Origin of the sequence: Mesorhizobium dulcispinae, from assembly GCF_033977345.1 — a bacterium.
GTDB classification, from domain to species: domain Bacteria; phylum Pseudomonadota; class Alphaproteobacteria; order Rhizobiales; family Rhizobiaceae; genus Mesorhizobium; species Mesorhizobium dulcispinae.
Genome location: NZ_JAVIIY010000001.1, coordinates 737,210 through 953,217, shown reverse-complemented (window position 1 = coordinate 953,217; position 216,008 = coordinate 737,210). Strand labels below are relative to the sequence as shown.

Here is a 216,008-nt window from a genome sequence, read left to right as displayed (position 1 = left end):
CCGCCGGGACTGCTGGCTGTGATGGGCCTGCAGTCCCGGCCGCCAAACTACCCGATCCTTCTCAAACAATCCTAGGGCGGAGCAAGGAGCGAAGCGACGCGCGCAGACCCTAGGATCCATGCCGTGACGTGGCGATAGAAATGCAACTGTGCAGAATGGTCGCTTGCAGCAGTGCCAGCTAACATCGATCCATGACCGGCTATGTCTACATGACCGCAAGCCAGAAAGGCGGCACGATCTACATCGGCGTCACCAACGAGCTTGGCCGTCGCATGCCTGAGTACAAGTCCGGTCAAGGCTCGCGCTTCACCAGCCGCTACGGTGTGCAACGTCTCGTCTCTGGTACGAGGAGTACTTCGACATCGCCGACGCCATACAGCGCGAGAAGTCATTGAAGCGCTGGCCGCGCCAATGGAAGATCGACTTGATCGAGAAGACCAACCCGAATTGGTCCGAGCTCTTTCGCGGAACCGGATGGTGAGCGTTCTGTACCGTCGCGGCGCTCGCAGGTCACGGCATGGATCCTAGGGTCTGCGCGCGTCGCTTCGCTCCTTGCTCCGCCCTAGGATGACGAAGTCGATAGGCGGCCCCCTCTGTCCTGCCGGACATCTCCCCCACGAGGGGGGAGATCGGACGTCGCCTCGGCTTTCGCCAATCTCCAACGTTCAAGAATGGTGCCTTCGCCGAAGCCACCGTGGCGCGTCCTCAATCCGTCTCCATCACCTCCCAATCCAGGCTCATGCCAGCACTCATCGTCTCCCCATCATCGAGCACCGTCAGCCCCTCGCCGTGATGCGCGTCGACGACATGCGAAACCGGCTCCAGGCAGAAGAAGCCGGCGTCGGGCGACGGCGAATAGAGGATGTAGACACCGAGCTCCGGCGAGGCGCTCAGCGTGATCTTGATCCCGTCCTCGAGCTGCGCGATCGAGGCGCGACGGTCCCAGCCGTCGAAGGCGTTGTTCACCCAGTCCAGCGGCAGCGGGATGTGGCGCTCGAAATCCCAACCAGGATGCTCGCTTACCGGCACCACGCCGACAGGCAGATGGCGCTCGTCCTCCAGCCAGACACGCTTGGCCTTCGCCTTCAGCGTGGTTGTGTCGCCGCGCGGAAACCACGGATGGAAGCCGAGGCCGTAAGGCAGGCGCATGCCGGCGCGGTTCTCCACCGTCAGGCATGCGTCCAGCGCTCCGTCTTGCAGCGCATAGGTGACGGAGGCGCTGTAGCGGTAGGGACCGATCGCGCCATCTTCGAGCACAAGCTCCGCCTCGGTATCTGAGCGGCTGGCAAGCCGCCACGGTTTCTGGAAACCGTCGCCATGGATCGGGAAAGCTTCGCCGGGCACGTTCGGCTCGACGGCATGGAAGGAGCCGTCGAAGGTGAAGCCGCCGCCGGAGATGCGGTTCGACCACGGCACCAGGAGCTGGCAGCCGGACGCGCCGGTGCCATCTCCCGGCTTGAGCAGCGCGACCGGCGCGCTGCCGATGACCAGCGCATCATAGCGGGCGATCGCGGCGCCGTTTTCCGGCGCCAAGACCAGCCGGGCGCGGCCGTCATCAAGCTCCACCATGCAGGTCCTCCTCGATGGCGATGTCGCTTCTCTTCTTTGTGCGAATTGGCGGATGAAGAGATGCGAAGTTCACGGTCGCGTTCAAAAATCTTCTCCATCGATGTCGGACTGGCCAAACCTCGTTCGTCATAGGAGCATAGACCGGCAATCAAGGAGAAACGATATGCCCAGCACTGTCCGCCTGCACCGCGTGCTCGCCACCAAGCCCGAGAAAGTCTACCGCGCCTTCGTCGAGGCGGACGCGCTGGCGAAGTGGCTGCCGCCGAACGGCTTCACCTGCACGGTCCACCACTTCGACGCAAAGGTCGGAGGCAACTTCAAAATGTCCTTCCGCAACTTCACCACGGGCGAGAGCCACGCCTTCGGCGGCGACTATGTCGAGCTCGTCCCAGGTGAGCTCGTGCGCTACACGGACAAGTTCGACGATCCCAACCTGCCCGGCGAGATGCAGGTGACCGTGAGCCTGAAGAAGGTCTCAGTCGGCACGGAGATGGACATCACGCAGGCCGGCATTCCGGACACCATTCCGGCCGAGGCCTGCTATCTCGGCTGGCAGGAGTCGCTCAAAAACCTGGCAAGGCTCGTCGAGCCGGAGATCAATCAGTAGAGCCAGGCCCGGATGAGGCCCGTCGGTTCATGCCTGGCGACAGGCAGGCATGGGCCGGCGGGGCTTCATCCAGCTGTCATGATATGATGCAATTATTAGTCGCCGAATAAATACTCCTCGCTCGTGTACCCAAACACCTCCTCGCCCGGCTTGCGACCGGGCTTTCTTTTTCCGGGTTCGGCGCTTTCAGCCTGGTCGCGTCCGCTATCGCCACTCCGCTCTCGTTGGCGCAATCCAAACCGGTTCGTGCCCTGCCTCGGTCCATGCTAACAGAGGCGCCTTCAAAGATGGGCGACACCCAGCAAACCAGGATGGACGACATGGCGATAGAAAAAGTAGCTCTGGTGACGGCGGGCGGCAGCGGGATGGGCGCTGCGGCGGCAAAGCGGCTGGCGGCGGACGGCTTCAAGGTCGGCGTGCTCTCCTCCTCCGGCAAGGGCGAGGCGCTGGGCAAAGAGCTCGGCGGCTTCGGCGTGACCGGTTCGAACCAGTCGAACGAGGATCTGAAGCGCTTCACCGACGGCGCGCTGGAACGCTGGGGCCGCATCGACGTGCTGGTCAACAGCGCCGGCCACGGGCCGCGCGCCCAGATCATCGAGATCAGCGACGAGGACTGGCACAAGGGTATCGATACCTATTTCCTGAACGTGGTGCGCCCGACCCGGCTGGTGACGCCGGTGATGCAAAAACAGAAGGGCGGCGCCATCATCAACATCTCGACCGCGTGGGCGTTCGAGCCGAGCGTCGCCTTCCCGACCTCGGCGGTGGCGCGCGCCGGGCTCGCCGCCTTCACCAAGATCTTCGCCGACACCTATGCGGCCGACAACATCCGCATCAACAACGTGCTGCCGGGCTGGATCGACAGCCTGCCGGCGGTGGAGGAGCGCCGCCAGGGCGTGCCGATGAAGCGATACGGCACGTCGGAGGAAGTGGCGGCGACGATTTCCTTCCTCGCCTCAGACGGGGCGGCCTACATCACCGGCGAGAACATCCGCGTCGATGGCGGGCTGATGCGGGGGTATTGAGCGCTTGAATGGCGACCTGCCTCCGCTACCCTGCGATTTTCGGTGAGGAGGCAAGGATGAGCGCTTCATTCAGGCTCGGCATCGTCGGCGGCGCGGGCTGGCTGGGCAGCGCCATCGCGGGCGCTGCGCTTGCGGCCGGCGTGGTGCGGGCGCAGGACCTCGCGCTGTCCTATCGGAGCGCCAAACCGGACCGTTTTCCTGGCGCGTTCTGGACGAACGACAACCTGGCGCTCGCCGACCGCTCCGACGTCATCACGCTTTCGGTGCGGCCGCAGGATTGGCCCTCGCTCGAGCTGGACGCAAAGGGCAAGCTGGTGATTTCGGTGATGGCCGGCATCAGGCTCGCCGAGATCGGCGAGAAGCACGGCACGCGCCGCATCGTGCGCACGCTGCCCAACGCGGCGGCTGAGGTCGCAAAATCCTACACGCCGTGGATCGCGAGCGACGACGCGACCGAAGATGATCGCGCCATCGTGCGCGCGATCTTCGAGGCCTGCGGCGTGCAGGACGAAGTGGCGAGCGAGCGCGACATCGACTACCTCACCGGCCTGACGGGATCGGGCCCGGCCTTCCCTGCCCTCTTGGCGAACGCGATGATGCGCGACGCCGTTGCCTTCGGCCTCGCGCCGGACATCGCGCGCCGCGCCGTCAACACCGTGCTCACCGGCACCGGCCGGCTGCTCGAACTCAACGACGCCTCGCCTGCCGACACCGTGGAAGCCTTCCTCGACTATCGCGGCACGACAGCGGCCGCCATCGAGACGATGCGCGAAGCGGGTTTCGACGAGGCCGTGGCGAAAGGGTTGGCGGCGGCGTTCCTGAAGTCGATCGAGATGGGCAAGGCGTGAGTGGTGGCGTGGAAGCGCCGCCACTCACCGAGCTGCCGAGTCACTGAACCGCAAAGTCGCAGCGCCGCCAAGTCACTGACTTGGCTTGTTACTGGGGTCGTCCGCCTTGTTGACGTAGGTGATTGCAAAGGGACCTTCACCGTGGACCTGGACGATGGTGCGGCTCGTCGTCCATGCGTAATGGTTCATCTGCGCCGGCGCGACACCAAATCCGCCCCTGGTAAGGTGGATGCCCTTGGCCTTGTCGAGCTTGTCGCCCATTCCGATGTGAAAGTCGCCGGAGATCACCGTCACATATTCCGACGTAGGATGGTTATGCGCCGCGATCGCGTAGTTCTTGGGCATGTCCAACCGGAGAACAAACATGCCCTGCTTCGAAGGGTCTCCCGCGATGACAGCGATTTTGGCGCCGGTGGGAAGGAAGGACGGTGCCGGACCCCATTTGATGGCGCCGGCATTCACCGGCGCCGGCATGTCTTCGGCCAGCAGCGGGCTCGAACTGATCAGCAAGAGAAGCATTGCGGCAGTGGACTTCAACATCGTGGTCCTCCCTTGGTTGTGCCCTGACACGGCAAGCGTGAGGGAATGCTGAAATTAGCACGAAACCTGCAGCCTGCCATTGGAGCCGGCGTGGGTGCATTCGTGGAAATGACGCTAGCCTTTGAGATCGGATCCGGGCCGCCTGGCGGTGACGATCCGGGAACTGGCGTCAGCGGGCGGCGGCCGTCTGTCGGCCGATTCCGAACCGTCGCTCGGGCGAACTGCTACATTGAAACAAATGCATTCATTCGCCACGATCTGCCTAATCATTTGGCAGAAATTCTTACAATATTGAGTAAAATTTACCGAGTCTCGCGCTTAGATTGTATTAGATCCCTCTTACTCTCTCTGCCTTAAAGAATTGATCGCTGAAATATGATTTTTTTCTGTACTATATGGCAATTCCTTGGAACGATAACCTGAATTACAGGTTGATCCGACGGCGATCGGTTGAAGCGCATCGACCGGTTCAACTAGGCCGGGATCACGAGGAGAACTGTCCGATGACCTCCATCGTCAACGCAGTAGGCGTTCCTCTTCCCTATAGCGGCACGTCCACCCATTGGTTCTCGGCGGCAGGGTCTGGGCCGGATTTGTGGGGCACCTCCGGAAACGACACCTTCTATGGGGCCTCCGGTGTCAATGTCACCATGCACGGTAGCTACGGCGATGACATCTACTACCTCTATGCCGCAGGCAACAAAGTGGCCGAGGGCTATGGGGCCGGCATCGACACCATCAGCACATGGATGAGCTACAAGCTCCCCGACAACGTCGAGAACCTCGTCGTCACCAACGCCAAGAACTTCGCTTTCGGAAACGACCTGGACAACATCATCACCGCCAAGGCCGGCCACCAGACGCTGGACGGCGGCAAGGGCAATGATGTGCTGATCGACGGTGGCGGCGGTTACGACACGTTCATCATCGCAAAAGGCAACGGAAGCGATCTGATCGCCAATTTTGCCGCGACCGACAATGTCCGCCTTGACGGCTATGGATTCACTTCCTTCGACGCCATTCACTCAAACATGATCCAGGCGGGATCGAACGTCATCTTGAACCTCGGATCCGGCGAGATCCTCGAGTTCAAGGACACGACCATCGACAAAATCCAGCCCAGCCAGTTCGAGCTGCCGATCGACAAGTCCGGCATGACGCTGTCCTTCGGCGACGAGTTCAACACGCTGAACCTCCACAACAGCCAAGGCGGCACCTGGGACACCAATTTCTGGTGGGGCGCGCCGAATGGCAGTACGCTCACCCAGAACAACGAGCTGCAGTGGTATATCGACGCCAATTACGCCCCGACGAGCTCAGTCCACCCGTTCAGCGTGAACAACGGCGTTCTCACCATCACCGCGGCGCAGGCGCCGGCGGACATCAAGCCGCTGATCAACAACTACGAATACACCTCTGGCATCCTGACCACGCACGATAGCTTCTCGCAGACCTATGGCTATTTCGAAATGCGGGCCGACCTGCCGGAGAACGCCGGCGCCTGGCCAGCCTTCTGGCTGCTGCCCCAGGACGGCTCGTGGCCGCCGGAGTTGGACGCCGTGGAAATGTACGGCCAGAACCCGAACTCGCTTCTGATGACCGCGCACTCGAATGCAACGGGAACGCACACCACGGTCTCGTCCACGGTGAACGTCGTGGATACCGCCGGCTTCCACACCTACGGCGTGCTGTGGACGCCGGACAAGCTGGTGTGGACCTATGACGGCGTGCAGGTCGCGGAAGCGGCGACACCGTCGGACATGAACAAGCCCATGTATATGCTGGTCGATCTTGCGATCGGCGGTCAGGCCGGCGCGCCGCCGGATCATCTGGCGACCCCGGCTCAGATGAAGATCGACTACATCCACGCCTACACGCTGGGCGCTGTGCAGGCGAACCCGCTGATTATGACGAGCAGCACCACCACCCCAACGCAAAGCACCGCCACGCAAAGCACCGCCACGCACAGCTTCGCCGCGCACAGCTTCGCCGACAGCACGCTGCACCACGGTTCCGAGTTTGGCGGCCACGCGTAAGGGCTCGGAATCATGCAACGGGGAACGCGTAAATGACTGGACCGTCCGGCCTGCGGCCGGTCTTCCTGCGCGCCATCGCCGATGTTGGCGTCTTCTCTGTGCTGATCAACATCCTGCTCTTGGTGATCCCGCTCTACCTTCTGCAGGTCTATGATCGGGTGCTGCCGTCCTCCAGCGTCGAGACGCTATTTTACCTCTCGCTCATCGCGGTGCTGGCTCTCGCCTTCCTCGGCTTCCTCGACGCGGTGCGCGCCATCTACACGCAACGAGTCGCCGCGACCGTCGACCGGAAGCTGGGTGCCGGAACGTTCGCGCTTTCGCTGGCGCCCAAATATGCCGGCGGCCTGTCGCCTCTCAGCGACCTCGCCTCGGTCTGCGCCTTCATCCGGTCGCGCGGCGTCGCGGTGCTGTTCGACCTGCCCTTCGCTCCGGTTTTCCTCGCTTTGCTCTATCTCATCCATCCGATCCTGTTCTGGGTGACGCTCGCCGGCACGGTGCTTCTCGTTCTGCTGGTCATCGCGAACCAGCTTGCCATCGGCAGGAACGATGCCCTGTCCGCGGAACGTTCCGCTTTGGCCAGCCAGGCCGAGCAGGTCTTTGCCCGCAATGCCGAAACGTTGCGCGCCATGGGCATGGTCGAGAACGCCGCACGGGTCTGGGGACGGCACGTCGGCGAAGCGCTCATCCTGCACGACCGCTCTGCCGGCGCCAACGCGATCTTCAGCGGCGCCTCGCGGGCCTTCCGCATGATGCTGCAGCTCGCGATCCTCGGCGCTGGCGCATGGCTGGTGGTCGAGGGGCAGATGACGGCCGGCATGATCTTCGCCTCGTCGCTGGTGTCGTCGCGCGCGCTGCAACCGCTCGATCAGCTGATCGGCGCCTGGCGGCAGATCCTCGAGGCCAAACGAGCATGGAAGCGGCTGGAAAAGGCGCTTGCGGCGCAGCCGGCGGAAGCGCGCAAGCTCGCCCTGCCCGACCCGTCAGGCGCGATTGCCGTGCAGGACGTTTTCTTCATGGCGCCGAATGCCCAGCCCGGCACCGAACCCATCCTCAAGCGGCTGAGTTTCCAGATCGGCGCCGGCGAAGCGGTGGCGATCATCGGCCCGAGCGGCGCCGGCAAATCGACACTGGCACGGCTGCTCGTCGGCGCCGCCCAGCCGACCGGGGGGGCCGTTAGGATCGACGGCGCCGACCTCCGGACCTGGGACGAGAACCAGCTCGGAAAATATATCGGCTATCTCGCGCAGGAGGTGGAGCTCTTCCCCGGATCGATTGCGCAGAATGTCGCCCGCTTCGACGCACAGGCGGAAGACGCCGCGATCGTCGAGGCGGCCAGGCGCGCCGAGGCGCATGAGCTGATCCTGGCGCAGCGCGACGGCTACCAGACCATGATCGGCCCCTCGAACAGGACGCTGTCGGGCGGCGAGCGGCAGCGGATCGGGCTGGCGCGCGCGTTCTACGGCAATCCGCGCATGATGGTCCTCGACGAGCCCAGCTCCCATCTCGACGGCAGCGGCGAAGCGGCGCTCGAAGCGGTGCTCGCCGCCGCGAAAGCGGCGGGCGTCACGGTGATCGTGATCACGCATCGCCCTTCGATCGCCGCCGCCTGCGACCGCGTGATGCTTTTGCGCGGCGGCGTGGTCGAAGCCTTCGGCCCGAGCGGCGAGGTGCTGCGGCGGCCAAGCGTCGATAGCGGCGCCGATAAGAGCCCTGCCGCGCGGCCGGGCACGGTGGTGACGGGCTCGTTCATCCCGACGATCCGCACGCACGGCGTGCGCCTGGGATCGTAGACGATGACCGTCGAGAGCCTCGCCTGGAACGGCCAGCCACGCACCGATTTCCGGCGCATGGCGCTGGCCGGATATGCGGCAATCGCACTCTTCGTCGGTTGCTTTGGCTATTGGACGGTGAGCGCGCCGCTCTCCGGCGCGGTGATCACGCAAGGCACGATCTCCGCGACCGGCGGCAACATCCTGATCCAGCAGCCCGAGGGCGGCATCATCCGGCAATTGCTGGTCCATGAAGGCGACCGCGTAGCGCAGGGCCAGGACCTCATCCTGCTCGACCGGACGGCGGCGCAGGCAGACCTCAACCGGCTGACCAGACAGTCTATCGCGCTCAAGGCAACCGCGGCGCGGCTGGAGGCCGAGCGCGACGGGCTGGACAGGCTGGCGCCGATCACCGAGGCGGCGCCGGCGCCGTTCCAGCAGGATTTCCAGAACCTCATCCGCGAGCAGCAGAAGGAATTCGACGCCAGGCTCGCCCGCTTCCGCTCCGAACAGTCGATCATGGCCCAGAGGGTCGCCATGCATCGGGAGTCGGTCGTGGGCTTGAACGCCCAGAAGCTTGCCATCGAGCAGCAGTCGGAAGTGGTGAAGAAGGAGCTCGGCATCAAGACCGGCCTCCTGGACAAGGGCCTCACCAACCGCACCGAATATTCGCAGCTGCTGCGCTCAGAGGCCGACCTCGTCGGCCAGGCCGGCGCGCTGGAGGCAAACCTGGCCGCGGCCAACTCGCAGATCGTCGAAGCCCAGGTGCAAGTCGAGCGGCTGACCACGCAGCGCGTGGAGGAAGCGCTGGGCAAACTCGACGAGGTCCGCACCAACCTCGCCGACATCGAGGAGCAGATCGGGGCAGCCAAGGCAGTGCTTCAGCGCACGACGATCAAGGCGCCGGCTGAGGGCATCGTCGTGTCGTCCACCTATAATTCGAAAGGCAGCGTGATCGCCCCCGGCGAGAAGATCATGGAAATCCTGCCCACGGCATCGGGCCTCAACGTCGATGCCAAGCTGCGGCCGAAAGACGTCGACCAGGTCCGCGTCGGCCAGCCGGCGAAGCTCAGGCTGTCCGCGCTGAATACGCGCCTGACGCCCGAAGTCTCGGCGACCGTGACGCAGATCTCAGCCGACCGACTGATCGACCAGGCGACGCACGAACCCTATTTCCGCGCCAAGCTGAAGATCGCCGATGCCCTGCCGCCCGGCGTCAGGCCCGAGCAGCTTTATCCCGGAACACCGGTCGAGGCGTTCATCAACACGGGCGACCGGACCTTCTTCGAATATCTGGTGCGGCCGATGGTGGATTCGTTCGCGCGGGCGTTTGCGGAGCGGTGAACGGCAGTAGCACCCATGGCTCGCGAGCCTTGGAACCAAAGGCGTGCGAGACTGTTCAGCTATAGCTTGATACGATGCTGACCTGCCCGGGCCGGTCGGGCAGCGGCGCTCTTGAGGAGTCTTCATCATGTCCAGATTTCGTTCAGTCGCGGTTGCCGTCATCGCGGCCGTGGGCGTTAGCTTCGCCAGCGCCGCAAACGCCGACAGCGGCACGATCCGCTTCTCCGTCTACAAGGCGGCCTTCTTCATCGGTGGATCCGGTGGCGAGGGCACGCTGACCTTCCACGGTCGCCGCTATCCCATCTCGATCGGCGGCATCTCGGGCGGTCTCGCCTTCGGTGCCTCCAAGACCTATTTCCAGGGTACCGTGCGCCACATACGCCGCGCCCGGGACGTGACGGGTGTGTATGGCGCGGCGGGCGGCGGCGGCGCGCTCGGCAGAGGAGCGCAGGTGATCGTCATGACCAATGACAAGGGCGCCGAGCTCCAACTGACGGGCAGGCAGGTAGGCCTGCAGGTCAACGCCGATCTCAGCGGCATGAGCATCGGCCTGAGGTAAGGACCGCCGCTCGGTTCGCCTGGAGGGGCCCGAATTGCCAAGGTGAGCCGCTGGCGGCCTGACCGCCCCCGGCTCCCTGCACTGTCTTTGGCGCAATCGCGAGCACCCGTCTGGCAGAATGGAATTTGGGCCGCCGCCTGTGGACATCGCGGCGGCAATGAAACAATCTTCACTGCGGGAACAAGAAGCGCTTCGAAGAAAGCGCGGACCTTCGGGTGTGCATGAAAAATCGCTGGACCTTGTACGATCCACGGCTGGCCTGGATGCTGATCGCGCCGGTGCTGTTGCTCTTGATCTTCTTCCTGGTGCTGCCGATCGCCGTGATGGCGGTCTACACCTTCTTCACCTTCGTCACCGCCGGCGTGGAGACCAGCGCGCTGACCGCCGCCAACTGGCACGAATTCCTCACCGACAGCTACTATCACGGGTTCCTGTTGAAGACGCTGAGGGTCGGCGCCATCACCGCCCTGCTCTGCGGCGTGCTCGGGTATTTCCCGGCCTATTTCATCTGGGGCACGACCTTCAAACACAAGTGGCTGCTCCTGCTTCTGCTCATCGTGCCGTTCTGGATCAGCTTCACCATCCGCACCTTTTCCTGGATCAACATCCTCGGCGAACAGGGCGTCATCAACGTCGCGCTCATGAAGATGGGCATCATCAGCGAGCCGCTGCCGATGCTCTACACCGAGGGCGCGGTCATCATGGGGCTGCTGCATTTCCTGCTGCCCTACATGATCCTCAACGTCTATGTGAGCCTGGAAAGCATCGACCGCACACTGATCTCGGCGGCGCGTTCGATGGGCTGCACCAGCGCGCAGGCGTTCCGCGAGGTCACACTGCCGCTTTCGCTGCCGGGCCTCGCCGCGGGCCTGCTGCTCTGCTTCGTGCTGGCCGCCGGCAGCTATGTGACGCCGCAGCTTCTGGGCTCCGGGCGCGACGCGCTGTTCGGCAATCTGATCTACGACACCATCATGGGCGAGCTGAACTGGCCGATGGGCGCCACGCTTTCGATCGTGCTGTTCGTCGTGCTCGGCTTCTTCGCCGCCATCTACACCCGCTACATGGGCATGTCGCAGATCGTCAAAGGACTGGGTGGATGAGGAGGTTCGGGGGATGAAAGCTGCGCGGCCGAGCAAGGAAGGCAAATGGGCCCGGCGGCTCACCGGCTTCGTCACGCTCTGCGTCTACATCTTCATGTTCGCGCCGATCGTGGCGACCGTGATTTTGTCGTTCAACGCCTCGATGTTCGGCGGCTTCCCGATGACCGGCTTTTCCCTGCAATGGTACGGCAAGCTGATGGCCAATGAGGCGGTGCTGGCCGCCTTCCGAACCTCGCTGTGGATTGCCCTCGTCACCGCGATCGCCACCACGGCGATCGGCGTCGTCACGTCGTTCGCGCTGGTGCGCTTCGACTTCCCCGGCAAGCAGACGCTGAGCACGCTGGTGATCCTGCCGGCGCTGGTGCCGGAAACCATTCTGGGCGTCGGCCTCCTGGTGCTGATCAAGGCGGTCGACCAGCCGCGGACGCTGCTTCTCCTGGTGCTCGGCCATATCCTGCTTGCCGTACCCTATGTGGTGCTGATCACCCAGGCGCGCATGGTCGGCATCCGGCGCGTCTATGAGGAGGCGGCGCTTTCGCTCGGCGCCTCGCGCTTCTCGTCCTTCCGCGAGATCACGCTGCCGCTGCTTATCCCGGCAGTCGTAGCAGGGGCGCTGCTCGCCTTCACCATCTCGTTCGACAACACCTCGGCCAGCCTGTTCTGGCGGCCGGCCGGTGTCGAGACCATGCCGACGCAAATCCTTTCGATGCTGAAAATCTCGATCAGTCCCGAGATCAACGCGCTCGGCACGGTCATGATCCTGGTGACCGTCGGCATCCCGCTGATCGGCGGCGTGCTCATGCAGAGCCTGACCAGATTGAAAAGACGAGGCGAACCAAAGGAGGAAGCACGATGAAACTGACCACCACCAAGCGGCTGGAACGGCTGCACGACCGCTACGCTAATGGCGATCTCAGCCGCCGCACGTTCCTGAGCCTGACCGCCGCCGCAGCGGCCTCGGCGGGCCTCTCCATGCCGTGGATGAGCCGCGCGCTCGCCGCGGTCGAAGAGGTCCGCTTCGACGGTTGGGGCGGGACGGTGCAGGACGCGATCGACAAATACGCCTTCCAGCCCTACACGGCCAAGACCAAGATCAAGGTGGTCCAGGGCACGTTCGGCGACGAGAACGAGATCATCACCAAGATCAAGACGGCGAAGCCCGGCGACTTCCAGATCGTGCATTCATCGGGCGTCAACTACTACATCAAGTATATCAACGCCGGCATGAACTCGGAGATCAACGAGGCCAACATTCCCAACATGGCGAATGTGCTGCAGCCGATGATCGAGCCGTTCCGCAAGCTGACGCCAAAACTCTCGGCCGTGCCTTACGACTACGGCACCACGGGCATCGCCTACAACACCAAGGTGATCTCGCCAGAGGAGGCGAAGGAGAAAGGCGCCGGCCTGCTGCTCGACAAGAAATATGCCGGCAAGGTCGGCGGCTATGCCGATATGACCACGCGCGTCTGGTACGCGGCCCTGGCCACCGGGCAGGACCCCAACAACATCAAGGACATGGACACGATCTGGGCCAAGGTGCGCGAGACGCGCGACCTCGCCAAGAAGTTCTGGAGCTCCGGCGCGGAGCTGATGGACCTGCTCTCCAAGGGCGAGATCGTGGTGACCGACGCATGGTCGGGCCGCGTCGCCGCCCTGCAGGACCAGGGCCATCCGATCGGCTATCTCGATCCGGCAGGCTCCTATGCCTGGATGGAGGACATGCTGATCCTGAAAGGCTCGCCGATGGCCGAGTGCGAGGAGCTGATCAACTTCATGCTCGATCCGGCGACCTCGATCGCGGTGGCCGAGGGCCAGAGCTATCCGCCGTCGCTCGACCCGACCAAGGTCAAGCTCACCGAGAAGATCGAGAAGCTGCCGGCCTTCGACAAGACCGGCTCAATGAAGGCGTTGACCTTCGCCGATCCAGTTTACTGGGCGACCAACGAGGACGCCTGGACCAAGCAGTGGGACAGGATCGCGAAAGGTGCCTGATAGCCAGGAAGCCTCACTCAGCCCCCGGCCGGTTTCGGCCGGGGCACCCTCCCCCGGCGCAGCTTCCGGCATGGGCGCGGACAAGCCTGCAGTCGAGTTCCGCGACATTGACATCGCCTATGGCAAGTTCGTCGCGGTGCGCGATTTTTCGCTCTCGATCCGCAAGGGCAGCTTCGTCACGCTGCTCGGGCCGTCGGGCTGCGGCAAGACGACGATCCTGCGCTCCATCGCCGGCCTGGTCGACATTTCGGGCGGCCAGATCATGATCGACGGGCGACGGGTCGACGACGTGCCGATCTACAAGCGCAATATCGGGCTGGTGTTCCAGAGCTACGCGCTGTTCCCGCACAAGAGCGTGTTCGACAACGTCGCCTTCGGCCTGAAATACCGCAACGTGCCGAAGCCCGAGATCGCGCGCAAGGTCGGCCAGGCGCTCGACATGGTGCGGCTGCCGGGCAGCGAGAAGAAGCTGCCCTCGCAATTGTCGGGCGGGCAGCAGCAGCGCATCGCCCTCGCCCGCGCCATCGTGTTCGAGCCGCAGGTGCTTTTGCTCGACGAGCCGCTGTCGGCGCTCGACGCCAACATGCGCGAGGAGATGCGCGTCGAGATCAAGAAGATCCAGAAGGCAACCGGCATCACAGCCATCTTCGTCACGCACGACCAGGAAGAAGCGCTCTCCATGTCGGATCGCATCGTGGTGATGAACGCCGGCTCGGTTGAGCAGATCGGCACGCCGGAGGAAGTTTATGAGACGCCCGCCACCGCCTTCGTCGCCGATTTCCTCGGCAAGGCCAACATGCTTGCGGGCACCATCAGCAAGTCCGGCGCAGCGACGGCTGTCGCGCTTGCTTCGGGCCAGACGGTCGACGTGACGTCGCCCAGGCCGCTGGCGCCCGGCAGCAAGGTCACCGTCGTGGTCCGGCCGCAAAAACTGTCGGTCGGTGCCGCAGCGGGCGCCAACCGCCTGTCCGGCCGCGTCGTCTCGACCTCCTATCTCGGCGGCAGCGCCATCTACGAGATCGACATCGGCGGCAAGACGAACGTGCGGGCCAACACGCCGATCAACAGCCGCGTCGTTCGTGAAGGCGAGGCCATCGAGGTCGGGTTCGACCCTGGCGGTTGCGTCCTGCTCGACGAGAGCGGGCGGCGGATTTCGTAAGGTAGTGCGCCGCTCGTCGGTGCAGCCACGCCGGTTGCCCCACTCCAGGCCGAATTTAGCGAACCCTTGGATAACTCGACCGGGGTCGTGCACCGAAGACCAAATGCAAGGCCCTGCTGATCCATGCTATAGTGCATGCGCATCATGGCATGCGTTACGGGTTAATTGGCCCCGAGCGGCAGCGGCGGAACGTTGCGGCGCTATCATTGAAGAGACTTATCGAGTGGACACGATCAAACGCTCGGCTTCCTGCGATCAGCGATAGGCGCTTGAAACGATTCAGCGGTGCAACGGATTCCTCTGCCTGATTTTTCGCCGCCAGAGGCAGTCGAGGAGGAGAGAAAATGCTACGGAAACAAGCGGTGTTTGCGATCGCCGCTGCGGTGACTCTGGCAATGGCGTCACACGGCGCCCACGCAGCCGCGAAGATCAAGATCGGCTTCCTGCCGGGTGTCGTCGATCCATTCTATCAGGTCATGCAGGTCGGGGTTGAGGCTGCCGCGAAAGATCTCGGCGTTGATGTCGTCACGCAGGTCCCGCCGACCTGGGGTGTCGATGTTCAGACGCCGATCCTCGATTCGATGGTTGCCCGCGGCGACCTGAACTACATCATTACCGCGCCGACAGACAAGGATCAGATGGTCGGCCCACTGAAGGCCGCTGTCGACGCCGGCATCAAAGTCATCACCGTTGACACTTTTCTCGGCGATGGAGACTACGTCAACGGCCCGGTGAAGTTCCCGATCAGTTACATTGGTTCGGACAATACCGAGGGCGGCCGTATCTCGGCGCGCGGGCTCGCCAAGGCGATCGGCGGAAAAGGCACTGTCTACATCAATTCGACGAACCCCAACGTCAGCTCCGTTGAAGGCCGCGAGAAGGGCTTCAAGGAGGTGATGGAGAAGGAGTACCCGAATATCAAGGTGCTCGGGCCAGACTATAATCTCGACGATCCCAACAAGGCCACGCAGCAGACGGCAGCGGTGCTCGAACGCGATTCCGCACTCGCCGGCGTGTTCGGCACCAATGTCTTCAGCGCGCAAGGGGCTGGCGCTGCGGTCGTCAATGCGGGACTCGGCGGCCATGTCCAGGTCGTCGCCTATGACGCGACAAAGCTGGCCATCGAGTTGCTGAACAAGGGCGTGGTTACCCTGGTGCTGGCGCAGAAGCCCTACGATATGGGCTACATGGCGGTGCAATTTGCGGTGGCCGACGCGGCCGGGGTGACCAGCCTGCCGCGGCGCGTCGAGACAGGCTTTGCCATCATTGACAAGGAGAACGTAACGGACTCGGCGATCTCTCGCTTCATCTATCAAGTTCCCGGGAAATAATCTGGCCCGGGTGAAAAGCGTCGAGGGTGCTCCTGCACGACGCCCTCGATTTGATTTCGGTTCCTGTTCGTTCCCATAAATTTCGAGGAAACGGTACGTGGTCGATCGCGGGTCGAGAATTGTTTTGCCCGCCGGGGTGAAGCCCGCGGAGATCTGGACGCCCGCGCAGCGATTGGCGCTGTTGGCCAGCCGCATCTGGGCGTGGCTCTTCCTTGCCCTCATGGTGCTTTTCTTCGTCGTCACGGTGCCGCTGGTCAGCGGCGGCGCGGTCCATTTCCTCACCATCCGGAATTCCCAGAACATTCTGGTCGCGATCGTTCCCGTGCTGCTGCTGGCGCTGGGCCAGACCTTCGTCATCATAGGCGCCGGCATCGATCTGTCGGTCGGATGGGTCATGAGCCTTGCCTCGGTCCTGTCGGCACTCGCTCTGCGTTGGGCGTTCGATGGCGGGATGCCGCTTTTCCCTTCGGTGCTGGTCGGGCTGATTGCGGGCGTGGGCGGCGCGGCGGTGGTCGGCTTCATCAACGGTGTCATCATCGCCAAGCTGAAAGTCCCGGCGTTCATCGTGACGCTCGGCACCTCGTTCATCGTGCGTGGCGTCGCCTACATGATGTCCGAGAATACGACGGTGATTGGATTGCCGGCGGGAATTCGCGCCTACGGCAATGACGCGCTTCTATACTACATCTGGGGTGAAGGCGGCGGCTTCTATTTCCTCGAACGGCCGGATGTGAGCGGTGATCTGCTGCGCCGGATGGACACGATCCTGCCCTATCCCGTCATCGTAACCGCCTGCGTCGTCGCCTTCGCCGCCTTCCTGCTGCGCAAAACCCAATTCGGCCGACATACCTATGCCATCGGCGGAGGCATGCAAGCGGCCCTGCGTACCGGCATACCTGTCGATCGCCACATCATAAAGCTCTATACCCTTTCCGCCTCGACCGCGGGGATGGCCGGCTTCCTCTCGACGCTTCGGTTCACCGCCGGTTCCGCGGTCATCGGCGATCCTCTTCTTCTGTCCTCCATCGCGGCCGTGATCATCGGCGGCGTGAGCCTGTTCGGCGGCGCCGGGACTGTGATGGGGACAGTGATCGGGGCTCTCATCATCGCTGTCCTGACGACGGGGTTGGTGATGCTCAACGTGGAGGCCTTCTTTCAGTTCATCGTGGTCGGCACGGTCGTGATCGTCGCGGTGCTGATCGACCAGTCTCGCGACCTGATTGCCGGCCGTCACCGCAGGGGTGAAGAGACATGACCGAGCCGCTTCTCTCGCTCAGAAACATCACAAAGCGCTTCGGCGGCCTAGTTGCGGTGAACAATGTGAGCTGCGACATCCATCGCGGCGAAGTCGTCGGCCTTCTCGGCGACAATGGGGCCGGGAAGTCGACACTGGTCAAATGCATATCCGGCGTCTATCACGCCGACGAAGGCGAGATGTTCTTTGAAGGCAGGCACGCGCACTTTGCGCAGCCGATCGACGCCCGCCACCATGGCGTCGAGACCATCTATCAGGACCTTGCGCTCGCCAACAATCTCGATGTGGGCGCCAATATCTTCTTGGGGCGCGAGGTGAAAAAGCGCTATTTCGGCGGGCTGATCAAGACGCTCGACGACCAGCAGATGCTGCGCGAATCACGCCGGACGCTCGAGTCCCTCCGCATCCACTTTCCGACCCTCACGGAGCCGATCGAGAACCTGTCCGGCGGCCAGCGACAGGCGGTCGCCATCGCGCGGGCGGTCTATTGGGACGCCAAGCTGATGATCATGGACGAGCCAACCAACAACCTCGGCGTTCCCGAGCAGCAGAAGGTGCTCGAGTTGATCCGCCGGCTACGCGAGCACGGCGTGCCGGTGATCCTGATTACGCACACCCTGCCCGATGCATTCGCGGTCACCGATCGCATTATCGTCATGCATCGCGGGCGCAAGGTGGCCGAGAAGGCAACCGCCGAAACGAACACTGAGGAACTCGTGCAGTACATGGTCGGCGCCCGCGACGACAAGGGCGTCCTGAACCCGCAGAGGGAAATACCCCTGCCGCAATAAGTTTGCGGTTCGGACGCAATCTCCGTGAGCTTGCCGATTAATTGCGCCACCGCCACCGGTCATTGCCTCGCCGCGATAAAGCGGGATGACTTTTCTTCGAATCGTCGTCGGCTCTATCTTCTTGTTCGAGCATGATCTTTTCCGAACCGGAGGAAAGCGAAGCAAAAACCGCTGCACACTTTTCGGGATCATGCTCTGGCGGACGCGCGGTTGGGATGCCTGAGATGGGTCGGCGTGATGCCGGTGTGCTGGCGGAACACCCGGCTGAAATGCCCGGCGTTTTCGAAGCCGCACCTGTAGGCGATGTCCCCGACTGCCAAGTCGCTGCCTTCCAGCAGCGACTTCGCGTAATGCACCCTGAGCGCGAGGTACGCCGCCATCGGGCTGGTGCCCAGCTCCGTCGCGAAAAGACGCTCGAGCTGGCGGCGCGAGCAATTCAGGCGGCTTGCGATCTCGGTGACCGATACCTTCTCCTGGAGATTGCTTTCCATCAGCAGCAAGGCGCGCTTGACCGCGCGGCTCGCGGCTTCGGGAAACAGGTCGCCGACAGGCTGGACGTCCCTGATGTTGCGGATGCGATCGAGAACAAGGATCTTGGCTGCTTTTTCCGCGGCCTTCTGGCCGATGAGTTGCGACACGAAATAGCCGGCGAGGTCGGCAGCACCTGTGCCGCCGGCGCATGTCGCACGGCCGCGGTCGACGGAAAACAGACTGTCCGCATGCGCGTTCACGTCGGGGAACTGGGCACGAAAATCCTTGATGTGGAACCAGCTGACGGCGGCACTGTAGCCGTCCAGCAAGCCGTAACGCGCCAGCACGAAGCTTCCCGTGCAAAGCGCGGTGATGGGCACGCCCTTGTCGGCCGCCCGCAAAAGGAAAGCCTCCTTTTCCGAGCTGAGATTACGATTGGTGTCGAGCAGGCCGCCGACCACCACGACGTTGTCGAAATCCTCGGGATTGCCGATGGCCTTGGTCGGCAGCAGTTCGACGCCACAGCTCGCCCGGATCGGTAGGCCGCGCTCGCCGACGATCTGCCAGTCGAATTCCACCCTGCGACTGCGGTCGCCCTCGTCGCCGGCCAGACGCAGCGTGTCGATGAACAGTGAGAGCGGCGATAAGGTGAAATCGCGCACCAGAAGAAACGCAAACTTCTTGGCCATTCGTTTCCGGAACTATCCCCTCGCGTTGGATCATTCAGACGGATCCGTCTTCCTGCCTCCCATATGGCGAACCGACCCATCCATATATTGTGTACCAAGAAAATACAATCCGTTGACTCGCTTGCAAGTGCATGCGACTCTTCCAACCGTGCCAGATATGGTCGATTGGCAGAGATGATTCCGAAGGTGCGCCATGAAGGGAAGCAAGGGCAGTCTCTACGACGATCTGAAGCGTCGCATCCTGACGATGGAGCTCGATCCTGACGAGGATCTGGACGAGGTGGCGCTGAGCGAGCGCTATGGCCTGTCGCGGACGCCGGTCAGGGAAATCTTCCGCCGGCTGGAGGGTGAAGGCTACATCGAAATTCGGGCAAACCGCGGTGCCAGGGTTGTTCCGATGAACCATTCGACTTTGCGGCAATTCTTCCTGGTCGCCCCGATGGTTTATGCGGCCATCGGCCGGCTGGCGGTGCAGAATTTCAAGCCTTCACAGATGTCGGACCTGAAGGACACGCAGGAGCGTTTCCGCGCCGCAAGCAAGTCGGGCGACGCGCTTTCCATGGTGATCGAGAACAACAGGTTTCACGAGATCATCGGCGAGATGTCCGCGAACGCCTACCTGCAGCCGAGCCTCGGCAGGCTGCTGATCGACCACGCCCGTATCGGCCACACCTTCTTTCGCCCCCGCAATGAGGACATGCGCAAGCGCCTCAAAATAGCGGTCGAACACCATGACGGCTTCATCTCGGCCATCGGGGCTCATGATGAAGACGCCGTCGTCGACCTGGTGTTCGAGCACTGGGAGCTGTCGCGCGAGAACATGGAGATGTTCATCGCACCCCAGGGAATGAAAGCGGACGCCCTGGTCGGCGATAACTGATCGCGGCCGAAGAAACTCTTCAAGCCTTCATCATCTCCCCTCGTGGCCCGTTGGCGACGGAAACCATCGTTTCCGAAATCCCTGGGCGGCATCGCCGTCGGCAACTCGTGTCGCATTTGCGGCAGCGAGCGGCGTTCCGGTTCGCGGCCCTTCGCGCGCTTTTGTGTTACTCGATTATAAATTTTGTGTACGCAGATAATACAATCTGTTGACTCCGGCTCGCCGGTGTGCAATTTCTTGCGTCATCAAAATCCGACCGACCGGTTCCGGCTGCTGAGAATTCTCGCACGAGATTTCGCAGAAGGCCCCCCCCTTGGCCGGATGACGAGCTGGTCGAAACGGCCACTCCAGGGACGGAGAACTGTCTTGAAATTCGAGGGCATCTACACGCCGGCGGTCACACCGCTGGACCCGGACGGGCAGATTGACAACGCCGCTTTCGCCGACGTTCTGGAGTCGCTCATCGAAGCCAAGGTGCACGGCATCATCGTCGGCGGATCGACGGGCGAATACTATGCCCAGACCGCCCAGGAGCGCTTCGATCTCGGAGCTTACGCCAAGCAGGTGATCGGCACCCGCCTTCCGCTGGTCATCGGCACGGGCGCGACCAGGACCGAAGACTCGGTCGAATACGCCAAGGCGGCGAAGGCGATCGGCGCCGACGCGATCCTCGTATCCTCGCCGCCATACGCCCTGCCGACGGAGCGCGAGAATGCGGTTCACGCACTCACCGTCGACCGGGCCGCCAACCTCCCGATCATGCTCTACAACTATCCCGCCCGCATGGGCGTGATAATGGGCGAGGAGTATTTCTCCCGCGTCGGCAAGTCCCGGAACGTCGTCGCCATCAAGGAAAGCTCCGGCGACATGGGCAACCTGCATCGGCTCGCCCGCAAGTTCCCGCACATCTCGCTTTCCTGCGGCTGGGACGACCAGGCGCTCGAATTCTTCGCATGGGGCGCCAGGAGCTGGGTCTGCGCCGGCTCGAACTTCCTGCCGCGCGAGCATGTCGCGCTCTACGAAGCCTGCGTGCTCGAAAAGAATTTCGACAAGGGCCGCGCAATCATGAGCGCGATGCTGCCGCTGATGGATTTCCTCGAATGCGGAAAGTTCGTCCAGTCGATCAAGCATGGATGCGAGTTGATCGGCCTGAAGACTGGCGGCGTTCGTGCTCCGCTGCGCCCTCTGAATTCTGAAGAAAAGCGAACTCTCCAGACTGTCGTCGCCACTCTGAAGCGCACGGTCGCCCAGATCACGTCGGGAGCCAACCATGCATAAACCTTTGACCGCCGCCGAATACAAGGCGATAGCCGCAGGCATTCAATTCCCGACCAATGCGTTCATCGACGGGGCGTTCCGTCCGGCGAATTCCGGCAAGACATTCAAGACAACCAATCCGGCGACGGGCGAAGTGCTTGCCGAGATCGCCGCCTGCGATGCTACCGATGTCGACTTTGCGGTGGCCAAGGCCAGGGAAGCCTTCGACGACGGCCGCTGGCAGCACCTCGCGCCCGGCGAGCGCAAGGCCGTGCTTCTCAAATTCGCCAAGCTGCTCGAACGCAACCGCCACGAGCTGGCGGTCATGGAGAGCGTCGACAGCGGCAAGCCGGTCCGTGAATGCCAGACCGTCGACGTTCCCGACACCATCCACACCATCCGCTGGCACGCCGAGCTGATCGACAAGCTCTACGACAATACCGCGCCTGTCGGCTCGAAGGCGCTGACCATGGTCGTACGCGAACCGGTCGGCGTCGTCGGTTGCGTGCTGCCATGGAACTTTCCGCTCTTGATGCTGGCCTGGAAGATCGGCCCGGCGCTGGCCGCGGGATGCTCGGTGATTGTGAAGCCGGCCCAGGAGACGACGCTGACCACTCTTCGCGTCGCGGAGTTGGCGCACGAGGCCGGCATTCCCGCCGGCGTCTTCAATGTCGTGCCGGGCGGCGGTAAGGACGTCGGCGAGCCGATCGGCATGCATATGGGCGTCGACATGGTGGCCTTCACCGGATCGACGCCGACCGGCCGCCGTTTCCTGCGCTATGCAGCGGACTCCAACCTCAAGCGCGTGGTCCTCGAATGCGGCGGCAAGAACCCGGCGGTGGTTCTCGATGATGCCGAGGACCTCGACCTCGTCGCCGAGCAGGTGGTCAACGGCGCGTTCTGGAACATGGGCGAGAACTGCTCGGCCACCTCGCGCCTGATTGTCCACGCCAGCATCAAGGACGAGCTGCTGCAGCGGATCGGCGCCTACATGCGCGAATGGAAGACCGGCGATCCGCTCGACCCCGAAAACCGCATCGGCGCCCTGGTCAGCAAGACCCATTTCGAGAAGGTGAAATCCTTCCTCGGCGACGTGAAGACCGAAAAGCTGTCTGTCGCTCACGGCGGCGGCACGCAAAAAGGCATCTACATCGAGCCCACCGTCGTCGATGGCGTCACGCCTGCGAGCCGTCTCTTCCAGGAAGAGATTTTTGGACCGGTCCTTTCGGTCACGACGTTCAATTCGCTTGCCGAAGCCGTGGCCCTCGCCAACGACACCAACTACGGGCTGACGGCGTCCGTCTACACAGGCAGCCTGCGCAAGGCGATCAAGCTCTCGCGCGAGATCCGCGCCGGCGTCGTCACCGTCAACTGCTTCGGCGAGGGCGACGCGACCACGCCGTTCGGCGGCTACAAGGAATCCGGCTTCGGCGGGCGCGACAAGTCGGTGTTCGCGCATGACAATTACTGCGAACTAAAGACGGTCTGGATCGATGTCTCGGACCGTTCGGTCGACGAGACCGTTCGGTGAGCGACCACGTCGTGAAGCGTCTTCCGGCGGAATCCGGAACCTCGGGCTGGGAGGCGATCAGCAAACGCTGCTTCCCTGTCCGCACGCTTGACGGCGACATTTCGGCCGACTGGCTGATCATCGGTGGCGGCTTCGCCGGCCTCTCCGCGGCGAGGCGGCTCGCTCAGCTGCGGCCCGGCGACAAGATCGTGCTCATGGAAGCAGGAGAGATCGCCAAGGGGCCGGCTGGCCGGAATTCCGGCTACATGATCGACACCCCCCACAACCTGTCGTCGGGCGAATATTCCGTCGCCGGCGAAGCCGAAACAAAGGCGGAGATCGCCCAGAACCGTTTCGCGATCTCCTTCGCCGCCGACGCGGCGGCGGAATACGGTATGTCCGCGCGCACCTTCGATCGGTCCGGCAAGATCAATGCGGCGGCGACGAAGCGCGGCATGACGCTCAATGCCAACTATGGTCGCTCGCTCAAGGCCATCGGCGAGGAGCACCGCTTCCTCGATGCCGTCGAGATGAGGGAACTGACCGGTTCCTCCTACTACCTGGGGGGCCTCTTTACGCCGGGCGCCGTGATGATCCAGCCCGCCGATTACATCCGCGGAATCGCCGCTGGGCTCGCGTCGAACGTCGACATATTCGAGCACTCGCCGGTGCTCAAGCTCGCCCGCACAGGCGGGGCCTGGAAGGCAGTGTCGCGCGGCGGAAGCGTCACGGCGCAGAAGGTCATCCTCGGCGTCAATGGCCACATCGAGGATTTCGGCCATTTCCGCGGCCGCCTGATGCACATCTTCACCTATGCGGCGATGACTGCCCCCTTCACCTCCAAGTCGACCGGCAAGGGCAGATGGGCGCTGCTGCCGGCCGACCCAATGGGCGCCACGGTCAGGAAGATCTCAAGCGATGGATCTTCCCGCATCGTGATCCGTACCCGGTTCACCTACGACTGGTCCGTTCAAGTGAGCGAAAAGCGTCTGGCCGGCATCGCCGCCGAGCAGCGGGCTTCGCTGGACGCCAGGTTTCCGGACCTCGAGGACGTGCCGTTCGAATATATCTGGGCCGGACGGCTTTGCCTTAGCCGCAACCACGTGCCCGCCTTCGGAGAGATCGAAGAGGGTCTCTACTCGGCATGCTGCGAGAACGGCCTGGGGACCGTCAAAAGCACGCTCGCGGGCGTCATGGCCGTCGATCTCGCCACCGGCACCCGCTCCGACATGCTCGATAAATTTTCGCATCAGCCACAACCCGCAAGGCTTCCTCCCGAGCCGCTTGCGTGGCTGGGCGTCAACACGGTGATCCGTTTGCAGGAATTGCGTGCTGGCCGCGAGGGATGAGCCCTGGCCGCGCAATGTGAAGACTGAGGCGACCGCAGAGGTCTTCAGGGGAATGAAATGAGAAAAACAGGAGCAAACAAATGAGGACTTTGTGGAAAGCGCTCTGCGCTGCCGCGATGGTCGGCATGACCATGCTGTCGGCCCAGGCGGAGGAAAAGACCATCACCGTCGGGACGATGTCGTGGGAGGATCTCACCCCAATCACCGGCATCACGAAGAAGGTATTGGAAGACGCCGGCTATACGGTCAAGGTGGTGGACTTTTCCGAATGGGGCATAGCCTACGCCGCGCTGAGCAAGGGCGACATCCAGATCCTTGCCTCGCAGACGGACTATGTCGCGCAGGACTACTGGAACAAGAACAAGAAGCGTCTGGAAAAGATCTCTCCGGTGTCGCACGGCCTCTACCAGGCGATCGCCGTGCCGAACTACGTGACCATCGATTCGACGGATCAGCTCAACGACAATGCCGACAAGTTCGGCGGCAAGATCGTCGGCATCGAGCCGGGTTCGGGCCTGATGCGCGACGCCGCCAACGCCGTCAAGGAATACGGCCTCAAGTTGCAGCTGGTCGAAGGCAGCACGGCCGCGATGACCGCTGCTCTCAAGTCGGCCGTCGATCGCAAGGAATGGATCGCCGTCACCATCTGGGAGCCGTCCTGGATGATGCAGAAGTATCCGGTGAAATTCCTCAAGGACCCCAAGGGCATCTTCCCGCCCCCGCAGAGCTACTACTGGATCGGCAAGAAGGGCTTCTCGGCCGACTACCCGCATGCTCGCGAGGTGATCGCCTCCGTCTATGTGCCGCTCGCCGACATCACCGCGATCAATGGAGCGGTCAGCGACGGCAAGAAGATGGATGAAGCGGTCAAGGACTGGACCGACGCCCACGCCGATCTGCTGAAGCGCTGGGAGAACATCAAGAGCGAATAATCCTGCCAATGGCGGGCGGCCGAACCGGCTGCCCGCCTCCAAACAAGATGGCCATTTGGTGGCCCATGGGGAACGCAATGAACACTACCGTGAATGCCCCCAGCGAAATTCTGGTCGACTGCCAATCCGTGTGGAAGGTTTTCGGGAGCCGTGCGCCGGCCGCCGTCAAGGCGATCTCCGAGCACGGGCTTTCCAAAAAGCAGGTGCTTCAGGAATTCAACTGCGTGGTCGGCGTCGCCGACGCCACGCTCCAGGTCCGCCGCGGCGAGATCTTCTGCATCATGGGTCTCTCGGGCAGCGGCAAGTCGACACTGATCCGACTGCTCAACCGCCTGATCGAGCCGAGCCTGGGCAAGATTACCGTCAAGGGAAAGGAGATCGCCAGGCTGAATGCCGCAGAGCTGCGCGACATGCGTGCCCGCAACATCGGCATGGTCTTCCAGAGCGTGGCGCTTCTGCCTCACCGCACGGTTCTCGAAAACGCCGGCTTCGGCCTCGAGGTGCGCGGCGTTGCCAAGGAAGAGCGCAATAAGATCGCTCGTGCCGCCCTCGAAAAGGTCGGCCTCGCCGACTGGACCGCCCGCTATCCCTCCGAGCTGTCCGGCGGCATGCAGCAGCGTGTCGGCCTCGCAAGGGCGTTGGCGGCGGATCCGGAAATCATCCTCATGGACGAGCCGTTCAGCGCGCTCGACCCGCTCATCCGCCGCCAGTTGCAGGACGAGTTCCGGCAGTTGACAAAGTCGCTCGGCAAGTCCGCGGTCTTCATCACGCACGACCTCGAGGAAGCCATCCGCATCGGCGACCGCATCGCCATCATGAAGGACGGCGTCATCGTCCAGATCGGGACGGCTGAGGACATCGTGACCAAACCTGCGGACGACTACGTCTCCGACTTCGTGGCGGGCATCTCCAGGATTCATCTCGTCAAGGCGCACTCGGTGATGGCGCCCGTGAGCGAATTCAAAAGCGCGCAGCCGCATTGCGACGTGAATGCCCTTCCCCGGACTTCACCGGAGGCCGACATCGGCGCGCTTATCGATCTGACCACACAGTCCGACCACGACGCGGTCGCGGTGGTCGAGAACGGATCGGTCGTCGGCGTCGTCACCATCCGCGGCCTGCTGCGCGGGGTCGCCGGGAAGCCGGCGGGAGAGCTCGTCGTCGCATAGCTCGGGAGGAGCGCAATGGACATCTCTGCTATTACGGACGCGTTTGACAGCGGGACGGATACCACTCTCGGCTGGATCAGCGACAACGGCGACTGGCTGTTCGAAACCCTGCGGGCAGTGCTTGAAGGAACCTACAACGGTGTCCTCTGGCTCCTGCAGCTCGCGCCATTTTATGTGATCGCAATCGTCGCCGCGCTGCTCGCATGGCGGCTGATCAACGCCTTCGCCGGCGTTCTCGCCGGGTTTGCCCTCATCTTCTGCGCGATCATGGGGCTCTGGGCCGAGACCATGAGCACGCTCGCCCTGGTCATCACCGCCACCATACTGGCGCTGCTCTTCGGCATTCCCATCGGCATCGTGGCCGGTTTCGTCAGAGCGTTCGACCGATTCCTGGAGCCGATACTCGATCTGATCCAGACGCTGCCGCCTTATATCTACCTTCTGCCGGCGATCGCGCTGCTGGGCTATGGGCCGGCGACCGCGCTCGTCGCCACCTTTATCGTCGCCATGCCGCCGGCCATCAGGCTGACCGCGCTCGGGATTCGCATGACGCCGCGCGAATTCGTCGAGCTGGGACACGCAACCGGCCTGACCCCGTGGCAGATGTTCGTCAAGATCAGGCTCCCCTTCGCCGTCCCGAGCGTGATGGCCGGGATCAACCAGAGCCTGATGATGGCGTTCGGCATGGTCGTCATCGCCGGCATCGTCGGCTCGGGAGGGCTCGGCGAGACCATCTATTCGGCCGTGCGCACGCTCGACATCGCCACCTCGATCAACGCCGCCATTGCCATCGTCATCCTGACCATGGTGCTCGACCGGCTCACGCAAAGCGCGGCCCGCCGCGCCAAGGGAGGCGCAAGATGAACTTCGATCTGTTCCGCTTTTCGCCTGGGGCTCACCTTGCCCCTGCTGTGGATTGGTTGAACACCAACTTCCATCCGTTCTTCGACGCTGTCGCCAGATTGATCGAGGCGGTGCTCAGCGCCATCGAAGCCGCCCTCCTCTATCCGCCTGCCTATGTGACGATCGTCGTGGCGGTCGCCCTCGCCTTCTTTCTCGTCGGCATCCGGGTCGCGGTCGTGACCGCCATCGCGCTTTTGTTCTGCCTGCTGGCGGGTTTCTGGGCCGCGTCGATGCAGACGCTGGCGCTGGTGACGGTGGCGGTGATCATCTCGGTGTCGGTCGCGTTCCCGCTCGGCATCCTCGCGTCCCGCTACAAGAAGTTCGAAGCCGCGATCCGGCCCGTGCTCGACATCATGCAGACCGTGCCGCCGTGGGTCTATCTCATCCCCACGGTCATGATCTTCAGCCTCGGCCGTGTTCCGGCGATCATCGCTACGATCGTCTACGGCATACCGCCGATGCTGCGGCTGACCACGCTCGCCTTCAACCAGGTGCCGAAGGACATTTTGGAACTCGGGCAGGCAACCGGCGCCTCGCCGCGATCGATCCTGTTCAAGATCGAAATCCCCTCAGCCACCCCCACCCTGCTGGTCGGCCTCAATCAGTGCATTCTGCTCTCCTTGGCGATGGTTGTCCTTGCGGGCCTCGTCGGCGCGGGAGGCCTAGGCGCGGAGGTGACACGGGGGCTGACCCGCATGGAGATGGGGCTCGGCCTGCGCGCTGGCCTGTCGATTGTCGCGATCGCCATCTTCCTTGACCGCCTATCGAAGGGCGCGCTGCAGCGCAGCCGGGCACCCGGTGCGGCAAAGTCCGCGTGAACAGGACAAGGTAAAAGATCATGCGGCGCAGCTTCTTCTGCATCGACGCCCACACATGCGGCAATCCGGTTCGGCTCGTCGCCGGCGGCGGGCCTTTGCTGCCCCACCTCCCGATCGCCGAGCGACGCGAGTTGTTCGTGCGCGACCATGACTGGATCCGGCGGGCGCTGATGTTCGAACCGCGCGGGCACGACATCATGTCGGGCGCCATCATCTATCCCGCGCATCGCGAGGACTGTGACTTCGCCGTCATCTTCATCGAGGTCAGCGGCTGCCTGCCCATGTGCGGCGCCGGCACGATCGGACTGGTGACGGCTGCGCTTGAAGAAGGGCTCGTTACGCCGCGCGTTCCGGGCAAGCTCTCGATCGAGACGCCGGCAGGAAGAGTGGATATCCAGTACGAAAAGCCGGGCGAGTTCGTGGAGTCCGTTCGGATGTTCAACGTCGCGAGCTACCTGCATGCCGCGGATGTGAGCGTCGATGTTCCAGGTCTCGGCCGGCTCGTCGTCGACATCGCCTATGGCGGCAACTTCTACGCGGTCGTCGAACCGCAGGAAAACTGGCAGGGGTTGGACGGCATGTCGGCGAGCGACATCGTCGACCTCAGCCGGCGTCTCCGAAACGCCCTGGAGCCGGTCTGCGATCCAGTCCATCCCGAGGACCAGAGAATACGCGGCGTGCATCACGCCATCTGGTGCGACAAGCCCTTGGGCAGCGATGCCGACGGCCGCGGCGCGGTGTTTTATGGCGACAAGGCGATCGACCGTTCGCCGGGCGGCACGGGAACCTCGGCGCGCATGGCGCAGCTTCATGGAAAGGGGCGATTAAAGGTCGGCGACGGTTTCCGCCAGGAAAGCCTGATCGGCACGGTGTTCGAGGGCCGTATCGAGGCGGAGACCAAGATTGGCCCCTTTAGCGGCATCAAGCCAAGCGTTGGCGGCTGGGCGCGGATCATCGGCCACAACACGATCTTCGTAGACGATCGCGATCCACTCGCGCACGGATTCCAGATCCGATGATGGCAGGCGCCTGCTTTCGACACCTTGCTGTCGCCCAATCACAGTCGCCAGAATAGCTGAGCAAGCGAAGCGCACGGCCCGAGGAGGTTGGCACGCTCGCACCCTAGCTTGCCTGTTCGACGACCTATGAGCGACGTGCTCCTAAGGCGCTCCGCCCGCGCCTCAGACACATTTTAGAAACAATTCAGAAACACTTCAGAAAAACTCCAGAAATCGTTCAGGCGTAAGATTGACTGGAGAGGGTCGATGATCGGCTGCAGCACTGCAGCAACTTGTTCGGATTGGCGACAAGCGATGCAAAGGTTCTCGATCGGCTTGATGGGTGCGTTGCTCGGCATTTCGCTCGGCACCGGCCCGGTTGAAGCCGGCGAGGCAAAGGTTGCCACGACCCGGACCGAGCGCTGCACCAAACTCAGCCGCCAGGTCGACGAAGCCCTCGAAACCCATGCCGCGTCAACGCAGGTCACCGCGGCGAAGGCACTGCAAAGAAAGGGAGACCGGCTCTGCGCCACCAGGAAGCAGGCGCAGGGGATCCGTGCGTTCGCGAACGCTCTGAAGCTGCTTGGCGTGACACCGATCGACCCCGATGCAGTGACACCCAAAACCGACCTGCACAGCAAGGAGAAAAAGCCATGAGAAAGTCCCTCCTTTCCGTCCTCGGTCTCGCCGTTGCTTTCGCCTTCTCCATGCCCGCCCTTGGCAACGCCGCCGCCACCAAGACGACCGCTCCGGCCGCCTCCACCGATACGACCATGGCAGCCGCGCCGGCAAAAACCGCGGCTAAGAAGCCGCACAAGAAGGTCTGCAAAGCAACCAAGACGCATAAGTGCCCGGTCAGGCACAAGAAGCACGCTGCGAAGGCTGCGGCGCCTACAACGGCAGCGCCCAAGACGAGCTATTGAACTCCACCGTGTTATGGGGAGGCCGTTCCATCTGCATTCATTTTGGGACGGCCTTTTTTCGTCGCGGCTGACGTGGAGCGGCGCAGCGGCCCAGGCTCTTTCAGGCCGATACAAGCTTGGCGCCGGTGCCCCAGGCTAGACATTACCTACCTAAGGTGGCCATTCCCGGCTTCGTCCTTAGGGATGCGTTCCAATTCCATTAGCAGAAGATCATATTTCCATCAGCCGGTGCCCTCTTAGCGAAGTCCCCGTACTAGGTCCCCGCCGGTTAGGCCCGGTGGCCCTTGCCCCACGCCACCAAACCCCAACAAGGGCTCCGGGCCGCTCCCGTGTCAGGAGTGTCGACAGGCCGTAAAGCAGCGCCTAGTGACTCTGCGCGATAGAGCCCGTGCTCAGGGGCGCAAAGAAGCACATCCACCCCATTCTGTATCTGCCGATGCAAGTTATTGGGATCAAGCGGCGCGGGCTGGGCATCGCGCTGCAGCTTCATGGCATGCTGCTGGCAAGGGCCGCCGGCGCGAAGCGCATGCTGGTCGCCTGCCGCGGGATCGCGTCGGCCATCATCGAGGACGTCACCGACGCGACGCGGGTGGCGGTACTGCCGGAGTAGCGGTGACATCAACGTCGCTTCCGCTGCCCGACAGGTTGTTCTGTTCCACTTCAACCGAGGGCCGCTTGAACGAGCCGCTTGCTTGCGCGATTGTCAAAGTCGCCCGGTAACGCGAGTAACCAATGAGTCCGATGGAGAAAGCACCGCCTTTCGTGCCGACCGAATTTCATGTCGGAACCGTCAGGGACGAGAAAGGACATCTTGGCATCCTGTCGATCCAGACAACGCAAGGCCGCCTGGATGTGGCGCTCGACCGTCAAGCGGCGGACGCCATTGTAAAGGCAGTCGACGCTATCCGGTCGAAGCTGGAATCCGCCGACACCTAGAAAAAGAAAGCCCGGTCTTCAGCCGGGCCGAGAAAGCCTTGGGGACACCGACCGGAGGATCGTTCGTTCGGTGTTCCTAATGTGCGGCATCCGCGTGACGACCGGGTGAAATCTTGCCGGCCGGCGCATGCCGAGGCCCGCAACATGTATTACGGAGTCGGCTTTCGCGCGTTGACCCGCGACCTGCCGCAGATCAAGGTCGGCGATAGCGTCACCGGTGTTCGTCAACGATGCGTTCGTCGATCGGGTACGCAAGGCAGGACTACGGGCGGTGTCGTTCAAGCCCAGATGGACGTCGGACGGGAGCCTCCGGGATTGAACGGCCGTCGGCATACACCGACTGAATTCCGCGCCGCTGTCAGGGAACCGCAGCCTATGCCGCGCGAGCGGCACTTGGCTTAGCCTTCAGCACCGTGGCAAGCACGATGCCGGCGATGATGAAGGCGGCGCCGAGCAGATCGTAGTCGTGCAGGCTCTCGCCGAGCAGCAGATAGGCGAGGATGGCGACGAACAGCGTCTGCAGATAGAGCAGCATGCTCGCCCGGCTGGCGCCGAGCGTGTCCACGCTGCGGTTGTAGAGGTAGTACATCAAGGCGCCGCCGGGGCCTGCCAGATAGGCGAGCGCGAGCCAGCCATGGACATTCAAGGCCGAGCGTTCGTCGTTGAACAATTCCCACAGATGGAAAGGCAAAGCGACCAGCGCGCCGGCGCCGAGCAGGAGCACGACCAGCGGCAATAGCTCGATGCCGAATTTGGAACGGCGCACCAGCACGGTGTAGAGCGCCCAGCAGAACGCGCTGCCGATGATCCACAATTCGCCGAGATTGAACTTGAGTTGCACCAGCGCTGTCAGATCGCCATGCGCCACGATGACCAGCATGCCGGCGAGCGCCGCCAGCGCGCCGAGCGCCTGCCAAAGCCCGAGCGGCTCGTCGAGCACGAAACGGGCGAGCACCATCGTCATGACCGGCGACAGCGCCATGATGATGCCGGCCGTCGTCGCGTCGGTGTCGGCGAGGCCACGGTAGATCATGCCCTGGCAGAGCGTGAGCCCGATCGCCCCCACGGCGACGATTTCCAGCGGCCGGGATTTGAGAAGCGCCAGCATCGCGCCGTGATGGCGATGCACGATCGGCAACAGGATGGCGCAGGCCAGCGCAAGCCGCCAGAAGCATAGCCCCCAGGGCGGCATTTCCGGCGCCACCCACTTAGCCGCGATATAGACGCCGGCCGAAAGAAGCCAGCACAGCACGGCGGCCGGATAACCGGAGAGCGAGGGTAGCGGCGCCGCGACAGGCTGCTCCCCTGGATGCGATATCGGTATTGCCTGCATGTCATCCCCCCGATGAACGCCAGACGCGCGCCGCATTATGTCACCGTCCTGGGGCGTTACCTATCCGCGCGGTTGGACGGTCGGGTGGATCGAGGTCAGTGCGGCGCACCGTCCGACAAATGGAGAAGCCTCCAGGCCGAGCCAAGGCGCCCGTGAAACCGTGAAGCAAAATCTTCAGCAGCCCCGTCCTCCAGGCCATCATCGACAAGTGCCTCGATGCTTCGCCGCATCAAGGCGAGCTGCATCGCCCTGGCATGCGCCGCGTCCGTTTCTCTCATGATTGCCGTGACGTGATAGGCAACGACAGGCTGGCCTAAGCAAGACACAAGCGTGCCGGCTTCAGCCGTCGCTGCGGCAACTGCGTCTTCGATCTGCATTTGGCGCTCCTCATCAAAGCTGATGACGGCGCCTCCCCGGGAGACGACGGTGTTCCGCCGCTTCATTTTAACGTCGGCCGCGCTGACGACTCGCGGCCAAGATCAGTATCCTCCAGAACCCTATCGAAGGCCACCGGATAGTTAACTGATGGTTAACAGGAAGGGTCGCATCTTAAGCGTCGGCGCAAGAGACCCGGCGCCTCCCCTGCGCGCCATCCGCGGACTTCGGCTCCCGCTGCGAAAGTCCGTTTGTCAACTAAGAGCAATGTTCGGCAGCGTTCGCAACCGGACTCCTAATTTCTAAGCAAACGTTCTACTTGGACCGGTCGGAGTCTTTTTCAACAATATCGGCGCGACCAAGCCATTGCGCTTCACTTCAAGGAGGTGGGCAGAGCCGCCTCCTTGAGCCGCTCCGACTCGGGGCTCATCTCCATTGTAAGGCAGTCAAGCAGGGTTCGGCGCTCGCGGAATCCGGGCTGACTGCGAGACCAGGTTATCCAATAGCACCCCTTCGTACGAAGGACCTTGTCGGTCAGGCGGACAAGGCGGCCGGCATCGAGTGACGTTCGGCAAAGCGCGAGCGATCCTAAGAGAACACCGCAGCCGAGCTCTGCCGCACGCAACGCCTGCGCGAAGGTATCGAAGCGCAATCGCGCAGGCGGCGGTGGCGGCTCGTCCATTTCGGTCGACCAGTCTCTCCATCCGATTCTCGGCCCGAAGGTAGCAATTCGCGGCAACTTCTCCCAATCCCCCGATGCTTCCCTCAATGAGGCAGGGGCTGCTACAGGCGAGAGTTCCTCGAAAAAGAGGCGCCGCGCCTCGTGGCCGGGCCAATTGCCCTCACCGAAGATGATCTCGAAATCGGCCTCCGTTCGCGGGTGATCGGGCAGTTGTTGAATGGTCTCAAACGAAACCTGCAGATCCGGAAACCCCCGCACGATCTGCAAGAGGCGAGGAACGATCCAAAGCTCGATGACCGAAGCGGTGGCTACAATGGTTATCTTGCGTCGAGGCGACGCGAAGAGGTTAGCGGTGCTGTGCACGAGCTGATCGAGAGCCGCCTGTACTTGCGGCAGCCACGTTTCGCCCTCGAGTGAAAGAGCGACTCCTCTCGCTTGCCGATCGAAAAGATGCGCACCCAGTCGTAGCTCCAGATTCCGAATACGCTGGCTGACCGCAGCCTGAGTAAGCCCGAGCTCCCTTGCCGCAGCGGTAAAGCTGCTCAACCGAGCCGCGGCTTCGAAAGCCCGGATCCATTCGAGAGGTGGAAGGGCGTCTCGTTGGATAGCCATAACGAATTCGTGGTCTTCCCACGCATATTGATTGATTGTCATTATAGCCAATAGCGTATGGAATGTTGCTACGGGTTGATGGACGATCCATCACAATCGGGCGAAAGCTACCAATTGCCGCGTGTCTTCAATGCTTGACCACGAACATTGCGTTCGGGGGTAGCCGGAGACTCGCATGTCCGGGCACGCAGGATAGCGGTGAAACGCGTCAACTTGTCGAAGCAGGAGAGTTCAATACAGTTCGAGGGGGGGAAGAAGGTACCTCATCCTCCCGGCGTCATGTATCGCGACGACCACGATCGCCGGAGCCGACCAACTCGTGCCCTATGGGGCTGAAAGCGTCGATATCGGCCGCTTTCATGGGATCGTCTCCTATGCGCAGGGAGCGGGTGATTACAGGGTCACTGCCTGCACCAACGCGCCCCTCACGGCATGAAGGACACTACTGACGTTGAGTCGCAAGGGAGGATCAGGGAATGACAGCCGATCTGAGGTTCCAGGTAATCCGCCGTAGCGTGGCGGAAGTCGTCGCGAATGAGAGTGAAGTCGCGGGAAGGCTTGAGCGAGCACAGCAATTGTCTGCCGGGCACGCCGATAGCCTCGCCGCCATAGAGCGCCTCCGACCGATGGTGCAGCTGCACTGCGAAGAGCTTGCTGCCTACCTCAAGGAGTCCGGTCCGGCCGAGCCGAGTGGCGAGATAACGACCCCTCCGTCCGTATCGCGGCAGTCCAACGCACTCTCCGAGGCACTGCGGGACCTATCCCTAGCGTTCCACCATTGCGCACTCGGCTACACGATGCTGTACGAGGTGGCGCTACGGCTCTATGAGCCGCGTCTCAGGGAGATCGCGCCGAAGCATCTGAAGGCGCATGCCGACGCCGCACTATCCACGGCGGGGCTGCTGCCAGGGGTTGTAGCATGGCAGCTCGCCCAGGACGGGCTTCACTGCGCATGTCTCTGCCCTATGTGCGGTCTCGGTGCCTGCGGCTGCGTGGACGCTGGCACCCAAACACTGACCACCGCCTGGCGCGATGCCGCTGCATCTCGGCCTGGTCTTCCCTGGGCTTCTGCAGTCCCGACCGAGTCGGAGCCGCCCGCTTTCGTCCTCCAAACTCCCAGGCCGGATAGCCAGCTGGCGCGTGCCGGAGTGCTAGGGGGAGAGCGAGTCCTCGCGGTTGATGGCCAACAGGTGCGCGGCTTCTGGGACGTTCAGGTTGCGATGCGCAAGCACGCGCTTGGGGACGTGGTGGGTCTCCTCATCCAGCGCGGTTCGGAAACTCCTCGCGAGCTTAAGTGCGAGCACGTAAGCGAGTATCCGAAGACGTAGAGGGTGCCTCGAACATCGTCTCGTCTAACGAAGGCAGTGGAGCTGACAACTGGCTCGCGTTTGCTGGCTGGCGTCTGGATAGTACGGCATGGCTCGATCGTATGGCTTCGTTCGCGCAGTGCGCAATCGGCCAGGCGGGGCATGCAACGTGACCACGCTGTCCGCGCGCGATCAAGCGCCAGCGCGCCAAGACCTCTACGTCCGGCTTCCGGCCTGAACCGGCGCCATCTCACGATGGCAGCAGTTGATCGCGAACAAAGTCGCCGGCGCTCCGAAGCGCTCGGCGACCGGCACTCAATTGCGCGTTCCAGACCGGCCAGGCATGGATCATATGCGGCCAGATTTCGAGGCGCAGCTTGACGTCTGCCGCGCCGGCGGCCTCAGCCAACCGCGTCGCATCAGACAGCAGCGTCTCGGCCGAGCCGACCTGTATCAGCATCGGGGGAAATCCGCTCAGATCGGCAAACAAGGGGGAGATCAGCGGATCGCGCCGGTCAACACTACGGGGAACATAGGCGCTCGCCAGTTCCTCCAGATAGGTCCGGTGGATGATCGGATCGGTCGCGTCCTTGCTCGATAGCGTCGGGCCGGACATCGAAAGGTCCGTCCAGGGCGAGACCAGCCAAAGGCAGCGCGGCAGCCGCTCGCCCGCCGCGCGCAACCGACTGACCAGCGACAGGCTGAGATTGCCGCCAGCGCTGTCGCCGCCGATTACGATGCGACCCGGCGCGATCCCTTGCCGGGCAAGGAAGCGCCATGCGGCGAGCGCGTCTTCGTGCTGCGCGGGGAACGAATGTTCCGGCGCGCGCCGGTAGCCGACCGCAAGCGTGCGCATTCCCATCGCCCGGCCGGCCTCTGTCACCATCCGGCGATGGCTTTTGATCGAGCCGGAGCAGTAGCCGCCACCGTGGAAGAAGAGCAGCACCTTGTCCGTGTCGGAGCCGGGCGCCAGCGACCACTCGCCAGCGAGGCGGTCGAAACCCACCGCCTCGCAGCGGATGTCATCCGCAATCGGCCAGGACGAGCCGACCTCGTCGAGCCGCGCACGGCGTTCGTCCCAGCCGACCGGCCGCGGTCTTGAGGCCAGCAAGGCGCGGATGGCGTCGATTTCCGTCAGATCGAGCTGTTCTTGCGCATCGCTCATTTTTGCTTCCCGCGACAAATCCACGCCCACGACCGGCGGAGCGCCTTCACGTTAGGCGCAGGGGTCGGGATAGGTATTGGGGCGGACGTCCGCGTGGCTAACGACGCATCTCCATTACAAAGATCGCGCCTATCACGACCGCGATGCCGATACCTTGAACGAGCGAGACCCGTTCCCCCAAAAGCGCTATCGCAAACAGGACTCCTAGGACCGGCTCCAGATTGCTGATCATTGCGGCGCGCGCCGCGCCCACATAAGCCATGCCGGACATGAACGCGAGGGTTCCGACAGTTGAAGCGATGGCGACGCCGACAAAGCCGGTCCATGCGAGCATTGTCGTGGGCAAGGCCAATGTTCCAAAGAGCGCGAAGATCACCGTGAGCGTGGCCGCCGCAGAAAGCATCATGTAGAAGCCGATCGAGATCGCCTTCGCCTCCGCCATGGCGCGAGCATTCCAAACGACAATGATGGCTGTCACCGCCATTGCCAACGCAGCGAGGCTCAAACCCACGAGACTTAGCCTTTCGAAAGAAAGGCCAATGGCAAGGTAAAGGCCGACCAGGGCAGCAACGAGCGCCCCGACAGACACTCTCGTGAGTTTCTCCTGACCCAGGTACATCACGATGAACCCGACAAGTACCGGATGGATGAAGTAAATCAGGATCACCAGGCTGACTGGAAGATAGTTTACAGCTCCCAGGTAGCCGTAGAGCATTACGGCATAGGCCACGCCCATTGCCAGGCCGATCCGCATCGGCCGGCGCGGAATTGCTATCGGCTGGCGCAAGACCACCAGCAACAGGAGTGTGATCAAGACCGAAAAAACACTTCGGCCGGTGATGACGCTGAGCGTGTTGCTGCCACCCTCGTAGGCGAGTTTTGCGAGGCTCGGAACAATCGCGATGGCGATAGTCGAGAGGACGACCAGGCCGACACCGAGCAACCGATGCTTGAAGCCGGCAGCAGCTACCGAAACTGTCCCAGCATCGGCCATGTGCCGACCTCGCCGCCCCTCGCGTGAAATTCACTTCGGCATGCACACCGGCAGCTTCGACTGCTGTCGCAACGCAATCTATCCTATTGCGAAGGGGCCGAGCAATCCAACGATGGACATTCGCGCACAAGTCGCCGGCGCTGTGACGCGCGGCGACCGGCGTTCAATGCTGCGCGTCTCCCTGACCTCGGCAGTCTTGGGTCCGCGGCCAGGAACGAATATGTCGCCAAACGATTGATGGGTGCGAGCTAGCCGAGGGCGTCGCATGCCAAGATTCAATGACAAGTGGAAGGTTGGGCCGCACGGCCGGCTGGAAAAGCTGGACGAGGGTCTGCTGACTGTCGCGGGCGAAATCCACATGCCGCTCGGTTATTTTCCCCGTCGAATGACCGTGGTCGGATTGAGCGGCCGACGAACGGCGATCTGGAGCGCCATCCCTTTGGCGGAACCTCAGATGCGAGAAATCGAAGCGCTCGGCGCGCCCACCTTCCTCATAGTCCCCGGTCCCGGCCACCGCCTCGACATAAGGCCATGGAAGGCTCGCTATCCAGAGGCGAAAATTGTCTGTGTGCCGGGTGCGTGGGACGCGGTGGAGGAAGCCGTCAAAGTCGATGCCACGAGCGCCGTCTGGGCCGATCCCTCCGTCCAGCTTGAGACCGTGCCGGGCACAGAAGGCAAGGAGGCCGCGCTTCTCGTCCGACGCGAAGGTGGCATCACGCTTGTCATCAACGACCTTCTCGCAAACGTGCGTCATCCTCACGGCATCGGCGCCCACATAATGGCGCGTCTGCTCGGTTTCGGCGTGTCGTATCCGCAGATACCGCGCATTAGCAAATGGATGTTCGTCAAAGACAAAAAGGCGCTGGCCACGGCGTTCCGGGAATGGGCGGATGAACCAGACCTCAAGCGGATCGTCGTCAGCCACGGCGATGTCATTGCCGCTGAGCCGCGCAAGGTGCTTCAACGCGTTGCGGCCGATTTGGATGGTTGAAAAGCGTAGCGGAATTCCGCCGGCCATTTCCGGCAGTCGCGCAGATGTCAGGGAATTCGCCCATGGCCTATTTGAATTGACCGGCATGGCACGGCACGGGCAAAACCCTATTGTGTTTGTGTGAGCCGCACCCAAGCGGAGTCGAAAACCATGACCCTGACCAACCGAGACCTTGTCGAGCTGACGGAATGGCGGCGCAAGCTGCACCGGCAGCCGGAGATTTCCAACGAGGAGGAGAAGACGGCACGCGAGGTCGTCGATTTCCTTGCCGATACGGGGCCGGACAAGGTGCTGACGGGACTGGGCGGCCATGGCGTGGCGGCGGTCTATGACAGCGGTGAGGCCGGACCGACGGTGCTGTTCCGCTCGGAGCTCGACGCGCTGCCGATCCACGAGCTTTCGGGCGTGCCGCATGCCTCGCAGGTGCCGGGCAAGTCGCATATGTGCGGCCACGACGGACACACCACAATCCTCGCCGCGCTCGGCCGGCAGTTCGGGCGCCAGAGACCAGCCCGCGGCCGCGTCGTGCTGATGTTCCAGCCGGCGGAAGAGACCGGCAATGGCGCGGCCGGCGTCGTCGCCGACCCGCGCTTTGGCGAGATCCAGCCTGATTTCGCCTTCTCGCTGCACAACCTGCCCGGCGTGCCGTTTGGCGAGGTGCGGCTCAAGGCCGGCGTGGTGAACTGCGCCTCGCGCGGCATGCGGATCGTGCTCGAAGGCAAGACCGCGCATTCCTCCATGCCGGAAACCGGCACCTCGCCGATGCTGGCGGTGAGCCAGGTGATGCCGCATCTGCCGGCGCTCGGGCGCGGCAGCTTCGCCGACGACGATTTCGGCATGGTGACCGTCACCCATTGCGCGATGGGTGAAGCGGTGTTCGGCATCGCGCCCGGCTACGCCGAGGTGTGGGCGACGCTGCGCACCCGCCGCGACGAGCGCATGGCGGAGCTGGTCGCCGCAGCGGAGGCGCTGGCGGCGAAGATCGCGGCCGAGCATGGTCTTTCCGTGCGCTGCGACTATCACGAGATTTTCGTTGCCAGCGTCAATGCGCCGGATGCGGTGGAGCATCTGAACCGCGCGCTGGACGAGGAAGGTGTTTCGCGCGGCGAGGAAGCGCTGCCGATGCGCGCCTCGGAGGATTTCGGCATCTTCGGCCACAATGCCAAATCGGCGATGTTCTTCCTCGGCGCTGGCGAGCGCTATCCGGCGCTCCACAACCCAGATTACGACTTTCCGGACGACCTGATCCCGATCGGCTCGAGGATCTTCATGCGGACGGCGCGCAATCTGCTGGGCTGAGCGCGCCCCTCACTGTTGCAGACTTTTCCTGGGGTTGCCCTGGTGCGCAGGACGGCCGGATACCTTTCGTCGGCGCGCTCTGCGCGCGCCGCATAACGCCCCTGTATTGTTGTGCCGGCTCAGCGCTTGTATGAGCGGGGATGACCTCGATCTCCCGTTTTGCCGCGTTCGTGCTGTTCGCGGCCATCACGTTCGCCACGCTCTCGCCTATCCAACTGCGGCCGCACCTGGGTGATGCGAATACGGAACGCGCCCTGGCCTACGCCCTGTTCGGTCTCGCCTTAGCCTTCGGATTCCGCGCCCGCCTAGTGCAGGCAATGCTGTTTGTCTGCGCTGTGGCCGGCGTATTGGAACTGCTCCAGGCGTTCGATCCCGGCCGGCATGCCCGGCTCCAGGATGCCCTCTTGAAAGCGGCGGCCGGCCTCATAGGCATTGCCCTGGCACGGATTGTCCTTGCAGTCGCGACCACGGTCGTCGCGCGCAGCAAGCCGCAAAACAGCGATCGTCCGCTAGGCTCGAAGACTTAGGGCATTCTCATGATCGGCTTCCGGTGGCACTGCAACAATCGAACAGCCTCGGTGGCTTGGCGATGCGGCGGCGCCGATGCCGTCTAGTCCGGGCTCCGGTACGTCGCGCGACTTCTTCGCCCGCGACGCCCTCGTGGTCGCGCGCGAACTGATCGGCGCTTGGCTCGATCTCGCCGACGTCGGCGGCATCATCGTCGAGACCGAGGCCTATCGGCCCGACGATCCGGCCTCGCATAGCTATCGCGGCCGCACGCCGCGCAATGCGCCGATGTATGGCGCTCCCGGCAGCGCCTATGTCTACCGCTCCTACGGCCTGCACTGGTGCCTGAATGCGGTGTGCCTGCCGGGCAGCGCGGTGCTGATCCGGGCGATCCAGCCGCAATCCGGCATCGCCGCCATGCGCGGCAGGCGGGGAAGCGACGATGACAGGCTGCTGTGTTCCGGTCCGGGCAAGCTCTGCCAGGCGCTCGGCATCGACGGCTCGCATAACGGCCTGTCGCTCGCAGCCGCGCCCTTCGAGTTTGCCCGCTCCGCAACCGACGCCGCCGCGATCCTCAGCGGACGCAGGGTAGGCCTCACCAAAGGCGTGGAGGCCGAGTGGCGGTTCGGCCTTGGCGGATCGCCTTATCTCAGCCGGAAGTTCTGAGCACCGCAGCATCCGGCGCATTGTTCAAACTGTATGGACGACGACATTGAATTCCTCGGCCGGACCCGGAGGAACGAAATGGCTCGAGAACAAATCATACTCCGCTTCGCTTACCTGAAATTGGTGTCCACGGCTTGCATTCCGCTCACGGAGCCGTTGCCGGCAAACAGCGTCGGGAACATCCAGATAGTGAAGCTCATGGGATACTCCGGCCTTGTCAGCCAGGGACCGCATCCAATGCCGGTATGCGACGGTGTTCGCAGGAAAGTCGAGAACGACCGAAAGTCCGTGCCCAAGGATATCGACGATATGAGGTCCCATCGCCGCGCGCAGACGCGCGGAACACTCGGCGTAATCGTCGATTGTCTTCAGGTCCTCGGCAAAAAGGGCTGAAGTCCAGTGATCTTCGCTGATGAGGAGGGTCGCCGGCCGGGTAGCCAGGCGACTGGCAAGAGTGGATTTGCCCGAGGCAATCTTCCCGCAGAGCAGATATAGCGTCGGCATCCGATACCTCGGTCGATCAAGCGGGCCGAGAAGCAGCCTCCCATTCAGCCATCGCGGCGGCGATTTCGAAGCCCTCGACGAGATGCTCGGTGTCCTCCGGCCTTTCGAATTCGACGCCCGTGCGCAAGTGGCTTACCGGCGAGAAGCCAGGGTCCGATTTGCGAATGTGGATGACGCAGTCCCGCGCGCCGGTCCTGTCACCCGAGCGCGCCAGCGCAGCCGCAAGCAGCGACCACCGCTTGGGCCCGTAAGGCAAACGCTGCATCGCCGTTGCGGCGGCGCCATAGTCGCGGGCGGCGTAGAGCGCGAGGGCTCGATCGCAATGATACCATTCGGCATGGAGGGGATTTGCGGCGATCGCCCTGTCCATCAACTCCAGCCCGTCGCGGGGCCGTCCGCGCATGGACAGCACGAGGCCCATCTGCATCATCGTGTCGGAGTCATAGGGGTTGATGTCGAGCGCTCGCCGCATGTGGTGCTCGGCCGCCTCGTGGTCAGGCGCGGCAAGCCGCGCCTGTGCCAGGACGCGGTGGCAGCGAGGCTCGTCCGGCGCCAGCGCCACGGCAAGCGAGGCACGCTCGGTGCAGCTTGCGATGACATGGTCCGGCGCGCTTCCGTAATCGGCAATCGCCAGTTCCACCAGCGCGATATAGGCATGGGCGAGCCCATAATCCGGGTCGCGTGAAATCGCAGCCTTGAGCAGGTTCAAGGCTTCGCTGTTGTCGTCGGGACGATAGCCGCGGAAGCGCACGATCGCTCGCGTCACCAGCTCATAGGCCGCAAGGTCCCGCGTCGGCTTGCCGGCGGTTCGCCGCAAGGCCGCCGCCTCCAGATTTGAAACCAGCCGGTTCACGACACGGTAGGCAATCTCATCCTGAACCGCGAACAGGTCCGGCCCGGCCGCCGCATAGCTCTCGCCCCAGACCAGCGTTCCGGCTTGCGCGTCGACCAGCTTGGCGCTGATCTTCAACTGATCGCCGTTGCGAATGACGGAGCCTCGCACGAAATAGTCCGGCCGCACCGCGATCGGCAGGCCATGGCCTTGAGCGTGCAGGAATGCGGCGAGCGCCGTTTCCCGGTTCAGGATCGTCACGGTATGGAAGCGGGCAAGCCTGTCCGCCACGTCGTCCGCGAAGGCGCCGATCACGGGATCCGAAGTCTCGCCGGGCGCCCGGCCATCCTCGAACGGCACGACCGCGACGACCGGCTGCGATGCCGTCGAAGGCTTGTGACAGGGGGACGAGAGCACATAGCCGCGCTTGGGTACGGCCTTCAGGATCGCCTGGTCGCCGTCGTCGAGCGCCTTCCTGATGTCCCGCACCGCCTGGGTGAGGGAATCCTCGGTGACGGCTATGTTTCCCCACACCGCGGAAATCAGGTCCGACTTGGTGACGACCTTGCCGTCGTTTCGGGCCAGATATGAGAGCAGGCTGAACGCCTTTGAGCGCAGCGGCACCGCCGTCCCGTTCCGCAGCAGCAGGCCGCGCTCCAGATCAAGCTGGCAGTCGCCGAGTTGTAAGACCCCCTGCGAAGCGGATTCCGCCATGGAACAGCGACCTGCCCTTGCGCAACATCCAGTCACCCATTCGGCTACCATTCCGCGCCGGGGTCAAGATATCCATTGGACCGGTGGCGCGGTCGGCCTTCAGGCCCATCGCCGTGATCTCGAGCATTTCGATCAGCGCGCCGGGCGGCGCATAGCCGGGGTTGACCATTCCGGCGGCGACGATCTCGAAGAGTTCCTGGCGTGCAAGGGCGCGGGCTTGATCGTCGAACATGGCTGCCTCCGTCTATCGGAGCAGCATGCCTTAGATTGCCCGCGCCGTACTGACGGAGTTCTGAAATTCTGCTGAAATCCGAAAAGCATAAACCGCGACCGGTGCTTGACACCCCTAAAGCGCGTCGCGGCGAAGCGGATTCAGGCGACATCCTTTAAGTCTTCGTTTTGATGCATGTCGTTCCCCAAAACCGTTGCGCACTTTTGGGCGACACGCACTAGACCTGGCGCATTCCAAGCTCGGCGGGAGATTTGGCCGGCTATAGGCTTGCCAATCACCGTGCCAGCGAAGAGACAGCCGGTGCGTGGGTCGATTGCAAGCGTGTTCATTGTTTGGATGTTCTCATAGTCGCTCAAGCCGTTCCGTAAGGTCGGAGCGTTAGACATCGACGTTGTACCGTTATCGACTGACCGGCGGCAAGAAAATCCGCCGGAAGGCAAAAATAAACCTCAGCGTAAGTCTTGTTTAACCGGCAATTCGGGTTTAGATATGAGACTCGTTGATTTGGCCGATTTGGCTTTAGCGGTGTCAGAGACCCGCCATTTTACTCCGAATTTTCGATGAGAGCGCGTTGCCGGGCCGGCACAACCGCTCGCACGTCTCGACCTCGGAACAATCGCTGCTGACCACGGATGTACTGGCAGCAGATATGTCGCTCCGAAGGTCGGGGCGGAACAATTCGGCGCACTTTCCGGCTTTCGGGAGGATCATGCGCACGAATATCCGCACCGCACAGAGGCTGGCCACGGCGCCAGAGACGCCGCTATTTCGGGGCGCTGCTACCTCGGCAAGAACGCCTCGTCGTTTGCGACCAGCCGAGCGAGATGGCCTAAGGCTGATTGACCGATCGATCCGCCTTCTCGAAGGCCCAGTGCAGCAGGAGGAGCAAACAATCATGATCTCGATCCGTTCTGAAAGGCTCAATAGCCGTCCGACCCGACACGAGGCCGCGACCCATTGCTATTCCTTGGGGCAAAGCGTGCGGCTGAAGCGCAGCTTCAACACGATCCAGGAATCCCGCGAAATCTATCAGATCACCGCGAGGCTGCCGCCTCGGGGAGATTCCCTCCAGTATCGCATCCGAAGCGAGGGCGAGCGCCACGAGCGCATGGCGACAGAAGACAGTCTCGAACCCGTGCGCGCCTCGCGGGACGACGAAAATGCGGCGCTTCTCGAAAGGACATTCGGCAATGGCCAAAGGACAAAAGCATAGCAATCGCGAGATCCGAAAACCGACCGGCATGCCGATTGCCACGCGCCGTATGTTGTCCCCAAATCGTCGCAACGAAGGTCAGCGCGCGAAGGCGGGCTGCCGGGCTGTCATCCTGCCGACCGCCGAAGCCGGTGGAGAGTGACCATGCCGCTCGAATTTCCCAATCCAAGCCGAAGCTTCGACGAAGCGCGCAATGCGGTTCGTTTCATCGGTCACGACGGCATGTTCGCGGTGCCGTTCTTCATCGAAGCGGAGGCATTGACCGCACCCAGTCGCAACGGGCCGGAACCGGCGGAAGCCGCATGCCTGGCGGCCTTCGACGCGGCGCGGCATTCCATCCACACCAGCGCGCGAAAACTTTACTCGGGTGGGAGGCGGACCACCTACACCATAACCGCCGCCGATATGCGCTGACGATGAACTCGCGCACATGTGGCGCATGGGACAGTGAACGGTGCGGACGCCTTCAAACCGGCTGCACTTGTTTGAAGTGATGGGGCCTGGGTGAGCCAGTCCCGGACAACAGCCGTAGCCCTTGGAGGCTAACGGCAGCTGAGGAGATGAATTGCGAGTTGACGTGCGGAACAATGACGTCGATCAGGCCCTGCGGGCGCTGAAAAGGAAACTGCAGCGCGAGGGTCTTCTTCGCGAACTGAAGCGGCGCCGAGCCTACGAGAAACCCTCGGAACGACGCATCCGGGAAAGGGACGATGCCATTCGAAGGGCGCGTAAACTCGCCCGCAAGCAGGCGCAACGGGAAGGACTGCTTCCCGCTCCGAAGAAAAAGCTCTCGCCTGTCGCGGGCCGCCGAAGCAGTCCTGCCCGATCCGGCTGAATCGGTTATCCTGTCAATCTCAGTTTGAATTTGTGTCGACCTGCTGGCGGGACGTTTATTGTTCCGAACGCCTTGGCCTGCTCGCTAACCGCCCTATACTGGAGTCTATCGCCGGCAACTAACAAGCAGGACGTCGGCGGCTGAGCACATGCCTGACCGATATCCTGAACATCCTGAAAGCCCTGTCCGTGATTGAGAGTGCGCAACAGCGCGCCGAACGCGTGAAAGCGGAGAAGGGGTTCCGGGTCCGGTTCCTCATGCGGGAAGCGGGCATTACCGAAGCTCAAGCACTCGATCTTATCGAGCTGATCGGCAACGATACGAATTCGCTTCTTCGCGAGGCGCGGCTTTTGAAGAAGTAGACCGCACCTATCCGAAAGGGAAAAAACGGCGCACAGTGAAATCTCGCTGGTGCGGCGAGGACAGTCCGGCTTTGATCCCTTGCTATTGGGTCGGGCTGTCCGGAGGGACTCCCTCACTCGATCCCGACCGCCCGCTTTTGCAGGGGACCGCGCTTGCTAGTCCCCGGCGTCCGACGCCCGTCCTCTGCTGGCGATCTTGCGGAAGTTTCTGCTTTCGACATCGATAATGGCTCCGCAGCCCGGGCACTCCACCTGCGTGTGCGCGCGCAGCCAGCCGACGCTCTTGCGCGTCTCATAGGCGCAGTCCGTGCAAACGACGCCTATCTCGTCGTCCTGGAGCGATCTGTCGATCTCCACGGATTTCCCCGCTCAGATCAACCGATGGCGCGCTGCCGTCTCGCGGTCGCGTCGTCGCATTCCGCTCGTGTCGTTGTCGATCCAGCGCCGCGCTTCGGTTCGCGGTTCTGTTCCGACGACGCCGCCCTCACTTTTCCATTGAGCGAGTGCGCTCTGATGCGAGTCCAAGCGTTTTACATATGCACTCAGGATCGCGCGCAAATGCGTTTCCGAATCCCCATCGAAGCGTTCGACAAGAAAGCGCGCGGCAGCCGTTCGGCGGCGACTGCCGTGGATCAAAGCCGGGCGAACCTCGGCGAGAATTTTCTCGATCGCCGTTATTTGCTCGGTTGTCGGGTAGGTGGAAGACATAGGGTCCTCCTTCTTGTTGGAGGCTAGGGCACTCTGGCCGCCCTCGGTCGGCATCGCCCATTGCAGAAGCTGCCGATTTGCGACGATACGCCTGTTGCGAATGGATAGCGATGGCCAATCGGGAAATAGTCAAGGCGCGGCCAGCCACCGATCGTAGGCGATGGGGATGCGCCGTTCCAGCTGTCTCCTTGCCGGAAGACGAGTTCTGTGGTCTCTCCAGCATATTTTAGGAAAGGCTTGTGGATGAGAATCGCAATGGTCGTCGCGCTGGCCGCGGCGCTGGCTGGATGTGTGACCTCACCGGTCGACTACGAAGCGAAGCTTTCGCAGCAGGACCCGAAATGGGCGTCGCCACAATGCCAGCAAGCCCGTGCTGCCGCCGCGAACTATACCCAACGCGAAAAGGACCACCCCGGCTGGGGTTTTGGCGTGCTGCTGGGACCCTACAGCATGGGGATGGTGGCGGCGGTGAAGGAGCATGAGCAGCAGCAGCGAAGGCTTCTCGCCCGCCAGATGCATCTGCAATGCTCGAGCCGGCCGCTGCCGAAGGAGCTGGATTTCGACCCGGCGATCTATGCACCGAAGAAGGCGCACTATCCATAAACGTCGCGACCCGCAAGCTGCCAACCCAAGCGGGAGCGAGGCCTTCAGCCATCCTGCCACGCGCTGAGCAGCGGACCCTCGCTGCCGTAGACCGGATCCTTCTCCGGACGGCCGACCTTCGGGATCGTGCGCAGCGCCTCGGCGTGCTGCTCGGCGCGCGTGCACAGATCATAGGTGCCGAAGGGAGGATAGGCGCCGACGACCAGAAGATCGGATGACGAAGACAGGCGCTGGTGGCCGGTGCCGGCCGGCAGGATCGCGACGTCGCCGGCCTTGACGTTAAGCACCTTGCCCTTGTCGCCGCCGAAGCGCACCTCGGCCGTGCCGCGCGCGATGCCCAGCACTTCGTGGATGCGCGAATGGTAATGGACGTAATCGTAGATGCCGTTGCGCCAGCCGTCGCCCCAACCGTTCGTGCTGAAGAGATCCTCAAAGACGGAAGCCGGATCGACATCGTCCGGCAGCGTCACCGCACCGGGGTACACGAGCATCGGCCAGCGCGGGTGGTTGGGCACCAGACCGTCATCCTCGAACCGGAAGGTGAGCGGTTCCCGCTGTTCGACAAGACCGGTGAGCTTCGTCATGCCGGTGACCTTTCCGCCACTCTTGCCGCTCAGGTCAGCCGGTGCCTTCGGATGGCCCCTAAGGCACGGCCGCCTGGCCGGCTCGATTGCCGACCGATCTCAACCAGCGGCGGCGCGCTTTGTTCCCGGAACTGTCGCGCGCGCCTCGCGGCGAAGCAAGAGCGCGATGGCCAAGGCCGGAAGCGCCGTCGCAGCGGCGGCGAGGAAGACGAAGCGCAGCCCGGCCGAAGCGGCGATCAGGCCGAGCGCCGGGCTGCCGAAGCCGAGCGCCACATCGAGGAAAACGGTGTAGAGCCCCATCGCAAGGCCGCGGCTGCTTGCGGGGAGATGCGCGACCGCCTCGGCTCCGAGACCGGGATAGACCAGCGAGTAGCCAAGCCCCGTCAGGACCGCTCCGATGGCCGCGACGACCGGCCCGGGCGCCAGCCAGATCGACACAAGGCCCGCCGCCTCGACCGCCACGAAGATCGCGGCGGCCCGCTTGCCGCCGCACCCCCATCGGCATAGTTTCCGGCGCCGATGCGCGACAGCAGCGAGGCGACGAACTGGCTGCCCGTCACCAGTCCTACCGCGAAGGGACCGAAACCGAGCCTGTCATGCAGGTGCAGCGGCAGGACGGGCAGCGCCAGGCCGATGAGCAGGAAGCCGGCGAAGACGGCCGCCATGATCGGCAACAGTCCCGCCGTGGTCCCGCTGTGTTTGGGCGCGGTGTCCGTCGCCGCCATCGCCAGCACCTAGACCGAAAGCATGACCTTGATGGCGCGGCGCTCGTCCATGGCGCGGTAGCCTTCGGCGACCTCGGCCAGCGGCAGCGTGAGATCGAAGACCTTGCCGGGCTTGATCCTGCCCTTGAGCACGCGCTCCATCAGGTCGGGCAGGAAGCGGCGCACCGGCGCCGGACCGCCCAGCATGCGCTTCTGGCCGAAGAACAGACGCTGGCCGTCGAAGCTCACGCCATGTGGCACGCCGACATAGCCGATGGTGCCGCCGGGCCGCGAGCAGGCCAGCGCCTGGTCGAAGGATTCGGCCGTGCCGACGCATTCCAGCACCGAATCCGCGCCGACGCCCTTGGTGAGCTCCTTGATGCGGGCAATGCCTTCCTCGCCGCGCTCGGCGACGATGTCGGTGGCGCCGAACTCGCGGGCGAGTTTCTGGCGGCTCTCGTGCCGGCTCATGGCGATGATGCGCTCGGCACCCATCTCCTTGGCCGCCAGCACGCCCATCAGGCCGACCGCACCGTCGCCGACGACGACCACCGTCGATCCTTCGCGAACCTCGGCCGCGTCGGCCGCATACCAGCCGGTGCCGAGCACATCCGAGACGGCCAGGAGGTCGGGCACGAGTTCTGCCGGCGGAACCTCGGAGGTGGCCACCAGCGTGCCATCGGCCAGCGGCACGCGGGCATAGGGCGCCTGCGCGCCCGACATGAATTCGCGCTGCTCGCAGGAGGACTGGAAGCCGAAGCGGCAGTGCGGGCATGTGTTGTCGGAAATGCAGAAGGAACCGACGACGAACTGGCCGGGGCGAACGTTGCGCACCTCTGCGCCCACCTCGACGACGATGCCGCAATATTCGTGACCCATATGCATCGGGCCGTCGACCGGCTGCAGCCCGCGATACGGCCACAGATCCGAGCCGCAGATGCAGCTCGCCGAGAGCTTGATGATGGCATCCGTCGGGCGAAGGATCTTCGGGTCCTCGATTTCCTCGCAGCGGATGTCGCCGGCCTTGTGAAGAACGGTTGCGAGCATTTTTCTTCCTTTCGTTTCGATCGGGTCAGGCGCCGTAGTCGGCGTCGCTGACATGTTCCAGCCAGTCCACGACCTTGCCGTCCTTGGTCTCCTGGACGGCAATGTGAACCATCGCGGTGTTGGGTGACGCGCCGTGCCAATGCTTCTCGCCCGGCGCGAACCAGACGACGTCGCCCGGACGGATCTCCTCGACCGGCCCGCCTTCGCGCTGGACGCGGCCGCGGCCGGAAACGACGATCAGCGACTGGCCGAGCGGATGCGTGTGCCAGGCGGTGCGGGCGCCGGGCTCGAAGGTGACCTGCGCGCCCTGCACGCGTTCGGCGTCGAAGGGGTTGAAGAGCGGATCGATGCGGACGGTGCCGGTGAACCAGTCAGCCGGACCTTTGCCGGACGGCCGCGTGCCTGCGCGAAGAATGTCCATGGTGATCTCCTGTCAGATGCGTTCGATGCGAAGCGGGAACTCGCCGCGAATGTGCAGCGCCTCCTGGCCGCCGTCGAAGCGGCCGAGCCTGACGGGGGGCGCGAGCTGGCCCGCACCGACTTGCCGGGAAGATATTGCAGCGAAGCCTGCGGGATTAGATGAGATAATCCGCATGGACTTATCGGCCTGTGATATAAATCTGAAACCGAAGAAGATTCCCGATGCAGCGCGACGACATGAAGGATCTGCTGTGGTTCCTTGCGGTCGCCCGCGAGCGCAGCTTCACCAAGGCGGCGGCGGAGCTCGGCACCTCGCAATCGACGCTCAGCCACACCATCAAGGAGCTGGAAGCGCGGCTCGGCGTTCGCCTGCTCACGCGCACGACGCGCAGCGTGGCGCCCACCGAAGCCGGCGAGCGGCTGTTCCAGTCGCTTGCGCCGCGCTTCGAGGAGATCGAGGCAGACCTCGCCGGCCTGGTCGCCTTTCGCGACAAACCCTCGGGCACTGTCCGCCTCACGCTGTCCGACCACGCGCTGCAGACGGTCGTCTGGCCGAAGCTGCAGCAGGTTCTCCGCGACTATCCGGATCTCCGCGTCGAGCTCTACAGCGACAACGGCATGCGCAACATCGTTGAGGAGCGCTTCGACGCCGGCGTGCGGCTCGGCGAGAGCATCGACAGGGACATGATCGCGGTGCGGATCGGTCCCGACTGGCGGCTCGTGGCGGTTGCTTCGCCCGACTATTTCTCGCGCCGCCCCGCCCCAAGGATCCCTCAGGACCTGGTCGCGCATGACTGCATCTGCCTGCGGCAGGCGACGTTCGGGGGGCTCTATGCCTGGGAGTTCGAGAAAAAAGGCCGCGAGCTTAGGGTCCGCGTGGATGGCCAGCTTACCTTCAATTCGACGCTTCCCATGGTCGATGCGGCGCTAAGCGGTTACGGCATCTGCTACGTGCCTGAAAACCTCGTCAGCCACCATATCGCCGAGGGACGGCTGACGCTCGTGCTAGACCACTGGAGCCTGCCCTTCCCGGGCTATCACCTTTACTATCCGAGCCGCCGGCAGCTTTCACCGGCGATGGCGGTGATCGTCGAGGCGCTTAGGCATAGGGGCTGAGGTTGGAAACAGATCGAGGTCAGTGCGGTTAGCCCATCGGCGCGCAGATGCATGTCGGCCTCAGTCGAGACCATCACCCGCTCGCCGGACCTCGAGAACTTGTAGAGCGTATCCCGGCAGCCGGATATGACCTCACCGCCCCTTCCGTGCAGGCAAACCACAGGGTCGCCAGAAAGGCATAGCCGGAGCGATGCGCCCGGCTACCGTGATCGTCCCACATTTCCTCTCTTGATAGATTGCGTTCGATATCTATGTTGAGTTATAGATTTTAGACGCAATCTAAATGTGGAGATCGGCGATGCGCGTGAGCCGCATTCAGGCTAAGAAGAACCGGCAAACCGTGATCGACGTGGCCAGCCGCCTTTTTCGGGAACATGGCTTTGACGGAATCGGCCTCAAGGATCTGATGAAGGGCGCAGGGCTGACCCAAGGCGCCTTTTACAAACAGTTCGTGTCGAAGGAGGACTTGGCCGCCCAGGCGTCCAAGCGAGCGATGGAGAGCGCTGCCGATCGATGGGCAGCGGCGACCGCAGGCAATCCCGGCGATCCACTTGCGGCGGTGACCGCGTTCTACCTCAGCATGGGCCATCGCGAAGAGAGGATGGACGGCTGTCCGGTCGCGGCGCTCGGCTCGGATGCCGCCAGGCAAGGGACCGAGGTGAAAGCGTCGTTCGAAGCCGGCATCAAAGAGTATCTCGAAATCATCGGGCGTCTGATTGCCGCGGCCAACGGCAAAGAGCCCGATAGCAAGGCCATGGCCATTCTCTCGACGATGGTCGGTGCGCTGTTGTTGTCGCGCGTCGTCAACGACCATGACCTCGCTCAGGCCTTTCTGGATGCGGCGACCGAACAGGTGCGCGACACCGTCACCGCTTGAACGGCGCCGGCTGGCGTCTCAGATCGATAGGAGCATAGATGCGACGGATTGTTGTCACAGGCATGGGCGCGGTCACGCCCCTGGCCGCGGATGTCGAGACGTCCTGGTCGCGTCTCCTGGCCGGCCGCTCCGGCATCAGCAGGCTTGCGGACGACGTGGTGGGAGATTTGCCCGCCAAGATCGGCGGCGTGGTTCCCTCCCTGGAGGAAGATCCTGAAGCCGGCCTAGATGCGGACGCCTTCGTGGCTCCGAAGGATCAGCGCAAGATCGACCGCTTCATTCTCTTCGCGCTGGCGGCGGCGGAAGAGGCGCTTGCTCAGTCGAGATGGAAACCGGTCTCGGAAAAGGATCGGGTTCGCACCGCGACGATCATTGCTTCAGGCGTCGGCGGGTTCCCCGCCATAACCGAGGCGGTGCGCACGGTCGACCAGCGCGGCGTTCGGCGTCTTTCGCCGTTCACGGTGCCGTCCTTCCTGGTGAACCTCGCGGCGGGCCACATCTCGATCCGCTACGGCTTCAAAGGGCACATCGGAGCACCGGTGACCGCGTGCGCCGCCGGCATCCAGGCGATCGGCGATGCGGCTCGCATCATCCGCGCCGATGAAGCCGATATCGCCGTGTGCGGCGGCACCGAAGCATGCATGAATACCGTCAGTCTGGGGGGCTTTGCAGCGGCACGCTCGCTTTCGACCTCATTCAACCACCGTCCCGATCAGGCCTCCCGTCCATTCGACACGTCGCGGGATGGTTTCGTCATGGGCGAAGGCGCTGGCATCCTGGTCGTCGAGGAATTGAACCATGCGCTGGCGCGCGGCGCCAAACCGCTCGCCGAGGTCGTCGGCTATGGCACCACGGCGGATGCTCATCACGTCACTTCCGGCCCCGAGGACGGGGATGGCGCGCGCCGTGCCATGGAGATCGCGATTGCCCAAGCCGGCATTTCACCGCGCGAGATCCGCCATCTCAACGCCCACGCGACCTCCACGCCGGTGGGCGACCTGGGAGAAATCGAGGCGATCAAAAGCGTCTTCGGTACGGATTTCTCGATTGCCGTCAGCGGAACGAAGTCGGCCACCGGACACCTGCTCGGGGCCGCCGGTGGGCTCGGCGCAATCTTCACGATCCTGGCGCTCAGGGACCAGGTGGCACCGCCTACGCTCAATATGAGCACCCCTGATCCAGCCGGCGAAGGGATAGACTTCGTCGCCAACCGTGCTCGGCCGATGGAGATGGATTACGCGATCTCCAACGGATTCGGCTTCGGGGGAGTGAACGCCAGCGCCCTGTTCCGGCGCTGGGACGGACACGGCGTGAATGGTCGAGCGGCTCCCGGCTGACGCATTCGCACGGGACTTCCTGCTTCTCCAATCCATTCCAAGAAAGTGATCTCCATGAACAAGACCAATCCTGGCGTCGCCATCGTCACAGGGGCATCCTCCGGCATCGGGCTTGCAACGGCCAAGGCTCTGCAGAATGGCGGCTTTCGCGTGTTCGGAACGAGCCGTCGCGCAGTTTCCAAGAAATCCGACGGCATTACCATGCTGACCTGCGACGTGACCGACGACGCGTCCGTGGCGAAGCTGGTCGACGAGGTGCTGGCCGAGGCGGGGCGAATCGACTTGCTCGTCAACAATGCCGGAATGGGCCTGCTTGGCGGCGCCGAGGAATCCTCGATTGCGCAGGCTCGGGCTTTGTTCGACGTGAATGTCTTCGGTGTCATCCGGATGGTCAACGCAATGCTGCCGACGATGCGACGGCAAGGAAAGGGCAGAATCGTCAACTTGAGCTCGGTCCAGGGGTTCATCCCTGCTCCCTATTTCGCCCTCTATTCGTCGACCAAACACGCCGTTGAAGGCTATTCAGAATCGCTTGACCACGAACTGCGGCTGTTCGGAATTCGTGTCGTGTTGGTCGAGCCGGCCTATACGCGTACCTCTTTCGAAGACAATCTCGCCAGGCCAGACCAGCTGCTTGATATCTATGACGCCGCGCGCGCCGGCATGACCACAGCCGTGCGGAAGGCGATGGAAAAAGGCGATGCGCCCGAAGTGGTGGCCAACACCGTTTTGGCGGCCGCGACCGATCCCACTCCGAAGCGGCGCTATGCGGCGGGAAAAATGGCGCGCCAGATCAGTTTGCTGCGCCGTTTCGTCCCCGCATCCGCATTCGACAAGAGCCTGCGAAAGCAGCTCGGGCTGCCGGTCTGACATCCGGGCCGCCGCCAGCTTTCACCGGCGATGGCGGTGATCGTCGAGGCGCTGCGGCATCGCAGCTGAGGTTACCGAGGGCGGATCGATGGCCGTCGAGCCATCGCAACCCTCGCCTCAGGCAGCGCTCCCGGCTCGGCGCGGCCGGACTACACGTTTTCGTGAACTACAGGGGCCGGAACCAGTGTAACCTCCATCAGTGCCGTGGCGAACTTCCAGAAGAACCTGCGGCTTCCGGCAGCGCCGGGAGAGAAGGGTTCGTGCAATAACGCCCATTGGAGGAGAAGCATGTCAAACCGCCTGATTTCCGCTGCCGTTGCCAGTGCCTTTGCCGCAGCCATTGGCGCCGCTGCCATAGGCTCCGCATCGGCCGCTATGAGCGAGGCAGAAATGATGAAGATGCGGGAGATGACCAAAAAGGAGGTCGCTTCCGGCAAGATGGAGAAGTGCTTCGGCGTGGCGCTGAAGGGCCATAACGACTGCTACGCGGGCGCTGGAACCACCTGCGCGGGCACGTCCACCAAGGACTACCAGGGCAATGCCTTCAAGCTGGTGAAGAAGGGAACCTGCACCGCCATGACGACGCCCAAGGGCCGCGGCTCGCTGAAGCCGATCACCTGATGTCCAAGGCACTCCGGCGGGTGGCGTCGCCATCCGCCTGCTGCCCGTTGCCCTTCCGGGAGCCGACCATGAACATTCCTCCGCGCGCCGGCGTGGGACTTAAGCCCCAGCACTACCGCGAGATCCTGGAAACGGTGCCGGGTATCGGCTTTTTCGAAGTCCACGCCGAAAACTACATGGGGGCTGGTGGACCGCCGCATCGCTACCTCCGCGCGATCCGCGAGCTCTATCCGCTATCGCTGCACGGCGTCGGCCTGTCGATCGGCGCGGCCAGGCCCCTCGACCGAGACCATTTGAGGCGCTTGAAGGACCTGATCGCCCGTTACGAGCCGGGACTGTTCTCCGAGCACCTTGCATGGTCGAGCCATGGCGAGGCGTTTCTGAACGATCTCCTGCCGATGCCCTACACCAGGGAAACGCTCCGGCGCATCGCCTCCCACATCGACGAGGTGCAGGAAACACTCGGCCGCCAGATGCTGCTGGAAAATCCCTCCACCTACATCGCCTTTGCCGAAAGCACCTATGCCGAGCCTGATTTCATCGCCGAGGTGCAGCGGCGCACTGGCTGCGGACTGCTGCTCGATGTGAGCAACGTCCATGTCGCCTCGACCAATCAGCAGTGGGATCCCTTTGCCTATGTCGACGCCTATCCGCTCGGCGCCGTGCAGGAAATACATCTTGCCGGCTTCACGCCGGAGACCGACGAGAAACAGAGGCCGCTTCTTATCGATACCCACAACCGGCCGGTCGACCCGTTGGTTTGGCAGCTCTACGCCTACGTGATCGGCAAGCTCGGTCCCACGCCGACGCTGATCGAATGGGATGCCGATTTGCCGTCATGGGCCGAGCTGCACGCCGAGGCCATGCGGGCCGAAGCGCATATGACGTCTCACGCGACACCGCAGGAGGTGCGCCTTGCAGGGACTGGCTGAACGGCAGCATGATTTCGCCAAGGCCCTGCTCGATGCGGCGCGGGCCACACCGCCGGGCCTTGTAGGCCCCGATGGCTTACCAAGTCCGCGCCGCTTTGCGGTCTATCGCAACAACGTCGTGACCGGCCTCATCGAGACATTGAAGGAAAACTACCCGGCGGTTCATCGTATCGTCGGAGATGAATTCTTCCGCGCCATGGCAGGGCAATTTGCAATAACCCATCCGCCGCGATCCCCCATCATGCTGGACTACGGCGCAGGCTTCCCGGAATTCATTGATGGATTCGAGCCTGCGGCGACGGTTCCCTATCTCGCCGATGTGGCGAGGATCGAGCGCGCCTGGATCGAGGCTTATCACGCAGCCGATGCGGAGCCGCTTTCCGCCGCCGATCTCCTCGCCATCGATCAGGACCGCCTCGCCCAGGTCAGGCTGGCGCTCCATCCTTCGCTGCGTGTTATGCAATCGCGCTTTCCCGCCCTCACCATCTGGCGCATGAACATTGCGGGCGGCGAGCCCGCATATGTCGATCTCGATGCCGGCGGCGAGGATGCCCTCATCATCCGCCCAGGCGCAGAAGTTCGTGTGCACCAGATTCCGATGGGGGCAGCGGCCCTTGTCAGGAGCCTGGGCGCCGGCGGGCCAGTGGTGGCCGCGGCTATCGCCGCACTTGAGGTGACAATCCACTTCGATCTCAGCGCGACGTTGGCCGGACTGATTGAATCCGGCGCTTTCACCGATTGGAGCCTCGAACGAGATGCTGAAGGTGATCCGTCATGATGTCTGCTCCGGAACTGATCCAAACACTGACAAGGCGGCTTTCCTCTATCGCCGTGGCTGTGGCGCCGATCTTTCTGCGCGCCGCGCTCGCGGTGCCGTTTTTCCGCTCCGGCCTCACGCGCTGGGACGGCTTCCTGCAGATTTCGGATAGCACCACCTATCTGTTCGAAGAGGAGTTCAAATTGCACCTCTTCGGCGCCGAGTACGGATTCCCCATGCCCGATGCCGTGGCCTATCTTGTGGCAACCGCCGAGCTCACTTTGCCGGTGCTGCTGGTCCTGGGCCTCGCCACTCGCTTCGCCGCGTTGGCGATGCTCGTCATGACCGGTGTCATCCAACTTGTGGTGCCCGACGGCTGGGCCAACTTCCATCTGCCCTGGGCCGCCATGGCGATCTCGATCATAGCCCTGGGCGCCGGGCCCATTTCCCTCGACCGGCTGATAGCCTTACGATTTGCTTCGGAGGCGTACCGGCAATGACCACCAAACCGGCGCTGAAGCTTGTGCGGGGGGCGGCTGCTCCCTCGCCGCAGGTGCGAGAGCTGGATTGGTCGATCCTCATGGCCAGGGCCCAGGATGGCGATGCCAACGCCTACCGGCGGCTCCTCGAGAGCATCACTCCTTACCTCCGCGCCCACGCGGCGCGCTGTCACCGCAATCCCAGCGATGTCGAGGATGCGGTGCAGGATATACTGCTTACCTTGCACGCCGTGCGTCGAACCTATGATCCGGCGCGGCCATTCAGTCCCTGGCTCACGGCCATTGCCAGACGCAGGCTGATCGACCGTCTGCGCCGCCAAGGTCGCCGTCGGGCCTTCGAAACGGAATTTGAACCTGCGCACGAAACCTTTGCCGGCCAACCCACGAACCTTGAAGACATGACGAAGATCCATGAGATTGCCACGGCCCTCGACCGCCTTCCTCCCGGACAGCGTGAAGCCGTGCTGCTCACCAAGATCGAAGGGCTGTCGCTGAAGGAAGCCTCGGCGGCGAGCGGGACGAGCGTGGCAGCACTCAAAGTCGCAACGCACCGCGCCGTCCAGCGCCTGCGGCGATTCTTCTCTGGCGGGAGTGAGCCATGACCCCCACGGATGATCTCATCTCCGCGCTTACCGCCAATCTGAGGCCGGTCAGGCGGCTTCGTCCGCCGTTGTTGCGCGCCACCGGTTTCCTGCTCCTGGCTGCATTGATCCTCGCCATGATTGCTGCTGCGCATGGCTGGCGGCCGGGGCTGCTCGTTCGCCTGGCGGAAATCCGCTTCGCCTTGAGCCTTGCGGGGGCTCTCTTCACCGGCGTTCTTGCCGCAGTCGCGGCATTCCTCGTCAGCCTCCCTGGCCGTTCACGTCACTGGCTGTGGCTGCCCTTTCCGGCACTTGCCCTGTGGCTTTTCTCGATCGGCTATCAGTGCCTGAGTTTCTGGACACCGATGGCTCCCGGCCGCGCGTCCCCCGGCGAGACGGTTTCGTGCGTTGCCACCTTGGTGCTGACCAGCCTGCCTTTGTCGCTCGCCCTGGGCCTCATGCTTCGCCATGCCGCCAGTTTCAACCCCGCGCCGGTGATATTCGCCGCAAGCCTTTCCGTGGCTGGAATTACCGCAACGGCGCTGACCCTGTTTCATCCGATCGACGCCAGCATCGAGATCTTGATGTTCAATCTCGGCACCGGACTGTTGATCATGCTGTCGGGCGCCGCCATCCATCTGTTCTTGTCGAGCCGCGCGGAGATGCCGGAATGATCGGACCATCGCCCATCGGCAGCAATTCAACGACATCGCGGGCTGCGCTGCCGCTCGCTCTTGGCGGCCTTTCGGCAGGTCTCCTCGCCTCCGCCTGCTGTATCCTTCCCCTCGCCTTGGCGCTCGCGGGAATTAGCGGCGCCTGGATCGCGCGCCTCACCGCGCTGGCGCCTTACCAGCCATATTTCCTCACGGTGGCGGTCGTCTCCATCGGCCTCGGGTTGTGGCGTCACCGAGGCAGCGAAGCCGCCTGCCTTCCGGGCTCCCTTTGCGCCAGCCCCGTTTATCGCCGTTCCATCCGATGGATCCTGTTGGCCGCGAGCCTCCTTGCAGCGTCGGCGGCCGCTGTCGACGTCTACGGACAGCTCAATCTGTAGGAGATCCCTATGCGCATCGCGATTGCAATCGCTGTCCTGCTCCTCGCCGCCGCGCCCGCCGCCGCGGGGCAGCGCACCGCCACATTCTCAGTGCCCGACATGACGTGTCCGCTCTGCCCGGTCACTGTTGCGACCGCAATCAAGCGCCTTGACGGCATCGTCTCCGTTTCAACCGATGTCGATGCCAAAACTGCAACGGTCGTCTTTGACGCTGGCAAGACGAGCACCGCGGCGATCGCCGCTGCTTCCACCAACGCCGGCTATGCGGCAGCCTTGGTGAAAGAGCAATGATCGAGCTCACCAGCACCATTACCTGTCCGGCCTGCGGCCACCGCAGAACCGAGACGATGCCGGCCGATGCCTGCCAGTACTTCTACGAATGCGAAAGCTGCAAGGTTCTCCTCAAGCCCCTGGCGGGAGATTGCTGCGTATTCTGCTCTTACGGAGACCGTCCCTGTCCGCCGAAACAGAAGGAGCGGCAGTCCGGGGCATCGGGCGGGCGTCATTGCTGTTGATGACAACGACACTCCCGCTGCTGCCAGTCGGCGTGGCACTTTCATGCGCGGCTCGCCACCGCTCGGCCGGCAATGTGGCGTCGCCGGCGTGCCGCACGCCGAAGATAGGCACCGCAGCGTCGTCAATTCATCCGCTGTAAGCCGGCGCTTCGCTCGCGCACTCCTCATTGACATCGGCACGACACCGGCTATTTGTAGCGCCGGAAAGTGGACGGGTTCCGTCCGCTTCGCGGATGGCGCCCATTCGTGCGTGATCCGCTAAACGTCCATCGGCACGTGAGCCGATCCGGTCGCAGCCTACCCGGTTAAAACAAGGAAGCCTGGTGAAGACTATCGTTATCTGTTCCGGCGGATTGGATTCCGTCACGCTCGCCTACAAGGTCGCTGCCGAAAGGGCCCTCACCCGCCTCGTGTCGTTTGACTACGGCCAGCGCCACAAGAAGGAGCTGGAATATGCGCGGAGGTGTGCCTTGCACCTCGGCGTGCCACACGACGTCGTCGATATCACCGCGGTCGGACGCCTCCTGACCGGCTCGGCGCTGACCAGCGGCGGCCCGGTCCCCGAGGGGCACTATGCGGAAGACAGCATGCGCGTCACTGTCGTACCCAATCGCAACGCGATTATGCTGGCGGTGGCCTTTGGTGTAGCCGCGGCGGAACAGGCCGATGCCGTGGCGGCAGCGGTCCACGGCGGGGATCATTTCATCTATCCGGACTGCCGCCCGGCTTTTGTCGAAGCTTTCGAGGCCATGCAGCGCCACGCGCTGGAGGGACTGGCGAGGATCGCCCTTTACGCGCCGTTCCTGCAACTGAGCAAAGCCGACATTGTCAGTGAAGGCGCACGGCTCGGCGTGCCCTTCGCGGAAACCTGGTCGTGTTACCAGGGCGGGGCTCATCATTGCGGTCGCTGCGGCACCTGCGTCGAGCGGCGCGAGGCCTTTCACCTCGCTGCTCAAAACGATCCAACATCCTACGAAGACCCGGATTACTGGATCGAAGCTTGCCAGCAATACCAAGCAACGCAAGGGCAATAGGGCGCGCAGTCATGTACACCATCGCCAAGCGGTTTTCCTTTTCGGCATCACATGTGATCGGCGGCCTGCCGGCGGAGCACCCTTGCGCCCGGCTGCACGGCCACAACTACGAAGTCGAGGTCGTGTTGCAGTCGGCCGAGCTTGACCCGGTCGGCTTTGTCCGCGACTACCGCGAACTCTCGGAACTCAAGGCGCTCATCGACAACACCCTGGATCATCGCCACCTCAACGAGGTCCTCGGACATGATCGGACGACCAGCGAGGTCATTGCCAAGTGGATCTACGACTGGTGCAGTGAGCGGTGGCCGGAGGTCGCAGCCATCCGCATCAGCGAGACCCCGAAAACATGGGCGGAATACCGGCCATGAAGGGGAGCATTCGCATCAGCGAGATCTTCGGTCCGACGGTCCAAGGAGAAGGTCCGCTGATCGGGCGCCCGACCGTGTTCGTACGCACGGGCGGTTGCGATTACCGGTGCCGCTGGTGCGATACGCTGTATGCGGTGCTGCCCGAGTTCCGCGAAGACTGGACGCTGATGACGCCAACCGCGATCCTGACGGAGGTTGAGCGGCTGTCGAGCTCCGCGCCGGTGCTTGTGTCGCTGTCGGGCGGCAATCCCGCACTTCAGCCTTTGGCTCCCCTCATCGAACAGGGCCGCCAGAAAGGACACACCTTCGCCCTCGAGACCCAAGGTAGTGTGGCACAGTCCTGGTTTGCCGCGCTCGACTGGCTCATTCTCAGCCCGAAGCCTCCGTCTTCGGGGATGGCAACCGCCTGGCAGGCTCTCGACGATTGCGTCGCGGCGGCAAAGAGCGGAACGCAGCGCGTCGTCAAGGTGACTGTGTTTGGCGACAATGACTACGCCTATGCCCGGCTCGTGGCGAGCCGCTATCCGGCTCTGCCGGTTTATCTGCAGGTCGGGAATTCTGCCCCGCTGATTACCCATGCTGGTCCTGGCCGCGAAGAGGCCGACATCGACGATCTGATGCAGCGCTTTCGCTGGCTTGTCGACAAGGTCGCGGCGGATGGGTGGTTCACGGCAACGGTCCTGCCGCAGTTGCATGTGCTGGCCTGGGGCAACAGACGTGGCGTCTAATGGATTCGCTTTAACGTGCCCGGCCGCTATTCCTCATCCGGCACGTCGCCACAAAGAGCCGCGTTTGGCTCGTCGTACCAAGCGGTGCTGACGCAAGGCACCGAAAGATTCATAACGGCAGCGCCGTCCCCGGTTTGATCGCTCCTGTCTCGGCGGGCAGCACGGCAATGCCTTCACCGACTATGTCTGCTTTCGGATTGAGCGAACAGGTCGCTACACCCGAGATAGTCGGGCAAAGCAGCCTTTTTGAAATCGATGTCGTTTTCGCACACGACCGAGAAGGAGCGGGGCCGGAGCCCGCCCTCGGCGGCTCATCCGAAAGCCGCCATCTGGTGGCACGGCAGTTCCTCAAGGTGGAGTCGCCGAGATCGCTCAGGCGGCGCTGCCGCTTCGGCGCAGTGGGCGCCCTGCGGGACCAGATGTGGCTTTGGCGGCGCCAGCGTCGTCGAAATGCTTTGGTTCGAAGGCAAGCGCGTCATGCATGGGAAGTGCCGCCGAGAAGAGGAAGCCCTGCGCGATCAGGCAATCGAGCGAGCGCAGGATCAGGCGGTCCGCGTCCGTTTCGACTCCCTCCGCCATCACCTCTATTCCCAGCGTTCGCCCGAGGTCGATGACCGCCTTGACGAGCGCCTGATCTTCCACCGACTTGGCCAGATCGCGAACGAAGTCCTTGTCGATCTTGATCTTGCGGATCCGGCTGTCCTTCAGCGAAGCCAAGGTCGAGAAGCCGGTGCCGAAATCGTCCAGCACGATCGAAATGCCGGTGTCCGCCAGGCGCTCCAGCTTTTCGTCGACCCTGTCGCGGTCCACGGGCGCCTCTTCCGTGATCTCTATTTCGAGCATGGCCGCGGGAACATTGTTTGTCCGGAGGCCATCGAGAATCATGTCATCGACATTGCCTGCCTCGAGCTCGCGCGGCGAAAGATTCATCGCAACGCGCACATCCCGGCGCCCGTTCCTCCCGAGCTCTTCGATCATGGAACAGCAATTGAGAAACACCGTCTCCGTCAGCAGGGAAAGCAGGCCGGTTTCACGCGCCGCCGTGACGATCACCGGCGGGGGAATAGCCCCATGGACCGGGTGCTGCCAGCGCAGGAGCGCTTCGAAGCCGACGACCACATGGGTGTCCAGCCGCACGATCGGCTGGAACCATGAGCAAAGAGCGCCTCTCTCGATGGCTGCGCGCAGGTCGCGCTCTATGCAGTGCTTGCGTTCGAGCCCGTGGTCGAGTTCGGCATCGAAGAGACAGTATTCGTTCCTGCCGCTGCGCTTGGCCGCATAAAGCGCGAAGTCCGCGCGCAGCAGCATCTCCGTCAATTGCGGCTTCTGCGACGCGTAGATGCCGATCGACGCGCCGACGCGCACCGAATTCAGCGCCGGATCAGGATCTGCGATGGCCGCGATGATCAGGGATGCAAGCGCTTCCGTCGAACGCGGGGACCGCGATGCTGGAAAGAGCAGCACGAACTCGTCGCCGCCGATGCGCGCGATCGTTGCGCCCGGCGGGGCATGGTTCTCGATCCTGCGCGCGACCCTGACCAGCAGGTCGTCGCCGATGTTGTGACCATAGGTGTCGTTGACGGATTTGAAGCCGTCCAGGTCGATCAGCATGGCCACGAACGGACCGTCGGAATGCCCGAGCTGAGAGATTGCCTGCTCCAGCCCATATCTGTTGAGCAAATTCGTCAGCGGGTCCCGCCTGGAATTCCGTTCCATCTGGGCGGCGAACGCCCTCGCCTCGTATTTGAGGCGGCTCGTCTCCTTGAAGCGGGCCTGTCCGAGAAGCGAGCTTCTGATCATACCCGCGAGAAACAGCAGGATGGTGAAACCGAGTACGTAGTTCTCGATATTGCCTTTCGCCAACACGCAGCCGGCGGCGATCAGCAGCGGCAGCGTCATGAAGTTGATCGAAGCCGGCGCATATGATGCTCCGTAGGTAACCGAACCGGCCGACAGACCCGCAAGAACGATCAGATATAGCGGCGCCTGGGGCGTGGTGTACCCATGCGAAAGAACGGCCAGAACAGACCATGCGATGCCCGATGCCAGAGCCAGCAGCCCGTAAAGGGAAAGTTGGGCGACCGGCTTCCGCTCACCATCGGGCCCGCCATCAGGAATGTCCGGCCGGGCAAGCGCCAGTCCTATGCGGGCGCCGTTGATGATGCTGACCGCCACAAACCACAGCACCGCCGCAAGGCCGCCGCCAGAAAGCATCTGCACGGCCAGGATCAGGGCCGAAAGCACCGTGCCGATGGGCATCGAGATGAAAAGGCCCTGCCTCAGGTCAGCGAACTGATCCCGGAGGATACCGCCTTCCACGGATTCGCTTTGCCCCAGAGGGCTGCGCCCTCGGCCAGGCTGCTTGAGATGTGCCATAATGCCAAGTGGCTAAATGAGCGGGATGAAAATCACGTTAAGCATTTCAGCAGCTTACGGCGCATCAAGCGAATTGGCGGGCGCGGCGTCCGCAGACTCTCCGGCGCATCCGCATGCCCGCCGCGTTGCGCGACCCGGCAGGTTTGCACAAGCGGAGATCCCAGGCCCGATCGGACGGTGCGGTCAGAGCTGGGAAATTTGTCGGCCCGTCGGAACCGATCTGACGAAACTTCATCAAATCATCCGTCGGCCTCCACGGTCGAGGAAAGGATAGGCGCGCCGACGTCGCGACAGGGCCTCGAACCTTTCTTCACCGACCGGAGTAAGGCAGGCCAATGATCGTGTGATTTGCCCAAAACCTCGCCGGGAGTCAGTCTGGCATGGGGCCGGCTCCAACATCGATGGCGCAAGGGAGAAGAAGATGGCTCAAGACCAATCTAAATCGAGCGGACCGGATTTGACCCAAGGCATCGCGCTATCCGACCTTCCCGATGGCGGAAAGCTGGTCGGTCACTGTGGCGAAGAACAGGTGCTGTTGGTGCGCCGCGGGACAGAGGTCTTCGCAATCGGCGCGACGTGCACGCATTATGGCGGGCCGCTGGCTGACGGTCTTGTCGTGGACGATACCGTTCGATGTCCGTGGCACCACGCATGTTTTGATCTGCGCACGGGCGACGCCGTGCGCGCGCCTGCTTTCAGTCCACTCGCCTGCTGGTCGGTGGAGCAGCGGGGTGACCGGATATTCGTGGCCGAGAAGCGCAAACGGGTGGCTCAAAAGCCCACCGGTGGAGGCGCCGGCCAGTTTGCCGGTAAAGTCGTGATCGTCGGCGGCGGCGCGGCAGGTTTCGCAGCCGCCGAAAGACTGCGTCGCGAAGGCCATCAGGGCAGCATCCTCATGCTCAGCGACGACGAAGCGCCGCCCGTCGATCGTCCCAACCTTTCCAAGGACTACCTCGCCGGCAAGGCGCCGTCGGAATGGGTTCCGCTGCGTGGGACAAGCTTTTATGCAAAGAACGGCATCGATCTGCGTCTCAAAGCCAACGTCGCCGACATCGATGTCCGGTCCGGCGAGGTCGTGCTCGCGGACGGAAACCGGATCGCTTACGACCGATTGCTGCTTGCGACGGGAGCCGAACCGGTCCGCCTCACCATCCCCGGCGCCGATCAGCCGCACGTTCATACATTGCGGTCGTTGGCAGACTGCAACACGATCATCGATCAAGCCAAGACTGGCCGCAGCGCCATCGTGCTGGGCGCCAGTTTCATCGGCCTCGAGGTTGCCGCGTCGCTGCGCGCGCGGGACATCGTAGTTCATGTGGTCGCTCCCGAGGGACGCCCGATGGAACGGGTTCTCGGGCCGCAGATGGGCGACTTCATCCGCAGGCTCCACGAGCAGAATGGCGTCGTATTTCATCTCAAGGACACCGCGACCGGCATCGACGGCACGAACGTGCAACTGAGCAGCGGCATTGCGCTGACCGCGGATCTCGTCGTCGCCGGCATCGGCGTGCGGCCGCGGCTAGGCCTCGCCGAAAAGGCCGGGCTCAGCCTCGACCGCGGCATCATGGTGGATGCCTTTCTGGAAACCAGCGTGCCGGGCATTTTCGCGGCCGGCGACATTGCGCGGTGGCCCGATCCACACACCGGCGAAAACATCAGGGTCGAGCACTGGGTGGTCGCGGAAAGGCAAGGGCAAACGGCAGCACTGAACATGCTCGGACATCGCGAGAAATACACCGCCGTCCCATTCTTCTGGAGCCAGCACTATGACGTCCCGATCAATTACGTCGGACATGCGGAACAATGGGACGAGATAGCGGTGGAGGGCGACATTGCCGCCAAGGATTGTCTCCTGCGTTTCAAGCGCAAGGCACGCACGCTGGCGGTCGCCTCGATTTTTCGCGACATCGAAAGCCTGAAGGCCGAAATGGAAATGGAGCGCCAGGCAGCCAACTGATGAAGCATGCAAGGGCTGTTGGGAGCACTGGTCTGGCCGCGGCGCGACCGGCCTTACTACAGCTGCGCTCCTCCCGGTGTCGGACCTGACAGCGGCGAGCCGTATTACCTTGGCGCTGGGAGAAATAGAGAGATCTTCGCCCGCGGCGCGAAAAAGCAACGCAAATAGGGCTGATTGGTTATGACGTAATTGTTCTCGCAGATATGGTATTGGTCGTCCGGCGATTCCTGCACGCGGTCGCGCGGAATGTTGAAGTCATCGGGCAAATAAACATAGCCACCGTCGACCCTTGACCGCACCGAAGACTGAGGTATGGCGCGGCAATCATAACCGCCGCAGCACTTGAATTTCGTTACCGGATCAACCTTGTTTTCGTACCAGTCATGGGCGTTGGCGCCTGTTGCGGCGGCAACGCACATGGCTGCGAGGATGAAGCTTCGCATGGCATTCCTCGTTTGCGGAGGCGCTGCTCATTCGAGTGTCATGTATATTAGCGTTCCGCCAAAAATGCCATCGGTGTGAGCATGGCCCCCTTCTGCCCGCCATCTATGCGGCTGGTCTCGCGCGATGGTGGTGATCAAGGCTGCGCCAATCAAAGCCATAGAGCGGTTCATCGTTTCACGGAAACGCCGAACCGCTCCATGTCCTTGTTTTCACGCAATTCCGGACGGAAAACCGCTCCACACTTTTCCTGGAATTGCACTACGCAACGTGTCAGCGGACGAAGAGCCTGCGATCCTGCTCATGAAGATCGCCGGCGGCGAAATACTTCGTCGCCCAAGCATCGGTGGTGCCGAGGAACCACCCCGCATCGATTGCCGCCAAGGACTTGTTTGCCGGCGGCGTCGCCAGCACCGCGTCCTTGGTTTGGTCGGTATTTTTCGCCGCCTCGGTGGCCGTGCTGTCGAGAAAGTTGAAGTGGTCGACAAGCGCCAGCGCCTCGATCGCAAAGCACGCGGCAACGTCGGCATCCCGGATCGTCAGCAGGTTGTCGCCATTTTCCTGCTCACCCAGGAGCGAGAGGTTCGATGAACCGCAGAACACAGTGGGATCGGGTCCGTTAAAGCCGCAGACGACAAACTTGTGATGAACCTGATGTCCGAGGCCGATATTCGGGACCTGGTTGAAGGGCGGCGGCAGGCGGGTCTTCTGTGGCTTGCCGGTGACGAGGACGCCGCCCTTCTTGCCAACCGGGTACAAAGCGATGCCCGCGGGATTATCGGAAATCCCGTAGCTGAAAACGGTCTGGCTGTCGTGCAGCGCGCTCAACGCGGTGTAGACCGGATTGTCAGCGGCGCCTTGCAGCTCCATGACCGCGAACAGCACACTGCCAAGCTTGTCTGCCTCATCCGCCTCCTTGTTCGCGCGCGCCACAACCTCAACCAGTCCGGAGCGTGCATCCGCCTCGATGTGGGGCGCGAAGGTGAAACTGGTTGTCGGCACCGCTGCGCTCCCAACTGAATGTGCCCCGGTCGCGAACTTGCTGATCCTGAACGGCTTGGCGACGACGTCCTGGTCCCAAACGGTCTGAAAAAGGTCCGCATACAGCTTGGCGACCTCGGCGTCCTCGTAAACAAGGACGTGGTTCGAGTTCACATAGATGCCGGTGACGGAAAGATTGGTTGAGCCCGTCAGCACGCGAACCGGCTCGTCATTCTGGTAGACCACGATCACCTTGTCGTGCGCGTACCGATCGAAATTGCCGCGCTTGATGCGTTGCGCGCCCGCGGCAGCTTCGAAAAGCTCCGCGAAGCGGTCTTCCGGAGGCTTCTTGGCACTGTGATGCAGTCCCGCATCGTCAAGAATGATGCGGGCGCGTGGCCCGATCGCCAATAGCAGCGTCAGCACATCCGGTTCGCTCAGGTCATACGCAAAGAGGTCCATCGTGAGCGTGGCGTCAGCATCGACCGCGCGCAGTATGTCGAAGACCCGGTCGCGCGCGGTAAAGCCCGACCACTCATATTGCTGCGCATATGTGAAGGTCTCTCCGGCCGGATTGGTTCCCGCGATGGCGGAAGTGTCGAATTGGAGTGGCGCGTTGGCGGGCTTGAACTTCGTCTTCAATCCAAAATGCTCGACAAAGGCCTGGCTCTGAGTGAAGCCGCGTGTGAACGCGAGCTTGAGCGATCCCTTCGAGAACGGTTCCACGGCGATCGTGACATCCACCGAGAGGCCCGGATCGATCGGGAGAAGATGCTGCTGGTCATCGAAATAGCGCGGCGTGACCGTGTAAACGTAGTCGCCCATCGCCGGCTTAAGGCCTTGATGCTCAAGGCCGGGCACATGCACCCAGCGGAACTTGTGCAAAGGCGCGTTGATCGTCGAGCGTGCCGGCTCGTCGGGATCCTGCGCATGATCTTCAGGCTTCCTGAACTGAAGGCGATTCCAAAGGTAGTAAGGCTCCTTACCCGGCGGCTTGACCGCGATCGTGAAGCCAGCGAGCCGTTTTCGCGACGCTTCCGTCGCAAGATCGAATGCGAGCAAAGTCTTCGCATCGCCCCTGTAGGCGACGACAGTCATCGCATCTTTGGATTCGCGCACCTTTTTCATGGCCGCCCCCCTTGACCACGTTCTCGCCGACGAGCTCCTAAGCGTTATTTGCCGCCTAAACTATCGGACGCTGAGGTACGAAGTCTATCGGATGATCCTCATTGTGTAAATCATACATAAACCCACCCATTACTTCACGACTGCCGAGCTTTGAAAGAACCTCTCAAACCGCTTCGAAGCGCAGCGACGCGCCTTTGGCCCACCGGGTCGGCTTCTGGCGACCCTGCCCGCTCAGACCAACCTCTGCCCGCCGTCGATATGGATGGTCTCGCCGGTCATGAACTCGTTCTGCATGAGATAAAGATAGGCCGGCGCCACATCGGCCGGCGTGGCAACCCTCCCCACCGGAATACGCGCGCCCATCTGGTCGAAGTAGCCGACCTTCGCCTGGCCGACGATCTCGTCCCACATCTCGGTGTCGACCCAGCCGGGCGAGACGATGTTGACGCGCGTCGGCGCAAGTTCCAGGGCGAGCGCGCGAGCAAAATAGCTGAAGGAGCCGGCGATCGCCGAGACGACGGAGCCACCAGGGATCGGCGGCCGGTCCTTGTTGATGCCGGAGGTGAAGGTCATGGAGCCGCCGGCCTTCAGCGTGCGCATCGAGTGCTTGGCGAGCATCACCGCGCCGACCAGCTTGCTGTCGACGAACTGGCGTACGAACGCCATGTCGGTCTCGACGATCGGAAAGTTGGGCGGTGGCGTGCCGGCCGTCGCCGCCAGATGATCGAAGGCGCCGGCCGTATCGAACAAGCGGGCGACGTCGGCCTCGTTGGCCATGTCGGCGGCGACGCCTGTCACCCGCCCTGCCCCGGCAAGCCTTTTTCCGGCGGCCTTGAGCTTGTCCGCCGAGCGGCCGACGATCACGACCTCCGCGCCGCTTTCCAGCGCAGCCGCCGCCACGCCGAAACCGATGCCGGAGCTGCCTCCGACGACGATGATCTTCTTTCCCGCAAGCGTGGCCATGGGGTTCCTCCATCTTTCAGCTATGGGGTTGAGAATTACGCGCGGCCGGCGTGGGCCGCTTCGATGTCGGCGAGGATGATCTTGCTCATCTTGTACATCGCCTGCCTTGCCCGGTCGGCCTTTGCACGGTCCGGGTCGTTCATCAGGCGCAGCGCCGGCTCCGGGATGACCTGCCAGTAGACGCCGAACTTGTCCTGCAGCCAGCCGCAGGGCTTTGCCGAGCCGCCGCCCGCCGTCAGCGCGTTCCAGTAGTAGTCGGTCTCGGCCTGGTCCTTCGTCTCGATGTAGAGCGAGATCCTTTCGTTGAATGGCGGCACCCCGCCGGCATTGAGCGCGGTGAAGCGCTGGCCTTCGAGCTCGAAGTCGAAGATCGCGTGCGGCACGCTTCTGTTGGTGCCGCCGACGAAGTCGGTGAACTCGATCGCATCCAGCGCCCGGCCGTTGCGGAACACCGACAGGTAGAAGTCGCGCGCCTCTTCGGCATTGAGGTTGAACCAGAGGAAGGGGTGAACGGTAGCCATGTTGTCCTCGTGAGCATTAATCACAAATCCTGTGAGGATTTTTGGCTGGAAAAAGCTCGACAGACAAACCAAAATTTGGCAATAATTTGTTACCAACACTCACATATTGCCATGACCCGCAAACTGCCGCCGCTCAACGCATTGCCGGCCTTCGAGGCCGCCGCACGGCATCTCAATTTCTCCAGGGCGGCGGACGAGCTCAACCTCACGCATGGCGCAATCAGCCGGGCGGTGAAACATCTCGAGGACCAGCTCGGCGTGCAGCTTTTCGAGCGCGCGACGCGCTCGGTGCGGCTGACTTCCATTGGCGAGCCCTATGCGAGGGCGGTGCGCGAGGCGCTCGACCAGCTCTCGGTTGCCACCGAGACGGCGACCTCGCGCCTTTCGAATTCGACCTTGAACGTCAGCACGTCCGACGGTTTTGCGGGGAAATGGCTGGTGCCCAGGCTCTACCGCTTCCACCGCGCGCATGGCGACATCGACGTGCGTGTGTCGACCACCGGCAGGCTCACCAATTTCCGCGGCGACGGCATCGATGTCGCCATCCGCTACGGCGCCGGCCATTATCCCGGGTTGACCTCCGAGTTCCTCACCGGCGAGGAGGTGTTTCCGGTCTGCAGTCCGAAGCTCTTGGAAGGGCCGCATCCTCTCAGGAAGCCAGAGGACCTCAAGCATCACACGCTGATCCGCGACGGCTACCGGATCGACTGGGCGGCCTGGCTCGCCAGCGCCGGCGTCGAAGGCGTCGACCCGAACAGCGGGCTCACCTTCGATTCCGCCACCTTCGCGGTGGAGTCGGCCGTGCAAGGCGAAGGCGTGGTGCTCGGCCGCACCATGCTGGTTTCAGCCGATCTAGCCACCGGCCGGCTGGTCCGGCCGTTCGACCACGCGCTGAAAGCCGTCTCCAGCTTCTACCTGGTCTACCCGCCGGAAGCGATCCGCCAGCGCAAGGTGAAGACGTTTCGGGATTGGATACTATCCGAGATCGAACCGCGCTGAGGCAGGAGGCTTGTCGAAAACCATGGCAGCCAGTGAGCCTTGGAACTTGGCCGTTCCTGTGGTTGATCCTTACCTGACGAATTCCAGGGAACATTTTCGCGCCCTCCGCGTCCGCGGCCTCATGGAAATATTCGACGTGAACAATCTGGTCCTCGAACCGGCAAAAACCCTGCGACTCGAAAACAGCCGTATCAGGGCGCAAGCAAAGGCTTATGCTGCCCAAGCCAGGCTGCTTACCCGAGAGCTCGCAGCCGTGCGAAGCCAGCCACGTCTGGCGTCATCAAGTAAACGCGCCTCTGACCAGTTGATGGAAACCTAACGCGCCCTAGTTTGATTCCATCGCCGGTAACCATCCACTGGACACCATTGGCGGCTGAGAGACGACGAACGCGCTCCCGTCTGCAAACGGGAGAGCGCTATGCGCGAAGACAAGGTTCCCCGCCGCCCTGCGCGCGCGACTTTTCAAAACCAACTGGTCCAGGGCAGCAGAGACGCGATAAACCGCTCTTACAAACTGCTGCGTCGCACCGAGCGTTTGGTGCGCCCGGGACTGCCCATCCTTCCGAAGCAGGTTTTCGACAAGGACAGTGAGCGGTAGGTTGCGCGGCTTCCTGCGGGCTCGGCTTGGCTTCGATACCATAAATGGGGCAACCGACGGCATGGGCGGGGGGCGTTGGGGGAGCCGCCGGTTACCAGGACAAGGGGCCATGGGATCAGAAAATGCATAGGCCCTTATACAATCATGCCAGCAATCGGCGTTCTTGGGAACTGGTTCGAGCTTAAAATTCAAACATATATGGGAGGGAGCACACGCTCACGATGAACTTCGCAGCTGCCCGCGACAGGAACCGGATCGGCCGTGCCGCGTCATAAGACAGGTACCTGAGAGATATTTGGCGCGGAGTGACGTCGATGGTCAGGCTGCTTCTTATCGTTGCGATGGCGCTGGCGCTTGGATGCGGCGGGGCGCGGGCGGCCAGGCTGGACCTCGACGCGGTCAATCAGGCGCAATTCAGCGAGGGCGAGCCGAAGGACGTCGATCCGATGCTGCTCAAGGCGCAGATCCTTCTGGATCGCGCCCGCTTCTCGCCCGGCCTGATCGACGGCCGCCTTTCCGACAATTTTGCCAAGGCCGTCGCGGCCTTCCAGGCGGCGAACGGCCTGCCCTCCGACGGCAAGCTCACGCGCGAAACCTGGGACAAGCTCTCGGCGACTTTCACCGGCCCGGTGCTGACAAAATACGAGGTCACGGCCAAGGACGTGCGCGGCCCCTTCACCAGGCATATCCCTGCCCGCATGGAGCGAATGGCGTATCTGAAGCGGCTCGGCTACCGCAACGCGCGGGAGAGGCTGGCGGAGCGTTTCCACATCAGCGAACAGGTGCTGCGGATGCTCAATCCCAAAACCGGTTTCAGGAAGGCCGACGTGAGCCTGATGGTGCCCGATGTCGGCCGAGGTGATCCTCCTCCGACGGTCGTCGCGAGCGTCGAGATCGACAAAGTATCCCGCCAGGTGCGCGCGCTCGATCCATCCGGCAAACCGGTCGCGGTCTACCCCGCCTCGATCGGCAGCGAGGAAAAGCCTGCGCCGAGCGGCTCGGCGGAGGTCAGGCGCGTGGTGCACAATCCGACCTATCGCTACGATCCGAAATTCGCCTTCAAAGGGGTCAAGACCAAGCGGCCCTTCACCATCGCCAAGGGGCCGAACAATCCGGTCGGATCGGTCTGGATCGACCTCTCGATCGAAAGCTACGGCATCCACGGCTCGCCTGACCCCGGCAAGATCGGCACGACCTTCTCGCATGGCTGCATCCGCTTGACCAACTGGGACGCCGAAGACCTCGCCGCAATGGTCAAGCCGGGCACGAAGGTCGAGTTCAAGGACGAGACGGCGCAGGAAGGGCAAGCGCAGTGAAACGCCGGGAGTCTGCCAGCCCGCCCAGGCGGACCTTTGCATAAGTCCAATTTATCGTCACCCCTAGTTTTTCAGAACGTTACACGACCTTCCGTCGCCTGTAGCTTCGGCGGCGCGCTTTTGAAATCGGTCCGGATTTGGTGATTTGATGCAGACACATGCGAGAGTGGTGATCGTCGGCGGAGGCTGTGTCGGCGCCGGTATCCTCTACGGCCTGGCCAAGCGCGGCTGGACCGACGTGGCGCTGCTCGAGCGCACGCAACTGACCGCCGGCTCGACCTGGCATGCCGCGGGCCTGATCCCGTCCTATGCCCGCAACATCAATGTCGGCCGCATGATCAAGAAGACCATCGAGATCTATGAAGGGCTGGAGGCCGAGACCGGGCAGCCGGTCGGCTGGCACAAATGCGGCCAGCTGCGCATCGCCAATTCCAGGGACCGGCTCGACGAATTCAAGAGCTATATGAGCGTGGCCGACGTCCAGGGCATGCGGGCGCAGTTGCTGACGCCGGCGGAGGCCAGGGAACTCTGTCCGCTTCTTCACAACGACCATATGCTGGGCGCGCTCCATCATCCCGATGACGGACACATCGCGCCGGCCGACGTGACGCACGCCATGGCCAAAGGCGCGCGGGATCTGGGTGCCAAGGTCTACCTGAATACCGAGGTCACCGGCTTCAAGCGGACGCCCAGCGGCGAATGGCTGGTCGAGACGAACCAGGGCGACATCACCTGCGAGCACGTGATCTGCGCGACCGGCAATTACGCGCGCCAGACCGGCGCACTACTCGGCCTCGACATCCCGGCGATCCCGATCCTGCACCAATACTGGATCACCGAAGCGGTGCCGGAGATCGTCGAGCGCAAGCGCCAGGGACGGCCCGAAATGCCGATCCTGCGCGACGAAGGTTTCGAGGGGTATCTGCGCGAGGAAGGCGACGGCCTGATGTTCGGGCCCTATGAGCGCACGGCGAATTTAAAATTGTTCGCCGAGAACGGCGTGCCTTCCTGGTTCGGCGCCGACCTCGTCGAAGAGGATTTCGAGGCGGTGTCGTGGAACTGGGAGCAGGCTTTGCAATTGGTCCCGGCGCTGGGACGGGTAGGCATCAAGGCCAATGTGCGCGGCCCATTCCAGATGACGGCGGACGAGCTTCCCTTGATGGGGCCGGCCTGGGGGCTGCCCAATGTGTGGCTGGCCGAGGGCGTGCCGGGCGGCATCCTGTGGGGCGGCACGATCGGCTACCATCTGTCGGAGCGGATCGTCGAGGGGGGCAACAGCCTCGACACCTCCGACCTCGATCCGCGCCGCTTCGGCGACTACGCCAACAAGGCCTGGACGCGAGAAAAGGTCCGCGAGGCCTGGGGCACGCATGCCGAGCAGAAATATCCGGGGCAGGACATGCCCGCCGCCCGGCCGCAGAAGACCGCGCCCTCCTATGATCGGCTGACCGAGCTTGGTGCGGTGTGGGGCGTGCTCAACGGCTGGGAGATGCCCAACTGGTTCGCGCCGAAGGGCGTCGAGGCCAAGGACCAGTACAGCTGGCGCTGGACTGCCAAGGGGAACTTCGTCGCCGAGGAAGTGCTGGCGGTGCGCAACGCCGTCGGCCTGGTCGAGATGACGCCGATGACCAAGTTCGAGGTTTCGGGGCCGAACGCCGCCGCATGGCTCGACAGGATCCTCGCCAACCGCCTGCCGGCCGCCGGCAAGGTGACGCTGGCGCATCACCTCACGACGGGAGGTGGCGTGCAGGCGGAATATATGGTCGCTCGCCTCAAGAACGATCTCTTCTACCTCATCTCGACGCCGCGCGCGGAGCGCTGGAATTTCGACGATCTCTCGAGACTGCTTCCCGCCGACGGTAGTGTGAGCCTGAAGAACGTCACCAACGATCGCGGCTGCTTCACCGTGGTCGGGCCGAACGCGCGAGACGTGCTGCAACTCCTCACCGAGATCGACCTTTCGAACGAAAGCTTCCCCTGGTTCGGCGTGAAGACCGGCAGCGTCGCCTTGGCCAGCGACGTCAGGCTGCTGCGCGTCAACTACGAAGGCGAGCTTGGCTGGGAGCTCTACCATCCCCTGCCCTACCAGCGGCAATTGCTGGATGCGATCCTGAAGGAGGGCGAGAAGCATGGCATGCGCCTCGTCGGGCTGCATGCGCTGGAGTCGCTCAGGCTAGAAAAATCCTATCGCGCGATGTACCGGGACATGAATTCTGAGCTCAACGCGCTGGAGAGCGGGCTCGAACGTTTCATTCGCCTTGACAAGGGCGATTTTGTCGGCCGCGACGCGGTGCTGAAATACAAGGCGAGAAACGACCAGCGCCGGTCGGTGACGCTCAGGATCGAAACCGACGGCGCAAGCGCGCTTGCCTGCGAGGGCCTTTACATCGACGGCGAGCTGGTCGGGCGCATAACGTCGGGCGGCTACGGCTACGCGCTCGGGCACGACGTGGCGCTGGCGCTGCTGCCGGAGCGGCTGAGTAAGCCCGGCACGAAGCTCGACGTCGCGATCCTGGGAGAATGGAAGATCGCCGAGGTGATCGCGGATTCGCCTTACGATCCGACCTCGGCCAGGGCGCGGATGTGATGCGCGTCGATCGGATCAACGTCTACACGGCGCAGCTGCCCGTCAAAGGCGGCGCCTATCGGATGGCGAGCGACGACGTGGAATCGCTGGACTCCACGCTTGTCGAGATCATGACGGACGACGGTTTTGCCGGATGGGGCGAGACCTGCCCGATTGGCCCGATCTACCAGCCGCACCATGCGCTGGGTGCTCGCGCGGCCATCGCCGAGATTGCGCCGGGGCTCATCGGTTTGGAGATCGCCTCGATCAGGCTGCTGGCCAAACGCATGGACGAGCGGCTCAACGGACACGGCTACGCCAAGGCGGCCTTCGACATGGCCTTTCTCGACCTTCTCGGCCAGAAGCTCGGCGTGCCGGTCTCAACGCTGCTGGGTGGGGCGCTGGCAGACCGCGTGCCGGCCTACTACTCGCTGATCGTCGGCCCGCCGGAGGAGACGGCCAGGATCGCGGCCGACAAGGTGAAGGCAGGCTATCCGCGCCTGCAGGTCAAGATCGGCGGGCGCAATCTGGAAGAAGACGTGGCCGTCGTGCACAAGGTCTGGGAAGCGGTCGGCTTTAACGCGCGCATCGCGGTCGACGGCAACCGGGGCCTGACAGTCGCCGCCGCGATCCATTTCGACCGGCTCTGCCAGGCGATTCCCTTCGTCTTCGAGCAGCCCTGCAACACCATGGACGAGGTCGCAACGCTTAAAGGTCGCGTGACGCATCCGGTCTATCTCGACGAAAGCACCGAGGATCAAAATGCGGTGCTGCGGGCAATCTCACTCGGCATCGCGGACGGCTTCGGCTTCAAGGTGACGCGCCTTGGCGGCCTCACCAAGATGACGACGGTTCGCGACCTCTGCGCCATCCGCTCGCTGCCGCACAGCTGCGACGACGCCTGGGGCGGCGACATCATCGCGGCGGCTTGCGTCCATCTCGCCGCGACCGTCGAGCCGCGCCGCATGGAGGGAGCCTGGATCGCGCAGGAGTACATCAAGGGACATTTCGACCCGAAGCACCCGGTCGTCATCCGCCAGGGGCATATCGCAGTGCCGGAACGGCCGGGGCTGGGCGTGAAACCGGAGCCCGGCATGTTCGGCAAGCCGGCGGCCATATACGGGCCCTGACCAACGCGCCGGCTGCGGTCCAGACCGCAACCGGCCAGGCGATCACTTCTCGGACAGCGCGGATCGTTCCGCTTCCCCCTGCGTTGAAGGACACGCACGGAGGAAACAGCAATGGACGACGATCGGATCGAGAAGATCAGGCGGCGCGCCTATGAGATCTGGCAGCGCGAGGGCAGCCTCGATGGCGACCATGAGCGGCACTGGCATCAGGCCGAGATGGAAATCGATCGCGAAGCGGCCCTGCCGCTGACGGCGGACGACGCGCTGCCGGAAACGCGCGAGATCGCTAGTTCGGATGTGCTGACAGTGGAAGCGCTTTCGATGCGCACCGGGATCAGCAGCGGAGAGGCCCAGGAACTGCTCGACCGGCTGGGCAACGACCGCGCCGCGATCGAGCAGGCGGCGCGGGCCATCCAGGCGCGGAAGCGGCCATAAAACGCGCCGCGATCTTTCAGATCCGTTCCATGCGCCTTGGTTTTTTGATCTTGCGCATGTCTTCGGACGAGAGCGTTTGGAAATCCGCTTGTTTGTGACAGGCGCCTCGATTGTACTTTCCAGAGCGAAACCTTGTTTGAGGAGGCAAGGCGATGAACTGGAAAGCGGCGGCGGTTTCCTGCCTGGCGAGCGTGACGATGTGCGGGCAGGCCCTGGCCTGGGGCCAGGAAGGCCATGCGGTGATCGCAGAGATCGCGCAGCACAGGCTGAGCAAAGACGCCTATGACGTGATCGAACAGCTCTTGCGTTCGCATCTTAAGCTCAAGCCGCCGGCGACGGTCTCGCTGGCCTCGGTCGCGAGCTGGCCCGACGACTATCGCGCCGACAACCACAAGGAGACGTCGAACTGGCACTTCGTCGACATTCCGCTGGCCTCCAAACCCGGCGATGCTACGGCCGGCACCACCGCCTACGACGCGGCGCGCGACTGCAAGGACGACCCGGCTTTTGGTTTCTGCCTGATGAAGGCGCTGCCGGCGCAGGAAAAAATCCTTGCCGATCCCAAGAAGAGCGACGAGGAGCGCTGGGAGGCGCTTGCCTTCGTCATCCATCTGGTCGGCGACCTGTCGCAGCCGCTGCACTGCGTCGAGCGCCTGGACGGCAGCCAGGGCGACCAGGGCGGCAACACGCTGACGGTGACCTTCAATGTCTCGCGGCCGAAGCCGGACGGCTCGACCTATCGCGACCTCACCACTTTCCACGCGGTGTGGGATTCCGGCCTGATCCTGTTCAAATACTATGATTGGGGCAAGGTGGCGCTCGACCTCGAGACGGATGTCATCCCCAATCTCGCGCCGCTGCCGGCCGCCGACCAGACGCCGGAGAAATGGCTGGCCGCCTGCCACAAGATAGCCGAGGACGCCTATCGCGCCCTGCCCAAGGGCACGTCCATCAAGTCGGACAATCCGCACGCGGTGATCCTCGACCAGGCCTATTTCGACAAATTCTCACCGGTCGCCGTGGAGCAGCTCGCGCTCGGCGGCCTGCATCTCGCCGCCGTGCTCAACGAGACGCTGGCGGTTGACAAGTAGCGACGTGGCGGACCCCGGCAGGCGCAGATTGCCGCGCGGCCCACGCGGATGCATAGTGTCCGCACGGCAATGGTGCTGGTTCGACCGGCGGAAATGGCCATGAACGAGGAGAAGGACAATCCAGGCGTCGCGGTGTTCCCGCCGCTGCTGTTCCTTGTGGCGCTGATCCTGATGCTGGCGTTGCGCTATGTCTGGCCGCTGGCGATCGGCGGCAGGCCGCTGACCATGGTGCTGGGCATCGTGCTTGCGGCCTTCGGCGTCGCCATCATCGCCTGGGGCCGCATGACGATGCAGCGCGGCGGCACCAATATCGATCCGACGAAGCCGACGCTGGCCATCATCACCGGCGGCCCGTTCGGCTTTACCCGCAACCCGCTTTATATGGGTCTGATCGGCCTGCTGCTCGGGATCGGGCTCATCTTCGACACGTGGTGGAGCGTGCTCGCCGTCGTCCCGGTCTTCCTCATCCTGCATTCCGGCGTTGTGCTGCGCGAGGAGGCCTATCTGGAGCGCAAGTTCGGCGAGCCCTACCGCGCCTACAAGGCGAGCGTACGCCGTTATCTCTAAGGGCAGTCAGAACAGGTATTGAGGCCGTTAGCCCTTCAGCGAATTGCTGTAGACCTGAACGCCGACGCGCTCGTTGCGCCGCCAGCGTACCACGGCGCGATAGACGGCATCGTCGTCGGGAACGATGAGCGTGAAACCGTCCGGTATCGCCACCTGCGCACCGACGCGCAACTCGGCGCCATGCTCGTGCTGGTTTCGAATGGAGCACCTGATCCTGGCGTCGGCGGTGACGATCGTGGCCTCCTTGAGCACGAATTCTCGTGAATGAAGGCGGCGCTCAGTGTGGGGAAAGGTGGCCATGCTGCACTGTCCCGGAATTTTCGGCGGGGCTCAGCTTCCCGACCGCAACGCGGCATCATAGCAGCGAGGCCTTTCCGATCCGTTAGCGCTTTCTAATCGCGGCCGGCCGGCCGGTCCCGTTTCCGCACAGGCGGCATATTTCCCTGTTGGATAGCGTGTCTATCCATGCGCGTGCTCATGCTGGTGGCCTTCCGGCTCCGTCATGGCGAAAGGCAGATCCTCGCTGTCGGCCCCGGCCGCGAGCTGCAGCCTGGCGCTGAATTCGTGCGGCTCGGCCGGAGCGACGAGGCTTTGCAGATAATGGTGATCGCCGCCGACCGGCGACAATGGCAGCCGTTCCAACGCTCCACCCGGCCGCTCGATGGCGACATTGACCTGCAAGCCCTCGGCGTGGCGCGACAGGCGCAGGCGCATGCGCTCGCCCTGCGGCGTGTCGACCATCTCAAGCAACCCGCTGGCGAGCTTGCCCGATACCAGGAACGGGTCGGGCGCGTGATGGTGGGCACCTCCGGCCTGCGGCTCGGCAAAGCGGACCGTGGCGACGGCGAGCGCCGGGATGTGCGCGAAAAGCTCGGCTTTCAGCGATGTGGCGATGTTGTTTGCGGCGGCAAACAGCAATCCGTCGTTGACCGCAATCGCCACGTCGACATGCAGCCTGTGGCCGAGCCAGCGGGCCTTGGCCTCGACCACCTTGTCGATGCCAACGACATGTTCGGCCGCGTGGTGGACCTCGTCGACGAGGCCGGGCTCCACGCCATCCAGCATCCGAGTCAGCACGGCCCGCGCCGACTGCCAGACGATGCCGAAGATGGCGATGGTGATGATGAGGCCGATGATCGGGTCGGCGAGCGGAAAGCCGAGCCAAACGCCCGTCGCACCGGCAACCACTGCGAGGCTGGTGAGCCCATCGGTGCGTGCATGATAGCCGTCGGCGATCAGCGCCGCGCTGTTGATCTGGCGGCCGACGCGGATGCGGAACACCGCCACAGCCTCGTTGCCGAGGAAGCCGACGACGCCGGCAGCGGCAAGCCAGCCGAGGAACCGCACCGGCCGGGGATCGAGCAGGCGGTCGATCGCCTCGTATCCGGCGACCAGCGCGCTTGCCAGGATGATGAGCACGATGACGATGCCGGCGAGGTCCTCGACCCGGCCGAGGCCGTAGGTGAAGGTCCGGGTCGGCTTGCGCCGCGCCAGCACGAAGGCGATCCAGAGCGGGATGGCGGTCGTCGCATCGGCGATGTTGTGGACGGTGTCGGCAAGCAACGCCACGCTGCCCGAAAACACGACGACGGCGACCTGCAAGGCGGCGGTGGCCGCCAGGATGACGAACGACCATTTGATCGCCCAGATGCCCCGATCGGTCGTGGCGATCGTGGCATCGATCACGCCGTGGGTGTGGCCGTGCGGGCCGTGGTGATCATGGCCGTGCCCACCGTGGCTCCCATGGTCGTGGCCATGCGGACCGAAGCCGAACGAGTCCAGAATCTTTTCCCACATGGCGGCCTCACAGGTACTTGGTGAGCTGCTTCAGCTCCTTGAGCATGTCCCTGGTCGGCTCGCCGCCTTCGACCAGGCAATGCTCAATGTGGTCGTGGATCAGTTCGCGCTTGGCATTGCCGACCGCGCTTTCGACGGCGTGAAGCTGCTGCGCGAGGTCGAGGCAGGAGCGCCCCTGCTCGAACATGGCGAGCACCGCGGCCAGATGGCCGTGCGCGCGCTTGAGCCGGGCGATGATGTCGGGATGCGAGCTGTGTATCGTCATGGCATTATCCTATCCCCCAGGGTGGGATATAACAATGGATAACCGCCCGAAGCCGATGCCTTACGGATTTGACCGTGAATCCACCGGGCATCCGTTAGGCAACGCTTGGAAACAGTCTGGAACCATGGCGTCACACGCGCCTTTCTTCTGGCAGGAGGAATTTTCCGATGTCAGACAATGAAAGCTCACGCGACGCCGCTGATCACGTCTCGATCGGCGAGGACTTCGACGTCGCCCGTTTCGCGAGGAAGTTCCAGCTTACGATCCCTGAAGCTCGGCAACTCTTTGCCAAATATGGCAATGATCGTGCTGTGCTGGAGCGCGAAGCCCACGCGCTTGGTTCGAGCTCGAACGGCGATTACACGACGGACTAGATGTGAGCGCACCTGCTCGTTGCCCGCGAGGTGCCGCAACATGGGCGATGACGCCGCTCATTCAAAGGGCCGAGCATCGCCGGTATCGACAGCAGGAACCCGAGAAGATCGAAAGCAACGGGCCTCAAAAGCCGCTAGTGCCGCTTGAAGTATTGCACCTCGCGCTCGTGCTTCTCGGCGGCCTCGCGCGACTTGAACGTGCCGAGGTTCCGGCGCTTGCCGGTCCTCGGATCCACCTTGCGCGAATAGAGACGGTATTCGCCGGACTTCAGCTTGCGGATCATGGCTGCCTCCCTTGAGATTTCATAGCTCTAACCCTCTCAAGCTGTCCGGGGTTCCGCAGGCCGAACGTGATCTATTTCACGGAAGCGGCGGGCTGAATGTCGGAATCGACACGGCGGCGACATAATTCGGTCGGATTATTTGTACTCAAATGACTTCCGTGACGTTAGGGTAGCGTCGCGAGCATGCGGAGGAGGGTGAGATGGTGACGGCGAAGCTTCACGGCGTTGAACTCGTCAAGGGCCAGAAGTGGACGGTGCGCGTCACCGCCTACGGCACCACGCTGATCTTCCCTTTCGAAGCCGAGCAATATGCGCGCTCCTATGCCGACGGTCAGGCTTTCCGCCTCGGCGTCGAAGTGGTCGAACTGAAGGACTGCGCCTAGGTTCCGCCAACCGCTCTGAAGATCATCGGTGGACAGCCGCAACAAGACAGGCGCAGAGCCCGACATTGACCGTCGCGGCGCACGCGAGCGTCGTCAGGACGAAACTGCCGCCGCCCGCGGCCAGAAGCAGAGCTCCGACAGAGGGGGCCGCTGCCTGCATGATCAGGCTGGGCGTCGCGAGCTTGCCCATGAGCGCGGCGTATCGTTGCGGGTCGAACAGGACGAGCGGCAGGGCACCGCGCGCGATGGTGTGGATGCCGTTGCCGGCGCCGTAGAGGATCAATGCCAAAGCCGTGAGGCTCTGGCTCGCCAAAAGCAGCCAGACCCCGGACGCGAGCAGCGACACCGATGTCAGCATCGTCCAGATCGGATGATGACGGTTGCGGCCGATCAGCATTTCGGCCACCCGCGCGCCGACCTGCGACGGGCCGACCAGGGCACCAAGGGCGACCGCGGCCGCCAGGCCCACTCCGCGCAGCTGCAGCAAGGTCAGCAGATGCACGGAGAGCATCGAGGCGATCAGCGCCGCCAGCGTCTGGATGGAGGCAAGCAGGATGAAGCGGGTCCTCGCCCGGCCCGAGGTCGACGCCTGCTTCCGTCCGGCTGCCGCCGGCGCCGGCGTTGAGGCCGGTGGAGGCGGCGGTATCACCCGAAGGTGAAGCGGCAGGCAGATCAAAAGGTGGATCGCGGCGTAGCAAAAGCATGCGATGCGCCATCCTTCATGCTCGACGAGAAAGGCGCTGAGCGGCCAGCAGACCGTGCTGGCGAAGCCGCCGAAAAGCGTCAGATTGGTGATCGCGCCGCGCGCGCCCGATCCATAGAGACGGCCGAGCGTGGCGAAGCCGGCATCGTAGAGGCCGCTCGACATGCCCAATCCCATAAGCAGCCAGGCAAGCACGTAGAGCGGATAGGCGGTGGCGGCCGCCATCAGCAGGTGAGCGGCGGCCAAAAGCATCGAACTCGCGGCAAGCACCGGCCGGCCACCGTGACGCTGGATCAGCCGCCCGGTGATGGGCGACACCAGCCCGGCAAGCAGAAGCCCGCAGGAAAGCCCGGCAACGACCGAGGCCAGCGGCCAGCCCGTATCGGCGGCGATCGGCGCGGCGAGCACCGCCGGCAGATAGTAGGACGATCCCCAGGCGAGGATCTGCGTGACGCCGAGCGCCGAGACAAGCACGTGGCGGCTACGGGCCGCGGCTTCCCCCTGCTTCACGGATCGCTCAAAGCCCATTATCTGTCATGTCTCAAAAAGGGGAAGCGCATGCGCATCGCGGTGATTGACGAGACCGAAGCGACGGCCCAGCTCGGTGCCCTTGCCGAGATATTGATGCAGAGCATCGAGAACGGCGCGCTCGTCGGCTTCGTCCTGCCGTTCAGCGCAGAGCAGGCGCTGTCCTACTGGCGGGACCTCTTCCGTTCCGTGGCGGAAGGAGAGCGCCTCCTCATCTGCGCGTATCTCGATGACAACCTCGTCGGAACCGTCCAGCTCTACCTGTCGCCGGAACCCAATGCACTGCACCGGGCAGAGGTTTACAAGCTTCTCGTGCATCGGAGCTTCCAGCGGCAAGGCATCGGTTCCGCGCTCATGGCGGCCGTCGAAGACGAGGCACGGAAGAGAAAGCGATCCCTGCTCCTTCTCGACACCGCCGAGGGCGGGGCAAGCGAGCGGCTCTATCGGCGCATGAACTGGCGGGAAGTCGGTGTCGTGCCGCATCACTTCGTCGACCCGTTCGGCAAGCCAAGGGCCTCGATCTATTTCATGAAGCATTTGCAGCTCTAAGGTGGCGCGGGCCTGAATCTCAACAGACCCTAGGTCAGCGGTGTTAAGACGACCTTTTCGCCGTCCTCCTTGACGAACTCGCGCACCGGATTGTCGAGCAGCGGCAGCACCGCCTCCGAAGGCCGACAGAGTTTTGTTCCCTTCGGCGTCTCGACGATCGGCCGGTTGATGAGGATCGGATGGGCGAGCATGAAATCGATCAGTTCGTCGTCGCTCCATTTCGAATCGGCGAGACCAAGCTCGGCATAAGGCGTTCCCTTCTCCCGCAGCAGTTCGCGCGGGGTGATGCCCATCGCCGTGACCAGCTCGATCAGCCGTTCGCGGCCTGGCGGCGTCTTCAGATATTCGATCACCACCGGCTCTTCGCCGCTGGCGCGGATCATGGCGAGTGTGTTGCGCGAGGTGCCGCAAGCGGGGTTGTGGTAGATCGTGACGGTCATGGCTTGGCTTTCAGTGGCTCGGATTGCTCGATGGTTTCGGGCCGCAGCAGCCAGCCCATCAGCGCGAGCGCGATCAGGGCACCAAGCAGCTCGGCAACGATGAAGCCCGCCAGATCGGCCGGCCTTATGCCGGAAAAGCTGTCGGTGAGCGAACGCGCCACGGCGACCGCAGGATTGGCGAAGGACGTGGAAGCGGTGAACCAGTAGGCGGCGGTGATGAAGAGGCCGACCAGCCATGGCACGGCGCGTCGCTCGAAGCGGAGACCGGCGAGAATGACGGCGACCAGGCCGAATGTCGCGACAACCTCTGAGAACCATTGCGCCGGTCCGGTACGCAAATTCGTCGCGATCTCCAGCACCGGCAGGGCGAACATAAGGTGCGCCGCCACCGTGCCGGCGATACCGCCAGCGAATTGCGCGACGAGATAGGCCGGCAGATCGCGGGGCGGCAGCGAGCGATTCAAACAGAAGACGAGCGAGACGGCCGGATTGAAATGCGCGCCGGAGACCGGCCCGAGGATGGTGATCAACACCACCAGCATGGCGCCGGTCGCGAGCGTGTTGCCGAGCAGCGCCAGCGCCATGTCATGCGTCAGCGTCTCGGCCATAATGCCGGAGCCGACCACGGTCGCGACCAGCAGGCCGGTACCGAGGGCTTCGGCAACCGCTCGGCGCGGAAGATCGTAGGGGATCATTGCCTGGTCCCCTCGCCCGGCTGGCAGCACGGCGAGGCAAGCGCCGGCGCGCAGATTTCCGGCCGGCCTGAGCAGCAATCCTCCATCAGGAAGCGAATCAGTCCGGAAAGCGCTTCATATTCCGCGCTGTAGACGATCGAGCGCGCGTCGCGCCGCGTGCTGACCAGGCCGGCGCGCTCCAGTTCCTTGAGATGGAAGCTGACATTGGAAGGCGAGACCTCGACCTGTTCGGCAAGCGAACCGGCGGCGATGCCGTCCGGCCCGGCAACCACCAGCAATCGCAGCAGCCTCAGCCGCGTCTCCTGCGACAGTGCGCCAAAGGCGATCAGGGCTTGACGTTCATCCACGTTTCAATAATCCTTGAAATGTTGAAATGAGGAATAGCCGACATGCTTTCTCCTGACAACCGAAAAATCGCCCCTGCCCTGGCCATGGACCCGTCGGATCTCACCATCGGCGACCTGCTCGACGCGCTGGCCGACCATAAGGACAAGCCGCTGGTGTTCCGCTATGGCGGCCGTCCGGTAAAGCCGGGCTATCATGTAACCGAAGTCAAGGTCGGGAAGTTCTCGGCGCTGGATTGCGGCGCCAACCCGGAATCCTGGTCGGAAATTTTTGTGCAGCTGTGGGACGTCGACGAAGGCGGGCCGGTGCACATGCCGGCCGGCAGGTTCGTCGCCATCATCCGCAAGGTGGCCGACCACGTCGCTCTCGACCAGGCCGCCAGGCTGACCTTCGAAGTCAGCGACGGCATCCGGCCGATGGAGCTTCACCGGGCAACGCAGCCGACACTGGTTGGCGGTATCGTCGAGGTCGAGCTGTCGCCGCGACCGGCGAGTTGCAAGCCGCGCGACCGCTGGCTGGAAGAGCAGAAAGCTGCCAACGCGTCGTGCTGCGGCACGAGCGGCAAGCCCTGTTGCAGTTGACCGAATTGCCGGCGCCGGCGCAGGCAAATTAGCGATCTCTTGTATTTCTTGCAAATGAGGATCATGCTTGGCTCATTGCATGGCAACCTGATGCGCAGCGTGGCAGGAATAAAAAGGGTAAGGCGTCATGGGATTTGCAGTCTGCTATGACCACAGCGGGATCGATCTGGTCTGGTCGATCTTCCTCGGCATCACGGCGGTTTTCGTTCTCATGGCGCCATTGGCCGCAGCGCGGCTGATCGACATCTCGCACGCGGATTCAGATTCAATCGAGCGGCTTCAGATCGCGTGACGGCTTGGGGGCCTTGCCGGTCAGGACGAGCCCACCTTTGGCATCGGTATTTCACTGAACAGCGCCGAGCAATCGATCTCGTCGCGAAAAAGCGCTTCAGGATCGAGCACCAGCCACGATGCATGCGTGCGGAGATATTTCAGCCTGGCATTCTTTTCCGCGCGAGCCTGGCGCTCCGCTTCAAGCGAGGCAAAGGCCGGCCTCTCGGCCTTGTGAGGGAAGGAACTCCTCGGCATAGCGACACAAAACGCGGTCGCCCCGCTTTGCGTTCCGCCCGAAGCAGCGCTGCCAGCCCCGCCCATTCTCTATCGCGCGTCGCCTGAATCCGTTTCAGCGCGACGCGCTTTGGCCCTTCCAATGGCCTTTTCGCATCCGGCGGCCGCGATGGCATTAACCCCTTTCCTCGAGGCCGGACCAAGGTCGGTGTCGCAATCGCCGCGGCTGGCCTATAATCTTTGCCGGCGGTGGGGTGAATCACGCGTATGCTCAGGGAGACCTTGAAGCGACTTCTGCAAGTCTGGAGCGGGCTGTCGTTGGCCTGGCAGTTTGTGATTGCCGGCGGCATCGGGCTTTTGGCGGTGATGCTCGTGGTTGGCCTTTGGGTGACGTCGCAAATCCGCGAAGGGGTGATGCACAACTCCGCCACCACGACAGCGCTCTATGTCGACAGCGTCATCGCGCCGCTTTTGCCGGACCTGCGCAAGAGCCGCGAGCTCGACGACACGGTCAAACGGGCGCTGGACGAGACGCTCGGCCAGGGCGCGCTCGGCAAGAGGCTGGTGTCGTTCAAGCTGTGGCGGCGCGACGGCATGGTGCTCTATGCCGACGACTCGGCTTTGATCGGCAGGACCTTTCCTCCCAACCCCAACCTGATCTCAGCCTTCGCCGGCAATGTCGTGGCCGAATACAACAACCTCGCCGACGACCCCGAGACCAACGAAGAGAAAGCGGTGAACGCGCCATTGTTCGAGATCTACAACCCGGTGCGCGAGCCATGGTCAGGCGAAGTGGTGGCGGTGTCGGAGTTCTACGAGATTGCCGACGATTTCCAGGAGACGCTGAACTCGGCACTCAGATGGACATGGCTGGTGGTGGCCGGCGCCACGGCGGCCTCGCTGGCGCTTTTGTCGGGCATCGTGTTTCGCGGCAGCCGCACCATCCAGACACAGCGTGCCACGCTGGAAGCCAAGGTCACCGAGCTGCAGGCGGCGCTGGCACAGAACTCGTCGCTGCGCCAGCGCGTGCAGCGCGCCTCGCGCCGCGCCACCGCCATCAACGAACGTTATTTGCGACGCATCGGCGCCGACCTGCATGACGGCCCGGCGCAACTGGTGGCGCTTGCCGCGCTCAGGATGGACAGTCCGGTGCTGGTCGACCCCGCCACGCCCAAACCGCAGCGCGAAGCCGAGATCGCCGGCATCCACAAGACGCTTGGGGAAGCGATGCGCGAGATACGCGGCATCTGCAACGGCCTGGTGCTGCCGCAGATCGAGGCGCAGGCGGTGGCTGACATTTTGCGGCTGGCGGTCGCCGAGCATGAGCGCCGCACCGACACCAAGGTGTTGCTGACGCTGCCGGAGCGCTTGCCGGAACTCGGCACCTCGGAGAAGATCAGCATCTATCGTTTCGTGCAGGAAGGGCTGAACAACGCCTACCGGCACGGCAAGGGCAAGGGCCAGCAGGTGAGAGCCACGATGAAGGGCGGCAAGCTTCTGGTCGAAGTGCAGGACACCGGTCCCGGCTTCGACCCCGCACGGAGCGAAGGGCTCGGGCTCGCCGGCCTCAGGGAGCGTATCGAAAGCATTGGCGGGCAATTCGAGACGCTTTCAGGCCCTGGAGGAACGAGACTGGTAATCACATTGTCTGTCGAGGAGCAGCCGTGACCGCACCCATCCGCATCGCTATTGTCGACGACCATCCGCTGTTTCGCGAGGGCGTGGCGCGCAGCCTCGGCGAGATCGGCGGCTTCGAGCTTGTGGGCGAAGGCGCCAGCGCCGAGGACGCCGAAAGGCTGGTCCGCGCCAGCGCGCCCGACGTGCTGCTGCTCGACATCAGCATGCCGGGCGGCGGCCTCAATGCGCTGACCGGCATCCTTTCGGCGGCGCCCGAGCAGAAGATCGTCATGCTCACCGTGTCCGAGACCAATGCCGACGTCGCCCAGGCGCTGAAAGCGGGCGCGCGCGGCTATGTGCTGAAGGGCGTCGGCTCCAAGTCGCTGGCCGAGATCCTGCGCGACGTCGCCAACGGCCAGAGCTACGTGTCGCCGACGCTCTCGGCGCGGCTGCTGTCGGACCTTTTGCAGCCGACCAGCCGCAAGCCCGACCCGCTCAGCCAGCTCACCGGCCGCGAGGCCGAGATCCTGAGGCTGGTGGCCGAGGGCCTGAGCAACAAGGAAGTCGCCGCCCGGCTGTCGCTGCAGGAAAAGACGGTCAAGCACCACATGACCCGAGTGCTCGCCAAGCTCAACGTGCGCAACCGGACGGAGGCGGCGCTCTTGATGCATGAGGCGAGGGAAAGGTAAGAGGAACTGAGGAACTGGAGAACTGAAGAATTGGCGAATTGAAGAATCGGCAGGCCAAGCTTAGTCAGCTCCTCAATTCTCCAGTTCCACTATTCCCCAGTTCCTCAGTTCTTCAATTCTCCAGTTCCACTCCCCAAAACGCAATCACCCCCGCCTCCGGACGACGGGGGTGACATGCGAGGGTGCGGGAAAAGGGGGTAGCTTCTCTCAACCCTCACAAGCCTAGCAGGCGGGCCAGATCCTTCTCGGTCGCCCGGCGCTCGACGATGGTGCGGCCTTGCGCATCCGTCATCTCGAAGCGTCCGTTCTCGATCTCTTCCTTCATGCCGTTGCGATGGATGACGGTGATCTTTTTGCCGTCGATTTCGACGATATCGCCCGTCGTCGCATTGACGTGGCTGGCGGCCTTACCGCCCGGATTGGTGTTGCCTTTGCCGCTGTTGTTTCCAGGACCGGCATTGGCATTGCCGCCACCGGCATTGCTATTGCCCGAATTGCCACCGCTGTTGCCGCCGCCACCATTGCCGCCGTTGCCGCCGCCACCATTGCCGTTGCCTCCGCCGGCATCGGCCGACGCGGCAACGATCCGTGGTGAGCCATCGAAGGCAAGGTGCCAGGGAGCAGCGGTCAGCGCGAGCGCCGTCGAGGCTCGCAGCACGAGCCAGAATATCCTGAGGGACGGCGCCGCGCTCATACCTTAGCCGGGCGTGACCACCGTCGGAGCGTCGCTATCGTCGCTGTCTTCGCCCTGGTCGTCATTGTCGTCGCCCTGGTCGCCGCCGTGATCGTCGCCGGTGTCGTGGCCGTCGCCATCGTCATCACCGCCATCGTCGTCACCGCCTTGATGATCGCTGTCGTGATCGCCGCTATCGTGGTCGCCGCCATCGCCACCGTCATGACCACCTTCGCCGCCACCACCCTCGCCGCCATCATGGCCGCCTTCGCTTTCGGCATGGGCGGCGGCAGGCACGAGCTTGGCGCCGTCGAGCGTCAGGTGATAGGGCGCCACGGTGAGCGCCAGCGCGGTCGAGGCGCGCAGCGCGAGCCAGGCGAGCCGGTTGAAGGGAAGGTGCATTCGAAATCTCCTCGTAAAGCCGGTTCCGCCTCGGCCGTGCCGAAGTTCCGCCCTCAGTTCGACCGAGGCGGAGCCGGTGTCTTAGCGGGGCAAGGATTGCCATTCCGGCAAGCCGGCGGAAGCGGCCCACGACCCATGCCATGCCCGGTCGGACCTTTTTTGAGGCCGCCTGGGGACCATCGTCGCAACTAGTGAGGGAAACAACCTGGAGCCGCGGCTGCCGGTGCGTTAACCAAATCGCTTGGAAATTGGCTAGCAATTCACTATGACTGTGGCTCGCGAGAACGACGCGGACACTCAACGAACCGCGGCATGCTACGGCGCACATGCTCCCTTGGACGCGAAAGTGCCGTAGGCCTTTTGATTTGCGTATGGACTGTTGCCCCGGCCTGCGGGGCCATGCGCCAAGAGCCCGCCTTACCCGGCAGACGTCCCAAGGGCCCGAAAAAAGTACCCCCGCCAAAGGGCGGGGGCAAGGTGAGCAGCGGGAGTTCTGTCGTAAGACGATCAGGACCGAAGAGACGAAGCAAAAGGTGGCAACCTGATTTTGCAGCGCTGGCCTTTGGTCCCTTAAGATCTAATCCAGATAGAACCTCGCTCTCACAAACTCTATTCTCATAAACTCTTCAGGCGATTTAGATCGGCCATTGTGGCCTTGCGCTCGACGATGGTGCGACCAAATTTGTCCTCCATCCTGAAACGGCCGTTCTCGATCCTCTCCTTCATTCCGTTCAGGTGCGTGACCTGGATGCTGTTGCCACTGACCTCGACCTTGTCGCCGGTCGCCGCGTTCACATGATCGTCGACATCGGCTGTGCTGCTGTTTGCGGCGCTGTTCGCTGCGCCCTTGCTGTTGCCGCTGTTTCCGTTGCCGTTGCCGTTGTTACCGCCTGAATTGCCGTTCCCGTTATTTCCGCCGCTGTTTCCGCCCCCGTTATTTCCGCCGCTGTTTCCGCCCCCGTTATTTCCGCCGCCGCTATTTCCACCGCCGTTGCCGCCTTTGCCGGCATAGGCCTTGGCCACTACAGGACCTTCGAAGGAGAGATGAAAAGGCGCGACAACAAGCGCCAGCGCAGTGAGCGCCCGCAAGACAAGCCTGCAGCCCCTGCGCGATACGCGCATCCCATTCTCCCCTTGCCAGCCATTCGACCCTTCGGCCGAACTACCCCACCGGCAATGTCGCAGCATCAGCATCCCCAATCAACGCGTCGTGGGGAAGTGGCCCACGACCCTTGTCTTGTTTTCTCAGACCTTTTTCGCAGTGATATCGGACCTAAGTCCTATCTCAACCACCGGATGTAGTCTGGCGCGGTTGCGCGCACACCTTTCTTCTTGCCCGCGTTGCGCTGAAACGAATTCAGGCAACGCGCTTCAAGTTTCTGTTTTGATGCATGTCGTTCTCCCAAAACCGCTGCGCACTTTTGGGCGACATGCCAGGTTTTTGTTTTGATGCATATCGTTCTCCCAAAACCGCTGCGCACTTTTGGGCGACATGCATTTGACCCTTAACCAGGCGACGGAACCGGCGCTCTCGCCGTCACGGCCGCGCCGAAAGCAGCAGCGATCACGGCGCCGATACCGGCGCATTGCAACACACTCAAGCTCTCGTGCAGGAACAGGAAACCGGTCAGCGCAGCGCCCGCGGGCTCCAGGCAGACGATCATGCCGTAGACTCTCGCCGGCATTCTGGCGAGAACCATCATCTCCAGCCAGAAGGGCAGCGCGCTGGAGAACAGCCCGACGACGACCGCGGCCGCCATGACCTGCGGGTCGGTCAGATAAGGTTCCGCGGCGGTGAAGCCGAAAGGCAGCGCGACCAGCGCGGCGATCGCCATGCCATAGGCGGAGGTGCGGGCGCCAAGCTCGGCGCCGGCCTTCTGCGCGAAGATGATGTAGAGCCCCCAGCAGCCGCCGGCGGCAAGCGCAAGCAGCACGCCCACCGGATCGAGCCCACGGCTGACATCTGCGAAGGGGGAAAGCAGCACGATGCCGGCGACCGCCAGCACCACCCAGACGAGATCGAGAAGACGCCTGGAGCCGAGCGTGGCGACGAAAAGCGGGCCGGTGAATTCGAGCGCCACGCAGATGCCCAGCGGAATGCGCTCGAGCGCGGCATAAAAGAGCAGATTCATGACCGAAACGGTGACGCCATAGGCGGCAAGCCAGGGCAGTCCCCTTCGCGTCGGCAGCACTTTCCATGGCCTGAGCACCGCCGCCAGCATCAGCGCGCCGATGACGAGCCTCAGCATCGTCGTGCCCTCCGCCCCGAGGACCGGAAACAGGCCCTTGGCGAAGGCGGCGCCCACCTGCACCGATAAAATGGCGCCGAGCAGGCCGACGACGGGGAAGGCGCCCAGCTGCGCCTCCGGTTGTGCGATCGGCGTCGACGTCACGTGCTGTCCATCCCCTGCATCCCCCTCCCCGGGTGGCCGGATGCGGAGATAAGGCCTGGCGGCCGCGCTGTCGTGAGGCAGCGGGCGGAGGATGATGGGACAAGGCGCCGCCACCCGGCAGGCTGCTGCGCTGCACAAATCCTTGAAATTCAACAGACTTTCACAGGCTCGATCGAATAATGCGACGTTATGATCGAGCCGTCTCCAGCATACCCGTTATGGTTGCCGATATTGTTATCAACATCCTTGACGATAATACTACTCAAAACTCAGACCAAGTTCCCATGATTACATAGGACCATTGGACTTCCGGGGGACATTTTTAAGCGGCAACTAATTCCCCAACCGCTCTCCATCACATCTTTATTTCAAAGCCGTAAGCATTTTGTGTTGCGCTGCAACATCGGCCGCGACAATCGTGGACCGGGGGCATGCTCGTTGGAGGATGCCATTATAGTGACCCGGATGGGCATTCCGCTGGCTGGCAAGGAGTACGCCGTCGGCCCGGTCGGCGATTCCTCGACAGGCAGTCGCGAGGTTTGCGCGTCCTATGTCGCCTGTCACGCAAGAGCCGGTGGACGTCGCTGATGGCGAACGCGCGCGACATCCAGTTGGATGCGTTGCGGGCCGTTGCCGTGACGCTGGTGCTCTATGCGCATTTCCTCGCGCCCGGCGGCTCGTCCTTCCTCGGCCATCTCGGGGTCAGGCTGTTCTTCGTGCTCTCCGGCTTCCTGATCACCCGGCTTTTGCTGGACGCGCGTGATACCGATGCATTCGCCGCCGGACCGGCGCTGCGTTCCTTCTATGCCAGGCGCGTGATTCGGATATTCCCGCCCTATTTCGCGGTGCTGGCGCTCGTCTGGTTCACCGATCTGGAACAGTCCAGGTCGTCGCTCGCCTGGCATGCGCTTTACCTCTCGAACTTCTGGTATGCGCTGCGCAACGATTGGAACCCCTGGCTGCTCTGCCATTTCTGGAGCCTCAGCATCGAGGAGCAGTTCTATCTGGCCTGGCCGCTGATCGTGCTTCTGGCGCCGCGCAGACACATCGAGGCGATCACCATCGGCGTCATCGCCTTCTCGCTCGCCTACCGCTTTTATTGGCCGATCACCGCCGACCCGGCGCTCGCCCGCGATCTGTTGCCGCCAGCCTCGATGGATGCGCTTGGCTGCGGCGCCCTGCTTGCGGTGCGCCGCGCCAGGGGCGCCGATGTGCCGCGATGGATGCGGCTCGGCTGGCCGGCCTTGGCGGCGGTCTTCCTGCTCGTCGTCTGGTCGGATCCCGGGCCAGCGGACTCGGCATGGGAATGGCCGCGCTGGCTGCTGGTGCAGGTGCTGCCCCTGGTGCCGCTGGCGGCGATCGTCGCCGCCTGCTCGACCGGACTCGGCGGCAAGCTGGGCAAGCTGGCAGAACTGCCGCCGCTGCTTGGGCTTGGCCGCATCAGCTACGGCGTATACCTCTACCACCCGATCTTGCTTGCCTATGCCGTCAAGGCGCAGCCATGGATCCCGCTCAACGTCTCGGAACAGGGACCGGGCCGATTCCTGGTCGCGGGCGCCACCACGCTGATCGCCGCCTCGCTCTCCTGGGCGCTGTTCGAGAAGCCGCTCAACAGCCTCAAGCGCTATTTTCCTTATGTCCAGAAGCGCTATTTTCCTTATGTCCAGCGCGCGCGAACACCGGGCGAGACCAGCTGGATCAGCCCGGCGGCCGCCGGTTCCGCGCTCGACCTTCGACACACGGAGGCGAGACGATAATGGCGAGCGCCGCGCTGCCCCTCATCTCGGTGCTGCTGCCGGTCTACAATGCCGAGCCCTATGTCGGAGCGGCGGTTCAGTCGATACTGCGACAGGACTACGGCCGGCTCGAGGTCATCGCCGTCGACGACGGATCGACCGACAGGTCGCTCGAGATCCTCGAGCGCTTCCGCCGGAGTGACAGCCGCGTCTCGATCATCTCGCGCGAGAATCGCGGCCTCGTCGCCAGCCTCAACGAAGGGCTGCAGATAGCGCGGGGCGAGCTGGTCGCGCGCATGGACGCCGACGACTTCGCCTATCCCTGGCGGCTGTCGCGGCAGGCGGCGCTGTTTGCCGCGCGGCCCGAGCTCGGCTTTTGCGGCGCGCTCGTCGATCCACTGCTCCGTGGCCGCATCGCCAAGGGTCGACTCGATCCGGTGTTCCGCCTCGGTCTCCCGGTGCTGTCGAAATTCTTCACCATCTTCATGCATCCGACGGTGATCTACAACCGCAACGTCATTGCGGATGCCGACCTCCATTACGACAGCAGCTACCGGCATGCCGAGGATTTCGACCTCTTCCGGCGGCTCGCCGACTGCTATCCGGCGGTCTTGCTGGAGGAAAGCCTGCTCGTCTACCGGGTGCACGCCGGCAGCGTGACCAGCCGGCACATCCGGGAGATGCGGCGCACGCATCTCAGGATCGTCGGCGAGAATCTCGAGCGGGTGGGGCTGGCAGGCACCCAGGACCTGCGCGCGATCGGTGATACGGTCTCCTTCGATACGGTGGCTCGCGCTGCAGCTTTCATGCGCGCGCTGGAAGAGCGGATCGCCGCGCTGCCCGCGGCAGTCCGGCCGAGCTTCGAGGCCGGCGCGCTAAACCTCTTCTATTTCCTCTACCAGCTCGTCAATGACGAGGAGCAACCCGCGCTGACGCATGAGTTTTTGACGCTGACCGGGAAATGGAACGCGATCCGCCGCCGCGAGAAATACGCGCTCAGCCCCGGTGCCTGGGCGCCCTGGCTGAGCCAGGCCTCGATGTGGGCCGGAAAACAGGCGGACTGGATGGCCTACCGCTTCAAATCCACGCCGGCGGCTGCGGTGCTGGCGCCTTATCGGAAGGGGGCGGCATGAACGCTGAGCGCCATCCGCTGCTGCGGCACTTCCGCCCCGCACTGCCCGCTCCGCCTTGGCCAAGGCAGCGGCCGGAGGTGTCCTTCATCGTCTGCACGCGTGACCGGATGGCCGTGCTGAAGTCCTGCATCGACTCGATCCGCGCCGCCTGTCTTGCGCATCCTGCGTTCGCGGCCGAGCTGGTAGTGGTCGACAACGGCTCGCGCGACGGCACCGCGGAATATCTTTCGCGGATCGCCGCGACGTCCGGCATCGCGCTGACCGCTATCCGCGAGCTCCGCCCCGGACTGGCGGCGGCGCGCAATGCGGGGCTGGCGCAGGCCCGCGGGCGTGTGCTGGTCTTCGTCGACGACGACTGCCGGCTCGACCGGACCTACCTCGCCGACCTCGCGCGGCATTACGCAAGCGGCGAGAAATGGCTGATCCGCGGCGGCCGCGTCGAGATCGGCGATGCGCGCGACCTGCCCTTCACGATAAAGCGCTGCGACAAGCGCGAGCGGCTGACGCGCGACGTCCATCCGGGCGGCTTCGTGCTCGGCTGCAACATGACCATGCATCGCGACGTCGCTGCCCGCATCGGCCCCTTCGACGAACGCTTCGGCGCCGGCGGCGCGCTGCGCTCGGCCGAGGACACGGACTATCTGGTGCGCGCAATGCTCGCCGGCATGGCGGTGGAATACGTGCCCGACATGACGATCTTCCACCACCATGGACGGCGCGACCGCAAGGCGATCGACCGGCTGCACCGTGACTATCATTTCGGCAATGGCGCACTCTGCCTGAAGCATTTCCGCCGCGCGCCCTTCCTGCTGCGCCATTTCTACTGGGCGGCTCGGTCGGCCATGCGCGAGCTCGCCGGCGGGCCGCGCTTCGACCCGGAGCTCAGGCTGTCGCACTGGCCGATCGTGCTGATGAACCTCGCGGGCGCGGCCAAATTCATGGCTCTTGTGCTTGCTGGACGGCCCCCGCAGCGGGCGCAGCCGAGTATGGAGACCAATGAGGCCGCCGGGGCGGAGGCCGGCGCGCGATGACCGGGCGCAAGGCCCCTGCCCTGTCGATGCTGCGACGCGCTCTCGGCCGTCGACAGCTCGCCCTGTTGCCCGCCGTCGTCGTGCTCGGGCTTGCCGGTGCTGCGCTCGAAGGTTTCGGCATCGGGCTGATCATCCCGCTGCTCGGCATCATCATGAGGCATGGCGAGGCGACGGGCACGGCCGGCCTATCGGCCCTCCTCCAGAAGGTCGGCGCGGGGCTTGGCGAGCGCGAGCGGCTGATCGCGATTTCGGCTGCGATCCTTGCCTCGATCCTGCTCAAGAACCTGCTCGCCTACGCCAATTCAGTGCTGACGGCCCATATCTACGGCAGAGCCGGCCAGGCGATACGCGGCGCGCTGGCCGAGCGGCTGCTCAACGTCGGTTATCCTTTCTTCCTGAAGGAAAGCCCGGGGCGGCTGCTCAACATCATCTCCAACGAATCCTGGCGCGCCTCCGACGCCATTCAGGGGATGCTCGGCGCGGTGGTCAGCGCTTCGGCCGCAGCCATCCTGCTTGCCTTCCTGCTGCTGCTCTCCTGGCAGATGACGCTGTTGGTGATGCTCGGGCTGGCGCTCGTGCAAATCGCGCATATGGCGCTGTCGGCGCATCTCAGGGCACCGAGCCGCAGCGTTTCGGCGCGCAACAGCGGCCTTGCCTCGCAGATGCTGCATCTCGTCCATGCCGGCCGCCTGATCCGCATCTTCGGCCAGGAAGCGCGCGAGAAGGCGGCGTTCGAGAAGGCGTCGGACGGCGTGCGGCGGGCAGCCTTCCTGCTCTCCAACCGCCAGGCCGCGCTGGCGCCGCTGACCGAAGTGCTGCACGCCATGCTGTTCCTGGCGGTGGTGATCGGCGCCTGGCTCGCGGGCTTGAGCTTCCCGCTGGTCGCGGCCTTCCTTATCCTGCTCTACCGCCTGCAGCCGCATGTCAGGGCACTGCAGATGACCTGGAGCCAGTTGCAGGGGCTTTCCGGCTCGCTGGAAGAGGTGACCTGGCTGCTCGACCCCGAGGGCAAGCCGGCGCCGCCGACAGGCAGCCGGCCGTTCGCCGCTTTAAGCAAAAAAATCGCCTTCGAGGGCGTGAGCTTCAGCTATGCCAATGAGGAGCAGCGCGCGGCGGTGCTGCACGCGGTAAGCTTCGATATCGCAAGCGGCCGCTCGACGGCGCTGATCGGCCGCTCGGGCGCCGGCAAGACGACGATCGTCAATTTGCTCTGCCGCTTCGTCGAGGCGGACGGCGGCCGGATCCTCGTCGACGGCACGGCGCTTAACGAGATCGATCTGGTCGCATGGCGGGCCCACATCGCTTTGGCCAGCCAGGAGCTGGAACTGGTCGACGGCACCATCCTCGACAACATCACCTACGGCAAGGACACGGCAAGCGCGGAAGAGGCGCGCCGCGCGGCCATGCTCGCCGAGGCGCATGAATTCATCGAGAGGCTGCCGCAGAGTTACGCAACCGTCGTCGGCTATCGGGGAGTCAATTTGTCGGCCGGGCAGCGGCAACGCATCGCGCTCGCCCGCGCGCTGCTGCGCGACCCGGACATACTGATCCTCGACGAGGCCACCAACGCCGTCGACGGGCTTTCCGAAGCGGCGATCGTGGAGACGCTGAAATCGCGCGCCGGCCGCCGCACGACGATCGTCATCAGCCACCACCACTCGACGATCTCGTTCTGCGACGACCTGGTGATCCTGGAGCATGGCAGGGTGAAGAAACAGGCGCCGTTCGCGGCGCTGGCGGCGCGCAGCATGGATGAATTGTACCAGCCGGAGTGAGTAACCCTGGCCGGCAGGCATTCTCGACAATTAAGAAAGGCTGGCGGGACAGCACCCCCCTCTGGCCTGCCGGCCATCTCCCCCTCAAGGGGGGAGATCGGACGTCACGTCGGCTTTCGCCAGTCGCCAGCGTCGCAAGGCGTGGCGCGGCGCTGAAACTGGCAATCTCCCCCTTGAGGGGGAGATGTCCGGCAGGACAGAGGGGGGTGCTGTCCCGCCGGCGTCAGATCATATCACCCAGCCATCGCCAGCGGCACGGCGCTCTTGTTCGGGATCTGGATGTCGATCTCCAGCGTCGACATCGTAGCGCCGCGGTCCATCGACACCTGGAGATAATCCTGGTCGATCTGCACGTGCTTGGCGATGACCGCCATGATCTCCTCGCGCAGGATGGAGACCAGGTCTGGCTGGCCGCGGCTCTGGCGCTCATAGGCGAGCAGCAGCTGCAGCCGCTCGCGCGCCACCGGCGCGCTGGTGCGCCGCTTGAAGAGGTCGAGGATGCTCATGCCGCCCTCCTTCCGAGAAGCCGGTCGAGGAAGCCCTTGCGTTCGAAGGGAACGACCACCGGCAGGTCCTCGCCTTCCAGGCGTCTTGCCGCTTCGAGATAGGCCTTGGCGGCGGAATTGATCGGTTCCGAGAGCGTGACCGGCGCGCCGAGGTTCGAGGCGCGGAGCACATCCTGGCTTTCCGGGATGATGCCGAGCAGCGGCGTCGACAGGATCTCCAGCACGTCGTCGATCGACAGCATCTCGCCGCGCGAGGCGCGCGCCGCGTCGTAGCGCGTGACCAGCACGTGCTTCTGGATCAGCTCGCCCTGCTCGGCCTTCATGGTGCGGGCGTCGAGCAGGCCGATGATGCGGTCGGAGTCGCGCACCGACGACACTTCCGGGTTGGTGACGATAACCGCCTCGTCGGCGAAGCGCATGGCAAGCTGGGCGCCGCGCTCGATGCCGGCCGGGCTGTCGCAGAAGACATAGTCGAAGACCGAGCGCAGCCGCGCGATGACTTCAGCGACGCCCTCTTCCGTCAGCGCGTCCTTGTCGCGCGTCTGCGAGGCGGGCAGCAGGTAGAGCGTCTCCAGCCGCTTGTCGCGGATCAGCGCCTGCGACAGCTTCGCCGTGCCCTGGATGACGTTGACGAGGTCGAACACCACGCGGCGCTCGGCGCCCATGATCAGGTCGAGGTTCCTCAGGCCGACGTCGAAATCGACCAGCGCCACCTTCTTGCCGGTCTTGGCCACGGCGGCGCCGAGCGCGGCCGTCGAGGTCGTCTTGCCGACGCCCCCCTTGCCCGAAGTGACCACGACTACCTTGCCCATATATCCAGCCTCCATTGGCGTTTTTATTCTCTAGCCGTGCATGGGCACGGCGGATTCTTTAGAAACTTCGCACGCGAAACCGGTCCGAAGCTTGCGGCCAAAAACTCAGCCGAGCGGCACCACGCACAGCGCGTCGTTGTCGAGGAAGGCCTGCACGGCCTTGCCGCGCGAGACGCCCTCCATCTCCTCGGCCGTGGTGTACCAGCCGTCGACGGCGAGCAGCTCGGCCTCGTTCTTGCGGCAGAAGATGCGCGCCGAAATATTGCCTTCCGACCCGGCGATCGCGCGGCCGCGCAGCGTGCCGTAGACATGGATCGAGCCGCCGGCGACGATTTCCGAGCCGGAGGCGACCGAGCCCAGCACGATGACGTCGCCATGCGGATGGAAGACCGACTGTCCAGAGCGGATCGGCGCTTTGATCATCAGCGTGCCGGCGGAAGGTTCATGCCTCTCGACCACCCTGCCCGGCTCTGGCTTCGCCGCTTCCGGCTTCGCCTCGTCGAGCCTCAACAGTTCATCCTGCTGCGCCCTCACCTGACCGGGCTGCACCTCCTCGACCGCGGCCGTCTCGATCGTGATTTCTTCCGCCTTGGCCTTGCGCCCGGCCCTGCCCAGCAGCCCCTCGGCGGTCGCCTCCTTGGCGCCGGCGAGCAGCGGCGGCAGGTCAGGCCCGAGCTCGCCGCCGTCGAGCTCGATGGCATAGACGCGGATGCCGCGCGAGCCGAGCACGCCGACAAGTGCGGCGATCTCCTCCGGCCCCGGCTTCAGCGTGTTGAGATCCAGCACCACTGGGCGCCCGGCGAAATAGCCCGGCGAGTTGCCGATCCAGTGATCGAGCCCCTCCAGCCAGTCGTCGATGGGAGCTTCCGGGGTGAGCGTGAAAGCGACGAAAGAGCGGGCGCGGAAGCGGATGGATTTGTTGTGCAAAGGGGCGGCGAAGGTCACGACCAGGCGAATCCTTACTCAATGGTTAAAGGGTGCCGGGCCAATGGTTAACAAAAGGTTAATTTCGGGACTGAGACGCGTTAAGAGCTGGCGCGGCTAAGTTTTGTGGCGGGGCGGCCACACAGCCCGCCCGCGCGCCACGGCCCGCCGAAGACGAGCCGGGCATGTGAAGCTCCTAATATACAAAAAGAGATCGCACCGGCACCCTGTGGCCAGGCTGATATCCATTCTTTCCAGAGCAAGGGACCTGGACATGCGCATCGATCAGGCAAGCAGCAGACTGGCAGGCAGCAGATGGGCGGTCAGCAAGTGGGCAGGCCGGGCGAGCGTAACGCTCGGCGCGCTGATGCTGCTCGGAGGATGCATGACGAGCGGCCGGGACCAGACCAGCGCCATAGACCGATGGCTGACGACGGCCGATGCCAACGCGGTCGTCAATGCGATGGCCGCCAAGGGATTGATCCCGGAGACCATCGACTGCCGGTTCGCCGACACCACGCCGGCCCAACTGGCTTACGTCTCGAAATTCACCTGGAAGCGAGCTCCCGCAAACACACGCTACCACTGGGAAGTCGGCGACCCGACCTACCTCGCGAGCAAGGAAGTCAGGGCCAACAGGGTTGGGCTGCGGCGGGTGTTTGCGAAGGTGGTGCGGGATCCGGCGAGCGGACGGAAGGTTGGGTGCTCGGTGTGGACGAGTTGACCGACAGGAGACCCTGTCGCTTCGGCCGACTGGTTGAGCGCCACACATGATCTGAAGCCGAAGACGAAAGCCATTGATAATATTATTTTGCTCGTGCCTTGCCGCACCTCCGACTAAGCGCTATGTTTTTCAAATCGATCTTGTGGAACGAATGTTGTTTCCGCGCTTTTGCGCCCTGACGATCTTCCCTCTCAATTTCGAAGACTGCGACGTTTGGCATGACGCCAAGCGGCGATGATTTGCGTCGATTTGAAAGGAAAGTCGTATGACTACCGGAACCGTGAAGTTTTTCAACGCCACCAAAGGCTTCGGCTTCATCGAACAGGGCAATGGGCAGCCGGACGTGTTCGTCCATATCTCCGCCGTCGAGCGCGCCGGGATGCGCTCCCTGGTGGAAGGCCAGAAGGTGAACTTCGAGATTGTCAGGGATTCCCGCAGCGGCAAGAGCGCCGCGGAGAACATCCAGGCGGCCTGATGCGGTGCATCCATGGCCTTTGACCACGGATGTACTGGCATCGGCCCCGGGGCAGTGGAGAAGGTCGGGCTTGCCCGACCTTCTTCGTTTTAAACAGCGAGGTAGAAAAATGGCCGAAACGAGTTTTTTCAAGCCGAAGGGCGACGCCAAGAGCGAGGCCACCAACATGACCGCGCGTAGGATAATCGAGGGAGAAGCGGCGGCCAGGCGAGCAAAAACGGAACGGCTTCGCGCGGCAAGGCTCGCCCGCGGGCCGGTTGAAGCACCGCCAAAGAAAAAGCCGGCAAGGCGTAAATAGCGACAGAGGTCCCTGGGGAGATTCACGTCTCCCGGCGCGACTTTCGCGCCGCGGCTGCGCCGATCCGACGGCTGCCGGCCGGGCTAGGCCAAGGGTCGGATCGCGGGCCCGTTGAGGACGGCTCCGTCTGGCGAGAACTGCGAGCCGTGGCAGGGGCAATCCCAGCACTGCTCGGTGGAATTCCACCGCACGATGCAGCCCAGATGCGTGCAACTCGCCGAATGACTGTGCAGCTTTCCGTCATGATCGCGGCACACAGCGAGCTTGCTCAGGCCGTCCTGAAGGAAGCCGCCTTCGCCGGACTGGAGGTCGTCGGCCGACTTGATCTCACCGGGCAGCAGGTAGCCGGCAAGGTTCCTCACCGTCGTAAGGTTCTCGTTGACATAGTGCGCAAACGCGGCGGGCGGCGTCCGGTCCGGGGCGTACACAGCCTTCCAGTCGTTCGTTCCGCCCACGACCAGATCGCGGATGAGCAGTCCGGCCAGTGCCCCATGCGTCATGCCTTGGCCAGAGTCACCGGTGGCGATGAAAACGTTGCCCGTGCCGGGACTTCTGCCGATAAAGCCGCAATAATCGACCGTCTCGAGCACCTGCCCAGACCATCTCGCTCTTTCTCGACCAAGGTCGGGGACCAATGCCGCGATCCATGCCTCGAGCGCGGCAAAGCGCGCGTCGCCGTCATCGGCTTCGCCCGATTTGTGATCGCGACCGCCGGCGATGAGATAGTCAGTCCTGCCAGAGCCAGGGGTGAGGCGGACGTAATTGTAGGGATCGTCCATGTCCCAGTAGAGCGCATCCGGAAGGAGCCCCCTGGCGATATCGAAAGCCATCGCATAGGTGCGGTAGGGCGCCATCTTGCTGTGGATCTTGACCCAGGTGTTGATCGGGGAATTGGTGGCAAACACCGCGACCGAAGCCGTGAGCGTGGAGCCGCTGTCGCATTTCAGGCGAACTTCCTCCCCCTCCTTGATTTCGGTCACGGCGCTGTCGGCGAATGCCTTGCCGCCTCGCTGCTTGAAATCGGCCAGCAGGGCGCAGAGGTATTTCAGCGGATGGAAGGTGGCCTGGTTCGGATAGCGCAGGATGGGCGCCGATTCATGGCCTGTGAGCGGTAGACCCTCGCCACGCTCGACGGCAGCGCCGACCTTTGCGGCGGCCGCATACTCCTTGTCGCATTCCCTGGCGGCGTCCTTCTCGTCCATCCGAGCGGCCGGGAAGAGGAACCCGTCCAGCCGCCGGAAATCGCAGCCGATCCCCAGATCGGCGACATGCTGTTCGATGCGGTCGACGGCGGCTTGCTGACTTTGCTGATAGCCGCGCGCGAGAGCCTCGCCGCGCATCTCGATCAGCGCGCCCAGGCCGTCGTCGCAGACGGGCGACAGATGGGCGGTCGTGCGGGACGTCATGCCGCCGAGCAAGGGGCCGCGGTCCACCAACACCACCTTGCGCCCTGCCAACGCCAGTTCATAGGCAATGGAGACCCCGGCGATGCCGGCTCCAATGACGGCCACCTCGCAATGCTCGTCCTGCTCGAGCCGGGGAGCGCTGGGAAGGTTGGTGTCGAGCGTCCAAAAGGATCTGGTCGCTTCGCTGCTGACGTTCATCGCGTTCTCATCGAGACGAAGCCCACCGCATCGGCCATTCTCGCCTCAACGAGCGGGCCATCCTTGCAAACTCCGCCGAAGCGGGAATGTTCCTGGACTTGCAGCGCCTGCCTTCTCTTCGGCATGCCGGCGTGACTCCCGGGCTGCCGTTCCTCTATAGGATGAGCTTCTTGCTCCCTCCCGGATCCACCCATGTCCCTCCTCCCCTCCCTTCGCGACGCCTGCCCCAACGCCACCGTGTGGGACGCCGGCGAGCTCGCCTCGCGCGATCCCGGCTTCGACACCCGCAATTTCGGCGCTTCGGCGCTGGTGCGCCCGACCGACACGGCGAGCGTCGCGGCGCTGGTGAAATTCTGCGCGGAGCGCAGCATCGGGCTGGTTGCGCAGGGCGGGCGCACGGGGCTGGCGGGCGGGGCGGCGACTTCTGCGGGCCAGGTGATCTGCGACCTCGGCGGGCTCAACAGGATCGAGGAGATCGACCCGTTCGCGCGCGTGGCGATCGTCCAGGCCGGCACGACGCTTGGGGCGTTGCAGGAAGCGGCGGCGGTGCATGGACTCGACCCCGGCATCGACCTTGCCGCGCGCGGCAGCGCCACCATCGGCGGCATGGTTTCCACCAATGCCGGCGGCATCATGGCCTTTCGCAACGGCACGATGCGCCACCGCGTGCTGGGCCTGGAGGCCGTGCTGCCGGATGGGCGCACCTTTTCCGACCTCGCCCGGGTGCTGAAGACCAGCGCCGGCTATGACCTGAAGCACCTGTTCATCGGCGCGGAGGGCACGCTCGGCATCGTCACCCGCGTGGCGCTACGGCTCGATCCGGTGGCTCGAGCCAGCGCCACTGCGCTCGTCGGGGTGCCGGATGCGGCGAGCGCGCAGCGCATCGTGCTGCACTTTTTGGGCCAAACCGGCACGCGGCTTACCGCCGCCGAGATTCTGTGGCGGCGCTTTGCCGCCGCCATGCAAAAGGCGCTGGGCTACGCGCCTGGACAGTTGCCGCTGGAGGCGCCCTGCCTGCTGGTGCTGGGCTTGGGCGCCGATAGCGTGGAGACGGCGCGGGCTGCGCTGGAGGACGGGCTGGCGGCGATCTGGGAAGAGGCAGCAATCGTCGACGGGCTGGTCGCGAGTTCCGAGGCGCAGGCTGCGGCGATGTGGCGGCTGCGCGAGGAGACGGAGCAGATCGAGCGCATGCACCATCTGCCGCCCTCCTTCGACGTGTCGGTGCCCGGCGGCGCGCTCGATCAATATGTGGCGCGCATCGAAGCCGGGCTGAAGAAGATCGACGCTTCCTACGCACCCTACGTGTTCGGCCATCTCGCCGACGGCAATCTGCACATCTCGATCAACACCGACGGCCCGCTTTCGCATGAGCGGCATGAGGCGATCGAGGATGTGCTCTATGCCGGGCTCAACGAGGCCGGCGGCTCGTTCTCGGCCGAGCACGGGGTGGGGCTCGACAAGCGCGACGCCTATGAGCGCCACGCCGACCCGGTGAAGCGGGAATTGGCAAGGATGATCAAGGCGATGATCGATCCGGGCAATGTGATGAATCCGGGGAAGGTTGTTTCGGGAGAGTGAGGGCGTTGCGTTTTGAGAAGCCGGCGGGACAGCACCCCCCTCTGTCCTGCCGGACATCTCCCCCGCAAGGGGGGAGATTGGCAGCTTGATCGCCGGTGCTTGTCCCGCAACGTCGGCGATTGGCGAAAGCCGGCGTGACATCCAATCTCCCCCCTTGCGGGGGAGATGTCCGGCAGGACAGAGGGGGGTGTGACGGAACTCGGCGCTGTTCCAGACTAGGTTCCTCTCCCTCGTCGCTCGGTTCCGCCAAGCCAAGACGGAGAGGGGGAACTCCGTACAAAGCCCCCTCTCCGCCTCGGCTTGGCTCGGCCCTTCGCTCCAGCGGGGCGAGAGACCAAACTAACTCAAGCCGCGATCTGCACCTCCCGCGCGGCGGCAATCATCACGTTCGCAAGCAGGCCGTAGGCGGCTTGCCAGGCTTCACGCACGTCCGGCGTGAAGCCTCGCCGAGGCCTGCTTCGAGCGTCTCGATCAGCGCCTGGCCGACGGTTCCGTAATGGTGCTCCTCGACGCCGTAGCCGACATGGCGCCTGGCGAGATCCTGCACGGTGGGCAGGATGGTCTCGGCGCGGGAAAGCCCGTGCACCACGAAGCCCAAGGCCGCCATCAGCTTGGCGCCCTGCTTGCTCATGTCGGTTGTGCGAAACAGCGCCTTGAGGCTGCCGTCGATGGCAAACAGCTTCTCATAGAACAAGCCCGCGGCCGCCGTCTTGATCGGGAACACCTCGCGAAAACTATCCTGCACAAGCCTGATCTGGTCCGGTGTCATCGGGCGCTCCTCCGCGTTTGCTAGCCTGCAAGCATCCGGCGCGAGCGTTTCGCGGGGATGCCGGTTGTGGAGGCGGTGTGTTTCAGGCTTGTCTCAGTTGGGTATCAGGTTGCAAGGCGGTCGAATGCGCAAAGACAACCATAGACGGAAGGCGCGAAGCACCCCCCTCTGTCCTGCCGGACATCTCCCCCGCAAGGGGGGAGATTGGCCGTTTCGGCGCCCCGCCAATCCTGCAACGTTGGAGATTGGCGAAAGCGGTGGCGAAGTCTGATCTCCCCCCTTGCGGGGGAGATGGTCGGCAGACCAGAGGGGGGTGTGACGGAACGCCGTGCTATTCCAGTTCGCGTTCTTCACGACATCGGCGGCGAGGAATCGCTCTTCGCCACCAACCGCTTCGCCGCATCCGCTGCAGCCGTGCAATAGCTGCGGTCGCCATGGATCAGGATCATCACCATTGCGCCTTCGATCAGCAGGGCAAGTTCGCGCGCCCGCGCCTTCGGCGACGGCACGTTCGCTCCGGCAAGCAGCATTTCCAGCTGCTGCTCCATCAGGGCCTTGTGCTGGCGCGCGATCGAGCGCGCGGGATGGCCCGACAGGTCGGCGAGCTCGATCGCCAGGCGGGTGAAGCCGGAGCCCGCCCAGCGCGGCTTGGACGACCATTTGACCAGCCCCTCGAACAGCTTGTCGATCAGCGCGTCCGCGCCGCCCGACAGGTCGATGCCGTAATTCTGGAAGTCGGCGAAGGCGCGCTCGTGCTGCGAGGCGAGCACCGCCGTCAGCAGCGCGTCCTTGCTGTCGAAGTGATAGTAGAGCGTGCGCTTGGTGACGCCCGCGGCGTCCGCGATCTCGTCCATGCCGACGCGGAAAAAACCCCGGCGGCGAAACAGCTTGTAAGCCGCCTGCAGGATTGCGGGCCTGGTCTCGTCGGAGGCTCTGGGCATGGGGCACCGCCGTCGCCGTAAGTATACTCGCTAGTGAATTTACATCGGCGGGCACACGGCCTTCAATGATCAGCGCAAGCTAATATTCTACGGAGGACGACGATGGAAAAAGTAGTCCCCACGGTGCTCGATGTCCCGACAGGGATCGTGACGCTGCCCGACGCGATCGGGGTAACCGCGGCAGCGCCGAAGCTGATGACGACCATGACCTGCATCGAGGACCTGCGCCGGGCGGCGCGGCGCCGGGTGCCGCGCGTCTTCTTCGACTATGCCGAGGCCGGCTCCTATGCCGAACAGACGCTGCGCGCCAACCGCGCCGACCTCGAGCGCATCACGCTCAGGCAGCGCGTGCTGGTCGACGTCGAGCAGCGCGAAACGGCAACCATGATCCTCGGCGAGAAGGTGTCGCTGCCGGTGGCGCTGGCGCCGATCGGCCTCGGCGGCATGCAGTGGGCCGATGGCGAGATCCTCGCCTGCCGCGCGGCAAAGGCCGCCGGCATTCCCTATACGATGAGCACGATGTCGATCTGCTCGATCGAGGACGTGGCGGAGGCGGTCGGCTATCCGTTCTGGTTCCAGCTCTATGTGATGAAGGACCGCGGCTTCGTGCGCTCGCTCGTCGAGCGCGCGCTCGACGCCCGCTGCAGCGCGTTGGTGCTCACCGTCGACCTGCAGGTGCTGGGGCAGCGCCATGCCGATGTCAGGAACGGGCTTTCGGTGCCGCCGGCGCTGAAAGTCCGTACCATTCTTGACATCGCCAGCAGGCCGGTCTGGGCGGCCCGCATGATCACGGCAAAGCGCTGGACGTTCGGCAATCTCGCCGGCCATGTGAAGGGCGAGGACAGTATCAAGGCTGTCGCCGACTGGGTGGCGCATCAGTTCGACGCGACGCTGAGCTGGAGCGATGTCGAATGGATCCGCAGCATCTGGCCGGGCAAGCTGATCCTCAAGGGCATCCTCAACGTCGACGATGCGCGCAGCGCCATCAAGGCGGGCGCCGACGCCATCGTGGTCTCCAACCATGGCGGCCGGCAGCTCGACGGTGCGCCGTCCACCATCTCGATGCTGCCCAGGATCGCCGAGGCGGTGGGCTCGGAGGTGGAGGTGCTGTTCGATGGCGGCGTGCGTTCGGGCCAGGATGTGATGCGGGCGCTCGCCTTGGGCGCCCGCGCCTGCCTGGTCGGGCGCGCCTATGTCTACGGCCTCGGCGCCGGCGGCGAGGCCGGCGTGGCGACGGCCATCGATATCCTGCGCAAGGAACTGTCGGTCACCATGGCGCTGACCGGGACAAGAAGTGTCGCGGAGATCGATGGGCGCGTGCTGAATTAGCGCGACAATCCCTTCTCCCCGTTCACGGGGAGAAGGTGCCCGAAGGGCGGATGAGGGGCGGAGCGAGCATCAGAGACGCCGGCGGGACAGCACCCCCCTCTGGTCTGCCGACCATCTCCCCCGCAAGGGGGGAGATCGGATGTCGTGTTTGCCTTCGCCAATCTCCAACATTGCAGGAGGAGTGCGACGGGCAAGGCTGCCAATCTCCCCCCTTGCGGGGGAGATGTCCGGCAGGACAGAGGGGGGTGTGACGGAACGCGGCGCTGCTCCAGCTTGGATTCCTCACCCCCCGGGGAGTCGAGCGCTACTCGCACTGCCGGCGCGGGCCGCCGTCATAGGGCTGGTAGGTGTTGTCCTGCGGATCATAGGAGCGGTAGCGGCTGAAGCAGGAGTCGATATGGTCGCCCGACATTTGCGGGCCCAAAAGGCGATCCCTGGGGGCCTGTTCCTCTGGCGAAATCTCTTCCGGCGGGCCGCCATAGGTGGTGGCGTAGCCGTCACGCGTTGGAGCGTAGCCTTCCATCTCGGCCTGGTCGTCGGTCACCTCACCCTGATCGGCCTGGTCATTCTGACCTGCGTCGGTCGAGGCGGTATTGTCGCCGCCCGGATCGAAATAAGGCGAGACGCAGGGACGCAGCTCGCCGCTGTAGGAGCGGTAGCTGTTTTCTTCCGGACGATAGCTACGATAGCGGTTGGCGCACCATTCGAGATGGGCGGCGGGCAATCGGGCCTGCTGTGTCGGCGCCTGCCCGACGGGCTGGGCGGCCGCATTGGCATCTGGCGCGGGCTGCGCGTTCGGGGAGAGTCCGGGCAATGGCTGCAATTGCCGTGGCGCGGCGGGTTGCGGAGTTGCGAGAGCAGTGGTCTGCGCGCCGGCATCCGCCTTGGCGCTCTCATCGGCCTTGGTGGGCGCGCCTGCCGCCTGCTGGGCGGGAATGCGTTCAAGCTGCTGCTTGCCCGGATCGACCGGCTGGGCGTCTTTGGTCCATAGCTCGGAAACGCCGATTGCCGGCGTCGCCTGGCGCACCGGCTTGGCAGCCAGCAGCCAGGTGGCGAAGGCAAGTCCTGAGGCGAACACGGCCAGGGTCAGCACGAAGCCGCCGACGATTCCCAACAAAGCCTTCACGCTGCGCTCCTTAAGCCCCCGCTCATAGAATGCCAGGCACGGGACGGAGGTTCCCCGTCCCCATGAAAGTTCCCCGCCCCGAAGAAAGGCGCTAGCCGACCACCTCGCGATACTCCCTCACCTTCCCGTCCTGCCCGCGAATCCGCCAAATCTCACCGTCGCGACCCTCGATATGGCTGACGCCAAGCGGCACCTTGCCGCCGCCGTCGGGCAAATCGATGACATAGGTCGGATTGCAGATGCCGGAGAGCCGAGCGCGCAGTTCGGCGACCAGCGCCTGGCCCTCGGCAATCGTCGTGCGGCGGTGCGCCATACCGAGCGCCAGGTCGCCATGATGCAGGTAATAGGGCTTTACTCCGAGGCGATACATCAGCTCGCGGCAGAGCTCTTCCAACACCTCGACGCGATCGTTGACGCCCTTGAGCAGAACGCTCTGGTTGAGCAGCACGAAACCCGCCTGGCGCATCGTCCGGCAGGCCGTTTCGGCGTTCGGCGTGATCTCCCGCGGATGGTTGAAGTGGGTGACCACCGTCACCATCAGCCGGCCCTGCAGGGCCGCCACAAGGCCGGGCGTGATGCGCGACGGCAGCGCCACCGGCACGCGGGTGTGGATGCGCAAGAGTCGCACATGCGGGATCGCCTCGATGCGGCCGCGGATTTCGGCCAGCGCCTTGTCGGGCAGCGACAGCGGATCGCCGCCGGTCAGGATCACCTCGCGGATCTCCTCGTGCCCGGCGATGTAGGCCAGCGCCGGCTCCAGGGCCTCCCGCGTATAGCCGCGGCCGATCGAAGTCAGCGACTCTTTGCGGAAGCAGAAACGGCAATAGACCGCGCATTGATAGGTGGGAAACAAAAGCACGCGGTCGGCATGGCGGTGCGTTAGCCGCGGCACCGGGCTGTAGGCATGGTCGCCGATCGGGTCTTCAAGCTCGCCCTCTGCGGCGATCAGCTCGTCTGGCGACGGGATCACCTGGGCACGGATCGGATCATGCGGATCGCTCCAGTCGATCAGGTCGAGGTAAGCTTTCGGGATGCGTACCTTGTGGCTGGCTGCGGCTTCCTGCGCGGCCGCGCGCTCGGCGGGCGAGAGCGGGAGCGAGGCCAGGTCACGGACATGGCGCACGCCGGCGCGGACATCATCCTGCCAGGCGGCGTCGGGCGCTGCGGCTTCCTTGAGAATGGCGTCTGAGGTCATCGGGGGTCTCGGGCGGTTTTTGCGGGCGATATCGGCTGGATGGGCGACGGGGTCAACCGCTATGGTTGCCGCAGACAGGCACCCGCTGCCTCGCCTCCGCACACTCTATGCCGTTCGGATAGTTCTTTCAGCGGAATGGTATTAGTCTGCGTAGTCGGGCTTCGGGGCGACACGCATGGATTTCAGCACAGGCCATGGCTACCTTCTGATCGGCGGGCTGGTCCTTGTCGGCACAGGCCTGCTCCTCCTCTCGCTGATCGTCAATCTGCGCGTGGCCCACAGCGTGCGCGACGACATACGCCACCGCGAAAAGCTGCTGGAATATTACCGCAACATCTTCTCGCAGCTGGGCGTGATCCTGATCGGCATCGGCGTTTCGCTATTCATCTTCTTCTTCCAGCAGAACTATCAGGACCAGCGCAAACGCGAGACCGAGTTGCAGCAGGTGCTCGCCAGGCTGGCGGCGCGTGTTGCCCGCGGCGCCCCTGTCATCGAAACGCTCGGCGAGTTCGACGAGGTGCTGGACCAGGGCGGCGCCTATGTCGGCCCCGAACACGGCGGAAACAACGCCGCGATCAGCGCCAAGGGCACCGAGCTCGCCAAACAGGTCGAAAAGATCCTCCTGGTCGAACGAGATGTCGATGTCCGGGACTTCGACCTCCTGAACCTGTCGCGCGACCTCGAAGCCACCTTTGTCGTCAACGAGCTCGATCCGACGCTGTGGTTCAACATCGTGCGCGACGAGAACGAGATCAAATACGCCACGACACAGCTCGGCCTCGACTACAAGGACCTGCATGATGCGATCGGCGACGAGCCGGTGGAGGCGGCGGTCGCCAAGCCCGACAAGGAACAGAAGATCAAGCACGAGGTGCTCGACATCTTCTATGACGCCGACCTCCTGCGTCAGCGCAGCAGGCGGTTTCTCGGCCGTGCGTGCTGGCTCTTCAGCAAGGGCAAGAGCTTCGTCGCCCTCCTGCCGGCCGACGCAATCGAAGCCGACGCCAAATCACAGCAGGAATGGATCGACAGGTCGAAACTCCTGCTGACGCAGACGAAGTCGGGCAGCGGCGATTGCTTCAAGCTGCTTCACTACGGCCAGGCCTCCTGACGCCGGAGCAAACTTCGCCGCGCGATTTAGTTGCCCGTACGCTGCAATGTGCCCAGATGGTTGTCGTCGAGAAAATCGATTGTCATGGCCGACGCCTTGCCGTCGGGGCCGACGACGAAGCTGACGCCGGCGGGCCTGTCTGGCGTTTCGGCGTCGGGGAAGGTCACGAAGCGGTCGCCGTCGAAATGCGCCAGAGAATAGGATCGCGCACCTGATGGCCCGAGCTTGAGCACCAGGCCGTCACCGGCACCCGACACGACCGCGTCGCCGATGAAGTCGTTGGCATAGTGGCCGGCATAGGCGCTGGCCGGTGCGGCCGGCCTTGCCGGAGACGACGGCTTGGCATAGGCGGCCTTCGCCGCCTCGACCGCCGGACCGAACAGACCGGCATAGATCGCGTCCCAGGCCGCGATCCAATCCTTCTCGACCGAACCGTCAAAGACCAGATCGGCGAAGCTGCTTGATAAACCTTCCGGCACGCCCGTCGGGAAGGCGTTGGTCAGGACGACGATGCCGAGCTTCTCCTTCGGGAACAGCGTCACCACCGTGCGCGCGCCGACGCTGAAGGCGCCGGCATGACCCCAGCTCAGTCCGTGCCGGCCGAATTCGACATTCCAGCCAAGGCCGTAGAAGGATTCGCCGCCGGAGACGGGGTTCTTGCCCCGCGTCATCAAGGGCACATGCGTCTGGTCGAGCGCATCGGCGGCAATCAGCGGCTTGCCGGCATAGACGCCGTCGCCCAGCAGCAGGCGCACCCATTGCGCGAGATCGCGCGCGTTGGAGCTGACGCCGCCGGCGGGCGCCTGCGCATCCGGATCGCGCTTGATCTTCGCGGTCCAGACGCCATCGACCCTGACGTGAAGTGCTGCGCGATCGGCGTGATTGATGAAATCCTCGTGACGGGAGCTGGTCGAGGCCATGCCGAGCGGACGATAGAGCTTTTCATCGGCGACCTCCTCCCAGGATTTGCCCGTCGGCATCGCGGCCGCGACGGCGCCCTCGGTCAGCCCGAAATTGCTGTAGGAATAGCCGGCGCGAAAGCTCGACGACGGCGGCACGAAACGCAGGCGATGCAGGATCGTGGCACGATCGTAGCCAATGTCCTCGAGGTCGTCCCCGGCGGTGCCCGGAAGCCCGCTGCGATGCGCGAAGAGATCGCGGATGGTGAGCTGGCTGGTCGGATAGGGATCGGCGAGCCGAAAAGCCGGGTCGAGGTCGGCGATCTTCGAATCCCAGGACACGACGTGATCGCTGACCAGCGCCGCCACGACCGTAGCGGAGACCGGCTTGGAGAGCGAAGCGATCTGGAACACAGTGTCGGCGTCGACGGTCTCGGGCTTGCCGACCTCGCGATGGCCAAACCCTTTCAGGAAGATAACATCGTCGTCGTGAACGACCGCGATGGCGAGACCGGGTACCGCGCCGTCCGCGACCGCGCCTTGCGCCAGCGCCTCGAGCTTCGACAGCGCGACCGTAAGGCGTTCGGGCGTGATGGGATCCGCCGACACTGCAGGCGACCAAAGGGCCATCAGGACGAAGGCCCAAATGCTCAAATGACAGAGATTCCGATCAAGCCGCATCAGGCGCCTCCCCTCCCTGCATTCACCCAGCGATTGCACAGGCCGCCGCTGGCGGGGCCAATCCCGCCTCGGCCATCCGACGCGGCGATGCAATTCGCACATTCTCTGTCATCTCTCGAACTTCCGGATCGCCTCGGCGGTGACCGGCGTGAAGAAGTTGACGAGGTTGCCGTCGGGATCGCGGAACAGCAGCGAGCGATTGCCCCAGGGCATGGTGGTCGGCGCCTGCGCCAGTGAGCCCGCGATGCGATCGGCGAGCCGCCGGTACTCGGCGTCGACATCGGCGACGCGGAACTCGATGATCGCCGTCCGGTTGGCGGCGGGTTGCGCGACATGGTCGCCGCCGAAGAGCTGCAAGGTACGCGTGCTGCCGATGGCGAGCGTGCCGGCCTCGGTGATCAGCTCTGCGAAATCTTCGGTGTAAAGCGTGAGCTTCGAGCCGGTCACCTCTTCATAGAAGTCGACCAGCCGCTTGACGTCCGCGGTGATGATGCGGGTCGAAACGAAATTCATGGTTCTTCTCCGTCTTTTAGCCGCGGAGCCTTCTCCGTCGGCGGGCCGCGGAGCCTTCTCCGTCGGCGAAAGCGCCCCGCTGAGGCGCCATGCCCGACTTGTGGATCAACCCTGCTGCCACCATAGTGGCAACAGGAGACATGCCTTGCGCCGCGCAGACAGACTGTTCCAGATCATCCAGATCCTGCGGCGCTCGACCCACCCGATCACCGCCAGCCGGATCGCCGAGGAACTCGAGACCTCGCGCCGTTCGGTCTATCGCGACATCGCCGACCTCATCGGTCAGCGCGTGCCGATCCGCGGCGAGGCCGGTCTCGGCTACGTGCTCGACAGCGACTACGACATGCCGCCGCTGATGCTGACGCCGGACGAGCTGGAAGCGGCGGTGCTCGGCGCGCAATGGGTGGCCTACAAGGGCGATGCGGTGCTGGCGGGAGCGGCGCGCGACCTCATCGCCAAGATCGCCACCGTGGTGCCCGAGCGGTTGCGCCCCTTCGTCAGCAATCCAACCGTCGGCGCGCCGCTCAGCCGCGCAAGCCTGCCGGACGGGCTCGACATCGCACGGGCGCGGGCATCGATCCGCAACGGCCACAAGATCCGCATCCGCTACCGCAACGAACGCGAGGAGGAGAGCGAACGCGTCATCTGGCCGACGATGATCGGCTATGCCGAGACGGTACGGCTGCTCGCAGCCTGGTGCGAGCAGCGCCAGGATTTCCGCCATTTCCGCATCGACCGCATCAGCGCCGCCACCTTCCTCCACGAGCGCATCGGCTGCCGGCCGGCAGAGCTGCGCAGCCGCTGGAAACGGCACATGGAAGCGCAAGGGCTGCGCCTGCCCTGATCCCTAAATGTCCGCATAGATCTCCAGCACATTTCCATCCGGATCGCGGAAGAACAACGTGCGGTGACCCCAGGGCTGGTCGGCCGGCTCCTTCTCGATGGCGACGCCCTTCTCTCGCAGCGCCTCGGCGCACTGGTCGACCTCAGCGGGCGCGACACGGAAGGCGAGTTGCAGGGAGAGCGCACCTGACGGCGTCGGCGCGTCGTTGAACATCACGCCGCGCTGGGTCAGCGCCAAAAGGCAGGAACCGACCTGGTAGGCAGTCCAGCCCTCGCCCAGACTCGAATGGACGTGAAAGCCCATCACGTCTTCGTAGAAGCACCGCATGCGTTGCATGTCGCGGGCGAAGATGACGGTGTAGTCAATATTCCTGATCTTTTTCAGCGCGTTCATTTTTGGGATCCTTGGCCAGTCGGCCGTGTCGCGTGCGACCGGTGCGTTTGTCAGAAGCGCCGTCCCATTTATACTGGTAGCAAGGTGGTACAAGATGAGCAGCGCTGCTGGTAGCGCCGCTACCCCTTTCGAGGTACGGGCATGCTGGAACGGGCGGCTGGGACGGACAGACGCAAGGAGCTCGGTCGCTTCCTGCGCGCCATGCGTGAGCGGGTGCAACCTTCACGGCATGGCATCAGCATCGGCACGCGACGGCGCGGCTCGGGCCTCCTGCGCGAGGAGGTCGCGCTGCTCGCCGGCATCAGCGCCACCTGGTACACCTGGCTGGAACAGGGGCGCGAGGCCAACCCTTCCGCCCAGGTGCTCAATGCACTCGCCGATGTGCTGAAACTCTTGCCGGTCGAGCGCGAGCATCTGTTCAAACTCGCGAAGCCGGAATGGCTGCCCGAGACTTCCCCGTCCGAAGGTTCCTCGCCCGATCCGTGGATAGCTGACCTGCTTACGGCGCTTTCGCCCAACCCGGCCTATGTGCTGAACCGCGCCTGGGATTTCGCGGCATGGAATGACGAGGCGGCAGCGCTGTTCGGCGGGTTCGACCCGGAGGACCCGGTGAAGCGCAACCTGCTCACGCGGCTCTTCCTCGATCCGGGCTGGCGCGCGCTGTTTGCCGACTGGGAGGTGGTGGCGCGCTCGGCGATCGCGCAGTTCCGCGCGGCGACGGTCGGCTATGCGGCGGCCGCCGACATCCGCGCCGTGCTCGATCCGCTCAGAACGCTGAGCCCGGAGTTCGATCGGCAATGGGCCGAGATGCGCGTCGAGGAAGCGCCGATCTGGTCGAAGCGGCTGGTCGGGCCGAATGGCGAGGTCGTGATCTATGACTATTTCATGCTGACGCCTGCGGGGGTCGGCAAGGGCATGACGGTCAGCCTTTATCGGAAGCGTGGCGAAAGCCTGCGAGCGCGCCCCTCTCCCCGACTTTCGCCATAATCGACCAGCGCCGGGTTTTCGGGCAATCTCTCATCAGCCCACGTCATTGGGAGGTGGGTGCGGCCGAGGGAGGATTGCCATGACCGAAATGTCAGCGACGCTGCCGCGCCATGAGGACGCCGTGCGGCGCTTCCGCATCGAGGACGAGATCGCCCGGCTGCACGGCGATCCGGCGAGCGGCATCAACGCCTATGTCGAATGCTGCGGCCGCTATACCGGCGAAAACCGGCTGGCGCTGCGGGCGATCTCCGCCAATGGCGACCTGCGCGAATACAGTTTTGATGATCTCGCCGACATGTCGGGCCGTGTCGGCAATCTCCTGAAGGATCTCGGCGTCCGCCCCGGCGACGTTGTGGCCGGCATGTTGCCGCGCATTCCCGAACTGGTGGCGCTGATCTTCGGCGCCTGGCACATCGGCGCCGTCTACCAGCCGCTGTTCACCGCCTTCGGACCGAAGGCGATCGAGCATCGGCTGAGCTACAGCAAGGCGAAGCTCGTGGTGACCAATCCGGCAAACCGCGGCAAGCTCGACGAGGTGGAGGACCATCCGCGCATCGCGACCATCCTCGGGCCCGGCGACACCCTGCCCGAAGGCGACATCGATTTCCGCGCGGCCTGTGCCGCCGCCTCCCCCGATTGCGAGCCGGTGATGCGCAAGGGCTCCGACCTCTTCATGATGATGTCGACCTCCGGCACCACCGGGCACCCGAAGGGCGTGCCGGTGCCTCTCCGCGCCCTGCTCGCCTTCGGCGCCTATATGCGCGACGCGATCGGGCTGCGCGCCGACGACATTTTCTGGAACATCGCCGATCCGGGCTGGGCCTATGGGCTCTACTATGCCATCACCGGGCCGTTGCAGCTCGGCATCGCCACCACCTTCTATGAAGGCGCCTTCAACGCCAAAAGCACCTACGACATCATTGAGCGGCTGGGCGTCACCAGCCTCGCCGGCTCGCCGACCGCCTATCGCCTGCTGATGGCGGAAGGCCCCGAGGCGGCCGCCCGCGTCAAGGGCAAGCTGCGGGTGGTGAGCAGCGCCGGCGAGCCGCTCAACCCGGAAGTGATCCGCTGGTTCGACGCCCACCTCGCTGCGCCCATCCACGACCATTACGGCCAGACCGAGAACGGCATGATGGTCAACAACCATCATGGTCTGGCGCACACGGTTCGCGCGGGCTCGGCCGGCTTTGCCATGCCGGGCTACCGCATGGTGGTGCTGGACGAAGCCGGCAACGAGCTCGGTCCCAACCAGCCGGGCGTCCTTGCCGTCGATATCGCGAACTCGCCGCTGCGCTGGTTCGACGGCTACCACCAGGCGGAGACGCCGGCGATCGCCGGCGGCTACTATCGCACCGGCGACACGGTGGAGTACGAGCCGGACGGCTCGGTCTCCTTCATCGGCCGGGCCGACGACGTCATCACCTCGGCCGGCTACCGCATCGGCCCGTTCGACGTCGAAAGCGCGTTGATCGAGCATCCGGCGGTCAACGAGGCGGCGGTGGTCGGCGTACCCGACCCGCAGCGCACCGAGATCGTCAAGGCCTTCGTGGTGCTGGCGCCGGCCTATAAGGGGAGCGAGGCGCTTGCCGAAGAGCTCGCGCAGCATGTCAAGAAGCGGCTCTCGGCGCATTCCTATCCGCGCGAGGTCGAGTTCGTCGCCGAGCTGCCGAAGACCCCGAGCGGCAAGATCCAGCGGTTCCTGTTGAGGAAGGCCGAGGTGGAGAAGCGGAGGGGGTGATGCTGCCAATCTCCTTCCTCGAGGGGGAGATGTCGCCGAAGGCGACAGAGGGGGTCGTCTCACATAGGTCGCCAACCTCTCTCGCCGAGGAAGGCTTCGGCGCTCCACGCGCGGCGACCCCCTCTGGCCGCTTCGCGGCCATCTCCCCCTCAAGGGGGGAGATTTGCGTGGCCGGCGCTCGCAGTCTTTTTTTAGCCCAATCTTGTCTTCAGATGTGCGTATGTCATTGGGGCAGAACGCAGAGCGGGAGGTTTTCATCATGCGGCTGGTCTGGACGCTTCTATTCGCGCTCGCGGGCGGCGTGGCTTTCGCAGCCTCGCCGGAGGACGACTATATCGCGGCGCGCGACAAGGCGATTTCCGACATCGCGGCGCTGGAAAGCTCGAATGCTCAAGTGGAGACGCTCGATGCCGCGAACACCAAGGCGCAGGCCGATCTCGAAAAGCGTCTTTCCGCCATTCTCGGTCCGCTTTCGGTCAAGGATTTTCCGGCAACCGGGACGATCAATCTCGAAAGCCTCAGCGCCTCCGACATCGGCTTCGGCATGCTCGACGGGCTGCGCTACGCCAAGAGCGACGAAGGCCCGAGCATCGTGGCGACGACGCGCGGGCTGGTCGGGCGCTGGCTGCAGTCCAAGGCTGACGAGGACGATGAAAGCCTCAGGCTGCCGGCGGGCCTAGATGAGGCGCTCAAGCTCGACGCCTTCTACACCCAGGCCATCGGCGCGGACGCTGCATTCGTGAAGACGCTCGACTTTTCACTGAAGAAGCCCGAAGGCGCCGATATCGCCGTCGCCAGGCTCGGCGGCTGGACGCAAGACGTGGGGCCGATCTATGACCAGCAGGTCGTCGTCGCGGTGGTCAAGGGTGACCGCGTGCTCATAGCCGAGGCGCCCGCATCGCCGCCCGTGCCGAAGATCGCGGCCTGCGAGGCGCTTTGGACCGCGGCGGATGCCACAGCCCAGAAATTCCAGGAGACCTATCAGAGCTCGGACCTCAAGGACCAGCAAGCCTATGATTCCGCCAACGCCGCCTGGGAAAAAGGCGACGGCGACTATCGCGCCTGCATGGGTGAGCGCCTGCCGGGCGAGGCGTCTTTCCCGGCGCTGCTTGCGGAGGCGCAGGCGCTGGCCGACCACATGGCCGGCCAGTAGCACCACGACTGCCTGACTCTTAAAGCGCGTCACGCTGAAACGCATTCAGGCGACGCGCTTTAAGTCTTTGTTTTTATGCATGTCGTTTTCCCAAAACCGCCGCGCACTTTTGGGCGACATGCATTAGCTTGCGTTGGCGCGAATGCGTCGGCTGTTGCGCCGCGGGGTCGGGCGCGCGGCCTCGGCGATGATGCCGTTGGTCACGGGCAGAATGTCCTTGCGCGCTCTCGCATCCGTTACCCGGTGCAGCCTCTCGTAGGGCAGCAGTTCCTTGATGCGGGCGTTGAGCGTCGCGATCTCGGCGCGCAGATCCTCGCATTCCTGCTTCTGGATATCGAGCTGGATCTGCTCGGACGCCTGCTGCAGCGAAAGCTGCGATAGGTTGGTGCTGACCACCGACAGGTTCTTCTTGTCGATTTCGCTCTCGTTCTTGAGAACGGCCAGCCTTTCCTCCGCGATCTGCCGTTCGGTCTCGGCATCGTTCAGCCGTGCCTTGAGCCTCATCGTCTCGGCCGCGGCTTCAGTCTTGTCGTTGGAGGCCTGCTCCAGCCGCGATTGCAGCTCCTGGATCTCGGAGCGCAAGCCGCGCAGCTCCGCCTGGCTGCGCGCCAGTTCCGACGCGCCATCGCTTTCGGCGATGCTGGCCGCCTCGGTTATCTCCGCAAGCTTGGCCTGCGTGATCTCGAGCGACTTCTGCAGCCGCGCCTCTTCCTTTTCGTGACTGCCGATCTGCGTCATCAGCTCGGCAATTCGCGCGGTTTCGTTGGCGTGGGTTGCCGCGAACTCGTCGAACTTGTGCCGGGCTTCCGCCTCGCGCTTTTGCGCCTGCTCAAGGTCGACAGAAAGGCCGACCTGCTTTTCACGCAAGAGCTTGTTCTCGGCAGCACGCTTGTCGGCTTCGACCGTCTTGGCCGTCAGCGTCTTGACGATCTCGCCGAACTCCGCCTCGCGCCTGGCGCTCTCATTGCCCATCTCGACCAGCTCGAGCCGCACCGCCGCGAGCGCCTCGCGCAGCGACTCCCGGTCCTGGACAAGGCTTGCCTCGCGCTGCTGCCAAGCCTCGGCCGCGCCGTCGCGTTCGCGCTGCTTCCTGGCGGCGTCGAGCAGTTGCTCCGACAAGGCCTTATGTTCGACGCCCAGAGCGGCGTTCTCCAACTCCAGCTCATTGGCGCGAAGCGCATCGCGGTGCAGGACGTTCAGGATCTCGCGCGTCATCTGATGCGCGGTGGCGATCTCGGCCAGCCTCGCCCCGATCTCCTCCAGATGGCCCTGTCCGTCGCGGAAAAGCCCGGCAACGGCTTCCAAGGCCGCCAACCGTGTCTGGGTGTGCGGCGTCAGCCGTGAGGCGGAAGCCTCGGACTGGGCCTGGGCCGGCGGATCCTCTTCGCATGCCGCCACATCGGCGGCCGCTTCGTCTTGTTGGGACGTCTGTTCGTCAGCCGAAAGACATTCCTCGAAAGCCTCCGCGAGATCCGACTGGAGCTCCTGAAATTCCTTGTCTACGTCTTCGGCCCGCTTGATCAGGGATTTGAAATTCATGACGGCACACCTCTTACGCTCACGCCCGCCGTATTACTTAACGAATTACTAATTTATCCCTTTACGTTCCGCGCGGGAAGCCTAACCGAAAGAAGGAAGGAATTAAGGTTATCATGGGTTTCCAAACGCTTGCGCGATGTTCCGCCAGCGTCACCTCTGCCGAGTGCGGCAAGTGCCTTTTTCGACCTCGCGAGCGCCCGAATGCCTCACCCGCATCGACCCGCAACCCAACCTCTTGTTGCCTTCGCGTCTCGTCACGATATTGTCGTACCGAGGGCGGCTCCCGGCCGGGCGCCGCCGGCACAATTAAAATGGTCGAAGGATGAAATCCTGGACGCGTTTCGGCGCGACGGGCAAAAAGAAGACGTGGGAAAGTTTAGATGACGGATACCAAGACCGAAACGAGGACATTCGAGGCGGACGTCTCGCGGCTGCTGCACATGATGGTGCATTCGGTCTATTCCGACCGGGACGTCTTCCTGCGCGAGCTGATCTCCAACGGCGCCGATGCCTGCGAGAAGCTGCGCTTTGAGGCGATCACCCGCCCCGAATTGCTGGGCGAGGACGCAAAGCCGCGCATCGCCATTTCCGCCGACCCGGACAACAAGCAGCTCGCCGTCGAGGACAACGGCATCGGCATGGGCCGCGACGAGATGGCCGAGGCGCTGGGCACCATCGCGCGATCCGGCACGCGCGCCTTCATCGAGCGCGTCGAGGCCGGCAAGGCGACGGACGACTCGGCACTGATCGGCCAGTTCGGCGTCGGCTTCTACTCGGTCTTCATGGTGGCCGATCATGTCGACGTGATCAGCCGCCAGGCCGGCAGCGAGGAAGCCTGGCGCTGGTCGTCCGACGGCAAGGGCACCTACGAGATCGCGCCGGTGCCGCTTGCCGCAGCACCCAAGCGCGGCACGCGCGTCGTGCTGCACCTGATGGAGGATGCAACCTCCTACACCACGCCTTACCGGCTCGAAGGGCTGGCGAAGTCGCACTCCGGCCACGTGCCGGTGCCGATCACGCTGATCGAGAAGCCGGGCGCTGAGCCGCGCGACGTTGCCGACGGCACCGCGCTCTGGGTAAGGCAAAAGAGCGAGATCAAGCCGGAAGAATACACCGACTTCTACCGCAGCGTCGCCGGCCAGTATGATGAGCCGGCCTCAACGATCCACTTCCGCGCGGAGGGGCGGCAGGAATACAGCGTGCTTGCCTTCGTACCCGGATCGCGCCCGTTCGACCTCTTCGACCAGGACCGCAAGGGCCGCATGAAGCTCTATGTGCGGCGCGTCTTCATCACCGACGATGCCGACGTCTTGCCGCGCTACCTGCGCTTCGTGCGCGGGCTGATCGATTCGGCCGACCTGCCGCTCAACGTCTCGCGCGAGATGATCCAGCAAAGCCCGCTGCTTGCCGCGATCCGCAAGGGCGTGACCAGCCGCGTGCTCGGCGACCTCGCCAAAACAGCCGATAACGATGCCGAGGCTTATGCCAAGATATGGGAGAATTTCGGCGTCGTGCTCAAGGAAGGCATCTACGAGGATTACGAGCGGCGTGAGCAGCTTCTGAAACTCGCGCGCTTCCGGTCTACCACCTCCGGCGATGCCTTGCGCAGCCTGGCCGACTACGTCGCGGCGTTGAAGGAAGGCCAGAAGGCGATCTTCTTCATGGCCGGCGACGACCGCGCCCGGCTCGAAGCCTCGCCGCAACTCGAAGGTTTTCGGGCGCGCGGCATCGAGGTGCTGCTCTTGACCGACCCGGTCGACAGTTTCTGGACGACGATGGCGCCGGAGTTCGACGGCAAGCCGTTCAAGTCGGTCACGCAGGGCGCGGCCGACCTTTCGGAGATCCCGCTGCTCGACACTGCGGCGAAATCGGAAGCGGCGATGACGCCGGAAATCGACAGCTTCCTCGCTTTCGTGAAGACCGCGCTGGGAGACGAGGTCTCGGATGTGAAAGCCTCCGACCGCCTGACCGAAAGCGCGGTCTGCCTGGTCGCGCCGGAGCATGGTCCCGATCGCCAGTTCGAGCGCTTGCTCAATGCTGCCGGCCGCCTCGACAAGGCGGCGAAGCCGATCCTCGAGATCAACCCGCGGCACGAGCGCGTCGCGGCGCTGGCGAAACTCGGCGACGACGAGCGCGCCTTCAAGGAGGATGCCGCGCATCTCCTCTACGACGAGGCGCGCGTGCTCGATGGCGACAAGCCGGCGGATGCGAAGGCGTTCTCCGCGCGCCTGGCGAGGCTGATCGAGCGGGGATTGGCGAAGGGGTGATTGGGGCAAAGGCGTCCTTCCGGAAGATGAACCGTCGGGCGCGGGCTAGACTAAGCGCCTCGACGGCTCAACCAGTAATCGTTCTGCCAGTCTTCGTAGCCAAGCAGTTCGCCAAATCGGCGCTCGCGATCGTCGGACCACGCGCCAGGTTGAGCAAGGAGCATCCGAAGAGCATCGATACGCCACTCCTCGCCGGGCAATGAATAGAATATCGAGCGGCACTGAAATTGCGGCCGGTCAGGGACTGGTTCGCGAAATTCACGCTTGATGAAGCGACCCAGGCCCACATGCCTGTCGAACATTCGCCAGTATCTGATGAGGCAATCCGGTTCCCGGCCGGAAATGGCGATGAAGTATGCGACCGGCTTCAGCCCTCCAAGCATCAAGCCGAGTTCGCGGTTCGTATGAACCACGTAGGGAAGTTGTCGAAGCCGCTTCGGCAGCATGGCTTCGCCTTAAACGCGTTGGCTTTAAATTCCGCTAAGGGCGAGTAGCCCGCCTACCCCCCCGCAGCCCCGGCGCTTCCTGGCAGGTCCTCGCCACATATTCCGTGTAGCCGCCGCCATAGGTGTGGATGCCCTCGGGCGTTAGCTCCAGCACGCGTTTGGCACGCGCGGCCAGGAAATGGCGGCCGGGCGAGACGAACAGCATCGTGGCTTGATCCCGATTGGCATCGCTACAGATGCGAAGCCGTGCACCGGCACAGAGCCGGGCTGCGTTCCGCCGCTTTTGCCAGGATGGACATTGGCGAACGGCAGCTTCGGCCCCTTCTCCGACATTCGTGGAAAGGGGAGAATTACTTCGCCAAATGCGTACAACTCATCGAGCGAATCCGAGGCTTGCGATCCCAACTCCCCCCACCAGGATCAGGCTTACGGCCCACATAATGTCGAGATTGAACCAGCTTTGTGAGATGAACTTGGGTCCGAGCCATCGAAAGACGGCAATGGCGATAATGCCGCCGCTTGCAACCATGGCGGCTGTATGGACCATGGAGACGGTAATGGCCGTGATGAGATTACCGGCCGCGAGGGTGGCGGCCGCTTGGTGCCCAACGTCATGTTCCCCGGTTTGGCATAGGCCCAGATAAATCGGCACCAGCATCAGCCCAGCACCATGCGCCGTGGCGGCCGCGAAGGACCACAAGGCGAGCTGCGCCGGCGGGATACGGACAAGAACACGCGGGTGGCGCCGATTGAACAAGAGATAGACCCCGGCTGCGACCACGATCAACCCCGCAGCGATGCGAATCTGTCGTTCCCAGGCAATCAGCGTCAGCATCGCGCCGAAAGGCAGCAGGATACCAAGCATTGCCACAAAGTGTCCCGTTGCCAAAAGGCCGAGCGCCCGGAACAATTCGCCGGTGCGCCTGTCCAACAGTCCGGCCGAGACGGCCAACGGCCAGCCCATGCCGGGATTGACGCCGTGATAGATGCCGCTGGCGACGACGGCCAGCCAGAGGCCGGCCGTTGTCCACTCGCTCATCGCCTCATCCGCCCGGGCAAGTCGATTACACCGACGGATAGCAGAATGAATCCGTAGAGCAGTCGCCGCCTTCCAGGCGAATCTGGTGCGAGCGATACCCCTCGGGGAACTTGACGTAGAAGTCCTTGTCCAGGGTGATCCCGCCGTTCTCGCCGACATTGGCCTTGACCATCGCTGCCGGGATGCCCCCGGTATAGAACTGGTCGTCCCAGGTCGAATAGAGCGAGTTGGTCCAGTAGACGCGTTTGCCGTCGCGGCTGATCTCGACCATCTGCGGTCCGCCCCGATAGTCGCCGCCGCCGGGATGCTTGGTCTTGCGCGCAATGCCGCCAATATGGACGGACCCTGCAAGCCTGGGCTTCATCGGATCGGTCACATCATACTGGCGCATCTCACCGGTGCCCCAGCAGGAAGCGTAGAGAAAGCGGTCATCGAGCGACAGGTCTATGTCGCTTACCAGCGGCGGAACCGCCTCGAAACCCTGCAGGAGCGGAGGCAGGTCATCCTTCGCGGCTGCCTCCGGCGGGATAGTCGCCGTCTTTTCGCAATGGAACTTGCCGTCCTCGCGCCACCATGTCCAGATCGATCCCTCGAGGTTTGTCGTGTCGACGACCACTCCAACGAAACCGTATTCCTTTACCGGGTCATGCGCAGGGCGGACTTCCAGGGCCATCTGGTGGTTGGCTCCCAGATCAATGGTCTGCACGTTCCTGCGTTCGCGCAGATTCCAGAAATGCACCCGGTGTCCGTATTTGTTCGACAGGAGATCTTCCGGGACGATGCCGTTCTCGAATTGGGGTGGAAGTGCCCACTCGCTCGACACCATGTAGTCGCGCGGCAGGTTCCACCAGAAATCATACTGCTTGTTCTGTGGCCCGCGATCGATCTCGTAGCGCCCTATGACGTCGAACGTCTGGCAATCCATGACAAAGATGCCGGGAGGTCCGTCGGTGCCGTCAGGGCCACCGCCGCCAAGGGTCGAGACATAAATGCCTTCCGGCCCGCAGTGAATCGTATGAGGCCTGGAATAGCCGGTCTTGGCAAATACTTCTTCCGGCTCGATGATTTTGTGGATCTTGGCCTTGGTTGGTCCGCCCTTGGTGTCCACAACGTAGATGCGCGAAGATCTCATGCCGGGGATTATCAGAAAACGGCGCTCGAGAAACGGGTGGCCGTTCAGCGGCGACAGGGCCGAAGAGCAAGCGTTCCAGCCGAAGTGGTGAAACTCGTCGCCCTTGTTCGGCATTGTCACGCTGTGGACGATCTTGCCGCAGTCCTTCGACTCCGGGTTTACGTCAACTATTGCGAGTCCATCAGGCTGAGAGAAATCGGCACTCAACATCAAAGTGTAGGCAAAGTTTTCGACTGGCGCCTGCATTGCGAGCTTGGCGGTCGCGTGGAAAGTCGGGTCCGGCCGTAAGGTCATTGTCGTCCTCCTTGGCGGGTTAAGCAGCCCGACCGACAATCAGGGGCACGACCTGTGATGCGCTTCGATGCCCGCCGAAAAGGTCGGGGCGCTTTGCTTTTCGCACGCTGTTTTCGTGCGGCTTTCAGAAGAATCTCACGGATTTCGGAGAACGGCAATCTCGACTTGTGCGTGACGAGCGCCACCAGACTGCCTGGGTGAGCCGCGGCAATGTCAAGGTTGGCAGGCAACGCACGGTCAAACTTCGCTATGTCGGAATGTCTGGATCTGGCGCGCAAACCGGCCAAGGGCCGGTGCCCCCCGGCCTTGGGCCGACACCCGCTCTTCCCTACCCTCTCAGCCCCGGCGCTTCCTGGCCGGTGCGGGCGACGTATTCCGTATAACCGCCGCCATAGGTGTGGATGCCGTCCGGCGTCAGCTCCAGGACCCGGTTCGACAGCGCGGCCAGGAAATGGCGGTCGTGTGAGACGAAGAGCATCGTGCCTTCATATTGCGCGAGCGCCTCGATCAGCATCTGCTTGGTCGCCATGTCGAGGTGGTTGGTCGGCTCGTCGAGCACCAGCAAGTTGGGCGGGTCGAAGAGCATCAGCGCCATCACCAGCCTGGCCTTCTCGCCACCTGACAACACGCGGCACTTCTTCTCGATCTCGTCGCCGGAAAAGCCGAAGCAGCCGGCAAGCGCGCGCAGCGGCGCCTGGCCGGCCTGCGGGAAATTGTCCTCCAGCGTCTGGAACACGGTGCGCTCACCGTCGAGCAGGTCCATGGCGTGCTGGGCGAAATAGCCCATCTTGACGCTCGGGCCGCGCGCCACCGTCCCCTCGTCGGGCTCGGAAGCACCGGCGACCAGCTTCAACAGCGTCGACTTGCCGGCGCCGTTGACGCCCATCACGCACCAGCGTTCGCGGCGGCGGATCTGGAAATCGAGGCCTGAATAGATCGAGCGGCTGCCATAGGATTTGTGGATGTTCTTCAGCGTCGCCACGTCCTCGCCGCAGCGCGGCGCCGGCTGGAACTCGAAGGCCACCGTCTGGCGCCGCTTCGGCGGCTCGACGCGGTCGATCTTGTCGAGCTTCTTCACCCGGCTTTGCACCTGGGCGGCATGGGAAGCGCGCGCCTTGAAGCGCTCGATGAAGGCGATCTCCTTGGCGAGCATCGCCTGCTGGCGCTCGAACTGCGCCTGCTGCTGCTTGTCGGCCAGCGCCCGCTGCTCCTGGTAGAATTCGTAATTGCCGGAATAGGAGGTGAGCGCGCCGGCGTCGATCTCGATGACCTTGGAGACAATGCGGTTCATGAACTCGCGGTCGTGCGAGGTCATCAACAGCGCGCCGTCATAGTCTTTCAGGAATTTCTCCAGCCAGATCAGGCTTTCGAGGTCGAGATGGTTGCTCGGCTCGTCGAGCAGCATGACGTCGGGCCGCATCAAAAGGATGCGGGCGAGCGCGACGCGCATCTTCCAGCCGCCGGAGAGCTTTGCCACGTCGCCATCCATCATCTCCTGAGAGAAGCCGAGGCCATCGAGAACTTCACGCGCGCGGCCGTCCAGCGCATAGCCGTCGAGCTCCTCGAAACGGTGCTGCAATTCGCCGTAGCGCTCGATGATAGCGTCCATCTCGTCGGCGCGGTCGGGATCGCCCATGGCATGCTCGAGCTCGCGCATCTCGGCGGCGACGGCGCTTACCGGCCCGGCGCCTTCCATGACTTCGGCGACGGCGCTCATGCCACCCATGTCGCCGACATCCTGGCTGAAATAACCGATGGTGACACCGCGATCGACGGAGACCTGGCCCTCGTCAGGCTGCTCCTCACCGATGATCATGCGGAACAGCGTCGTCTTGCCGGCGCCGTTCGGGCCGACAAGCCCGATCTTCTCGCCCTTCTGCAAGGCGGCCGAGGCTTCAATGAAGACGATCTGGCGGCCGTTTTGCTTGCCGATGCTTTCGAGACGGATCATGGGGCGGTCCGGGTCACTGCGCTGAGATGGCGGGATTTGCCGGGGGCAATACGCGAATGCGGGTGCAGAGGGAAGAGCGCAAACGCCGCAGACGAGACGACGAAAATTGGCGAAGGCGGCGGCGACAGCCAATTTCCCCCCAAGTGGGGGAGATGGCCGGCAGGACAGAGGGGGGCGCTGTCCCGCCTTTCAGCCATTGCCGCTCCAGCTTCGCTGGCCGGTATTCGAGTTTAAGGCGCTTCTCGATGCGATGTCGAACGCCGCGATCCTTCGCGCCCCCCTCTGCCCTGCCGGGCATCTCCCCCACAAGGGGGGAGATCAGCAGTTCGTTCGCCGCGCTCTATTTCGCGTCGTGGAAGATTATGCCTACCGTATGGCGCAGGCCTGAGCGCAATCGGCTGACGCCGTGGCGCAGGTTGACCCGATAATAGCCCTTCGTGCCCTGCACCGGCCGGTTGTGCACGGCGAAGATCACCGCGTCGCCGCGCTTCAGCGGCACCACCTCGGCGCGGCTCTGCATGCGCGGGCGCTGTTCGGTGAGCACGAATTCGCCGCCGGAAAAATCCTCGCCCGGCTCCGACAGCAGGATCGCCACCTGTAGCGGAAAGGCGAGCGCGCCGTAAAGGTCCTGGTGCAGGCAGTTGAAGTCGCCGGGGCCGTACTGCAAGAGCAGCGGCGTCGGCTTGGTCTGGCCCTCGTCGTGGCAACGCTTCAGCAAGGCGGCGTGATCGGCCGGGTAGCGAAGGGCTGCACCCATCTTCTCGTTCCAGTCATTGGCGACGGTTGCGAGCCGCGGATAGAGCGCGGTGCGCAGGCCCTCGATCAGATCCGGCAGCGGATACTTGAAATAACGATACTCGCCCCGACCGAAGCCGTGGCGCGCCATCACCACATGGCTGCGAAAATGCTCCTCGTGCGGATAGAGGGAGGCGATTTCGGCGCACTCCTCGGGCGATAGCAGGCCCGGCATGACGGCGCAGCCCTGAGCGTTGAGCTCGGAGATCATAGCGCGCCAGTCCTGTGCCGCGACGCGGGATTCGGCGGAGCGGCCGGCGCGCTTGGTGTTGAGGGAGTGGACGGTCATGAGTTGGCTCCATCGCTTGCTTGTCCCGAAGATGGTGCGGGCAGTGGGAGCAGACCACCCGTTTCATGACAAGGCGGGAGTGAGATCATTGGAGACGCTGGCGGGACAGCGCCCCCCTCTGTCCTGCCGGACATCTCCCCCACAAGGGGGGAGATTGGCAGCTTTGGCGATGGCACCCTTCCTGCAACGTTGGCGATTGGCGAAGGCCGACGCCACGGCCGATCTCCCCCCCCAAGTGGGGGAGATGTCCGGCAGGACAGAGGGGGGCGCGAAGGAACGCGGCCTAGGCCCTATGCTTTGCGCCGATACGCCTCCAGCTCCGGATCGAGCTCCACCTTCACCGCATTGGTAAACACGCACGTCGCCACCATGATGCCGGCGAAGGCGACGAGGTTGACCAGCAGCGTCTCGTCGTAGCGCGCTTTGAGCGCGGCCCAAGTCTCGTCGGGAACGGCGTTGGCATCGGCGGCGATCGCCTTGCCGAACTTCATCAGCAGCGCCTCGTCGGCGGTGGGCTCGATCGTTTCCGGATCGAGGCCGGAATCGATCAGCGCGCGGCGGAAGAAGGCGACCGGGATTTCGGCCCGCATCGTCTCGGCGATCGCCGTCGAGAGCAGCCAGATGGCGCGGTCGTCGAGTGTAGGCCTGAGCAGATCGCGCAGCGTGAACCATTCGGCGTAGATGCGGTGCGCGGCCGGCGAGTGCAGCAGGATGCGCTTCATGTTGGTCATGCGGCCGCGCAGCGCGAGCTCCCGGTCATGCTCGGTGCGGATTTCGGCGGAAGCCGTCGCGTAATCGATCGGGGAAAGATGCGCCATGGTTATTCCTTCGGAGTGGCAGCTTTAGGCGATTAGCCGTTCCTCGCCCCCACGAATGTGGGGGAGAGGTGGCTCGGCGAAGCCGAGACGGAGCGGGGGAGTGGCGCGGCGATTCCAGTTTTGGAACGATATGCTCTACGAGGGCCCCCTCTCCGGCCGCTTTGCGGCCACCTCTCCCCCGCCTCTGGCGGGGGCGAGGAACCCACATTCTGAAACGCCCTCACCCCAGCGTTGCGCGCAATTCGGGCGCGCCGCGCAGCGTGTTGGAGACGGTGCAGATGGTCTCGGCGTCCTCGACGATGCGCTGCTTGGTGGCCGCGTCGAGATCGCCGGCGATCTCCAACCTGATGCTGAACGTCTCGACGCGCGACGGCTCGTCCTTCGCCTTCTCGCCGGCCACGTCCGCCCTCACCTCGCCAAGCCGGTCGGCGACGCCGAGGCGCGTTGCGGCGATGCGGGCGCTGAGCACCATGCAGGCGGCCAAGGAGGCATAGAGCAGGTCGAGCGGGTTGAAGCCCGGCGCGCTCACCGACGTCACCACATCAAGCGCGCCGCCGGTCGGCGTCGTGACCGCAGGCAGGCCGCCCGGCGCCAGGACGGCCAAAGCGCCGGTTGCGCGGGTTCTGATCTTCAGCTCGCTCATGACATGTCCTCGGTCCGGTGGTTGGCGGAGCTCTCATAGCGGACTGAGATTCATCTCGGCAATCGCAGAGATCCGACGTAGCCCGTCATTGCCCACCCCAGGCTCCCCTTTCTCTTATTGCAAGAGGGGAAGTCCGCGAAGCGGTCGGATGAGGCGTATTCAGCTTGGCAATTGCGTTTTGCCAGTCAACAATCCGTGGCGATGTGCACCTGCGCCAATAGCAGACGGGATTGACGGCCATGACACGATGGAAACCCGCCGCGCTCGCGGCGCTTGCATCCACCATCATCCTGTGGCCCGCTGACGGCGTTCCGGCGGGCAGCGTCCATCCCGGTCCGATGTCGCGTGCGGAAGCTCTCGCGCGCGCCGAGGCGCTGACGGCGCTCGGGCGGCAGATGTTTTTCGACCCAACGCTGTCGGCCTCGGGCAAGCAGGCCTGCTCGTCCTGCCACGATCCCAACCACGCCTTCGGACCGGCCTCGGCCGCACCGGTCGAGCTGGGCGGACCCAACCTCGACCAGCCCGGCCAGCGCGCTGTGCCGTCGCTTCGCTACCTGCAGGCGGCGCCCGCCTTCACCGAGCATTTTTACGACTCCGAGGACGAAGGCGACGAGAGCGTCGACAACGGCCCGACCGGCGGGTTGACCTGGGATGGCCGCGCCGACCACGGCAAGGACCAGGCCAGGATCCCGCTGCTGTCGCCCTTCGAAATGGCCAACAAGGATGAAGCGGCCGTTGTCGCCGCCTTGCGCAAGGCGCCCTATGCCGATGCGTTCAGGGCGGCGTTCGGCGTCGATGTCTTCGACCATCCGCAAGATGCCTTCGATGCCGCAGTCGAGGCGCTCGGCACCTTCGAGCAGAGCAGCGTCGATTTCTATCCTTATTCCAGCCGCTACGACGCTTTCCTTGCCGGCAAGGCGCAACTGACGGCGCAGGAGCTGCGCGGCCGCGCGCTGTTCGAGGACGAAGCCAAGGGCAATTGCGCAAGCTGCCATCTGAGCGAGCCCGCCAATGACGGCGAGCCGCCGCAATTCACCGATTTCGGCCTGATCGCCATTGCCGTGCCGCGCAACCCGGCGATCCCGGCCAATGCCGACGCCGCCTATTTCGACCTCGGCCTGTGCGGCCCGCTGCGCACCGACTTCAAGGACCACAGCGAATATTGCGGCCTCTTCAAGACGCCGACGCTGCGCAACGTCGCGCTGCGCAAAAGCTTCTTCCACAATGGCTATTTCCACACGCTGCGCGAGGCTGTGGCCTTCTACGCCAGCCGCGACACGGATCCGGGCCGCTGGTACCCGAAGAACGCCGACGGCATGGTCGAGAAGTTCGACGACCTGCCGAGAGCTTACCGGGGAAACCTCAACACGGATCCGCCCTTCAACGGCAAAAAGCCCGGCGACAAGCCGGCTCTGACCGATGCCGAGATCGACGACATCGTCGCCTTCCTCGGCACGCTGACCGACGCCGACCAGGCGGGGCAGTGAGGCGCGAAGGCTCCATTGCCTAAGCGCGTTGTGCGGATTGCCGTTCAGCATCGAATCGAGAATATCGGACGAATATGGGGCCTTCTATGTGGGCCAGATCACAGGATCGCCATGGATTTCCTGCTATATTAGGCGATCTTCATGGATGGAGTCTCGAAATGAGGTTCGTCGCCGTTCTGGACCCAACCGGCAGCTGGGCGGTGTTTGATATGGCCAATGAGGAGCCCGCCGAACTTGCCGGCCGCGTGCTTATCGGTTTGACGCCGCTTGAAGCCTGGTGGCTCACCACCGCGGCCAATGAAGAGGCGGGGTGCGGGGAAGCCTACCCTTTGGCGCCGCAGTCAACCCAGTAAGGCGGAAAGCCGACAACCCACCGTCCAACAGGAAAAGCCCAGGCAACAAGCAGTTGGGACGGCGCGCTGCGAGACCGATTCAGGCAGCGCGCGCCTCGATGGCCCCTCACCGCACCGGCGCGTAGCGGTTCACCACCATGCCGCAGGCATAGGCCTTCGAGCCGATGAGCTTCAGCCTGGTGAAGCCGCCCTGGTCGAAGACGCGGAGCCCGCTGCCCAGCACCGCCGGATTGATGAAGAGCTGGAATTCGTCGACCAGCCCGGCGGCGATCAACGCCGTGGCGAAGCGGGCGCCGCCGAAGACGGCGATGTTGCCGCCCTCGCCCGCCTTCAACGCATTGACCTCGCGCGGCAGGTCGCCGCCGGCGACCCGCGTGCGCTCCCACCGAGAGGTCTTCAGCCTGTCGCTCAGCACCACTTTTTGCGCTTCGACGATGCGCCGGGCGAAGGCGTAGAAACGGTCCTTTGGGTACTTCCTCGCCGCATTGCTCCAGTGGTTGAGGTAGCCCTCCTCCGCCATCTTGCGGCTCAAGAGGATGGTGTCGACGGTTTCGAAGACTGCGTTGAAGTCCGCTTTCAACTCGTCGTCCCAGTCGCTCTCGTCGCCCCATTCCCAAAGCTGCCAGCGACGGTCCTCATCGGCGCCGACGAAACCGTCGACCGACATCTGCATCTGCAGGACGAGTTTTTTCATTTTTGGTCCTCCTCGTGTTTCGACAAACGATTTACTTATGGAACCATTTGACGCGCAGAGTGAATGGTGTCAATAGTAAAGTGATTTAAAAATGGAACCAAACTTATGTCGACCAGAGAAAGGTCCGGCTGCCCAATCAGTCTTTCGCTCGAGCTCATCGGCGACCGCTGGACGCTGCTGATCATCCGCGACCTGGCCTTCGCCGGGAAAAAGCATTTTCGCGAGTTCCTGCAATCGGACGAAGGCATCTCGTCGCGGACGCTCGCCGAGCGGCTGCAAACTTTGCAGGACGAAGGCATCCTCACCCGCAGCGACGATCCGACCCATGGGCTGAAGGCGATCTACCGGCTGACCGAGGCCGGCATCGACCTGCTGCCGGTGCTCGCCACACTGGGCGCCTGGGGCAGCAAGTACCGCAAGGCGGACGATCACCTTGCCCGTATCGCCAGGGAACTGGCGGCCGGGAACGAACCGGCGCTTGAGCGGATGAAAGAGAAGCTCAGGGCCGAGCATCTGAGGTAAGTCGGGCCGCTCGAGCGCACCTATCCGTCTCGACGCACGGAAACCCAAGTTTTTGAAGGCTCGCGCTGCCCCTCACCTGCCTGCCGGCATCCCCTCCCCGTATAGTGATCGGTGGCGCTCCCGCTGACGATTTCCCGCGAGGTACCCCCGCCCCTGCTTGCAATTGGCACTGGTCTGTTTGCCGCTGCCAGCAATCCTGACCGGTGGCCGTTTCCGCTTTGCCCTGGCTGCGCTAGATTCGCATTTGCAACAGGATCGTCACCATGATCGTCCAGGCCTGTATCAACGGCGCCCGCCCCACCGATTTCCATCCGGCGCTTCCGCTCGACCCGGACGCCATGGCGCGTGATGGCGCGGCCTCGATCGCGGCAGGCGCGGCCGAACTGCATGTCCATGCGCGCGGCGCCGACCGCCAGGAAAGCCTCGCTCCGGAAGCGGTGGACCGGACGGTGGCCGCGCTGCGTCGCGCCTGTCCGGGCACGCTGATCGGCGTCTCCACCGGCGCCTGGATCGAGAAGGATGACAGGCGCACGCTTGCCGCCATCGCCGGCTGGCATGAACTGCCCGACTACGCCTCGGTCAATCTCAGCGAGGCGGCGGCGCCCGAAGTGATGGAAACCCTGCGCGGCCGCGGCATCGGTATCGAGGCCGGTCTGGCCTCGATCGGCGACGCGCTCAGGCTCGCCGCCCTCGACCATGGCGGCCGGGTGCTGCGCGTGCTGATCGAGATTTCCGAGCAGACGGTGGACGAAGCCTTTGCCGTCGCCGACGGCATCGAAAAGGTGCTCCAGCGCGAAGGCATACGACGTTCCATCCTGCTGCATGGCGAGAATGCCACCGTGTGGCCCTTCGTCGAGCGTGCGGCGGCGCGGAAGCTCTCGACGCGTGTCGGGCTGGAGGATGGGAAGCAATTGCCGGACGGAAGTGTGGCCGACGGGAATGCGGCGCTGGTGAAGGCGGCGGTCGGGATTTATCGCAGGGCGTGACTCGCTTCCCCGCCCCGCGACAGTGGGGGAGAGGAACCAAGGCCAAAAAGTCACCCAAACTTCGTCAGCGGCTCGGCCGTTATCTCGACCCATTCGCAGCGCCGGCTCTCGTGATAGAAGGATTGGAAGGGCGGCGGGAATGACGGGTCCGCGAATGCCCCTACTGGAATCGCAGTAAGACCGGGCTGCGTGTCGATGCGGTAGTGAACGGTGGTGCCGCAATCGGGGCAGAAGCTGTAGGTGACTCGCCCGCCCTGCTCGCCGGTGCGCGTGAACTGCAGCGCACGCCCATCTATCACCACATCGGCTTCGGCAAAGCGCACATTGTAGCTGAAAGCGCTGCCGGTGCGCCGCTTGCAGTCAAGGCAATGACACACCGAGATGCGCACCGGTTCGCCCATACAAGTGGCCGACAGCTGGCCGCACGAACATTCGGCGCGTCGCGTGACCATGCTGGCTCCTTTCGACCAACGGATCCGGCACCTTATGCAGTTCGGCGGCGCGGCGAAAGCATGCTGCGGTCGCCTCGTCTCCTACCCCTGCCAGGTCGCCAGGTCCGCCAGTATCCGCGCCTTCACCGCCGTGTCGGCATAGCTCGCATGCACCGACGTGGCGGCGAGCTGGCGGATGGTTTCGCTGTCCCAACCGAAGGTGTCGGCGCAGGCGGCGTAAGAGGCTTCGAGCGTCGTGCCGAGCAGCGCCGGATCGTCGGTGTTGATCGAGACCGGGACACCGGCCTTGCGGAGCGCATCGATCGGATGCTCGGCAAGCGAAGGATAGACGCCGAGCGCGATGTTGGAGATCGGACAGACGCCAAGCGGAATCCGCCGCTGCGCAAGCAAGTCTACCAGGGCCGACTCCTCGATCGCCCGCACGCCATGGTCGATGCGATCGGCACCGAGCAGTTCGATGGCGTCGCGGACACCTTCTGGACCACTCGACTCGCCGGCATGAACGGTCCGCCGCAATCCGGCCGCGGCGGCGCGCCGGAACGCCTCGGCGAAGCGCGGACCGGTGCGGCCTGCGGCCGCTTCGTTTCCGTCGATCGAAAGGGCAACGACGCGCGGGTGCCTGATCCTGCCCAGCAACTCCACCAGCTCGATCGCGTCCTCGGCCGACTGGGTGCGCAGCAGGCTGACGCAGAGCCCGACCGGCGGGTACCCATCCTGCTCGGCGGCCGCGAAACCCGCGTCGAAGGCGTCGATCATGCCGGGGATGTTCCGGTGCCAGTGCGGCCAGTGGGTCGGGTTGACGATAACGTCAGCGTAGCGTACGCCGCTCTTGGCCATGCGCCGCGCAAATTTATAGGCGGTAACGGCCAGTTGCTCGCGCGTGCGGAACGTGCCGCACAGCCAGTCGAGCATTTCGAGAAAGCTCTTCAGATCATGCGCCTCGAAGAGCCTGTCGCGCGGCGCGCGCAGCGGAATGCCAGCCTCCTCGCAATTCCTGATCACGTCGTCGGCCTCGAAGCAGCCCTCGACGTGGATGTGCACTTCGGCCTTCGGCAACCCGATGTAGTCGGTCAATGAAGCCTCCCGAGCTCGCGGCCGCATCAAATCACGAAAGGCGAGGTCAAGGCTTCAAGAAATGATTGAAAGATTTGTGCGGAGGTCGCACGGGAACTGGTTCCTCGCCCCCACGAAGTGGGGGAGAGGTGGCTCGGCGAAGCCGAGACGGAGCGGGGGAGCGCCCTACGAAGGCCCCCTCTCCGTCCGCTTCGCGGACACCTCTCCCCCGCCGTTGGCGGGGGCGAGGAAAGGCACTACTGCGTGTCCGCGTTGGCCCTCAGCTCGGCGCGCTTCTCATCCGACACAACCGCCAGATCCAGTACCTTCTGCAGACCAGCGGCATGGCGGAAGTTCGGCTCGGTCTGGGCGCCGCTCTTCACCGCATCGACGAAGCGCTGGTAGTTGGTCGGCACGGTGCCGGCGTCGAGCTCTTCCCATTTGGCGTTCTCGACATTCTCGCCGGCGCAGGCTTTGAGTAGCGAACCGTTCAGATTGTGCACCACCTCGATGCCGCCCTTGTCGCCATAGATGCGCAGCCGAAGCTCGTTGAGATGGCCGGTCGCCCAGCGGCTGGCATGCACCACGCCGAATGCGCCGTTGGCGAAATCGAGCATCATGGCGAAGCTGTCATTGGCGTCGAGCTGGTAGTCGCCGATGCGGTTGCCCGGTGCCTTGTCGAAGGCGCGCAGCCGGCAGAAGACGTGGTCGATGTCGAGGGCCGCGCCATAACTCGCGAAATCGAGAATGTGAATGCCGACATCGCCGAGCACGCCATTCGAGCCATGGCCGCGCGACAGCCGCCACAGCCATTTCGGATCAGTGCGCCAGTCGCCCCAGAATTTCGACACCAGCCAGCTCTGCAGGTATGACGCCTCGACATGGCGCACCGTGCCGATCTCGCCCGCCTGCACCATCTGCCGCGCCTTCTGCAGCGGCGCCACATTGCGATAGGTGAGATTCACCATGTTGACGACGCCGGCGGCTTCGGCCGCGTCGGCCATCTCACTTGCCTTGCCGAAATTCTCGGCCAACGGCTTCTCGCAAAGCACCGGCTTGCCGGCGGCGATCAGCGCCATGGTGGTCGGGTGGTGGATGCGGTCCGGCGTGACATTGGCGACCGCGTTGAAATCGCCCCAGTCGAGCGCCGCCTCCAGCGAGGTAAAGCGCTTCGGGATCTTGTAGGCATCGGCGTACTCGCCGACGCGGGCCGGATCGACATCGACGGCGCCGACGATGTCGACGCCCTCGATGGCGCTGAAGCGGCGGGCATGCTCCTGCGCCATCCAGCCGGTACCGAGTATCAAAAGCCGCATTGTGCTCCTCCGAGCGAATTGGTTCGATTCAATGATAGGTACGGATGTGGTCTAAGCGTTACGCGGTTCTAGACGGAAAACTGGATTCACCTCAGCGGAAGCCGGCCTCGCCGGCCGCATGCAGCTTGCCGCCGCGTTCGACGATCGGCTCCAGCGCCTTCTCGACCGGCACGTTCGGCGCATCGAGGATGGCCGGCTTCGACCCTTGCGGGTTGTGCGCCCACTTCACCGCATTGCGCAGCACCTTCTGGACGGTGGCGTCGTGATAGGTCGGATAGGTCTCGTGTCCGGGGCGGAAATAGAAGACGTTGCCGGCGCCGCGGCGATAGGTCAGGCCCGAGCGGAACACCTCGCCGCCCTGGAACCAGGAGATGAATACCGTCTCCAGCGGCTCCGGCACGGCGAACTGCTCGCCATACATCTCCTCGTTCTCGAGCTCGAAATACTCGCCGATGCCTTCGGCGATCGGATGGCTCGGGCTGGTCACCCAGAGCCGCTCGCGCTCGCCGGCCTCGCGCCATTTCAGCGTGCAGGGCGTGCCCATCAGCCGCTTGAAGATTTTCGAGAAATGGCCGGAATGGAGCACGATCAGCCCCATGCCTTCGAAGACGCGGCGGGCGACACGCTCGACCACCTCGTCGGCCACCGCGCCATGGTCCTTGTGGCCCCACCAGACCAGAACATCGGTCTCGGCGAGGCGGGATTCCGGCAGGCCGTGCTCCGGCTGCTCCAGCGTGGCGGTCGAGGCGGAGATCGCCTTGTCGGCGTTGAGCGCGCTGGCGATGGTCATGTGCATGCCTTCCGGGTAGATGCCGGCGACCACCTCATTGGTCCGCTCATGGATGTTCTCGCCCCAGACGACAGCGCGTATTGTCATGGATAGCCTCGTGAATGATTGTGAGGTGGAGCCGCCCCGCCGCTCATTCATAAAGGCTTCGGCGGGTATTGGAAGCGGATTTCAAGTGTTGGCTGGACGGGACCTTACGCGGGACGTCTGCCAGCGAGCGCGTCAGCCAGAAAGCTTCCTTCCGAAACAAAGACATAGACCCTTATGCCGCCAAACTGATTCAGCCTCTTGACCCAATTGGCAAGCGCCTTTTCCCGTGCGCAATATTGGCCATGGGCGAAGTGGTTGCAGGGGTAGCGATCTTTGCTTGTCTGGCCGGGGCCGCGCTGGTCAGCCTGATGGTGTATGAGCGCTTTCCCGCCCATCACCGCCAGGACGATACCAGCGCCGTGGTGCGGCTTGCCGCGAACCTCTTCGTGGTGATGTCCTCGCTGGTGCTCGGCCTGATGATCAACTCGGCCAAGAGCTCGTTCGAAACCATCGACCACAACGTCCACACCTTCGCGACGGAACTGATCCTGCTCGACCGCTCGCTCAGGCAATACGGCCCGGAGACCGGTGCCGCGCGCGCGTCGCTCACCGCTTACCTGCAGCGGTTGGTGGACGCCGCCTCGGACACGCAGAGGACACCGACGGTCGCCAACCGGTTGTCGGAGCTGCTGCTCAACCAAGTCGGCGACCAACTGACGGCCCTGAACCCACCCGAAGCGAGGCACGCCGCGACACTGCAAGTCGCGCAGCAGCAGCTTCAGAAGGTGATCGAGCAGCGCTGGGTGCTAGTCGAACAATCCGACGGCACGATCCCGGTGCCGCTGATCGCGCTGCTTGTCGCCTGGCTGATGCTGATCTTCGCCAGCTTCGGCTTCCGGGCGCCGCGCAACGGAACCATCGTCGCCACGTTCCTCATTTCCGGGGCGCTAGCGGCTGCGGCAATCTACCTGATCTTGGACATGGACACACCCTTCTCCGGCCCGATCCAGGTCTCGCAGGCGCCCCTGCAAAGGGCGCTGGCGGAACTGACCGAGTGAGATCACGACATATCGACCAACAGCTTCGCCGCCACCTCGGCGCCATCGGCGCGGACCAAACGGGCGACCTCGCTCGCGCGGATGCGAGTTTCAGATGCAAGCGCGGTCTCCAGCGCCGACGACAATGACTCCGCAGTCAGCGTCGGACCGTCATGCGCGGCGCCGATCCCGAGCTCGGCCACGCGCCGTGCCCAGTATGGCTGGTCGCCGATCTGCGGCACCACCACCTGCGGCGCCCCTGCCCGGCCGGCCGCAACAGTCGTGCCCGCGCCGCCATGGTGGATGACTGCCGCCACCTGGCCAAACAGCGCCTGCTGGTTGACATCGTTGACGGCGAAGCAATCGTCCCGGTCGTCGATCAGGCCGAGCTCGGCCCAGCCATGCGCGATGACCGTGCGCCTGCCCCTGGCGCGGATCGCCTCGATGGCAGCCCGGCCGGCCTCGCTCGCGACCGCAATGGAGCCGAAGCCGACATAGACCGGCGGCGGGCCGGCTTCGAGGAACGCCTCCAGCCCGTCGGGAAGCGGCCGCTTGTCGGCCAGGATCCAGGCGCCGGTCTGCATGGCGGAAGTCAGGTCCGAGGGCAGCCACGGCCCGAGCGTCGGGTCACAGGCGAGCAAAACAGGATCGCCGAAGACATAGTCGCTGACATTGTCCACCGCCGGCAATCCAAGCGACGCGCGGTGGCTGTTGATCGCTTCGCCGAACAGCGCGTTCTTGGTCGCGATATCTGTCTGCCACAGCAACCGATTGTCGGTCACCCCTGCCGGAAGCGGATGCACCGGATACTCATGCGGCCGGTGATGCGCCGACGGCAGCCAGATCGGACAGAAGGTGCCGAGGATGTAGCGCATGCCCTTTTGCTCGGCGACCAGCCGCGCCGCGGCACAGGACGGGAAAGGCCGCAGGCCACCACGGCATCGCAGCCTTCGGCGGCCGCCATGAGCGCATCGTATTGCCGGACGAGGATCTCGGCCGCCTGGCCGGAGATGAGCTTCGCCCGGCTCTCGGGCGAAGCGGCCGCCGAACGCCTGATCATCTCCTTTGCCCATTCGCGCACCGGCGCGAACGCCGGCACCAGCGGCACGCCGGCGCGGGCGCACAGCGCGGCAAATTCCTCATCGCCGGGGACACTCACCCGCACTTCGGCGCCGAGCGCCTGCAGCCGCTCGCCGAGCGCCACAACCGGCTCGACGTCGCCGCGCGAACCGTAGGTCGACAACAAAATCCGCATGCAAAAGCTCCCTTTCCTAAAAACTCAGGCCAAGGGCAGCGTACATACGCCATGGCCGCGGTCTTGCCGCAAGCCCGGGGTGCGCCATATCTATATCCTGGGAGGGGGCGTATATTTTTGCGCCCCCTCAATCTCGCCGATTTCGAGCTTTCCCACCGACAACGTGAGGTCGCCGCCGCTTCGCAGCGGCAAAGAACATGATCCGGCGGAAGCGGAAAGCGGCTATGCCGGCTTGATCAGCCCTGGCGTCCTTCCTGGGCCACCCGCGTGGGCGAACTGGTCAGGCGCGGGACGACGACGAGGCGCTTGATCTTGCCCTTCTTGTAGGCGGACAGGAAGCGGGCGTAGTCCTTGAAGACGAGACAGCCATTGGATTCGGCGCGGCCGCCGCGCAGCATGTAGGTGTGTGCGAGCAGGCCGTCGCGACCAAATTTATTCTTGCCGCTGGTCGGCGTCAGCCGGATCGCCTCGACGCCGTGGAAGCGCGATTCACGCATCGACAGATTGTAGGTGTCGGGCGGGGTCGGGCCGACATTCTTCTTATCGACGAAGCGCGGCTGATCGACCATCGAGCCGAAGCCCGAATGCGCCTCGAGCTTCGAGCCGTCCGGCATGTACACCGTCTTGGCCGAGATATCGTAGACGGCGACGCCATTGCCCATCGAAGGCGAGTTGAACAGGCTCCCGAATGCCCTGCCGAGACCGCCGCGCTCGGGCGTATCCGGCTTGGCGTAGGCGAGCATCTCCGAGGCTTGCGCCTTGCCGCGCTTGGTCGACCCGGTATCGATCGGTTTCGAGCCCTGCACGCCCGGAAGCGCCTGATCTGAACTTCTCAGCGAGCGCGGTGACCGCGGGCCTTCCGCGGTATCGACAGCGGCCGGCTGCGGTTTGGCAGCTTGGGGCTTCGCAGCCTGGGCTGTCTGTGGCTTGGGCGGCTCCGGCTTCCGCGCAGAATTCTGCTCGGGCGCCTCGGTCGCGCGCTCGAGCGTGGCGCGTGGTCTCAGACCCGGAACGGCGATGCTGTCGGGCAATCCGTCCTGCGGCGGCAGCGAGGCGAGCTGCACTTGTCCATCGTCAGCTTGTCCATCATCGGGGGCGCCGGCCGTCGCATCGGGCGCCTCGCCGTTGGCGAGCGCGACCGCGGTCGGCACGTCTACGGTCTCCTCGGGCATGACATTGGCGAGCGCCAGCGCCAGTTCGGAGGCGCGCTGGACGTCGACCTGACTTGAGCCGAAGCGCGCCTCAGCCGGGCCACTCTCTGCCGAACCGATCCGGGCCGGACCGGTCTGCGTCGATCCGGTCTGGGCATCGACGCCGAAGCGGCTCGCCGCCGGCAGGCTCGCAAGCAGGAAGGGCGCGTGCTCGGCGCGCTGGAAGGCATCGGCTAGTTTCTGCGGCGAAAGCCCGGCGCGCTTGATGACGCTGTCGAAACGGTCGGCGACGTCCGCGGCGGAGGCCACGACCATGGCCTTCTCATGTGTTGTACCGATCTTCTCATAAGCGACGCTGTTCGGCGCCACCGGCTTCAGCCGTGCGGCCTTACCGTCATGGGTCGGAGTCGAGGCGGTCAGCGCGGAGCGCTCAAAGCTGGCGGCGAGGCCGACGCAGCCGGCATCGCAGCCTCCGGTGAGCGAGCCCGTCTTATAGGCGCCGGCCGCGGCAAGGCGCGGCGCCCAGGCATTGGCGAGCTTGCGGCGCTGGTCGCCAAGCGCGATGCTGCGCGGCGCAAGCAGGCTCTGCGGCAATCCGTTGGAGGCGGCGGTGAGCGAGGTGCTCACAGAATAAAGGCCGGCCATGGTCGCGACCGACCATAGGGCAAGTGCCACGCCGATAGCGGGCACCACGACCCAGCGTTGGCCGGATCTCTTCGAAGTCAAACCCCTCTCAGGAGTGTCACCCCGGTTCTTCAAACGCAAAAACGCCATACGACCACTCTCAATCGGCATGCCGGTTTGCGGACCTGGCACCCGTCACGATCACAGTTCGCCTGGTGCCCCCTGCACCTTCACGCGTCTGTTGCCGATTGATTCAAAAGATGGACAAAGATGGTTAACCAATCCCTCCACCAGCCGCCAATTTGGCGACGGTCCATACGAAAAAGAGCCCTCCATGGTCTCCGCCACGGTAAAAAAGCTCCCCTTCGCCCGCTTTTGCTGCCCGTTTTTGCGGGCCGAGTCAAGCAAGCGCGAAGGTTCTACCCTCTCGGGCGATCGCCAGCTAAGGACGGATTAAGGTAAAAAAACGGCAGGAAGAACCTGGCGCGGCGAGGTGCGACAGCTGTTCGCAAGCGGAATGCGAAGCGAAATTCCGTGGCGTGAAGGAAGGCTCGTCGCATGCCGAAAATCAGGGACAGAGCTGCCAAGCCAGATCGCTTCACGCCCTGGCCGCGCGGCGCTTCGACAGCGACTGCCACAACTCCGCTTCGGCGGTGAAGCCGTTTTGGAAAGCTTCAATGACGTCGCAGGCAAGCTGTTTTCTTTGGTCCCCGTCCTTAAGGGCCAGACGGCGCTCGTTGCACAGCTGGTCGAATACCCTCTGGAGAAGCTCGAGCTCGACTGGTGTGAATACGCCGCTGTGCTTGGTGAAAGCCATGACGCTTCCCTCCCCCTAAATGGGCGAAAGCGCGATCTACTCTTTCAAGCGTCCGTGTGCCTCTGCTGGGTGCGGACGACAAGATATCCTACACCCTTCGAGGCGGCGTAGCGATTCCTTCGTAGTCGTAGAGCGGGTCCTCAAGCTGAGACACCACGATCGGCCAAGGTCCCGGGCCCACGAGGCCCTGGAGCTGTTCAGCCTTTGAATCGCTTACCCGATGCAACTATTTGTTTTCACGCATTTCCTGACGAAATCGCCGCGCGCTTTCCTGGAGTTGGTTCAAGAACCGGCAAGCGTCGCAAATTCAGCGCATTTGGTCCGGGCCGTCGGCAACCCCCACGTGATGCCGATAGACCATTCCCCAGCCCTTCCAGCCGGTGAACAGAAGGATAAGCACAACGATCAGCGACAGGACGAGGCCAATCGGGATCACCGCCGCCTCACCTTGGGCATATCGCGAGTACCAGTTGTAAAGTTCGATCAGGACGACGATCACGTTGCCGCCGGCGTGAAGCCATACGTCCCGAAGATTGCGGATCTGAGCATCGCCCACTATATCGGTCAGGCCGGCAAGAGCGGCCAGCGCGGCCATGATCAGACCGGCTCCCAGAAGCCAGAGCGAAGCGGTGACCCAGCCCGGATTGCCGGTCCGCCAGAAGATGAGGTCGCAAACGAAGCTCGCGACGAAGAAGGCAATCGGGAACGGTATCAGCATCGCATGAACAGGATGGCCGGCGATGCTTGCCGTGCTGTGCGGATTGTGGGGGATCGTGTGGTTAGCCATCGTAATGCCTCCCGGAGGCGTGGCGAGCGCCGCCCTCAGGCCATATCACAACGCATCACGGGCTTGGCGGCAAAGAGCCGGATACATAGCGAACTCCGGTAGCCTCGGAATGTTCCACAAGCTCGGCCGGTGCGGGCGCTTCAACGCCCGACAGCAACGACCGGCATAGCCCCATATGCCGTTGCGCGGATCTCGGTCGAAACCGAGCCAAAACAAACATTTATGTGCTAGTCTTGCGAGCCATCGAATGAACGGCGGGTAATCGCGATGTTGGAAACGGATAAGGTGTTCGCGGGCTCGGTTCCGGAAAACTACGACCGCTATATGGTGCCGTTGATTTTCGAGCCCTACGCCGCGGATCTGGCGCGACGGGCAGCGTCACTCTCGCCCGGCTCGGTTCTGGAAATCGCCGCGGGCACCGGGGTCGTCACCCGCGCGTTGGCGCCAAAACTGCCCTCCGGCGCAAGCTATGTCGTAACCGACCTCAGCCAGCCGATGCTCGATTACGCCGCTTCGCGGCAAGAACCCGACAGCCGCATCACGTGGCGCCAGGCTGATGCCCTGGCGCTGCCGTTCGAGGACGCGGCCTTCGATGTCGTTTGCTGTCAGTTCGGCGCGATGTTTTTTCCAGACCGCACGCTTGGCTACCGTGAGGCAAAGCGCGTGCTCAAGCCCGGAGGACGTTTTCTGTTCAACGTATGGGACCGCATCGAGGAGAATGACTTTGCGGACGATATAACGAACGCGCTTGCGAGGATTTTTCCGGACGATCCGCCGCGCTTTCTGGCGCGCACGCCGTACGGCTACCACGACACGGCACTGATCCGCCGCGAGTTGGAGGACGCAGGTTTCTCCCGAGTGGTGATCGAGACGCGGGCCGAACAAAGTCGTGCATCCTCGCCGCGCATTCCGGCCGTTGGCTATTGTCAGGGCTCCCCACTTCGCAACGAAATCGAGGCCAGGGACGCGGGTAAACTGGAAGCCGCGACGGATTATGCCGCATCGGTGATTGCGGACAGGCACGGCAGCGGCGAGGTCGCCGCCAAAATTCAGGCGCATGTCATAATGGCTGTGGGCTGAGGCAGTTTATCGAGCAAGGCGCGCATCGGCGAGACCGGGGACGGCTTTCGTCTTGCCGCTAAGCCGCGCCCCCAGCGTTAGCGTCTGCGGGAAATTGCGGACGACCGCCTCTATCAAGGCGGCACCGCCGGGGCCAAGGGCCAGCCGGGCGATGGCGTCAGCGGCATGGACCCGCGTCGAGAACAATCCCCGCCAGGCCGCCTCGTAGCGCCTGCCGGCCGCCTCGAGCTTCCCCTGCCCGTTTGCCGCCTCGCCGAGCTCCAGAGCCAGGAGCCAGCCGGACTGAAGCGCCATCGATATGCCCTCGGCGATGATCGGATGCGACTCGCCGGCGGCATTGCCGACGCGGAAGATGTCCGCTTCGTAGCCGGCGCGGATGCCGGGCCGGATCGGCCCGGCGGCAAGCCACGGACCGTCGCGGCGGGCCTGCTCCAGGGCTTCCCGCGCGCCCCGGCAGGTCGCCATGATGTGATGCTCGACGGCCTCGGCCGCCGAGACCTGGCCGCCGCCCTCGCGGGCAAGGCTGCCGCGCAGCCGGGCGAGCTTATCGCGCCTTATGCAGCAGGAGATCGACATGCGGCCGTGGTCGGCGAGCACCATGCCGCCATAGCCGCCTGGGAATGTTAGCAGCGGCATCAGGTCGGGCGGCAGCGATGATCCGGTGAAATGCGCCTTGAAGCCGAGCAGGTCCGAGGGGCGATTGACCTTTCCAAGCTGGCTCGGCAGCGGCCCCGGCTCCCACGAGCCGTGCGCGGCGACGATCACCGGCGCCCGCAGGATCGTCGCCTCGTTGCCGGAGCTGCCGCCTTTAGCCTGGATCCGTACCGCCTGGCGATCACCGTCGCGTTCGATGGCGACGGCGCGGCAGGGCTGGAAGACTTCAGCGCCGGCCGACCGGGCTGCATCAAGCAGCAAGGTATCCAATATGTCGCGGCCGAGCGCGCGGCCGAAGCCGTCTCTTGCCACGGGTCCGGCACACGCGCCCGGCATCGGCGCCTCGATGCGGGTGTCGCCGGAAAAGAGTCCGACCCGGCGGATTTCGGGACCGGCCTCGGCGCGCCAAGCATCGCTGATCCCCAACCTGTCGAGGAGCGCGAGGTTGCTTGCCGACATATATTCGCCGCACACCTTGCGGCGCGGAAACGCGCTCTTTTCCACGATCGCGACGGCCCATCCGCGCCGGGCGAGCGCCAGCGCCGCCGACGCGCCCGCCGGACCGCCGCCAATGACGATCGCATCGTGGGTGGATGGCCGCCTCATGCCGCATCCCCGGCCGGCATCTGCGCTTCGCCGACGAAGACGTGTGAGAAAAGCCCGGCGCGCCGCTCCTCGAGCGGGCTGCCGCCGGCGGCGCTCCAGAAGTCGGAAAGCTCATTGCCGCGAAAGCCGGCGCGCACGCTCTGGACGGCGTCATGCCGGGTGACGTCGTTGACGCCGATTGCCGGCAGAAGCCGGGCGGCGGTCAGCGCGAAGCCTGTCCTCAGCGGTTCCGACGCCAGGATGAGCGGAGCCTTGCGGCGCAAAAGCGAAAACAGGCGCAGCAGTCCGGCGTCGTCGAAATGATGCAGGAACAGGTTGACCGTGATCGCGTCGAAGCATCTGTCATCCGCCTGCTCCGCCCAGTCGAAGACATCGGCGGTGACGGTTTGGACCGTCCATCCCAGCGCGGCGAAATCCGCCGTGAGCTTCGGCGTGACGAGACCGACGCGATCGAGCATCGTCAGTTCCACGTGCTGCCAGTGCCTTGCCATGCGCCGCGCCACCTTCAGCATGGAGGTGCCGTCGCCGGCGCCGATCTCCAGGATGCGGCCGGGCGGCTTAGGCAGAAATTTCCGCAGCAGCGAGGCCATGATCGGCGCCTGGAACATCAGCGCGTTGATGCGGGCGAGATCGCGGCGCGAGCGAAGCGCCCGCGCATCGTCGGCCGCGAGCCCGTCCAAGATTTCTGGAGCGAGGCTGCGCTGGGCGAGCGCGGTCATGAGACCGTCCTGAACAGCATGGTCTCGGCCGTCAGCCCCGGTCCGAACGACATGCCGCAGCCGAGCAAGCCGCCCGGCTTCTTCAGCATCTCTTCCATCACGAACATGACCGTCGCCGACGACATGTTGCCGTATCGGCGCAGCACCTTGCGCGACGGCTCGAGCGCGGCAGGCCCGAGATCGAGCGCCCTTTCGACGGCGTCGAGAATGCTGCGCCCGCCGGGATGCACGGCCCAGAGGTCGATCGCCTCCGGCGGCCGGCCGCCAAGGATGGCGTCCTGGTTGCTTCGCAACGCTTCCTGGACCGCCGCCGGCACCTTGCCGGAGAGAAACATGTCGAAGCCCTGGTCGCGGATATCCCAGGTCATCAGTTCCCGCTGCTCGTCGGCGACGGCGCAGCAGAAGGAGTTGAGCTCGATGCCTGGCGGCTCGGCGGTGATGAGCGTCGCCGCGCAGCCATCGCCCCAAAGGCAGAAAGACAAAAGCTTCTCCAACTCGGTGGTTTCCCTGATGTGCAAGGTGCATATTTCGATATTGACCAGCAGAATCCTAGCCTCAGGATCGGAGCGGACGATGTGGCGGGCTAGCTTGAGGCCGCTGACCGCGGCATAGCAGCCCATGAACCCGATTATCGTGCGCTCGATGCCCTCTGGCAGGCCGCAGCGCTGAACCAGATCGAGGTCGATGCCGGGCGCGGAGAAGCCGGTGCAGGTGGTGACGATGAGGTGGGTGATGCGCGACGCCTCGTCGCCGAGATGCAGCCCGTCGACGCCGCTTTGCGCCAGGACCGGTGCAGCTTCGCTGAACATCGCCATTCTGGCGGCCGTTCCGGGAAACGCGCCGCGCTTGAAGGTTCCGCCGAGGTCGGCTGACGGCCCCTGGGGGTCAAGGGCGGGAGCAAAGCAAGAGAAGCGGTGCTCGATGCCGGCAAGACCGGCCATGCGTTCGAATATCCTCCTGCGATCGTCGGCCAGCATCGAGGCGGCGTAGCGCAGGTAGAACTGATGGACTTCATGCTCCGGAACCGCTGTCGCGATCCGGTTGATGTAGGCGTTGGCGGACATGTACTGTCTCCCTGGGCCTCGGGCGCGGTGCGAGCTGTTGCCGGGGGGTTCCTTGCTCATGAGCGCCGTCGTCAGGCGCCAGGCACTGAGCGTTGCCTGTTCGATAAACGTTTCGGAAAACCTGTTTCTTCCCTGACGTGTGATCCCGAACCTAAAAGGTTTGGAAGGGATGATAGGCAAAATCAAAGTGTTACAGCCCTTTCCGCGCCCTGGCAGGCAAGGACTTCGGGCCGATCACTTGCTGCCCTGGACCGCTCCGGGCACGATCAACGCTCCCTGATCGCGCTCCGAATATTTGAAGCCGATAAAGAACAGGGCGATGATGATGAGGCAGACCGCCAGCACGGTGGCGAGGATCCTTCCCGGGTTATCGGCAGGCGGTTTGTCTTCCATGGCAGTTCGCCTCGCATATAAACCCTGCGAGAGCGGCAAGGGTTCCGAGTTCCAGCCGCGTTCGTCGGATAGGGAATGCCGAGCGTCCTGCCGCAATCACGTGACATCGATGACGACCATCAGTCCGCCGCCGCCCTTTTCCTCGACATTGTTGTTCGTGGTGTGATGCGGGATGTGGCAGTGGATCAGCCACTTGCCGGGTCGTTGCGCCTTCCAGATGACATCGTAGCGCTGGCCCGGTCCGACATTGACTGTGTCGGCAAGGAAACGGGCCGAAGGGGAAACCGTTTCGCCATCGCGGGCGACGACCTCGAACGGGCCGCCATGGATGTGCATCGGGTGGATGAAGCCGTTGTTGGTGCCGATGAAGCGGACCTTCAGCGTCTCGCCGACCTTCATGCGGATCGTATCGGTCGAGGGATAGGCCTTGCCGTTGATGGTGAAGAAATTCGGCATGCCGCCGTCCATCGGCATCGAAGGATAGGTCAGCCCTTCCCGCACCAGCCATTCCTGCAGCTCGATGACATAGTCATGGTCGGCGGCGACCTCGTCGGCGGGATTGATGGGATCGATGATCAGCGCGCCGTAGAGGCCGAGCGCCTGGGTGCGGTCGGGCCTGGCGTGCGGATGATAGAAATAGGTGCCGTGCTGGGTGGCCGTGAATTCGTAGGAATAGGTTTGCCCCGGCTCGATCGGCGCTTGTGTGATCTCGGCCGGACCGTCCATCTGGTTGGGCAGGATCAGGCCATGCCAGTGCACCGTGGTATCCTCCGGCAGTGCGTTGGTGACGTTGATGCGGACGCGGTCGCCCTGGCGGATATGGATGCGCGGTCCCGGGATCTGGCCGTTATAGGCATAGGCGTCGACCGTCACGTCCGGTAGGATCTGCCAGCGGACCACCGAGGGCCTGAGCTCGAACACCTTTACCCCGTTCTCCACGCGAAACGGCAGATCCTGGTCGCCCTTGGCCGCGAGGCCGTAGGAAGCGGTCACCTGGCGCGGATCGGCCGCCGCCATGTCGCGCATGGCGTCGCCCGGCGTGTCGCGGTCCATGATCATGCCGCGCGGCATGATCACCCCGCCGACGTCGCGGGCCGAGAGCCTGAGGTTCAGCCAGTTCGCCGGCGCCGCCATGCCGATCGCCAACGCCAGCGCCGACACAGCCCCGAGTGCCGCGATCTGCGGCATGGTCGCGTCCGAGCGCATGTGATGGCCAGCAGCGCGCTGGCCCTTCCGAGAGGCCGCGCTGTGTTGGTGATGACCATGGCCGCCCGCGTCGGCCATCTGCATCTGCGCATGCTGCTCGCCGGCAGGACGACGGGCTGCCCCCGTCTCCCGCTCGGTCATCAGCCCATGCTTCAGGCCGCGCGCGACCAGCCAGACATTGGCAGGATAGGCAAACGCGAAGCCGGCGATGACGCCGAGCGACATCACGCCCCAGAACAGCAGCTCGGTCGGCTCCATGGCGCGCATGTCGCGGCCCATCATCAGGAAGCTCATGACCGGCGCCATGCCGGCCATCATGAAATTCATGGAGATGAATTCGGGCAGGAAGCTCTTCTTCACATTGTCCCAGTAGCTGCCGCCCATCATCGATTTCATGAACAACGACTGGAAGATGAACAGGCCGAAGGCAAAGCCGGCGAGGTATTCGACGATGAGGTCGAGCCACATCGGCAGGCCGAGCGTGGCGGTGACGACCGCGGCAAGGATGATGCCTGTGGCATCGCCGGCGACGCAATGGATGGTAGAGCCGACGCCCTGCTTCCAGAGCGGGCCGGTGAAGGCCTCGTGCTCGCCGGGACGCGGCTCCTTGTCAGCAAGCACGTAAAGCAGCAGACCGATCGGGCCCATATAGAGCGTCACAAGGATGAAGCCCCATTTCATCACCACCGGTTCGGGATTGTTGCGGTACTGGTCGAAGCCGACATAGAGCGTCGACGCCGCCGCGAGCACGAACCAGGCAAGGAGGAAATAGTCGATCGGTTGGATGAGCAAGATGCGCCTCTGCTCGATGAAACGGCTGGTTGCATCCCCTGCGCATGAACGCGGCCGGGGCCACTACGATCCATTCGCCGGAAAATTCCGGCGCAGGGCCTCGATCGCGCTTGACCTTCCAGCAACTGGAACCCTTAGCGTCCGGGGCGAGGCCGTTCGGCGGGACCTTCTGATCGAGATCGAGGAGAAAAAAATGCATCGACGCGGCTTTCTGGCGGCAGGACTGGCGGCGGTTCTGGCGAGCCCACGCGCGCTGGCGCAGATGAAGATGGACGGCATGTCGAACATGGACTCCATGCCCGGAATGGATATGGGTGGCCATGCCGGCCATGACATGGGCGCCATGGGCCAAGGCCCAGCCGCGCTGCCCGAGGGCGAGGCGCTGCGCGAATTGCCGCTGCTTGCCAACGAGGCCGGGCAAACCGGGCTGTTCAAGGCGAGGCTGACGGCGGGACCCGCCACGGCGCGCTTTGTCGCCGACAAGGACACGCCGATCCTAGCTTATAACGGGACCAGCCCGGGCCCGCTGATCGAGGCCTATGAGGGCGACCGCGTCGAGATCACCTTCGCCAACCGGATCGAGGGCGAGCCAAGCACCATCCACTGGCACGGCATGCCGGTGCCTGCCGACCAGGACGGCAATCCGATGGACCCCGTGGCGGCGGGCGCAGACCGCGCCTACGCCTTCGAGCTGCCTGAGGGCTCGGCCGGCTCCTACTGGTATCATCCGCATCCGCACGGCAAGACGGCCGAGCAGGTCTATCGCGGCCTTGCCGGCGCCTTCGTCGTCAAAGCCAAGGCCGATCCGGTTCCGGCCGAATACGGCGACACGGTGCTTATGTTCACCGACCTTCGCCTTGCCGCCGACGGCTCGATGCCCGCCAACACCATGAACGACGTGATGAACGGCCGCGTCGGCGACCATGTGCTGGTCAACGGCCAGAAGAACCCGCGGCTCGCCGTGGCGATGGGCGCGAAGCGTCGCCTGCGGCTCTACAACGCCACCAATGCGCGCTTCCTCAGGCTCGCCTTCGCCAACGCCGCGATGACGGTGATCGGCAGCGACGGCGGCCTGCTTGAGGCGCCGGTGGCGGTCGACGAGATCCTGCTCAGCCCGGCTGAGCGCGTCGAACTGGTCGTCGCCTTCGACAAGCCGGGTGCGGCAACCCTCACCACGCTCGATTACGACCGCGGCTGGATGGGTCCGGGCAGGCCGGCGGACGCCGGACTGACGCTGCTGACGGTCGATGTCTCGGATACACCGGCTGAAGCGATGCCGCCGCTGCCCGAGCGGCTGAGGCCGATCGCGCCGCTTGGGGCTCCCACGGTCAGCCGCCGCCTCGTCTTCACCGAGACCATGGCGATGAACGCCACGGGCATGGAGATGGGCTTCCTGATCAACGGCAAGGCCTTCGACATGCAGCGTGTCGACATCGTCGCCAAGGCCGGCGAAACCGAACTCTGGGAAATCGTCAACCACGCCGACATGGATCATCCGTTCCATGTTCACGGCACGCAGTTCCAGGTGATCGAGCACGAGCGCGACGGCAAGATCTCAAATCCGCCCTGCCTGGCGTGGAAGGACACGGTCAACGTGGCGCGCGGCGAGACGGTGCGGCTCATCACGCGCCAGGAGCGGCCGGGACCGCGCATGTATCACTGCCACATCCTCGAGCATGAGCAGCTCGGCATGATGGGCGTTGTCGACGTTAAGGTGTAGGAGGTCTTCGTCGTGAACATCGGCATCGCATCGGAACGCTCCGGCCTGCCTTCGAAGACGATCCGCTATTACGAAGATATCGGCCTGGTGAGACCGGACCGCACGGATAACGGCTATCGCGACTACTCGGTGGCCGACATCCACGAATTGCGCTTCCTGCAGCGCGCGCGCAGCCTCGGCTTCTCGGTCGACGAGTGCCGCCAGTTGCTGTCGCTCTATCAGGACCGCAACCGCGAAAGCGCCGACGTCAAGGCGATCGCCGAGGCCAAGCTGGCGGAGATCGACAGAAAGATCGCCGAGCTCGCCAGCCTGCGGCGCCTGCTCAGCCACCTGGTCGAGCATTGCCAGGGCGACGACCGACCGGACTGCCCGATCATTGACGAGCTGGCCAGAGAAGGCACGGCGCATTGAGGCGGCGACATATGCTCGTGGCGGCACTGCTGACGCTTGCCGCAGCACCCTCACCAGCGGCAGCCGGTGGCGCCGCCGACACGCTCGTCGAGGCGCGCCAGGCCTCGATGAAGGAGATGGCGGCCGCCGCGAAAGCGATCGTTGAAATGTTCGATGGCAAGCGCGCTTATGACGCGCCCGGCTTCAAGGCTGCGGCGAAGACGCTCAGCGTCCGCACCGGCCCTGCCCTGATCGCCGAATTCCCCGCGGGTACGCTGGGCGCGCCGTCAGGCGCCAAGCCGGAAATAGACCAGGCCCGGCCGGAATTCGAGGCGCTCGCCCGCCATATCGGCCGGCTCGCCGAAGCGCTCGCCGCCAAGGCCGACAACGCGCCGCCTGGGATCACCGGCGACATGCGCATGGGCGCCACGCTGCCGATGGATGGCGGCAGCCTGCTCGGCAAGCGGCCGGGCGCGGCGCAAGCCGACCCCGCCGGCATGCCGGCCGAACATCTCCTGCATCTCATCCTGCAGGATTGCTCGAGCTGCCATTCGAAATTTCGTCAAAAGGTGGAGTGAGGTACGCCCTAAACCGCGCGATGATCGGCAGGCACCGTTCTGCACAATTAGATCAGGTTGTGCTAATATGTAGTGCCATGCTCATGCGTGCATGACAGGTTTAGGGAGGATGCGATGAAAACGATGAATCGCAGGTCTGCTATCGCTCTCGGCGTGACGGCTGCCGCGATGGCGCCCCTGTTCACAACGGCAACGTTTGCGAAAACCAAGAAATACGGCCCGAAGGAAGGCAAGGAGATCGCGCCCGGCGTCAGGATGGTGGAAGTCGGCACCGGCAATTCCGACATTCCCGCCTATAAGAGCATCGCGATTGTCGACGTGGTGTTTCAGCCCGGAGCACACGCGCCTCAAAGCGTGATGCCTAACGACATGGTGTGCACCATTACCTCCGGCGCATTCACCATCAAGAAGGTGGACAAGGAGTTCAAGCTCAAGGTCGGCGACGTGTACACCTGCGCCAAGGGCAAGACCGATGAGGCGACGAATACGAGCAAGGAGGTCGGCGTCCATCGCATCGCCATGCTGATCCCTGCGTAGAAAGAGGAGCGGTGCGGCGTCCGGGTCGGATCGCCGAACCGCTTCAATCATTTTTTGCGTAATTCCGGACCCTGGCGACCTGCCAAGGGCGGCCGGAGAGCGGCGTCGCGACTCGCAAGGCCACGAAGACGCCGGCGCCTCGGTGCGCTCAGCCGGCCATGTGGCGGCGCACTACCTTCCACTCCTGCCAGATCAACCACATGACGATCGCATCGAAGACGGTCAGCGCGAGCAGGCCGGGCGAATGCGTGTAGGAGTAGCGGTAGACCTGATAGACCATGAAGGCGCCTAGCGCCGCGAGCGAGGCCGGATAGGCCCACAGCTTGCCGCGCAGCAGGCCAATGACCAGAAGCAGCTTAATCAGGCCGTGGCTCAGCAGATAGAAGGCATAGAAATGTTTGCTGGCGACTGAGAACTGGCCCGCCATCTGCGACAAATGGCTGGCTATGAAATCGTTCGGATCCTCGATCAGTTCCTCCTGGGTGAACATGTTGACCCAGGAAGCGATGGTATCGGTGGTGACGAGGTAAAGCAGAATGCCGCCGACGCACTCGATCAGCGCATGGGCACCTTTCAGCCATATGCTGACCTCAAAGAGCTGGTGAATGCGATGCTCTTCGGCGGGCTTCAACGATCGACCTCACGACAAACAAGGGAAGCCAGACAAGAATGGACGCTTCGCTCACGCACTGGATCAACTCGGCTGCCGGCATCAGTCCGCTCCTTGATAGGACATTGATCGCCATCTCACAATTCGGCGTGCCGCTGATGGTGATCGCGGTGGCGGTGCAGTGGTGGTCGAGGACCGACCGACAACATGTGCGCCATGCCTGCCTGTCCGCCGGCCTCTCCTTCCTGCTGGGTCTTGGCATCAACCAGATCATCCTGCTGTTCGTCCATCGAATCAGGCCCTACGACGCCGGCGTCACGCATCTCCTCATCGCGCCCAACGCCGATTGGTCGTTCCCGTCCGATCACGCAACCGCCAGCATGGCGATCGTCGCCGCCTTTGCCATGCAGGCGCTGCCGCGCCGGACGCTTGCCCTGTTCGCCGCGGCGCTGTTGATCTGCTGGTCGCGGCTCCATATCGGCATCCACTATGCCGGCGACGTCGTTGGCGGCGCCGCAACCGGGGTCGCCGCCGCTATCGCGGTGCGGCTTGCCTACCGCGAGAACTCCCGGCTGGACACGCTGGCGACGAGGATACTCTGAAGCGCGGCGCGCCACGTTGCACCGGCATGATCCCGAAGTAACTGGCCAAGGCAACCCGAAGGCGAACCCGGAAGCTTCCGGGAAGGACATCGCCCGCGCAGCCTTCAAACCGTCATCGCAAATACTTGAGGAGACTTGAAAGGGTCAACGGAATCGCCCCGATCAGTCCATCCATATTAAGTTTCGCTAATGCAACTTTGAGAGTAATATCCTGCCCGACGCGTTCCAGGTCCTCATGGGACAGCAGCCAACTCCAAAGAGCGGGAGCTGACCGTTGCGACGCGCCGATCGAACTGGCGCTCGCGAAGGAGTAAGCCATGCGCATCCATTCGAGCCATGTGTTCCTGGCGGCCCTTGCCGCCACCTGGGCATCCGCCGCGCCCGCGGCCGACAAAAGCGAAAAGCAGCTGATTGCGAATGCGATCTCGGCGGCGCCGAAGTCGGTCGGCAAGAACGCCGCCGTCATGAACTGGGATATGAAGACGCTGAAGAAGGGCACGAACGGCTTCACCTGCTTCCCGAACGACCCGGGGACGCCCAGCGACGATCCGATGTGCGTGGACGAAAACGGGATGGCGTGGATGCAGGCCTACATGAAGAAGCAGGCGCCGCCGGAAGGCAAGGTCGGTTTCGCCTATATGCTGAAGGGCGACAGTGCGGCCAGCAACACCGACCCCTTCGCGACCAAGCCGCCCGAAGGCGCCGACTGGCTGCATGACGGGCCGCACGTGATGATCATGAACTCACCAGCCCTGATGGCCATGTATCCGCACGAACCGGATCCGACCCAGCCCTATGTGATGTTCCCCGACACACCCTACGCGCATCTGATGATCCCGGTGAAGTAGCCGGTGAAGCCGGTTTCCGCCCGGCCAAGCGATAGAGCGGTTCAGTTATTTGATGGAAACTCTGAACCGCTTCAACGAGCATCTAAAGACCGAGCGTAGCGGCCGCCAGCGCCAGGTATCGGCCAGCCTTGGCGATGGTGACGATAGCGAGAAAGCTCCATAGGGGCTCGCGCAGCACGCCGGCCATCACCGTCAGCGGATCGCCGACAACCGGAGCCCAGCTCAGCAGCAGGCTCCATCTCCCATAACGGTGGTAGCGCGCTGCCGCGCGGTCAAGCGCGGCAGGCTTTGCGGGGAACCATTTGCGGTCGCGGAAGCGATCGATACCGCGGCCCAGTAGCCAGTTGACCGCCGAGCCAAGCACATTCCCGATCGTCGCGACCAGAACCAGCGCGCCCGGCGAATGGGTCCCGGCCATGAGCAGGCCGACCAGCACCGCTTCCGACTGCAGCGGCAAGATGGTCGCCGCGGCGAAGGCCGCCAGGAAGAGTCCGCCGAAGGCGGCAAGGTCACCAAGCATTGCGGCCCGTCAATTCGCCTTTGATCATTTCGGATGCCGATCATCGACGACCTGGGGCACAAAGACCATCGCTCCGCCGCGATTTTGGGCGGCGCGCATCACAAAAGTGACGTTCTGGCCACGTTATATGCCGGGTTCATGCAGCCAACACAGGGTTCCGGTCATGGATGCCAGCGAACTGCAGGCCATAGGCGATACGTTGATGCGCCTCGTCACCCCCGACATGACACCAAAGGAGCTGGTCAAGGCCGTCCGCAAAGTGCATCCCGACGCCAAGAAGAAGGACATCGCCCGCGCCGCTTTCCACGCCATCATCGCCAATGCCGACCAGGATCTCGGCAAATCGCGAAACCTGCAGGCCTTCGCGCTCGCCGAACGCACCCAGCAGGCGGAATAGCGACGACCGACGATAGCTGCAAATTGCACCGATCGAATTGTGAGAAAATTAATCAGCGATTTCTAATATTATGGGTCAACCGGCAACGGACTCCGGCGACGGACCCATGACCAAGAACCTCGGCAACGCCAAGCCCAACGCTCCGGTGCGGGAGACAAAGCCCTCGCCGTTCAGCAGGATGGCGCCGGCGCTGTTCCCGCTGTTGGTCGTCGCGCTCGGCTATTTCGTCGGCAAGCAGTTCTTCGGATTTTAAAGCGGGCGCGCTTCCGGCTTCTTCGTTCTGCAGCAAACCGATTGCAATATGCAATCAGGCTGTGCATCCTTGGCGATCGAGCAAGCCAGAAGGAAGCGCCGGTGGCGAGGATCATCTATTCCATGCTGATGTCGCTGGACGGCTATATTGCCGGGCCGGACGGAAGCATCGACCTGCCGGTGCCCGAGGAAGAGCTGCACCGGCACTTCAACGAGGACATGCGGCTGACCGCGATCGCGCTCTGCGGGCGGCGCCTGTACGAGACGATGCGCTTCTGGGACAGTCCCGACCGGAAGACCGGCGCCGAAGAGGTCGAGCGCGACTTCGCCCACGCCTGGCGGGAGACGCCGAAGATCGTCTTTTCGACGACCCTGCGCGCGGTCGGCGCCAATGCCCGCCTGGCGGATGGTGACGCCGTAGCGGTTGCAAGGTCGCTCAAGGCGGAGACGGATGGCCAGATCAGCGTCGGCGGCGCCGAACTGGCCGGGCATCTGGCCCGCGCCGGCCTGATCGACGAATACCGGCTCTACATGCATCCGGTCGTGCTGGGCGGCGGCAAGCCATATTTCCAGCATGGATTGTCGCTCGCGCTAAGGCCGCTTGGTACGCAAAGCCTTTCGCAAGGTGTGACGCTGCCGCGCTACGCGCCTGCCTGAAGCGCGTCGCGATCTTTCAGATTTGCTCCATGCGCTTTAGGGTTTTGATTTTACACATGTCTTTACCCGAAACCGGTTCCACTTTCGGGAGACATGCTTTAAGCGCCGCAAGTTCACGCCGGCCAGCCGAAGCGGGATCAGGAAAGCCGCCGCTCGGCCGTTTGCGCCGCCCGTGCTGCTTTGGTCTTAGGGCCTAGGTCGTTCTTGCCCTTGCATGAGCACGAGCGCATGTTCGAGAAAGCCGGCAGGCTCGCAAACTCCGGTCAGGCCCGGCCGCCGAACCCAATACACCCCCCCAGGCTGCCGGGCCGCCGGCGCGGCGGACGCTTGCGCAAGCAGCCTTCGACCACATCACATCCGATCCGAACCATGCCGGACATGTCCCGGCCTCGCAATTCGCCTGAACGCGTTCGAGACGCGCTGGCGTATCGTTGCGCAAGCGGTGCGACATATCGAAGTCGAATTCCGCCGAGCATGCCCTAAAGCGCGTCGCGCGGATTCGGGCGACCGCTTCAGGTCCTGTTTCTATGCATGTCGTTTTCGCAAAACCGCTGCACTCTTTGCGCGACATGCATTAACCACGGTTTCGAAACCTGTCTTTTTTACACAACCGCCGGCGGTTTCTCGATATTCTTATTTGCGATGTCGAATCGGCGGGCATCCGGCGACTGCTCTCCTACTAAAGACTAATGCGCTGATGCTTGCGGCAACCCTTCGCACGTTAAATCGTATTGCTGTTCAAGGATGCAATTCTTGGGGCAACGAGCTGGAGCTGCACATGGTGGCAGGCGAACCAGACAGTGTCCGCGTAAAGGGCATCAATGGCCAGTGGATCGTGCGCGTCGTCGAGGGCGGCAGGCTGACGCAGCAGGTGTTCGACATTCACGCGGAAGCCGAAGCCTTCGCCGAGGAGGAACGCCACCGGCTGGGCCTGCCTGGCGAACCGCCGGCCGAGGAGTTCTTCGAGGTAAAGCGGCGCGGCGGGCGCGGGCGCTGACACGATCCGGCACGCAAGCTCCTGGCACGATTGGATCCACCCCCGCGACGGGGTGGTTTGCACTTGGTGCGAAAATGCGGGAACAATCGGCGGACGGGGAAGTGCTGCCGATGTGCAATCTCTACAACATCACCACCAGCCAGGAGGCGATCCGCCAGTGGACGCGCGCGCTGCGCGACATTTCGGGCAATCTCGAGCCTTCGGTCGACATCTATCCCAACCAGCCGGCGCCGGTGGTGCGCAACTCGGCCGACGGCAGCCGCGAGCTTGCCATTCTGCGCTGGGGCATGCCGACGCCGCCCGAGCGGGTGCGCGGCAATGCCGATTCCGGCACCACCAACATCCGCAATCCGCAATATGCCCACTGGCTGCCATCGAGAACCGCTGCGTTGTGCCGGTGACGAGCTTCGCCGAGCCCTCGCCCAAGCCCGGCGACAAGGATCCTGAGACCGGCGTGCAGAAGAATTTCTGGTTTGCGCTGAGCGAGGAGCGGGCGCTGTTTTTCTTTGCCGGCCTGTGGACGCCGTGGCATGGCGTCCGCAAGGTGAAGGAAGGTCCAGGCGACCACGAGCTCTACGGCTTCCTGACAACAAGGCCCAATGCGCTGATCGCTCCCATCCATGAGAAGGCGATGCCTGTGATCCTGACAACGCAAGAGGAGACCGAGCTGTGGCTCACCGCGCCATGGTCGGAGGCGAAGACGCTGCAACGCCCGGCACCTGACGATGCGCTCGCGATCGTCGAGAAGCCAGCGACGCAGATCAAGTTTCCGGCGGAACCGCCGGTGCAGGGATCATTGTTTTAACCCCTCGCCTTCTGCAGCACCCAGATATAGCCCTTGGGCGGGTGATCCTGGTCGATGAACTGGGTCTTCACCTCCGTGTCGCTGCGGCCGCAACGCTTGCAGCGGAAGCGGATGGCTTCGAGCGGCTTATTCCAGCCGACCACCTTGGCCACGTCGTTCGCCTTGAAGCGGCCGACGTGGTAGCAGTGGCGGCATTCGACGACGAGCAGCATGTTGGCCTTGGCCGCCCGGCCAACGCTGTCCATGGGTCCGGCCATTTTCTCATGTCCGGTCTGAATAATCCTCGGGCAGTGGCAACAGGCCGAGCCAGGCGGCGCGGAAATCGGGCTCCCGGCCCGCCACCGCGCCCATCACCTCATGCAGCCTCTCCACCAGGCCGCTGAGCCGCCAGTACATTTCGCCGTTGGTCTTGAGGTTGAGCTGCGCCGCCAGCACTGACTGACGCAGCTCCAGCGCGTCACGAATGATCGCCTCCGCCTCCGACCGGAACAATCTGTCATAGCGGCTTTTCCGTCTGCCCAATGCGGCTCTCCGTGATCTCGAGCAACCGCCCCATCTCCTGACAAAATAGGAACCCATTCCTCAGCGAGTCAATTCGCCCTTGACATTTTTGTTCCCTTTTTGTTCACATGCTGATATGAACTGAAGGGGAGCAACGGAGATGGACCATATCGTCAGGCTCGACAGCCGCCAGGAAGCGGCGCTTCAGGCGATCGCGGAGCGCTTCATTGCCCAGCACAAGGGCGACCCGGTGAAGGCGCTGAAGGAGATGATCGTGCTCAACGGCCATCTGCAGGAGCGGCTGGATGCGCTCGGCACGGGACGCAGAGGCTGCGCGTTAGGAAGCTAGTGCGCGATGGGTCGGCGCTCTACGGCGCCCCCCTCTGGCCTGCCGGCCATCTCCCCCACTTGGGGGGAGATTGGCAGCTCTATCGCCAACGCTCTTCCTGCAACGCTGAAGATTGGCGAAAGCTGTCACGACATCCGATCTCCCTCCTCGTGGGGGAGATGGCCGGCAGGCCAGAGGGGGGCGCGAAGGAACACGGCCTCCGAGGTTAGCAACGCGGTGACCGAACTGAATCTTACGCCTTCACCCGCTTCAGCGCCTGCGCCATGCAGTGGATGCCGCCGCCGGTCTTGGAGATCTCGCTCATGTCGACGGCCGCGACCTCGAAGCCCTGCGCCTTCAGCTTTTCGATCAGCGTCTTGCTGGAGGTCGGCGCGATCACCCTGTCCTTGCCGAGCGACATGAAGTTGCAACCGAGCGCCATCGTGTCCTGGAAAGGCACGTCGATGATCTCGTGGCCCTTGCCTTTCAGCCAGTCGACGATGCCGGGCTCGGTGCAGGCGAGGCACACGGCGGTGAGCTTTTCGGCGATCGGCACCACCATCAGGTCAATGTGGACATAGTATTCGTCGATGAAGGCGATGCGGGTCTCCCAGCCTTCCTTGTCGAACCAGGCCTGCACCTGGCGCGCACCCTCTTCCTGCGTGCGGGCGCCGCCGCAGCCGATCAGCACCACGCCTTCCTCGATGACGTTGAAGTCGCCGCCCTCGAAGGTGCCGGCCGTGACCATGTCGTAGATCGGGATGCCGAGCTTTTCATAAGTACGGATGGCGGCATAATTCTCGCCGCGCCGCCACCAGTTGGCCATGGCGGTGATGAAGGCGCCGTAGGGCGTCATGACGCTGGAGTCGCGCGAATAGACCTGCATCGGCAGTTCCGGCGTCGGCTCGTGCCAGTGGATGTTGACGCCGAAATGCTCGTAAGCCGCGACGAGGTCCTTGTGCTGCGCCTGCGCGATCTGGACGTTGCAGGGCGCCTCGCGCAGATGCTTCCGCGACAGCGAGCTGGTCGACAGGTGGCGCAGGAAATTGGGCGAGCCGAGCAGCACGTCGGTCAGCACATCGGTTTCGTTAGCGAAGCCCCAGGCGGTCAGCGGCTTGGTGCCGCCATTGGGGTTGCGGCGCTGCAGCGAGAAGGGTTCGGCGACAATGCGGTCATGGACGGTCATGGTGTTCTCCTCGATTTGATATTTGTCATGCAGTGGAAGCGGCCGGGATACACCAGTCGCGCCCGCGTGGCGTGGTGACATATTCCGGCCAGCGGAAGTTGATTGGCGGCTCGTAGTCGCAAAGCGGCGCGATCCAGTTTGCGCCGCCGACGCCGCCGCCGGTTCGCTTGACGAACTCGTCCATCGCGGCCTCGCGCGCGGCCTTGTCTTCGAGCAGGCGCAGCGCGGTGAGCGCAACCGTCTTCGAGGCGCAGGTGACCATCGGGTCGATGGTGGCTGAAATGCCGCCCAGCGCGTTCATCACCCAGGAAGGATAGGCGTGGCCGTTTGCCGAGCGCAGCGCCGGCCGGGCGACGTAGAAGCGCGACGTCGGCGCATGCCAGCTCATGTCGGTGTAGTCGTCCGAGGTGGAATTCACCTGCGAGGGCGGCAGGTCGCGGCGCAGGATCGCCTCGGCCTCCTGCGGCGAAATCAGCCGCTCCAATTCGTCGATGAACGGATTTTCGGTCGCCTCGCCGCCGGCATTGACCTGGACCTCGCGGGCGATCGCCCTCGCCTCTTCGTTCCATTGCGGCGCCCCGACGGCTGCAAGCGACTGATAGGTGATCCCGGCCATGGCGTGGTTGGCGAGGCCCGGCCGTGACTTCGAAACCCAGTAGCGCCCGTAGCGGCAGCCGGTCATCTTCGCGGCTGCCTCCGCGTTGCGGTCGAGCACTGCGGTCACCTGCTCGGCCATGGCAATGGTCGGCACGCGGATCATGTACTGGATCTCGGCCAGCCCCGCCGGCAGATTGTCGGCCGTTGCCTGGCCCGCGGTGAGGATCGCTTCGCTGATCGACCAGCCGCCCTGATGCGTCAGCATGGAATCGCGCAGCGCCTTGGAGGCCATGTACATCATCATCAGCGCATCGTTGGCGCCGGGCGCCCTGACCGCCGAATGCGCCTGCGGAATCGGTGCGCCATCGCTTGCGCGAACCCAATTTTCGGGCTCGTCGCAGACGAAGCGATAGATCATCGAATAGGCCGCGCCGCAATGCGTGTCCCAGCGCGCCGTGTTGCAGAGCGGCAGCATGTAGAAGGGATGGAAGGAGATCATGCCGGCCAGGCCGTCATAATAGCCCTTGGCCGCATGGATCGGCTTTGAGCCCCTCACCTTCTCGGCAGGCTCGCCGGTGAAGCGCAAAGTACCTTGAATGTTGTGCTGCTGCATGGCCGCCTTGGTGGCAAGCAGTCCGCCAAGGCTTCCGATGCCGAGCCCCGAATGCGGATCGGTATGGCCGCCGGCCTCGACGCTGAGACCTGGCCGAGGCTGCTTCACCGTTGCCGCATCCTGGCAGTTGCCGGGCACGGCGTCGTATTCGGCATACATGCCGATCGTCGGGCCCTCGCCATTCGTCCAATGAGCGCAGAAGGCGGTCGGCATGCCGCCCGACCCTTCCTCAACGGAAAAGCCCTCGCGCTTCAGCCGGTCGACATACCAGGCGACCGACTGGTACTCGCGCCAGGCGGTCTCGCCGAAATCGAAGATGGTGCGCGTCCAGGCCGACAAGAGCGGCTGGATGCCGTCGATACAGGCAAGCGCTGTTTCCTGCGCGGAAGTCGTCACCGGTTTCTCCATGACCCAAGAAAAGCAGTGAAGCGGCTCATCAAAAAGTGATATGTTTTCCCGGCTCTTGCAAATTCGGTTCACCTGAGGCCTCTTGCGCATACCATCCACGCAGGCGCTGCGCGCCCTCGACAGCTTTGCTCGTCACGGCAGCGTATGGCGCGCCGCCGACGAGCTCCACCTCACCCGAAGCGCGGTCTCGCATCAGCTCAGGCTGCTCGAACGCGACCTCGGCTTCGATCTGTTGCAGCGCATCGGCAAGGGCGTGGCGCTGACGCCGCGCGGCCAGCGCTACGCGGCCGACGTCCGAAAGGCGCTGACCGTGCTCGGCGACGCGAGGACGCAAAACAGTGGCGCCGGGGTCGGCGGCTCCTTCGCCATCTCCTGCCCGCCGGGCTTCGCCTCGATGTTCCTGTGCACCCATATCGGCGAGTTCCAGCAGATGTATCCGGACGTGACGCTCTCGGTGCTGACGCCGCGGCGACTCGACGATGTCAGCAATCCGGATGCCGACGCCTTCATCGCCTTCGGCGTCGGCAACTGGCCGAACCGGGCGGTGGAACTGCTCTGCGAAGTCTCCTTCACGCCGCTCTGCAGCCCGAGGCTGCTCAACAAGGTCGGCGGCTTTTCCAAACCCGCCGACGTGCTGCGCGCCAGCCTGCTGCATCTCTCAGACACCGAGGACTGGGCGCGCTGGCTGGCGCTGTCCAAGGTGGAAAATCCCGATACCGAAGGCGGCATCTTCTTTTCCGACATGAATCTCGTCTTTTCGGCCGCGATCGCCGGCCAGGGGATCGCCCTGGGCGACGAGCTGACCGGCCGCCAGGCGCTGAGCGAAGGCAGGCTGGTCAAGCCGTTCGAGGCGTCTGTGCCCTCGCCGCGCTCCTACTATCTGGTCTTCGAGCACGCCAAGGCGGGCCACCCGGTGCTCAATGCCTTCAGCGAGTGGCTGAGGGCGAAGCTGTCGGAGAACAGGCTGGCGAAGTATTAGGTGGACGAAGAAATAGCTGATCTCCCCCCTTGCGGGGGAGATGTCCGGCAGGACAGAGGGGGGTGTGACGGATCGCCGGCCTTCGAGCTTTTTCCAGGGGGACTTTGGCGAAGGTCGCGACGATGATTTATTGACAGCATGGCAGGACAGCACCCCCCTCTGCCCTGCCGGGCATCTCCCCCGCAAGGGGGGGAGATTAGCAGCTTCCACGTTGGCGCTCGCCCCCAAACGTGAATCAAATTTGCCGATCAGGCGAAAACTATTCGGTTGCGGTGAGCCGCGGCGCTGCCTACGATTTGGATCAACGGTGAGGAAAGAGGCAGGATGCAGCAACCCGGCCGGGCCGCAGAGATCAAGGCGAATGGGATCGGCAAGAGCTTCGGCTCGTTCCGGGCGCTGGACGATCTGACGCTCGATATCGGTCGCGGCGAGTTCCTGACGCTGCTCGGGCCATCCGGTTCCGGCAAGACCACATTCCTGATGATTTTGGCCGGCTTCGTGCAGCCGAGCGAGGGCCGGCTTTTCAGCGACGGCGTCGACATCACCGACCGCCCGGCCGAGCAGCGCGCCGCCGGCATGGTGTTCCAGGGCTACGCCTTATTCCCGCATATGAGTGTGGAACAGAACATCGCCTTCCCGCTCAAGGTGCGCAAGAAGTCGGCCGCCGAGATCAAGCAGCGCGTCGGCGAGATGGTCGAACGCGTCGGCCTCAAGGGGCATGAGAAGAAGCTGCCGGCGCAGCTTTCCGGCGGCCAGCAGCAGCGCGTGGCGCTGGCTCGCGCGCTGGTGTTCGAGCCGGGCGTGCTGCTCCTCGACGAACCGTTCTCGGCGCTGGACAAGAGCCTGCGCGGCCAGATGCAGGCCGAGATGAAGCGGCTGCACCAGGAGACCGGCACCACCTTCGTCTTCGTCACCCATGACCAGAGCGAGGCGCTGGCGCTGTCGTCGCGTGTCGCCATCTTCAACCACGGCAAGCTGTTGCAGGTCGGCAGACCGGACGAGGTCTACGACCGCCCGGCCAACCGCTTCGTCGCCGAGTTCCTAGGCGAGATCAACATGCTGCCGGTCAAGGGCGTGCGCCCTGCGGACAATGGCGCGACGGGCCTGTGCGAAGACCGCGCGGTCAGCATGCGCTGCAAGGCCGAAGCGATAAAGGGCGACGCCATCCTCGCCATCCGGCCGGAGCATATGTCGATCGCGCCCGAGGCCGCTGCTGGTGAGAACGGCATTGCGGCGACCGCTGTCGCCTCGACCTATCTGGGTGCGGCGACCAAGCTCGACCTCACCACGCGCCAGGGCGCCAAGGTCACCGTCTCGGTGCCGAACGAGGTCGCGGCATCGGCTTTGAGCAAAGGCAATTCGGTCTGGCTGACCTGGCCGGCCGAAAAAGGTTTCCTCCTTCCGGATGGAGGACAATGAGCACCGAAGCGGCCTGACATCGCCGCACCGGTTTTCCGGATCAGATCAACGAAAACAAGGGGAACTGACATGACGAACGATACGAAGAAACAGACCATCGAATCCCTCGCCGAAAGGGCGAAGCGTGGCGAGATCTCGCGCCGGCAATTCGCGCAGCTTGCGGGCCTCGTGCTCGCCGGCACGCCGATGCTTTTGCGCTCGACCCACGCTCAAGCCGAGACGAAAGGACTGGTGCTGGTGAACTGGGGCGGCGACGCCATCACCGCATACGACGCGGCCTACGGCCAAGCCTTCACCAAGGACACCGGCATCCCGGTCAAGATGGACGGCTCGGGTCCGACCGAGGGCGCGATCGCGGCACAGTATAAGAGCGGCGCGCCGACCTGGGACTTGGTCGACGTCGATCCGTTCTCGGCCATCACGCTCGGCGGCCAGGGCATGCTCGAGCCGATCGACTACAAGATCGTCGACAAGAGCAAGATGCGGCCGGGCTTTGGCTGGGAATATGCCGCCTCGACCTACTTCTTCTCCTATGTGATCGCCTATGACTCGCAGAAGTTCGGCTCCAATGCGCCGACCGGCATGGCCGACTTCTTCGACGTGAAAAAATTCCCGGGCAAGCGCTCGCTCTACAAATGGGGCGTGTCGAGCTGGGAAGCAGCACTTCTCGCCGACGGCGTAGCACCCGCCTCACTCTACCCGCTCGACCTCAAGCGCGCGCATGACAAGATCGCCGCCTTCAAGGAAAACGTCGTCTCCTATTGGGGCGGCGGCGCCGAGAGTCAGAGCGTGCTGCTCAACGGCGAGGCTTCCATGGCGATCGTCTGGTCGACGCGCGCCTCGCTGATCGAGCAGGACTCGGGCGGCCAGATCAAGTTCATCTGGGACCAGGGCCTGATCTCGCCCGGCGCATTGGCGGTGCTGAAGAACAACCCCGGCGGCAAGGAAGCGGCGATGAAGTTCATCGCCAGCACGCAGGACCCGCAGAAGGAGCTGGTGATGTTCGAAAAGCTCGGCCAGGGCCCGGCGAACCCGGCCGCCGACGCGCTGATCCCGGCCGATAAGAAGCGCATCAACCCCGTCGACCCGGATAACATGAAGAAGCAGATTCCGCTCGACATGGAGTGGTACGCCAAGAACTACGGCGCCGCGCTCGACGAATACACCAAGATCATCTCGGCCTGATCGGGCGCAGATACTGAGCTGACATGAGAGGCACCCTCTCCGACAGGATGGGCGCGGCGCTTTTGATGGCGCCGCTGCTCCTGTTCCTGATCCTTGCCTATGCCTGGCCATTCCTCGGCGTGGTGAAGTGGAGCTTCACCTTGCCGACGCCGGGGCTCGGCCAATATGGCGCGCTGGTCAGCGATCCGCTGGTGCAGTCGGTGTTCATCCGAACGCTGCGCATCGCGGCGATCGTCACCGTGGTTTCGGTCACCGCCGCCTACGCGATCACGGTTGTCTGGGTGCGCGGCAGCCCGGTGCAGCGCGTGCTTGCCGAATTCTGCATCCTGGTGCCGTTCTGGATCTCGGTGCTGACGCGCGCCTTCGGCTGGGTGGCGCTGCTCTCCAACCGCGGCCTGATCAACACCTGGCTGCAATCGATCGGCTTCATTTCGGAGCCGCTGATGCTGGTGCGCAACGAGTTCGGCGTCATCGTCGGCATGTCGCATTTCCTCATTCCTTTCGCCGTGTTCCCGCTGGCTTCCGCCATGCGCAGCCTCGACGAGCGCGTGCTCTTAGCGGCGCGCGGGCTTGGCTCCAGCCGCATGCGCACCTTCTGGACCGTGTTCGTGCCGATGACGCGCTCCGGCATCATCGGTGCGGCGATGATCACCTTCGTCTTCTCGCTCGGCTTCTTTGTCACGCCGGCGATCCTCGGCGGCGGCCGCAGCGTGATGATCGCGGAGCTCATCTATCTCAGGATCTTCCAGAGCCCGGACTGGGGGCTGGGCGCGGCGATCAGCGTCGTGCTGGTGGTGTTCGTTGGCGCGCTGATGGCGCTCTTGTTCCGCTACGTCAAACCGAAGCAGCTGGTGTAGTTCGATGCCGACCTACCGCCCCGGTCCCGTCTCGCTCGCCCTCGCCGTGCTCGTGGCGCTGTTCCTGCTCATGCCGTTGCTTGCGGTCATCCCGGTGTCGCTGACGCCGAGCCGTATGCTGACCATGCCGACAGGCGAACTGTCGCTGCGCCATTACCGCTCGCTGATCGAGGATCCGCGCTGGCTGGATTCGATCCTGCTTTCGCTCCGCATCGGCGTGGTGAGCAGCGCGCTCTCCACCGTGCTCGCGCTCACCTTCAGCCTGGGTGTCTGGATGTTCCAGCCGCGCTTCACGGCCGCCCTCGTCGGCTTCGTGCTGTTGCCGATGGTGGTGCCGCCGGTGGTCTCGGCGGTGACGCTCTATTTCCTGCTCACCTCGGTCTCCGGCATCTCGTCCTTCTTCGGCTACGACACATGGCTGGGTGTCGCCATGGCGCATTCGGTGATGACGGTGCCTTTCGCCACCGTGCTCATCCTGGTCTCGCTCAGCCAGCTCGACCGGCGCATCGACCTCGCCGCGCGCGGCCTCGGCGCCAGCGTATGGGAGCGTGCGACGCGCATCATCATGCCCAATATCAAGTTCGGTATCGTGACCGCAGCGCTGCTCTCCTTCGTGCTGTCCTGGGAAGAGATCGGCGTGACCTTGTTCATCACCTCGGTGAACGCCATCACCCTGCCGCGCCTGATGTGGATGGGCCTGCGCGACAATATCGATCCAGCGATTGCGGCACTGTCGGTGATCCTGATCATCATCACTGTGCTGGTGCTCGCCGTGCGCAGCGTGACCACGCGGCGGCAACCCACACCGTAAGGACGGCCTCGCCCCCAAAAACGAAGGAGGCCCGCCGGGAGCGACGGGCCTCGTCGGGCGCCAAAGTGGAAGCTTGGCGCCTAATGATCCGGGGGTGTGGATCGCGCAAAGCTTAGCGAATGGAGAGCCGGCGGGCGATATACAAATCCGTAAACTTCGGTCTGGCCAGTGCGGGGGCGTCGGCAAAAAGAGGCGTATTATCATCGCCTTGCGGGCATCAGCGACCGCGCCGGCGCAGCGTCCTTAATCAAAAGTGATGGGGAACGCGCCGGCGAAACAAGGGCTAGGATGCAATCGGCCTCCCGTCATGCGGCGAGCCGGTAAGCGGGAGTTCAGAGGGCTACCGATGTCCCGGCAACATCCTGGTCAGAATCGTGTCCCGACGAACGAAGTGATGATAGAGCGCGGCCAGGGCATGTATGCCGGCTACGACCAGTATGCCGTTCGCGCACAGCGAATGCAGTTCGCGGATGGTCCGCGCGGTCGCTCTGTCCGGGGCAAACGGGGCCGGCACGGTGAACAGGCCGAAGAAGCTCAACGCGTCGCCCCTGAACCAGGTCAAAAGGATGCCGAGCACGGGAATGGCGACGAGCAGCGCGTAAAGAGCCAAATGCCCGACCCTGGCAGCGGCGCGCTCCGGGGCAGGCATATCCGCCGGCAGGCGCGGCGCTCCTCTCATGCCGCGCAGGACGACCCGCCAAAAGACGAGCGCGGCGAGCAGAAGCCCGAATGAAATATGCAGCCGCCAGACGGCGTCGACAGTCGGATCCCCGCGGGGCAGCAGGTCTTCGCCATAGGTCAGGGCGTAGAGCAATACGACCAGAACAAAGAGCGCCCAATGCAGGAATTTTTGGGTTGACGTGTAGGCGTCACGGGACATTCGGCGAGGTTCCTTGAACCGCGTCGCGCAGGAACGGATCCTGGCGACGCGTTTTGTTTGATGCATGTCGTTCAGACACGCTATCTCAAGCGCGTTCCCGGCGAACTTGTGGCCGCTAAATTACGAATTTGTAATGAGAATTACGGATCCGGAATATTCCGACCAGACAATTGGCAAAAGCAGATATCCGGCGCCGCGCGGCGCGTTGCCATACTGTTTGCATCCGCGCCTTTAGGGGGCGCTGCACAGGCGAAGCCCCGGGCCTCGCCTGCGTCGCAGCCGATCAGGCGGCCTGCGGCCGCCGCATCCTTTCGACAAGAGCCTGCCGGGCCGGGCCGGCGAGCGGCCTGTCCATGGTCAGCAGGCCGTCGAGCAGAGCGAGGAGCTCGCGCGCTGCGGACGACTTGCAGGAGTAGTAGACCATCTGGCGGTCGCGGCGGGTGTCGACCAGGCCAAACCTGCGCAGTTTGGCCAAATGCTGGGAGAGTGCGGACTGGCTGAGTTCGACCTTGTCGGCGAGCGTGCCGACCGACAGTTCGCCCTCGGCCAGGTAGTTCATGATGAGCAGACGTTTCTCGTTGCCCATCACCGCAAGAAAGGCTGCCGCGCTTTCTGCGTTGGCGGTAAGTTTCTTCGTCACCATCGATTTCCCCATGTTCATGCTCTTCCGAGGCCATGGGGGCAATGGCTTCAGAATTCCAGAGCATTTGGTGGGCCTGCTCCGACATGCAGTCGGAAACCTGCCCTGCTTCTTTGTCGACCAAACCCCTTCGTAACCCGGTTGCCACCACGTCAGGATCTTGGCCTCGGACAGCATGCGCCGCGTTGTTGCGCGACGCAAGTTGGCGCAGACTCGGAATAATTCCGCGCCGCTAATGAGTATCAGCGCTTCGTTGTTTCAGCAAGGATATAGCGAAGCCGGCCAGTATCCGGCATGTCTTCGGCCGGATAGCGAGACGAAACCCCATTGGCCATGGCGCCACGAAAGACGCACATTGTCACCGTTTCCTTGTGGACTCGCCCTTGTTTCCGAACCCGTGCTATTATTAGCCGGGGGAAAAAGGGGGACATGAGCTGGAGGAAGAAGCCCATGTCCAATATGTCGCGAAACGCGTTCACACCTGCCGAGACGGCCCTGTTCGGGCGCGTCTTTGAGGGCGGGCGGGTCAATGGAGAAACCGAAGAGCAGAAGGAGGCGCGCGCCTCGCGCATCATCGCCAACTACATGGCCGGTATCACCGACGAGGCTGAACTCATCGAGCTGTCCCGCAAGCCGCTCGGAAGATAGGGGAAACCGTATCCGCTGCCGGCGCGCGGCTCACATCCTGTTGAAATATCGGGATGAAACCTGCCGGGCAGTTGCGCGTTTATCATCCGCTCACAACGCATCAGGGGTTTCGCGATGATCCAGGGATGGTTTTCCAGGCCGGTCGAAGTCGCCGTCGGCGTGGCAGGCTCGATCCGACACATTTCCAATGCGCAGCAGGCCGTGGAATTGCTGACCGGCCAATGGCGCGACGCCGGCAGCGCGCAGCATGGCGCGGCGCTGCGCGCCTGCCGCAGGGCGATGAGCGGGGACGTTCCGGCCGACAGTGCCAGGGAAGCCTTCATCAGTGCCGCGCGCGAAGCGCATGTGCTGGTCGAATAGGCCCAGGCCGGCACTAGACGCCCTGCCTATCTGTAGAAGAGCCACAAAAGCACCGCCACCGCGAACGCTGCCGGCGAGAGCAGGATTGCGGCCCGCAAAACGCACATGACCAGGTAGAGCGGGGCGGACATGCCTGGCGGCGCCGGCGCCTACCGGTTGCGCGATTCGACGGGCGTTCTGCGCGAATTGACCGGAAGCCGGCGCGCCGGCCGAAACAGCTGCTTGCGGTCCGCTTCGGCGTGCGAACGGCTGCGCTCAGCCTCCTCGTAGAGCCCGAAAGCGGTCGCCATCAGCGTGGCGACGGTCATGGTGGATGCAAGCACGGCGATCAGCACGAGAGGTCTTCCCGCATCTCAACGGCGTGTCGGACCCGATTGTCGCCGCGGGCGACAGCGCAGCCAGTGACTTTGGTCACATGTTTTTGCGCGGCGTGCCGGCAAAATGAATCCGGTCCGTGAGCCGACCCGGCCGGCCGATCGCCGACCTCAAAATTCTTCGGAACATTATCGGCGGTGGATGGTTAACGCGCGGGTCCCCAATCATCCCGGGCCTGCATCCCGACAGGCGCCCGCCGGCGCCGTTGCTTGTCAAAAGACCACCATACGAACGGAGGATGTGATGAACGACGTCTGGTTTTCCGAGCCGGTCGTGATCGATTTCGAACCAAGCGGACAACACAAGGTCTCAAGCTGCTTCGAGGCAGTCGAATGCCTCGACCAGCGCTGGCCAAGACGGGCGCGCGACGGCGCCTGGCGGTCGGCAAGCCGCGTCTGCCGCGACGCGCTCGACGGTTTGAGAAGTCCCGTCGAAGCCCGCAAAACCCTGTGCAAGGCGGCGAAGGCCGCCGGCCTGCTGGCCTAGACCGGTTCACGGTTTCACGCCGAACCGCTCTATCTCTTTTGTTTCGACGCAATTCCGGACGGAAAACCGTTACACACTTTCCTGGAATTCTTCTGAAGCACATGGCGATCCCGGGCGGAAAAACCGCCAACCGGATCGGCTCGAGTTACCCCCCCGGGATTGTCCTCGACGGCCCGCAAGCCGAGAAACTTCGGAACATTGCCGCCGCCGACCTGTTTCTTCCCCGTAGTCACCTGACTACGGGTTCCAGACCCAAGCCGAGCCCGTTCCGGCTTCCCATCGCCGGAGCGGGCTTGATTTTTCAGCCGATACGGAGCGAAGCGGCGGCCGACGTATACTCGGAGCGTTCAGAGCGCATCCATGGGGTACATGAAAACGTCGGCCGCCGGGGCTTCAGGGCGCCTGTTGTTCAGGCCCTTTTTATTTCGGCGAGTCTGACGTCTGCGTTCAAGGCGAGGACCGGGTCGTGGTGAACGGGAGGTTACTATCCACAGGATGCGCCCGACCGGCCCGAACCATTCGGCGCTTCGATCAGCCGAAGCCGCCGAGCACTTCCGGGAATTGAACGGCCATCTCCCCCGCATCCGCCTGCCTGGCGTAGATCAGGTGCATTTTGGCACCGTCGTAGCGCGCGCGGCGACGCTGAACGTCCTTGCCGAAGAGACCGGCAATGACATCAAAGCGCCGGGTGAAGCGTTTCATCACGCCGCGTTCGAACGGCACGCGCTGCTCGAAGGGCTTGCCCCATGGTGTACCCTTTGCCAGATCGCGCCAAACCTTAAGGGCTTCAGGTTCGACCCCAATCTGGTTGCCCCATGGCTTCCCTCCCGCGAAATGCCGCGCATAGGCCTGGGAGAACCGGTAGTCCCGGGTGCCGTTCGACATGAGATTCCAGTTCGGGTGCATCGTCTGCCATTTGCCTTCAAAGGCGACGTTGAGCGCATTCTGGTCGTTCATTTTTCCATGAACGGCGGTCTGGCGCGTCCTCTCCAGGAGGCCTTCCGTGCGCACCGCATCCATGTCGAAGACCACCACGCCGGAATTGAAATATGGGGCGCCCGGCTGCATCCCGAGGCTTTTGCGATAAGACGGCCGGAAGTACATGTAATCGTCGTGGGCCGCGAGTAGAGGCGCGTCGAGCCCTTGGCAAGCCAGGTCATTGATGTCGCGGTTGAACAGCACGTCACAATCGGTATAGGCGACCCGGCCATAACCGTCGAATTGCGGTAGCAGATCCGCGAACAGACGGACATAGGCAGCGATGCTGTAGGTGCCAAAGCGGAAGCCAACGCGATCCATGAAATCGGACACGTCGAGCAACGCTACTCTGTTCCCGAGCAGTCGCCTCGCGACTTGCAGATCACTCTGATGAACCTTCACGTGGAGAATGAAGCCATCAATTGGCGCGGAAACATCTAATATCCGCCGCGCCGTCAGGCATGCGTAGGGAAAATAATTGCTATCCGCGGCCAAGAAGTAGCACGGGCGCTGCAAGCCTGCCTCCCTGATATCGAGATTCGTATGACGGGCCGGTCTAAAATCAATTGCGGTTTACCCAGTTGAGCCACCCAACTGCTTTTCCCAGCCGCCGCACTACACCGAAGCGGTGCCTGCCACAAAATGGCTCTCTATGAAAGTCTCAATGGGGCCGGTGAGCGTGTCGGCTTCCCGTTTGATTTTATCGTCGTCCCATTCCCACCACCGGATTGCCAGCAGCTTGGAAATCACATCGTCAGGGAAGCGATATCTAATCAGGCGGGCCGGCGACCCACCGACGATCGCATAGGGCGGCACGTCCTTGGTGACCACAGCTCCTGCGCCGACGACCGCGCCGTCGCCGATCACGACCCCCGGCAATATTATGGCGCCGTGGCCGATCCAGACGTCATTGCCAACGGCGATACCTACTGGCCTACCGCCATTCTCGATCGGGTCCGGCCGTTTCAACAGCCGGCTGTGGATTGGGAATGAGGTGGCACTGTGAGTGAGATGCTGACCGGAGCACATGAAAAGCACGTCACCGGCAACCGAGCAGAAGGCCCCGACCTTCAGCGGCGCTCGCTTCGAAACAAACAACACTTTGCGCCAACTCACACCGTAGGTGTGGCGTCCTACCGTCACGTGCTCCGGCAACTTGGAGCGAACGTCCCTCAACCATTTGGAAAACACGGACATTCTGAAGAAACCTGGCCCCCGGCACAATAACGACATAGCCGCAGACGGGCCAAATCCACAAGCCTGAGGTTTCACAAGCTGGGCGAGTGGTCTTCAGGTTGGGACCAGATTGCCGAAGATATCGGTTGCAACCGTTTTCGTTTGTTGGCGCTGTGTTTTGCGGTGGATTGCGCCTGGGAGTGTTGATAGTGGAGCGAACGGCCCGCTCCACTTAGTAGAATGAACGACTTGACCGAATGAATGACGTCTTTGGTTACATCGCCTATGGCGACAACGAGCTCTATCACTCCGGCGCGCTGCTCAGTGCGCTTAAGCTTTTGCACCATTGCCCTAAAGCCAAGATCATCGTCGCAACTGACAGACCGGCACTCTTTCGCGGATACCCGCTTGAAACGATACTTGTGAGCGCCGAGAAGAAGAACGAGCTATCCTTCGATTGGCGCTATCATTTCGGCATCAAGGCCGGGGGCCTTATCGAGCTTTTGAAGCGCGCTGACCGATTGCTTTTCATGGACACGGACATGTACCCGGTCGGGAATCTATCCCGAGCCTTCGAGGCCATTACGCCCTGCCATTCAATCATGCGTCTTTGCGAGGGGGCGCATGCTTGGTGCCCGCGGCTGGAGGGCAAAGGTGTCCGGGTCGGCGACTATGTTGTGACCGGCCATGAGCCGATGTGGAATAGCGGCATTCTCGGCGTGCACCGTGAAAACCTTCCCGCCCTGCTCGACGCCTATCCTCCGATGCTCGCCGTTCACGAGATCGCCAAGATAGATGCTGCTGAGCAGTTCTGCATTGGGATCGCCCTATCCCAAGATGGCCGGACCATCAGCCCGCATCGCCTGAAAATTAGGAACTACAACACGCGAGGCAAAAAGCTGTTCGCCGGGCCGCGCGTTCATCAATTCTTCAATGTCTACGGTGACGCGCCAATTGCTCAGCAAATCGCAGAGGCCGCTCGATATCGCCTTTGGCGAACGCCTGTAGACCTATGGCACCAGCGACGCATGTGGTCGCCTTGACCCCAGCCATTCGTTCGACTGTTTCTCGCTTCAGGGCAAAAGAAGAATATCGCGCGGTTCGGACAGATTTCGATATCAATCTCCCTTTCCTGCTTTTCGTAAAGCGGCGAAGCCGCGTTTGCGCCTTGGATCAGGCGTTCACCTCTTCGGCGGCAGCGATCACCTCGGGAACAATCGCTTCCACGTCGTCATCGCTCGTCCGGTGGTTGACGAAGCAGGCGCGCAGCGCGAACTGGCCGCCGATCGTCGCGTTCGACAGATAGACGCGGCCGCGTGTGGCCATGCGCTTGAGGATGGCGGCATTGTCCTTGGTGCGGTGGCGGAAGCAGACCGCGCTCAGCGTCACCGGCGCCAGCAGTTCCAGTTCCGGGCGCGCCCCGACGGTCCGCGCCAGCGCGAGGGCGTTATCGAGATCGCGGCGGATCGCGGCGCGAAACGCACGGCGTCCGTGATATTGCAGCGACAGCCAGAGTTTCAGCGCGCGGAAGCGCCGCGACAATTCCATCGACTCGTCGAAGAAAGCAAAGCTTTCCCCGGGGTCTTCGCGAAAGGAGCGCACATAGTCGCCGCTGTGCGAAAAGGTCTGGCGAGCGATATCGGGATGGCGGTGCAGCAGGCAGCCGCATTCGGCGGGCTGATAGAGCCATTTGTGCGCGTCGAGCGACAGCGAGTCGGCCCGGTCGAGGCCGCGGAACTTTTCCGGCGCCGCCAGCGCCGCCAGGCCGCCATAGGCGCCGTCGACATGCAGCCACAGGTTTTCGCGGGCGGCGACATCCGCGATCTCCGGCAGCGGATCGACAGCGCCGGTGTTGACCGTGCCGGTCGTGGCGACGATGGCGATGGGCGTGCGCCCGGCGGCGCGGTCGGCGGCGATCGCGGCCTCGAGCGCATCGACGCGCATGCGCAGGGCCTCGTCGACCGCGATCAGGCGAAGATTGCCGCGGCCGATGCCGAGCAGTGCGACGGCCTTCGGCATGGACATGTGGGCCTCCTGCGAGGCATAGACGATGCCTGGCCGCGCGCCGGTCTCGTTGGCCGGCAATCGAGACTCCCGCGCCATCGCCAGCGCCATCAGGTTCGCCGCCGAGCCGCCGCCGCACAGGCTGCCGGTGTGGCCTGCATGCGAAGCCAGATGGCGGCGCCGTCGCCGAACATCATTCCGAGCCGCGCCGCGACAGCCGGCGAAACCGGCTTCCTCTCGCGAGTGATGTCGTAAAGCTGCTGACGCGAAATGCCGAGCAGCCTGGCAATCTCCACCTTGGTCTTTCCGGTTGCCGGGATGATATCCTCAAGCAGTGCTCCCGGGTGGGACGGGCAGCGCTCGATCGGACGCTTCGGCTTGTGCTCGCTCATAAACCGACTTCTCCAATAGCATACACGCGTCAAGGCTTCGTAAGCGTACGCAGATGGAACGACGACTCAGATATCGTTCTGCCATTCTCCAGATTGGGAACTATAAAAATGGCGATCCCGGCAGGATTCGAACCTGCGACCATCGGCTTAGAAGGCCGGTGCTCTATCCAGCTGAGCTACGGGACCGCTGGCCGGCCGAGGCCGGCTGATGCCACTCATGCCGAGTGACGCTCGACCACCGGGTTAGTGCGTCCAGGGCGTCCTGCGGTCATAGCGGAAATTGTCCGAATAGGAAATCTGCCGGCGCTTCGTCTCCTTCGGCTCCTCGACGCGGAAGGCAATGCCCTGCTTCTCGGCGTAAGCCACCGCCTCTTCCTTCGTGTCGAAGGTGAGCCGCACCTGGCTCAGCATGTCGCCCGAGGTGGTGTAGCCCATCAGCGGGTCGATCTTCTTGCGCTGAGCGGGATCGAACTCCAGCACCCAGTGGCCGGTCTTGGCCTTGCCGGACTGCATCGCGGTTTTGGCTGGGCTGAAAATGCGCGCGGACATGACCACCTCTTTGCCGCCCGAAGACCGGGCACCCATTTCGCTGCGCGCGACCGAAAAGCCGAATTGGGGGCCGAGGCCGCGCGCCAACCCGTCAATACTGTGCAACGGCGGCGCCCGCAAGCGGCCAAGGCTTGCGAAGCGGTCATGGCTGGCAAGCGGCAGTCATGATTGGGTGGGGGAACCTCGCGCCGGCCCGGACATTAACGGAAGGTCAGGCGATCAGCCCAGCCGCTCCAGCCATTGTCGCGGCCAGCAAGGCTGCCGAGCGCCACCAAGCGTCGCCATCCTCGTCAACAAGCCCGGGACAGTGCGCCATGACCATGACAAACAACCATCCCGTCCTGCAGCTAGCCGTGCTTGTCGGCAGCCTGCGCGCCCAATCCTACAGCCGCAAGATCGCCAAGGCGCTGGCGGCCCGCGCGCCGGATTCGCTGCGATGCCGCTTCATCGAGATCGGCGAACTGCCCCTCTACAACGAGGATCTCGACGGCGACACGCCGCCCGCCGCCTGGTCGGCATTCCGTGCCGCGATAAGAGAGTGCGACGCGGTGCTGTTCGTGACGCCGGAATACAATCGCTCTATCCCCGGCTGCCTGAAGAACGCGCTCGATGTCGGCTCGCGCCCGCCAGGCAAGAGCGTCTTCAAGGGCCTGCCCGCCGGCGTTGTCAGCGTCAGCCCGAGCAAGATCGGCGCCTTCGGTTCCAACCAAGCGCTCAGGCAGACCTTCGTCTTCCTCGACATGCCGGTGATGCAGCAGCCGGAGGCCTATATCGGCAATGTCGCCGAGCTCCTCGACGACAATGGCGCGGTCAAGAGCAGCGACACCGCCGCTTTCCTCGAAAATTTCATGGGCGCCCTGGAGACGTGGATCAGAACCGTGCGGCCAGGCGGCTCGTCCTTCAGCGCCTTCATGAAGCAGCGCGAGAAGATCGCCGAGGACTATGTCAACGGCAACGCCACATCGCTGAAGGCGATCGTGACGCATAGCGAGCCGGCAACCTTCTTTTCGCCGCGCGGCGACCATCTCGAAGGCGCCGATGCAGTCGCCGGCCGCTATGAGCGCGACGCCGCCAGCTTCCATGAAGGCGGCAGCACCGACATCGAGGTGCTGCAGTCGCAGGCAAGCGGCGACCTCGCCTTCTGGACCGGGCTGCAGCATGCGAAGGCGCGCATGGGCAAGAACGGCCAGCCCGCCGAGATGACCCTGCGGGTGACAGAAGTCTTCCGGCTCGAGGACGGCGCCTTCAAGCTGGTGCACCGCCACGCCGATCCCGCGAACGGTTAACCTCCCTATCCGCGACACAATGCCGGGGCTCTCTGCAACCACGGCCTATTCCCATTACCTGGTCGGCGGCATATGTCGGATACATAGCCGTGGCACCTGAGAGCCATGACGACGACAAAGACAAGAATGGGCATGGAAGCGGAAATCTCGTCGGATTGGGCCGGCGGGCCGGCGATCCTCGAAGGCGCGATCGTGATCGGCGCCGGCGCGGCGGGATTGGCGGCCGCCTACGCCTTGATCGAGGCCGGGGTCGCCACCGAGATCCTCGAGCGCGAGGGACGCCTGGCCGACCCCTGGCACCATCGCCATGACAATCTGCATCTCAACACGCATCGTGACCTCTCGACGCTGCCCGGCGTTTCCTTTCCGAAAGGCACCCCCGCCTTTCCGCACCGCAGCGCGGTGATCCGCCTCTTCAACGACTTTGCCAAGACGCACCGGCTGCCAATCGCCTTCGGCGTCATCGTCAAGGAAATCGAGTTCCGCGGCGACCACTGGCTGATGAAGACCAGCACGGGACCACGGGCGGCCCGCCACGTGGTGATCGCCACCGGACGCGACCGGCAGCCTTTCATCCCGGCCTGGAAAGGCATGAAGGATTTTTCGGGCAAGATCGTCCATTCGGCGCATTTCGGCCGGGCGGGAGACTATGCCGGGAAGAAGGTGCTGGTGGTCGGCGCCGGCAATTCCGGCTTCGACGCGCTCAACCACCTTTCCGGCGCCGAGACCGGGCAGATGTGGCTCTCGGCGCGCAACGGGCCGTCGCTCTTGCCCAAGCGCATCGGCAAGATTGCCGTGCATCGCTTCTCGCCGGTCATGGCGAGGCTGCCGGCCCGGCTGGCGGACGCGGTGATGGCAGCGACGCAGCGGCTGGTCTTCGGCGACCTCAGGAAATTCGGCCTGCCCCCCGCACCGTCGGGCGGGGCCAGCCGCCTCGGCTCGGATTATACGGCGATCGCCGCCGATGACGGCGCGGTCGACGCGATCAAGGCCGGCCGCATCATCGTCGTGCCGCAGGTTAAGGAATTCGGGCATGACGGCGTCGTTCTCGAGAACGGCCAGGCGATCTCGCCCGACATCGTCATTGCCGCGACGGGCTACCGCACCGGGCTGGAGACGATGGTCGGCGGGCTCGGCGTGCTCGACGCCAAGGGCGTGCCGCTGTTCAACGGCGCGGGCGGCGACCCGAAGCTGCCCGGCCTCTGGTTCACCGGCATGCGGCCGAGCATTCGCGGCTGCTTCGCCAACGCCCGTATCCAGGGTGCGGCGATCGCCCGCAGAATTGCCAAGCAAAAGCGCTGAGGCACTATTTCCGCGTGCGAAGCTTCCGTTTTTGGGTTGCCTTCCGGGCGTCGGAACCCTATACGCCGCGAGCGTCGGAGTGTAGCGCAGCCTGGTAGCGCACCTGATTTGGGATCAGGGGGTCGCGTGTTCGAATCACGCCACTCCGACCAGTTTTCCTGACCCGGTTTCCGATCGATGAGCGTGCGGCGCGGCGCCCGCGATCCTATAGCGCGCTTTCGATGTCGGTCTTCGAAAAACCCTCGCCGACATAGAGCAGCCGGCAGCCGCGGTCCTTCGCCACCTCGTAGGCGAAGCAGTCGCCGAAATTGAGCGCCGCTGCGTGAACGCCTTTGCCCCACTGCGCATAAGCATCTGCAATGCGGCGCGCGGCGCCTTCCGTCACCGGCGCGATTTCGAAGCCGAGCCCGTCGATCAAGGCCGACACTTCGTCAGCCACCCCTCGCCTTGTCGCAACGATCAGCAGTTCGGCCACGGTTCCCGCCGATATCAGGAGGCTGTCCTCCGTCTCGAGCGCCGTCATGCAGGAGCCAGCCTCCGGCTCATCGAGGACAATCGCCATCAAGGCGGACGTATCGACCGCGATCATTCCGGCAAGCCGTCATCGCCATAGAGGAAATCCTGGCTACGCGAGGCAGAAGGGCCGGCACTGGCCTTGGCCGCGCCTGAAGTCCGAGCGGCCTCCAGCAAGGCCCGCCGCTCCTTCCTGTCCACCATGGGACGCACCGGAACCAGGCGCACTGCCGCGTGACCGTGACGGGTCAGGATGATCTCGTCCCCCGCCTCGGCTCGGCGCACCAACTCGGTCAGTTGGCCTTGGCGTCTGTCACGGATATCTGCATGATCGCCCCCGATGGACCATTCTCTGGTCCATTTGAGATGGGCCATTTTCTGGTCCACTTCAATTGGAGAGCTGAGAACGACCGTAAACCCGCCGGGCGAGTCCCCAACAACCTCGAGCCCGGCGAGCCTACAACCCGATCTGGTACGCGACCGGGACCGGGATCAACCGGCGTTTCTCACGGTGCAAGATGGATGCCAGCAGGAACTGTCCCGGAATGAGACTATGCGCCGCCCCACGGATTGATGACTGGCACACCCGCTCCAGTTTCTGTCCGAGCACGGCTCGAATAATCCCTCGCTTCCAACTCTGCAGCCGGTCTAGACTTTGAAAAAAGGGGGACTTTTCGATGCCTGGTCTCGAGGCGTTGCTGTCGCTGATCGGCCCGGCCTACTTGGCCTATTACGGCTTTACGGTTCCGGTCATGGTCGTCTGGGCAATTCTTTGCGCTGCTCTGTGGATTTGGAACAACCGGCCGAGCAAGAGGCAGAGCGGCGGTGCCGGCCGGTCGCGGTCGGCGAGCCTCATCTTCTTTGTCTTCGTCGCTATCTGCTACGTGGCGGCGCACACGGGGGTCTATCGGCTGGTCCAGCACTTGGCCGGACTTTGGGCGTAGAAGGACGTCTCGGGAGAACGCCTCCCCCGATATCCTAAATATCGAACTCGCCCTGCCCTTCGTCCATGGCGCTGACGGTTTCGGCGGCAAGCGCGCGGGTGATCGGCGTCTTGCGCTCGAGCGCGGCGCGGTCGAGGCGTTCGACGACGCGCATGGCGGTCGCCAGCGAGCGTTCGATGCGCCGCACCAGATATTGCACGACATGCGGCTCGACCTCGACTTGGCGGTCGGCGAAGAGCTTTGTGATGACGCCGGCAAGCAGCAGATCGTCGGGCTCGTGGATCTCGATCGTCGCCGCCGCCTTCAGCCGCGATACGAGGTCCGGCAGCGTAACGCGCCAGGCGGAGGGGAAGCGCCGCGCCGTCAGAAGCAGCGTGGAGCCGGCGCCGCGCACGGTGTTGATCAGGTGGAACAGGCCTTGCTCATCGATCGGGCCCTTGTCGATGTCATCGATGAGCGCGGGCATCGCGCCAAGCCCGCCGATGTGCTCGCCAATCCTGTCGGGAGCGATGGCAATCGCGTGCGCCTGTGTTTGCCAGATCTGGGCGAGATGCGTCTTGCCGGACCCCGGAGGCCCGGCCAGCACCACCACCGGCGAGGGCCAGTCCGGCCAGCGATCAACTAGCGTGACCGCCTGCGCGTTGGTGCCGGAGACGACGAGCTCGTCGCGCGAATAGCCGGTGCCGTGGCCGAGATCGAGCGGCAATTGCCGGGGGGGATCGGTGCGCTCACCGGCCATCTCAGTCACGCGGCTGGCTGCGGTGGCCGCCGCCGCGATCCGCCGGCAACGGCGCCGCGGCCTCGGTGGCGTGGCCCCTGTAAAGCGGCGATTCGAGATAGCGGGAAATCGCAAAGCGCACCAGCACCGCGATCGCCGCCGAAGCCGGCACCGCGATCAGCAGCCCGACAAAGCCGAACAGCGCGCCGAACGCAAACAGCGCAAACATCAGCCATACCGGATGCAGGCCGACGCTTTTGCCCACCAGCCTGGGCTGCAGGATGTTGCCCTCGATGAACTGGCCGACGAAGAACACGCAGGCCACAAGCACGACCATCGTCCAGTCCGGCCAGAACTGGACGAAGGCGACGCCGACGGCGAGCACCAGCCCGGTCAGCGAGCCGACATAAGGGATGAAGGAGATCAACCCGGCGAAGAAGCCGATGAGGATGGCGAAGTTCAGCCCTGTCAGCGTCAGGCCGGTGGCATACATGGCGCCGAGCACCAGGCAGAGCGTGCCTTGCCCGCGCACGAAGCCGGCGGTGGCGGTGTTGATGTCGCGGGCTAAAGCTCTGACCGTCTCGACATAGTCGCGCGGCACCCAGCTGTCGACGACGGCCACCATGCGGTCCCAGTCCAGCAGCATGTAGAAGGCGACGACCGGGGTGACGACGAACAGACTGACGACCGAGACCAGCGCCACGCCCGAGCTCCAGATCGAGGTGAAGACGGTGGTCAGCAGGCTGAAACCTGAGGTGAGCAGCGAGTTCAGTCCGTCGCGCAATCCGGCAGCGTTGACGCCGAAACGCTGCTCCAGCCATTTCGGGTCGAAGCTGGTGATGAGCGACTGCAGGCGGGTGAGATATTCCGGCAGCTTGCGCGCGAAATCGGCCATCTGCGTCGCCAGCACCGGCACCAGGATGACGAAGGCGAGCACCACGACGACGACGAAGGCAATGAGGATCACCACCGTCGCCATCAGCCGGGAAAGGCCGAGCCGCTGCAGCCAGTCGGCGACCGGATCGAGGAAATAGGCAAGCACCATGCCGGCGACGAAGGGCAAGAGGATGCCCGAGAAGACATAGAGGAACAGCGCCAGGAGCACGGCGACGATCAGCCAGAACGCGATCTGCCGGCGTAGCGCGGTCGAGGCCGCGGCCGTCCAGGCTTCGCTGTCAGGTGTCCGTGTTGGAATTGCCCGACTTGGTGTTGCTTGTCTGGGAGCCTTCGCCATAGCCGCTCATATGCCTTAGCCAGGCCACGAGATAGGCCGCGGCCGAAGCCACGGTCAAGACCCCGGAGAGCAATATGAGCGCCGGCCGCAGCGGGTCGAGATGGACGGAAAAGGCAAGCTCGCCCAGCACCAGCGCCGCGAGCGCGATCTGCACGGCGGTGTTCACCTTGGACACAAAGAGCGGCTTCATCTCGACCGGCTGTGCCATCACGCTGGACAAAAGCACGGCGCAGACGATCAGCCCGTCGCGCGACACCATGGTCACCACCAGCCAGAGCGGCAGTTCCCCGGCAAAGCCCATGACGACGAAGACCGAGACCAGCAGCAGCTTGTCGGCCATCGGATCGAGATAGGCGCCGAGCCGTGAGAACAGCCGATAGCGGCGGGCGATGAAGCCGTCGATGCCATCGGAGATGCCGGCGACGAGGAAGCCGGCAAAAGCCCAGTCCCAGCGCGCCTGCAGCATGGCCAGCACCACGGCCGGCACCAGCAGGAGCCGCATGATCGTGATCATGTTGGGTATGGTCACGCGATGTCCCGTCGTGGCTTTTTGTTGGGGAATAGATGATGGAGATGGCGGATGGGCGCAAGGGAGGAAGCGACGAAGGTCCACGCGAGGCACCCCTCTATCCTGCCGGCCAGAGGGGGTTGCTGTCCCGACGGCGTTTGAGCTTTTCCCGGGAACAAATTCCCTGACCTACTCGTCATCCTTGCTCCCCGAAACCATTCATGCGAAGAGCCCGCAATGGAAACAGGGACGAGCCGAAGATGAGCAAGGGCGACAAGGCCAAGCGCAAGAACGGGCTCACCTATGCCGAGGCGGGCGTCGATATCGATGCCGGCAATCTTATGGTCGAGAAGATCAAGCCGCTGGTGCGCGCCACGCGCCGGCCGGGCGCCGACGGCGAGATCGGCGGCTTCGGCGGCCTGTTCGATTTGAAGGCCGCCGGCTTCACCGATCCGGTGCTGGTCGCGGCCAATGACGGTGTCGGCACCAAGCTCAAGATCGCCATCGATTCCGGCAAGCACGACACGATCGGCATCGACCTCGTCGCCATGTGCGTCAACGACATCGTCGTGCAGGGCGCCGAGCCTTTGTTCTTCCTCGACTATTTCGCCACCGGCAAGCTCGATCCGGACCAGGGCGCGGCGATCGTCGGCGGCATCGCGCAGGGCTGCCGGCAGGCCGGCTGCGCGCTGATCGGCGGCGAGACCGCCGAGATGCCCGGCATGTATCACGACAAGGACTACGACCTGGCCGGCTTTGCCGTGGGCGCGGCCGAGCGCGGCCAGCTCTTACCGACCGACGACATCGTCGAGGGCGACGTGCTGCTCGGCCTCGCCTCCTCCGGCCTCCACTCCAACGGCTTTTCGCTGGTGCGCCGCATCGTCGCCGCGAGCGGCCTTGGCTGGAGCGATCCGGCGCCGTTCAACGACGAGCTGAGCCTCGCCGAGGCGCTGCTCGAGCCGACGCGCATCTATGTGAAATCGATCCTGAAGGCCATCCGCAACACGCATGGCATCAAGGCGCTCGCCCACATCACCGGCGGCGGATTTCCGGAAAACATTCCGCGCGTGCTGCCCAAGGATTTTTCCGCCGAGCTCGACCTCGAGGCCATCGACGTGCCGCCGGTGTTCTCGTGGCTGGCCAAGACCGGCGGCGTCGCCCCGGAAGAGATGATGCGCACCTTCAACTGCGGCATCGGCATGATCCTGGCCGTCGCTTCCGGCCAGGCGGCGCAAGTGGCGGCGGTGCTGCAGGAGGCGGGCGAGACGGTGACGCCGATCGGCCGCATCGTGCCGCGCCGCGACGCTGGCGTCATCTATCGGGGCTCGATCGGCCTATGAGCAGGAAACGCACGGTCGTCCTGATCTCGGGACGCGGCTCCAACATGACGGCGCTGATCGCGGCAGCCAGCGACCCGGCCTATCCGGCCGAGATCGTCGGCGTCATCTCCGACCGGGCGAATGCCGCGGGCCTCGGGATCGCGCAGTCGCGCGGCATCGCCACCAGGGTCATCCAGCGCGCCGACCATCCGAACAAGGACGCATTTGACGCCGCGATCGACGCCGCGCTCACCGGCTTCGGCGCCGAGATAGTGGCGCTTGCCGGCTATATGCGCATCCTTGGCCGTGGCCTGGTCGAGAAATGGCAGGGGCGCATGGTCAATATCCACCCTGCCCTGCTGCCTGCTTTCAAGGGGCTGGACACGCATGCCAGAGTTATCCGAGCGGGCGTGCGCATTCACGGCTGCTCGGTGCATTTCGTCACGCCCGAAATGGATGACGGCCCCATCATTGCCCAGGCCGCCGTGCCGGTGATGGTCGGCGACAATGAGGACACTTTAGCCGCGCGGGTGCTGAAGGTGGAGCACCGGCTCTACCCGCTGGCGCTTGGTCTGGTCGCCGAAGGCAAGGCGCGCATGGAAAAGGGCCACACCGTGCTCGCCCATTTCGCCGACGACGCCGACAACGCCACCTCGGTGGTGATGGCGCCAGACCCGCTGCGCGAGGAAACCGACCTCGAGCAGCTGGCGCGGATCACGCCGTAGAGGCCTTCAGCCGGAAGTAACAGCATGACGCTTCCCCCTGAATTGCTCAACCAACCCCCAAGCCAAACCGAAACAGACCGGCTGCGTAAGGCTTGGATAGACGGGTTAGTCAGCGGCCCGTTCGATCATTTTGACATCGAGGCAATCAAAGAGAAGGCTCGCGCTCGTTTCGCTGGTAGCCGTGGTCCTGAACAATGCCGATGAGACAACTGATTATCCTGCGCCATGCCAAGTCGAGTTGGGACGATCCCAAGCTTGCCGATTTCGACCGGCCGCTCGGCCCGCGCGGGCTGAAGACGGCGCCGCTGATTGGGCGCGAGCTGTCGCGGCGCGGCTGGCTGCCGGACCTGGCGCTGGTCTCGCCGGCGCTGCGCACCCGCGACACCTGGCGGCTGATCGCCGCCGAATTGCCGAAGCATGTCCCGGCGGAATTTTCCGAAGAGCTTTATGAGGCGGCGGCTGGCGCCATCCTGGCGCGCGTGCGGCAAGCGAAAGCGAAGAGCCTGCTGGTGATCGGCCACAATCCCGGCCTGCAGAGCTTCACGCTGCGGCTCGCCGGCGCCGGATCGGATGCGGATGTGTTCCGGAAAATTGAAGTGAAATTCCCGACGGGGGCGCTGGCGCGGTTCACGGTGAAGGATGGTTGGGCGAACCTCGAATTTGGCGGTGCCCGACTGACGGATTTCGTGCGACCAAAGGATCTAGCGTAGGCGACGACGCCGCCAATCTCCCCCCTTGTGGGGGAGATGCCTGGCAAGGCAGAGGGGGGCGCTGTCCCGCCGACGTTCCGGTGTTCTGCCCCTAAGACCATCAGGCCAAATTGCTTGGGCAGCGTTCCTTCGCGCCCCCCTCTGTCCTGCCGGACATCTCCCCCACAAGGGGGGAGATCAGCAGCTTCGGCGTCTAGCCCCCAAATCCCGGAGACGAAATATCAATTGCCCCAGATGCCCTGGCCCGGGTCCGGCCAGGCTTGCGACGGCGCCGTCATCGAGGTGTCGACATTGGCCGGCTTGGCGGCCTCGTGCTTGCGCACCGAGGCGGTGGGGCCGCGGTCGACGCCGGCGGTGGGCTGATTGGCATTGTCGGCGTCGTAATGGTCGCTGCCGGCGAAGGCAGAGCCGATGGCGAGAAGCATGGCGGCGGTGGTGAGAGCGATCCTGGTCATTGCAAAGGTTCCTGTCGTTGGATGGTGAAGGTTTTGGCGAGGTCGAGACGGCGTCAGCGACCCCAGAGGCTTTCGTCGTTGTGCCGGGCAATGATGTCGGCGACCGTCTCGCTGGAGCTTGTCGCCACCGAAGCCTGGTGATGCGCCATGTCCCGTACGCGGATCGAGGCGGTCGGGGCTTGGTCGATGCCGGCGGTCGTCTGATTGGCGCCATCGGCGCCGTAATGGTCGCTGCCGGCGGAGGCGCTGCCCATGGCAGCGACGAGCATGGCGGCCGCGACGAATGCGATCCTGGTCATTTGAGTGTTCCTTGTCCTGTCGTTTCATCGGCGGTGCCTTGGGAGGATGGCCCCGCTGCCGACAAGACCTGGAACGCCCTCGATTTATTCCCGGGCGAAATTTCTTCGTTGCCAGTCGCTTCGCAGGCGCAGTTTGAGACCTCGCCTCGAAAGCTCATCTTGAACAATGGGTTAGAAGGAACCTCCGCCCATCGGATTCAAGCCCACCGATAGCCGGCTTTCATAAAAGCAAAGCGGCGGGACAAGCCCGCCGCTTTGAGGTCTATCGAAGACCGGAACCGGTTAGTGGTTGCCGAAGAGGTCGCGGTCGGCGCCCTGGGCGACCGGCTTCTGGACATTCGCATCCGACTTCCTGACCGAAGCGGTGTACGAGGTGTCGACCGAAGCGGCCGGCTGGTTGGCGTTGGCCGAGCCGTAATTGTCGGAGCCGGCGAAAACGGCACCGGTGGCAACAAGCAGGGCGGCGGCGGTAAGAGCGATCTTGGTCATTTTAGTTACTCCAGATTTGCGGGTTGATGTGTCTGATTGGTCCGGCACGGAGCGGCTTAGCGGCCCCAGATACCCTGGCCGGATTCCGGCTGGACCGAGTCGGGCGTGATCTTGAGGTTGCGCTGCTCGAACTTGCGGATCGAGCCTGTGATGCTGCGATCAATGTTGTCGCCAGACTGGGGAACGACGGACTGGGTGACAGCCGGCTGGTTGACGTTGTCGGAACCGTAGTGGTCACTGGCTGCGAAAGCGCTGCCCGTGGCAACGAGGAAGGCAGCGGCGGTAAGAGCAATCTTGTTCATTTTAGGTACTCCGGATTTCAAAATCCTGTCCGTCAAGTGGCGTGCCGTAATGGAAATTCGCGTCGCTCGGACTACTGCGAGATGGGTCGGCACGGTTGCCATTTCCAATCACGAAAATTTGCAAATCGAACCGATTGGTTCGACCTTGAAATTCGTGTGGACGTCCCTCGCGTCACATTCTTTTCATTAAATATCAATATGTTACGGCGATCTCCGCGCGGCTCGACGCCCTTTTTCGGTGAGCCACCGTTCACCTGAGCCACACGTTCCGTCAACATAAATTGAACCGAACCGTTCGGTTTTATTTTCGTTGAAGCAAAGGCGAGGCTTGAACCGGCCGGCGGAGCGGGCCTTAGCCGACGTTTGCCTTGCCGGCGGATCGATATTATCGATTGTCTTCAACTGTCCGTTCGGGCCGCCGGCCGCGCTCGCGAAAGGCCGGCGGCCCGGATGGAGGCATTCCTGAACAGCGATCAACGATGCGGATCCTGCTTGTCGAAGACAATCGCGAACTGGCCGATTGGCTGAGCAAGACGCTGCGCCAGGCGAGCTATGTCGTCGATGTCGTCCATGACGGCGAGGATGTCGAGCATGCGCTGGCCGCCGGCGACCATGCGCTGATCATCCTCGACCTTGCCCTGCCCCGCATGGGCGGGATGGAGGTGCTGAAGCGGCTGAGGGCGCGCGGCAACCCGGTGCCGGTAATCGTGCTCACCGCCAATGCCAGCCTCGATGGCCGGGTCAAGGGCCTCAACGAAGGCGCCGACGACTATCTGGCAAAGCCTTTCCAGATCGAGGAGCTCGAGGCGCGCATCCGTGTGCAGCTGCGCCGCGCAAACGACCGGACAGCGCCGGTCATTTCCTGCGGCGACCTGGTCTTCGACACCAACACCAGGCTGTTCTCGCTCGGCGGCACGGCGCTTTCGCTGACGCCGCGCGAGCATGCGGTGCTGGAGCAGCTGGTGGTCAAGGCCGGGCGCACGGTGAGCAAGGCTGCACTCTCGGCGGCGATCTACGATTTCGAGACCGACGCCGATCCCAGCGCCATAGAGATCTATGTGCACCGCCTGCGCAAGAAGCTGGAAGGATCGCGCGTCCAGATCGCCACCTTGCGCGGCCTCGGCTATCTGCTGCGCCATGAAGATTAGTCGCGATGCGGATTAGCAGTCTTCGCCTGCAATTGCTGGCATGGGTGGTGCTGCCGCTGGCCGGGCTTGCCACCGTCAACCTGTGGACCAGCCATGGCAATGCGCTTGCCACCGCCGATCTGGTTACCGACCGCATGCTGCTCGGATCGGCCCGCGCGATCGCAGAGCAGGTGGCGATGAACGACGGCGTGCTCTATGCCACCATTCCGCCGGCAGCGCTCGAGATGTTCGACACCGGCGACCGCGACCGTGTCTATTACCGGGTCGAGACCGCTGGCGGGCGGTTGCTGACCGGTTATCCCGACCTGCCAAAGGCCAATCAGCGCGACAGCATCGAGGCTTCCTACCGCGATCACCGGCTCCGCCTCCTGACCCTCAGCCAAGCCGTGATCGGCGCCGGCGCGGATTCACCGATCAAGGTCACCGTGGGCGTCACGCTTGCCGGGCATGACGCGATGGTGAAACGTCTGTGGCTCAGCGCCTTCGCGCAGCAGCTGGCGCTGGTGGCGATCGCCGGCCTGTTCGTGCTGCTTGGCCTGCGCCGCGGCCTTGCGCCGCTAATAAGGCTGCGCGATGCGGTGCGTTCGCCGAGCCGCAGCGAGCTCGACCCCGTCGAGGTTCTCGGCGCGCAAAGCGAGATCAGGCCGCTGATCGATGCGCTCAACGCGTATATGGCGCGCGTGCGGGCACAAATGGCGGCGCAGCGCCGCTTCATCGCCAATGCCGCGCACCAGCTGCGCACGCCATTGGCGCTGCTGTCGACCCAGGCAAGCTATGCGCTGCGCGAGACTGCCGCCGATCAGCGCCAGGAAGCGCTGGTGGCGCTGCAGGCAAGCTCCGGCCGGCTGGCGCGGCTTGCCGAACAGTTGCTCACGCTCTCGCGCGCCGAGCCCGGCAGCCGGCGACCGCGCGCCGACCGCATCGACCTCACCGAAGCCGCCCGGCAAGTGCTGGAAACGCACGCGCCGAGGGCAATCGAACGCAACATCGATCTTGGGCTGGAGGAAACCGGGCCTGTTCCGGTGATCGGCGACGGCACGATGCTGCGCGAGATGATCGTCAACCTTGTCGACAACGCGTTGCGTTATTCCAAGCCCGGCGGCAGCGTCACCGTGAAGCTTGCTGCTTCGAATGGCGAGGCTGAGCTCACGGTCACCGATGACGGACCCGGCATTCCGCCTGAAGAGCGGGAGCATGTCTTCGAGCGCTTCTACCGTATGGCCGGCACCAACGAGGAAGGCAGCGGGCTGGGCTTGGCGATCGTGCGCGAGGTGGTCGAAAATGCCGGTGGCAGCGTAGCGCTTGGCGACGCCGCCACAGGCGGGCTCAAGGTCGAGGTGCGGCTGCCGCTGGCAGGTGGCTAGAGCTCAGCTGCTTGCAGAACCTGGCGCGTTCACTGCGTCTCGTGGAGCGGCTGCGGCCGCCATTTCGCCAGCCGGTTCTCGACCAGCGTCATCAGGTATTCGGCGCCCAGCGCCACGACCATGACGATGACGATGGCTGCATACATGCCGGCCGCGTCGAACGAGCCCTTGGCGATGTTGATCAAGAGGCCGATGCCGAAGCGCGAGCCGACGAACTCGCCGACGATGGCGCCGATGATGGCGAAGCCGAAGCTGACATGCAGGCTGGCGAAGATCCAGCTCATCGCCGACGGCACGATCACCGAGCGCGTCAACTGCCAGTCGGAGGCGCCGAGGATGCGGGCATTGGCGATCATTGCGCGGTCGGCCTCGCGCACGCCCTGGAAGGCGTTGTGGAAGACGACGAAGAACACCATGACGAAGGCCAGCGCCACCTTGGAGGCAAGGCCGAGGCCGAGGATCATGATGAAGATCGGCGCCAGAACCACGCGCGGGATCGAATTGATCAATTTGATGTAGATGGAGAAGATGTCGGCGGCCATGCGATTGCGGCCGAGCGCGACGCCGATGATGATGCCCGCCACCGAGCCGGTGACGAAGCCCAGTACAGATTCCTCCATGGTGACGTAGAGGTGATACCAGAGCGGCCCTTCCGACGTTCCCTCCGTGATCCACTCATAGAGCCGTCCCGCGATCGTGCTCGGCATGGCGTAGAAGAAGGGGTCGATCCAGGCCATGCGGCCGGCGAGCTCCCATGAGCCGAGGAAGGCGATCAGGATACCGAGCCGCCAAAACAGGACGGTGCGGCGGCGATTCACGGCCGCCTTGGCGGCAGCAGCCTCGATCTCCGCGTCCGAGGTTCCCGGCCGGAAGTTCGCGGTGGAGATGTTGATGGTGGCGTCGGTCATTTCAGCCTCCCTCATGCCGCCGCGCGGGCGTAGCTGGTCTCGACCTCTTCCTTGAGGTCGGCCCAGATGGTGCGCGAGTAATCGATGAAGCTCTGGTCGTAGCGGATGTCGGCGACCACGCGCGGGCGCGGCAGGTCTATCGTGTAGACGGATTTCACCGTCGCCGGCCCGGCGGTGAGCACATAGACCTTGTCGGCCAACGCGATCGCTTCCTCGAGATCGTGGGTGACGAAGACCACCGACGCCTTCGCCTCGGACCACAGCCGCAGCAGCTCCTCGTGCATGAGCACGCGCGTCTGCACATCGAGCGCGGAGAACGGCTCGTCCATCAGCAGGATCTCGGGGCCGTTGATGAAGGTCTGGGCGAGCGCCACGCGCTTGCGCATGCCGCCGGAAAGCTGGTGCGGATAGTGCTGCTCGAAGCGCGCCAGGCCAACGCGCGCCAGCCAGTCGCGGGCCGAGGCCTGGGCTTGCGCCTTCGGCTTGCCGCGAAACAGCGGTCCGGCCATCACGTTCTCGATCACCGTGCGCCACGGGAACAGCGCGTCGGTCTGGAACACGAAGCCGATGCGCGGATCGATGCCCTTGACCGGCGCGCCCATGACGCGGACCTCGCCGGCGCTCGGGCTGGCAAGCCCGGTGACGAGGTTGAGCGTCGTCGACTTGCCGCAGCCGGTCGGGCCGACGACGGCGACGAACTCGCCGCGCTCGACCGTCATGGTGAAATCCCGGATCGCCGTCAGCGATTTGCCGGTGGGGGAAAGGAAGCGGCGGCTGACATTGATCAGCTCGATCGCCGGAGCGGTCTTTTCGACAGGCATGGTCAGATACTCCAATAACCGGCAATCGCCGCGCGGGGGATCGCCGGACGTAAAGACAGGATAGGGCGCCGGCGCTGGGCTGAAACCCGCGCCGGCGATTTGTCCGCTACTTCGCGTTCTTCACGAATTCCGTGGTGTAGGTCTTGGAGAGGTCGATCTGCTTGCCCTGCAGTTCTTTCTTGAAGGCCGACAGCACCGTCAGAACCGTCTCCGGTCCACCCTGCGGCATCACGCCATCGGGGGTGAACATCGCCTTGCCGGCGTCGAGCGCCTTCACATAGCCTTCCTTGTCGCCGACATAGTAGTCCTTCGGCATCTTTTCGGCGATCTCGGCACCGCTATGGGTGCTGATGAACTTCAGCGTCTTGACGAAGGCGTTGGCGAGCTTCTGAACGGTTTCCTTGTGGGCGTCGACCCACTCGGTCTGCATGTAGAGGGATGCGGCCGGATAGGTGCCGCCAAGTGCCGCCTTCGTGCCTTCCACGGTGCGCATATCGACGAGCACCTTGGCCTCGCCGGTCTTGAGCAGCCGGGTGATCGTCGGCTCGGTGGTCATGCCGGCCTGGATCTTGTCCTGCTGCATGGCGGCGATGAAGGTGTTGCCGGCGCCGACCGGCACCGAGGTGAATTCGCCGAGCTTCAGCCCGTTCTTCACCGCAAGATATTCGGTCAGGAAGTTGGTCGAGGAGCCGAGGCCGGTGACGCCGAGGCTCATGCCCTTGAAGTCAGCGGGCGACTTGATCTCGGGATGTTTCGCAGAGACCAGCTCGACCTCGCCCGGCGCCTGGCTGAACTGGACGACGGATTCGACGAACTTGCCCTTGGCCTGCAGGTCGATGCTGTGGTCATAGAAGCCGACCACGCCCTGCACGGCGCCCGCCAGCATCTCGTTCTCGGCATCGACGCCCGCCGGCTCGTTGAGCAGCTCGACGTCGAGCCCTTCATCCTTGAAATAGCCGAGCGCCTCGGCGAGCTTCGCAGGCAGGTAGATCTGCTTTTCGTAGCCGCCCACCATGATCGAGATCTTGTCGGCGGCCGACGCAGTCGTTGCGCCTGCGGCAACCATGGCAAGCGTCAGCACCGCGGAACGCAGGGCGCATTTAGAGATGAAACCGGTCACGTAACTTCCTCCACCTGGGCGGCGCGCCATCCTGGCTGCGCCGCATTTCCTCCTTGCCGGCCGCTCCCGGACCGGTCACGCGGCGAACGCCGCAAAACTGTCATGGCACGACCAAGCTTTCAGCTGGCTTTCAGTCGTTTTAGCGGCCGTTGAAATGGAATTCGACCGGATTTGCCTGCCACGGGGCGCCAAAACCAAGCACATGTTGCATGTCATATTCACCGGCCGAGCGTCCGGCGACCCACAGCGCCGCCGCGATGGCGCCGCGCGCGAACATCGAGCGGTCGCCGGCGGTATGCGAGAGCGTGAGCCTCTCGCCCTCAGAGAGGAAGCCGACGCTGTGTTCGCCGACGATGCTGCCGCCGCGCAGCACGGCGAAGCCGATCTCGCCGGCGGGGCGCGGGCCGGTGACGCCATCCCGGGCGCGCTTCGCCACCTCCTCCAGCCTGACGTCGCGCCCGCGCGCAGCCGCCTCGCCCAGCATCAACGCCGTGCCCGACGGCGCATCGACCTTGAAGCGATGGCCTCGAGGATTTCGATGTCGCAGTCGTCTCCGCCAAGGGCTCGCGCCGCCTGCTCGACCAAGCCGGTCAGCATGTTTAGCCCCAGCGAATAGCTGCCGGAGCGCACGATGGCGACTTTCTCCGCGGCCTTGGCGATCGCGGCCAGTTCGGCGGCATCGAAGCCGGTCGAGCCGATCACCAGCGCGGGACCGCCGCGCGCCGCTGAGGTCTGTGCCAGTTCAACTGACGCCGCGGGCGTCGTGAAGTCGATGACGACATCGGCAAACGCCAGCGCTTCATCGCGCGGGACCAGCCCTTCGCCAATGCTGCCCGGCCGGTGGAAGCGGGCGACGAGTTGCAGCCGCGAGTCCCGCGCGACGGCCTCCACCATCTGCCGGCCCATGCGCCCGAGCGCGCCGGCAATGGCTATCCTGAGCGGTTGCGGCATGGCTATCCCTGTCGAGAGGCGAGTCGGAACAAAGCTTTAGCACGCCGCCTTGGCAAATTGATTCAGCCGGCTACGGCACCACGACATCGCTGCGCAGATGCAGGCGAACCGTACGCGAATGTGAAGCGCCACACTCATCATCGCTGACGTGACGTGCTAATTTGGTGCCAGTGTCCGGCTACGACGCCCGGACCGTGTCGGTGGGGGACGCCCATGTTACGGCCAGTGCATGTTCTGGTTCTTTCCTGCCTCGCGCTCGCACCACTCACCAGCGGGGCCTTCGCCGCCCAGGCATCTTCCGACAAACCCGACGATGCGGCGAAGAAGGCCGCGCTCGCCGAGGCGATCAGCGTCTGCGACCGGGGCGCCTCCGTGCCGCTCGACCCTGAGGCCAAGGCCCCGCCGGTCCAGTATGGCGAGCTCTTCCCGCAGGATATGAACCTCAGCAAACTCAAAGACGTGGCCAACAAATGCCAGGCGGCGATGCTCGGCGCGCCACAGGAAAAGCGGCTGACGCTGCAATGGCTGAGGGTCGAAGTGGCGCTCGACCAGCCGGGACTGACCTGGCTGATCCCGCAGGTCAAGCCGCTGGCCGATGGCGGCAGCCCCGAAGCGAATTTCCTGCTCTACGAATTCTACTCGGTGCATCGGCGCGACAGCGCGGATGCCGGTGCGCCGCCGGTCACCCGCGAAATGGCGCTCGATGCCTTGCAGAAAGCTGGCGCCGCCGGTCATCTGACAGCCCTGATGACGCTGCTCCGTCAGTATAACGACGGGCCGCTGCTGCGCCGCGACGCGCGCAAGCTGGTCGAGACCGCGCGGCACATCATCGACGCGCCGGTCCAGGGCCAGTCGCCCGGTGAATGGGACGCCCAGCTCCGCGCCGCCATGCCGCTGCTGATCGCACAGACGACGCTGGAGAAGGACGGCTTCACCGGCGACGAGCAGCAAAAGGCCTTTCATGCCGTCGAGGCCGATTCCCAGGCCGGGACCAATGACTCCGCACGATCCGCGCTCGCCTACATCACGGCGCTGCGGCTGGGCCGGGGGACGCCGCAGGATGCGGCAAAGGCCAGGCAGTTGCTGGAGGCGCGCGCCGGTCACGACGACTACGCCATCCCGATGCTGGCCGACATGCTGGCCAAGGGGGAAGGCGGCCCGGCGGACGGCAAGCGCGCCATCGCCATGCTGCCCGCCGCCCATGTTGCCGAGGCCGGGCCGATGCTCGCCGGCCTGCTGCTGGACGGCAAGTTCGTCGGCCGCCAGCCGCGCGCGGCGGTCCAGCTGTTCAACCTCTCATGGGACCTCGATGCCTGCATCAGGCTCGCGGGCTCGCTTCTCGACTATGACGGCGTGCGGGTCGACTATCCCGAACTGCTGGTCGAACGCCTGAGCGACGGCGCCGATGCCGGAGAGCCCGGCGCGGCGCTGGCGCTGGCGCGGCTGCAGCTTTCGGACGATCAGCAGTTCAAGAACGAGGAAACCGCGCGCGCCATGCTGAAGCCCCTGGCGGACGCGGGCGACCGCGACGCGCTCTGGCTCTACGCCTCGACGCAATACGCCAATCTCGATTCGACCACCTATCGGCCGTCGCGCCGCGACGGCGGCCTGAGCGACGATGATCTGAAAGCGCTGATCGGTGAGGGCGAAGGCAAGAAAGAGCCGCAGGCCTATCTGCTTCATGCCAAGCTGCTGCGGCGGGGCTTGGTCTACCCACAGGACGACGTCAGGGCGACCGCGATGCTGATCAACGCCGCCAATCTCGGCAGCGTCGAAGCCATGGTGGCGCTCGGCGACGCCTATGACAACGGTCTCGGCATCGACAAGAACCCGCGCGAGCGGCTGCACGCGTGGCGCGAGGCGGCGCGGCTGGGTTCGCTCAAGGCAAAAAGCAAGCTCGCCGATGCCTTCACCTTCGACAGTTTCGACCACCTGATGACGCTGCGCGAAGGCATCACCAACCGCATTGCGCTCTACAATGACGGCTTCGGCAGAATGGGCGCCGGCGTGTTCGGCGGCGGTGCCGACATCGAACTGAGCGGCCTCTTTTCCGGGCCGGCCTCCAGCGCCGAAGCGGCGGCGGTTGCGGCGGCCGTGATGGACGCGTTTCGCGAAGCGCCGGCCGGCCTCGACGAGCAAAACCTGGTCAGCGTCGGCAAGGCGTTGCCCGACGAAATCCGCGTGGCGATCGAGACGACGTTGAAGAGTGAAGGTTTTTATGCCGGCGAGCCGAAAGGCTATTTCGGCCCGGACGCTCGCAAGGCGCTCGCGGCGTGGGTCGATGCGAAAGGCCCGCTCACCGATGCCCCCAGCACCCAGACCGCGGCTGGGACACAGCAGGCCGCACCGGCTTCGGGCGAGGTCGCCGGCGAAATGCTCGACCGCGTCCGCGACAAGGTGTTCGCCCAGGCGCAGGCGGCCAAGACGGACAAGCAGAAGCTTGCCGCCATCAAGCAGCTCGGCATGCTCGCCCGCTATGGCGACCTCCCCTCCCGCTGGGTGCTGGTGCGCAACTACCACCAGGCAAGGGCCATCCGGTCGGTCGTCACGGCCGAGGAGATCACGCGCTATGCGCTGGATATCCTGGTGTCGAAACCCGAGGGCGTCGACAAGCCGGAATTCGAGTTCATCTTCGACCTGACGCAGATCGCGAAGGACCGGAAATCCAAGGCAGTGGGCAACGCCACCCTGCAAGCAATCCGCGACGATCCACGTTTGCAGGATCCGCTGACGCTCGGCGCCATCATGGGCCAGTTCGCCTTCGCGCCGGACGCCTGCGACTCCGTCCTCGCTGCAGCCCGCAAGGCCGGCATCGACGGCGCTGGTGAGGATGGATGCGACGAGGAAACGCGCGCCGCGCTCATCGCCTTCGCCAAGGACAAGGGCAACGTCCGGCATCGACGCCGCGGCCCGCAAGTCTGCCGCTGAAGCGATCAAGACGCTGGGCGCTCAGGCCGCGAAGTAACCAGGCCGTGAACTCATGGCGCGCTGCGGCGTGGGATAAGCTTACTCTTGATTGTCAACGCGGTGTAGGATTGCGCGATAGCGGCTGCACACGGCGGGATCCTCATAGTAGTCCACTTCCGTCTCAACGATCTCGTCAAGGCCTAGTCCAGGAAAATGTGCCTTGACCTTTGCCAGGGCGTCTTGCGCCTGCCTGATTTCGCCGAGTTCGGAATGGCAGACGACAAGACGAACGAGCGACCACGCCGGCACGGTCGCCATTTTCGCGTAGCAGGCCATCGCCTCGCGATATCGTCCAGCCGTCGTCAGGATGATGCTACGAAAATCGTCATACCATCCCACGGCGTATGGGTCGCGGCGCTGGGCTTCGATTATTTCAACGAGCGCCTCATCCGGCCTGTCGGTGTAGTTCAGGTGAATGGCCCGGATACTGAGAATGAACGGATCGTTCGGGTTGAGCGCAACCGCACGATCAAGACTGATTTCAGACTGCCTGAATTGGCGCAGATACAAGAGAGCGAAGCCGCTGGCTAGGTGCCCATAGGCCTCGTCGGGGTCGAGCTGCAATGCGGTTCGTGCGATCTCAAGTCCGGAGTGCAGATGACCGGGATTGGAAGAGATCCAATAGAACTTGATGGACTCCACGAAGCTCAGCATGGCGTGGGCGGCGGCAAACTGCGGATCGAGCTTTACTGCCTGGCGCAGAAAGGGTTCAGCTTCGAGCACGGTCTCATAGACGGCCGCGAGTTGCAGCGCCCGCAAGTAGAACTCGTACGCCGACATGTTGCTGGTCGGCCGGGCCCTGGCGCGCGACGCAATCGCGGTTCTGGCCTGCCGGGCCAGACGCGCTGCAATCATGTGGGTGATTTCGTCCTGGATGGCGAAAATGTCGTCGAGTTCCCGATCGTAGTGTTCGCCCCAGATATGAGCCATCGACGACGCGTCGGTCAGCTGTACGGCGATCCGCACCCTGTTGCCGATCTTCCGCACGCTGCCTTCGACGACGTATTGGACACCAAGCTTGCTTGCCACCTCTGCCGGGTCTTGCACCTTGCCGCGAAACTGGAAGGAGGAGTTCCGCGCAATGACCAGAAACTCCCTATATTTGCCGAGCTCGGCGATGATGTCTTCGGTAATTCCGTCGCTGAAATAGTCTTGCTCCGGGTCGCCGCTCATGTTGTCGAAGGGAAGTATGGCGATGGATGGTCTGGACGGCGCCGTAGCGTCTGCCGCAACCACGAAGGGCCTGGGACCGGCATATTTATAACCGCGCCCATGCACGGTCACGATCATCTCGGCGGACAGCAGCTTGCGGAGCGCCGAAATATGGACCTGCAGCGTGTTCTCCTCCACCGCCAGGCCGGGCCAGACCGCATCGAAGAGTTCGGTCTTGCCGATCACCTCGTCGGGTCTGTCCAGCAACATGGCGAGGATGTCGAAGGAACGAGCCGAAAGCTCGACCGGCCCTTGCGGGCCCAGCAACCGCCGTTCGGCTCGTTTCAAACGATAGTTCCCAAACTCCAAGTCCATTGGCCAAGAACCCGTCCCTCGCGGCCAAGATAATCCAAGACGACCCCGAAGGCGAACTTCAGGGCTGTTCAGGACTTTTCAGCTCCGCGCCAAGGACCTGAGCGGGAAGCGGTGTCATTCTCATCGTCATAGGAGGACATCATGACCCACATCCTCGCCACAGCCCCGGGTACCGTCCGACGCCTCAAACTGCAGCGGCTAAGCTTGCCGAGGCTCGCTATCGGCGCATCGCTCAACGCCATATCCGGTTTGTGGGCCGATGCACTCAAAATGGCCTACCTGGCCCCCTATGCCAGTCTTGGTCGCCAATCGCAGTTCGTCCCGGACGATGATCTCGAAGGCCGAGATCCCACTTGGTGAGCCACCAAGCAATGGCCGACCGCGAAGTGGGTCAAAGCGCGCGCAGCCAGACCTTGTTGTCGTGGAAGGCGGCACCGCCATAGGGCGCAGGGGCGTCGGCGCCGGTCAGCACGTTGATGCCCTCGCCGCGCTCATGCGCGCTGTTCGGCCAGATGCCTTCGGCCACCACCACGCCGCGCTTCACGCCGTCGAAGAGTTTTGCGTGCAGCACGAGGTCGCCGCGGCGATTGCCGACCTCGACGCGGCCGCCGTCCTCGATGCCGAGCGCGGCTGCGTCTTCCGGGTGGAGCAGCAGTTCCGGCCGGCCTTCCTTGGCCTTCGACACCGGCGTCTCGGCAAAGGTCGAGTTGAGGAAGTTGCGGGCCGGCGAAGTCGTCAGCCGGAACGGATGCTCCTCATCCGCAACCTCGATCAGGTCGACATGGTCGGGGAATTCCGGCAGCCGTTCGACCGGCCCGAACAGGCCCATGCTCTTCGGCGGCCGGTTGGGCGCCGACTGTCCGGTCCAGTTGGCCCGGAAGTGGAATTTCTTGTCGGCGTGGCCGAAGCCGTTGATGAAATGCGCATCGTCGAAATCGGGCTGCAGGTCGACCCACTTCTGTTCCTTCAGGCTGTCGAAGCTGCCGATCCCGCGCTTGCCGAGGATGATGTCGATATGCTGCCGCTCGGTCAGGCCGAAGCCCGGCTGGTCGGCGACGCCGAGGCGCTTGCCGAGCTCCTCATTGACGTAGTGGTTGGGGCGCGGCCCTTCCGGCGGCTCGATCAGCTTGGGGCCGAGCGTGATGTGCTGGTTGCCGCCGCCCTTGTAGATGTCGTCATGCTCCAGAAACATCGTCGCCGGCAGCACGACATCGGCGAGCTTGGCCGTGTCGGTCATGAACTGCTCGTGCACGCAGGTGAACAGGTCCTCGCGCAAGAAACCTTGCTTCACCAGCCGCTGCTCGGGCGCGACATTCACCGGATTGGTGTTCTGGATCAGCATTGCCGTCACCGGCGGGCCGCCATAAAGCGCGTCATCGGCCCCGGTCAGCACCGGGCCGATGCGCGAATGGTCGAGATAGCGCACCTTCGGGTCCCGCATCGCGGTGCCCTCCAGCACGTCCTGGTTCAGCTTGAAGATGCCCGAATTGGAGTGAAAGGCGCCGCCGCCCTCATATTGCCAGGCGCCCGTGACGGCGGCGATGCAGGAGGCGGCATGCATGTTGACCGAGCCGTTGCGCTGGCGGGCGAAACCGTAGCCGAGGCGGAAAAAGGTCTTCTTCGTCGTGCCGACGAGACGGGAGAAAGCCTCGATCTCGGCGACGGAGAGCCCGGTGATGGCGGCCGCCCATTCCGGCGTCCGCACTTTTAGATGTTCTTCTAGCCCGCGCGGGTCGTCGGTGTATTTTTCGAGATAGGCGCGGTCGGCGAGCCCATCGCGGAACAACACATGCATGACCGCGCAGGCGAGCGCGCCGTCCGTGCCGGGTTTTAAGACAAGGCCGAGATCGGCCTGCTTCATGGTGGCGTTGTCATAGATGTCGATGACGACGATCTTGGCGCCGCGCTCTTTTCGCGCCCTGGTCGCGTGGGTCATGACATTGACCTGGGTGACCACGGCATTGGTGCCCCAGATCACCACGCAATCGGACTTCGCCATCTCGCGCGGATCGGGACCGCGCAAAGCGCCCGCCCCCATCATCCAGCCGGTCCAGGCGAGATTGGTGCAGATCGAGCTGAAGAAGCCCGAGTATTTCTTCGCATGACGCAGCCGCTCGATACCGTCGCGCTGCACCAGCCCCATCGTGCCGGCATAGTAGTAGGGCCAGACGGTCTCCGAGCCGTATTTCGCTTCGGCAGCGATGAACTTCTCGGCGACGAGATCGAGGGCGGCTTCCCAACTCGCTTCCTTCCAGGCCCCTTCGCCCTTGGCGCCCGCGCGCACCAACGGCTTCAGCAGGCGGTCGGGGTGGTGGACGCGGTCTGCATAGCGGGCGACCTTGGCGCAGACGACGCCTGCCGTGTAGCTGTTCGCCTTGGCGCCATGGACGCGGCCGATGCGGTTTTTGTCGAGCAGTTCGACTTCGAGGGCGCAGGTGGATGGGCAATCGTGCGGACAGGCCGAGTGGCCGATCCTGAGCTTGGCGTGCTGGTTCATGCGGGGTGTTTAGCGGGTTTTGGGGGTGGCGTGTAGGGCCAGATAGCTCCTCCCCTTTCTCCCCTTGTGGGAGAAGGTGGCCGAGCGAAGCTCGGCCGGATGAGGGGTATTGGAAGGAATGAGGCGTTGACGATCCCGTTGCGCCTCCAACGCTTGCGAAGGTTGCGTCAAGCTGGAACACCCCTCATCCGGCCGCTTCGCGGCCACCTTCTCCCACAAGGGGAGAAGGGGAAACCGCGCTACTCCGCAATCCCCTCCTCATACTCGGCCGACATCGTCAGCCACTTGTCCTCGTTCTGGGCAAGCGTCTGCGCCAGTTGCGAACGCTCCTTGGCCAGCCGCGTCGCGGTCGAAGGGTCCTTCTCGTATATCGCCGGGTTGGCGAGTTCGTCCTCGATCAGGTCCATGCGCTTGCGGATGCGGTCCATCAGCGCCTCGGTGGCGCGGATTTCCTTGGCGAGCGGCTCGAGCGCCGAGCGCCGGGCGGCCGCCTCGCGGCGGCGGTCGGCCTTGGACGCCTTGTCCGCGTCCTTCTGCTCGCGGCGATTGGACGAGACGCCGGTGACCAGCGTTTTGTAGTCCTCAAGATCGCCGTCATACGGATTGACCGCGCCGTCCTTGACCAGCCACAGCCGGTCGGCGGTCGCCTCGAGCAGATGCCGGTCGTGCGAGATCAGGATCACCGCGCCCGGGAAATCGTTCAGCGCATGGATCAGCGATTCACGGCTGTCGATGTCGAGGTGGTTGGTCGGCTCGTCGAGGATGAAGAGATTCGGCCCCTCGAAGGCCGACAGGCCCATCAAAAGCCTGGCCTTCTCGCCGCCCGACAGGTCCTTGGCGGCGGTATTCATCTTCTCGGTAGAGAGCCCGAACTGGGCGACGCGAGCGCGCACCTTGGCCTCGGGAGCGTCCGGCATCAGCCGGCGCACATGCTCATAGGCGCTTTCTTCCGGGCGCAAATCGTCGAGCTGGTGCTGGGCGAAGATCGCTACCTTGAGGCCCGGCGCAATGGTCATGGTGCCGGTCTCGGCCTTGAGGCGGCCGGCGAGCATCTTGGCGAAAGTCGACTTGCCGTTGCCGTTGGCGCCGAGCAGCGCGATGCGGTCGTCGGCATCGATGCGCAGGGTCATCTTCTTCAGGACCGGATTGCCATCGGTATAACCGACATTGACGCCGTTGAGCGCCACGATCGGCGAGGCCACCGTCTTCATCGGCTCGGGGAAGGAGAACGGCCGCACCGTGTCGTTCACCACCGCGGCGATCGGCTTCAGCTTCTCCAGCGCCTTCAGCCTGGATTGCGCCTGCCTCGCCTTCGAAGCCTTGGCTCGAAAACGCTCGACGAAGGATTCCATATGCTTGCGCTGCGCTTCCTGCTTGGCGCGGCTCTTTTCCTGCAATTCGCGCTGCTCGGTCAGCTGGCGCTCGAACTGGTCGTAGCCGCCGCGCCAGAAGGTCAGCTTCTTCTGGTCGAGATGGACGATCGAGTTGACCGCGCGGTTGAGCAGGTCGCGGTCATGCGAGATCAAGAGCACGGTGTGCGGATATTTGGAGACATAGTTCTCCAGCCAAAGCGTGCCTTCGAGGTCGAGATAGTTGGTCGGCTCGTCAAGCAGCAGAAGGTCGGGCTCGGAGAAGAGCACGGCGGCCAGCGCCACGCGCATGCGCCAGCCGCCGGAAAAGGACGAGGCGGGACGCTTCTGCGCGGCATCGTCGAAGCCGAGGCCGGCGAGGATGGTGGCGGCGCGGGATTCGGCCGAATGCGCGTCGATGTCGGCGAGCCGCGTGTGGATCTCGGCGATGCGGTGCGGATCGCTCGCGGTCTTTTCCTCCTCCAGCAGCGCCGCGCGCTCGACATCGGCCTTCAGCACGATCTCGATCAGCGGCTCCTCGGTGCCCGGCGCTTCCTGCGCCACCTGCCCAATGCGGGTGTTTTTCGGCAGGCTGATCGAGCCGGTCTCGGACGGGAAATCGCCGGTGACCGCCTTGAACAGCGTTGTCTTGCCGGTGCCGTTGCGGCCGACGAGACCGGCCTTGGTGCCGGCCGGCAAGGTCAGCGAGGCATGGTCGAGAAGCAGGCGCCCCGCCATGCGCAGCGAGAGGTCGTTGATGATAAGCATGGGCGGGCTTTTGCACGGGACATCGGCGCTTCGCAAGAGCCAGGGCCCGCGATGAGGATTCCCCGTGTCGGGCCGCGGGCCATTCGATCAAGCCCGATGAGGGAACCAGTTGCCGGTCGGAGCGTTTTGAGCCCCGTGATCCGCTATTTCGCCCTCGCCTTCATCTTCTTCCAAGTCGCCACGACAGCCGCGCTGGCGACACAGGTGGTGTTGTTTGAGGGCAACACCACTGCAGTGCTCTCCCCCACCGAACCCGTGAGCGGGGCGCAGGTACAGCCAATCTCCCCCCTTGTGGGGGAGATGGCCGGCAGGCCAGAGGGGGGCGCGACGGAACACCTGCTGATCCAAATCAATAGCGGAAAATAGCCTCAGGCGTCGCCTATGAATGGCCGAGATGCCGGGGGACAGCGCCCCCCTCTGGCCTGCCGGGCATCTCCCCACAAGGGGGAAGATCGGCAGCCCCGCCGCTTTCGCCAATCACTCACTCACACTTCGGCTACCACGTCATCGGTTTCACGTTGATCGCCGCTATGGTCTCAACCTATGCTGGTTGTAGCGGCGGGCCTTGTAGAACTGTCATCACGAGGTGCCCCTATGAAGCGATTGCTCTATGCCGCCGGCTTTGCCCTGCTTCTCACAACGCCCGCGGCCCATGCGGCAGCGGCAGATTGCGCGGCGGCGAAGACGCAGGCCGACCTTGCCACCTGTACGGCCAAGGACGCAGCCTCGGCCGATACCGCGCTCAACGCCGTCTACAAGGCGCTGACGGGACGCCTGGCTGCCGCCGACCAGCAGCGCCTTCGTGATGCGCAACGCGCCTGGATTCCATTCCGCGACAAGGAATGCGCCTTCCGTACCAAGCCTTATGCCGACGGCTCGGTTTATTCGAGCCTGGTCGAAACCTGCAAGGCGGAGTTGACCAAGACGCGGCTGACCCAGTTGCAGCACCAACTGCAATGCCCTGAAGGCGACCTCTCCTGCGCGCCGCAAACCGCCGGCGGCGCCGCGCCTGCGACGGCTGGCGCCGCGCCTGCGAAGGCTGCGCCCGCGGCGGCACCTGCCCAGGCAAGCCGGGACGACACGAGGCCGTGCGTGCAGTCGGCCGGCAAGGCGAAATCGGACCAATATGTCTCGCAATGCATTCAGGTATCGCCGGCGACACATCCGCCCTGCAACGGCCAGAACGCGTGCAGCATGATGATCGACGAGATCAAGCGCGGCTGCGCCATGATCGGCAACGACAATCCGCCGGCCTTCTGTTCCGCTTACAAGGACTGAGCGACATGGCGGGCCAGGCCGTTCGGTCCGGACCGCCGCCTGCCCACCATTCGGTGGGCAATGACCATTGCCGTGCGGAAGATCAGGCCAGCCTGCCAAACAACCGTAAGTTCCACTTCGGCTTATATTAGTGCGGGTCGTATCGATGCCACCAGAAAAGGTCGCAAAATCTTTCGGTCAGGCCGTGATGCTTAGCGAAAAATTGGTTTCGGTTTTTCCGCAATCCTGCGAATTTATGATTGCGCCGTGATTCGCGCCTAGGCGCCAATAACAATCAAAAATAACAACAATAACTTGACTGTGTCAGGAGCTCACGATGGACGGAGCAGCCAACGATCTGCGCATGCTGAGATATGTGGCGGAGATCACGCGCAGGCTTGCGAAGATGCTTTCACGCACGCGCTATCAGATGCTGGTCTATTTTCTGGAGATGACGGCTGTCGAGGCGGACAGCCTCGCGGCCGAGCAGGACCGCCGCGCGGAGGCCGGCAAGCCGCCTCGCAACTGAGGACTGCCAGAGCAGCCGTCCGGCAGAACCTTCGCGCAATTCCAGACGAAAAAAAGCTAACGCCCGGAATGCCGAGGACGCTATCCATGCCTTTTTTCATCCGCGGATGATGCCGTCCAGGACGGCGAGGCATCTCAACCGTCGCGCAGCGACGACCAGCCGGTAGTCATGCTCGACGATGGCGCGCTCGAAGTTGTCGAGCGCGTCGAGCGCGGTATGCAGATCGACGGCCGGCAGGTCCAATGAGAACAGGACGCGCCGCGCCTTGACCCCCTCGCTGGCGTCGGCGGAAGACTGGATGGCCACCCTGCGACGCAATGCGTCGAGCGCGGCCAAGCGGTCGGCCGACGGCGTAGCGCCGTCCTTTGCAGGCAGCATGGTCGGCCGGCCTCAGGCCTTGGCTTTGCGCTTGCCCTTGCCGGAATCCGCGGCCGGCTTGCGGCCCAGGCCGGAAGACTTGGCCAGCGCCGAGCGAGTCGCCGAATAGCTGGGCGCCACCATCGGATAGTCCGCCGGCAGGCCCCATTTGGCGCGGTATTCGTCCGGCGTCAGGCCATGGTCGGTCGACAGGTGCCGCTTCAGCGACTTGAACTTCTTCCCGTCCTCGAGGCAGACGATGTGATCGGGGAAGACCGAACGCTTCGGATTGACGGCCGGCGTCTGCGGCGCGCTCTCCTTGACGGCGGCGCCGCCGGCGAGCTTGCGCACCGATGCGCTGACACTGGCGATCAGATCAGGCAGGCCGGAAGCGGGGAGCGGATTGTTGCCTACATAGGCCGAAACAATGTCGGCGGTCAGCTCGATTGCAGTCTTGTCATCGATATTGGACAATTTTTTCATCCTCTGCTGGCTCTCAAAATGACCAGCTGTTTTTAAGACTTTGGTCTAGGTATCGTATTGGACCTGTCCCCCAACGGACGGCCCAGAGTCAGTAAACGCACGAGACTCAATACCGGAGGTATGTTTTCACCGCAGGTCGCGGCCGCGCAAGTTAGGAATTCTAATACCTATAACAAACACTTTACAGCGCGGAAGGCCTGCACGGGCGCGTAAACAACGCAAACAGCACTTCAATTTCTGCGAGTAATTCCTGCAAAAATCGAAAACAGCATCCGAAAAATCGAAGCCGTCGCGCAGCATCGGATTCGGATGATCGATTATGACTGATCATGTCCGATTCGATGACGTTACGGCGAGTCGCTTATTTCGCGGCGGCGCGCCGGAGGTCCGCCGGCCGGCTGTCGGCCAGGATCTCCAGCACGCGTTTCCAGCGCGCACAGCGGCCGAAATCCCTCTGCTCGATGGCCTTCTCGGCCTTCATGGCGGCATAGAGCGGTGCCTCGGCGCCGAATTCCTTCACCAGCCAATGCGCCTCCTGTCTGGCGCGGCGTTCCTCGTCGTCAAGCGCGATTCCCGGCGCGATTCCTGGCGCGATTCCTGGCATGGTCTTCAGGCCTCCGGACGTTCGATGCCGACAGCAATGCAACTGCCGATGACGAGGACGGCGCCGGCAATGGCCGTCATCGACATGGTTTCGCCCGACAGTGCCAGCAAAAGCGTGGAAGCGATCGGCGTGAGATAGGCGACGACCGCGAGCCTGCCGCCGTGGTCGAGGCTGAGCGCCCGCGACCAGAAATAATAGCCGAGCCCCATCGGCCCGGCGCCGAGATAGAGGCCGAGCAGCAAATCCGAGCCGCCCAGGCCGGCGGCGCCGTCGTGCAGGCACCAGGCGAAGGTCAGCGCCACGCCGATCAGCGCGGAGGGCAAAAGCAGGCGATCGGGCGGCACGGCGAGACGGCCGACGGCGATTGAATAGAAAGCCATGCAAAGCGCCGAGCCGAAGGCGGCGCAATAGCCGACGAGGCTGCCTTCGAACCAGGCATGCGCGCGTCCGCCGGAGATCACCAGCGCCACGCCGGCGAACCCGAGCGCGGCGGTGAGCCCAAGCAACAGCGGGCGCTTCGGATTGCCGATGACGATGATCACGGCGGCCACCATCAGCGGCCAGGTGTAGGCGACGAGATTGGCCTCGATGACCGGCATCGAGGCGAAGGCGATGTATTGCAGCACCATGGTGCCGACCAGGCCGATGAAGCCGACGGCGTAGGCGGCGACCGGGGTCCTTCCCTTCTCCCCTTGTGGGAGAACGTGGCCTCGCGAAGCGAGGTCGGATGAGGGGTGTTCCAGGGAACGCCGACGTCTCACTTCGCTGGAACACCCCTCATCCGTCTCGGCGCTGCGCGCCGATCCACCTTCCCCCACAAGGGGGGAAGGAGAAGTGCTCGCCAGCCTGATCGCCGCAAAGACCAGTGCAGCGCCGCAGAATTGCAGGAGCTGCACATGCGACACCGGGTGGGTGGCGAGCAGCGTCTTGCCGACCAGGGCATTGGTCGCCCACAGCGCCACGGCGCCGAAGGCAAACGCCAGCGCCGCCGTCGAGGCGGCGTTGGATCGCAATTGCTGTCTTTCCGCCACGACCGGGCCGAGGCTCAGCAACGCTGAAGACCGCTGGCGCTCGGCTGGATCATCGGCCACTACCACGATTCCCTTGCTCCGCCGGAGACCGGCTCGGCAGCCGGCTTCGGCACGGGATGCTCCTCGGCATGGCGGCGATAGGCGGGCAGCTGGTTCGTCCAGACGTCGTCGGCCAGCTCGTTCACCCAGGTGCGGTCCTGGTCGTTGTCGGCGGCGAGGTAGAACATGCGGTTGTCGTCGACATAAGGCTTCGTCACCGAACGCTGATTGAGCACCAGGGTGACGCGCGAACCGAGCTGGATGGGCGCGGTGCGATGGAGCACGCCGAGGAACTGGCCGAGCGTGGCGTAGTTCATCTTGTGATCGATGCGCATGACCTTGTTGCGCGGCAGGTCGCGGCCGGATTCGAGGATGGCGCGGCCAGTCTCGGAATCGTCGCAAAAGATTTCAAGATGGCCGCCGATCAGAGGGTCGCTGATCGAGAGCGGAATGAGCTCGGTCACCGGAACGCCATCGCAGTGCCATTCGACGGCGCCGTCCTTGGGGTTCATGAAGGTGACGGTCGAGCCGACGATCGACAGCGGATAGGGTTCGAGCTTGGTGCCCATCATGTCGGACAGCCGTTCCAGGCGCAGCTTGTCGTTGAGCAGCTCCTTGATCTCCGGAATGTAGCGGTCGGCGCCGGTGATGAAGGTGAGGTCGAGATGCTTGTGCACCGCATGGCTGGCCTTGAGCTTGAGCGCCGCCTCCTCGATCGCGGCAAGCAGTTGCGGGTCGTAGCCGTGAAGATACTGGGCGACGCCGAAGCTCGACACTTTCCACGCCGTATCATGGCCGATGATGGCTTCACGGCTCATCGCATAGCGCAGTTCGGGGATTGTATGGGCGTTCATTCTACTTCTCCAAGCTGGGGGCAACACTTGGTAAACAGTCGATTAAGCCGCCCGCCCCTGTAAATTTAGGAATGCTGGTGCTACTTTAAGCCCAGCTAAAGGTCGAACCCCGTGCGTCTGCTCAGTCAGGTCAACTTAAACTCGCTGAAAATCGTGGAGAGCGCCGCCAGGCACCGCAACTTCACGCGCGCCGGCGAGGAGCAGTTCATCACCGCCTCCGCCGTCAGCCAGCGGGTGAAGAGCCTGGAAGACCAGCTGCGCTTCAAGATCTTCCAGCGCGGCGGCAACGCGGTGTCGCTGACGCCGGAGGGCGAGACCTATGTGGCGCGCGTGCGCGAGGCGCTGGAGCGGATCGTGGCGGCAAGCATGGAGGCAACCGGTCAGTCCCAGTTGCATGTGTTGAAGATTTGCGTGCTGCCGACCTTCGCGGCGCGCTGGCTATTTCCGCGCCTCTCCACTTTCCAGCGGCAGTATCCGGACATCGAGATGCGGGTGTCGACCTCCTATGCCACGCATGAATTTGCGGCCTCCGAATATGATCTGGAGATCCGCTATGGCGACGGCAATTTCCCCGGCCTCAATTCCGAGCTGCTGTTCAAGGAGGACCTGACGCCGGTGTGCAGCCGCAAGCTGTTCCATGAGGTGCTGGGCGACAAGCCGCTGTCCAAGGTAACGCCCGAGGACCTCAGGCATTTCACCCTGCTCCACTCCGATACTTGTACACAGAACTGGCAGTCGTGGCTGGGCTTTGCCGGGGCGAGCTTCGTGCTGGGCGAAACCAAGAGCATCTATTTCGATTCCTGCATGATGTCCTACGAGGCGGCCAATGCCGGCATGGGCTTTGCGGTCGCCAACCGTGCCTATATGGCGAGCGACATCCGCGCCGAGCGGCTGGTGGCGCCCTTCGCGGTGCATCATCCCAATACCGCCGGTTGGTATTTCGTCAGCCCCGTCAATGCGCTCGGCGCCCGCAAGGTGGAGCTGTTCAAGCAGTGGATCATGGCCGAAGCGGCGCTGACGCAGCGCCAGCTGGATCTGGAAATCGCCGGCATGCCGCTGGCCCGCGCGGCAATGGCGTAAGGCAAGCCTCCCGAACAAACGACCCCTTTCAGAGATTTCTCCATCCCTGAAAAGATCGCGCCTCGAAAGACCGCGCAACGATTTGCGCCGCCATCGGTAGGCGGCTAACGCGATCACGCAATGACGCGGCGCAGAGACTCAGCTATCTTCATCTATGCGGCGGGCCTGATTTCCCGCTTGGCCGGCGCTTTCCAGCTTCCTCCCAAGCAGCGCCGGCCTTCTTCTGTGGCGGCAGCATCATTTCCCGATCACCGCTCGCCTGTTTCCGGCCGAGTTTTCCTGCACGCTTCGGCGCGCCATCACTGCGCCGGCGGCGTGCCCTGCTGGTCGCCGCCGGTGGTCGATTTCGGCACCGGATTCTTGTCGACCTGTGGGTTCTGATTGATGGTGTCGCTCGGCGCCTTGGTGGGCTGTACGCTGTTGTCGCAGGCGGCAAGCGCGAGCCCTGCCGCGAGAGCCAGCAGCACAGGAAGCTTCATCATGACGACCTCCTCTCGGTTGCCCCCTTTTTCTTTGGGCAAACGGGGCGGCGGCGGTTTGGTTGCGTGGGCGGGCGGGAACCAACCGGCCTGTCTCCGGTTGAGCTTCGATAAGTCGGGAGGAGATGGTCATGATCCGTCTGCTGCTTGTCGGCCTGTTTGCCTACACGGCCTATCGCGTCACGATGAGGATCATCGAGGAGGCATCCGGCGATGCCGCGCCGCCGGACGAACGGCGGACGCTGCGGCGCCAGTCCGCAGCGATGGGTGTGGAGCCGAAGAGGTAAACGCCCTTTCCTCGCCCCCACGGACGTGGGGGAGAGGTGGCTCGGGCAAAGCCCGAGACGGAGCGGGGGAAGGCGCCGGCCTTGAAACGGTACGAGAGAACCCGCCGACGTCGTAGGCCCCTCTCCAGCCGCGAAGCGAAGCATTGCGAACAAAGCGGAAACGATGCTTGATGGGCGATGAACATCGCCGCCCATGATTCGTCCTTCGAAGCTCCCGCCTATCTCGCCCGGCTGAACGACGAGCAGCGGCTGGCGGTGGTGCATGGCGACGGCAAGGTGGCGGCACCTTTGCTGGTGATCGCCGGCGCCGGCTCCGGCAAGACCAACACGCTGGCGCATCGCGTGGCCCACCTCATCGTCAAGGGCGCCGATCCGCGCCGCATCCTGCTGATGACCTTCTCGCGCCGCGCGGCGGCTGAAATGGCCAAGCGCGTCGAGCGCATCGCCGGCGAGGTGCTGGGCCGCGACGCCGCCATCATCGCCGACGCGCTTGCCTGGGCCGGAACCTTCCACGGCATCGGCGCAAGGCTCTTGCGCGACTATGCCGAGCAGATCGGCCTCGATCCCGCCTTCACCATCCACGACCGCGAGGATTCCGCCGACCTGATGAACCTCGCCCGCCACGAGCTCGGTTTTTCCAAGACCGAAAGCCGCTTTCCGACCAAAAGCACCTGCCTGCAGATCTATTCGCGGGCGGTCAACGCGCAGGCACCGCTGGGTGAAGTGCTGGGCTCGGCATTCCCCTGGTGCGCGGCGTGGGCGGACCAGCTGAAGGAGCTGTATGCGGCCTATGTCGAAGCCAAGCAGGCGCAAAACGTGCTCGATTACGACGACCTCCTGCTCTACTGGGCGCAGATGGCGGCCGAGCCGGAGATCGCCGCTCACCTTGGCTCCCGCTTCGATCATGTGCTGGTCGACGAATACCAAGACACCAACCGGCTGCAGGCCTCGATCCTGCTGGCATTGAAGCCGGACGGCGCCGGGCTCACCGTGGTGGGCGACGACGCGCAGTCGATCTATTCCTTCCGCGCAGCGGAAGCGCGCAACATCCTCGATTTCCCAAAACAGTTCACGCAAGGCGCCGAGATCGTCATGCTGGAGCGCAACTACCGCTCGACCGAGACGATCCTGGCCGCCGCCAACAGGGTGATCGGCGAGGCTACGGAACGCTTCACCAAGAACCTGTGGACCGAGCGCAGATCGTCGCACAAGCCGCAGCTGGTGAGCGTGCGCGACGAGGCCGAGCAGGCCAATTATGTCTGCCAGGCGATCCTTGCCGAGCGCGAGGCAGGCACGGCGCTGAAGGCGCAAGCCGTGCTCTTCCGCGCCTCGCATCACAGCGGGCCGCTGGAGGTGGAACTCACGCGCCGCAACATCCCCTTCGTGAAGTTCGGCGGGCTGAAGTTCCTCGACGCCGCCCATGTCAAGGACACGCTGGCGATGCTGCGCTTCGCCGAGAACCCGCGCGACCGCGTCGCAGGCTTCCGCGTTCTGCAATTGATGCCTGGCATTGGGCCTTCGGCCGCCTCGCAGATCGTCGAGGCGATGGCGACGTCGCTGGACGAGACGCTGGGCCTTGCCCGCTTCCGGCCGCCGCAGCGCGCGGCTGAAGCCTGGCCGGTCTTCTTCGACATCTACAGCGGGCTGCGCGCCGGCGCCAAATGGCCGTCCGACCTGGAGCGGGTCAGGCTCTGGTACGAGCCGCATATGGAACGCATCCACGAGGACGCGATCACGCGCCGGGCGGACCTCCTGCAGCTCGAGCAGATCGCGTCGGGCTATCCCTCGCGCGAGCGTTTCCTGACCGAGCTGACGCTCGATCCACCCGACGCCACCAGCGACCAGGCCGGCCCGCCGCATCGCGACGAGGACTACCTCATCCTGTCGACCATCCATTCGGCCAAGGGCCAGGAATGGAAGAACGTCTTCGTGCTCAACACCGTCGACGGCTGCATCCCGGCCGATCTCGGCGTCGGCACCAAGGAAGATATCGAGGAGGAGCGCCGGCTGCTCTATGTGGCGATGACGCGGGCGAAGGACAGCCTGCATCTGGTGGTGCCGCAGCGCTTTTATCCGCACAACCAGCCGGCGCGTGGCGACCGCCACGTCTATGCCTCGCGCACCCGCTTCATCCCGGCCTCGATGCTTTCGGCCTTCGAACAGTCATCCTGGGCAAGTGCTGCGATCAAGGACGACCCGCGCCAAAGGCCGGGCATCAAGGTCGATCTCGGCGCGCGCATGCGCGGCATGTGGAAATAAGCACCTGCCAAAGCATCGCGGGTCGACGCTTCGCAGAAACTGTCCAGGACAACGCGCGATCGGCGCGGCCTGCTTTGGGGAACTTTTCACCCGGCAATGGGTTTCCGTTAGGAAAATCTAATGCGAGGAGGCAGCAATGAAGAATCTCATTCTAGCCGCCATGCTCGGCGTGGCTGCCATGGCACCGACAACGGTTCCGACGCAGGCGACAAGCCTGACCATCACCACCGATGACGGCATGGGCCGATACAATGACGATTACTACTGGCGCCGTCATCACATGCGCGATGACTACTGGCGCTACAGCCGTCGATACGAAATGCGCGACTGGCGCAGCTATCGTCATAATCGCGACTGCATGGTCAGGGTGCACAAGCGCTGGCACCACCATCATTGGGTGGTGAAGAGAGTCTGGAGCTGCGGCCTCCACAGAGGCTGGCGATATTAGGGGCCGTCTCTTCGGCTACTCCATGGGGCCCGGTGAAAAATGCGCTTGATTCCATCGACGATGAGTTGGCGGCAACGGCTTGCCGAGCGGGCCGGCCAACTCTTCGTCAACATCGTCGCGATGTTGTTCGCAGGGGTTGCCATCCTTCTGCTGGTGCTTTCGGCGTATTACCATGTTCCGCAGTCCCCGGCAGAAGTAACAATCATAGCCGGCACCGGCCAGTAACCGGTGCTCGTTTGGCCGCCAGGCGCGAAAAGATCGCCGACCGCGGAACCACACGCCGCAAGGTGCGTTGTGTGGCGTCCTACCCGAGATCGAGGCTGGCAACCCCGCCATCCTCCACCCAATTTCCAAGAGGTCTAAATGCACGACAGGATGTTCTTCACCCCGGTCGCGGTCAGTGTCGGCGCCGGCCACAAGCGCATGATCGTCTCGCTGTCCGCCATGCATGAGTTCCTGACCGAGTTCCCGCCGTCGCGGCGGCGGTTGAGCTACGGCGCCGCGGTGAAGGCCTGCGAGGCCGCGCGGGCCGGAGAAATCTCCGCCGAATCGGCGCGCGACGCGCTGATCACCTTTGCGGTGACCGCAGGCATTCTGTGGCAGTCTGATCAGCCGATCGTCTCGGTGAAGCCGGTCGCGCGCGGCCATAGCGGCTTCGCGGCCTGAGATCAGCCCGAGCCGGTGAGGCCTAACGAAACCCCGCCTGAGATGGTTCTCGGGCGGGTTTTCCATTCAACCCGCCTTCCCGCATGCATACTGCTGCCTCGGCCGGATCCCGCGAAACTTTTCCGGCGCTGCATGAAATACCGCATAGAACGGAGCGCTGCGTGAAACGGCGCACAGAACCGCCCGGCGCGTGAAACATCCCACAGAACATTCGCTGTCCCTATGCAGCTTTGCGACATGCAGCAGGGGGGCGGATGTTTCTCGATCGCGACCAGTTCAAGCCGGCGGCGGAAATGAGGCTCGGTCGAGACAAGTCCTCCATCCGTGTCACGATCACCGACCAGAAGGTGTGCGAGCTCCGCGAGGCCGTCTATGCCTGGATCACAGCCGGCGGCCAGCCGTCAGGATCGGCGCTTGCGGCGCATCGGCGGGCAAGCGCCTGCTCTCCTATCCCGGCTACATCAACCGGAGCCTCGCCGGGTGTAGCGGCGCAACGCCGAAATGGGAAGCGTTGAAGTGGCTGGGCCTGCTTACCGCGCATGGCATGCTGACGGCGGTTGTCCATCAGCCCGAGCCGACATTGACGGCCGCCGGCCTGGTCAGGCCCTATCTCGACGTCGAGCGCCGGCTGATCCGCCAGCACAGGCCGCTGCTCAACCGCAGCCACCGGTGAGAGCGCTCCTGCCTCTGCCGCCCGGAGCCGTTCAGTGGAACGTGTTGGCGGCTTCGCCGGATAGCGCGCTGCGCGGGCTTTCGAAGCTCACCTGGTCGCGTCCGTTCGACTTGGCCCGGTAGAGGTGCCTGTCGGCAACCTGGAACATGTCGTGATAGGTGGTGGGTCCGCTGAAAGCGATGCCGCCGATGCTAACCGAGAGCGGACATGACTGGCCGCCGGGCGCGAAGTCGGCCTCGCGGATGCGCCGCCTGATCGATTCCGCGACCAGGAAGGAGCGCGTCGCGTCGGCGCCCGGAAGGAAGACCGCGAATTCCTCGCCGCCGATGCGTCCGACGATGTCGGCGCCGTGCAACTGACCCTGGATCGTCCTGGCGATCAGCTTCAGCGCCTGGTCGCCGCAATCATGTCCGAGACGGTCGTTGATCGACTTGAAATGATCGGCATCGACGATCAGCAGCGCGCCGGAATCGGCGACGTCATGGCTGCGCGCCTGCTCGAGATAGGCCTCGACGAGCATCGAGAAGGCGCCACGGTTGAAGACCGCCGTCAGGCTGTCGGTCGCGGCGACGATGCTGAGCTCCTTCTGGGCGATGGCCAGCTGGCGCATCTTCCACATCAGGAAGAACAGGAAGGAACCGCCGAGGACAAGCGGCAGGAACAGGTCGGTGAGCTCGGCCCAGAGCAGCGCCTCGGGCGACAGCGAGGGAAAGTTGAAGGAATCGACGAAGAAGGCGGCAGCAATGAAGAAAGCGGTGCCCGCGCCGGTGACGGCCACGACCCTGCCCCAACTGGTGGGGGACAAATCGATGCGCATGACATTTGCTCCCACTGCAACGGGTCCATTGTGCAGCGCGAGCGCAAACGAAATCCTAATACATTAGCTTCGATGCAAGTTTGGTTAACCTGCAGCCAAGCGCCGGAAGGCGCGGTGCGGTTTCGAAAAGCCGGCCGCCGCAGCGGCGGGGCGCTCCGAACGGCGCGGTCGGAAATCTGCCGGAGCGCTTCCGCTTTGGCGGAATCGCTCCGGCCGTTTGATTCAAGCAGTTCCGGACGGAAAGCCGCCGGGCGCTTTCCCGATTGCCTTAGGGGGCGGTCGTGGCGCCCGAGCCGCCCAAGGCACCGCCACCGCTGAGGCCACCGGTGCCACCGAAGACGCCGGAACCAGTGGTGATGCCCATGGAGCCGCCAACCGAGCCGCTGGTGCGGGCGTTGAAGCCGCCGGAGCCGCCCAAGATGCCAGTGCCGCCGACGCCACCCGTTGCGCCGAACGAGGTGCCTGTGCCGGTTGTCGTACCCGCGATGCCGCCAACCGAGGTGCCCGTGCCGGCGCTGAAGCCGCCGGAGCCGCCCACGCCGACGCCGCCGATATTGCTGCCAAAGCCAGTGCCGAGACCGGTTGAACCGCCGATCGAGACGCCCGTGCCGGTGCTCAATCCACCCGAACTGCCCGCACCGACGCCACCGTTGTCGATGCCAAAACCGATGTCGAGATCAGCGGCACTCACCGGCGCGGCGAGAATGGCAATGCCGCCGACCAATGTGCCGGCGATTTTTTCCACGATACCATTCATGGCGTTCTCCTTCGTTGCCACATCTTTCCGCACCACATCGTCGGAGCACCTGTGTCCGTGCGCATGCTTCGTGCGAGAGGAATGAGGGAATACGAATGGAGTCCGTCAGGGTTCCATCTTTTTTGAGGAAAAATTCGTTGTTCTAAAATGATATACGAGTTTTCCTTGATGTTTGAGTTTCATCAACAATCGTCGACCGGTGGACGATGTGGGGTCGGTCAGGACATGGCAATTGCGACCCGACGGCATTCCGTGGCGATCGATGAGAGAACCCGGAAGGCCACGCCTCAGGCGTAGGCGCGGCCTTCCTCGGAACGCTGGAACAGCATCAGGTCGAGCGGCACGGAGGGTCTGCCGAGCACGGTGAGGCACATATGCGCCTGGCCGCGATGGTGGGTCTGGTGGTTGAAAAGGTGGCTGAGCGCCGGCGCCAGCCGCTGCGAGACGGTGCGCATGTCGGTCGTCATATAGGAAAATCGTCCGGTGAACGCCTTGTCGGTCATGCCGCTCACCCAGTCGACGATCCTCTTGTCCTCGGCCTCGCGTGCCATGCGCAAGCCTGGGAAGGCGCGATGGAGGATCGTCGCAAGGTTTGAGGGCGCATCCCCCTCGCCCGTAAAGCGCTTCATCCAGATGCGGTCGGTGACGAGCAGATGGTTGAGCGTGCCCAGCATCGAGCCGAAGAAAGCGCCGACGTCGCGGCCGAGCTCTTCCTCGTGGAGATCGGCAGCGGCATCGTAGATGCGCGCGTTGGCCCATTGATTGTAGGCCGCAAACATCATGAAATGCTGTCTCATTCTTCCATCCGGCTCAGAGCGAATCCCGGCTCTTGGTAACCCGCAGGAACGTCAATGACCATTCTGTTCTATGATCTCGTCGGCCACGACGCCCAACGCCCGTTCAGCCCGCATTGCTGGAAGACGAAGATGGCGCTGGCCCACAAGGGGCTCGACGCCACCAAGGTGCCGACGCGCTTCCTGGAGGTGCCCAAGGTGGAGGGCGGCGTGTCGAAGACGGTGCCGGTGATCCGCGACGGCGAGCGCGTCGTGGCCGATTCCTTCGCGATCGCGCTCTATCTCGACGAAGCCTATCCCGAACGGCCAACGCTCTTCGGTGGCGAAGGCGGCAAGGCGATGGCGCGTTTCATCGAGCGTTGGTCGCAGCTCACCATCCATCCCTACCTTATGACGGTGCTGCTCACCGATCTCAACGGCATGCAGGATGAGGCGAACCGCGCCTATTTCCGTCGGAGCCGTGAACAGCGGCTCGGCACGCGGCTGGAAGAGGTGGTCGCCGGCCGCGACGCCGGGCTCGCCGGCTTCCGCGCCTCGCTGGAGCCGTTGCGCTCGATGCTCGGCTACCAGCCTTTCATCGGCGGGGCATCGCCGCTGTTTGCCGATTACATCGTCTTCGGCGCGCTGCAATGGGCACGCGTCGCCTCGCCCTATCGACTGCTCGAGGCCAACGACAGCGTGGCCCAGTGGTTCGAGCGCTGCCTCGACCTGCATGGCGGGATCGGGCGCGAGGTTTCTGCGGCGGCGGCGTGACGGAACGACCTTGCGAAGCTGCGAGCGACGGGATCGCCATGCTGCGCTATGAGATACGGGCCGAGATCTGGGTCTATCCCGGCAAGGGAGGCTGGCATTTCGTGACGCTGCCGGCCGAGTTCGCGGCGTGCATCAAGGCGGCGATGGCGGGGCTGGCGCGGCCCTGGGGCTCGCTCGGCGTCACGGCCGTCATCGGCGAGACAAGATGGAGCACGTCGCTCTTCCCCGACAAGGCGTCCGGCAGCCTGCTTCTGCCCGTCAAGGCCTCGGTACGACAGCGTGAACAGCTGAAGGCCGGCGATACGACGGAATTGACCATCGAGGTCGAGCTTTAGCGTCTACTTGACGCATCTTTGCTTGTCGCATCCCTATTCGGCGTACCGTTGTCGACCAGCCTGACGCAGATCGGGTCGCCCTTCTCCATGCGCGCGCACCGCCATTCCGGGCCGAAGCCGAAATTCTGCTGCCCGCGCTGTGGAAAGAACAGCAGAACGAAGACGATCCCGGCAAGAACGACGGCCATGAGCAGGATGCCGGCGACATCGCCGCGTCTGAGGTAAGGCCAGTCCATCGCCTACGGCTCCGCTGCCGCGACGCCCGGACCCTGGCGCGAAGCCGAGCTCGCAGCCGTCTAATTATCCCGCAAAGAGCCGGCCTTGACCAGAAGCCGCCTCCCCTTGGCAAGCCGCCAAGCGGCTTGTATAGAGCCCGCCACTCCATTCCCAGAACAAGGACGACCCAATGGCGATCGAACGCACCTTCTCCATGATCAAGCCGGATGCGACCAAGCGCAATCTGACCGGCGCCATCACCAAGATGCTGGAAGACGCGGGCCTGCGCGTCATCGCGTCGCGCCGCGTGTGGATGAGCCGCCGCGAGGCCGAAGGCTTCTACGCCGTCCACAAGGAGCGTCCGTTCTTCGGCGAGCTGGTTGAGTTCATGTCGT

241 protein-coding genes, 2 tRNA genes and 6 pseudogenes (1 of these 249 cut by a window edge) are annotated in these 216,008 nt (G+C 64.0%); 137 read left to right on the top strand and 112 right to left on the bottom strand.

Translation table 11 applies throughout. From position 1 onward, the window contains the following. Window positions 1-191: 191 nt before the first annotated feature. Window positions 192-481: pseudogene (locus RFN30_RS04660) on the top strand (GIY-YIG nuclease family protein). A gap of 224 nt (window positions 482-705) precedes the next feature. On the opposite strand, the gene RFN30_RS04655 reads toward RFN30_RS04660, so the two are convergent. After that, window positions 706-1,569 (bottom strand): aldose 1-epimerase, encoded by an 864-nt coding sequence (locus RFN30_RS04655; RefSeq protein WP_320260934.1) that lies wholly within the window; start codon window positions 1,567-1,569, stop codon window positions 706-708. 163 nt (window positions 1,570-1,732) lie between these two features. Here RFN30_RS04655 and RFN30_RS04650 point away from each other — a divergent pair, with 163 nt between their 5' ends. The 3 genes from RFN30_RS04650 (at window position 1,733) to RFN30_RS04640 (ending at window position 4,049) form a co-directional block, all read left to right on the top strand. After that, on the top strand, window positions 1,733-2,176 hold the full coding sequence (locus RFN30_RS04650) for an SRPBCC family protein (RefSeq protein ID WP_320260933.1): 444 nt from the start codon (window positions 1,733-1,735) through the stop codon (window positions 2,174-2,176). A gap of 320 nt (window positions 2,177-2,496) precedes the next feature. After that, window positions 2,497-3,201, top strand: a complete 705-nt coding sequence (locus tag RFN30_RS04645) for an SDR family oxidoreductase (RefSeq protein WP_320260932.1) — start codon at window positions 2,497-2,499, stop codon at window positions 3,199-3,201. Window positions 3,202-3,257: 56 nt separating this feature from the next. Further along, window positions 3,258-4,049: a pyrroline-5-carboxylate reductase family protein gene (locus RFN30_RS04640; RefSeq protein ID WP_320260931.1), complete on the top strand. Its 792-nt coding sequence runs from the start codon at window positions 3,258-3,260 to the stop codon at window positions 4,047-4,049. A gap of 72 nt (window positions 4,050-4,121) precedes the next feature. Here the strand turns inward: RFN30_RS04640 and RFN30_RS04635 are convergent, their stop codons facing one another. Next, the gene (locus RFN30_RS04635; protein ID WP_320260930.1) at window positions 4,122-4,589 is read right to left on the bottom strand and encodes a cupin domain-containing protein; all 468 of its coding nucleotides are present in this window, start codon (window positions 4,587-4,589) and stop codon (window positions 4,122-4,124) included. Between the two features lie 503 nt (window positions 4,590-5,092). Between RFN30_RS04635 and eglC the strand changes: the two genes are divergently transcribed. From eglC to RFN30_RS04580, 11 genes are all read left to right on the top strand, one after another. Further along, on the top strand, window positions 5,093-6,625 hold the full coding sequence (gene eglC, locus RFN30_RS04630; RefSeq protein WP_320260929.1) for an endo-1,3-1,4-beta-glycanase EglC: 1,533 nt from the start codon (window positions 5,093-5,095) through the stop codon (window positions 6,623-6,625). A gap of 32 nt (window positions 6,626-6,657) precedes the next feature. Next, entirely contained in the window at window positions 6,658-8,415 is a 1,758-nt protein-coding gene (locus RFN30_RS04625; RefSeq protein ID WP_320260928.1) for a type I secretion system permease/ATPase, read from the top strand. A gap of 3 nt (window positions 8,416-8,418) precedes the next feature. After that, window positions 8,419-9,738, top strand: a complete 1,320-nt coding sequence (locus RFN30_RS04620) for an HlyD family type I secretion periplasmic adaptor subunit (RefSeq protein ID WP_320260927.1) — start codon at window positions 8,419-8,421, stop codon at window positions 9,736-9,738. 127 nt (window positions 9,739-9,865) lie between these two features. Next, window positions 9,866-10,297 carry a lipid-binding SYLF domain-containing protein gene (locus tag RFN30_RS04615; RefSeq protein WP_320260926.1) on the top strand — a complete coding sequence of 144 codons (432 nt, stop codon included), beginning with the start codon at window positions 9,866-9,868 and terminating at the stop codon, window positions 10,295-10,297. Between the two features lie 221 nt (window positions 10,298-10,518). Continuing rightward, a complete protein-coding gene (locus tag RFN30_RS04610) occupies window positions 10,519-11,397 on the top strand; it encodes an ABC transporter permease (RefSeq protein WP_320260925.1) in 879 nt (292 codons plus the stop codon). A 13-nt stretch (window positions 11,398-11,410) separates the two neighbouring features. After that, complete coding sequence (locus RFN30_RS04605) at window positions 11,411-12,253, top strand: ABC transporter permease (RefSeq protein ID WP_320260924.1); 843 nt, start codon at window positions 11,411-11,413, stop codon at window positions 12,251-12,253. Continuing rightward, a complete protein-coding gene (locus RFN30_RS04600; protein ID WP_320260923.1) occupies window positions 12,250-13,392 on the top strand; it encodes an extracellular solute-binding protein in 1,143 nt (380 codons plus the stop codon). Before RFN30_RS04605 ends, RFN30_RS04600 begins: the two co-directional genes overlap by 4 nt. 70 nt (window positions 13,393-13,462) lie before the next feature. Next, complete coding sequence (locus tag RFN30_RS04595; RefSeq protein ID WP_320260922.1) at window positions 13,463-14,551, top strand: ABC transporter ATP-binding protein; 1,089 nt, start codon at window positions 13,463-13,465, stop codon at window positions 14,549-14,551. 344 nt (window positions 14,552-14,895) lie between these two features. Next, complete coding sequence (locus RFN30_RS04590) at window positions 14,896-15,882, top strand: ABC transporter substrate-binding protein (RefSeq protein ID WP_320260921.1); 987 nt, start codon at window positions 14,896-14,898, stop codon at window positions 15,880-15,882. 97 nt (window positions 15,883-15,979) lie between these two features. Continuing rightward, window positions 15,980-17,137 carry an ABC transporter permease gene (locus tag RFN30_RS04585; protein ID WP_320260920.1) on the top strand — a complete coding sequence of 386 codons (1,158 nt, stop codon included), beginning with the start codon at window positions 15,980-15,982 and terminating at the stop codon, window positions 17,135-17,137. Next, window positions 17,134-17,928 (top strand): ATP-binding cassette domain-containing protein, encoded by a 795-nt coding sequence (locus tag RFN30_RS04580; RefSeq protein ID WP_320260919.1) that lies wholly within the window; start codon window positions 17,134-17,136, stop codon window positions 17,926-17,928. The genes RFN30_RS04585 and RFN30_RS04580 overlap by 4 nt, the downstream gene beginning before the upstream one ends. Window positions 17,929-18,116: 188 nt before the next feature. Here the strand turns inward: RFN30_RS04580 and RFN30_RS04575 are convergent, their stop codons facing one another. After that, window positions 18,117-19,088 carry a GlxA family transcriptional regulator gene (locus RFN30_RS04575; protein ID WP_320260918.1) on the bottom strand — a complete coding sequence of 324 codons (972 nt, stop codon included), beginning with the start codon at window positions 19,086-19,088 and terminating at the stop codon, window positions 18,117-18,119. Between the two features lie 193 nt (window positions 19,089-19,281). Here RFN30_RS04575 and RFN30_RS04570 point away from each other — a divergent pair, with 193 nt between their 5' ends. The 13 genes from RFN30_RS04570 (at window position 19,282) to RFN30_RS04510 (ending at window position 30,763) form a co-directional block, all read left to right on the top strand. After that, window positions 19,282-19,968 (top strand): GntR family transcriptional regulator, encoded by a 687-nt coding sequence (locus tag RFN30_RS04570; protein ID WP_320260917.1) that lies wholly within the window; start codon window positions 19,282-19,284, stop codon window positions 19,966-19,968. A gap of 366 nt (window positions 19,969-20,334) precedes the next feature. Further along, entirely contained in the window at window positions 20,335-21,246 is a 912-nt protein-coding gene (locus RFN30_RS04565) for a dihydrodipicolinate synthase family protein (protein WP_320260916.1), read from the top strand. Further along, entirely contained in the window at window positions 21,239-22,756 is a 1,518-nt protein-coding gene (locus RFN30_RS04560; protein ID WP_320260915.1) for an aldehyde dehydrogenase, read from the top strand. Before RFN30_RS04565 ends, RFN30_RS04560 begins: the two co-directional genes overlap by 8 nt. Continuing rightward, window positions 22,753-24,084: an NAD(P)/FAD-dependent oxidoreductase gene (locus RFN30_RS04555; protein WP_320260914.1), complete on the top strand. Its 1,332-nt coding sequence runs from the start codon at window positions 22,753-22,755 to the stop codon at window positions 24,082-24,084. Before RFN30_RS04560 ends, RFN30_RS04555 begins: the two co-directional genes overlap by 4 nt. Window positions 24,085-24,164: 80 nt before the next feature. After that, window positions 24,165-25,016 carry a glycine betaine ABC transporter substrate-binding protein gene (locus tag RFN30_RS04550; RefSeq protein WP_320260913.1) on the top strand — a complete coding sequence of 284 codons (852 nt, stop codon included), beginning with the start codon at window positions 24,165-24,167 and terminating at the stop codon, window positions 25,014-25,016. Window positions 25,017-25,093: 77 nt separating this feature from the next. Further along, window positions 25,094-26,185, top strand: a complete 1,092-nt coding sequence (locus tag RFN30_RS04545) for a quaternary amine ABC transporter ATP-binding protein (protein WP_320260912.1) — start codon at window positions 25,094-25,096, stop codon at window positions 26,183-26,185. Between the two features lie 15 nt (window positions 26,186-26,200). Beyond that, entirely contained in the window at window positions 26,201-27,049 is an 849-nt protein-coding gene (locus tag RFN30_RS04540; protein WP_320260911.1) for an ABC transporter permease, read from the top strand. Beyond that, on the top strand, window positions 27,046-27,906 hold the full coding sequence (locus RFN30_RS04535) for an ABC transporter permease (RefSeq protein WP_320260910.1): 861 nt from the start codon (window positions 27,046-27,048) through the stop codon (window positions 27,904-27,906). Before RFN30_RS04540 ends, RFN30_RS04535 begins: the two co-directional genes overlap by 4 nt. 20 nt (window positions 27,907-27,926) lie before the next feature. Next, window positions 27,927-28,925 (top strand): 4-hydroxyproline epimerase, encoded by a 999-nt coding sequence (locus RFN30_RS04530; protein WP_320260909.1) that lies wholly within the window; start codon window positions 27,927-27,929, stop codon window positions 28,923-28,925. 294 nt (window positions 28,926-29,219) lie between these two features. Further along, window positions 29,220-29,561 carry a hypothetical protein gene (locus RFN30_RS04525; RefSeq protein ID WP_320260978.1) on the top strand — a complete coding sequence of 114 codons (342 nt, stop codon included), beginning with the start codon at window positions 29,220-29,222 and terminating at the stop codon, window positions 29,559-29,561. After that, window positions 29,558-29,827 (top strand): hypothetical protein, encoded by a 270-nt coding sequence (locus tag RFN30_RS04520; protein WP_320260908.1) that lies wholly within the window; start codon window positions 29,558-29,560, stop codon window positions 29,825-29,827. Before RFN30_RS04525 ends, RFN30_RS04520 begins: the two co-directional genes overlap by 4 nt. Before the next feature lie 388 nt (window positions 29,828-30,215). Beyond that, window positions 30,216-30,437: a hypothetical protein gene (locus RFN30_RS04515; protein WP_320260907.1), complete on the top strand. Its 222-nt coding sequence runs from the start codon at window positions 30,216-30,218 to the stop codon at window positions 30,435-30,437. 152 nt (window positions 30,438-30,589) lie between these two features. Then, entirely contained in the window at window positions 30,590-30,763 is a 174-nt protein-coding gene (locus tag RFN30_RS04510; RefSeq protein WP_320260906.1) for a hypothetical protein, read from the top strand. Window positions 30,764-31,136: 373 nt separating this feature from the next. On the opposite strand, the gene RFN30_RS04505 is transcribed toward RFN30_RS04510, so the two are convergent. From RFN30_RS04505 to RFN30_RS04495, 3 genes are all read right to left on the bottom strand, one after another. Continuing rightward, entirely contained in the window at window positions 31,137-32,096 is a 960-nt protein-coding gene (locus RFN30_RS04505; RefSeq protein ID WP_320260905.1) for a DMT family transporter, read from the bottom strand. A gap of 95 nt (window positions 32,097-32,191) precedes the next feature. Next, the gene (locus RFN30_RS04500; RefSeq protein ID WP_320260904.1) at window positions 32,192-32,473 is read right to left on the bottom strand and encodes a hypothetical protein; all 282 of its coding nucleotides are present in this window, start codon (window positions 32,471-32,473) and stop codon (window positions 32,192-32,194) included. A 371-nt stretch (window positions 32,474-32,844) separates the two neighbouring features. Beyond that, the gene (locus RFN30_RS04495; protein WP_320260903.1) at window positions 32,845-33,807 is read right to left on the bottom strand and encodes a LysR family transcriptional regulator; all 963 of its coding nucleotides are present in this window, start codon (window positions 33,805-33,807) and stop codon (window positions 32,845-32,847) included. A 434-nt stretch (window positions 33,808-34,241) separates the two neighbouring features. On the opposite strand from RFN30_RS04495, the gene RFN30_RS04490 reads away from it, so the two are divergent. Continuing rightward, complete coding sequence (locus tag RFN30_RS04490) at window positions 34,242-35,093, top strand: hypothetical protein (RefSeq protein WP_320260902.1); 852 nt, start codon at window positions 34,242-34,244, stop codon at window positions 35,091-35,093. A gap of 229 nt (window positions 35,094-35,322) precedes the next feature. Here RFN30_RS04490 and RFN30_RS04485 read toward each other — a convergent pair whose 3' ends face one another. After that, a complete protein-coding gene (locus RFN30_RS04485; RefSeq protein WP_320260901.1) occupies window positions 35,323-36,237 on the bottom strand; it encodes an alpha/beta hydrolase in 915 nt (304 codons plus the stop codon). A gap of 97 nt (window positions 36,238-36,334) precedes the next feature. Further along, window positions 36,335-37,231 (bottom strand): DMT family transporter, encoded by an 897-nt coding sequence (locus tag RFN30_RS04480; RefSeq protein WP_320260900.1) that lies wholly within the window; start codon window positions 37,229-37,231, stop codon window positions 36,335-36,337. Window positions 37,232-37,496: 265 nt separating this feature from the next. Between RFN30_RS04480 and RFN30_RS04475 the strand changes: the two genes are divergently transcribed. From RFN30_RS04475 to RFN30_RS04460, 4 genes are all read left to right on the top strand, one after another. Further along, window positions 37,497-38,222 (top strand): hypothetical protein, encoded by a 726-nt coding sequence (locus RFN30_RS04475; protein ID WP_320260899.1) that lies wholly within the window; start codon window positions 37,497-37,499, stop codon window positions 38,220-38,222. 150 nt (window positions 38,223-38,372) lie between these two features. Next, complete coding sequence (locus RFN30_RS04470) at window positions 38,373-39,521, top strand: amidohydrolase (protein ID WP_320260898.1); 1,149 nt, start codon at window positions 38,373-38,375, stop codon at window positions 39,519-39,521. 140 nt (window positions 39,522-39,661) lie between these two features. After that, window positions 39,662-40,048 (top strand): VanZ family protein, encoded by a 387-nt coding sequence (locus RFN30_RS04465; protein WP_320260897.1) that lies wholly within the window; start codon window positions 39,662-39,664, stop codon window positions 40,046-40,048. Window positions 40,049-40,124: 76 nt separating this feature from the next. After that, entirely contained in the window at window positions 40,125-40,694 is a 570-nt protein-coding gene (locus RFN30_RS04460) for a DNA-3-methyladenine glycosylase (protein ID WP_320260896.1), read from the top strand. Between the two features lie 24 nt (window positions 40,695-40,718). Here RFN30_RS04460 and RFN30_RS04455 read toward each other — a convergent pair whose 3' ends face one another. The 3 genes from RFN30_RS04455 to RFN30_RS04445 are packed head-to-tail and all read right to left on the bottom strand — an operon-like array spanning window position 40,719 to window position 42,976. Further along, entirely contained in the window at window positions 40,719-41,198 is a 480-nt protein-coding gene (locus tag RFN30_RS04455) for a P-loop nucleotide/nucleoside kinase family protein (RefSeq protein ID WP_320260895.1), read from the bottom strand. 16 nt (window positions 41,199-41,214) lie between these two features. Beyond that, complete coding sequence (locus tag RFN30_RS04450; protein WP_320260894.1) at window positions 41,215-42,744, bottom strand: winged helix-turn-helix domain-containing tetratricopeptide repeat protein; 1,530 nt, start codon at window positions 42,742-42,744, stop codon at window positions 41,215-41,217. Beyond that, complete coding sequence (locus tag RFN30_RS04445; protein ID WP_320260893.1) at window positions 42,692-42,976, bottom strand: hypothetical protein; 285 nt, start codon at window positions 42,974-42,976, stop codon at window positions 42,692-42,694. The genes RFN30_RS04450 and RFN30_RS04445 overlap by 53 nt, the downstream gene beginning before the upstream one ends. Window positions 42,977-43,685: 709 nt before the next feature. On the opposite strand from RFN30_RS04445, the gene RFN30_RS32370 reads away from it, so the two are divergent. The 4 genes from RFN30_RS32370 (at window position 43,686) to RFN30_RS04425 (ending at window position 45,386) form a co-directional block, all read left to right on the top strand. Continuing rightward, a complete protein-coding gene (locus RFN30_RS32370; RefSeq protein ID WP_430698610.1) occupies window positions 43,686-44,189 on the top strand; it encodes a hypothetical protein in 504 nt (167 codons plus the stop codon). 144 nt (window positions 44,190-44,333) lie between these two features. Then, a complete protein-coding gene (locus RFN30_RS04435) occupies window positions 44,334-44,603 on the top strand; it encodes a DUF1488 family protein (RefSeq protein WP_320260976.1) in 270 nt (89 codons plus the stop codon). 151 nt (window positions 44,604-44,754) lie between these two features. Continuing rightward, window positions 44,755-45,024, top strand: a complete 270-nt coding sequence (gene rpsU, locus RFN30_RS04430; protein WP_320260892.1) for a 30S ribosomal protein S21 — start codon at window positions 44,755-44,757, stop codon at window positions 45,022-45,024. Between the two features lie 188 nt (window positions 45,025-45,212). Then, window positions 45,213-45,386, top strand: a complete 174-nt coding sequence (locus tag RFN30_RS04425) for a hypothetical protein (protein ID WP_320260891.1) — start codon at window positions 45,213-45,215, stop codon at window positions 45,384-45,386. A 156-nt stretch (window positions 45,387-45,542) separates the two neighbouring features. On the opposite strand, the gene RFN30_RS04420 is transcribed toward RFN30_RS04425, so the two are convergent. Both RFN30_RS04420 and RFN30_RS04415 read right to left on the bottom strand, forming a co-directional pair. Next, on the bottom strand, window positions 45,543-45,743 hold the full coding sequence (locus RFN30_RS04420; protein WP_320260890.1) for a hypothetical protein: 201 nt from the start codon (window positions 45,741-45,743) through the stop codon (window positions 45,543-45,545). 12 nt (window positions 45,744-45,755) lie between these two features. Then, the gene (locus RFN30_RS04415) at window positions 45,756-46,094 is read right to left on the bottom strand and encodes a hypothetical protein (protein WP_320260889.1); all 339 of its coding nucleotides are present in this window, start codon (window positions 46,092-46,094) and stop codon (window positions 45,756-45,758) included. 243 nt (window positions 46,095-46,337) lie between these two features. On the opposite strand from RFN30_RS04415, the gene RFN30_RS04410 reads away from it, so the two are divergent. Beyond that, window positions 46,338-46,697 (top strand): hypothetical protein, encoded by a 360-nt coding sequence (locus RFN30_RS04410; RefSeq protein ID WP_320260888.1) that lies wholly within the window; start codon window positions 46,338-46,340, stop codon window positions 46,695-46,697. 44 nt (window positions 46,698-46,741) lie between these two features. Here the strand turns inward: RFN30_RS04410 and RFN30_RS04405 are convergent, their stop codons facing one another. The 5 genes from RFN30_RS04405 to RFN30_RS04385 all read right to left on the bottom strand — a co-directional run bounded on the left by RFN30_RS04405 (window position 46,742) and on the right by RFN30_RS04385 (window position 49,453). Continuing rightward, entirely contained in the window at window positions 46,742-47,281 is a 540-nt protein-coding gene (locus RFN30_RS04405) for a cupin (RefSeq protein WP_320260887.1), read from the bottom strand. Between the two features lie 99 nt (window positions 47,282-47,380). Next, window positions 47,381-47,743: an MFS transporter gene (locus tag RFN30_RS04400; protein WP_320260886.1), complete on the bottom strand. Its 363-nt coding sequence runs from the start codon at window positions 47,741-47,743 to the stop codon at window positions 47,381-47,383. Continuing rightward, on the bottom strand, window positions 47,665-48,006 hold the full coding sequence (locus tag RFN30_RS04395; RefSeq protein WP_320260885.1) for a hypothetical protein: 342 nt from the start codon (window positions 48,004-48,006) through the stop codon (window positions 47,665-47,667). Before RFN30_RS04395 ends, RFN30_RS04400 begins: the two co-directional genes overlap by 79 nt. 9 nt (window positions 48,007-48,015) lie before the next feature. After that, the gene (locus RFN30_RS04390; protein WP_320260884.1) at window positions 48,016-49,032 is read right to left on the bottom strand and encodes a zinc-dependent alcohol dehydrogenase family protein; all 1,017 of its coding nucleotides are present in this window, start codon (window positions 49,030-49,032) and stop codon (window positions 48,016-48,018) included. A gap of 25 nt (window positions 49,033-49,057) precedes the next feature. Then, the gene (locus RFN30_RS04385) at window positions 49,058-49,453 is read right to left on the bottom strand and encodes a (R)-mandelonitrile lyase (protein WP_320260883.1); all 396 of its coding nucleotides are present in this window, start codon (window positions 49,451-49,453) and stop codon (window positions 49,058-49,060) included. Between the two features lie 221 nt (window positions 49,454-49,674). Here RFN30_RS04385 and RFN30_RS04380 point away from each other — a divergent pair, with 221 nt between their 5' ends. From RFN30_RS04380 to queE, 16 genes are all read left to right on the top strand, one after another. Continuing rightward, complete coding sequence (locus RFN30_RS04380) at window positions 49,675-50,568, top strand: LysR family transcriptional regulator (RefSeq protein WP_320260882.1); 894 nt, start codon at window positions 49,675-49,677, stop codon at window positions 50,566-50,568. A gap of 298 nt (window positions 50,569-50,866) precedes the next feature. Further along, window positions 50,867-51,445 carry a TetR/AcrR family transcriptional regulator gene (locus RFN30_RS04375; protein WP_320260881.1) on the top strand — a complete coding sequence of 193 codons (579 nt, stop codon included), beginning with the start codon at window positions 50,867-50,869 and terminating at the stop codon, window positions 51,443-51,445. A gap of 38 nt (window positions 51,446-51,483) precedes the next feature. Continuing rightward, window positions 51,484-52,782: a beta-ketoacyl-ACP synthase II gene (gene fabF, locus RFN30_RS04370; RefSeq protein ID WP_320260880.1), complete on the top strand. Its 1,299-nt coding sequence runs from the start codon at window positions 51,484-51,486 to the stop codon at window positions 52,780-52,782. Between the two features lie 54 nt (window positions 52,783-52,836). Continuing rightward, entirely contained in the window at window positions 52,837-53,652 is an 816-nt protein-coding gene (locus RFN30_RS04365) for an oxidoreductase (RefSeq protein WP_320260879.1), read from the top strand. Window positions 53,653-53,940: 288 nt separating this feature from the next. Beyond that, a complete protein-coding gene (locus tag RFN30_RS04360; protein ID WP_320260878.1) occupies window positions 53,941-54,273 on the top strand; it encodes a BufA1 family periplasmic bufferin-type metallophore in 333 nt (110 codons plus the stop codon). Between the two features lie 68 nt (window positions 54,274-54,341). Continuing rightward, entirely contained in the window at window positions 54,342-55,205 is an 864-nt protein-coding gene (bufB, locus tag RFN30_RS04355) for an MNIO family bufferin maturase (protein ID WP_320260877.1), read from the top strand. Further along, the gene (locus RFN30_RS04350; protein WP_320260876.1) at window positions 55,189-55,983 is read left to right on the top strand and encodes an HvfC/BufC N-terminal domain-containing protein; all 795 of its coding nucleotides are present in this window, start codon (window positions 55,189-55,191) and stop codon (window positions 55,981-55,983) included. The genes bufB and RFN30_RS04350 overlap by 17 nt, the downstream gene beginning before the upstream one ends. Beyond that, window positions 55,980-56,462 carry a DoxX family protein gene (locus tag RFN30_RS04345; RefSeq protein ID WP_430698604.1) on the top strand — a complete coding sequence of 161 codons (483 nt, stop codon included), beginning with the start codon at window positions 55,980-55,982 and terminating at the stop codon, window positions 56,460-56,462. The genes RFN30_RS04350 and RFN30_RS04345 overlap by 4 nt, the downstream gene beginning before the upstream one ends. Then, a complete protein-coding gene (locus tag RFN30_RS04340; protein WP_320260875.1) occupies window positions 56,459-57,064 on the top strand; it encodes a sigma-70 family RNA polymerase sigma factor in 606 nt (201 codons plus the stop codon). Before RFN30_RS04345 ends, RFN30_RS04340 begins: the two co-directional genes overlap by 4 nt. Continuing rightward, window positions 57,061-57,717, top strand: coding sequence for an NrsF family protein (locus tag RFN30_RS04335; protein ID WP_320260874.1), 657 nt, complete (start codon window positions 57,061-57,063; stop codon window positions 57,715-57,717). Before RFN30_RS04340 ends, RFN30_RS04335 begins: the two co-directional genes overlap by 4 nt. Then, window positions 57,714-58,094, top strand: a complete 381-nt coding sequence (locus RFN30_RS04330; RefSeq protein ID WP_320260873.1) for a mercuric transporter MerT family protein — start codon at window positions 57,714-57,716, stop codon at window positions 58,092-58,094. The genes RFN30_RS04335 and RFN30_RS04330 overlap by 4 nt, the downstream gene beginning before the upstream one ends. A 9-nt stretch (window positions 58,095-58,103) precedes the next feature. After that, entirely contained in the window at window positions 58,104-58,385 is a 282-nt protein-coding gene (locus tag RFN30_RS04325) for a heavy-metal-associated domain-containing protein (protein ID WP_320260872.1), read from the top strand. Next, window positions 58,382-58,609, top strand: a complete 228-nt coding sequence (locus RFN30_RS04320) for a GDCCVxC domain-containing (seleno)protein (RefSeq protein WP_347349916.1) — start codon at window positions 58,382-58,384, stop codon at window positions 58,607-58,609. Before RFN30_RS04325 ends, RFN30_RS04320 begins: the two co-directional genes overlap by 4 nt. Before the next feature lie 323 nt (window positions 58,610-58,932). Further along, window positions 58,933-59,643 carry a 7-cyano-7-deazaguanine synthase QueC gene (queC, locus tag RFN30_RS04315; protein ID WP_320260871.1) on the top strand — a complete coding sequence of 237 codons (711 nt, stop codon included), beginning with the start codon at window positions 58,933-58,935 and terminating at the stop codon, window positions 59,641-59,643. 11 nt (window positions 59,644-59,654) lie between these two features. After that, window positions 59,655-60,011 (top strand): 6-carboxytetrahydropterin synthase QueD, encoded by a 357-nt coding sequence (gene queD, locus RFN30_RS04310; RefSeq protein ID WP_320260870.1) that lies wholly within the window; start codon window positions 59,655-59,657, stop codon window positions 60,009-60,011. Beyond that, window positions 59,990-60,739 (top strand): 7-carboxy-7-deazaguanine synthase QueE, encoded by a 750-nt coding sequence (gene queE, locus RFN30_RS04305; RefSeq protein WP_430698601.1) that lies wholly within the window; start codon window positions 59,990-59,992, stop codon window positions 60,737-60,739. The genes queD and queE overlap by 22 nt, the downstream gene beginning before the upstream one ends. A 372-nt stretch (window positions 60,740-61,111) precedes the next feature. On the opposite strand, the gene RFN30_RS04300 is transcribed toward queE, so the two are convergent. Further along, window positions 61,112-63,058 carry a putative bifunctional diguanylate cyclase/phosphodiesterase gene (locus tag RFN30_RS04300; protein WP_320260868.1) on the bottom strand — a complete coding sequence of 649 codons (1,947 nt, stop codon included), beginning with the start codon at window positions 63,056-63,058 and terminating at the stop codon, window positions 61,112-61,114. 478 nt (window positions 63,059-63,536) lie between these two features. Between RFN30_RS04300 and RFN30_RS04295 the strand changes: the two genes are divergently transcribed. Further along, a complete protein-coding gene (locus RFN30_RS04295; RefSeq protein ID WP_320260867.1) occupies window positions 63,537-65,072 on the top strand; it encodes an FAD-dependent oxidoreductase in 1,536 nt (511 codons plus the stop codon). Window positions 65,073-65,176: 104 nt separating this feature from the next. Here RFN30_RS04295 and RFN30_RS04290 read toward each other — a convergent pair whose 3' ends face one another. The 4 genes from RFN30_RS04290 to RFN30_RS04275 form a co-directional block, all read right to left on the bottom strand. Continuing rightward, the gene (locus RFN30_RS04290; protein WP_320260866.1) at window positions 65,177-65,515 is read right to left on the bottom strand and encodes a hypothetical protein; all 339 of its coding nucleotides are present in this window, start codon (window positions 65,513-65,515) and stop codon (window positions 65,177-65,179) included. A gap of 271 nt (window positions 65,516-65,786) precedes the next feature. After that, a complete protein-coding gene (locus RFN30_RS04285; protein WP_320260865.1) occupies window positions 65,787-67,622 on the bottom strand; it encodes a phospholipase D-like domain-containing protein in 1,836 nt (611 codons plus the stop codon). A 231-nt stretch (window positions 67,623-67,853) separates the two neighbouring features. Next, the gene (locus RFN30_RS04280; protein WP_320260864.1) at window positions 67,854-68,585 is read right to left on the bottom strand and encodes an SDR family oxidoreductase; all 732 of its coding nucleotides are present in this window, start codon (window positions 68,583-68,585) and stop codon (window positions 67,854-67,856) included. Window positions 68,586-68,620: 35 nt separating this feature from the next. Further along, entirely contained in the window at window positions 68,621-69,106 is a 486-nt protein-coding gene (locus RFN30_RS04275; protein WP_320260863.1) for a VOC family protein, read from the bottom strand. 111 nt (window positions 69,107-69,217) lie between these two features. Between RFN30_RS04275 and RFN30_RS04270 the strand changes: the two genes are divergently transcribed. From RFN30_RS04270 to RFN30_RS04230, 9 genes are all read left to right on the top strand, one after another. Beyond that, entirely contained in the window at window positions 69,218-70,105 is an 888-nt protein-coding gene (locus tag RFN30_RS04270) for a transcriptional regulator GcvA (RefSeq protein WP_320260862.1), read from the top strand. 10 nt (window positions 70,106-70,115) lie between these two features. After that, window positions 70,116-70,424, top strand: a complete 309-nt coding sequence (locus RFN30_RS04265) for a hypothetical protein (RefSeq protein ID WP_320260861.1) — start codon at window positions 70,116-70,118, stop codon at window positions 70,422-70,424. Window positions 70,425-70,523: 99 nt separating this feature from the next. Continuing rightward, on the top strand, window positions 70,524-70,703 hold the full coding sequence (locus RFN30_RS04260; RefSeq protein ID WP_320260860.1) for a hypothetical protein: 180 nt from the start codon (window positions 70,524-70,526) through the stop codon (window positions 70,701-70,703). A 314-nt stretch (window positions 70,704-71,017) separates the two neighbouring features. After that, window positions 71,018-72,019, top strand: coding sequence for a L,D-transpeptidase (locus tag RFN30_RS04255; RefSeq protein ID WP_320260859.1), 1,002 nt, complete (start codon window positions 71,018-71,020; stop codon window positions 72,017-72,019). Between the two features lie 148 nt (window positions 72,020-72,167). After that, a complete protein-coding gene (locus RFN30_RS04250; protein ID WP_320260858.1) occupies window positions 72,168-74,606 on the top strand; it encodes a GcvT family protein in 2,439 nt (812 codons plus the stop codon). Then, window positions 74,606-75,715 (top strand): mandelate racemase/muconate lactonizing enzyme family protein, encoded by a 1,110-nt coding sequence (locus RFN30_RS04245; RefSeq protein ID WP_320260857.1) that lies wholly within the window; start codon window positions 74,606-74,608, stop codon window positions 75,713-75,715. Before RFN30_RS04250 ends, RFN30_RS04245 begins: the two co-directional genes overlap by 1 nt. 111 nt (window positions 75,716-75,826) lie before the next feature. Continuing rightward, on the top strand, window positions 75,827-76,150 hold the full coding sequence (locus RFN30_RS04240; protein ID WP_320260856.1) for a DUF2934 domain-containing protein: 324 nt from the start codon (window positions 75,827-75,829) through the stop codon (window positions 76,148-76,150). 152 nt (window positions 76,151-76,302) lie between these two features. Continuing rightward, a complete protein-coding gene (locus RFN30_RS04235) occupies window positions 76,303-77,241 on the top strand; it encodes a S1/P1 nuclease (RefSeq protein ID WP_320260855.1) in 939 nt (312 codons plus the stop codon). A 99-nt stretch (window positions 77,242-77,340) separates the two neighbouring features. Continuing rightward, a complete protein-coding gene (locus RFN30_RS04230) occupies window positions 77,341-77,808 on the top strand; it encodes a methyltransferase family protein (protein WP_320260854.1) in 468 nt (155 codons plus the stop codon). A 27-nt stretch (window positions 77,809-77,835) separates the two neighbouring features. Here RFN30_RS04230 and RFN30_RS04225 read toward each other — a convergent pair whose 3' ends face one another. The 3 genes from RFN30_RS04225 to RFN30_RS04215 form a co-directional block, all read right to left on the bottom strand. Continuing rightward, window positions 77,836-78,108, bottom strand: a complete 273-nt coding sequence (locus RFN30_RS04225) for a PilZ domain-containing protein (RefSeq protein ID WP_320260853.1) — start codon at window positions 78,106-78,108, stop codon at window positions 77,836-77,838. 159 nt (window positions 78,109-78,267) lie between these two features. Continuing rightward, window positions 78,268-79,605: a cation diffusion facilitator family transporter gene (locus RFN30_RS04220; RefSeq protein WP_320260852.1), complete on the bottom strand. Its 1,338-nt coding sequence runs from the start codon at window positions 79,603-79,605 to the stop codon at window positions 78,268-78,270. 7 nt (window positions 79,606-79,612) lie between these two features. Then, window positions 79,613-79,870 (bottom strand): metal-sensing transcriptional repressor, encoded by a 258-nt coding sequence (locus RFN30_RS04215; RefSeq protein WP_320260851.1) that lies wholly within the window; start codon window positions 79,868-79,870, stop codon window positions 79,613-79,615. A 167-nt stretch (window positions 79,871-80,037) separates the two neighbouring features. On the opposite strand from RFN30_RS04215, the gene RFN30_RS04210 reads away from it, so the two are divergent. Beyond that, window positions 80,038-80,244, top strand: coding sequence for a DUF3606 domain-containing protein (locus RFN30_RS04210; protein ID WP_320260850.1), 207 nt, complete (start codon window positions 80,038-80,040; stop codon window positions 80,242-80,244). A gap of 134 nt (window positions 80,245-80,378) precedes the next feature. Here the strand turns inward: RFN30_RS04210 and RFN30_RS04205 are convergent, their stop codons facing one another. Beyond that, window positions 80,379-80,528 (bottom strand): hypothetical protein, encoded by a 150-nt coding sequence (locus RFN30_RS04205; protein ID WP_095770090.1) that lies wholly within the window; start codon window positions 80,526-80,528, stop codon window positions 80,379-80,381. 200 nt (window positions 80,529-80,728) lie between these two features. On the opposite strand from RFN30_RS04205, the gene RFN30_RS04200 reads away from it, so the two are divergent. Then, window positions 80,729-80,911 carry a hypothetical protein gene (locus tag RFN30_RS04200; protein WP_320260849.1) on the top strand — a complete coding sequence of 61 codons (183 nt, stop codon included), beginning with the start codon at window positions 80,729-80,731 and terminating at the stop codon, window positions 80,909-80,911. Window positions 80,912-80,933: 22 nt separating this feature from the next. On the opposite strand, the gene RFN30_RS04195 is transcribed toward RFN30_RS04200, so the two are convergent. Then, the gene (locus RFN30_RS04195) at window positions 80,934-82,124 is read right to left on the bottom strand and encodes an MFS transporter (protein WP_320260848.1); all 1,191 of its coding nucleotides are present in this window, start codon (window positions 82,122-82,124) and stop codon (window positions 80,934-80,936) included. Window positions 82,125-82,172: 48 nt separating this feature from the next. Between RFN30_RS04195 and RFN30_RS04190 the strand changes: the two genes are divergently transcribed. Continuing rightward, on the top strand, window positions 82,173-82,691 hold the full coding sequence (locus tag RFN30_RS04190; RefSeq protein ID WP_320260847.1) for a GNAT family N-acetyltransferase: 519 nt from the start codon (window positions 82,173-82,175) through the stop codon (window positions 82,689-82,691). 29 nt (window positions 82,692-82,720) lie between these two features. On the opposite strand, the gene arsC is transcribed toward RFN30_RS04190, so the two are convergent. From arsC to RFN30_RS04175, 3 genes are read right to left on the bottom strand one after another with little or no spacing between them, the layout of a single operon-like run. Further along, a complete protein-coding gene (gene arsC / locus RFN30_RS04185; RefSeq protein ID WP_320260846.1) occupies window positions 82,721-83,131 on the bottom strand; it encodes an arsenate reductase (glutaredoxin) in 411 nt (136 codons plus the stop codon). Continuing rightward, a complete protein-coding gene (locus RFN30_RS04180; protein WP_320260845.1) occupies window positions 83,128-83,826 on the bottom strand; it encodes an aquaporin in 699 nt (232 codons plus the stop codon). Before RFN30_RS04180 ends, arsC begins: the two co-directional genes overlap by 4 nt. Next, window positions 83,823-84,173, bottom strand: coding sequence for an ArsR/SmtB family transcription factor (locus RFN30_RS04175; protein WP_320260844.1), 351 nt, complete (start codon window positions 84,171-84,173; stop codon window positions 83,823-83,825). Before RFN30_RS04175 ends, RFN30_RS04180 begins: the two co-directional genes overlap by 4 nt. A gap of 42 nt (window positions 84,174-84,215) precedes the next feature. Here RFN30_RS04175 and RFN30_RS04170 point away from each other — a divergent pair, with 42 nt between their 5' ends. Together RFN30_RS04170 and RFN30_RS04165 are read left to right on the top strand one after the other, a co-directional pair. After that, a complete protein-coding gene (locus RFN30_RS04170) occupies window positions 84,216-84,752 on the top strand; it encodes a DUF6428 family protein (RefSeq protein ID WP_320260843.1) in 537 nt (178 codons plus the stop codon). Between the two features lie 127 nt (window positions 84,753-84,879). Next, a complete protein-coding gene (locus RFN30_RS04165) occupies window positions 84,880-85,044 on the top strand; it encodes a hypothetical protein (protein ID WP_320260842.1) in 165 nt (54 codons plus the stop codon). A gap of 20 nt (window positions 85,045-85,064) precedes the next feature. On the opposite strand, the gene RFN30_RS04160 is transcribed toward RFN30_RS04165, so the two are convergent. Continuing rightward, window positions 85,065-85,280 carry a hypothetical protein gene (locus RFN30_RS04160; RefSeq protein ID WP_320260841.1) on the bottom strand — a complete coding sequence of 72 codons (216 nt, stop codon included), beginning with the start codon at window positions 85,278-85,280 and terminating at the stop codon, window positions 85,065-85,067. 246 nt (window positions 85,281-85,526) lie between these two features. Between RFN30_RS04160 and RFN30_RS04155 the strand changes: the two genes are divergently transcribed. Together RFN30_RS04155 and RFN30_RS04150 are read left to right on the top strand one after the other, a co-directional pair. Next, window positions 85,527-86,927 carry a sensor histidine kinase gene (locus tag RFN30_RS04155; RefSeq protein ID WP_320260840.1) on the top strand — a complete coding sequence of 467 codons (1,401 nt, stop codon included), beginning with the start codon at window positions 85,527-85,529 and terminating at the stop codon, window positions 86,925-86,927. Then, on the top strand, window positions 86,924-87,565 hold the full coding sequence (locus RFN30_RS04150; protein WP_320260839.1) for a response regulator: 642 nt from the start codon (window positions 86,924-86,926) through the stop codon (window positions 87,563-87,565). The genes RFN30_RS04155 and RFN30_RS04150 overlap by 4 nt, the downstream gene beginning before the upstream one ends. Window positions 87,566-87,779: 214 nt before the next feature. Here the strand turns inward: RFN30_RS04150 and RFN30_RS04145 are convergent, their stop codons facing one another. From RFN30_RS04145 to RFN30_RS04130, 4 genes are all read right to left on the bottom strand, one after another. Next, on the bottom strand, window positions 87,780-88,223 hold the full coding sequence (locus tag RFN30_RS04145; RefSeq protein WP_320260838.1) for a hypothetical protein: 444 nt from the start codon (window positions 88,221-88,223) through the stop codon (window positions 87,780-87,782). A gap of 39 nt (window positions 88,224-88,262) precedes the next feature. After that, window positions 88,263-88,640 (bottom strand): hypothetical protein, encoded by a 378-nt coding sequence (locus RFN30_RS04140; RefSeq protein WP_320260837.1) that lies wholly within the window; start codon window positions 88,638-88,640, stop codon window positions 88,263-88,265. A 615-nt stretch (window positions 88,641-89,255) separates the two neighbouring features. Beyond that, window positions 89,256-89,762, bottom strand: coding sequence for a hypothetical protein (locus RFN30_RS04135; protein WP_320260836.1), 507 nt, complete (start codon window positions 89,760-89,762; stop codon window positions 89,256-89,258). Between the two features lie 383 nt (window positions 89,763-90,145). Further along, window positions 90,146-91,033 carry an EamA family transporter gene (locus tag RFN30_RS04130; RefSeq protein WP_320260835.1) on the bottom strand — a complete coding sequence of 296 codons (888 nt, stop codon included), beginning with the start codon at window positions 91,031-91,033 and terminating at the stop codon, window positions 90,146-90,148. 587 nt (window positions 91,034-91,620) lie between these two features. Here RFN30_RS04130 and RFN30_RS04125 point away from each other — a divergent pair. The 4 genes from RFN30_RS04125 to RFN30_RS04110 are packed head-to-tail and all read left to right on the top strand — an operon-like array spanning window position 91,621 to window position 96,708. Further along, entirely contained in the window at window positions 91,621-92,790 is a 1,170-nt protein-coding gene (locus RFN30_RS04125) for an acyltransferase family protein (RefSeq protein WP_320260834.1), read from the top strand. Continuing rightward, window positions 92,790-93,902: a glycosyltransferase family 2 protein gene (locus tag RFN30_RS04120; RefSeq protein WP_320260833.1), complete on the top strand. Its 1,113-nt coding sequence runs from the start codon at window positions 92,790-92,792 to the stop codon at window positions 93,900-93,902. The genes RFN30_RS04125 and RFN30_RS04120 overlap by 1 nt, the downstream gene beginning before the upstream one ends. Then, window positions 93,899-94,933, top strand: a complete 1,035-nt coding sequence (locus RFN30_RS04115; RefSeq protein ID WP_320260832.1) for a glycosyltransferase family 2 protein — start codon at window positions 93,899-93,901, stop codon at window positions 94,931-94,933. The genes RFN30_RS04120 and RFN30_RS04115 overlap by 4 nt, the downstream gene beginning before the upstream one ends. After that, window positions 94,930-96,708, top strand: a complete 1,779-nt coding sequence (locus RFN30_RS04110; protein WP_320260831.1) for an ABC transporter ATP-binding protein — start codon at window positions 94,930-94,932, stop codon at window positions 96,706-96,708. The genes RFN30_RS04115 and RFN30_RS04110 overlap by 4 nt, the downstream gene beginning before the upstream one ends. Before the next feature lie 233 nt (window positions 96,709-96,941). Here the strand turns inward: RFN30_RS04110 and minE are convergent, their stop codons facing one another. The 3 genes from minE to minC form a co-directional block, all read right to left on the bottom strand. Next, a complete protein-coding gene (gene minE / locus RFN30_RS04105) occupies window positions 96,942-97,214 on the bottom strand; it encodes a cell division topological specificity factor MinE (protein WP_040973218.1) in 273 nt (90 codons plus the stop codon). Beyond that, window positions 97,211-98,026, bottom strand: coding sequence for a septum site-determining protein MinD (minD, locus tag RFN30_RS04100; protein ID WP_059188336.1), 816 nt, complete (start codon window positions 98,024-98,026; stop codon window positions 97,211-97,213). Before minD ends, minE begins: the two co-directional genes overlap by 4 nt. 105 nt (window positions 98,027-98,131) lie before the next feature. Continuing rightward, complete coding sequence (gene minC / locus RFN30_RS04095) at window positions 98,132-98,971, bottom strand: septum site-determining protein MinC (RefSeq protein WP_320260830.1); 840 nt, start codon at window positions 98,969-98,971, stop codon at window positions 98,132-98,134. Between the two features lie 253 nt (window positions 98,972-99,224). On the opposite strand from minC, the gene RFN30_RS04090 reads away from it, so the two are divergent. From RFN30_RS04090 to RFN30_RS04080, 3 genes are all read left to right on the top strand, one after another. Next, the gene (locus tag RFN30_RS04090; RefSeq protein WP_320260829.1) at window positions 99,225-99,674 is read left to right on the top strand and encodes a hypothetical protein; all 450 of its coding nucleotides are present in this window, start codon (window positions 99,225-99,227) and stop codon (window positions 99,672-99,674) included. 265 nt (window positions 99,675-99,939) lie between these two features. After that, entirely contained in the window at window positions 99,940-100,149 is a 210-nt protein-coding gene (locus RFN30_RS04085) for a cold-shock protein (RefSeq protein WP_320260828.1), read from the top strand. Window positions 100,150-100,258: 109 nt separating this feature from the next. Further along, window positions 100,259-100,447, top strand: coding sequence for a hypothetical protein (locus RFN30_RS04080; protein ID WP_320260973.1), 189 nt, complete (start codon window positions 100,259-100,261; stop codon window positions 100,445-100,447). Between the two features lie 83 nt (window positions 100,448-100,530). Here RFN30_RS04080 and RFN30_RS04075 read toward each other — a convergent pair whose 3' ends face one another. After that, window positions 100,531-102,051 carry an FAD-dependent oxidoreductase gene (locus RFN30_RS04075; protein ID WP_320260827.1) on the bottom strand — a complete coding sequence of 507 codons (1,521 nt, stop codon included), beginning with the start codon at window positions 102,049-102,051 and terminating at the stop codon, window positions 100,531-100,533. Between the two features lie 192 nt (window positions 102,052-102,243). Here RFN30_RS04075 and RFN30_RS04070 point away from each other — a divergent pair, with 192 nt between their 5' ends. Continuing rightward, window positions 102,244-103,629 (top strand): FAD-binding oxidoreductase, encoded by a 1,386-nt coding sequence (locus RFN30_RS04070; RefSeq protein ID WP_320260826.1) that lies wholly within the window; start codon window positions 102,244-102,246, stop codon window positions 103,627-103,629. Between the two features lie 382 nt (window positions 103,630-104,011). On the opposite strand, the gene RFN30_RS04065 is transcribed toward RFN30_RS04070, so the two are convergent. Together RFN30_RS04065 and RFN30_RS04060 are read right to left on the bottom strand one after the other, a co-directional pair. Beyond that, window positions 104,012-104,398, bottom strand: a complete 387-nt coding sequence (locus RFN30_RS04065; protein ID WP_430694649.1) for a globin family protein — start codon at window positions 104,396-104,398, stop codon at window positions 104,012-104,014. Window positions 104,399-104,748: 350 nt separating this feature from the next. Continuing rightward, window positions 104,749-105,339, bottom strand: coding sequence for a TetR/AcrR family transcriptional regulator (locus RFN30_RS04060; RefSeq protein ID WP_320260825.1), 591 nt, complete (start codon window positions 105,337-105,339; stop codon window positions 104,749-104,751). A gap of 195 nt (window positions 105,340-105,534) precedes the next feature. Between RFN30_RS04060 and RFN30_RS04055 the strand changes: the two genes are divergently transcribed. Further along, window positions 105,535-106,668, top strand: a complete 1,134-nt coding sequence (locus tag RFN30_RS04055; protein WP_320260972.1) for an alpha-hydroxy acid oxidase — start codon at window positions 105,535-105,537, stop codon at window positions 106,666-106,668. 304 nt (window positions 106,669-106,972) lie between these two features. On the opposite strand, the gene RFN30_RS04050 is transcribed toward RFN30_RS04055, so the two are convergent. Continuing rightward, window positions 106,973-107,794: a BA14K family protein gene (locus RFN30_RS04050; protein WP_320260824.1), complete on the bottom strand. Its 822-nt coding sequence runs from the start codon at window positions 107,792-107,794 to the stop codon at window positions 106,973-106,975. A 91-nt stretch (window positions 107,795-107,885) separates the two neighbouring features. Then, window positions 107,886-108,989, bottom strand: coding sequence for a KamA family radical SAM protein (locus RFN30_RS04045; RefSeq protein ID WP_320260823.1), 1,104 nt, complete (start codon window positions 108,987-108,989; stop codon window positions 107,886-107,888). A gap of 175 nt (window positions 108,990-109,164) precedes the next feature. Between RFN30_RS04045 and RFN30_RS04040 the strand changes: the two genes are divergently transcribed. Further along, window positions 109,165-110,100, top strand: a complete 936-nt coding sequence (locus tag RFN30_RS04040) for a hypothetical protein (protein WP_320260822.1) — start codon at window positions 109,165-109,167, stop codon at window positions 110,098-110,100. A 26-nt stretch (window positions 110,101-110,126) separates the two neighbouring features. On the opposite strand, the gene RFN30_RS04035 is transcribed toward RFN30_RS04040, so the two are convergent. Beyond that, entirely contained in the window at window positions 110,127-111,680 is a 1,554-nt protein-coding gene (locus RFN30_RS04035; protein ID WP_320260821.1) for a serine hydrolase, read from the bottom strand. Window positions 111,681-111,788: 108 nt separating this feature from the next. Next, window positions 111,789-112,193, bottom strand: coding sequence for a VOC family protein (locus tag RFN30_RS04030; protein ID WP_320260820.1), 405 nt, complete (start codon window positions 112,191-112,193; stop codon window positions 111,789-111,791). Window positions 112,194-112,338: 145 nt separating this feature from the next. On the opposite strand from RFN30_RS04030, the gene RFN30_RS04025 reads away from it, so the two are divergent. Next, the gene (locus tag RFN30_RS04025; protein WP_320260819.1) at window positions 112,339-113,037 is read left to right on the top strand and encodes a helix-turn-helix transcriptional regulator; all 699 of its coding nucleotides are present in this window, start codon (window positions 112,339-112,341) and stop codon (window positions 113,035-113,037) included. Between the two features lie 3 nt (window positions 113,038-113,040). Here RFN30_RS04025 and RFN30_RS04020 read toward each other — a convergent pair whose 3' ends face one another. Further along, on the bottom strand, window positions 113,041-113,430 hold the full coding sequence (locus RFN30_RS04020) for a VOC family protein (RefSeq protein WP_320260818.1): 390 nt from the start codon (window positions 113,428-113,430) through the stop codon (window positions 113,041-113,043). A 141-nt stretch (window positions 113,431-113,571) separates the two neighbouring features. On the opposite strand from RFN30_RS04020, the gene RFN30_RS04015 reads away from it, so the two are divergent. From RFN30_RS04015 to RFN30_RS04005, 3 genes are all read left to right on the top strand, one after another. Then, window positions 113,572-114,417 (top strand): helix-turn-helix transcriptional regulator, encoded by an 846-nt coding sequence (locus tag RFN30_RS04015; protein WP_320260817.1) that lies wholly within the window; start codon window positions 113,572-113,574, stop codon window positions 114,415-114,417. Window positions 114,418-114,496: 79 nt separating this feature from the next. Further along, window positions 114,497-116,155 carry an acyl-CoA synthetase gene (locus RFN30_RS04010; protein ID WP_320260816.1) on the top strand — a complete coding sequence of 553 codons (1,659 nt, stop codon included), beginning with the start codon at window positions 114,497-114,499 and terminating at the stop codon, window positions 116,153-116,155. Between the two features lie 259 nt (window positions 116,156-116,414). Continuing rightward, on the top strand, window positions 116,415-117,308 hold the full coding sequence (locus RFN30_RS04005; RefSeq protein WP_320260815.1) for a hypothetical protein: 894 nt from the start codon (window positions 116,415-116,417) through the stop codon (window positions 117,306-117,308). Window positions 117,309-117,431: 123 nt separating this feature from the next. On the opposite strand, the gene RFN30_RS04000 is transcribed toward RFN30_RS04005, so the two are convergent. Further along, window positions 117,432-118,847, bottom strand: coding sequence for a hypothetical protein (locus RFN30_RS04000; RefSeq protein WP_320260814.1), 1,416 nt, complete (start codon window positions 118,845-118,847; stop codon window positions 117,432-117,434). A gap of 380 nt (window positions 118,848-119,227) precedes the next feature. Between RFN30_RS04000 and htpG the strand changes: the two genes are divergently transcribed. After that, window positions 119,228-121,114, top strand: coding sequence for a molecular chaperone HtpG (gene htpG, locus RFN30_RS03995; protein ID WP_320260813.1), 1,887 nt, complete (start codon window positions 119,228-119,230; stop codon window positions 121,112-121,114). 50 nt (window positions 121,115-121,164) lie between these two features. Here the strand turns inward: htpG and RFN30_RS03990 are convergent, their stop codons facing one another. From RFN30_RS03990 to RFN30_RS03960, 8 genes and pseudogenes are all read right to left on the bottom strand, one after another. Next, window positions 121,165-121,560: a hypothetical protein gene (locus RFN30_RS03990; RefSeq protein WP_320260812.1), complete on the bottom strand. Its 396-nt coding sequence runs from the start codon at window positions 121,558-121,560 to the stop codon at window positions 121,165-121,167. 34 nt (window positions 121,561-121,594) lie between these two features. Then, window positions 121,595-121,774 (bottom strand): annotated as a pseudogene (locus RFN30_RS32365) (hypothetical protein); the annotation flags it as partial. Window positions 121,775-121,933: 159 nt separating this feature from the next. Continuing rightward, window positions 121,934-122,599, bottom strand: a complete 666-nt coding sequence (locus tag RFN30_RS03985) for a hypothetical protein (protein WP_320260811.1) — start codon at window positions 122,597-122,599, stop codon at window positions 121,934-121,936. A 25-nt stretch (window positions 122,600-122,624) separates the two neighbouring features. Beyond that, window positions 122,625-124,025 carry a selenium-binding protein SBP56-related protein gene (locus RFN30_RS03980; protein WP_320260971.1) on the bottom strand — a complete coding sequence of 467 codons (1,401 nt, stop codon included), beginning with the start codon at window positions 124,023-124,025 and terminating at the stop codon, window positions 122,625-122,627. A gap of 328 nt (window positions 124,026-124,353) precedes the next feature. Continuing rightward, window positions 124,354-125,976: an ABC-F family ATP-binding cassette domain-containing protein gene (locus RFN30_RS03975; protein WP_320260810.1), complete on the bottom strand. Its 1,623-nt coding sequence runs from the start codon at window positions 125,974-125,976 to the stop codon at window positions 124,354-124,356. 340 nt (window positions 125,977-126,316) lie between these two features. Continuing rightward, the gene (locus RFN30_RS03970) at window positions 126,317-127,060 is read right to left on the bottom strand and encodes a 2OG-Fe(II) oxygenase (protein WP_320260809.1); all 744 of its coding nucleotides are present in this window, start codon (window positions 127,058-127,060) and stop codon (window positions 126,317-126,319) included. Window positions 127,061-127,350: 290 nt separating this feature from the next. Then, window positions 127,351-127,878: a carboxymuconolactone decarboxylase family protein gene (locus RFN30_RS03965; protein ID WP_320260808.1), complete on the bottom strand. Its 528-nt coding sequence runs from the start codon at window positions 127,876-127,878 to the stop codon at window positions 127,351-127,353. A 220-nt stretch (window positions 127,879-128,098) separates the two neighbouring features. Further along, entirely contained in the window at window positions 128,099-128,521 is a 423-nt protein-coding gene (locus RFN30_RS03960; RefSeq protein ID WP_320260807.1) for an OsmC family protein, read from the bottom strand. 239 nt (window positions 128,522-128,760) lie between these two features. Here RFN30_RS03960 and RFN30_RS03955 point away from each other — a divergent pair, with 239 nt between their 5' ends. Next, complete coding sequence (locus tag RFN30_RS03955) at window positions 128,761-130,008, top strand: cytochrome-c peroxidase (RefSeq protein ID WP_320260806.1); 1,248 nt, start codon at window positions 128,761-128,763, stop codon at window positions 130,006-130,008. A gap of 158 nt (window positions 130,009-130,166) precedes the next feature. Continuing rightward, window positions 130,167-130,361, top strand: coding sequence for a hypothetical protein (locus RFN30_RS03950; protein ID WP_320260805.1), 195 nt, complete (start codon window positions 130,167-130,169; stop codon window positions 130,359-130,361). Between the two features lie 106 nt (window positions 130,362-130,467). Here the strand turns inward: RFN30_RS03950 and RFN30_RS03945 are convergent, their stop codons facing one another. Further along, the gene (locus RFN30_RS03945; protein ID WP_320260804.1) at window positions 130,468-131,055 is read right to left on the bottom strand and encodes a dihydrofolate reductase family protein; all 588 of its coding nucleotides are present in this window, start codon (window positions 131,053-131,055) and stop codon (window positions 130,468-130,470) included. Window positions 131,056-131,160: 105 nt separating this feature from the next. Here RFN30_RS03945 and RFN30_RS03940 point away from each other — a divergent pair, with 105 nt between their 5' ends. Then, a complete protein-coding gene (locus tag RFN30_RS03940) occupies window positions 131,161-131,577 on the top strand; it encodes a winged helix-turn-helix transcriptional regulator (RefSeq protein ID WP_320260803.1) in 417 nt (138 codons plus the stop codon). A 263-nt stretch (window positions 131,578-131,840) separates the two neighbouring features. Next, the gene (locus tag RFN30_RS03935) at window positions 131,841-132,563 is read left to right on the top strand and encodes a 3-keto-5-aminohexanoate cleavage protein (protein ID WP_320260802.1); all 723 of its coding nucleotides are present in this window, start codon (window positions 131,841-131,843) and stop codon (window positions 132,561-132,563) included. A gap of 50 nt (window positions 132,564-132,613) precedes the next feature. On the opposite strand, the gene RFN30_RS03930 is transcribed toward RFN30_RS03935, so the two are convergent. The 4 genes from RFN30_RS03930 to RFN30_RS03915 form a co-directional block, all read right to left on the bottom strand. After that, window positions 132,614-133,015 carry a GFA family protein gene (locus RFN30_RS03930; RefSeq protein WP_320260801.1) on the bottom strand — a complete coding sequence of 134 codons (402 nt, stop codon included), beginning with the start codon at window positions 133,013-133,015 and terminating at the stop codon, window positions 132,614-132,616. An 81-nt stretch (window positions 133,016-133,096) separates the two neighbouring features. Next, on the bottom strand, window positions 133,097-134,089 hold the full coding sequence (gene add, locus RFN30_RS03925) for an adenosine deaminase (RefSeq protein WP_320260800.1): 993 nt from the start codon (window positions 134,087-134,089) through the stop codon (window positions 133,097-133,099). Window positions 134,090-134,325: 236 nt separating this feature from the next. Beyond that, window positions 134,326-135,384, bottom strand: a complete 1,059-nt coding sequence (locus RFN30_RS03920) for a Gfo/Idh/MocA family protein (protein WP_320260799.1) — start codon at window positions 135,382-135,384, stop codon at window positions 134,326-134,328. A 91-nt stretch (window positions 135,385-135,475) separates the two neighbouring features. After that, on the bottom strand, window positions 135,476-136,261 hold the full coding sequence (locus RFN30_RS03915) for a ThuA domain-containing protein (RefSeq protein ID WP_320260798.1): 786 nt from the start codon (window positions 136,259-136,261) through the stop codon (window positions 135,476-135,478). A 242-nt stretch (window positions 136,262-136,503) separates the two neighbouring features. On the opposite strand from RFN30_RS03915, the gene RFN30_RS03910 reads away from it, so the two are divergent. Next, window positions 136,504-137,259: a bestrophin-like domain gene (locus tag RFN30_RS03910; protein WP_320260797.1), complete on the top strand. Its 756-nt coding sequence runs from the start codon at window positions 136,504-136,506 to the stop codon at window positions 137,257-137,259. Between the two features lie 2 nt (window positions 137,260-137,261). Here RFN30_RS03910 and RFN30_RS03905 read toward each other — a convergent pair whose 3' ends face one another. The 5 genes from RFN30_RS03905 to RFN30_RS03885 all read right to left on the bottom strand — a co-directional run bounded on the left by RFN30_RS03905 (window position 137,262) and on the right by RFN30_RS03885 (window position 141,872). Beyond that, a complete protein-coding gene (locus RFN30_RS03905) occupies window positions 137,262-138,113 on the bottom strand; it encodes a glycosyltransferase (protein WP_320260796.1) in 852 nt (283 codons plus the stop codon). After that, entirely contained in the window at window positions 138,017-138,493 is a 477-nt protein-coding gene (locus tag RFN30_RS03900) for a glycosyltransferase (RefSeq protein WP_320260795.1), read from the bottom strand. The genes RFN30_RS03905 and RFN30_RS03900 overlap by 97 nt, the downstream gene beginning before the upstream one ends. Before the next feature lie 236 nt (window positions 138,494-138,729). Continuing rightward, window positions 138,730-140,370: a DUF2778 domain-containing protein gene (locus tag RFN30_RS03895; RefSeq protein ID WP_320260794.1), complete on the bottom strand. Its 1,641-nt coding sequence runs from the start codon at window positions 140,368-140,370 to the stop codon at window positions 138,730-138,732. Between the two features lie 496 nt (window positions 140,371-140,866). Next, entirely contained in the window at window positions 140,867-141,085 is a 219-nt protein-coding gene (locus RFN30_RS03890; protein ID WP_320260793.1) for an RNA-binding protein, read from the bottom strand. Window positions 141,086-141,392: 307 nt separating this feature from the next. After that, on the bottom strand, window positions 141,393-141,872 hold the full coding sequence (locus RFN30_RS03885; protein WP_320260792.1) for a DUF2231 domain-containing protein: 480 nt from the start codon (window positions 141,870-141,872) through the stop codon (window positions 141,393-141,395). A gap of 267 nt (window positions 141,873-142,139) precedes the next feature. On the opposite strand from RFN30_RS03885, the gene RFN30_RS03880 reads away from it, so the two are divergent. Beyond that, window positions 142,140-142,952 carry a class I SAM-dependent methyltransferase gene (locus RFN30_RS03880; protein WP_320260791.1) on the top strand — a complete coding sequence of 271 codons (813 nt, stop codon included), beginning with the start codon at window positions 142,140-142,142 and terminating at the stop codon, window positions 142,950-142,952. Between the two features lie 6 nt (window positions 142,953-142,958). On the opposite strand, the gene RFN30_RS03875 is transcribed toward RFN30_RS03880, so the two are convergent. From RFN30_RS03875 to RFN30_RS03855, 5 genes are all read right to left on the bottom strand, one after another. Then, window positions 142,959-144,212: an NAD(P)/FAD-dependent oxidoreductase gene (locus tag RFN30_RS03875; RefSeq protein ID WP_320260790.1), complete on the bottom strand. Its 1,254-nt coding sequence runs from the start codon at window positions 144,210-144,212 to the stop codon at window positions 142,959-142,961. Next, window positions 144,209-144,931, bottom strand: coding sequence for a methyltransferase domain-containing protein (locus RFN30_RS03870; RefSeq protein WP_320260789.1), 723 nt, complete (start codon window positions 144,929-144,931; stop codon window positions 144,209-144,211). The genes RFN30_RS03875 and RFN30_RS03870 overlap by 4 nt, the downstream gene beginning before the upstream one ends. After that, on the bottom strand, window positions 144,928-145,995 hold the full coding sequence (locus tag RFN30_RS03865) for a type III polyketide synthase (protein ID WP_320260788.1): 1,068 nt from the start codon (window positions 145,993-145,995) through the stop codon (window positions 144,928-144,930). The genes RFN30_RS03870 and RFN30_RS03865 overlap by 4 nt, the downstream gene beginning before the upstream one ends. A gap of 234 nt (window positions 145,996-146,229) precedes the next feature. Further along, the gene (locus tag RFN30_RS03860; RefSeq protein WP_320260787.1) at window positions 146,230-146,388 is read right to left on the bottom strand and encodes a hypothetical protein; all 159 of its coding nucleotides are present in this window, start codon (window positions 146,386-146,388) and stop codon (window positions 146,230-146,232) included. 96 nt (window positions 146,389-146,484) lie between these two features. Further along, complete coding sequence (locus tag RFN30_RS03855; RefSeq protein WP_320260786.1) at window positions 146,485-148,386, bottom strand: multicopper oxidase domain-containing protein; 1,902 nt, start codon at window positions 148,384-148,386, stop codon at window positions 146,485-146,487. Between the two features lie 193 nt (window positions 148,387-148,579). On the opposite strand from RFN30_RS03855, the gene RFN30_RS03850 reads away from it, so the two are divergent. The 4 genes from RFN30_RS03850 (at window position 148,580) to RFN30_RS03835 (ending at window position 151,611) form a co-directional block, all read left to right on the top strand. Then, window positions 148,580-150,106 carry a multicopper oxidase family protein gene (locus RFN30_RS03850; protein WP_320260785.1) on the top strand — a complete coding sequence of 509 codons (1,527 nt, stop codon included), beginning with the start codon at window positions 148,580-148,582 and terminating at the stop codon, window positions 150,104-150,106. A gap of 12 nt (window positions 150,107-150,118) precedes the next feature. After that, complete coding sequence (gene cueR, locus RFN30_RS03845; RefSeq protein ID WP_320260784.1) at window positions 150,119-150,517, top strand: Cu(I)-responsive transcriptional regulator; 399 nt, start codon at window positions 150,119-150,121, stop codon at window positions 150,515-150,517. 11 nt (window positions 150,518-150,528) lie between these two features. After that, window positions 150,529-151,074 carry a cytochrome c gene (locus RFN30_RS03840; protein ID WP_320260783.1) on the top strand — a complete coding sequence of 182 codons (546 nt, stop codon included), beginning with the start codon at window positions 150,529-150,531 and terminating at the stop codon, window positions 151,072-151,074. Window positions 151,075-151,188: 114 nt separating this feature from the next. Continuing rightward, on the top strand, window positions 151,189-151,611 hold the full coding sequence (locus tag RFN30_RS03835; RefSeq protein ID WP_320260782.1) for a hypothetical protein: 423 nt from the start codon (window positions 151,189-151,191) through the stop codon (window positions 151,609-151,611). Window positions 151,612-151,759: 148 nt separating this feature from the next. Here the strand turns inward: RFN30_RS03835 and RFN30_RS03830 are convergent, their stop codons facing one another. Further along, window positions 151,760-152,242: a DUF2127 domain-containing protein gene (locus RFN30_RS03830; protein WP_320260781.1), complete on the bottom strand. Its 483-nt coding sequence runs from the start codon at window positions 152,240-152,242 to the stop codon at window positions 151,760-151,762. A gap of 38 nt (window positions 152,243-152,280) precedes the next feature. Between RFN30_RS03830 and RFN30_RS03825 the strand changes: the two genes are divergently transcribed. Together RFN30_RS03825 and RFN30_RS03820 are read left to right on the top strand one after the other, a co-directional pair. Further along, the gene (locus RFN30_RS03825; protein WP_320260780.1) at window positions 152,281-152,823 is read left to right on the top strand and encodes a phosphatase PAP2 family protein; all 543 of its coding nucleotides are present in this window, start codon (window positions 152,281-152,283) and stop codon (window positions 152,821-152,823) included. Window positions 152,824-153,140: 317 nt separating this feature from the next. Further along, the gene (locus RFN30_RS03820) at window positions 153,141-153,671 is read left to right on the top strand and encodes a hypothetical protein (RefSeq protein WP_320260779.1); all 531 of its coding nucleotides are present in this window, start codon (window positions 153,141-153,143) and stop codon (window positions 153,669-153,671) included. Between the two features lie 82 nt (window positions 153,672-153,753). Here the strand turns inward: RFN30_RS03820 and RFN30_RS03815 are convergent, their stop codons facing one another. Continuing rightward, window positions 153,754-154,191: a YqaA family protein gene (locus RFN30_RS03815; protein ID WP_320260778.1), complete on the bottom strand. Its 438-nt coding sequence runs from the start codon at window positions 154,189-154,191 to the stop codon at window positions 153,754-153,756. 163 nt (window positions 154,192-154,354) lie between these two features. Between RFN30_RS03815 and RFN30_RS03810 the strand changes: the two genes are divergently transcribed. From RFN30_RS03810 to RFN30_RS03790, 5 genes and pseudogenes are all read left to right on the top strand, one after another. After that, on the top strand, window positions 154,355-154,588 hold the full coding sequence (locus tag RFN30_RS03810; protein WP_320260777.1) for a hypothetical protein: 234 nt from the start codon (window positions 154,355-154,357) through the stop codon (window positions 154,586-154,588). Window positions 154,589-154,694: 106 nt separating this feature from the next. Continuing rightward, on the top strand, window positions 154,695-154,841 hold the full coding sequence (locus tag RFN30_RS03805; protein WP_320260776.1) for a hypothetical protein: 147 nt from the start codon (window positions 154,695-154,697) through the stop codon (window positions 154,839-154,841). Window positions 154,842-154,942: 101 nt separating this feature from the next. Next, window positions 154,943-155,497: a dihydrofolate reductase family protein gene (locus RFN30_RS03800; protein WP_320260775.1), complete on the top strand. Its 555-nt coding sequence runs from the start codon at window positions 154,943-154,945 to the stop codon at window positions 155,495-155,497. 778 nt (window positions 155,498-156,275) lie between these two features. Continuing rightward, on the top strand, window positions 156,276-156,494 hold the full coding sequence (locus RFN30_RS03795) for a hypothetical protein (RefSeq protein WP_320260774.1): 219 nt from the start codon (window positions 156,276-156,278) through the stop codon (window positions 156,492-156,494). Between the two features lie 110 nt (window positions 156,495-156,604). Beyond that, window positions 156,605-157,299, top strand: a pseudogene (locus RFN30_RS03790) (SOS response-associated peptidase). Here the strand turns inward: RFN30_RS03790 and RFN30_RS03785 are convergent. Both RFN30_RS03785 and RFN30_RS03780 read right to left on the bottom strand, forming a co-directional pair. After that, the gene (locus RFN30_RS03785) at window positions 157,296-157,556 is read right to left on the bottom strand and encodes a hypothetical protein (protein ID WP_320260773.1); all 261 of its coding nucleotides are present in this window, start codon (window positions 157,554-157,556) and stop codon (window positions 157,296-157,298) included. The pseudogene RFN30_RS03790 and the gene RFN30_RS03785 sit on opposite strands and share 4 nt — an antisense overlap. Window positions 157,557-157,560: 4 nt before the next feature. After that, window positions 157,561-157,821, bottom strand: a complete 261-nt coding sequence (locus RFN30_RS03780; protein WP_320260772.1) for a hypothetical protein — start codon at window positions 157,819-157,821, stop codon at window positions 157,561-157,563. A 139-nt stretch (window positions 157,822-157,960) separates the two neighbouring features. On the opposite strand from RFN30_RS03780, the gene RFN30_RS03775 reads away from it, so the two are divergent. Beyond that, on the top strand, window positions 157,961-158,149 hold the full coding sequence (locus tag RFN30_RS03775; RefSeq protein ID WP_320260771.1) for a hypothetical protein: 189 nt from the start codon (window positions 157,961-157,963) through the stop codon (window positions 158,147-158,149). A 232-nt stretch (window positions 158,150-158,381) separates the two neighbouring features. Here the strand turns inward: RFN30_RS03775 and RFN30_RS03770 are convergent, their stop codons facing one another. Together RFN30_RS03770 and RFN30_RS03765 are read right to left on the bottom strand one after the other, a co-directional pair. After that, entirely contained in the window at window positions 158,382-159,314 is a 933-nt protein-coding gene (locus RFN30_RS03770) for a dimethylarginine dimethylaminohydrolase family protein (RefSeq protein WP_320260770.1), read from the bottom strand. Window positions 159,315-159,339: 25 nt separating this feature from the next. Further along, a complete protein-coding gene (locus RFN30_RS03765; RefSeq protein ID WP_320260769.1) occupies window positions 159,340-160,932 on the bottom strand; it encodes a zinc-binding metallopeptidase family protein in 1,593 nt (530 codons plus the stop codon). Between the two features lie 82 nt (window positions 160,933-161,014). Here RFN30_RS03765 and RFN30_RS03760 point away from each other — a divergent pair, with 82 nt between their 5' ends. The 5 genes from RFN30_RS03760 to RFN30_RS03740 all read left to right on the top strand — a co-directional run bounded on the left by RFN30_RS03760 (window position 161,015) and on the right by RFN30_RS03740 (window position 166,183). Continuing rightward, the gene (locus RFN30_RS03760) at window positions 161,015-161,911 is read left to right on the top strand and encodes a LysR substrate-binding domain-containing protein (protein WP_320260768.1); all 897 of its coding nucleotides are present in this window, start codon (window positions 161,015-161,017) and stop codon (window positions 161,909-161,911) included. A 324-nt stretch (window positions 161,912-162,235) separates the two neighbouring features. Continuing rightward, window positions 162,236-163,330, top strand: a complete 1,095-nt coding sequence (locus RFN30_RS03755) for an ABC transporter ATP-binding protein (RefSeq protein WP_320260767.1) — start codon at window positions 162,236-162,238, stop codon at window positions 163,328-163,330. 69 nt (window positions 163,331-163,399) lie between these two features. Then, complete coding sequence (locus RFN30_RS03750) at window positions 163,400-164,515, top strand: ABC transporter substrate-binding protein (protein ID WP_320260766.1); 1,116 nt, start codon at window positions 163,400-163,402, stop codon at window positions 164,513-164,515. A gap of 23 nt (window positions 164,516-164,538) precedes the next feature. Further along, a complete protein-coding gene (locus RFN30_RS03745) occupies window positions 164,539-165,372 on the top strand; it encodes an ABC transporter permease (protein WP_320260765.1) in 834 nt (277 codons plus the stop codon). 4 nt (window positions 165,373-165,376) lie between these two features. Beyond that, window positions 165,377-166,183, top strand: coding sequence for an ABC transporter permease (locus RFN30_RS03740; protein WP_320260764.1), 807 nt, complete (start codon window positions 165,377-165,379; stop codon window positions 166,181-166,183). A 340-nt stretch (window positions 166,184-166,523) separates the two neighbouring features. Here the strand turns inward: RFN30_RS03740 and RFN30_RS03735 are convergent, their stop codons facing one another. Continuing rightward, a complete protein-coding gene (locus tag RFN30_RS03735; protein WP_320260763.1) occupies window positions 166,524-167,063 on the bottom strand; it encodes a cytochrome b in 540 nt (179 codons plus the stop codon). Window positions 167,064-167,346: 283 nt separating this feature from the next. Further along, the gene (locus tag RFN30_RS03730; protein ID WP_059186266.1) at window positions 167,347-167,706 is read right to left on the bottom strand and encodes an ArsR/SmtB family transcription factor; all 360 of its coding nucleotides are present in this window, start codon (window positions 167,704-167,706) and stop codon (window positions 167,347-167,349) included. Window positions 167,707-168,153: 447 nt separating this feature from the next. On the opposite strand from RFN30_RS03730, the gene RFN30_RS03725 reads away from it, so the two are divergent. After that, window positions 168,154-168,351, top strand: coding sequence for a hypothetical protein (locus tag RFN30_RS03725; protein WP_320260762.1), 198 nt, complete (start codon window positions 168,154-168,156; stop codon window positions 168,349-168,351). A gap of 114 nt (window positions 168,352-168,465) precedes the next feature. After that, complete coding sequence (locus RFN30_RS03720) at window positions 168,466-168,711, top strand: DUF982 domain-containing protein (RefSeq protein ID WP_320260761.1); 246 nt, start codon at window positions 168,466-168,468, stop codon at window positions 168,709-168,711. A gap of 149 nt (window positions 168,712-168,860) precedes the next feature. Here the strand turns inward: RFN30_RS03720 and RFN30_RS03715 are convergent, their stop codons facing one another. After that, window positions 168,861-169,046 carry a hypothetical protein gene (locus tag RFN30_RS03715; RefSeq protein WP_320260760.1) on the bottom strand — a complete coding sequence of 62 codons (186 nt, stop codon included), beginning with the start codon at window positions 169,044-169,046 and terminating at the stop codon, window positions 168,861-168,863. A gap of 283 nt (window positions 169,047-169,329) precedes the next feature. On the opposite strand from RFN30_RS03715, the gene RFN30_RS03710 reads away from it, so the two are divergent. Continuing rightward, window positions 169,330-169,572, top strand: coding sequence for a DUF982 domain-containing protein (locus RFN30_RS03710; protein WP_320260759.1), 243 nt, complete (start codon window positions 169,330-169,332; stop codon window positions 169,570-169,572). Window positions 169,573-170,103: 531 nt separating this feature from the next. Here RFN30_RS03710 and RFN30_RS03705 read toward each other — a convergent pair. Then, on the bottom strand, window positions 170,104-171,045 hold the full coding sequence (locus tag RFN30_RS03705) for a glycosyltransferase family 8 protein (RefSeq protein ID WP_320260970.1): 942 nt from the start codon (window positions 171,043-171,045) through the stop codon (window positions 170,104-170,106). A gap of 120 nt (window positions 171,046-171,165) precedes the next feature. Then, on the bottom strand, window positions 171,166-171,747 hold the full coding sequence (locus RFN30_RS03700) for a CatB-related O-acetyltransferase (protein WP_320260758.1): 582 nt from the start codon (window positions 171,745-171,747) through the stop codon (window positions 171,166-171,168). 236 nt (window positions 171,748-171,983) lie between these two features. On the opposite strand from RFN30_RS03700, the gene RFN30_RS03695 reads away from it, so the two are divergent. Beyond that, a complete protein-coding gene (locus RFN30_RS03695) occupies window positions 171,984-172,769 on the top strand; it encodes a hypothetical protein (RefSeq protein WP_320260757.1) in 786 nt (261 codons plus the stop codon). A 130-nt stretch (window positions 172,770-172,899) separates the two neighbouring features. On the opposite strand, the gene RFN30_RS03690 is transcribed toward RFN30_RS03695, so the two are convergent. From RFN30_RS03690 to RFN30_RS03675, 4 genes are all read right to left on the bottom strand, one after another. Further along, a complete protein-coding gene (locus RFN30_RS03690; RefSeq protein ID WP_320260756.1) occupies window positions 172,900-173,841 on the bottom strand; it encodes a pyridoxal phosphate-dependent decarboxylase family protein in 942 nt (313 codons plus the stop codon). Beyond that, on the bottom strand, window positions 173,841-174,122 hold the full coding sequence (locus tag RFN30_RS03685) for a HigA family addiction module antitoxin (protein WP_320260755.1): 282 nt from the start codon (window positions 174,120-174,122) through the stop codon (window positions 173,841-173,843). Before RFN30_RS03685 ends, RFN30_RS03690 begins: the two co-directional genes overlap by 1 nt. A gap of 109 nt (window positions 174,123-174,231) precedes the next feature. Continuing rightward, window positions 174,232-174,308: transfer RNA gene (locus RFN30_RS03680), tRNA-Arg, on the bottom strand. A gap of 57 nt (window positions 174,309-174,365) precedes the next feature. Beyond that, window positions 174,366-174,671 (bottom strand): ETC complex I subunit, encoded by a 306-nt coding sequence (locus tag RFN30_RS03675; protein WP_126084876.1) that lies wholly within the window; start codon window positions 174,669-174,671, stop codon window positions 174,366-174,368. Between the two features lie 314 nt (window positions 174,672-174,985). Here RFN30_RS03675 and RFN30_RS03670 point away from each other — a divergent pair, with 314 nt between their 5' ends. The 3 genes from RFN30_RS03670 (at window position 174,986) to RFN30_RS03660 (ending at window position 177,411) form a co-directional block, all read left to right on the top strand. After that, window positions 174,986-175,957, top strand: a complete 972-nt coding sequence (locus RFN30_RS03670) for an NAD(P)H-dependent oxidoreductase (RefSeq protein ID WP_320260754.1) — start codon at window positions 174,986-174,988, stop codon at window positions 175,955-175,957. Window positions 175,958-176,062: 105 nt separating this feature from the next. Continuing rightward, window positions 176,063-177,259 (top strand): flavin-containing monooxygenase, encoded by a 1,197-nt coding sequence (locus RFN30_RS03665; protein WP_320260753.1) that lies wholly within the window; start codon window positions 176,063-176,065, stop codon window positions 177,257-177,259. A 75-nt stretch (window positions 177,260-177,334) separates the two neighbouring features. Then, window positions 177,335-177,411, top strand: a tRNA-Pro gene (locus RFN30_RS03660). 53 nt (window positions 177,412-177,464) lie between these two features. Here RFN30_RS03660 and RFN30_RS03655 read toward each other — a convergent pair. Next, window positions 177,465-177,848 (bottom strand): type II toxin-antitoxin system VapC family toxin, encoded by a 384-nt coding sequence (locus RFN30_RS03655; protein WP_320260752.1) that lies wholly within the window; start codon window positions 177,846-177,848, stop codon window positions 177,465-177,467. Then, window positions 177,845-178,101: pseudogene (locus tag RFN30_RS03650) on the bottom strand (type II toxin-antitoxin system Phd/YefM family antitoxin). The gene RFN30_RS03655 and the pseudogene RFN30_RS03650 overlap by 4 nt, the downstream one beginning before the upstream one ends. A gap of 348 nt (window positions 178,102-178,449) precedes the next feature. On the opposite strand from RFN30_RS03650, the gene RFN30_RS03645 reads away from it, so the two are divergent. Beyond that, entirely contained in the window at window positions 178,450-178,716 is a 267-nt protein-coding gene (locus tag RFN30_RS03645; RefSeq protein WP_320260751.1) for a hypothetical protein, read from the top strand. 34 nt (window positions 178,717-178,750) lie between these two features. On the opposite strand, the gene hdaA is transcribed toward RFN30_RS03645, so the two are convergent. Genes hdaA through RFN30_RS03630 form a run of 3 tightly spaced genes read right to left on the bottom strand, consistent with a single transcriptional unit; the run spans window position 178,751 to window position 181,197 of the window. Continuing rightward, window positions 178,751-179,455: a DnaA regulatory inactivator HdaA gene (hdaA, locus tag RFN30_RS03640; protein WP_320260969.1), complete on the bottom strand. Its 705-nt coding sequence runs from the start codon at window positions 179,453-179,455 to the stop codon at window positions 178,751-178,753. A 1-nt stretch (window position 179,456) separates the two neighbouring features. Further along, the gene (locus RFN30_RS03635) at window positions 179,457-180,668 is read right to left on the bottom strand and encodes an AI-2E family transporter (protein ID WP_320260750.1); all 1,212 of its coding nucleotides are present in this window, start codon (window positions 180,666-180,668) and stop codon (window positions 179,457-179,459) included. Continuing rightward, window positions 180,610-181,197 carry a CDP-alcohol phosphatidyltransferase family protein gene (locus RFN30_RS03630; protein ID WP_320260749.1) on the bottom strand — a complete coding sequence of 196 codons (588 nt, stop codon included), beginning with the start codon at window positions 181,195-181,197 and terminating at the stop codon, window positions 180,610-180,612. The genes RFN30_RS03635 and RFN30_RS03630 overlap by 59 nt, the downstream gene beginning before the upstream one ends. 239 nt (window positions 181,198-181,436) lie before the next feature. On the opposite strand from RFN30_RS03630, the gene purM reads away from it, so the two are divergent. The 3 genes from purM to RFN30_RS03615 all read left to right on the top strand — a co-directional run bounded on the left by purM (window position 181,437) and on the right by RFN30_RS03615 (window position 183,930). After that, the gene (gene purM, locus RFN30_RS03625) at window positions 181,437-182,516 is read left to right on the top strand and encodes a phosphoribosylformylglycinamidine cyclo-ligase (protein WP_320260748.1); all 1,080 of its coding nucleotides are present in this window, start codon (window positions 181,437-181,439) and stop codon (window positions 182,514-182,516) included. Beyond that, window positions 182,513-183,220, top strand: a complete 708-nt coding sequence (gene purN / locus RFN30_RS03620; protein WP_320260747.1) for a phosphoribosylglycinamide formyltransferase — start codon at window positions 182,513-182,515, stop codon at window positions 183,218-183,220. Before purM ends, purN begins: the two co-directional genes overlap by 4 nt. A 200-nt stretch (window positions 183,221-183,420) precedes the next feature. Next, entirely contained in the window at window positions 183,421-183,930 is a 510-nt protein-coding gene (locus RFN30_RS03615) for a SixA phosphatase family protein (RefSeq protein ID WP_320260746.1), read from the top strand. A 221-nt stretch (window positions 183,931-184,151) separates the two neighbouring features. Here RFN30_RS03615 and RFN30_RS03610 read toward each other — a convergent pair whose 3' ends face one another. The 4 genes from RFN30_RS03610 to RFN30_RS03595 all read right to left on the bottom strand — a co-directional run bounded on the left by RFN30_RS03610 (window position 184,152) and on the right by RFN30_RS03595 (window position 185,475). Further along, window positions 184,152-184,385, bottom strand: coding sequence for a DUF680 domain-containing protein (locus RFN30_RS03610; protein WP_320260745.1), 234 nt, complete (start codon window positions 184,383-184,385; stop codon window positions 184,152-184,154). Between the two features lie 53 nt (window positions 184,386-184,438). Next, window positions 184,439-184,684, bottom strand: a complete 246-nt coding sequence (locus tag RFN30_RS03605) for a DUF680 domain-containing protein (RefSeq protein ID WP_320260744.1) — start codon at window positions 184,682-184,684, stop codon at window positions 184,439-184,441. 282 nt (window positions 184,685-184,966) lie between these two features. Next, complete coding sequence (locus RFN30_RS03600) at window positions 184,967-185,173, bottom strand: DUF680 domain-containing protein (protein WP_320260743.1); 207 nt, start codon at window positions 185,171-185,173, stop codon at window positions 184,967-184,969. Between the two features lie 56 nt (window positions 185,174-185,229). After that, window positions 185,230-185,475, bottom strand: a complete 246-nt coding sequence (locus tag RFN30_RS03595; RefSeq protein ID WP_320260742.1) for a DUF680 domain-containing protein — start codon at window positions 185,473-185,475, stop codon at window positions 185,230-185,232. Window positions 185,476-185,954: 479 nt separating this feature from the next. On the opposite strand from RFN30_RS03595, the gene RFN30_RS03590 reads away from it, so the two are divergent. Both RFN30_RS03590 and RFN30_RS03585 read left to right on the top strand, forming a co-directional pair. Continuing rightward, window positions 185,955-186,623 (top strand): response regulator, encoded by a 669-nt coding sequence (locus RFN30_RS03590; RefSeq protein WP_320260741.1) that lies wholly within the window; start codon window positions 185,955-185,957, stop codon window positions 186,621-186,623. Between the two features lie 5 nt (window positions 186,624-186,628). Then, window positions 186,629-187,987 carry a sensor histidine kinase gene (locus RFN30_RS03585; RefSeq protein WP_320260740.1) on the top strand — a complete coding sequence of 453 codons (1,359 nt, stop codon included), beginning with the start codon at window positions 186,629-186,631 and terminating at the stop codon, window positions 187,985-187,987. A gap of 29 nt (window positions 187,988-188,016) precedes the next feature. On the opposite strand, the gene RFN30_RS03580 is transcribed toward RFN30_RS03585, so the two are convergent. From RFN30_RS03580 to dapB, 4 genes and pseudogenes are all read right to left on the bottom strand, one after another. Next, on the bottom strand, window positions 188,017-188,895 hold the full coding sequence (locus RFN30_RS03580) for an ABC transporter permease (protein ID WP_320260739.1): 879 nt from the start codon (window positions 188,893-188,895) through the stop codon (window positions 188,017-188,019). A gap of 11 nt (window positions 188,896-188,906) precedes the next feature. Then, window positions 188,907-189,716, bottom strand: coding sequence for an ABC transporter ATP-binding protein (locus tag RFN30_RS03575; protein WP_320260738.1), 810 nt, complete (start codon window positions 189,714-189,716; stop codon window positions 188,907-188,909). Between the two features lie 106 nt (window positions 189,717-189,822). After that, window positions 189,823-190,782, bottom strand: coding sequence for an ABC transporter substrate-binding protein (locus RFN30_RS03570; RefSeq protein WP_320260968.1), 960 nt, complete (start codon window positions 190,780-190,782; stop codon window positions 189,823-189,825). Between the two features lie 193 nt (window positions 190,783-190,975). Continuing rightward, a pseudogene (gene dapB, locus RFN30_RS03565) lies at window positions 190,976-191,787 on the bottom strand (4-hydroxy-tetrahydrodipicolinate reductase). Between the two features lie 213 nt (window positions 191,788-192,000). Here dapB and RFN30_RS03560 point away from each other — a divergent pair. Next, window positions 192,001-194,715 carry a tetratricopeptide repeat protein gene (locus tag RFN30_RS03560; RefSeq protein WP_320260737.1) on the top strand — a complete coding sequence of 905 codons (2,715 nt, stop codon included), beginning with the start codon at window positions 192,001-192,003 and terminating at the stop codon, window positions 194,713-194,715. A gap of 78 nt (window positions 194,716-194,793) precedes the next feature. Here the strand turns inward: RFN30_RS03560 and RFN30_RS03555 are convergent, their stop codons facing one another. Continuing rightward, complete coding sequence (locus tag RFN30_RS03555) at window positions 194,794-196,254, bottom strand: winged helix-turn-helix domain-containing tetratricopeptide repeat protein (protein WP_320260736.1); 1,461 nt, start codon at window positions 196,252-196,254, stop codon at window positions 194,794-194,796. Window positions 196,255-196,422: 168 nt separating this feature from the next. Here RFN30_RS03555 and RFN30_RS03550 point away from each other — a divergent pair, with 168 nt between their 5' ends. Then, a complete protein-coding gene (locus tag RFN30_RS03550) occupies window positions 196,423-196,641 on the top strand; it encodes a hypothetical protein (RefSeq protein WP_320260735.1) in 219 nt (72 codons plus the stop codon). 31 nt (window positions 196,642-196,672) lie between these two features. Here the strand turns inward: RFN30_RS03550 and RFN30_RS03545 are convergent, their stop codons facing one another. Beyond that, the gene (locus tag RFN30_RS03545; protein WP_320260734.1) at window positions 196,673-198,778 is read right to left on the bottom strand and encodes a molybdopterin-containing oxidoreductase family protein; all 2,106 of its coding nucleotides are present in this window, start codon (window positions 198,776-198,778) and stop codon (window positions 196,673-196,675) included. A gap of 239 nt (window positions 198,779-199,017) precedes the next feature. After that, window positions 199,018-200,895, bottom strand: coding sequence for an ABC-F family ATP-binding cassette domain-containing protein (locus tag RFN30_RS03540; protein WP_320260733.1), 1,878 nt, complete (start codon window positions 200,893-200,895; stop codon window positions 199,018-199,020). Between the two features lie 126 nt (window positions 200,896-201,021). On the opposite strand from RFN30_RS03540, the gene RFN30_RS03535 reads away from it, so the two are divergent. The 3 genes from RFN30_RS03535 (at window position 201,022) to RFN30_RS03525 (ending at window position 202,681) form a co-directional block, all read left to right on the top strand. Next, window positions 201,022-201,261, top strand: a complete 240-nt coding sequence (locus tag RFN30_RS03535) for a hypothetical protein (protein ID WP_320260732.1) — start codon at window positions 201,022-201,024, stop codon at window positions 201,259-201,261. Window positions 201,262-201,489: 228 nt separating this feature from the next. Further along, window positions 201,490-202,173, top strand: coding sequence for a lysozyme inhibitor LprI family protein (locus RFN30_RS03530; protein ID WP_320260731.1), 684 nt, complete (start codon window positions 201,490-201,492; stop codon window positions 202,171-202,173). A 316-nt stretch (window positions 202,174-202,489) separates the two neighbouring features. Further along, entirely contained in the window at window positions 202,490-202,681 is a 192-nt protein-coding gene (locus RFN30_RS03525; protein ID WP_320260730.1) for a hypothetical protein, read from the top strand. A 96-nt stretch (window positions 202,682-202,777) separates the two neighbouring features. Here the strand turns inward: RFN30_RS03525 and RFN30_RS03520 are convergent, their stop codons facing one another. The 5 genes from RFN30_RS03520 to RFN30_RS03500 form a co-directional block, all read right to left on the bottom strand. Further along, window positions 202,778-203,059, bottom strand: a complete 282-nt coding sequence (locus RFN30_RS03520; protein WP_320260729.1) for a hypothetical protein — start codon at window positions 203,057-203,059, stop codon at window positions 202,778-202,780. Window positions 203,060-203,071: 12 nt separating this feature from the next. Further along, window positions 203,072-203,521 (bottom strand): Ros/MucR family transcriptional regulator, encoded by a 450-nt coding sequence (locus tag RFN30_RS03515; protein WP_320260728.1) that lies wholly within the window; start codon window positions 203,519-203,521, stop codon window positions 203,072-203,074. Window positions 203,522-203,882: 361 nt separating this feature from the next. Further along, entirely contained in the window at window positions 203,883-204,125 is a 243-nt protein-coding gene (locus RFN30_RS03510; RefSeq protein WP_320260727.1) for a hypothetical protein, read from the bottom strand. 5 nt (window positions 204,126-204,130) lie between these two features. Then, window positions 204,131-205,174 carry a DMT family transporter gene (locus RFN30_RS03505; protein WP_430698627.1) on the bottom strand — a complete coding sequence of 348 codons (1,044 nt, stop codon included), beginning with the start codon at window positions 205,172-205,174 and terminating at the stop codon, window positions 204,131-204,133. A gap of 41 nt (window positions 205,175-205,215) precedes the next feature. Next, window positions 205,216-206,049 carry a hypothetical protein gene (locus RFN30_RS03500; protein ID WP_320260726.1) on the bottom strand — a complete coding sequence of 278 codons (834 nt, stop codon included), beginning with the start codon at window positions 206,047-206,049 and terminating at the stop codon, window positions 205,216-205,218. 111 nt (window positions 206,050-206,160) lie between these two features. Between RFN30_RS03500 and RFN30_RS03495 the strand changes: the two genes are divergently transcribed. After that, window positions 206,161-207,129, top strand: coding sequence for a LysR substrate-binding domain-containing protein (locus RFN30_RS03495; protein ID WP_320260725.1), 969 nt, complete (start codon window positions 206,161-206,163; stop codon window positions 207,127-207,129). A gap of 299 nt (window positions 207,130-207,428) precedes the next feature. On the opposite strand, the gene RFN30_RS03490 is transcribed toward RFN30_RS03495, so the two are convergent. Continuing rightward, on the bottom strand, window positions 207,429-207,611 hold the full coding sequence (locus RFN30_RS03490; protein WP_320260724.1) for a hypothetical protein: 183 nt from the start codon (window positions 207,609-207,611) through the stop codon (window positions 207,429-207,431). 128 nt (window positions 207,612-207,739) lie between these two features. On the opposite strand from RFN30_RS03490, the gene RFN30_RS03485 reads away from it, so the two are divergent. The 6 genes and pseudogenes from RFN30_RS03485 (at window position 207,740) to RFN30_RS03460 (ending at window position 211,941) form a co-directional block, all read left to right on the top strand. Further along, window positions 207,740-207,895 carry a hypothetical protein gene (locus tag RFN30_RS03485; protein WP_320260723.1) on the top strand — a complete coding sequence of 52 codons (156 nt, stop codon included), beginning with the start codon at window positions 207,740-207,742 and terminating at the stop codon, window positions 207,893-207,895. A 177-nt stretch (window positions 207,896-208,072) separates the two neighbouring features. Then, window positions 208,073-210,035: pseudogene (locus RFN30_RS03480) on the top strand (ATP-dependent helicase); the annotation flags it as partial. Between the two features lie 255 nt (window positions 210,036-210,290). After that, window positions 210,291-210,602 carry a hypothetical protein gene (locus tag RFN30_RS03475; RefSeq protein ID WP_320260721.1) on the top strand — a complete coding sequence of 104 codons (312 nt, stop codon included), beginning with the start codon at window positions 210,291-210,293 and terminating at the stop codon, window positions 210,600-210,602. 39 nt (window positions 210,603-210,641) lie between these two features. After that, entirely contained in the window at window positions 210,642-210,827 is a 186-nt protein-coding gene (locus tag RFN30_RS03470) for a hypothetical protein (RefSeq protein WP_320260720.1), read from the top strand. Between the two features lie 138 nt (window positions 210,828-210,965). Further along, window positions 210,966-211,268, top strand: a complete 303-nt coding sequence (locus RFN30_RS03465) for a DUF982 domain-containing protein (protein ID WP_320260719.1) — start codon at window positions 210,966-210,968, stop codon at window positions 211,266-211,268. Window positions 211,269-211,617: 349 nt separating this feature from the next. Then, window positions 211,618-211,941 carry a hypothetical protein gene (locus RFN30_RS03460; protein WP_320260718.1) on the top strand — a complete coding sequence of 108 codons (324 nt, stop codon included), beginning with the start codon at window positions 211,618-211,620 and terminating at the stop codon, window positions 211,939-211,941. A gap of 31 nt (window positions 211,942-211,972) precedes the next feature. Here RFN30_RS03460 and RFN30_RS03455 read toward each other — a convergent pair whose 3' ends face one another. From RFN30_RS03455 to RFN30_RS03445, 3 genes are all read right to left on the bottom strand, one after another. Next, window positions 211,973-212,758, bottom strand: coding sequence for a GGDEF domain-containing protein (locus RFN30_RS03455; RefSeq protein WP_320260717.1), 786 nt, complete (start codon window positions 212,756-212,758; stop codon window positions 211,973-211,975). A 268-nt stretch (window positions 212,759-213,026) separates the two neighbouring features. Further along, window positions 213,027-213,515 (bottom strand): PE family protein, encoded by a 489-nt coding sequence (locus tag RFN30_RS03450; RefSeq protein WP_320260716.1) that lies wholly within the window; start codon window positions 213,513-213,515, stop codon window positions 213,027-213,029. Window positions 213,516-213,802: 287 nt separating this feature from the next. Further along, window positions 213,803-214,312: a DinB family protein gene (locus RFN30_RS03445; RefSeq protein ID WP_320260715.1), complete on the bottom strand. Its 510-nt coding sequence runs from the start codon at window positions 214,310-214,312 to the stop codon at window positions 213,803-213,805. 54 nt (window positions 214,313-214,366) lie between these two features. On the opposite strand from RFN30_RS03445, the gene RFN30_RS03440 reads away from it, so the two are divergent. Further along, window positions 214,367-215,062: a glutathione S-transferase family protein gene (locus RFN30_RS03440; protein ID WP_320260714.1), complete on the top strand. Its 696-nt coding sequence runs from the start codon at window positions 214,367-214,369 to the stop codon at window positions 215,060-215,062. After that, a complete protein-coding gene (locus tag RFN30_RS03435) occupies window positions 215,059-215,397 on the top strand; it encodes a DUF1905 domain-containing protein (protein ID WP_320260713.1) in 339 nt (112 codons plus the stop codon). The genes RFN30_RS03440 and RFN30_RS03435 overlap by 4 nt, the downstream gene beginning before the upstream one ends. Here RFN30_RS03435 and RFN30_RS03430 read toward each other — a convergent pair. Continuing rightward, on the bottom strand, window positions 215,394-215,633 hold the full coding sequence (locus tag RFN30_RS03430; RefSeq protein WP_320260712.1) for a hypothetical protein: 240 nt from the start codon (window positions 215,631-215,633) through the stop codon (window positions 215,394-215,396). The two genes, RFN30_RS03435 and RFN30_RS03430, sit on opposite strands and share 4 nt — an antisense overlap. Before the next feature lie 170 nt (window positions 215,634-215,803). Here RFN30_RS03430 and ndk point away from each other — a divergent pair, with 170 nt between their 5' ends. Then, window positions 215,804-216,008, top strand: the 5' end (the start) of a protein-coding gene (gene ndk / locus RFN30_RS03425; RefSeq protein WP_320260711.1) for a nucleoside-diphosphate kinase. It continues 218 nt past the right edge of the window; 205 of the gene's 423 nt are visible here — the first part of the coding sequence; the start codon lies at window positions 215,804-215,806; the stop codon falls past the right edge of the window.

Excerpts from the sequence above, each read along its gene's own strand:
- RFN30_RS03815 (WP_320260778.1), bottom strand. The coding sequence starts at position 154,191 with ATGCTTGGTGACCTTGCCGCCTTCGGCGGACTCTTCCTGGCGGCCTTC.
- RFN30_RS03550 (WP_320260735.1), top strand. The coding sequence starts at position 196,423 with ATGACCCACATCCTCGCCACAGCCCCGGGTACCGTCCGACGCCTCAAA.
- RFN30_RS03770 (WP_320260770.1), bottom strand. The coding sequence starts at position 159,314 with ATGACCGTCCATGACCGCATTGTCGCCGAACCCTTCTCGCTGCAGCGC.
- RFN30_RS03525 (WP_320260730.1), top strand. The coding sequence starts at position 202,490 with ATGGACGGAGCAGCCAACGATCTGCGCATGCTGAGATATGTGGCGGAG.
- RFN30_RS04065 (WP_430694649.1), bottom strand. The coding sequence starts at position 104,398 with ATGACACCGGACCAGATCAGGCTTGTGCAGGATAGTTTTCGCGAGGTG.
- RFN30_RS04210 (WP_320260850.1), top strand. The coding sequence starts at position 80,038 with ATGTCAGACAATGAAAGCTCACGCGACGCCGCTGATCACGTCTCGATC.
- RFN30_RS03465 (WP_320260719.1), top strand. The coding sequence starts at position 210,966 with ATGCACGACAGGATGTTCTTCACCCCGGTCGCGGTCAGTGTCGGCGCC.
- RFN30_RS04340 (WP_320260875.1), top strand. The coding sequence starts at position 56,459 with ATGACCACCAAACCGGCGCTGAAGCTTGTGCGGGGGGCGGCTGCTCCC.
- RFN30_RS04570 (WP_320260917.1), top strand. The coding sequence starts at position 19,282 with ATGAAGGGAAGCAAGGGCAGTCTCTACGACGATCTGAAGCGTCGCATC.
- queE (WP_430698601.1), top strand. The coding sequence starts at position 59,990 with ATGGGCGGAATACCGGCCATGAAGGGGAGCATTCGCATCAGCGAGATC.
- RFN30_RS04460 (WP_320260896.1), top strand. The coding sequence starts at position 40,125 with ATGCCGTCTAGTCCGGGCTCCGGTACGTCGCGCGACTTCTTCGCCCGC.
- RFN30_RS04060 (WP_320260825.1), bottom strand. The coding sequence starts at position 105,339 with ATGCCCAGAGCCTCCGACGAGACCAGGCCCGCAATCCTGCAGGCGGCT.
- RFN30_RS04475 (WP_320260899.1), top strand. The coding sequence starts at position 37,497 with ATGCCAAGATTCAATGACAAGTGGAAGGTTGGGCCGCACGGCCGGCTG.
- RFN30_RS03675 (WP_126084876.1), bottom strand. The coding sequence starts at position 174,671 with ATGTCCGCGCGCATTTTCAGCCCAGCCAAAACCGCGATGCAGTCCGGC.
- RFN30_RS04135 (WP_320260836.1), bottom strand. The coding sequence starts at position 89,762 with ATGCGCGTATCGCGCAGGGGCTGCAGGCTTGTCTTGCGGGCGCTCACT.
- RFN30_RS03785 (WP_320260773.1), bottom strand. The coding sequence starts at position 157,556 with ATGGCCGGACCCATGGACAGCGTTGGCCGGGCGGCCAAGGCCAACATG.
- RFN30_RS03665 (WP_320260753.1), top strand. The coding sequence starts at position 176,063 with ATGACGACGACAAAGACAAGAATGGGCATGGAAGCGGAAATCTCGTCG.
- RFN30_RS04090 (WP_320260829.1), top strand. The coding sequence starts at position 99,225 with ATGCGCATCGATCAGGCAAGCAGCAGACTGGCAGGCAGCAGATGGGCG.
- bufB (WP_320260877.1), top strand. The coding sequence starts at position 54,342 with ATGAACATTCCTCCGCGCGCCGGCGTGGGACTTAAGCCCCAGCACTAC.
- RFN30_RS04580 (WP_320260919.1), top strand. The coding sequence starts at position 17,134 with ATGACCGAGCCGCTTCTCTCGCTCAGAAACATCACAAAGCGCTTCGGC.
- RFN30_RS04295 (WP_320260867.1), top strand. The coding sequence starts at position 63,537 with ATGGCTCAAGACCAATCTAAATCGAGCGGACCGGATTTGACCCAAGGC.
- RFN30_RS04375 (WP_320260881.1), top strand. The coding sequence starts at position 50,867 with ATGCGCGTGAGCCGCATTCAGGCTAAGAAGAACCGGCAAACCGTGATC.
- RFN30_RS03775 (WP_320260771.1), top strand. The coding sequence starts at position 157,961 with ATGGACCATATCGTCAGGCTCGACAGCCGCCAGGAAGCGGCGCTTCAG.
- RFN30_RS04005 (WP_320260815.1), top strand. The coding sequence starts at position 116,415 with ATGCGGCTGGTCTGGACGCTTCTATTCGCGCTCGCGGGCGGCGTGGCT.
- RFN30_RS04505 (WP_320260905.1), bottom strand. The coding sequence starts at position 32,096 with ATGCAGGCAATACCGATATCGCATCCAGGGGAGCAGCCTGTCGCGGCG.
- RFN30_RS04395 (WP_320260885.1), bottom strand. The coding sequence starts at position 48,006 with ATGGCGGCGACGGACACCGCGCCCAAACACAGCGGGACCACGGCGGGA.
- RFN30_RS03545 (WP_320260734.1), bottom strand. The coding sequence starts at position 198,778 with ATGAACCAGCACGCCAAGCTCAGGATCGGCCACTCGGCCTGTCCGCAC.
- RFN30_RS04000 (WP_320260814.1), bottom strand. The coding sequence starts at position 118,847 with ATGAATTTCAAATCCCTGATCAAGCGGGCCGAAGACGTAGACAAGGAA.
- RFN30_RS03965 (WP_320260808.1), bottom strand. The coding sequence starts at position 127,878 with ATGGCGCATCTTTCCCCGATCGATTACGCGACGGCTTCCGCCGAAATC.
- RFN30_RS03725 (WP_320260762.1), top strand. The coding sequence starts at position 168,154 with ATGTCCAATATGTCGCGAAACGCGTTCACACCTGCCGAGACGGCCCTG.
- RFN30_RS03475 (WP_320260721.1), top strand. The coding sequence starts at position 210,291 with ATGAAGAATCTCATTCTAGCCGCCATGCTCGGCGTGGCTGCCATGGCA.
- RFN30_RS03710 (WP_320260759.1), top strand. The coding sequence starts at position 169,330 with ATGAACGACGTCTGGTTTTCCGAGCCGGTCGTGATCGATTTCGAACCA.
- RFN30_RS04455 (WP_320260895.1), bottom strand. The coding sequence starts at position 41,198 with ATGCCGACGCTATATCTGCTCTGCGGGAAGATTGCCTCGGGCAAATCC.
- RFN30_RS04550 (WP_320260913.1), top strand. The coding sequence starts at position 24,165 with ATGAGGACTTTGTGGAAAGCGCTCTGCGCTGCCGCGATGGTCGGCATG.
- RFN30_RS03570 (WP_320260968.1), bottom strand. The coding sequence starts at position 190,782 with ATGGTTGCCGCAGGCGCAACGACTGCGTCGGCCGCCGACAAGATCTCG.
- RFN30_RS03515 (WP_320260728.1), bottom strand. The coding sequence starts at position 203,521 with ATGAAAAAATTGTCCAATATCGATGACAAGACTGCAATCGAGCTGACC.
- RFN30_RS03795 (WP_320260774.1), top strand. The coding sequence starts at position 156,276 with ATGGTGGCAGGCGAACCAGACAGTGTCCGCGTAAAGGGCATCAATGGC.
- RFN30_RS03840 (WP_320260783.1), top strand. The coding sequence starts at position 150,529 with ATGCTCGTGGCGGCACTGCTGACGCTTGCCGCAGCACCCTCACCAGCG.
- RFN30_RS04545 (WP_320260912.1), top strand. The coding sequence starts at position 25,094 with ATGAACACTACCGTGAATGCCCCCAGCGAAATTCTGGTCGACTGCCAA.
- htpG (WP_320260813.1), top strand. The coding sequence starts at position 119,228 with ATGACGGATACCAAGACCGAAACGAGGACATTCGAGGCGGACGTCTCG.
- minD (WP_059188336.1), bottom strand. The coding sequence starts at position 98,026 with ATGGGCAAGGTAGTCGTGGTCACTTCGGGCAAGGGGGGCGTCGGCAAG.
- RFN30_RS03590 (WP_320260741.1), top strand. The coding sequence starts at position 185,955 with ATGCGGATCCTGCTTGTCGAAGACAATCGCGAACTGGCCGATTGGCTG.
- RFN30_RS03735 (WP_320260763.1), bottom strand. The coding sequence starts at position 167,063 with ATGTCCCGTGACGCCTACACGTCAACCCAAAAATTCCTGCATTGGGCG.
- RFN30_RS04335 (WP_320260874.1), top strand. The coding sequence starts at position 57,061 with ATGACCCCCACGGATGATCTCATCTCCGCGCTTACCGCCAATCTGAGG.
- queD (WP_320260870.1), top strand. The coding sequence starts at position 59,655 with ATGTACACCATCGCCAAGCGGTTTTCCTTTTCGGCATCACATGTGATC.
- RFN30_RS03950 (WP_320260805.1), top strand. The coding sequence starts at position 130,167 with ATGAGGTTCGTCGCCGTTCTGGACCCAACCGGCAGCTGGGCGGTGTTT.
- RFN30_RS04415 (WP_320260889.1), bottom strand. The coding sequence starts at position 46,094 with ATGTCTTCCACCTACCCGACAACCGAGCAAATAACGGCGATCGAGAAA.
- RFN30_RS03900 (WP_320260795.1), bottom strand. The coding sequence starts at position 138,493 with ATGCGGATTTTGTTGTCGACCTACGGTTCGCGCGGCGACGTCGAGCCG.
- RFN30_RS03655 (WP_320260752.1), bottom strand. The coding sequence starts at position 177,848 with ATGATCGCGGTCGATACGTCCGCCTTGATGGCGATTGTCCTCGATGAG.
- RFN30_RS03975 (WP_320260810.1), bottom strand. The coding sequence starts at position 125,976 with ATGATCCGTCTCGAAAGCATCGGCAAGCAAAACGGCCGCCAGATCGTC.
- RFN30_RS03820 (WP_320260779.1), top strand. The coding sequence starts at position 153,141 with ATGCGCATCCATTCGAGCCATGTGTTCCTGGCGGCCCTTGCCGCCACC.
- RFN30_RS04200 (WP_320260849.1), top strand. The coding sequence starts at position 80,729 with ATGGTGACGGCGAAGCTTCACGGCGTTGAACTCGTCAAGGGCCAGAAG.
- RFN30_RS03445 (WP_320260715.1), bottom strand. The coding sequence starts at position 214,312 with ATGAGACAGCATTTCATGATGTTTGCGGCCTACAATCAATGGGCCAAC.
- RFN30_RS03920 (WP_320260799.1), bottom strand. The coding sequence starts at position 135,384 with ATGCGGCTTTTGATACTCGGTACCGGCTGGATGGCGCAGGAGCATGCC.
- RFN30_RS04190 (WP_320260847.1), top strand. The coding sequence starts at position 82,173 with ATGCGCATCGCGGTGATTGACGAGACCGAAGCGACGGCCCAGCTCGGT.
- RFN30_RS04160 (WP_320260841.1), bottom strand. The coding sequence starts at position 85,280 with ATGCCGAGGAGTTCCTTCCCTCACAAGGCCGAGAGGCCGGCCTTTGCC.
- RFN30_RS04085 (WP_320260828.1), top strand. The coding sequence starts at position 99,940 with ATGACTACCGGAACCGTGAAGTTTTTCAACGCCACCAAAGGCTTCGGC.
- RFN30_RS03805 (WP_320260776.1), top strand. The coding sequence starts at position 154,695 with ATGACCAAGAACCTCGGCAACGCCAAGCCCAACGCTCCGGTGCGGGAG.
- RFN30_RS03605 (WP_320260744.1), bottom strand. The coding sequence starts at position 184,684 with ATGACCAGGATCGCATTCGTCGCGGCCGCCATGCTCGTCGCTGCCATG.
- RFN30_RS04015 (WP_320260817.1), top strand. The coding sequence starts at position 113,572 with ATGCTGGAACGGGCGGCTGGGACGGACAGACGCAAGGAGCTCGGTCGC.
- RFN30_RS04165 (WP_320260842.1), top strand. The coding sequence starts at position 84,880 with ATGGGATTTGCAGTCTGCTATGACCACAGCGGGATCGATCTGGTCTGG.
- RFN30_RS04530 (WP_320260909.1), top strand. The coding sequence starts at position 27,927 with ATGCGGCGCAGCTTCTTCTGCATCGACGCCCACACATGCGGCAATCCG.
- RFN30_RS04500 (WP_320260904.1), bottom strand. The coding sequence starts at position 32,473 with ATGCAGATCGAAGACGCAGTTGCCGCAGCGACGGCTGAAGCCGGCACG.
- RFN30_RS04435 (WP_320260976.1), top strand. The coding sequence starts at position 44,334 with ATGCCGCTCGAATTTCCCAATCCAAGCCGAAGCTTCGACGAAGCGCGC.
- RFN30_RS04650 (WP_320260933.1), top strand. The coding sequence starts at position 1,733 with ATGCCCAGCACTGTCCGCCTGCACCGCGTGCTCGCCACCAAGCCCGAG.
- RFN30_RS04590 (WP_320260921.1), top strand. The coding sequence starts at position 14,896 with ATGCTACGGAAACAAGCGGTGTTTGCGATCGCCGCTGCGGTGACTCTG.
- RFN30_RS03490 (WP_320260724.1), bottom strand. The coding sequence starts at position 207,611 with ATGATGAAGCTTCCTGTGCTGCTGGCTCTCGCGGCAGGGCTCGCGCTT.
- RFN30_RS04055 (WP_320260972.1), top strand. The coding sequence starts at position 105,535 with ATGACGACCATGACCTGCATCGAGGACCTGCGCCGGGCGGCGCGGCGC.
- RFN30_RS03915 (WP_320260798.1), bottom strand. The coding sequence starts at position 136,261 with ATGACAATACGCGCTGTCGTCTGGGGCGAGAACATCCATGAGCGGACC.
- RFN30_RS04255 (WP_320260859.1), top strand. The coding sequence starts at position 71,018 with ATGGTCAGGCTGCTTCTTATCGTTGCGATGGCGCTGGCGCTTGGATGC.
- RFN30_RS03930 (WP_320260801.1), bottom strand. The coding sequence starts at position 133,015 with ATGGTCACGCGACGCGCCGAATGTTCGTGCGGCCAGCTGTCGGCCACT.
- RFN30_RS03860 (WP_320260787.1), bottom strand. The coding sequence starts at position 146,388 with ATGGAAGACAAACCGCCTGCCGATAACCCGGGAAGGATCCTCGCCACC.
- RFN30_RS03870 (WP_320260789.1), bottom strand. The coding sequence starts at position 144,931 with ATGACCGCGCTCGCCCAGCGCAGCCTCGCTCCAGAAATCTTGGACGGG.
- RFN30_RS04030 (WP_320260820.1), bottom strand. The coding sequence starts at position 112,193 with ATGAATTTCGTTTCGACCCGCATCATCACCGCGGACGTCAAGCGGCTG.
- RFN30_RS03755 (WP_320260767.1), top strand. The coding sequence starts at position 162,236 with ATGCAGCAACCCGGCCGGGCCGCAGAGATCAAGGCGAATGGGATCGGC.
- RFN30_RS04655 (WP_320260934.1), bottom strand. The coding sequence starts at position 1,569 with ATGGTGGAGCTTGATGACGGCCGCGCCCGGCTGGTCTTGGCGCCGGAA.
- RFN30_RS03940 (WP_320260803.1), top strand. The coding sequence starts at position 131,161 with ATGTCGACCAGAGAAAGGTCCGGCTGCCCAATCAGTCTTTCGCTCGAG.
- RFN30_RS03470 (WP_320260720.1), top strand. The coding sequence starts at position 210,642 with ATGCGCTTGATTCCATCGACGATGAGTTGGCGGCAACGGCTTGCCGAG.
- RFN30_RS04645 (WP_320260932.1), top strand. The coding sequence starts at position 2,497 with ATGGCGATAGAAAAAGTAGCTCTGGTGACGGCGGGCGGCAGCGGGATG.
- purM (WP_320260748.1), top strand. The coding sequence starts at position 181,437 with ATGAGCAAGGGCGACAAGGCCAAGCGCAAGAACGGGCTCACCTATGCC.
- RFN30_RS03945 (WP_320260804.1), bottom strand. The coding sequence starts at position 131,055 with ATGAAAAAACTCGTCCTGCAGATGCAGATGTCGGTCGACGGTTTCGTC.
- RFN30_RS04320 (WP_347349916.1), top strand. The coding sequence starts at position 58,382 with ATGATCGAGCTCACCAGCACCATTACCTGTCCGGCCTGCGGCCACCGC.
- RFN30_RS04170 (WP_320260843.1), top strand. The coding sequence starts at position 84,216 with ATGCTTTCTCCTGACAACCGAAAAATCGCCCCTGCCCTGGCCATGGAC.
- RFN30_RS03600 (WP_320260743.1), bottom strand. The coding sequence starts at position 185,173 with ATGACCAAGATCGCTCTTACCGCCGCCGCCCTGCTTGTTGCCACCGGT.
- RFN30_RS04040 (WP_320260822.1), top strand. The coding sequence starts at position 109,165 with ATGGATTTCAGCACAGGCCATGGCTACCTTCTGATCGGCGGGCTGGTC.
- RFN30_RS04575 (WP_320260918.1), bottom strand. The coding sequence starts at position 19,088 with ATGGCCAAGAAGTTTGCGTTTCTTCTGGTGCGCGATTTCACCTTATCG.
- RFN30_RS04385 (WP_320260883.1), bottom strand. The coding sequence starts at position 49,453 with ATGGACATTCTTCGCGCAGGCACGCGGCCGTCCGGCAAAGGTCCGGCT.
- RFN30_RS04235 (WP_320260855.1), top strand. The coding sequence starts at position 76,303 with ATGAACTGGAAAGCGGCGGCGGTTTCCTGCCTGGCGAGCGTGACGATG.
- RFN30_RS03835 (WP_320260782.1), top strand. The coding sequence starts at position 151,189 with ATGAAAACGATGAATCGCAGGTCTGCTATCGCTCTCGGCGTGACGGCT.
- RFN30_RS03685 (WP_320260755.1), bottom strand. The coding sequence starts at position 174,122 with ATGAGCGAGCACAAGCCGAAGCGTCCGATCGAGCGCTGCCCGTCCCAC.
- RFN30_RS03905 (WP_320260796.1), bottom strand. The coding sequence starts at position 138,113 with ATGCGCTACATCCTCGGCACCTTCTGTCCGATCTGGCTGCCGTCGGCG.
- RFN30_RS03580 (WP_320260739.1), bottom strand. The coding sequence starts at position 188,895 with ATGACCGACGCCACCATCAACATCTCCACCGCGAACTTCCGGCCGGGA.
- RFN30_RS04610 (WP_320260925.1), top strand. The coding sequence starts at position 10,519 with ATGAAAAATCGCTGGACCTTGTACGATCCACGGCTGGCCTGGATGCTG.
- RFN30_RS04080 (WP_320260973.1), top strand. The coding sequence starts at position 100,259 with ATGGCCGAAACGAGTTTTTTCAAGCCGAAGGGCGACGCCAAGAGCGAG.
- RFN30_RS03880 (WP_320260791.1), top strand. The coding sequence starts at position 142,140 with ATGTTGGAAACGGATAAGGTGTTCGCGGGCTCGGTTCCGGAAAACTAC.
- RFN30_RS03485 (WP_320260723.1), top strand. The coding sequence starts at position 207,740 with ATGATCCGTCTGCTGCTTGTCGGCCTGTTTGCCTACACGGCCTATCGC.
- RFN30_RS03560 (WP_320260737.1), top strand. The coding sequence starts at position 192,001 with ATGTTACGGCCAGTGCATGTTCTGGTTCTTTCCTGCCTCGCGCTCGCA.
- RFN30_RS04485 (WP_320260901.1), bottom strand. The coding sequence starts at position 36,237 with ATGAGCGATGCGCAAGAACAGCTCGATCTGACGGAAATCGACGCCATC.
- RFN30_RS03935 (WP_320260802.1), top strand. The coding sequence starts at position 131,841 with ATGATCGTCCAGGCCTGTATCAACGGCGCCCGCCCCACCGATTTCCAT.
- RFN30_RS04605 (WP_320260924.1), top strand. The coding sequence starts at position 11,411 with ATGAAAGCTGCGCGGCCGAGCAAGGAAGGCAAATGGGCCCGGCGGCTC.
- RFN30_RS04640 (WP_320260931.1), top strand. The coding sequence starts at position 3,258 with ATGAGCGCTTCATTCAGGCTCGGCATCGTCGGCGGCGCGGGCTGGCTG.
- RFN30_RS03865 (WP_320260788.1), bottom strand. The coding sequence starts at position 145,995 with ATGTCCGCCAACGCCTACATCAACCGGATCGCGACAGCGGTTCCGGAG.
- RFN30_RS04180 (WP_320260845.1), bottom strand. The coding sequence starts at position 83,826 with ATGATCCCCTACGATCTTCCGCGCCGAGCGGTTGCCGAAGCCCTCGGT.
- RFN30_RS03910 (WP_320260797.1), top strand. The coding sequence starts at position 136,504 with ATGGGCGAAGTGGTTGCAGGGGTAGCGATCTTTGCTTGTCTGGCCGGG.
- RFN30_RS03990 (WP_320260812.1), bottom strand. The coding sequence starts at position 121,560 with ATGCTGCCGAAGCGGCTTCGACAACTTCCCTACGTGGTTCATACGAAC.
- RFN30_RS04365 (WP_320260879.1), top strand. The coding sequence starts at position 52,837 with ATGAACAAGACCAATCCTGGCGTCGCCATCGTCACAGGGGCATCCTCC.
- purN (WP_320260747.1), top strand. The coding sequence starts at position 182,513 with ATGAGCAGGAAACGCACGGTCGTCCTGATCTCGGGACGCGGCTCCAAC.
- RFN30_RS04010 (WP_320260816.1), top strand. The coding sequence starts at position 114,497 with ATGACCGAAATGTCAGCGACGCTGCCGCGCCATGAGGACGCCGTGCGG.
- RFN30_RS04290 (WP_320260866.1), bottom strand. The coding sequence starts at position 65,515 with ATGCGAAGCTTCATCCTCGCAGCCATGTGCGTTGCCGCCGCAACAGGC.
- RFN30_RS03520 (WP_320260729.1), bottom strand. The coding sequence starts at position 203,059 with ATGCTGCCTGCAAAGGACGGCGCTACGCCGTCGGCCGACCGCTTGGCC.
- RFN30_RS04120 (WP_320260833.1), top strand. The coding sequence starts at position 92,790 with ATGGCGAGCGCCGCGCTGCCCCTCATCTCGGTGCTGCTGCCGGTCTAC.
- RFN30_RS03730 (WP_059186266.1), bottom strand. The coding sequence starts at position 167,706 with ATGGTGACGAAGAAACTTACCGCCAACGCAGAAAGCGCGGCAGCCTTT.
- RFN30_RS04245 (WP_320260857.1), top strand. The coding sequence starts at position 74,606 with ATGCGCGTCGATCGGATCAACGTCTACACGGCGCAGCTGCCCGTCAAA.
- hdaA (WP_320260969.1), bottom strand. The coding sequence starts at position 179,455 with ATGGCCGGTGAGCGCACCGATCCCCCCCGGCAATTGCCGCTCGATCTC.
- RFN30_RS03635 (WP_320260750.1), bottom strand. The coding sequence starts at position 180,668 with ATGGCGAAGGCTCCCAGACAAGCAACACCAAGTCGGGCAATTCCAACA.
- RFN30_RS03540 (WP_320260733.1), bottom strand. The coding sequence starts at position 200,895 with ATGCTTATCATCAACGACCTCTCGCTGCGCATGGCGGGGCGCCTGCTT.
- RFN30_RS04360 (WP_320260878.1), top strand. The coding sequence starts at position 53,941 with ATGTCAAACCGCCTGATTTCCGCTGCCGTTGCCAGTGCCTTTGCCGCA.
- RFN30_RS03455 (WP_320260717.1), bottom strand. The coding sequence starts at position 212,758 with ATGCGCATCGATTTGTCCCCCACCAGTTGGGGCAGGGTCGTGGCCGTC.
- RFN30_RS04445 (WP_320260893.1), bottom strand. The coding sequence starts at position 42,976 with ATGTTCGACGATCAAGCCCGCGCCCTTGCACGCCAGGAACTCTTCGAG.
- RFN30_RS04285 (WP_320260865.1), bottom strand. The coding sequence starts at position 67,622 with ATGAAAAAGGTGCGCGAATCCAAAGATGCGATGACTGTCGTCGCCTAC.
- RFN30_RS04405 (WP_320260887.1), bottom strand. The coding sequence starts at position 47,281 with ATGACGAAGCTCACCGGTCTTGTCGAACAGCGGGAACCGCTCACCTTC.
- RFN30_RS03430 (WP_320260712.1), bottom strand. The coding sequence starts at position 215,633 with ATGGACTGGCCTTACCTCAGACGCGGCGATGTCGCCGGCATCCTGCTC.
- RFN30_RS04225 (WP_320260853.1), bottom strand. The coding sequence starts at position 78,108 with ATGGCCACCTTTCCCCACACTGAGCGCCGCCTTCATTCACGAGAATTC.
- RFN30_RS04410 (WP_320260888.1), top strand. The coding sequence starts at position 46,338 with ATGAGAATCGCAATGGTCGTCGCGCTGGCCGCGGCGCTGGCTGGATGT.
- RFN30_RS32370 (WP_430698610.1), top strand. The coding sequence starts at position 43,686 with ATGCGCACGAATATCCGCACCGCACAGAGGCTGGCCACGGCGCCAGAG.
- fabF (WP_320260880.1), top strand. The coding sequence starts at position 51,484 with ATGCGACGGATTGTTGTCACAGGCATGGGCGCGGTCACGCCCCTGGCC.
- RFN30_RS04450 (WP_320260894.1), bottom strand. The coding sequence starts at position 42,744 with ATGGCGGAATCCGCTTCGCAGGGGGTCTTACAACTCGGCGACTGCCAG.
- RFN30_RS03615 (WP_320260746.1), top strand. The coding sequence starts at position 183,421 with ATGAGACAACTGATTATCCTGCGCCATGCCAAGTCGAGTTGGGACGAT.
- RFN30_RS04280 (WP_320260864.1), bottom strand. The coding sequence starts at position 68,585 with ATGGCCACGCTTGCGGGAAAGAAGATCATCGTCGTCGGAGGCAGCTCC.
- RFN30_RS03700 (WP_320260758.1), bottom strand. The coding sequence starts at position 171,747 with ATGTCCGTGTTTTCCAAATGGTTGAGGGACGTTCGCTCCAAGTTGCCG.
- RFN30_RS04215 (WP_320260851.1), bottom strand. The coding sequence starts at position 79,870 with ATGACGATACACAGCTCGCATCCCGACATCATCGCCCGGCTCAAGCGC.
- RFN30_RS03610 (WP_320260745.1), bottom strand. The coding sequence starts at position 184,385 with ATGACCAGGATCGCTCTCACCACCGCCGCCATGCTTCTCGCCATCGGC.
- RFN30_RS04260 (WP_320260860.1), top strand. The coding sequence starts at position 70,524 with ATGCGCGAAGACAAGGTTCCCCGCCGCCCTGCGCGCGCGACTTTTCAA.
- RFN30_RS03850 (WP_320260785.1), top strand. The coding sequence starts at position 148,580 with ATGCATCGACGCGGCTTTCTGGCGGCAGGACTGGCGGCGGTTCTGGCG.
- RFN30_RS04250 (WP_320260858.1), top strand. The coding sequence starts at position 72,168 with ATGCAGACACATGCGAGAGTGGTGATCGTCGGCGGAGGCTGTGTCGGC.
- RFN30_RS04035 (WP_320260821.1), bottom strand. The coding sequence starts at position 111,680 with ATGCGGCTTGATCGGAATCTCTGTCATTTGAGCATTTGGGCCTTCGTC.
- RFN30_RS04490 (WP_320260902.1), top strand. The coding sequence starts at position 34,242 with ATGACAGCCGATCTGAGGTTCCAGGTAATCCGCCGTAGCGTGGCGGAA.
- RFN30_RS04330 (WP_320260873.1), top strand. The coding sequence starts at position 57,714 with ATGATCGGACCATCGCCCATCGGCAGCAATTCAACGACATCGCGGGCT.
- RFN30_RS03690 (WP_320260756.1), bottom strand. The coding sequence starts at position 173,841 with ATGGCGCTGGCGATGGCGCGGGAGTCTCGATTGCCGGCCAACGAGACC.
- RFN30_RS04535 (WP_320260910.1), top strand. The coding sequence starts at position 27,046 with ATGAACTTCGATCTGTTCCGCTTTTCGCCTGGGGCTCACCTTGCCCCT.
- RFN30_RS04465 (WP_320260897.1), top strand. The coding sequence starts at position 39,662 with ATGACCTCGATCTCCCGTTTTGCCGCGTTCGTGCTGTTCGCGGCCATC.
- RFN30_RS03750 (WP_320260766.1), top strand. The coding sequence starts at position 163,400 with ATGACGAACGATACGAAGAAACAGACCATCGAATCCCTCGCCGAAAGG.
- RFN30_RS03810 (WP_320260777.1), top strand. The coding sequence starts at position 154,355 with ATGGATGCCAGCGAACTGCAGGCCATAGGCGATACGTTGATGCGCCTC.
- RFN30_RS03720 (WP_320260761.1), top strand. The coding sequence starts at position 168,466 with ATGATCCAGGGATGGTTTTCCAGGCCGGTCGAAGTCGCCGTCGGCGTG.
- RFN30_RS04635 (WP_320260930.1), bottom strand. The coding sequence starts at position 4,589 with ATGTTGAAGTCCACTGCCGCAATGCTTCTCTTGCTGATCAGTTCGAGC.
- RFN30_RS03740 (WP_320260764.1), top strand. The coding sequence starts at position 165,377 with ATGCCGACCTACCGCCCCGGTCCCGTCTCGCTCGCCCTCGCCGTGCTC.
- RFN30_RS04230 (WP_320260854.1), top strand. The coding sequence starts at position 77,341 with ATGAACGAGGAGAAGGACAATCCAGGCGTCGCGGTGTTCCCGCCGCTG.
- RFN30_RS04470 (WP_320260898.1), top strand. The coding sequence starts at position 38,373 with ATGACCCTGACCAACCGAGACCTTGTCGAGCTGACGGAATGGCGGCGC.
- RFN30_RS04110 (WP_320260831.1), top strand. The coding sequence starts at position 94,930 with ATGACCGGGCGCAAGGCCCCTGCCCTGTCGATGCTGCGACGCGCTCTC.
- RFN30_RS04115 (WP_320260832.1), top strand. The coding sequence starts at position 93,899 with ATGAACGCTGAGCGCCATCCGCTGCTGCGGCACTTCCGCCCCGCACTG.
- RFN30_RS04600 (WP_320260923.1), top strand. The coding sequence starts at position 12,250 with ATGAAACTGACCACCACCAAGCGGCTGGAACGGCTGCACGACCGCTAC.
- RFN30_RS04125 (WP_320260834.1), top strand. The coding sequence starts at position 91,621 with ATGGCGAACGCGCGCGACATCCAGTTGGATGCGTTGCGGGCCGTTGCC.
- RFN30_RS03670 (WP_320260754.1), top strand. The coding sequence starts at position 174,986 with ATGACCATGACAAACAACCATCCCGTCCTGCAGCTAGCCGTGCTTGTC.
- arsC (WP_320260846.1), bottom strand. The coding sequence starts at position 83,131 with ATGACCGTCACGATCTACCACAACCCCGCTTGCGGCACCTCGCGCAAC.
- RFN30_RS03575 (WP_320260738.1), bottom strand. The coding sequence starts at position 189,716 with ATGCCTGTCGAAAAGACCGCTCCGGCGATCGAGCTGATCAATGTCAGC.
- RFN30_RS04495 (WP_320260903.1), bottom strand. The coding sequence starts at position 33,807 with ATGACAATCAATCAATATGCGTGGGAAGACCACGAATTCGTTATGGCT.
- RFN30_RS04270 (WP_320260862.1), top strand. The coding sequence starts at position 69,218 with ATGACCCGCAAACTGCCGCCGCTCAACGCATTGCCGGCCTTCGAGGCC.
- RFN30_RS03530 (WP_320260731.1), top strand. The coding sequence starts at position 201,490 with ATGAAGCGATTGCTCTATGCCGCCGGCTTTGCCCTGCTTCTCACAACG.
- RFN30_RS03450 (WP_320260716.1), bottom strand. The coding sequence starts at position 213,515 with ATGAATGGTATCGTGGAAAAAATCGCCGGCACATTGGTCGGCGGCATT.
- RFN30_RS03955 (WP_320260806.1), top strand. The coding sequence starts at position 128,761 with ATGACACGATGGAAACCCGCCGCGCTCGCGGCGCTTGCATCCACCATC.
- RFN30_RS03595 (WP_320260742.1), bottom strand. The coding sequence starts at position 185,475 with ATGAACAAGATTGCTCTTACCGCCGCTGCCTTCCTCGTTGCCACGGGC.
- RFN30_RS03500 (WP_320260726.1), bottom strand. The coding sequence starts at position 206,049 with ATGAACGCCCATACAATCCCCGAACTGCGCTATGCGATGAGCCGTGAA.
- RFN30_RS03980 (WP_320260971.1), bottom strand. The coding sequence starts at position 124,025 with ATGACCTTACGGCCGGACCCGACTTTCCACGCGACCGCCAAGCTCGCA.
- RFN30_RS04045 (WP_320260823.1), bottom strand. The coding sequence starts at position 108,989 with ATGACCTCAGACGCCATTCTCAAGGAAGCCGCAGCGCCCGACGCCGCC.
- RFN30_RS03960 (WP_320260807.1), bottom strand. The coding sequence starts at position 128,521 with ATGAGCGAGCTGAAGATCAGAACCCGCGCAACCGGCGCTTTGGCCGTC.
- RFN30_RS04140 (WP_320260837.1), bottom strand. The coding sequence starts at position 88,640 with ATGCACCTTCCCTTCAACCGGCTCGCCTGGCTCGCGCTGCGCGCCTCG.
- RFN30_RS04560 (WP_320260915.1), top strand. The coding sequence starts at position 21,239 with ATGCATAAACCTTTGACCGCCGCCGAATACAAGGCGATAGCCGCAGGC.
- RFN30_RS03885 (WP_320260792.1), bottom strand. The coding sequence starts at position 141,872 with ATGGCTAACCACACGATCCCCCACAATCCGCACAGCACGGCAAGCATC.
- RFN30_RS03890 (WP_320260793.1), bottom strand. The coding sequence starts at position 141,085 with ATGGCTTTCACCAAGCACAGCGGCGTATTCACACCAGTCGAGCTCGAG.
- RFN30_RS04240 (WP_320260856.1), top strand. The coding sequence starts at position 75,827 with ATGGACGACGATCGGATCGAGAAGATCAGGCGGCGCGCCTATGAGATC.
- RFN30_RS04075 (WP_320260827.1), bottom strand. The coding sequence starts at position 102,051 with ATGAACGTCAGCAGCGAAGCGACCAGATCCTTTTGGACGCTCGACACC.
- RFN30_RS04480 (WP_320260900.1), bottom strand. The coding sequence starts at position 37,231 with ATGGCCGATGCTGGGACAGTTTCGGTAGCTGCTGCCGGCTTCAAGCAT.
- minE (WP_040973218.1), bottom strand. The coding sequence starts at position 97,214 with ATGAGCATCCTCGACCTCTTCAAGCGGCGCACCAGCGCGCCGGTGGCG.
- RFN30_RS03875 (WP_320260790.1), bottom strand. The coding sequence starts at position 144,212 with ATGAGGCGGCCATCCACCCACGATGCGATCGTCATTGGCGGCGGTCCG.
- RFN30_RS04380 (WP_320260882.1), top strand. The coding sequence starts at position 49,675 with ATGCAGCGCGACGACATGAAGGATCTGCTGTGGTTCCTTGCGGTCGCC.
- RFN30_RS04620 (WP_320260927.1), top strand. The coding sequence starts at position 8,419 with ATGACCGTCGAGAGCCTCGCCTGGAACGGCCAGCCACGCACCGATTTC.
- RFN30_RS04220 (WP_320260852.1), bottom strand. The coding sequence starts at position 79,605 with ATGTGGGAAAAGATTCTGGACTCGTTCGGCTTCGGTCCGCATGGCCAC.
- RFN30_RS04540 (WP_320260911.1), top strand. The coding sequence starts at position 26,201 with ATGGACATCTCTGCTATTACGGACGCGTTTGACAGCGGGACGGATACC.
- RFN30_RS03985 (WP_320260811.1), bottom strand. The coding sequence starts at position 122,599 with ATGAGCGAGTGGACAACGGCCGGCCTCTGGCTGGCCGTCGTCGCCAGC.
- RFN30_RS03440 (WP_320260714.1), top strand. The coding sequence starts at position 214,367 with ATGACCATTCTGTTCTATGATCTCGTCGGCCACGACGCCCAACGCCCG.
- RFN30_RS04615 (WP_320260926.1), top strand. The coding sequence starts at position 9,866 with ATGTCCAGATTTCGTTCAGTCGCGGTTGCCGTCATCGCGGCCGTGGGC.
- RFN30_RS03970 (WP_320260809.1), bottom strand. The coding sequence starts at position 127,060 with ATGACCGTCCACTCCCTCAACACCAAGCGCGCCGGCCGCTCCGCCGAA.
- RFN30_RS03695 (WP_320260757.1), top strand. The coding sequence starts at position 171,984 with ATGAATGACGTCTTTGGTTACATCGCCTATGGCGACAACGAGCTCTAT.
- RFN30_RS03745 (WP_320260765.1), top strand. The coding sequence starts at position 164,539 with ATGAGAGGCACCCTCTCCGACAGGATGGGCGCGGCGCTTTTGATGGCG.
- RFN30_RS04525 (WP_320260978.1), top strand. The coding sequence starts at position 29,220 with ATGCAAAGGTTCTCGATCGGCTTGATGGGTGCGTTGCTCGGCATTTCG.
- RFN30_RS03510 (WP_320260727.1), bottom strand. The coding sequence starts at position 204,125 with ATGCCAGGAATCGCGCCAGGAATCGCGCCGGGAATCGCGCTTGACGAC.
- RFN30_RS04625 (WP_320260928.1), top strand. The coding sequence starts at position 6,658 with ATGACTGGACCGTCCGGCCTGCGGCCGGTCTTCCTGCGCGCCATCGCC.
- RFN30_RS03825 (WP_320260780.1), top strand. The coding sequence starts at position 152,281 with ATGGACGCTTCGCTCACGCACTGGATCAACTCGGCTGCCGGCATCAGT.
- RFN30_RS04595 (WP_320260922.1), top strand. The coding sequence starts at position 13,463 with ATGGGCGCGGACAAGCCTGCAGTCGAGTTCCGCGACATTGACATCGCC.
- RFN30_RS04325 (WP_320260872.1), top strand. The coding sequence starts at position 58,104 with ATGCGCATCGCGATTGCAATCGCTGTCCTGCTCCTCGCCGCCGCGCCC.
- RFN30_RS03765 (WP_320260769.1), bottom strand. The coding sequence starts at position 160,932 with ATGGAGAAACCGGTGACGACTTCCGCGCAGGAAACAGCGCTTGCCTGT.
- RFN30_RS04020 (WP_320260818.1), bottom strand. The coding sequence starts at position 113,430 with ATGAACGCGCTGAAAAAGATCAGGAATATTGACTACACCGTCATCTTC.
- RFN30_RS04520 (WP_320260908.1), top strand. The coding sequence starts at position 29,558 with ATGAGAAAGTCCCTCCTTTCCGTCCTCGGTCTCGCCGTTGCTTTCGCC.
- RFN30_RS04390 (WP_320260884.1), bottom strand. The coding sequence starts at position 49,032 with ATGCTCGCAACCGTTCTTCACAAGGCCGGCGACATCCGCTGCGAGGAA.
- RFN30_RS03585 (WP_320260740.1), top strand. The coding sequence starts at position 186,629 with ATGCGGATTAGCAGTCTTCGCCTGCAATTGCTGGCATGGGTGGTGCTG.
- RFN30_RS04155 (WP_320260840.1), top strand. The coding sequence starts at position 85,527 with ATGCTCAGGGAGACCTTGAAGCGACTTCTGCAAGTCTGGAGCGGGCTG.
- RFN30_RS03645 (WP_320260751.1), top strand. The coding sequence starts at position 178,450 with ATGCCTGGTCTCGAGGCGTTGCTGTCGCTGATCGGCCCGGCCTACTTG.
- eglC (WP_320260929.1), top strand. The coding sequence starts at position 5,093 with ATGACCTCCATCGTCAACGCAGTAGGCGTTCCTCTTCCCTATAGCGGC.
- RFN30_RS04345 (WP_430698604.1), top strand. The coding sequence starts at position 55,980 with ATGATGTCTGCTCCGGAACTGATCCAAACACTGACAAGGCGGCTTTCC.
- RFN30_RS04275 (WP_320260863.1), bottom strand. The coding sequence starts at position 69,106 with ATGGCTACCGTTCACCCCTTCCTCTGGTTCAACCTCAATGCCGAAGAG.
- RFN30_RS04205 (WP_095770090.1), bottom strand. The coding sequence starts at position 80,528 with ATGATCCGCAAGCTGAAGTCCGGCGAATACCGTCTCTATTCGCGCAAG.
- RFN30_RS04070 (WP_320260826.1), top strand. The coding sequence starts at position 102,244 with ATGTCCCTCCTCCCCTCCCTTCGCGACGCCTGCCCCAACGCCACCGTG.